Source organism: Brachyspira sp. SAP_772 (genome assembly GCF_009755885.1).
Taxonomy (GTDB): Bacteria; Spirochaetota; Brachyspiria; order Brachyspirales; family Brachyspiraceae; genus Brachyspira.
Genome location: NZ_VYIX01000001.1, coordinates 1,038,086 through 1,203,954, shown reverse-complemented (window position 1 = coordinate 1,203,954; position 165,869 = coordinate 1,038,086). Strand labels below are relative to the sequence as shown.

143 protein-coding genes, 4 tRNA genes and 1 pseudogene (1 of these 148 cut by a window edge) are annotated in these 165,869 nt (G+C 28.6%); 64 read left to right on the top strand and 84 right to left on the bottom strand.

Features of this window, described 5'->3' with window-relative positions:
* The 6 genes from GQX97_RS05200 to GQX97_RS05175 all read left to right on the top strand — a co-directional run.
* The coding region (locus GQX97_RS05200; protein ID WP_157150875.1) for a hypothetical protein at positions 1-1,860 on the top strand (1,860 nt) is incomplete at its 5' end.
* Positions 1,861-1,914: 54 nt separating this feature from the next.
* Positions 1,915-3,570, top strand: coding sequence for an ankyrin repeat domain-containing protein (locus GQX97_RS05195; RefSeq protein WP_157150874.1), 1,656 nt, complete (start codon positions 1,915-1,917; stop codon positions 3,568-3,570).
* 118 nt (positions 3,571-3,688) lie between these two features.
* The gene (locus tag GQX97_RS05190) at positions 3,689-5,608 is read left to right on the top strand and encodes a hypothetical protein (protein WP_157150873.1); all 1,920 of its coding nucleotides are present in this window, start codon (positions 3,689-3,691) and stop codon (positions 5,606-5,608) included.
* Between the two features lie 6 nt (positions 5,609-5,614).
* A complete protein-coding gene (locus GQX97_RS05185; RefSeq protein WP_157150872.1) occupies positions 5,615-6,271 on the top strand; it encodes a uracil-DNA glycosylase family protein in 657 nt (218 codons plus the stop codon).
* A gap of 80 nt (positions 6,272-6,351) precedes the next feature.
* Positions 6,352-7,845 (top strand): glycogen synthase GlgA, encoded by a 1,494-nt coding sequence (gene glgA, locus GQX97_RS05180; RefSeq protein ID WP_157150871.1) that lies wholly within the window; start codon positions 6,352-6,354, stop codon positions 7,843-7,845.
* A 21-nt stretch (positions 7,846-7,866) separates the two neighbouring features.
* Positions 7,867-8,382, top strand: a complete 516-nt coding sequence (locus tag GQX97_RS05175; RefSeq protein WP_157150870.1) for a DJ-1/PfpI family protein — start codon at positions 7,867-7,869, stop codon at positions 8,380-8,382.
* 274 nt (positions 8,383-8,656) lie between these two features.
* Here the strand turns inward: GQX97_RS05175 and GQX97_RS05170 are convergent, their stop codons facing one another.
* The gene (locus GQX97_RS05170; RefSeq protein ID WP_157150869.1) at positions 8,657-9,997 is read right to left on the bottom strand and encodes an MATE family efflux transporter; all 1,341 of its coding nucleotides are present in this window, start codon (positions 9,995-9,997) and stop codon (positions 8,657-8,659) included.
* Positions 9,998-10,134: 137 nt separating this feature from the next.
* Between GQX97_RS05170 and GQX97_RS05165 the strand changes: the two genes are divergently transcribed.
* Both GQX97_RS05165 and GQX97_RS05160 read left to right on the top strand, forming a co-directional pair.
* Positions 10,135-10,617, top strand: a complete 483-nt coding sequence (locus tag GQX97_RS05165) for a GNAT family N-acetyltransferase (protein ID WP_157150868.1) — start codon at positions 10,135-10,137, stop codon at positions 10,615-10,617.
* A gap of 51 nt (positions 10,618-10,668) precedes the next feature.
* The gene (locus tag GQX97_RS05160) at positions 10,669-11,010 is read left to right on the top strand and encodes a cytochrome C biogenesis protein (protein WP_157150867.1); all 342 of its coding nucleotides are present in this window, start codon (positions 10,669-10,671) and stop codon (positions 11,008-11,010) included.
* A 53-nt stretch (positions 11,011-11,063) separates the two neighbouring features.
* On the opposite strand, the gene hydE is transcribed toward GQX97_RS05160, so the two are convergent.
* The 5 genes from hydE to GQX97_RS05135 form a co-directional block, all read right to left on the bottom strand.
* Entirely contained in the window at positions 11,064-12,185 is a 1,122-nt protein-coding gene (gene hydE / locus GQX97_RS05155; protein WP_157150866.1) for a [FeFe] hydrogenase H-cluster radical SAM maturase HydE, read from the bottom strand.
* Positions 12,186-12,337: 152 nt separating this feature from the next.
* Entirely contained in the window at positions 12,338-13,522 is a 1,185-nt protein-coding gene (gene hydF, locus GQX97_RS05150) for a [FeFe] hydrogenase H-cluster maturation GTPase HydF (protein WP_157150865.1), read from the bottom strand.
* A gap of 528 nt (positions 13,523-14,050) precedes the next feature.
* The gene (hydG, locus tag GQX97_RS05145; RefSeq protein WP_157150864.1) at positions 14,051-15,475 is read right to left on the bottom strand and encodes a [FeFe] hydrogenase H-cluster radical SAM maturase HydG; all 1,425 of its coding nucleotides are present in this window, start codon (positions 15,473-15,475) and stop codon (positions 14,051-14,053) included.
* A 30-nt stretch (positions 15,476-15,505) separates the two neighbouring features.
* Positions 15,506-15,757, bottom strand: a complete 252-nt coding sequence (locus tag GQX97_RS05140; protein ID WP_157150863.1) for a TM1266 family iron-only hydrogenase system putative regulator — start codon at positions 15,755-15,757, stop codon at positions 15,506-15,508.
* A 155-nt stretch (positions 15,758-15,912) separates the two neighbouring features.
* A complete protein-coding gene (locus GQX97_RS05135; protein WP_157150862.1) occupies positions 15,913-16,716 on the bottom strand; it encodes an NADAR family protein in 804 nt (267 codons plus the stop codon).
* A 193-nt stretch (positions 16,717-16,909) separates the two neighbouring features.
* Here GQX97_RS05135 and GQX97_RS05130 point away from each other — a divergent pair, with 193 nt between their 5' ends.
* Complete coding sequence (locus tag GQX97_RS05130) at positions 16,910-18,517, top strand: peptide ABC transporter substrate-binding protein (RefSeq protein ID WP_157150861.1); 1,608 nt, start codon at positions 16,910-16,912, stop codon at positions 18,515-18,517.
* 644 nt (positions 18,518-19,161) lie between these two features.
* Here the strand turns inward: GQX97_RS05130 and GQX97_RS05125 are convergent.
* The 7 genes from GQX97_RS05125 to GQX97_RS05095 form a co-directional block, all read right to left on the bottom strand.
* Positions 19,162-20,955: a phosphoenolpyruvate carboxykinase (GTP) gene (locus GQX97_RS05125; RefSeq protein ID WP_157150860.1), complete on the bottom strand. Its 1,794-nt coding sequence runs from the start codon at positions 20,953-20,955 to the stop codon at positions 19,162-19,164.
* 263 nt (positions 20,956-21,218) lie between these two features.
* Entirely contained in the window at positions 21,219-22,646 is a 1,428-nt protein-coding gene (locus tag GQX97_RS05120; RefSeq protein ID WP_157150859.1) for a hypothetical protein, read from the bottom strand.
* 123 nt (positions 22,647-22,769) lie between these two features.
* The gene (locus GQX97_RS05115) at positions 22,770-24,209 is read right to left on the bottom strand and encodes a sialidase family protein (protein WP_157150858.1); all 1,440 of its coding nucleotides are present in this window, start codon (positions 24,207-24,209) and stop codon (positions 22,770-22,772) included.
* Positions 24,210-24,733: 524 nt separating this feature from the next.
* Positions 24,734-26,167: a sialidase family protein gene (locus GQX97_RS05110; RefSeq protein ID WP_157150857.1), complete on the bottom strand. Its 1,434-nt coding sequence runs from the start codon at positions 26,165-26,167 to the stop codon at positions 24,734-24,736.
* A 433-nt stretch (positions 26,168-26,600) separates the two neighbouring features.
* Complete coding sequence (locus tag GQX97_RS05105) at positions 26,601-28,178, bottom strand: sialidase family protein (protein ID WP_157150856.1); 1,578 nt, start codon at positions 28,176-28,178, stop codon at positions 26,601-26,603.
* Between the two features lie 176 nt (positions 28,179-28,354).
* Positions 28,355-29,620, bottom strand: coding sequence for a sialidase family protein (locus GQX97_RS05100; protein WP_232473264.1), 1,266 nt, complete (start codon positions 29,618-29,620; stop codon positions 28,355-28,357).
* A 149-nt stretch (positions 29,621-29,769) separates the two neighbouring features.
* Positions 29,770-31,146, bottom strand: coding sequence for a sialidase family protein (locus GQX97_RS05095; RefSeq protein ID WP_157150854.1), 1,377 nt, complete (start codon positions 31,144-31,146; stop codon positions 29,770-29,772).
* 398 nt (positions 31,147-31,544) lie between these two features.
* Here GQX97_RS05095 and GQX97_RS05090 point away from each other — a divergent pair, with 398 nt between their 5' ends.
* The 4 genes from GQX97_RS05090 to GQX97_RS05075 are packed head-to-tail and all read left to right on the top strand — an operon-like array spanning position 31,545 to position 36,581.
* Positions 31,545-32,255 carry a tetratricopeptide repeat protein gene (locus GQX97_RS05090; protein WP_157150904.1) on the top strand — a complete coding sequence of 237 codons (711 nt, stop codon included), beginning with the start codon at positions 31,545-31,547 and terminating at the stop codon, positions 32,253-32,255.
* Positions 32,256-32,278: 23 nt separating this feature from the next.
* A complete protein-coding gene (dprA, locus tag GQX97_RS05085; RefSeq protein ID WP_157150853.1) occupies positions 32,279-33,568 on the top strand; it encodes a DNA-processing protein DprA in 1,290 nt (429 codons plus the stop codon).
* 20 nt (positions 33,569-33,588) lie between these two features.
* A complete protein-coding gene (topA, locus tag GQX97_RS05080; RefSeq protein WP_157150852.1) occupies positions 33,589-35,694 on the top strand; it encodes a type I DNA topoisomerase in 2,106 nt (701 codons plus the stop codon).
* On the top strand, positions 35,646-36,581 hold the full coding sequence (locus tag GQX97_RS05075; RefSeq protein ID WP_157150851.1) for an N-acetylmuramoyl-L-alanine amidase: 936 nt from the start codon (positions 35,646-35,648) through the stop codon (positions 36,579-36,581). Before topA ends, GQX97_RS05075 begins: the two co-directional genes overlap by 49 nt.
* A gap of 5 nt (positions 36,582-36,586) precedes the next feature.
* Here the strand turns inward: GQX97_RS05075 and GQX97_RS05070 are convergent, their stop codons facing one another.
* Positions 36,587-37,618: a glycosyltransferase gene (locus tag GQX97_RS05070; RefSeq protein WP_157150850.1), complete on the bottom strand. Its 1,032-nt coding sequence runs from the start codon at positions 37,616-37,618 to the stop codon at positions 36,587-36,589.
* Between the two features lie 158 nt (positions 37,619-37,776).
* On the opposite strand from GQX97_RS05070, the pseudogene GQX97_RS05065 reads away from it, so the two are divergent.
* A pseudogene (locus GQX97_RS05065) lies at positions 37,777-38,193 on the top strand (5'-nucleotidase C-terminal domain-containing protein); the annotation flags it as partial.
* 67 nt (positions 38,194-38,260) lie between these two features.
* Here GQX97_RS05065 and GQX97_RS05060 read toward each other — a convergent pair.
* The 4 genes from GQX97_RS05060 to GQX97_RS05045 all read right to left on the bottom strand — a co-directional run bounded on the left by GQX97_RS05060 (position 38,261) and on the right by GQX97_RS05045 (position 43,016).
* Entirely contained in the window at positions 38,261-38,563 is a 303-nt protein-coding gene (locus GQX97_RS05060) for a PTS sugar transporter subunit IIB (protein WP_157150849.1), read from the bottom strand.
* A gap of 26 nt (positions 38,564-38,589) precedes the next feature.
* Entirely contained in the window at positions 38,590-39,552 is a 963-nt protein-coding gene (locus tag GQX97_RS05055) for an NAD(P)-binding domain-containing protein (protein ID WP_157150848.1), read from the bottom strand.
* A 397-nt stretch (positions 39,553-39,949) separates the two neighbouring features.
* Complete coding sequence (gyrB, locus tag GQX97_RS05050) at positions 39,950-41,863, bottom strand: DNA topoisomerase (ATP-hydrolyzing) subunit B (protein WP_157150847.1); 1,914 nt, start codon at positions 41,861-41,863, stop codon at positions 39,950-39,952.
* Positions 41,864-41,972: 109 nt separating this feature from the next.
* Complete coding sequence (locus tag GQX97_RS05045) at positions 41,973-43,016, bottom strand: alcohol dehydrogenase (protein ID WP_157150846.1); 1,044 nt, start codon at positions 43,014-43,016, stop codon at positions 41,973-41,975.
* A gap of 598 nt (positions 43,017-43,614) precedes the next feature.
* On the opposite strand from GQX97_RS05045, the gene uvrC reads away from it, so the two are divergent.
* Positions 43,615-45,447: an excinuclease ABC subunit UvrC gene (uvrC, locus tag GQX97_RS05040; RefSeq protein ID WP_157150845.1), complete on the top strand. Its 1,833-nt coding sequence runs from the start codon at positions 43,615-43,617 to the stop codon at positions 45,445-45,447.
* 258 nt (positions 45,448-45,705) lie between these two features.
* On the opposite strand, the gene saoL is transcribed toward uvrC, so the two are convergent.
* From saoL to saoT, 8 genes are read right to left on the bottom strand one after another with little or no spacing between them, the layout of a single operon-like run.
* On the bottom strand, positions 45,706-46,326 hold the full coding sequence (gene saoL / locus GQX97_RS15060; RefSeq protein WP_255447217.1) for a MerB-like organometallic lyase SaoL: 621 nt from the start codon (positions 46,324-46,326) through the stop codon (positions 45,706-45,708).
* Between the two features lie 32 nt (positions 46,327-46,358).
* Positions 46,359-47,141, bottom strand: a complete 783-nt coding sequence (saoA, locus tag GQX97_RS05025) for an ABC transporter ATP-binding protein SaoA (protein WP_157150842.1) — start codon at positions 47,139-47,141, stop codon at positions 46,359-46,361.
* Positions 47,128-47,955: an ABC transporter permease subunit SaoP gene (saoP, locus tag GQX97_RS05020; RefSeq protein WP_157150841.1), complete on the bottom strand. Its 828-nt coding sequence runs from the start codon at positions 47,953-47,955 to the stop codon at positions 47,128-47,130. The genes saoA and saoP overlap by 14 nt, the downstream gene beginning before the upstream one ends.
* The gene (gene saoB / locus GQX97_RS05015) at positions 47,907-48,737 is read right to left on the bottom strand and encodes an ABC transporter substrate-binding (seleno)protein SaoB (RefSeq protein ID WP_157150840.1); all 831 of its coding nucleotides are present in this window, start codon (positions 48,735-48,737) and stop codon (positions 47,907-47,909) included. Before saoB ends, saoP begins: the two co-directional genes overlap by 49 nt.
* Positions 48,738-48,760: 23 nt before the next feature.
* Entirely contained in the window at positions 48,761-49,933 is a 1,173-nt protein-coding gene (saoX, locus tag GQX97_RS05010) for an ABC transporter substrate-binding subunit SaoX (RefSeq protein ID WP_157150839.1), read from the bottom strand.
* 29 nt (positions 49,934-49,962) lie between these two features.
* Positions 49,963-50,409: a Cys-Cys-COOH (seleno)protein SaoC gene (saoC, locus tag GQX97_RS05005; RefSeq protein WP_157150838.1), complete on the bottom strand. Its 447-nt coding sequence runs from the start codon at positions 50,407-50,409 to the stop codon at positions 49,963-49,965.
* Positions 50,403-51,509 (bottom strand): efflux transporter SaoE, encoded by a 1,107-nt coding sequence (gene saoE / locus GQX97_RS05000; protein ID WP_157150837.1) that lies wholly within the window; start codon positions 51,507-51,509, stop codon positions 50,403-50,405. The genes saoC and saoE overlap by 7 nt, the downstream gene beginning before the upstream one ends.
* Positions 51,510-51,527: 18 nt before the next feature.
* A complete protein-coding gene (saoT, locus tag GQX97_RS04995) occupies positions 51,528-51,791 on the bottom strand; it encodes a thioredoxin-like (seleno)protein SaoT (protein WP_157150836.1) in 264 nt (87 codons plus the stop codon).
* Positions 51,792-52,147: 356 nt separating this feature from the next.
* Between saoT and GQX97_RS04990 the strand changes: the two genes are divergently transcribed.
* Positions 52,148-53,269: a glycosyltransferase family 4 protein gene (locus tag GQX97_RS04990; RefSeq protein ID WP_157150835.1), complete on the top strand. Its 1,122-nt coding sequence runs from the start codon at positions 52,148-52,150 to the stop codon at positions 53,267-53,269.
* Positions 53,270-53,355: 86 nt separating this feature from the next.
* A complete protein-coding gene (locus tag GQX97_RS04985) occupies positions 53,356-55,227 on the top strand; it encodes a long-chain fatty acid--CoA ligase (RefSeq protein WP_157150834.1) in 1,872 nt (623 codons plus the stop codon).
* A 63-nt stretch (positions 55,228-55,290) separates the two neighbouring features.
* Here the strand turns inward: GQX97_RS04985 and rpoD are convergent, their stop codons facing one another.
* Together rpoD and dnaG are read right to left on the bottom strand one after the other, a co-directional pair.
* On the bottom strand, positions 55,291-57,048 hold the full coding sequence (rpoD, locus tag GQX97_RS04980) for an RNA polymerase sigma factor RpoD (protein WP_157150833.1): 1,758 nt from the start codon (positions 57,046-57,048) through the stop codon (positions 55,291-55,293).
* The gene (gene dnaG / locus GQX97_RS04975; RefSeq protein WP_157150832.1) at positions 57,038-58,852 is read right to left on the bottom strand and encodes a DNA primase; all 1,815 of its coding nucleotides are present in this window, start codon (positions 58,850-58,852) and stop codon (positions 57,038-57,040) included. The genes rpoD and dnaG overlap by 11 nt, the downstream gene beginning before the upstream one ends.
* Before the next feature lie 245 nt (positions 58,853-59,097).
* Between dnaG and GQX97_RS04970 the strand changes: the two genes are divergently transcribed.
* From GQX97_RS04970 to GQX97_RS04935, 8 genes are all read left to right on the top strand, one after another.
* The gene (locus GQX97_RS04970) at positions 59,098-60,573 is read left to right on the top strand and encodes an MBOAT family O-acyltransferase (RefSeq protein ID WP_157150831.1); all 1,476 of its coding nucleotides are present in this window, start codon (positions 59,098-59,100) and stop codon (positions 60,571-60,573) included.
* A gap of 11 nt (positions 60,574-60,584) precedes the next feature.
* On the top strand, positions 60,585-61,340 hold the full coding sequence (locus GQX97_RS04965; protein WP_157150830.1) for a bifunctional 2-polyprenyl-6-hydroxyphenol methylase/3-demethylubiquinol 3-O-methyltransferase UbiG: 756 nt from the start codon (positions 60,585-60,587) through the stop codon (positions 61,338-61,340).
* 62 nt (positions 61,341-61,402) lie between these two features.
* Positions 61,403-62,833 (top strand): SGNH/GDSL hydrolase family protein, encoded by a 1,431-nt coding sequence (locus GQX97_RS04960; protein WP_157150829.1) that lies wholly within the window; start codon positions 61,403-61,405, stop codon positions 62,831-62,833.
* 105 nt (positions 62,834-62,938) lie between these two features.
* Positions 62,939-63,955 carry a leucine-rich repeat domain-containing protein gene (locus GQX97_RS04955; RefSeq protein ID WP_157150828.1) on the top strand — a complete coding sequence of 339 codons (1,017 nt, stop codon included), beginning with the start codon at positions 62,939-62,941 and terminating at the stop codon, positions 63,953-63,955.
* 28 nt (positions 63,956-63,983) lie between these two features.
* Complete coding sequence (locus GQX97_RS04950; RefSeq protein WP_157150827.1) at positions 63,984-64,967, top strand: leucine-rich repeat domain-containing protein; 984 nt, start codon at positions 63,984-63,986, stop codon at positions 64,965-64,967.
* Between the two features lie 9 nt (positions 64,968-64,976).
* Complete coding sequence (locus GQX97_RS04945) at positions 64,977-65,951, top strand: leucine-rich repeat domain-containing protein (protein ID WP_157150826.1); 975 nt, start codon at positions 64,977-64,979, stop codon at positions 65,949-65,951.
* 134 nt (positions 65,952-66,085) lie between these two features.
* Complete coding sequence (locus GQX97_RS04940) at positions 66,086-66,820, top strand: 1-acyl-sn-glycerol-3-phosphate acyltransferase (RefSeq protein ID WP_157150825.1); 735 nt, start codon at positions 66,086-66,088, stop codon at positions 66,818-66,820.
* Positions 66,821-66,915: 95 nt separating this feature from the next.
* A complete protein-coding gene (locus GQX97_RS04935) occupies positions 66,916-68,388 on the top strand; it encodes a hypothetical protein (RefSeq protein WP_157150824.1) in 1,473 nt (490 codons plus the stop codon).
* Positions 68,389-68,555: 167 nt separating this feature from the next.
* Here the strand turns inward: GQX97_RS04935 and GQX97_RS04930 are convergent, their stop codons facing one another.
* The 3 genes from GQX97_RS04930 to gap all read right to left on the bottom strand — a co-directional run bounded on the left by GQX97_RS04930 (position 68,556) and on the right by gap (position 72,496).
* Complete coding sequence (locus GQX97_RS04930) at positions 68,556-69,668, bottom strand: glycosyltransferase (RefSeq protein ID WP_157150823.1); 1,113 nt, start codon at positions 69,666-69,668, stop codon at positions 68,556-68,558.
* A gap of 470 nt (positions 69,669-70,138) precedes the next feature.
* The gene (locus tag GQX97_RS04925; protein ID WP_157150822.1) at positions 70,139-71,338 is read right to left on the bottom strand and encodes a phosphoglycerate kinase; all 1,200 of its coding nucleotides are present in this window, start codon (positions 71,336-71,338) and stop codon (positions 70,139-70,141) included.
* Between the two features lie 114 nt (positions 71,339-71,452).
* Positions 71,453-72,496: a type I glyceraldehyde-3-phosphate dehydrogenase gene (gap, locus tag GQX97_RS04920; RefSeq protein ID WP_157150821.1), complete on the bottom strand. Its 1,044-nt coding sequence runs from the start codon at positions 72,494-72,496 to the stop codon at positions 71,453-71,455.
* Between the two features lie 221 nt (positions 72,497-72,717).
* On the opposite strand from gap, the gene GQX97_RS04915 reads away from it, so the two are divergent.
* Complete coding sequence (locus GQX97_RS04915) at positions 72,718-73,182, top strand: hypothetical protein (RefSeq protein ID WP_157150820.1); 465 nt, start codon at positions 72,718-72,720, stop codon at positions 73,180-73,182.
* Positions 73,183-73,210: 28 nt separating this feature from the next.
* On the opposite strand, the gene GQX97_RS04910 is transcribed toward GQX97_RS04915, so the two are convergent.
* The 6 genes from GQX97_RS04910 to GQX97_RS04885 all read right to left on the bottom strand — a co-directional run bounded on the left by GQX97_RS04910 (position 73,211) and on the right by GQX97_RS04885 (position 76,758).
* Positions 73,211-74,128: an alpha/beta hydrolase gene (locus GQX97_RS04910; RefSeq protein WP_157150819.1), complete on the bottom strand. Its 918-nt coding sequence runs from the start codon at positions 74,126-74,128 to the stop codon at positions 73,211-73,213.
* A gap of 16 nt (positions 74,129-74,144) precedes the next feature.
* Positions 74,145-74,885 carry a hypothetical protein gene (locus GQX97_RS04905; RefSeq protein ID WP_157150818.1) on the bottom strand — a complete coding sequence of 247 codons (741 nt, stop codon included), beginning with the start codon at positions 74,883-74,885 and terminating at the stop codon, positions 74,145-74,147.
* Positions 74,886-74,929: 44 nt separating this feature from the next.
* Positions 74,930-75,319, bottom strand: coding sequence for a ribosome silencing factor (gene rsfS / locus GQX97_RS04900; protein WP_157150817.1), 390 nt, complete (start codon positions 75,317-75,319; stop codon positions 74,930-74,932).
* The gene (locus GQX97_RS04895) at positions 75,306-76,523 is read right to left on the bottom strand and encodes an LCP family protein (protein ID WP_157150816.1); all 1,218 of its coding nucleotides are present in this window, start codon (positions 76,521-76,523) and stop codon (positions 75,306-75,308) included. The genes rsfS and GQX97_RS04895 overlap by 14 nt, the downstream gene beginning before the upstream one ends.
* A 55-nt stretch (positions 76,524-76,578) precedes the next feature.
* Positions 76,579-76,652: transfer RNA gene (locus GQX97_RS04890), tRNA-Glu, on the bottom strand.
* A gap of 33 nt (positions 76,653-76,685) precedes the next feature.
* Positions 76,686-76,758 (bottom strand) — tRNA-Lys (locus GQX97_RS04885).
* 190 nt (positions 76,759-76,948) lie between these two features.
* Between GQX97_RS04885 and GQX97_RS04880 the strand changes: the two genes are divergently transcribed.
* The 12 genes from GQX97_RS04880 (at position 76,949) to GQX97_RS04825 (ending at position 90,002) form a co-directional block, all read left to right on the top strand.
* Positions 76,949-77,320, top strand: a complete 372-nt coding sequence (locus tag GQX97_RS04880) for a methionine-R-sulfoxide reductase (RefSeq protein WP_157150815.1) — start codon at positions 76,949-76,951, stop codon at positions 77,318-77,320.
* Positions 77,321-77,358: 38 nt separating this feature from the next.
* The gene (locus tag GQX97_RS04875) at positions 77,359-78,957 is read left to right on the top strand and encodes a potassium/proton antiporter (protein WP_157150814.1); all 1,599 of its coding nucleotides are present in this window, start codon (positions 77,359-77,361) and stop codon (positions 78,955-78,957) included.
* A 115-nt stretch (positions 78,958-79,072) separates the two neighbouring features.
* Positions 79,073-80,704: a chaperonin GroEL gene (gene groL, locus GQX97_RS04870; protein ID WP_157150813.1), complete on the top strand. Its 1,632-nt coding sequence runs from the start codon at positions 79,073-79,075 to the stop codon at positions 80,702-80,704.
* A gap of 110 nt (positions 80,705-80,814) precedes the next feature.
* Positions 80,815-81,300 (top strand): GNAT family N-acetyltransferase, encoded by a 486-nt coding sequence (locus GQX97_RS04865; protein WP_157150812.1) that lies wholly within the window; start codon positions 80,815-80,817, stop codon positions 81,298-81,300.
* A 305-nt stretch (positions 81,301-81,605) separates the two neighbouring features.
* Positions 81,606-83,135 (top strand): ribonuclease Y, encoded by a 1,530-nt coding sequence (gene rny / locus GQX97_RS04860; protein WP_157150811.1) that lies wholly within the window; start codon positions 81,606-81,608, stop codon positions 83,133-83,135.
* Between the two features lie 17 nt (positions 83,136-83,152).
* Positions 83,153-83,968, top strand: coding sequence for a TIGR00282 family metallophosphoesterase (locus GQX97_RS04855; RefSeq protein WP_157150810.1), 816 nt, complete (start codon positions 83,153-83,155; stop codon positions 83,966-83,968).
* A 5-nt stretch (positions 83,969-83,973) separates the two neighbouring features.
* Positions 83,974-85,011, top strand: coding sequence for a hypothetical protein (locus GQX97_RS04850; protein ID WP_157150809.1), 1,038 nt, complete (start codon positions 83,974-83,976; stop codon positions 85,009-85,011).
* Positions 85,012-85,209: 198 nt separating this feature from the next.
* Positions 85,210-85,887 (top strand): hypothetical protein, encoded by a 678-nt coding sequence (locus GQX97_RS04845; RefSeq protein ID WP_157150808.1) that lies wholly within the window; start codon positions 85,210-85,212, stop codon positions 85,885-85,887.
* Between the two features lie 37 nt (positions 85,888-85,924).
* On the top strand, positions 85,925-86,488 hold the full coding sequence (gene yqeK, locus GQX97_RS04840) for a bis(5'-nucleosyl)-tetraphosphatase (symmetrical) YqeK (protein ID WP_157150807.1): 564 nt from the start codon (positions 85,925-85,927) through the stop codon (positions 86,486-86,488).
* Between the two features lie 11 nt (positions 86,489-86,499).
* Complete coding sequence (gene hflX, locus GQX97_RS04835; RefSeq protein ID WP_157150806.1) at positions 86,500-87,600, top strand: GTPase HflX; 1,101 nt, start codon at positions 86,500-86,502, stop codon at positions 87,598-87,600.
* A 223-nt stretch (positions 87,601-87,823) separates the two neighbouring features.
* Positions 87,824-89,560 carry a proline--tRNA ligase gene (locus GQX97_RS04830; protein WP_157150805.1) on the top strand — a complete coding sequence of 579 codons (1,737 nt, stop codon included), beginning with the start codon at positions 87,824-87,826 and terminating at the stop codon, positions 89,558-89,560.
* A gap of 13 nt (positions 89,561-89,573) precedes the next feature.
* Complete coding sequence (locus GQX97_RS04825; protein ID WP_157150804.1) at positions 89,574-90,002, top strand: N-acetyltransferase; 429 nt, start codon at positions 89,574-89,576, stop codon at positions 90,000-90,002.
* Between the two features lie 7 nt (positions 90,003-90,009).
* On the opposite strand, the gene GQX97_RS04820 is transcribed toward GQX97_RS04825, so the two are convergent.
* The 5 genes from GQX97_RS04820 to GQX97_RS04800 all read right to left on the bottom strand — a co-directional run bounded on the left by GQX97_RS04820 (position 90,010) and on the right by GQX97_RS04800 (position 95,248).
* Positions 90,010-91,080 carry an LptF/LptG family permease gene (locus GQX97_RS04820; protein WP_157150803.1) on the bottom strand — a complete coding sequence of 357 codons (1,071 nt, stop codon included), beginning with the start codon at positions 91,078-91,080 and terminating at the stop codon, positions 90,010-90,012.
* A gap of 9 nt (positions 91,081-91,089) precedes the next feature.
* Positions 91,090-91,968, bottom strand: coding sequence for a DUF2225 domain-containing protein (locus GQX97_RS04815; protein ID WP_157150802.1), 879 nt, complete (start codon positions 91,966-91,968; stop codon positions 91,090-91,092).
* A gap of 63 nt (positions 91,969-92,031) precedes the next feature.
* On the bottom strand, positions 92,032-93,165 hold the full coding sequence (locus GQX97_RS04810) for a hypothetical protein (protein WP_232473262.1): 1,134 nt from the start codon (positions 93,163-93,165) through the stop codon (positions 92,032-92,034).
* Positions 93,134-94,690, bottom strand: a complete 1,557-nt coding sequence (locus GQX97_RS04805; RefSeq protein WP_157150801.1) for an NTP transferase domain-containing protein — start codon at positions 94,688-94,690, stop codon at positions 93,134-93,136. Before GQX97_RS04805 ends, GQX97_RS04810 begins: the two co-directional genes overlap by 32 nt.
* Positions 94,691-94,714: 24 nt before the next feature.
* The gene (locus GQX97_RS04800; protein ID WP_157150800.1) at positions 94,715-95,248 is read right to left on the bottom strand and encodes a hypothetical protein; all 534 of its coding nucleotides are present in this window, start codon (positions 95,246-95,248) and stop codon (positions 94,715-94,717) included.
* Positions 95,249-95,393: 145 nt separating this feature from the next.
* Between GQX97_RS04800 and GQX97_RS04795 the strand changes: the two genes are divergently transcribed.
* Positions 95,394-98,012 carry a homocysteine S-methyltransferase family protein gene (locus GQX97_RS04795; protein WP_157150799.1) on the top strand — a complete coding sequence of 873 codons (2,619 nt, stop codon included), beginning with the start codon at positions 95,394-95,396 and terminating at the stop codon, positions 98,010-98,012.
* A 32-nt stretch (positions 98,013-98,044) separates the two neighbouring features.
* A complete protein-coding gene (locus GQX97_RS04790; RefSeq protein ID WP_157150798.1) occupies positions 98,045-98,857 on the top strand; it encodes a vitamin B12 dependent-methionine synthase activation domain-containing protein in 813 nt (270 codons plus the stop codon).
* Positions 98,858-98,938: 81 nt separating this feature from the next.
* Here GQX97_RS04790 and GQX97_RS04785 read toward each other — a convergent pair whose 3' ends face one another.
* The gene (locus GQX97_RS04785) at positions 98,939-99,211 is read right to left on the bottom strand and encodes a hypothetical protein (protein WP_157150797.1); all 273 of its coding nucleotides are present in this window, start codon (positions 99,209-99,211) and stop codon (positions 98,939-98,941) included.
* A 135-nt stretch (positions 99,212-99,346) separates the two neighbouring features.
* On the opposite strand from GQX97_RS04785, the gene GQX97_RS04780 reads away from it, so the two are divergent.
* Positions 99,347-99,538, top strand: coding sequence for a hypothetical protein (locus tag GQX97_RS04780; RefSeq protein ID WP_232473261.1), 192 nt, complete (start codon positions 99,347-99,349; stop codon positions 99,536-99,538).
* Between the two features lie 274 nt (positions 99,539-99,812).
* Here the strand turns inward: GQX97_RS04780 and GQX97_RS04775 are convergent, their stop codons facing one another.
* From GQX97_RS04775 to GQX97_RS04735, 9 genes are read right to left on the bottom strand one after another with little or no spacing between them, the layout of a single operon-like run.
* Complete coding sequence (locus GQX97_RS04775; RefSeq protein WP_157150796.1) at positions 99,813-100,736, bottom strand: methylenetetrahydrofolate reductase; 924 nt, start codon at positions 100,734-100,736, stop codon at positions 99,813-99,815.
* 47 nt (positions 100,737-100,783) lie between these two features.
* Positions 100,784-101,584, bottom strand: coding sequence for a Cof-type HAD-IIB family hydrolase (locus tag GQX97_RS04770; RefSeq protein WP_157150795.1), 801 nt, complete (start codon positions 101,582-101,584; stop codon positions 100,784-100,786).
* A gap of 3 nt (positions 101,585-101,587) precedes the next feature.
* A complete protein-coding gene (locus tag GQX97_RS04765; protein WP_069727416.1) occupies positions 101,588-102,226 on the bottom strand; it encodes a 3-keto-L-gulonate-6-phosphate decarboxylase UlaD in 639 nt (212 codons plus the stop codon).
* A 27-nt stretch (positions 102,227-102,253) separates the two neighbouring features.
* Positions 102,254-102,949, bottom strand: a complete 696-nt coding sequence (locus GQX97_RS04760; RefSeq protein WP_157150794.1) for an L-ribulose-5-phosphate 4-epimerase — start codon at positions 102,947-102,949, stop codon at positions 102,254-102,256.
* Between the two features lie 2 nt (positions 102,950-102,951).
* Positions 102,952-103,821, bottom strand: coding sequence for an L-ribulose-5-phosphate 3-epimerase (locus tag GQX97_RS04755; protein ID WP_157150793.1), 870 nt, complete (start codon positions 103,819-103,821; stop codon positions 102,952-102,954).
* Positions 103,822-103,876: 55 nt separating this feature from the next.
* Positions 103,877-104,185 (bottom strand): PTS sugar transporter subunit IIB, encoded by a 309-nt coding sequence (locus GQX97_RS04750; protein ID WP_157150792.1) that lies wholly within the window; start codon positions 104,183-104,185, stop codon positions 103,877-103,879.
* Between the two features lie 21 nt (positions 104,186-104,206).
* Positions 104,207-105,673, bottom strand: a complete 1,467-nt coding sequence (locus GQX97_RS04745) for a PTS ascorbate transporter subunit IIC (protein ID WP_157150791.1) — start codon at positions 105,671-105,673, stop codon at positions 104,207-104,209.
* Between the two features lie 38 nt (positions 105,674-105,711).
* Positions 105,712-106,770, bottom strand: coding sequence for an L-ascorbate 6-phosphate lactonase (gene ulaG / locus GQX97_RS04740; RefSeq protein WP_157150790.1), 1,059 nt, complete (start codon positions 106,768-106,770; stop codon positions 105,712-105,714).
* A gap of 31 nt (positions 106,771-106,801) precedes the next feature.
* Positions 106,802-107,233 carry a PTS sugar transporter subunit IIA gene (locus GQX97_RS04735; RefSeq protein WP_157150789.1) on the bottom strand — a complete coding sequence of 144 codons (432 nt, stop codon included), beginning with the start codon at positions 107,231-107,233 and terminating at the stop codon, positions 106,802-106,804.
* Positions 107,234-107,421: 188 nt separating this feature from the next.
* Here GQX97_RS04735 and GQX97_RS04730 point away from each other — a divergent pair, with 188 nt between their 5' ends.
* From GQX97_RS04730 to GQX97_RS04720, 3 genes are all read left to right on the top strand, one after another.
* Entirely contained in the window at positions 107,422-108,801 is a 1,380-nt protein-coding gene (locus GQX97_RS04730) for an MATE family efflux transporter (RefSeq protein ID WP_157150788.1), read from the top strand.
* A gap of 132 nt (positions 108,802-108,933) precedes the next feature.
* Positions 108,934-109,128: a hypothetical protein gene (locus tag GQX97_RS04725; RefSeq protein WP_157150787.1), complete on the top strand. Its 195-nt coding sequence runs from the start codon at positions 108,934-108,936 to the stop codon at positions 109,126-109,128.
* Positions 109,129-109,131: 3 nt separating this feature from the next.
* The gene (locus tag GQX97_RS04720; protein ID WP_157150786.1) at positions 109,132-109,935 is read left to right on the top strand and encodes an AAA family ATPase; all 804 of its coding nucleotides are present in this window, start codon (positions 109,132-109,134) and stop codon (positions 109,933-109,935) included.
* A gap of 59 nt (positions 109,936-109,994) precedes the next feature.
* On the opposite strand, the gene GQX97_RS04715 is transcribed toward GQX97_RS04720, so the two are convergent.
* Positions 109,995-110,465 carry a Spy/CpxP family protein refolding chaperone gene (locus GQX97_RS04715; protein WP_157150785.1) on the bottom strand — a complete coding sequence of 157 codons (471 nt, stop codon included), beginning with the start codon at positions 110,463-110,465 and terminating at the stop codon, positions 109,995-109,997.
* Positions 110,466-110,679: 214 nt separating this feature from the next.
* Between GQX97_RS04715 and GQX97_RS04710 the strand changes: the two genes are divergently transcribed.
* From GQX97_RS04710 to GQX97_RS04695, 4 genes are all read left to right on the top strand, one after another.
* Positions 110,680-111,210, top strand: coding sequence for an HdeD family acid-resistance protein (locus tag GQX97_RS04710; RefSeq protein ID WP_157150784.1), 531 nt, complete (start codon positions 110,680-110,682; stop codon positions 111,208-111,210).
* 121 nt (positions 111,211-111,331) lie between these two features.
* Positions 111,332-113,587 (top strand): aconitate hydratase, encoded by a 2,256-nt coding sequence (locus GQX97_RS04705; RefSeq protein WP_157150783.1) that lies wholly within the window; start codon positions 111,332-111,334, stop codon positions 113,585-113,587.
* 315 nt (positions 113,588-113,902) lie between these two features.
* On the top strand, positions 113,903-115,162 hold the full coding sequence (gene icd / locus GQX97_RS04700) for an NADP-dependent isocitrate dehydrogenase (protein ID WP_157150782.1): 1,260 nt from the start codon (positions 113,903-113,905) through the stop codon (positions 115,160-115,162).
* Positions 115,163-115,187: 25 nt separating this feature from the next.
* Complete coding sequence (locus GQX97_RS04695; protein ID WP_157150781.1) at positions 115,188-116,531, top strand: citrate/2-methylcitrate synthase; 1,344 nt, start codon at positions 115,188-115,190, stop codon at positions 116,529-116,531.
* 245 nt (positions 116,532-116,776) lie between these two features.
* On the opposite strand, the gene GQX97_RS04690 is transcribed toward GQX97_RS04695, so the two are convergent.
* Genes GQX97_RS04690 through GQX97_RS04680 form a run of 3 tightly spaced genes read right to left on the bottom strand, consistent with a single transcriptional unit; the run spans position 116,777 to position 120,489 of the window.
* Positions 116,777-118,123 (bottom strand): TldD/PmbA family protein, encoded by a 1,347-nt coding sequence (locus GQX97_RS04690; RefSeq protein ID WP_157150780.1) that lies wholly within the window; start codon positions 118,121-118,123, stop codon positions 116,777-116,779.
* Positions 118,124-118,125: 2 nt separating this feature from the next.
* Positions 118,126-119,514 (bottom strand): TldD/PmbA family protein, encoded by a 1,389-nt coding sequence (locus tag GQX97_RS04685; RefSeq protein ID WP_157150779.1) that lies wholly within the window; start codon positions 119,512-119,514, stop codon positions 118,126-118,128.
* Positions 119,515-119,517: 3 nt separating this feature from the next.
* On the bottom strand, positions 119,518-120,489 hold the full coding sequence (locus GQX97_RS04680) for a hypothetical protein (protein ID WP_157150778.1): 972 nt from the start codon (positions 120,487-120,489) through the stop codon (positions 119,518-119,520).
* Between the two features lie 117 nt (positions 120,490-120,606).
* Here GQX97_RS04680 and GQX97_RS04675 point away from each other — a divergent pair, with 117 nt between their 5' ends.
* On the top strand, positions 120,607-121,578 hold the full coding sequence (locus tag GQX97_RS04675) for a tRNA-dihydrouridine synthase (protein WP_157150777.1): 972 nt from the start codon (positions 120,607-120,609) through the stop codon (positions 121,576-121,578).
* Here GQX97_RS04675 and GQX97_RS04670 read toward each other — a convergent pair.
* The gene (locus GQX97_RS04670; protein ID WP_157150776.1) at positions 121,575-122,813 is read right to left on the bottom strand and encodes a sugar MFS transporter; all 1,239 of its coding nucleotides are present in this window, start codon (positions 122,811-122,813) and stop codon (positions 121,575-121,577) included. The two genes, GQX97_RS04675 and GQX97_RS04670, sit on opposite strands and share 4 nt — an antisense overlap.
* A gap of 115 nt (positions 122,814-122,928) precedes the next feature.
* On the opposite strand from GQX97_RS04670, the gene GQX97_RS04665 reads away from it, so the two are divergent.
* On the top strand, positions 122,929-124,935 hold the full coding sequence (locus tag GQX97_RS04665) for an FUSC family protein (RefSeq protein WP_157150775.1): 2,007 nt from the start codon (positions 122,929-122,931) through the stop codon (positions 124,933-124,935).
* Here GQX97_RS04665 and GQX97_RS04660 read toward each other — a convergent pair.
* The 3 genes from GQX97_RS04660 to GQX97_RS04650 are packed head-to-tail and all read right to left on the bottom strand — an operon-like array spanning position 124,932 to position 127,914.
* A complete protein-coding gene (locus tag GQX97_RS04660) occupies positions 124,932-126,089 on the bottom strand; it encodes a DUF6348 family protein (protein ID WP_157150774.1) in 1,158 nt (385 codons plus the stop codon). The genes GQX97_RS04665 and GQX97_RS04660 overlap by 4 nt on opposite strands.
* A gap of 16 nt (positions 126,090-126,105) precedes the next feature.
* Positions 126,106-126,606: a metallophosphoesterase family protein gene (locus GQX97_RS04655; RefSeq protein WP_157150773.1), complete on the bottom strand. Its 501-nt coding sequence runs from the start codon at positions 126,604-126,606 to the stop codon at positions 126,106-126,108.
* Positions 126,607-126,612: 6 nt separating this feature from the next.
* Positions 126,613-127,914, bottom strand: a complete 1,302-nt coding sequence (locus GQX97_RS04650; protein WP_157150772.1) for a UDP-glucose/GDP-mannose dehydrogenase family protein — start codon at positions 127,912-127,914, stop codon at positions 126,613-126,615.
* 149 nt (positions 127,915-128,063) lie between these two features.
* Between GQX97_RS04650 and GQX97_RS04645 the strand changes: the two genes are divergently transcribed.
* On the top strand, positions 128,064-130,409 hold the full coding sequence (locus GQX97_RS04645) for a chemotaxis protein CheW (protein WP_157150771.1): 2,346 nt from the start codon (positions 128,064-128,066) through the stop codon (positions 130,407-130,409).
* Between the two features lie 18 nt (positions 130,410-130,427).
* Here GQX97_RS04645 and GQX97_RS04640 read toward each other — a convergent pair whose 3' ends face one another.
* The 11 genes from GQX97_RS04640 to GQX97_RS04590 form a co-directional block, all read right to left on the bottom strand.
* A complete protein-coding gene (locus GQX97_RS04640; RefSeq protein WP_157150770.1) occupies positions 130,428-131,429 on the bottom strand; it encodes an NAD(P)H-dependent glycerol-3-phosphate dehydrogenase in 1,002 nt (333 codons plus the stop codon).
* A 59-nt stretch (positions 131,430-131,488) separates the two neighbouring features.
* Positions 131,489-131,938 (bottom strand): hypothetical protein, encoded by a 450-nt coding sequence (locus GQX97_RS04635; RefSeq protein WP_157150769.1) that lies wholly within the window; start codon positions 131,936-131,938, stop codon positions 131,489-131,491.
* 81 nt (positions 131,939-132,019) lie between these two features.
* Positions 132,020-132,454 (bottom strand): hypothetical protein, encoded by a 435-nt coding sequence (locus tag GQX97_RS04630; protein ID WP_157150768.1) that lies wholly within the window; start codon positions 132,452-132,454, stop codon positions 132,020-132,022.
* Between the two features lie 73 nt (positions 132,455-132,527).
* Positions 132,528-132,983: a hypothetical protein gene (locus GQX97_RS04625; RefSeq protein ID WP_157150767.1), complete on the bottom strand. Its 456-nt coding sequence runs from the start codon at positions 132,981-132,983 to the stop codon at positions 132,528-132,530.
* Positions 132,984-133,001: 18 nt separating this feature from the next.
* The gene (locus GQX97_RS04620) at positions 133,002-133,406 is read right to left on the bottom strand and encodes a hypothetical protein (protein WP_157150766.1); all 405 of its coding nucleotides are present in this window, start codon (positions 133,404-133,406) and stop codon (positions 133,002-133,004) included.
* 117 nt (positions 133,407-133,523) lie between these two features.
* Positions 133,524-134,309: a Cof-type HAD-IIB family hydrolase gene (locus tag GQX97_RS04615; protein ID WP_157150765.1), complete on the bottom strand. Its 786-nt coding sequence runs from the start codon at positions 134,307-134,309 to the stop codon at positions 133,524-133,526.
* A 22-nt stretch (positions 134,310-134,331) separates the two neighbouring features.
* Positions 134,332-135,114, bottom strand: a complete 783-nt coding sequence (locus tag GQX97_RS04610) for a Cof-type HAD-IIB family hydrolase (RefSeq protein WP_157150764.1) — start codon at positions 135,112-135,114, stop codon at positions 134,332-134,334.
* Positions 135,115-135,243: 129 nt separating this feature from the next.
* The gene (locus GQX97_RS04605; RefSeq protein ID WP_232473260.1) at positions 135,244-136,767 is read right to left on the bottom strand and encodes a hypothetical protein; all 1,524 of its coding nucleotides are present in this window, start codon (positions 136,765-136,767) and stop codon (positions 135,244-135,246) included.
* Positions 136,768-136,926: 159 nt separating this feature from the next.
* Positions 136,927-139,692 (bottom strand): hypothetical protein, encoded by a 2,766-nt coding sequence (locus GQX97_RS04600; RefSeq protein ID WP_157150762.1) that lies wholly within the window; start codon positions 139,690-139,692, stop codon positions 136,927-136,929.
* Between the two features lie 221 nt (positions 139,693-139,913).
* Positions 139,914-141,551, bottom strand: coding sequence for a hypothetical protein (locus GQX97_RS04595; protein WP_157150761.1), 1,638 nt, complete (start codon positions 141,549-141,551; stop codon positions 139,914-139,916).
* Between the two features lie 25 nt (positions 141,552-141,576).
* On the bottom strand, positions 141,577-142,401 hold the full coding sequence (locus GQX97_RS04590) for a hypothetical protein (protein WP_157150760.1): 825 nt from the start codon (positions 142,399-142,401) through the stop codon (positions 141,577-141,579).
* A gap of 371 nt (positions 142,402-142,772) precedes the next feature.
* Between GQX97_RS04590 and GQX97_RS04585 the strand changes: the two genes are divergently transcribed.
* Positions 142,773-143,180: a YbaB/EbfC family nucleoid-associated protein gene (locus GQX97_RS04585; protein WP_157150759.1), complete on the top strand. Its 408-nt coding sequence runs from the start codon at positions 142,773-142,775 to the stop codon at positions 143,178-143,180.
* Positions 143,177-143,785, top strand: a complete 609-nt coding sequence (recR, locus tag GQX97_RS04580; RefSeq protein WP_157150758.1) for a recombination mediator RecR — start codon at positions 143,177-143,179, stop codon at positions 143,783-143,785. Before GQX97_RS04585 ends, recR begins: the two co-directional genes overlap by 4 nt.
* Positions 143,786-144,039: 254 nt before the next feature.
* Here recR and selB read toward each other — a convergent pair whose 3' ends face one another.
* The 5 genes from selB to GQX97_RS04555 all read right to left on the bottom strand — a co-directional run bounded on the left by selB (position 144,040) and on the right by GQX97_RS04555 (position 147,952).
* Positions 144,040-145,842, bottom strand: a complete 1,803-nt coding sequence (gene selB / locus GQX97_RS04575) for a selenocysteine-specific translation elongation factor (protein WP_157150757.1) — start codon at positions 145,840-145,842, stop codon at positions 144,040-144,042.
* A gap of 63 nt (positions 145,843-145,905) precedes the next feature.
* Positions 145,906-147,252, bottom strand: coding sequence for an L-seryl-tRNA(Sec) selenium transferase (gene selA, locus GQX97_RS04570; protein WP_157150756.1), 1,347 nt, complete (start codon positions 147,250-147,252; stop codon positions 145,906-145,908).
* A 105-nt stretch (positions 147,253-147,357) separates the two neighbouring features.
* Positions 147,358-147,447: transfer RNA gene (locus tag GQX97_RS04565), tRNA-Sec, on the bottom strand.
* A 63-nt stretch (positions 147,448-147,510) separates the two neighbouring features.
* The gene (locus GQX97_RS04560) at positions 147,511-147,834 is read right to left on the bottom strand and encodes an STAS domain-containing protein (RefSeq protein WP_157150755.1); all 324 of its coding nucleotides are present in this window, start codon (positions 147,832-147,834) and stop codon (positions 147,511-147,513) included.
* 35 nt (positions 147,835-147,869) lie between these two features.
* Positions 147,870-147,952, bottom strand: a tRNA-Tyr gene (locus GQX97_RS04555).
* A 371-nt stretch (positions 147,953-148,323) separates the two neighbouring features.
* Between GQX97_RS04555 and GQX97_RS15055 the strand changes: the two genes are divergently transcribed.
* Positions 148,324-148,449: a hypothetical protein gene (locus GQX97_RS15055; RefSeq protein ID WP_255447208.1), complete on the top strand. Its 126-nt coding sequence runs from the start codon at positions 148,324-148,326 to the stop codon at positions 148,447-148,449.
* Positions 148,446-149,942, top strand: a complete 1,497-nt coding sequence (locus GQX97_RS04550; protein WP_157150754.1) for a sodium:solute symporter — start codon at positions 148,446-148,448, stop codon at positions 149,940-149,942. The genes GQX97_RS15055 and GQX97_RS04550 overlap by 4 nt, the downstream gene beginning before the upstream one ends.
* Positions 149,943-149,959: 17 nt before the next feature.
* Here the strand turns inward: GQX97_RS04550 and GQX97_RS04545 are convergent, their stop codons facing one another.
* The 4 genes from GQX97_RS04545 to GQX97_RS04530 are packed head-to-tail and all read right to left on the bottom strand — an operon-like array spanning position 149,960 to position 152,268.
* Positions 149,960-150,514, bottom strand: a complete 555-nt coding sequence (locus GQX97_RS04545) for a GNAT family N-acetyltransferase (protein ID WP_157150753.1) — start codon at positions 150,512-150,514, stop codon at positions 149,960-149,962.
* Positions 150,511-151,035, bottom strand: coding sequence for a methylated-DNA--[protein]-cysteine S-methyltransferase (locus GQX97_RS04540; RefSeq protein ID WP_157150752.1), 525 nt, complete (start codon positions 151,033-151,035; stop codon positions 150,511-150,513). Before GQX97_RS04540 ends, GQX97_RS04545 begins: the two co-directional genes overlap by 4 nt.
* Positions 151,032-151,673, bottom strand: a complete 642-nt coding sequence (locus tag GQX97_RS04535) for an isochorismatase family protein (RefSeq protein ID WP_157150751.1) — start codon at positions 151,671-151,673, stop codon at positions 151,032-151,034. The genes GQX97_RS04540 and GQX97_RS04535 overlap by 4 nt, the downstream gene beginning before the upstream one ends.
* Before the next feature lie 22 nt (positions 151,674-151,695).
* Positions 151,696-152,268 carry an HD domain-containing protein gene (locus GQX97_RS04530; RefSeq protein ID WP_157150750.1) on the bottom strand — a complete coding sequence of 191 codons (573 nt, stop codon included), beginning with the start codon at positions 152,266-152,268 and terminating at the stop codon, positions 151,696-151,698.
* Positions 152,269-152,459: 191 nt separating this feature from the next.
* On the opposite strand from GQX97_RS04530, the gene gltX reads away from it, so the two are divergent.
* Positions 152,460-153,905, top strand: a complete 1,446-nt coding sequence (gene gltX / locus GQX97_RS04525; protein ID WP_157150749.1) for a glutamate--tRNA ligase — start codon at positions 152,460-152,462, stop codon at positions 153,903-153,905.
* 14 nt (positions 153,906-153,919) lie between these two features.
* Positions 153,920-154,309, top strand: coding sequence for a response regulator (locus GQX97_RS04520; RefSeq protein ID WP_157150748.1), 390 nt, complete (start codon positions 153,920-153,922; stop codon positions 154,307-154,309).
* Between the two features lie 103 nt (positions 154,310-154,412).
* On the opposite strand, the gene GQX97_RS15050 is transcribed toward GQX97_RS04520, so the two are convergent.
* Entirely contained in the window at positions 154,413-154,541 is a 129-nt protein-coding gene (locus GQX97_RS15050) for a hypothetical protein (protein WP_255447207.1), read from the bottom strand.
* 129 nt (positions 154,542-154,670) lie between these two features.
* Here GQX97_RS15050 and GQX97_RS04515 point away from each other — a divergent pair, with 129 nt between their 5' ends.
* Positions 154,671-155,624: a hypothetical protein gene (locus GQX97_RS04515; RefSeq protein WP_157150747.1), complete on the top strand. Its 954-nt coding sequence runs from the start codon at positions 154,671-154,673 to the stop codon at positions 155,622-155,624.
* Between the two features lie 82 nt (positions 155,625-155,706).
* Here GQX97_RS04515 and rpe read toward each other — a convergent pair whose 3' ends face one another.
* Complete coding sequence (rpe, locus tag GQX97_RS04510) at positions 155,707-156,360, bottom strand: ribulose-phosphate 3-epimerase (RefSeq protein ID WP_157150746.1); 654 nt, start codon at positions 156,358-156,360, stop codon at positions 155,707-155,709.
* 29 nt (positions 156,361-156,389) lie between these two features.
* Positions 156,390-157,079, bottom strand: coding sequence for a ribonuclease III (gene rnc, locus GQX97_RS04505; RefSeq protein WP_157150745.1), 690 nt, complete (start codon positions 157,077-157,079; stop codon positions 156,390-156,392).
* Between the two features lie 137 nt (positions 157,080-157,216).
* Between rnc and obgE the strand changes: the two genes are divergently transcribed.
* Entirely contained in the window at positions 157,217-159,253 is a 2,037-nt protein-coding gene (gene obgE, locus GQX97_RS04500) for a GTPase ObgE (protein ID WP_157150744.1), read from the top strand.
* Positions 159,254-159,300: 47 nt separating this feature from the next.
* Here the strand turns inward: obgE and GQX97_RS04495 are convergent, their stop codons facing one another.
* The gene (locus tag GQX97_RS04495) at positions 159,301-159,492 is read right to left on the bottom strand and encodes a putative motility protein (protein WP_157150743.1); all 192 of its coding nucleotides are present in this window, start codon (positions 159,490-159,492) and stop codon (positions 159,301-159,303) included.
* 273 nt (positions 159,493-159,765) lie between these two features.
* Here GQX97_RS04495 and GQX97_RS04490 point away from each other — a divergent pair, with 273 nt between their 5' ends.
* The 5 genes from GQX97_RS04490 to GQX97_RS04470 form a co-directional block, all read left to right on the top strand.
* On the top strand, positions 159,766-160,539 hold the full coding sequence (locus GQX97_RS04490; RefSeq protein WP_157150742.1) for a hypothetical protein: 774 nt from the start codon (positions 159,766-159,768) through the stop codon (positions 160,537-160,539).
* Positions 160,540-160,831: 292 nt separating this feature from the next.
* Positions 160,832-161,611 carry a hypothetical protein gene (locus GQX97_RS04485; protein ID WP_157150741.1) on the top strand — a complete coding sequence of 260 codons (780 nt, stop codon included), beginning with the start codon at positions 160,832-160,834 and terminating at the stop codon, positions 161,609-161,611.
* A 134-nt stretch (positions 161,612-161,745) separates the two neighbouring features.
* Positions 161,746-162,834: a sialidase family protein gene (locus GQX97_RS04480; RefSeq protein ID WP_157150740.1), complete on the top strand. Its 1,089-nt coding sequence runs from the start codon at positions 161,746-161,748 to the stop codon at positions 162,832-162,834.
* A gap of 36 nt (positions 162,835-162,870) precedes the next feature.
* Positions 162,871-163,293, top strand: coding sequence for a hypothetical protein (locus tag GQX97_RS04475; RefSeq protein WP_157150739.1), 423 nt, complete (start codon positions 162,871-162,873; stop codon positions 163,291-163,293).
* A gap of 186 nt (positions 163,294-163,479) precedes the next feature.
* Positions 163,480-165,869 carry the 5' portion of a DUF4132 domain-containing protein gene (locus GQX97_RS04470; protein WP_157150738.1) on the top strand. 1,003 nt of this gene lie beyond the right edge of the window, so 2,390 of the gene's 3,393 nt are visible here — the first part of the coding sequence; its start codon is at positions 163,480-163,482; the stop codon falls past the right edge of the window.

Below are 165,869 nucleotides of genomic sequence, written 5' to 3'. Positions count from 1 at the left end.
AATACTCAAACATCACAATCTCAAAATATTCAAACTAATACTTTACAAACAAATAATCAAAAAGAATTCTTTGATATGAAATATGTTTATAAAGGTGTTAGAGTAGATAAAGCTAAATTTGATGAAAAGCTTAAAAAATTAAGAGAAAATAATGAATATGCAAAAAGAAATTTTGATTTTCTTAATAGGAAATTTGTAAATGATGATGAAAGAAAAAAATATTCTATAGAGTTTATATCAAATGTTAATTATGCTGCATTAGATCTAGAATTCTTAATAAGCTGGGGTAATTGGGGTATATATAGTGAAGTTACAGATTATTATGCTGTTGGATATTTATATGTTGATCAAAATTTAGCATTAAAAAAAGCAAGGGAAGAATTATTAAAATTAAATAAAAAAGATGCTGATGTTTATTTAGCCTTATTCTTATCACATTTTGCTTGCGATTCGCTTTATTATTTTGAAGAAGAGAAAAAATATTTAACAGAATGGAAAAGAGCAGGCGGAAGTAATATTGCTATGATGATATCAAAGTATGATGATGATAATGATTACAGTGATAAAATGAAATTAGTTGATTATATAATAGAAGCTCCTGATTCTTTAAGAGCAGAAAAATTAGTTGCTGATGCTTATAAAGATAATTTCTATAGATACATTGTAAAAAATAATGGATATATAGATTTATTCAATGAAAATAATTATTCTTTAACTTCAATTGAATTTGAAGGTACAGCCCGTTTATCTTCAGTAGAAATAGCAGAAGAAATAGGCAATACAAATATAATGAACAAATATATAAAAACTTATATAAATAATAGATTAGCTAATGATGATATACAAGACTATTTAGAATATTATCAAAATTATTACAATATTAATGCCGTTTATTGTTATGACGGTTGGAATAACCTTAATTTACTTGAGTTTAAAAAGAATACATTTTTAATTGAAAGCACTATGGACGGATTAGTAAATATGCATTATTATAATCCTGATTTTATAAAAGATAATTTATATGCTTCATTTAAAGAGATAAAAAATTATAATTTTAGACTTGGAGATATAGATAAAGTAAAATCTGCTGAAATTAATTCAATTTCTACAAATGATTTGAAAGATTATACTAAAGGGTCTAAATTTATAGATTCAGGCAGCTTTGATATAAAACAATATTCATCTTATATAGCTAGCAATATGTATTATCCTTTGCATAGTGTATCTTTCTTCTTATGTGATATCAATAATGACGGCAAAGAAGAATTAATGCTTTCAGGCGAATATACAAGTTCTGCTGGAAGAGGCGGTATAGCACATTATACTTTACTTTTAAAAGAGAATTTGGAAATAGATTTTGATTCAGAAACAGGGCAGCTTATTAATAATCCGGATTTTCAAGCTTTGGAATGTACTCAAAAAATATACACAGAAAATGGCAAAAATAAAATACTTTTACTGGATACTCTTAATAATGAAGCATGTGATATATTCGTTGATAATAATGAAATAAAGAATGCAGATTATTTTGATTATATTACATATACTTATCAGCCCAAATTGGAATGGAAAGGAAGAATACTTAATGGAGTACCTGAAGGGGCTTTAAAAACTGATGCCAGCTTTGATATGTCTAAAGCAGAGAATGCATCAGACAAAGCAATAGTGTCCGACAGAACTTTGAGAGCAGCTGACAAACTTATAAGTGATGCGTATTTTGCTAAAAAATCCACTTTGGATAAACAAGGTCAGGAAGAATTATTGGAGCAAAGAAGAGCAGAAATAAAAGCTATTCAGGAAGCAAAAGGAGATATTAAAAAAGTAGAAGCTGAAATGCTTAAAATTTTGGGTATACAATAATTTTTAATTGTTTTAATAAATATAAAAAATAACAATACATACATGGGGTACAATATGAAAAAAATTATTTCTATAATTACTGCATTTATTTTAATAATTGCTATAATTTCCTGCGGCGGCGGCAACAAAGAAGCAAATCAAATAGAACAAAATACTCAAACTAATCAAACAGAAACTAATAAAGTGTATATTAATCCTACAACAACAAATAATAACAATATAGATATTAATGCAGCTAAATATACTAATGAATATATTCAAGGTACAGAAATTGACCCTATGCCTACAGGATATAAAAAAATAGATGAAATACTCAATGAACATAAATATAAAGCACCAATATACGAAATATCTAAACTAATAGCAGAGGAAGGATTGGAAGGCAAAATTACTGAATATACAAATTTTGGTGATAAATATATATTTAAAGATTCTACTCCTTTGTTTTTGTCAGTACAATTTGGATATAATGATTTGGCAAAAGAGCTTATAAAAGAAGGGGCAGATGTTAATGCTAGGGTAGATGATATGGAAACAGAAGGTGGTGTTGATATGCTTTACTATGCTGTTAAAAATAATAATCCTGAAATGACTAAAATATTAATTGATAAAGGGCTCGATAAAAATAGAGATTATGGTTATGAGTATTCTTATTATTTGATAGATATTGCTATTGGTAATAACAATCTTGATATACTTAAACTTCTTGTAAAAAGAGGGGATTCAAAAGAAACTTTAATTCCTGATGCAGTAAAGCAGAATAATATAGAAATGGTTAAATATTTATTATCTATAGGACAAGATATAGATGCTCAAAGATTTTTTGACGGATTTTGGGTTGATTCTCCTTTGAAAGTGGCAGCTGAAAACGGATATATAGAAATGGCTAGATTTTTAATTGATGAAGGAGCAAATTTAAACTCAGCTGATGATTATATGTTTTATGCATATAATAATTATGATATAACTAAATTATTAGTAGATAATGATGTTTTTAATCTCAATACTAATACAACTAGAGAAGAAGCTATAAAATTAGCAAAAAATAGCAAATATTATGAAATAGAGAAATTATTGTCAAGCGAAGATACTGATAATATAAATGGATATGATGAATTAATGAATGCTGTATCTAAAGGCGATATGAAAGCATTAGAAAAACTTATAAAAGATGATACTGATTTGAATAAAGAATATGATAAGATTACACCTCTTAATTTAGCTGCTGCTAGAAATGATAAAGAGATGTTGAAATTTTTAGTAGAGAAAGGTGCTGATATAAATTTAGAAGACGGATACGGATATACTCCTTTAATAAGAGCAATGAAGTATCGTAATATTGGTTTAGCTAAAGATATTATTGATTTGAAGCCTGATTTAAATGCTATATGCTCAGCAACAGGAGATACTCCTTTAACATATTTAGTACGTGAAGTGTGGTTTGGAACAGATGTTTGTTATTATTTAATAAAAAACGGTGCTGATATAAATAAAAAAAATAAAGATGGAGATACTCCATTAATAGTTGCTGTAGAAAATGTTGTTGGAAGTTATGGTATGTTAGGAGTACTTATAAATATGGGTGCTGATTATAATATTAAAAACAAAGAAGGACAAACAGCTATGGATATTGTTATAGCTGAAGATGACAAAGCAGCACTTCATCATTTAAATAATCCAAGTGATTTAGAGACTTATCTTAGTTACTAATAAATAATAAAAAAGTGTATGCATTATATGTATGCACTTTTTTATTAATGTTTCATAATTGAAATTTTGTTAATTTTCTTTTATTATAAAAAACTATAATACATACTGAGGTTAAAATATGAAAAATATTATTATTACAATACTTGCTTTAATAATAATTTCTTGCGGCGGCGGTAACAAAGAAGCAAATCAATCAGCACAAAATACTAATGAACAAAAAACTGTTTCATCTGTTAATCAAAGTAAACAAATAGATGATCAAAAAGAATTCTTTGATATGAAATATGTTTATAAAGGTGTTAGAGTAGATAAAGCTAAATTTGATGAAGAGCTTAAAAATGCAAGAGAAAACAATGGATATGCAAAAAGAAATCTTGATTTTCTTAATAGGAAATTTGCAGATGATAATGAAAGAAAAAAATATTCTATAGAGTTTATATCAAATGTTAATTATGATTCATTTAGCGAAACATTCTCAAGTTGGGATAGATATAGTGAAGATTTGACAGATTATTATGCTGATGAATATTTGTATGTAGAGCAGAATTTAGCATTAAAAAAAGCAAGAGAGGAATTATTAAAATTAAATAAAAAAGATGCTGATGTTTATTTTGCTTTATTTTTATCGCATTTTGCTTGTGATTCGCTTTACTATTTTGAAGAAGAAAAAAAGTATTTAACAGAATGGAAAAAAGCAGGCGGCACTAATATATCTATGATGATATCAAAGTATGATGATGATAATGCTTATAGCAATAAAATGAAATTAGTTGATTATATAATAGAAACTCCTGATTCTTTAAGGGCAGAAAAATTACTTGCTGATGCTTATAACAATGGTTTCTCTAGATATATTGCGAAATATACTGGATATATAGATTTATTTAATGAAAATAATTATTCTTTAACTTCAGTTGTAGAAGAAGGTACAGCTCATATAGCTTCAGTAACGATAGTACCGGAAATGGTTAATACAAATATAATAAATAAATATTTAAAAACTTATGTTGTAAATAGACTCAGCAATGATAAATTATATTTTGATGATGCAGAGTATTTTAAAAATTATTATGGAATTGATTTGATGGAGTATTATGATGGATGGAACAGTCTTAGTTTTCTTGAGTTTAAGAAAAATACATTTTTAATTGAATCAAGAGTAAATATGCATTATTATAATCCTGAGTTTATGAATGATCATATATATGCTTCATTTGAAGAGACAAAAACTTATAATTTTAGACTTGGAGATATAAATAATGTAGAATATGCTGAAATTAATTCAATTTCTACAAATGATTTGAAAGATTATACTAAAGGCTCTAAATTTATAAGTTTTGGTAAATTTGATGAAGAAAAATATTTGGAGTATATAGATGAAACAATGGATTGGCGTATATATTCTCCATCTTTCTTTTTATGCGATATCAATAATGACGGCAAAGAAGAATTAATGCTTTCAGGGGATTATGATTATGGCGGGGGAAGAGGCGGTACAGTGAATTTTACTTTACTTTTGAAAGATAATTTGGAAATAGATTTTGATTCAGAAATAGGTGAGCTTATTAATAATAAAGATTTTCAAGATTTAGAATGTATTCAAAAAATATATACTGAAGACGGTAAAAATAAAATGTTTTTATTAGATAAATCTTATAATAAAGCACTTGATATTTTTATTGATAATAATGAAATAAAGAATGCAGATTATTTTGATTATATTACATATACTTATCAGCCAAAATTGGAATGGAAAGGAAGTATAGTTAATGGAGTTCCTGAAGGAGCTTTAAAAACTGATGCTAGCTTTGACATGTCTAAAGCAGAAAACGCCTCAGACAAAGCAATAGTGTCCGACAGAACTTTGAGAATGGCTGATAAACTTATAAGCGATGCATATTTTGCTAAAAGAGAAACTTTAGATAAACAAGGTCAGGAAGAATTATTAGAACAAAGAAGAGCAGAGATAAAATCTATTCAAGATAAAAAAGGAGATATTAAAGCAATAGAAGCTGAGATGCTTAAAATATTAGAATAGTTTATTATGGAAAATAATATAGAAACACATCTTTTTAGTGATACAAATTTCTTTTTTGATGATAGCGATATACTTATACTAGGAAGTTTTCCTGTGCCGTTGTATACTCAAGAGGAAAAATTTAATTTGCTTGATGATGAAGAGAAAAATAATGCATGGTATTATTCAAGCAAAAAAAGTGAGTTTTGGAAATTAATTGCTTATAGATTTGATATTGATAATAAAAACTTTTTAGTTTCTAAAGAACTAAAGAAAAAACTTTTTTATGATAAAAAAATTGCTATAGCAGATGTGTTTTATAAATGCAAAAGAAAAAATAAAAATAGCTCCAAAGATATTGATTTGATTGTATTAGAATATAATAATTTAATTGTTGAAATTATAAAAAATATAAACCTCATAATTTTTACAAGCAGATTTACAGAGAATAATTTTTTTAAAATACTAAAAAATAATAATATAGAATATAGCTTAATTGAAAGTGAAGAGAAAAATATTTTTGATTTATCAGAAGAAATAATTAATGCCATTCATGAGAGATATCTTATTGTAAAAAACAAAAAAATAAAAATAGCAACTATTACTTTAAAAATTAGCCCTATTAAAGGGGTGAGTCTTTATTCCACAAAGCAATTATTATTTAAACATTATTTAAATAACTAAAAATATATTGTGATTTTTACTTGAAGTTTTTTCATAAAGTAGTATATTTAAAATATATTCTATATTTAGGAGTTTTTTATATGTCAAAAATGAGAGTAGTTATAGCTTCATCAGAGGCTGTTCCTTTTATAAAGACAGGAGGTTTAGCAGATGTTGCTGGCTCTTTACCAATATATTTAAAAAAGCTAGATGTAGAGGTTTCGGTTGTTATTCCAAAGTACAGAGATATTGATTTTAAGGGATGTCATTTAGAGAATGTACTTCCTACTATGGGTGTGTGGATGGGTACAGGTGAAGAGTGGTGCAGTGTTTTTAAGACTGTATATAATGGTATAGATTTTTATTTTATAGAGCATCATCATTTCTTTAGCAGGGAAGGTCTTTATCATGATAATGCTTTTAATGACTATCAGGACAATGCTTGGAGATTTGGATTTTTTTCAAGAGCAGTACTTCAATTATGTAAAGATTTAAATTTAAAACCAGATGTAATTCATGCTAATGATTGGCAAACAGCAGCAATACCAGCATATATAAAAACTTGGCACTGGAATGATGATGTAGGTAAGGCAGCAAGTGTACTTACTATACATAATGCTAATTATCAAGGTGTTTATAATGCAACAAGCACTTATAATTATTTAGGTTTGGGTTGGAATAATTTTAGCCCAGATACTTTTGAGGATCATGGCAATATTAATTTACTAAAGGGCGGAATATTTTTCTCTGATTTGGTTACAACAGTAAGCCCAACTTATGCAAGAGAAATAGCTTCTCCTTACGGCGGTCATGGTATAGCACCTTATTTAAATAATAAGACAACAAGTTTCTTTGGCATATTAAACGGAATAGATGAAGATGTTTGGTCACCAGAAAAAGATACTATGATAGCGGCACATTTCTCTTCTAAAGATATGAAAGGCAAAAAAATATGTAAGAGAGAATTACAGAAGAGATTTTTACTCGAAGAAGATGATGATGTAGCTTTAATTGGTGCTATAGGAAGATTTGTTGATCAGAAGGGGTATCATTTACTTGCTTCTGTTATTGAGCCTTTAATGGCTAATATGAAGTTTCAATTTTGTATACTTGGTACGGGTGATAAAGGGTTTGAAAGTTTCTTTGGTGATTTGCCTAAAAGATATCCCGGCAGAATAGGCTCTTATATTGGTTATAGCAATGAATTATCACATTTAATAGAGGCGGGTGCTGATATGTTTGTAATGCCTTCTTTATTTGAACCTTGCGGACTTAATCAGATGTATTCTTTAAGATATGGAACTATTCCTATAGTGCATGCTACTGGCGGGCTTGAAGATACTGTTGAGAACTATAATGAAGCTACAGGCGAAGGTTCTGGATTTAAGTTTTATGATTCTAATAATTCTGCTTTATATAATACTATTGGCTGGGCTATTAGTGTTTATTATGATCATAGAGATAAATTTGAAGCTATGCAAAAACGTGTGATGAAGATAGATAATTCTTGGGAGAAGAGTGCTAAAGAATATGTAAAGGCATATAAGGTTGCTATAGAAAATAAGAAAAACTATGATAAAAATTGCGGACTATAATGAAAGGAGAATTTTTAAAAAATGTCTAAAAGTGTAGTATATGTAGTTGCAAATGAAAATTTTCAAGATGAAGAGTTTTTTGAAAGTAAAAAGATTTTAGAATCTAAAGGGTATAGTATAAAACTAACCTCTAGCATAATAGGCGAGGCACATGGAAAGTTGGGAAGTACTGTCGACACAGAGCTTTTATTTAGCGAAGTGAGTACAGATGATTTTGATGCTATAGTTTTTGTTGGGGGCGTTGGTTCTATAAAGCTTTGGGACGATTGGCGTGCACAGGGTCTTGCTAAGTTATTTCTTGACAATGGAAAAATAGTAGCTGGTATTGGGAGCGGTGTTGTTATAATGGCTAATGCAGGTATATTGGCAAATATTAATGTTACTTGTTTAAAAGAAAATGAATCTCCTGTAAGGCATAATAATGCTAATATTGTAGAAGAGAATGTTGTAGTATCTGGTAATATAATAACAGCTAATGGGCCGCAATCTGCAAAAGAGTTTGGAAATGTTTTGCTTAATGCTTTAGAAACAGTATAAATTTGTTTATATATACTTAAAATTTTAAGTTTGTAATTTTGATTTTTTTAATTTTATTATGAATTTAATAATTTATCTTACATATAAAGCGTAATTATTAATATTTAGTATTATTTTATTACTCGCACTTTTTGGTTCTTTTGACGAAGTCCGCACAGCGAGCTGCTGGAAAAAGAACAATAAAAAAATAACAAACTCAAAAATTTTCAGTATATATAAAATTAAAATAAATAATATTTTTTATAGTTTAAAAGAGTTTTTAAAATTATCTCTTCTAACTAATCAAAATATCTGGCTTTCTATTTTTGTATAACATCACAGAAACAATTAAGGTTGCTATTTCGCTTATAGGAAGAACTAAAATTAAACCAAGAAATCCTATTATATTAGGCAAAGTTAATACTAATGCTATTGGAAGTATTGTGCTTCTTAAAGCTGCAACTATTGCTGAAGCTCCTGCTTTTTGTACAGATGTGTAGTAGGCACTCATTATAATATTTATTCCTACACCTATAAAAGTGGGTATTGATGCTCTTACAAAAAAATTAGCCTCTTCAAATGTTTTTATATCAACATCTTGTAAAAGCATTTTTACTAATGAACTTGGATTTATTAACAATACAATTGATATTAATATTGATATAATAGAAATTAAAAGTATTGATATTTTTAGAAAATCTTTCATTCTGTTTTTGTTTTTAGCTCCATACGAAACACTTACAAGCGGCTCTAATGCTTCACCAATAGAATATGCTAGCATTATAAAAAACATTATAGCGTAATTAGCAACAGAATAAACAAGTATGCCGTTATTACCAGAAATTTTATATGCTGTGATATTAAACAGCCAAGGTATGAGTCCTGAAGATAAATTACTTAGAAACTCTGAAAATCCGTTGAATGATGCTTTTAATATATAAATCCAGCCTCCATAAACTTTTATAATTTTTAATTTGCAATTTGGCTTAAAGAAATATAACAGCCCCATAATAAATGCAATCATTTGAGATATTGCAGTAGCCCAAGCAGCTCCAGAAATTCCTAACTTAAAAATCACAATAAAAATAGGGTCTAATATCATATTTGCTATAGAAGATATTATAAACATTAAAGAAGCAAATTTCGGAGAACCATTAAGCCTTACAAACTGACTAAGTACATAAGCAATTCCCCAAAAAAATGTAGCAAATAATACCCCCTCAATATAATCTAATGATAATTGATATATCTCTCCATGAGCTCCAAACAATGGAAGTAAATTAGTTCTAAATATATATGCTATTATAAGAGGTAAAGTTGCTATTGTAAGCACTACAATTAAAGTTTGAGTAAATATTAAATTAGCTCTTCTTATATTGTTTTCTCCTATGCATTTACCAGCGAGTGCAATAGAGCCTATTGTAAGCATTACGTATATACCAAATGATAAAGCAGTGATTGGCCAAACTATATTAATTGCAGTGAAAGCATTAGCAGAGATAAAATGTGCCACAAAAAAACCGTCTACAAATACCGCAGCACTTCCCATAATCATACCCAAAATACTAGGTATAGCAAATTTAAAAAATAGTTTTATACTTGTATTTTCTATTAAAGTTTTATCATTAAGTTCCATTTTGTATGTCTATTTAGTTGTAAATAAAAAAATATTAGAAGTACGTTTTCAGACTGATAGTAGTATAAATATTTTTGTTTATTTGTCAATAGCATAATATAAATTGATAATATATAATAACACAAAGGAGTTTAATTATGGAAATAGTAAAATATAATAAAAAATATGTTAAAAAGGCTTTGTGTATATGGAATAACATTATAGAAGATGGTGTTTATTTTCCCCAAATAGATGTTTTAAAAGATATAGAAGAAGCAGATAAATATTTTTCTTCTCAAGACTATACTGGCTTAGCAGTAGAAGATGAAAAAGTTTATGGAGTTTATATACTTCACCCTAATAATATAGGAAGGTGCGGACATATATGCAATGCTTCTTATGCGGTAGATAAAAATATTAGGGGTAAAGGAGTAGGGGAGGCATTAGTGCGAGATTCCATTAAACAAGGTGGTAAATTGGGGTATAAAATACTTCAGTTTAATGCTGTTGTATTGTCTAATGAAACAGCTCATAGGTTATATAAAAAAATAGGCTTTAATGAAATAGGTATTGTAAAGAAAGGCTATCTCAATAAAAATAATGAGTATGAGGATATAGTTCTTTATTACATAGATTTGTGATTTTATAATTGATTTAATTAACTTAATTAATATAAATTAGGAGCAAATATAATGGATTTTAAAAAAGTAAAAATTGAAGTTTATATACCTGAAGAATATAGAGATAAATTAAGAGAGGCATTAAACGATATAGGAGTTTTGGGAGTTGGTAATTATGATAATGTAATGAGTGTAACAAAGGTAACGGGTTATTGGAGACCTTTAAAAAATGCTAATCCTTTTGATGGGGAAATTAATAAATTATCAAAGGCTAGTGAAGATAAGATAGAGTTTGCTACAAATATAAAGAATGTTGAAAATGCAGTAAAAGTAATAAAAGAAGTGCATCCTTATGAAGAGCCTGTTATAAATATTATACCATTAATAAATGATAGATTTAATTTGGACTTTTAATTTTTTTAATACAATAAAGTATTTCAATAAAAACTTAATTTATGCAAAAAAAATTATTTTCCTCTGTTTATATCAAAATCTCCTCGTTCTCCTGTGAGTATGTATCCTATATCTAACATATTTTTTCTAAGGCTTTCAACTCCTTCGGCAGATTCTGTACCTGTTGCTATTTTATTATTATATAGTGAATATTTTTTTCTCACATCAAGAGGAGATAAATTAGGCATAACAACATTAGCTCCATAAAGTATACCAAGTTCCCTGCCTCCTTCTTTGATAGTGCCTAAAGCAGTGGTAGCTGGTATCAGTGCTAATGGAAAAACTAAACGAAGTATTGCTATAAGTATTAAAGTAAGTTCCAATTCTCCTTTTTTTTCATTTGCAAAAGGTGTGTCTTTATGAGGCAAAAAAGGTCCTATTCCTATCATCTCAGGATTAATTTCCTGCATGAAAATAAAATCATCGGCAATATTTTCCAAAGTTTGATAAGGGCTTCCAACCATTATGCCTGTGCCTGTTTGATATCCTAATTTTTTTAAAGTTCTCAAACATTCTTTTCTATTTTCTAAACTCATATTATTAGGATGAAGTTTTGAATAATGAATATTATCAGCTGTTTCATGTCTTAGTAAAAATCTGTCTGCACCTTTTTCTTTTAATACTTTATAATATTCTTCTTTTTTTTCACCTATAGATAATGTTAGAGCACAATCTGAAAATTTAGTTTTAATTGCCTCAACTATATCAGACATTATATTTATATTATAATAAGGGTCTTCCCCTCCCTGAAGTACAAAAGTTCTGAATCCTATTTCATAGCCAAGTTCACAGCATGATAAAATATCTTCTTTACTCAATCTGTAATGCTCTGCTTTTTTATTGCTTTTTCTTATTCCGCAATATATACAGTCATTCTTACAATAATTAGTAAACTCTATAAGACCACGCATAAAAACATATTTTCCGAATATTTTATCAGCCTTTTCTCTTGCCTTAATTCTTAGATATTCTTTTAGTTTTTTTACTTCTTCTTTCTCTTCATCATTTAAATTTTTTATATTAATATTATTATCATATTCAAAAGATGATAAAAGAGCGAAAGCATCTTCTCTTGATATTTTTTCTTCTATTTCTATTTTGTTAATAATTTCTTTTGTTTTATTTATATTAATCAAGTTTATATTCCTTTATTTTTTAAAAAAAATTAATAAATTATATTAAATATAAAATACAACTAATATTATTTTGCACTTTTTGGTTCTTTTGCTGCGGGAAAAAGAACAACAAAAAATTAATAAAATGTAATTGTTTTAATTATATAAAATTATTATATATATTTAACGCCATTAATTTTCGCTATAGTCATGCCGTAATTAGTGATAGGCACATTCTGCTCTTCGCATATTCTTATTCTATTTAAAATATGTTTTCTAGTACCCATGCATCCTCCGCAATGTATAACTAAATCATATTTTGACAAATTATCTGGAAAATCAGCCCCTGCCACATAATCTATATCAAACTCAAAACCGAATTTCTTTTTTAATAGATTAGGAATTTTTACTCTGCCTATATCTCCTTCAAGAGGTATATGACTACAGCTTTCTGCTATTAATATTTTACTCTCTTTTGTTAGGCTATCTATAAAATCAGCTCCTCTTTTGTATACTTCTTCATTTCCTTTATAACGAGCAAAAAGCACTGAAAAAGAAGTTAATAAACTCTCTTTAGGTTTTAATCTTTCTACTTCTTTGAATACTTGAGAATCTGTTATTATAACTTTAGGAGCCTTGCTTAATGCTTTTAATGCATTTTCAAATTTATCAAATGTTGAAGCCATTATCACAGCTTTATTGTCTAAAATATCCCTTATAGTTTGAACCTGCGGAAGAATGAGCCTGCCTTTAGGGGCTTGAATATCCTGAGGCATAACAAGCATTACTATATCATCTTCTTTTATTATATGCCCTGTTATACTTATCTCTTCTGTTTTTGGAATAGTTAATTTTATAGTATCAATTAACAAATCTATATTAATTTTCTTACTAGCACTTATTGAAACAGTTTCCAAATCAAATACATCTTTTATATTTTGTTCTATTTGTTTGTAATTATTATTTAAATCTATTTTGTTTAAAACTGCTACAACAGGTATCTCTAAACTTGTTAATTCATTTTTCCATTTTAACTCAAGCAAATAATCATTATTAATAAAACTAGCGTCAAAAACAAGCAAAGCAATATCATCCGACTCCATTATTTTTTTTGTTCTTTTTATTCTTAATTCCCCAAGCTCTCCCTCATCATCAAAGCCAGCAGTATCAACAATAGTGCATGCTCCTATTTTATTTATTTCTATAGCTTTTTTAACAGGGTCGGTAGTTGTCCCTGCAGTATCTGAAACTATTGCAACATCTTGATTTGCAATTGCATTGATAATACTTGATTTACCAACATTTCTTCTTCCAAATATTGCAATATGAGTTCTATTAGAATTTGGTGTATCATTCATATTTTTTCCTATTATAAATAAATTAATTCATGCTTTTAATATATACTAAATTTTTTTAAGCTTATTAAAAATTAATTTTTTTATTGTTCGCAGGGCTTTGCCCCGCACCCCAGTTCTTTTATTGGTATAAAAGAACCAAAAGAACTGCATTTTATAAAATTCAGCTTTATATATAAAAAAAATATATATTATTTTATATTCGCTTATACATATTACCAACATATAAAGCTAAAACACTTGCACTTTTTGGTTCTTTGACGAAGTCCGCACCGCGACCGAAGGAAGTGCCTGTGGGTACGAAGGCGGGAAAAAGAACAACAAAATTTCTAAGTTTTTTATTATTTGTGGGGACTAGCCCCCTGCGAAGCGTGCCCTTAGGGTACACACCCCCAGTTCTTTTGTTGGCACAAAGAACCAAAAAGACTGCATTTTTTAGTATAAATTTAATTATATCCTATATTTAATACATAATAATGTATAGAATTTAGTAAAACGTAATTGTTTAGCTATACACTAAAATAAATATATTTAAAACTTAAAATCTCTCCTTCCTTCGTCTATTCCTTTTAAAGCTTCTGCCAATTTTGCTTTAACTTTTTCATTAGGTATGCGTTCTATTTCATTATTCATAACTTTGTCTATTGATTTTTTAGTCTCTTCTTTGGCATAATCATTCTCATACTCTTTTAAAGTTATTATAGCATTAGCCTGACAGAAATTTTTTATCTGTCCGCTTTTAGCAAAAGACATAAACCTGTCGCCTGTTCTTCCTTCTCTATAACAAGCAGTACAAAAGCTCGGAAGATAATCTATATCGCAAAGCCATTTTATAACATCATCAAGTGAACGGTTGTCAGATATTTCAAATTGTTTGGAGTTCTCTTCCTCCTCTTCAACATATCCGCCCACGCTTGTTCTTGACCCTCCGCTTATCTGTGAAACTCCAACTTCCAAAACTTCCTCTCTTGATTTCTTACTCTCTCTTGTAGAAACTATTATTCCAGTATAAGGAACAGCAATCCTTAAAACAGCAACTATTTTTTTGAATAAACTGTCTGTTATAGCATTAGGAAAACTTTTCACATCAACATCATCAGCAGGTCTTATTCTCGGAACACTTATTGTATGAGGCCCGCACCCAAAAGTTTCTTCCAAATGTTTGGCATGATAAAGCATAGCAGTAAAATCATATTTATAATTGTAAAGCCCAAATAATACCCCTATACCAACATCATCAATACCGCCTTCCATAGCTCTATCCATTGCCTCTGTATGATATTCGTAATTGCTTTTTGGTCCGCTTGGGTGAACTTTCTCATAAGTAGGTTTATGATATGTTTCTTGAAATAATACATAAGTACCAATGCCTGCATCTTTTAACTTTTTATAATTCTCTACTGTAGTAGCTGCAATATTAACATTCACCCTTCTTATTGCACCGTTTTTATGTTTAATGCTGTATATTGTTTTTATTGATTCAAGTAAATACTCCATGCTTGCATAGTCTGGGTCTTCTCCTGTTTCTAATGCAAGTCTTTTATGACCCATATCCTGCAATGCTATTACTTCCGCTCTAATCTCATCTTGAGTTAATTGCTTTCTAGCTATATGTTTGTTTTTAGCATGATAAGGACAGTAAACACATCCATTAACACAATAATTTGATAAATAAAGCGGAGCAAATAAAACTATTCTCTTTCCGTATATTTCTAATTTTATTTTCTTCGCTATTTCAAACATTTCATTTTCTATTTTCTTGTCATCACAAAGAAGTAAAGCCAATGCCTCATTAGGTTCAAGTCCTTTCATTTCATTAGCTTTGTTTAATATATCTCTTATATTGTAATCACCGTTTTCGACTTGAGATATTGTTTTTAATATTTCTTCATCATTAATAAATTCATTTGCATTTCTTGACTTTGAATCGTACTTAAATAAAGTATCCGAAGACATAATATAAACTCCTAATAATTAAACTGCTTATTATTTTTTGTTTGCATAAAGTGCTTTAGCAGAAACACCTTCAAGCATACCTAGTTTACCAGTCAAACTATTAATTTTATCATTAGGAGCATTTAAGACTATGCTGATTATATTTATATTCTCTTCTCTATAAGGAATACCCATTCTTCCTATAATAAAATCGCTGTATTCATGCAAAATTTCATTCACCTTTAAAACATTATCAGTGTTTTCAATTATTATACCTATAACAGCAATTCTATTATTTTCCATAAATTAGATAATATAAAACTAAAAATATTCCTTCATGATAAACATTAATAGTTATTCACTTAGGTTGTTTTAATAATACCAATTATTCTTTTATTTGTAAATAATATTTTTTAATTTTTTATGAAATTTTTAAGTAAAAAATAGTTATAACAATATTATTTATTATAAAATCTTTCCCAATCTATAATATCATAATTTTTATATACTCTATTTATTTCATCTCTTACTTCCATTAAAGCAAAACCTAATAAATTTTCTCCTTTCCATAAAAAAGGATTTTCTGCATTTTCATCATCATATTTCATTTTTATTCCCCATACTTTATCATAAGGACTTGCTTCAACTAATACTTTATTTTTTGTACTTAATAAAAAATTTCTTAAATCATTATTTTGAGAAAATTTATAATAATTTCCGGTAAGTACTATTGTATATTTAATTTTATTCCATATTTCATTATCAAAATTTTTAACTTTTCTTCCAAGCTCTTTTATCTTTTTAGGCTGACTATTATCTAAAATTTCAAATGCTATATCTTTATCTCCAAATAATAATGCCTTATTGTACATCATATATTTTTCCATACAATTAAATACTAAATCATTTTCTTTAAAATCAGTAATATACCATTGACTTAATGATGATTTAGTAATCTCTTTCTTATCACTAGTATGACCATAAAAAAATAAAAAATCTATTTTCTTTCCTTTATTAAAATCTTTTTGAAGCTTCTCTAAAGAATATTTTTGTTTTCCTTCTTTATTCCAATACAGTATTTTATAATCATTATTTATAAATATATTATCACTATAAAAACCTCTAAATACAATAGGTTCTTCAAAAAGTTTTTGATATTCTTCTTTATCAATATCTGAAAGAGAATTAAAATAATTTTTAAATGTTTTATTATAAGAACTATTATTTACAAACCATATAGGAGGCATTATTACACTTTGCATATTAATTCCTTATAATTTATTTTATAGACTCATTATATTTAAATGATTATATTTTGTCAATTTTGGCTTTTTTTATAATAATAAAAACTTATTATAGAAAACAATATAAAATTGACTTTAATACATATAAAGTATATACTATTCAAAATAATACTTTATAAAGTTATTTTTTTAATTAATGTTAGGAGGAAATATGACAAAACTAAATAAAATAATTATATCTTTTTTAATATTTTTATCTGTTATATCATGTTCAAATGGCAATAAGAAAGAAGAAGGAATATCAATATTTATTAATACAGGTCCTGAACCAAATACTATAGACCCTAGTATAAATGTAACATCTGATGCAGTATTTTATCTAACTCATACATTTGAAGGGTTAATAGAAAAAGATGATAATGGTAAGTTAATACCGGGAGTTGCTGAAAGTTGGGAAATAAGCGATGACGGGCTTACATATACATTCAAACTTAGAACCAATGCAAAATGGACTGATGGTAAAACAGTTACAGCAAATGATTTTGTATATTCTTGGCAGAGAGTAGTAGATCCAGCAACAGGAAGTCAGTATGGATATCAGCATGAACCTGTAAAAAATGCTAAAGCTATAACTGCTGGAGATATGCCAAAAGAAAATTTAGGTGTTAAGGCATTAGATGATTTTACATTAGAAGTTCAGTTGGAAGCACCTACTGCATATTTTTTAGAGCTTTTAAGCTTTCCTACTTTCTACCCTTTAAGAAAAGATATCATTGAACAATATGGTGATAAATGGACTTTAAATGCAGAAACTTATATAGGAAATGGTGCTTTCAAACTTGTAGAGAGAAACAGAGATGAAAGCCTTGTAATGGTAAAAAATACAAATTATTGGAATATAGATACTATTGTACCTGATAAAATCACATTCGTTCTTATGGAAAATGAAACTGCTTCTGTAGCTGGTGTAAAAGCAGGAAGTTTGCATTTTGCTAGATCATTCCCTAGACAAGATATACAAACATTAAATGATGAAGGATTTATAGTAATTAAACCAAGAATATCATCATATTATTATTGTTTGAATTTAACAAATGATATATTAAAAGATGTAAGAGTAAGAAAAGCATTATCTCTTGCAATTGATAGAAACTATATAGTTGAGCAAATAACAAGGGGAGGGGAGAAACCTGCTGCTGCTTTAGTTCCTTATGGCATATCAGATTATGAAGGAGATTTTAGAGAAAACGGCGGTGATTATATAGATGTAAGCAAAGAGGGATATAAGTCTAATGTAGAAGAAGCTAAAAGATTAATGGCTGAAGCTGGATATCCTAATGGAGAAGGTTTTCCTGTTATGGAGTTTAAAGCAGATCCCGGACTTCATGTAAAAATATTTGAAGCTGTTCAGCAGATGTGGAAAGAAAATTTAGGTATCGATGTTAGTTTAACACAAGAGGAGTGGGCAGTATTTTTACAAACTAGATATGATAGAAATATAGAAATGGCTAGAGGTGGTTGGAATGGAGACTTTAATGACCCTATTAACTTTATGACTTTATGTGTTAGTTATTCTCCAAACAATTATAGTGTTTACAGCAACAAAGCTTATGATGATATGATAAATGAAGTTATGCTTTCAGGAGATCAAAAGTTTAGAATGGAGACTATGCATAAGGCAGAAGAGATGCTTATGAAAGAGGAAGCTATAATACCAATATATTTCTATACGGAGCCTCTTTTAGTATCTCCAAAACTTAAAGGCGTATATTATGACTCTTTAGGTTTCCACAGATTCCATCACTGTTATTTAGAATAGTTTTTAATAATAATTTAATATATTTATATTAGGCTTGAATTAATAGATTCGAGCCTATTTTTATATATACTGAAAATTTTTAAGGTCGTGATGCTGCTTCGTCAAAGAAACAAAAAGGCTGCATTTTTTAGATTAAAATACAAATATTATTTTATATTAATACATATTCCTAATATATTAGCTATAGTACTTGTACTTTTTGCAACTTTGACGAAGTCCGCAGAGCGTAGCTACGGGAAAAAGTTGATAAAAAATAATTCTTTAAATATATACTAAAAGTTTATTTTTTTAGTTTTTTATTTGTGGTGCTTTCCCGCTGTGAAGAGTGCCTCTATTTTGCGACTGAAATGAGTCCTTCAGGGCGACCATAGTAAGTACCTGTGGGATTGACACAAAGAAGCAAAAAGACTGCATTTTTAGCTAAAAGCAGGTATTGCTTTATATTTTATACATATTACAAATATATAAAGCTATAGCACTTTTACGAAGCACACTAAAAAGGTAAAAAATTTTTGCAGTTGGAAAAAGTTGAATAAAACAAAAACTTACATTACAAAATATAGTTATTTATTATATACTAAAAAAGCCAATAGCTTAATGTTTTTATTAAACTATTGGCTTAAATATTTCTAAGAAAAACTAAATTATTTGCTTAATCTAGCTCTTAATTCTTCTAATTGTTTTTTAAGTCTTTCTGGAAGTCTTGAACCAAATTTAGCATAATGAGCTTCAATCTGATTAGCTTGATCTTTCCAAGCCTCAACATCTACTCTCATAAGCTCTTTGAAATCAGCTTCAGGAATATCTAAACCTTTAAGGTCTAAATCACCATCTTTAGGCATTTTACCTATAGGAGTGTCAACAGCATCAATTTTACCTTCAACTCTTTCACACATCCATTTTAAGACTCTTGAGTTATCACCAAATCCAGGCCATAACCATTTACCGTCAGCATCTTTTCTAAACCAGTTTACATAGAAGATTCTAGGAGCTTTATCGCCTAATTTATCTCCCATTTCAAGCCAGTGGTTCATATAATCGCCCATATTGTAACCAGCAAAAGGAAGCATAGCAAATGGGTCAAATCTTAACTGACCAGCAGCACCAATGTTAGCAGCAGTAGTTTCACTAGCAGCAGTAGAACCCATAAATACACCATGATCCCAGCTGTAAGATTCATGTACTAATGGCATAACAGAAGCTCTTCTTCCACCAAAGATAAATATATCTATAGGCACACCTTTAGGGTCTTCCCAGTCTTTACATATAACAGGACATTGTCTAGCAGGAGCTGTAAATCTAGCATTAGGGTGAGCACCTTTCTCTCCGCTTTCTGGAGTCCAGTCATTACCTTTCCAGTCTTTACCATGTTTAGGAGCAGGTCCCATACCTTCCCACCATACATCACCGTCATCTGTTTCTACACAGTTAGTGAATATAGTGTTTTCTTTTATTGAATCCATAGCCATAGGGTTAGAATCATAAGAAGTACCGGGAGCTACACCAAAGAAACCAGCTTCTGGGTTAATAGCATAAAGTCTTCCGTCTTCAGGATTTATTTTCATCCAAGCAATATCGTCACCTATAGTTTCACATTTCCAACCAGGAATTGTAGGCTGTAACATAGCAAGGTTAGTTTTACCGCAAGCACTAGGGAATGCAGCAGCAATGTGGAATCTTTTACCTTCAGGATTAGTTAGGCGTAAAATAAGCATATGTTCTGCCATCCAACCTTCTCTTCTAGCCATAGCAGAAGCAATACGTAAAGCAAAACATTTTTTACCAAGTAAAGCGTTTCCGCCGTAACCAGAACCATAAGACCATATTAAGTTTTCATCAGGGAAATGAGAAATATATTTTTTCTCTATTGGTGCACAAGGCCATTTAGTGTCTTTTTCACCATCAGCAAGAGGAGCACCTACAGAATGTAAACAAGGTATAAACTCACCATCAGTACCTAATACATCTAATACTTTAGTACCAACTCTAGTCATTATATGCATGTTACATACAACATAAGCACTGTCAGTAAGCTCAACACCAATTTTAGCTATAGGAGAACCAACAGGACCCATAGAGAAAGGAATAACATACATAGTTCTATTTTTCATACAACCTTTATATAAACCTTTCATAGTGCTTTTTAATTCATCTGGAGACATCCAGTTGTTAGTAGGACCTGCATCTTCTTTATTAGGATAACTAATATAAGTTCTGTCTTCAACACGAGCCACGTCAGAAGGGTCACTTCTAAATGAATGGCTATGCGGTCTTTTTGTTAATGGATGAGCTAAACCTAAATCAACAAGCCCTTGCATACAGCTGTCATATTCTTCTTTACTTCCATCGCAAACATATATATCTTTAGGTTCGCACATATCAGCTACTTCTTTTATCCAAGCTTTAAGCTTTTCATGTTTTAAATCTTCAAGCCTCATTAATTATACTCCTTAAAAAAATTGTTGCAATTATTATACAATAAAATTAATTTTTAGTAAATAATTTAAATTTAATAATATAAAAAAATGTATTTAAAATAAAAAAGAGGGCATAAAACTAAATACTGGATTAAAATTATAAATTAAATAAAATATTGAATAAAAATAACTAGTGCTGTAACTGCTTAAGTAAATAATAAAACAAGGGATATACTTGAAAAATATACCCCTTGCATAACTATTCAATATTAGTATCTTCAAAATTATTTTAATTGTTCAGCTAAATATTTTTGAGTATATCTGCTGAAGTATATACTAAATTTCAAACCATTAGCCGTTTCCTCTCCATCTCTTTCAGAAGCCATAATTATAGTACCATCTGCCAATACATCTATAGAAGAACTTTTACTTGTTTCGCCTATTTGAAGTATTGACTTGCCTTTAGAAGTATAATAATCATTTAGCATATACAAATAATTTGCTCCAAGCTTAGATTCCGTATGTGAGAACAATATTGTATCTTCAGCTTTACTGCCGGCAGTTGAAGGACTAGTAACATATAGTTTAGGATCATACTGATTAGTGCCATACCAGCCTTTAGATATTTTCAAGAAGCCGAAAGAACCATCTGAACCTTTTACTCCTGTAAGTGCTGTTACAGTTGAATTAGCACTAGTACCTTTTCCCATAGTATAATTATTTCTTGATGAGTTAGGTATTGCCAAATAAGTTACTTTACTAGCATCATAAGCTACAGCTTGTACTTCTTTATAATTACTACTGTCTTTAAATTCTATACTTCTGCCAATTTGTGACCCAAGTGTAAGAGTTCTACCGTTAGCATTAACTTTATAGAATCTAACGCCCATATTTTCTTTAGGCTCACTAGTAGTACCTAAGTCTGCTGTTATTATAGGAAGAATTAAACTGCCGTCAGAAGCAATAACTCCTCTTGCAGAATGCGTACCAAACTGTATATCTGAAAGACTAGAATCAGTTATTTCTAAATCTGTCCAGTCATCGTTCCATCGAAAATCAGCAGAAGTAGGACTAGTAGTAATAGTGCAAGCCATATATCTAAGTTTTGATTTAATAGTTCTACTTGCATATGGTGTATTAGTACGAGATAAACCAGCACCAGAAGAAGCTATTATATATAATGTAGCAGTATCACTAGTAGGAAGTTTCTGATAATATACTACAAAATCAGAAACATAGTACTCAGGACCGGTTTGAAAACTACTAGGCTGAGCTATTTTATAAAAGTCATTAGGATCGCCAGAGTTAACACCTATTGTATATGCCAAAGCTACTGGGTCTTTACCATTTACACCTGTGCCGTTTTCGGAACCTCCGAAACCCATTCTACTCTCAAATATTATCATAACAGTCTTATAACCTAATGCAACTACTATAGGATTTCTATAATAGTTAGTACCTGCTCTTGCTTTATCTATAGCAGCATAGTTTTCTATAACAGTTAAATCTTTTATTGAATCCCAATCTTCATATAAACCGCCTGTATTCGTTTGTACATTTTTATCTTCATCTTTTATACTGTTGGTAACGCTTGGAATGATTGGGTTGTTAAATCCTGTTGTAGGATTTAAACCGTTATCTTTCTTACAGCTTGCAAACGCTAAGGTTAAAGCCATAAGTAAAAACAATAAATAAATAATCTTCTTACTCATAATAATCTCCATGTATAATTTTTATCCTTATTATTTATTAAATAAAAAATCATAAAACAAGGGATATACTTGAAAAAATATATCCCTTGCATAATTATTTAATTAATATCTTTCCAAATTATTTTATTTTGATATATATTTTTGAGTGTATCTGCTGAAGAATATACTAAATTTATTACCATCAGCATTAGGATCTCTTTCTTTTTCGGTAGCCATAATTATAGTACCATCTGGCAATATATCTATAGAAGAACTTTTACTTGTTTTAGCTTGTACTATACCACCACCAGCTTGATGTATATCAAGATAATAGAAAATTAAATAGCCTTTTCCACCATTATTCATAGGCAATGCATGTGATAACAAAGATTTACTATCAACACTACTGCCAGCATTTGCAGGATTTGAAGCATATACTGAAGGATCATACTCATTAGTACCATACCAACCGTTATCTATTTTCAAGAAACCGAAAGAGCCATCACCGCTAGATAATAAAGTAACATAACCACCCGTTATTGACCAATAATTATCTGAATTTTGGTCATCACGATGCACCCATTTCATAATTTTCATTGGTTCCTCGGTTGGTACACAAAGATAGTCTATAGTTCGTTCAGTACTACTATAACTTATTACTGATGCTGCTTTATATGAGTTGAAATTTGTATCTGCAGCAAGCGGTGTGAAACTAGACAAACCAAATGAATTATTATTTACAATAGAAAAATTATTATTATCAATTTTAAATATATTCATCATCAAACGCTCTTTAGGGTCACTAATAGTACCAAGACCTCCCGTGTTCGCTTCTGTAAATATTACAGGAAGAATTAAACTGCCATCATCACCCATTACACCTCTTGCACTGTGTGTACCATACTGTGCAGATCCGCTATCTGTCCAACTTAAATCTTGCCAACCTGCATCCCAACTTACAGTAGCTTTTCCATCAATACCGCTAACTGTACCAACAATATATTTAAGCTTTGATTTAATATCTCTATCTGTATATGCTGTATCAGTACGAGATAAACCAGCACCAGAAGAGGCTATTATATATATTTTAGCAGTAGTACCAGAAGAAGGTTTCTTATAATATACTATAGGAGAACAAACAGCGTCACTGCCGCTAGTTGATGCACTTCCAACTGTCTGTGCACTTGCAAAGCTATCGCCTGCATTACTACTCAATAAATATACTATATCTGTTCTATTTTTACCATCTACACCTACATCGTTTTCTGAACCTTTAAAACCGATTCTTTTTTCAGTGATTATTAATACATTTGATCCGCCTAAAGCAACAACTACAGGGTTTCTATAATAGTCACTGCCTGATTTTGAAACATCTATAACAGCATAATCTTGTATAGGTTTCTCAGCATATTCTTCCAAACCCTCCCAGTTGTCTATCACACCGCCTGTATTATTTTTTATTTCATCTTCTGAATTTTCATTCTTATCTTTGATAGGACTAAAACCGTTATCCTTCTTACAACTTGCAAATAACAAGCTTAAAACCACAACTAAAGACAATAAATAAATAATCTTTTTACTCATAATAATCTCCATAAAATAAAATTGTTACCTTATTATTTAAATAAAAATTGCCTTTAACTTCTTTTTTAGCAAAGTTTTTTAGCAATTTATTATTTTCAAAAGACCGAATTATAGAAAAACTTTATACCTTATACCCCTTACATCTATATTTAAGTATATTAAATAAAAAAACTAAATTCAAGCAAAATTTTATATTTATTTACTTGAATTCACTTATTTTTTTAATAAAATTCAAATAAAAATTAAATTGTATATTTTTATTATTTATACACCTCTATAATATATATTTTATTATAAATAAATATCAAAATTTCATACAAAATAATTATAAATCTTTTACTTTTTTTTACAAGCATTTTTTAATTTATTTTAATATAATTTTATAAAAGTAATCACTGCCGCAACTGATTAGAGTAAATAATATAAATAATTTCTTTCACTTGTATTCTCCTAATAAAAAATACAACAAGAAATATACTTGACACTATCAAACATATTCCTAGCATAACTATTTAATTTCTAAATTATTTTATGTTTTCAGCTAAATATTTTTGAGTATATCTGCTGAAGAATATACTAAATTTATTGCCATCAACATTAGGGTTTCTTTCTTTTTCAGTAGCCATAATTATAGTACCATCTGACAATATATCTATAGAAGAGCTTTTACTTGTTTTAGCTATTTGTAAACCGCCGCCTTTAGGAGTATAATCACTGTTAAGAATATACAAATAATTTTTTCCAACCTTAGATGCTACATGTGAGAACAATATTGCAGTTGAAACTGTACTACCAGCACTATTACCAGCAGTTGAAGGATTTGAAGCATATGCATTTGGATTATATTCTTGTGCACCATACCAACCATTATTTATTTTCAAAAAACCGAAAGAACCTTCTGAACCTTTTAATCCTGTAAGTGCTGTTACAGTTTGACTGCTGCTGTCCCCTTTTCCCATAGTATAATTATTTCTTGATGGGTTAGGAACTGCCAAATAAGTTACTTTATCAGTATCATAAGCTACTGCTTCTACTTCTTTATACATACTAAACTTACCGCTACTATCTTTATCAAACTCTATTGTTGTACCAATTTGATTACCCATAGTAAGGGTATTTTTATCAGCACTAATTTGAATCTCAAAGAACTTCACTCCCATTGCATCTTTAATATTATTATTAACACCTAAGTCTGCTGTTATTATAGGAAGAACTAATTTATTATCAGAAATAAATACTCCTCTTGCAGAATGTGTACCAAACTGTATATCTGAAAGACTAGGGTCAGTTATTGTTAGCTCTTTCCAGTCTCCTTTCCATGTTATACTAATGTCTTTATTAGAGGAATAAATATCACAAACAAAATATTTAAGTTTTGACTGAGGATTTCTATTTGAATATGCTGTATCAGTACGAGATAAACCAGCACCAGCAGAAGCTATTATATACATTTTAGTAGTATTACCAGAAGAAGGTTTTTTATAATATACTATAGGAGAAGAAACAGCATCATCAGCACCAGTTGAAGAATCACCAAATATATTATTACCAAATGTAGATAATGGAGTCCAATAATCACCGCCAAAAGACGTTGAATATACTATATCTACTGGTCCTTCACCGTTTATACCTATGTCATTTTCAGAACCTTTAAAACCAATTCTTTTCTCAATTATCATTATGATAGCATTATCAACCAAAGAAACTATTATAGGGTTTCTATAATAGTATTTATCTGATTTTGATTCATCTATAACAGGAAAGTCTTGTATAACAGTTAAGTCTTTTATTGAATCCCAGTCTTTATATAAACCGCCTGTATTCGTTTTTATTACTTCTTCTTTATTTGGGTTACTCTTAAAGACAGTGGGATTTAAACCGTTATCTTTCTTACAGCTTGCAAATGCTAAGATTAAAGCTACAACTAAAAACAATAAATAAATAATCTTTTTACTCATAAAAATCTCCATAAATATAATTTTTTGCCTATTTATTAAAATAAAAATTACTTCCAATTTTTTTACAGCAAAGTTTTTTTAATCGATTTATTATTTCCAAAAGATCATATTATAGAAAAAGATTTATACCCACCCCGTCTATATTTAAGTATATTGAATAAAAAACTAAAGTCAAGCAAAATTTTATATTTATTTACTTGAATTCACTTAAATTTTAAATAAAAATTAAAATTATATACTTTTTATTGTTTTTTCTATATTTATAAGATATGTTTTATTAAAAAAATATAGAATTATCATTTAAAAATAAATCTTTTAATTTTTTGAGAACTATTTTTTTATTGATTTTTTATATTAGAATAATTTTGTTAAAATAAAAAAGAGAGCATATAAAAAATATACACTCTCTTTAATTTTTATTAATATTTATATTTTAATTAACGTTTCCAGTCTTCTTAGCAATATAAGCTTGAGAATATCTTGTAAATACATTGAAGTAATTATAATAATCACTGCCTTCTTCGGCATAAGTAACTATAGTACCATCAGCCAACATATCCACAGAAGCAGATCTTCCAACAGCATTTATTACAAAACCGTTTCCTTTAATACCAATACTATCATTTACCAAATACATAGTTAAATCTCTATATACAACACCATCTTTGTATTTAGTAACTATTAATATTCCGCTTGAACGAGAACTATTATTAGTTCCTTGTATCCAACCATCCTTAATAGGGTATTCCCAAGTACCAAACCACTTTGTGCCTACATTGTAATAACCTATAGAACCCTCTGAAGCTGTTATTGAAGTATCTTTTGGCTTAGCTCCTGACTCTGTAACAATGCCTAATTTGAAATGTCTCCATAACGCACTAGGACTAACTAGGTATTTAATATTATTAACACCAGCACTTATAACTTGTGTCTCTTTCCACATTCCAACTTTTCCATTAAAATCAGAACCATATCCGCCATATGCAACAGGACTTTCATACTCTGTCCAAGTTACAGTATCATTATTAAGTTCTCCTTTTAACACATATCTTCCCATAAGCTCATATAAATTAGAGTTTTGACCCATGTGTGCAAATATAATAGGCATAATCATATATGTCGTTCCAGATGTCATTACATAGCCTCTTGCAGATTGCGTACCTACTTGAGAATAGTTTCTGTTGTTCCAAGTTACATTTAAATATAAAGCACAAGTCTTTCTAGCTTTTTCTAATGGTGTGCCTTCTGATGTTCTTACTTCCTGCCAATTGCCCCAAGTAATTTTAGTTCCATCAACAGTACCAACTATATAATCCACTCTTGAAGGAGGATCTTTTTTGTCTGGGTCTTCATCTGTTCTTGCTAAACCTGCACCTGCAGATGCAACAATTACTATTTTTGTGTCTGAATATTTAAATACCACATGACCGCTGTGTGAATCATTTATACTAGTTGTTTCTGTATTGTTTGGATTAACATAACTTTCATGCTCACTCCAATCATTTCCGCTGTTTGCACTCACCATATAAACTATATCAACTTTAGTTTTACCATCTACACCAACATCTTTACCAGCAGAAGAGTTTACATACCTTTTTTCAGAGAAAGCAAAAATTCTATTTCCCCCAACTACCACAAGAACAGGATTTCTATAATACGCATTACCAACACCTTGAAGAAGTACTTTTCTTCTCATAGGGCTATTGCTTTGAAAATCTGATGAAACAGTATAAGTAGGACCAGTAGTAGTGCTTCCGCCTGTGCTTCCGCTGCCTCCAGTACTTCCGCCGCCTGTAGTGCCTCCTCCTGTGTTATCACCGCCTGTACTGCCGCTATCTCCATCGTCAGGTTTTATAAGTCCTGTATCTGGATCAGTAACTCCATCTGGTATTTCTATTTCTTCAGGTGGTTTACCTAAATTGCTTAATTGATCTTGCAGACTACCCATGTCTTTACAGCTTATAGCCATTAAAAAAGATATTATCAAAAATGAATAAATAATCTTTTTCATATAGACCCCCTAGAATATTACTCATATTTTAACAGTATAGTAATATATGCAAATAAAGTCAAATGTTTTTTACAAAAATAACATAAAAATATTGAATTTTTTACAAAAGGGTAGGGGATTATGAAATATTTAAAACAAAAAAAGAGAGCTTAACACTCTCTTTTTTATTAATAAAATTATAAGCCTTCATATTTGTATTTACCGTCCGATATAGCACTTAAACTAAATCTCCTGTAAACAAGATTAAAGCCTGTTATAGTATACCCGCCGTTTTCAATTACAGAGGCTATTGTTCCGTCTTTAAAAATTTTCATGCTCTGCCTAAAAGAACTCATATTATCATAGTCATCATAAACATAAAAATCACCACTACCTTTGCTAAGAGGATAAAATATGTTTGTTATCATATTCCAATTTTGACCATTATCAAAACTTACATACAAAGCATTTGCATTTACTACATTATTGACAACACCATTTGGATTTACTGTTTCACGGTTAGGGTATGAATGTAATAATAAAATAGCTTCTCTAGAAACTCCATTTTCAGACAATGTTATTTTTCCTCCTGCAGTGCTTCCGCAATTATGCTCTTTCAAACCATTAACAGTAAAGCTTGATATATTGCCTTCTAAAGAATCTGCCAAAAACCAAACTAAATTTGCTTGCTTATTATAATCATTATTGCTATTTTCAACTGCAGCTATAAGCAATTTGCCGTCATTTCTTTCTGCTATTATTTTTGCAAATCTATGGTCTGTATAAGCTGCTCTTGAGCCTATTTTCCAAGTATTTCCGTCGTCTGTAGAATAAAGAATAGCAAAACCTTCTGCTCTAGTGCTATTAGTAGAATTTTTATAATCTATAATACATGCTAAAGTGCCATTGCGTAAAGTAACTCCGCTGTCTGGGCTTGTATAAAATCTATCAAAACCAGCTTTAAAAAGAGGTTCAAATATATTAGTGTCTAAATCTTCCCAATCTGTCCAATATCTATAAGCACCATTAGGAACGCTTACGGATTTTGATATTAAAGAATCTCCAGTTGTTCCAGCTCCTCCAAAACCGCTTCCGCTAATAGCCAATACCACAATATCTGAGTTGTTATTTAAAAATGAAATAGGTGAACCATGAGACTTTGAACTAGAACCGCCTATAAGTTGTGAAACAACAGTAAAATTTTGGGCATTTTTAGAAATAGCCGCATAAACTTCTGTGCTGTTTGCTGTGTTTCCGTCTACTCCTATAATAGCACTATTATTATTATTTCTTTTTTCATAAAAGAATAATATGTAATTATCTTTAGTGCTAATTAAAGAAGGAGAATTAAAATTATAATTTTTTGTTCCTATAGGAGTACTTCTAAAATTAAGGTCGGTCTGTTCTGAAGGTGTAAGCATCCAATTTAGGTCATAATCTCTTGTATAAAAGCTTGAAAGCATATAGGTAGTTCCACAGCTTAATAATATAAAGGACATCAGTAAAATTACAATTTTTTTCATCATTTTAAATAAAACCTTTATTTTACAACAAAGAAGGACACACTAGTAAAATGCATCCTTCTTTTTATTTACCGTATTATCTGCAGTTATTAGTTACCTGTTTGAGCAGTAAGATAAGCCTGAGTATATCTATTGAAGTAGATGTAGAATGTTTGACTACCTTTAACAGTAGAATCAGCTACACCACCTTCAGCAGCCATAACTATAGTACCATCTTTCAATATATCTAAAGAAGATGATTTAGAGTTTCTTGCATAAGAACCTCCAAGGTTAAAGGAGTTCTTTTGTTGTGTTTTAAAATTACCATCAACTAATCTTACAGCCAAGTTTGATTCAGTATTCAAAACATGAGAAACTATAGCTTGTGGCGTACCATTTGCTGTATCAAAAGTACCAGCATAATCAGAAGGACTATATGAAGTTGCACCTTTCCAATCTTTAACAACTAAAGTACCAGCAGAACCGTCACCAGCTTTTATAGAAGTAGGATTAGGTACAGCACCATTTGCAGCTTGGTATAAGTTAGCATCACCAGCAGGTACAGATATAGATGTATATGCGCTTTCACTAGTTGCTGATACTATACGTGTTTCTTTTACTGCAGTACTAGACATAGTTACAGGACCATGTAATTTTTTCCAACTATATGTTGTTCCATTATCAGTAGTTGTTCCTTGATAAACTGAATAACCAAATGTTGATTGGCTCACATTTGCTTGGTTATAAGTAACTAATGTAACAGGAAGAAGAAGGTTATTATTATAAACAGTTCCTCTTGCAGAATGTGTACCAAACTGTTTAAAGTTTCCTGTTCCGTCAGAAACACTAACTTCTCTCCATTGACCGAAGTTTCCTACACTGCCATCATCATTAATAGGTGCTACAGAGTATTCTATTTTTGATGAACCATTTTGTAAAGTACCAGAAGAAAGACCTATACCTGCTGAAGCTACTACTACAATTTTTTTATGTGTTTTATCATAGAAAACTATAGGAGCACCATGAGAATTTTTAGGGTCAGTTGTTTTGCTTCCGCCTACATATTTAGGGTCACCTATAGTAGTGTCAAAACTTACACCACCATCATAACTTTGTATATAAACTATATCTACAGCATTAGTACCTGTTAAAGCTACGTCGTTGCCAGCACCTGGAGTTTGGTATCTTACCTCATAAAATATAACTACATTTGTACCATTTACTACAGTGATTACTGGGTTACGCATATAGTCTTTGTTGTAATATTTAGCAACTTCTGTCTCTTGTACTGGTTTTGTTGCATATCCAGCTAGTTTATCCGCATCTGTAAATAGACCGCCAGTTAAATCTTCTGTAGGTGGTTTAGTGGTATCAGGTGTATCAGGCTGATTTTGAAGAGCGTCTGTAACGCTGTTTTTCTTACAGCTTGCAAACACTAAGCTTAAAGCCATAAGTAATGATAATAAATAAATAATCTTTTTACTCATATAAATCTCCTTATATAAAATTTTTTTGCTTATTTATTATTTTTTTTATTAAAATAAAAATTGCTCTTAACTTCTCTTCCAGCAAAGTTTTTTTTAGCAATTTATTATTTCCAAAAAGAACATAACATAGAAAGAACTTTACATATTTATCCTTTCTATATATAAAATATATTAAAATAAAATATAAAGTCAAGTAAATTTTACAAATTACTTACTCAAATTTCGGTTAAAAGTAATTTATTTTTTAATATTACTTTAAAAACCTACATTAAATTATATTACTTTTTGTTTTTTTAGCAAGTATTTATATAAACATAATTATTAATTAATTCTTTACTTTTTTATATAATATAGTATATTTCCTTATGTGAGGGTTTTTTATTATGAGGTTTTTTGATATGAAGAAATTTTTAAAAATATCATTATTTGTTTTTTCTTGCTTTTTTTTGATGTCTTGCGATCAGGTATTTAAAAACAGATTTAATCTCAACCGTGCCTACAATCTTTATGAGAAAGGCAAAAATGAAGATGATGACAAAGCCCTTCTCGATATTACAGACACCTACAACGACATAATAAACCAAAAGATTTATGCTCAAGATAGGTTAGGGGCAGTATATAGAGTTTTGGCAGAAAGAAGCCTAGCAAAAAAGCAATATGCCTATGCTGCAAAATATTTTACAGAGGCTTTAAAAATTCTTCCCAACAGCCCGTACTTGCGTTATGGTTTAGGATTATCGTATGCAAACCTTGCAGAGAGTGCCGACAATGAAACACAAAAAACAAACTTTTTATCCCGTGCAGAAAACAACATACAGTTTGCCATAAGTAAAGACCCGCAAAACCCAAACTACTATGCAGCGTTATCATCACTTAGGGGCATACAGCAAAACTACTATGAAGAAGCATTAAGCCTAATAAATAAATCTCTCGAAACTGACCCCAACAATATAGATTATTTGTTTATACTTGCACGCATACAATATAGTTTAGGAAACGGCAAAGAATCAATAGAAGCCTATAGAAAGATAGTGTCTTTAGCAAAAGAAAACAACATAAAGCAAACGGCTTTGAATAACATAAATCAAATAATAAATCAAATGAATTAGAGCGGGTTTACGGAGAATTGTTGATGCATAGTGATAATAGAAAGAACATATATCTAATAGCTTTAAATCAGATTGACAAAGTAGGCGACAAAAGAATATCAGAGCTTATCACTCATTATGACTCTGTAGAAAATATTTTTGAAGACAAAGAAGAGAATATAAAATTGCTATTAGAAAAGAAGTTCAAATCACAAATAGGCAATTTTAATAAAAATGAAATATTAGACAAAGCAAACGATATAATAGAAAAATCAAAAAGTCATAATATTGGCATATTAAGTTTATTTGATAAAGACTATCCGTTTAACTTAAAGCAAATAGACAATCCTCCGTATATACTTTATTATAAAGGGGATTTAAAAAAGTTAAGAAGAAATTCTATAGGAGTGGTAGGCACAAGGTTTCCCACAGATAAAAGTTGTAAATATGCTTTTGATATATCTTCAAAGCTTTCAGCATTAAATATTTCAGTAGTATCTGGCATGGCTAAGGGAGTAGATAAAGAGGCACATATTGGGGCTATAAGTTCTGGGGCTAATACTGTAGCGGTTTTGGGCTGCGGAATAGACAATGTTTATCCTTCAGAGAATTTAAAGGTTTATAATAAGTTAATAGAAAAGGGGCTTATAGTAAGTGAGTTTGAAGTAGGAAGAAAGCCGGATAAAACAAATTTCCCAAGAAGAAACAGAATAATATCAGGACTTTCTTATGCTGTTGTTATGGTTGAGGCTTCTAGTAAATCGGGTGCTTTAATAACTGTAGATTTTGCACTCAATCAAGGCAGAGATGTTTATATAGCTCCATACGATGAAAAGTTAAAAGAATATTACGGCAATCATAAACTTTATAAGGACGGTGCCAAAATAGCCTATAATATATTAGACATATTAGAAGATTTTGATGATATATTTTCTAATGATGAAAATTATGTTAAGATGAAGCTTAAATATTTTGAAGGCGGCAATATTAACAAAACTAGAGAAGTTAAAAAAGTAAAAAAAGTTAATAAGGTTAATGATGTTAAAGAAAATAATAAGGTTTCAAAACAAGAGAAGAAATTAGAGAAGAAAGAAAACAAGAAACAAAATAAAAAACAAAATGGTAAAGTAAAGGATGTTGTTGTAAAACCTAATTTAGAAGATGATGAAGCTTTTATTTATAATATAATAAGCGAGGTTGAAAAAATACACATAGACGATATAATAGAAAAAACTAATATGAAAGTTCAGGTTGTAACATCTTTGCTTATGCAATTAGAGATTAATGGTTTTATAAAGCAGTTATCTGGAAAATATTATAGTATAGAGAAATAAAAAATTAAGGATATAAAAAAATGGCTACAAAAACTAAAGAAAAGAAAACTACCAAAAAGAAATTAGTAATAGTTGAGTCCCCAGCTAAGGCAAAGACTATAAATAGATATTTAGGTTCAGATTATGTAGTATTATCATCAATGGGGCATTTAATAGATTTACCAAGAAGCAGACTAGCTATAGATGTAGACAATGGTTTTGAGCCAGAATATATAACAATAAGGGGAAGAGCCAAGATATTAAATGAGCTTAAAAAAGAGGCAAAGAAATCTGAAGAGGTATTACTTGCAGCTGATGATGATAGGGAAGGGGAGAGTATAGCTTGGCACATAGGAAACAAGATAAGAAGCATTAACTCTGCTGTACCTATAAAGAGAATAGTTTTTCATGAGATTACAAAAGATGCACTTAAAGAAGCCATTGATAAACCTAGGGATATAGACATAGCAAAAGTAAATGCCCAAAAAGCAAGAAGGGTATTAGACAGACTTATTGGTTATAATTTGAGTCCTTTACTTTGGGAGAAGATAAAAAGAGGACTTTCTGCAGGAAGGGTACAAAATGTTGCTTTGCTTATAATTTGCAACAGAGAAGATGAGATTGAAACATTTGTTCCTGTAGAATATTGGACATTTGGAGTATTTTTAAAGCATAAAAATAAAGAGTTTTTGGCAGAGCTTCAGAAATATAAAGGTGAAAAGCCAGAATTAAAAACAAAAGAAGATGTTGATGCCATAATGGAGCATTTAAAAGATAAAAATTACACAGTATCAAACATAGAGATAAAAGACAGATTAAGAAACCCAACAGCTCCATACACTACAAGTAAATTACAGCAGGCAGCAAGCACATCTTTAGGTTATAACTCATCAAAGACAATGCAAATAGCACAAACACTCTATGAAGGAGTTTCTATAGCAGGAGAGGCTACAGGGCTTATAACATATATGCGTACTGATAGCGTGAGAATATCTCCAGTGGCACAAGAGCAGGCGAGGGATTTTATACAAAAGGAATATGGAAGCAATTATCTTCCTCCAGAGCCTCCAAATTATTCTGTAAAAAAGAATGCACAAGATGCTCACGAAGCTATAAGACCTACTAATGTATTTTTAACACCAGAGAGCGTTAAAGAATATTTAAAAACAGATCAATATAAACTTTATAAACTTATATGGGAGAGATTTGTTTCTTCACAGATGCTTCCTGCAAAAATGAAAAATACAAGAGCAGTAATTGTTGCGGGTGATTGTGAGTTTGCTGTTTCTTCATCAAAAATAGAGTTTGACGGATTTATGAAAGTGCTTACTATAGACAAAGAGGATAAAGAAAAGGCTTCAAAAATGCCTAGTTTATCTAATGGTGAAGTATGCGATTTTGTAGAGCATAATCCTCAGCAGCATTTTACAACACCTCCTCCAAGATATACAGATGCTTCACTTGTAAAAATACTTGAAGAATCAGGTATAGGCAGACCTTCTACTTATGCTCCAACAATTAAAACAATTATATCAAGGCATTATGTACAGAGAAAAGGCAAACAGCTTGTACCAACAGAGCTTGGAAAGCTTGTTAATGAACTTATAAGCGAAAATTTCCCAGAACTTGTAAATATTCACTTTACTGCCGACATGGAAAGTAAACTTGATAAAATAGAAGACGATAATGTTGAATGGAATAATATATTAAAAGAGTTCTATCCTCATTTTTTGGATACGCTCAAAACTGCCACAGAAAATATTCACAATATGAAAGATTTCTTCAATGAAGAGACTGATTTTGTATGTGAGAAATGCGGCAAGAAGATGATTAAACGCTTAGGAAGATACGGATATTTTATTGCTTGTTCTGGTTTTCCTGAATGTAAGAACACTAAAGGTATATCTTTTGGTGTTTGTCCTAAATGTGGAGGAGATATTACATTAAAGCGTTCTAAGAGAGGAAGAGAGTTTTATGGTTGTTCCAATTATCCTAAATGCGATTTTGTAAGTTGGGATAAACCTTTGCTTGAGCCTTGTCCTAAATGTAATGGGCTTATGGTAGAGAAGAATATTAAAAACAAAGGATTGTTTAAGGTTTGTATCAAGGAAGATTGTGGTTATTCAGAGGAAATAAAAGAAGAATAATATTATTTTTGGTATTAGCTCTATTTAATACTTACTTTTTATTATATCCAGAGAATAATGATAAGATAAAATTAAACAATTTAAATATTACAGCAGAAGAATTAAAAAAAGCTTTTAACCCAGCAAAAAATAAATTTGATTCTAAAGGCATAACAACAATAATAATAGACCCCGGACATGGCGGAAGAGATCCCGGTTCTATTGGTGTTGGAAAGATATATGAAAAAGATATAGTTTTGTCATTTTCTTTAGAGCTTAAAAAAGAATTAGAAAATATACTGCCAAATGTAAAAATAGTATTAACGAGAACAAATGACACATATCCAACTCTTGCAGAGCGTTTTGAAATAGCAAATACTGCAGCAAAAATAAACACAGAAAAAGCAAATAATGCATTATTAATAAGTGTTCATGCCAATGCTTCATTAAGTTCTAGTGCTAAGGGTTTTGAGGCATATTTTGTAAGTGCTCAGGAATCAAGCGAATATGCTAGGGCAGTGTCTATGTTTGAAAATGATGCATTGGTAAAGTTTGATAAAATAGATTCAGCAAAATACGAAGACTATTCATCACAAGTTACACATAATTATATGCTTATAGAGCAGTATCAAAAAGAAAGCAGAATATTGGCAGAGTCTATTACAGATGAAGTTTATAAAGTATCTGGTGTATCAAAAAGAAATAAACCTGTACAAAATGCATTATTTTATGTTTTAAAAGGTGCGATAATGCCTTCTACACTTATAGAGGTTGGATTTATAACTAATCCAGATGATGCTAAGTTCTTAAAAAACAAAGAGACAAGACTAAAAATGGTAAAAGCTACAGCAAAAGGCGTAAAAAAATATATAGAATTTTATGACGACACCAAAGGTTTTACAAAATAATTAGTTTATTCAAATATTTTTTTTGTAAGACTATCTCTAATAGAATTTCTGATTTTTTTAATGGGTATATACCATACTATTTTATCAATAATTTTTATAAAATTTGATTTTAATTTTATTATGTTATATTTTGATATATTATTACTATAAATATTTATATATTTTATTGTATTTTCTTTAAAAAATGGAGTTAAAATAAAATATTCCCAAAATATATTATAATATATATCTATATTTTTATAATTAGACAATGGTTTAATATTTTTTGCACTAAAATGTATTATATTAATTTCATCTTTATTATTGCTTTCTAATAATTCTATAGATTTGCTTAATTTGGGTGAATTGTTGTTTATATCTGTACCATATACAACATTACAATCTATATATGATATTTTTTTTGTAAAAAGATATAAAAAAACTAATTCTTCTGTCCAGCCAATTCCTATCTTTTCAAAATAATCTATAGCATCATCTATATTTTTTGATAACTCATCATATTTAATATTATTATATAAATGTTTTATATTAAACAATAATATTCCACCATTAATATAATCATTTTTATTAGCTCCAAACTTATTCATAATGCTTTCAATATTATTTCCAATCCATGATATATTATGTCCAAATAACCTAACAACCAAAAGATAACTATTAGAAATGTTATACTCATAAAATTTAGATAGACTTGATAAAACTATTTGATCAGAATCTAAAAACAATACATTATCCAAATCTTTTAATATAAGAGGTATAAATAATTTAATAAATATAGTATAATGCCAATATTTATTATGTTCTCTATTACTTAATTCTTTAGCTTTATTAATATATTTTTCAGGTCTATAAAAAGATATTTCAAAATCTTTAATATTTTTTAGCTCTTTTAGCTTATCTTTATTATAATCTGTAATATCAATTTCTATAATATGGAAGTGAAATTTATCATTTAATGATGAATTTTTTAATATAGATACGATTAATGAAGAAACATAGTCAACATAATTATTATTTGATATTAAACATATATTCATAATACAACTCCATAATATTTTTATTTAAATACAAAAAAACATATAACCATCTTTTACACACGATTGAAAAATTTATATTAAAAAAACTATTCACGTATTATATCAATAATTATATAATATGCAACAAACATTTAAACAAATTCGTATTTAAGTAATATAAATATAATTCTTATGACACAGTCACACCTACTTATAATTATGAAAGTGTTGGAGGTATTAATTATATTGTTGATGTTACTAAGCCTAGAGGAGAAAAAGTTACAATAGAATCTTTTACTGACGGAAGAGCTTTTGAATTGGACAAAGAATATAAAGTTGCTATTAACTCTTATAGAGGAAACGGAGGAGGAGGACATTTATCACAAGGTGCTAAAATAGATTTAAAAACTTTGCAAAACATGGATTTGGTATTAAAGTCTACAGATAAAGATTTGAGATATTATATTATAGATTGGTTTGAAAAACAAAATGATGCTATTAGTGTTGAAAAACTTAATAATTGGAAAGTAGTGCCTAAAGATTATGTTGAAGCAGGAAAAAAGAAAGATTACAAATTGATATATCCTAATAGCTGAAAACATTATAATAAAAAAAGCGAAGGGATTTAATTAACCTTTCGCTTTTTATTATTTAAAAAAATTATTATAATTTTTTTAATTCTTCTAAATTACCTGAATCTATAATTTGTTTTTTAAACTCTTCTTCAGATAATATGTTTTTAATGCCTATAATTTTAGCATCACCTTTTACAGCTTCTTTTACTCTTTCTAAAAAAGCAAAAGGGCAAAATATTAAATTATATTCATCTATTTTATTGTTCTGTAAATCAGAATGTTCTATTTGAGCATATTTTATGTTAAAACTTTCTAAAACTTTTTTAATTTTTTCTACCATCATTAAACTAGTTCCAGAACCATTAGCACAAACTGCAAGTACTTTTAACATTTTAATTTATACTCCTACTAACAAAATTATTTTTTCATTAACGTATCTATATGCTTAACTATATCAAATCCAGCATTCAAAGCCTTAGCAATAGAACCTCCAGATTTATATAATATATCTCCAGCTATAAATAAGTTTTTAACAGAACTTTCATGTATTTCATTAACTATAGGCACCCCGCTTTCATCTAACTCTATATCACATCTCTTTAAGAAATCTATTGGAGCAACTCCTCCTAAAGCATATATCACTCTGTCATAAGTATCATCAACACCATCAGCATAATGTACTAATACTTTTCCGTTGCTGTCTTCTATAGATTTTATATCAACACCTAATCTTGGTTTTACTTTTCCACTAGCAATATCTTCTTTAATAGTTTCTAAGTTCTTTTCATTAGGTCTTGTAAACTCAGCTTTTCTATAATTAATTGTAACATCATTATCCTTACCTAAAAGATAAGCATACTCAACAGCAGAGTTTCCGCCTCCAACTACTAATACTTTCTCATTTTCTTTACATTTGTAAATATTAAAGTTTACAACAGCATTCAAACTAGCAGGTATATTATAATCAGGTCTATTAGGTCTTCCCATTTTACCAATAGAAGCTACAACATATTTAGCAGTATAACTCTTATTATCAACAGTAGTAACTTCTAAATATTCACCATTCTTTTTAATAGATTCAACTTCAGTATTAAACATAGCTTCAATGTAGTTTCCAAACAAACATTCGCTAAATAAATCTAATACATCGCCTTTAGTTGCTGTTTCAAATTTTATGTTGCCTTTCAAATCTAAAGCTTCGCCTTTATAATCTTTGTCTACTCTTTTATCATCTTTATAAAATTTTCTAATAGTAGTAGAGTGATTATCACCTTTTTCTATAAGAAGCACTTTTTGCATTTGAAGTATAGCAGCCTCAACAGCAGCAGCAATTCCACCCGGGCCGCCTCCTACTATAATTAAATCATATATATTATCCATAATTTTACCTCCTTAAATAAAATATATATCTTTAACATGAAAAATCAATTATTAATATGAAATATTATAAAATAAAAGTTAGAAAAGTCAAACAGCTTTATATGCTAAAAAATTTTAACTTTTTATATATTAGCAACAACTTTTCTACAGCTATTTTATTGATATAATAATAATCTATATACTTTGAATATGCTTTGTAAAAGAGTGCATTTTTTACATATCTTACAAATATATAAAGCTAAATATCTGCACTTTTGCAAAATGTATCCAAAGTATAAAAACTCTTAACAAAGTACACACCAAAGTATAAGAAACTTCTTTTAGCTGCGTAACACTGCATAAAAGTTTAATAAAATAAGAAATTACAAAATATAGTTATTTATCTATATAGTAAAAATTATACATCCAAATTTTTAACATATTTTGCATTAGCTTCAATAAACTCTCTTCTAGGCTTAACCTCATCACCCATGAGCATAGAGAATAATTGATCTGCCTTTTCAGCATCTTCTGTTAATACCTGATACATAAGTCTTGTTTCTGGGTTCATAGTAGTTTCCCATAATTGGTCAGCATTCATTTCACCCAAACCTTTATATCTTTGTATATCATATTTTCTGTCTTTATTTTCTTCTAATATTTTATCTCTCTGTTCATCGGTGTAGGCATAAACAAAATTTTTCTTATCAAAACTAATTTTGTATAGAGGAGGAACAGCTATAAATATATGTCCCAGATCTATTAAAGGACGCATATATCTAAAGAAGAAAGTTAAAAGTAAAGTTCTTATATGAGAGCCGTCAATATCAGCATCAGCCATTATGATAATTCTTCCGTATCTTATTTTAGATATATCAAAAGAAGAACCAACTCCGCAGCCCAAAGCAGCTATTATTGGTTTTAAACTGTCTGTATCTATTATTTTATCGAGTCTTGCTTTTTCAACGTTTAATACTTTACCTCTTAATGGTAGTATAGCTTGGAAATGTCTGTCTCTTCCGCCTTTAGCAGTACCGCCTGCAGAGTCTCCCTCTACAAGATATACTTCACATTTATCTACTTCCTGCTCAGAACAGTCGGCTAATTTACCTGGCAAAGAATCGCTCTCTAAAGCATTTTTTCTTCTTGCTAAATCTCTAGCTCTTCTTGCGGCCTCTCTTGCATTTGCTGCTGATATTATTTTTTCAAGTATTGCTTTTATTACTTTAGGGTTTTGTGAGAAATAATCATTTAACCCTTCAACTACAAGTTTTTCTGTTACAGCACGAACCTCAGTATTACCCAATTTTGTCTTTGTTTGACCTTCAAATTGAGGATTAGGTATTTTTACAGATACTACAGCAACTAAACCTTCTCTTGTATCTTCTCCCATGAATGTTATTTTATTTTTTTTATCTAATTCTAATCTTTTAGCAAAATCTGTATAAACTCTTGTTAGAGCTGTTCTAAATCCTACTAAATGTGTACCGCCTTCTGTAGTGTTTATGTTGTTACAATATGTGAATATATTTTCATTATAAGCATCAACATATTGCATAGCAACTTCTACATCTGTTTTATCTTCTGCCTTATGCAAATATATTGGTTTATCATGTAATGTTTTTTTGTTTTCATTGAGGTGAGTAATAAACATCTCTATACCGCCCTCATAATAAAACTCATTACTTACAGGTTTTGACTCTCTTTTATCTATGAGTGTTATTCTTATTCCCCTGTTTAGAAAAGCTAATTCTCTTAATCTATTAGCAAGTATTTTATAATCATAAATAGTTGTTTCAAATATTTCAGGGTCTGCAGTAAATGTTACTTTTGTTCCTGTTTTATTTGATTTGCCAACTTCTTTAACAGGTTCTTCTGGTATACCTCTATGATATATTTGTCTGTAGAGTTTGCCGTCTTTGCTTACTTCAGCAATAAGCTCTGTACTTAAAGCATTAACAACGGATACACCAACACCATGCAAACCGCCAGATACTTTATAAGTTTCATTATCAAACTTACCACCCGCATGAAGTTTAGTCATAACAACTTCTAAAGCAGATATTTTGAGCTTCGGATGCATATCAACTGGTATTCCCCTTCCATCATCTTCTACTTCTATTACATTATCTTTTTTTATCGTAACTGTTATATTTTTACAAAATCCTGCCATAGCCTCGTCTATACTATTATCAACTACCTCGTATACTAAATGATGCAAACCTTGAGAACCAGTAGAACCTATATACATACCCGGGCGTTTTCTAACAGGGTCTAATCCTTCTAATACTTGTATATTTTTCGAACTATATGTCTTTTCTCCAGTAGCCATTATATAATATCCTCTTCAATACTTAATTAAATTTTAATTGATATATTATACACCTATTTTAATATTATTACAATTAGAAAATGTTAGGCTATTCTAATTGTTTAGACGTTTATTGTATTGGTGTAACTGCAATTTTTATGCAATTATCCTCTTTTTTATCAAATATTTCATAGCCTCTTAATATGTTATCTAGTTTTATAGTATGGGTGATTAGAAAATCTGTATTTAACTTGCCTTGAGATATTAGTTTTAAGATATCATCACTGTGAACAGCATCAACACCGCCTGTTTTGAATATTAAGTTTTTTCCATACATTATATTTAACGGAAGTATCTGAGGCTTTTCATACATTGCAACCAATGCCACAACAGAATTAGGCCTTGCAATTCTCCAAGCCAAATCGAATGTATTTTCTCCTCCTGCTGCCTCTATTGTGCCGTCAGAAAGTTTTCCAGCATTTATATCTTTTATATATTCTTCTATATTATTAGTTTTATTAGGATTAATAAAAAAGTCAGCTAATTTGTTTTCTTTTGCTATGTTTAATCTATCTTCATTTATGTCTATAGCTATAATCTTTTTTGCTCCTAAAACTCTCGCACTCATCATTGCACAAAGCCCCACAGGCCCAGCCCCTATCACAGAAACAGTATCATTATTATCTATCTCACAAAGCTCAGCACCAAAATATCCGCTTGCTAAAATATCCCCTACAAATAATGCATTTTTGTATGTAACATTTTCTGGAAGTATATTTAATGACATATCGGCAAAAGGTACTCTCACATATTCAGCCTGACAGCCATTAATACGGCATCCTATATCCCAGCCTCCTTTTTCGCAGTTGTTTATAAAGCCATTTTTGCAATAAAAACATTCTCCGCAAAAAGTTATGCAGTTGGCAGATACTCTGTCTCCTTTTTTTAATTTTTTTACTTCGCTTCCAACTTCTACTACTTCACCCACAAATTCATGCCCAAGCACTATATTTTTGTTTGCCCTCGGTACTTGCCCATTTATTATATGAAAATCGCTTGTGCATATGCTCGATAATTGCACCTTCACTATAGCGTCTTTGCCGTCTATAATCTTTGGATTTTCTATTTCTTTTAATTCTATTTTTTTATCTCCAATATAAAATAAAGCTTTCATTGTTGTTCCTAAAATTTTTAATAGTTATTAATAAATATATAGTAAAAATTTTTAAATTTGTCAACCGCGAGCCGCGGCACCTCTCCGCACGGTACTGCCTACCTCTATTCAATGCCCTTTATACGTGCGGTTTATTGCTTATTATTACACAAAATAAAGAACTTATTTTACATATAAAGCATTTTAGTAATATATTATAAGTTTTTATAGTCTTAATAAATTATGGTTCTATTTGCAAATAAATAAAAATTGATAAATTATAATTGTTTAGGTATATACTGAAAATTTTTAAGTTTGTCAAAATTTATATTTTTTAATTTTAAATATTTGCGGGGACTAGCCCCCGTACCCCCAGTTCTTTTGTTGACACAAAGAACCAAAAAGACTGCATTTTTAAACTAAAATTGAGTTTTATTATACATTATTTGATACATATTTTTTCGTATAAGGCTAAATAAATTGTACTTTTTGCAACTTTTTGCTACGGGAAAAAATTGAATAAAAAAATTATAAAAAATATAAATAAAATTGTTTAGGCATAGCAGCATTTATTTTTGACAAACTTTTTATTTTTTATATAATTATAAAACTTATAATTATGAATAATCAAGTTAAAGAATATATTTCAGAAAAATTAAAACGCCTTCCTACAAAATCTGGCGTATACTTTATGAAAGATAAAGATGCCAATATCATATATATAGGCAAAGCAAAATCATTAAAAAAAAGAGTATCTTCCTATTTTATAGGGAACAATAAAGATGCAAAAACAACTGCATTAGTAGAACATATTAGAGATATTGATTATATAGTTACAAAAAATGAAGTGGAGGCTTTAATACTTGAAGCTGAGATGATAAGAAAGCATAAGCCTCATTATAATATACTTCTTAAAGACCAAAAATCTTTTCCTTTTATAGCAATTACAAACGAACATTTTCCGAGGGTGATAAAAGCAAGAAATGTAATAGACAAAGAAAATGCTAAAAAATATAAAAAATATTATGGACCTTATGTTGCTGCTGAGAGGGCTGAAAACATAGTAAAGTTTATAATAGATAATTTTAAGCTTAGAAGATGCAAATATGATTTTCCTCTAAAACGTAAAATAAGACCTTGTCTTTATTATCATATAGGTAAATGCACTGCTCCTTGTGCTGATTTGATTGATGAGAAAGAGTATGATAAAGATATTGACGCTGCTATCATGCTTCTTGAGGGTAATGTTGATGAGCTTGTTGCTAAGATGAAGCAAGATATGTTTGTATTTGCAGAAAAGTTAGAGTTTGAGAGGGCAAAAGATTTAAGAGATAAAATTGACTTACTTAAATCTATTACAGTTGAACAGAGTATATATGTACCAGAGAGCGATGATATAGATATTATAGGAGCTTATGGACAAAATGGAGATTATACTATTGTAGTGATTTCTGTAAAAGGAGGCAAACTTGTAGATAGAAAAACTTTTGCTATGCAAGATAAAAACATTGACGAATTTTCTAATAGATCAAGATATAGTGAAGTTATTTCTGCTTTTATTACTCAATATTATACTCATAATAATTTAATACCCGCTTCAATAGCCACAGATTTTGTAATTAAAGATTTTGATGTTGTAAAGGATTATTTAAAAGAGATATCGGGAAGAGATGTTGAAATAAAACTTGACAATACAAAGAAAGGATTAATATCCATAGCCAATGAAAATGCAAGACATTTATTTAAAGAGAGGGCATTGATTAGAGAAGTGCCTATTGGAATTACAAGACTTCAAGAAATATTTAAACTTAAAAAAGCTCCTTCTATAATAGAATCTTTCGACATAGCACATATTCAAGGAAGCTACACTATGGCTGGAATGGTGAGATTTGTTAATGGTATTTCTGACAATAAAAACTATAGAATATTTAATATGAAGACTGTTACAGGGATAGATGACTTTGCTTCTATAAAAGAGGCAGTATATAGAAGATATAAAAGACTTAAAGAAGAGAACTCTACATTTCCAGATTTAATTCTTATAGATGGAGGAAGAGGGCAGCTTAATTCTGCAATAGAAGCTTTAAAAGAATTAGACATAAAAAATCAGCCTATAATGGCACTTGCTAAAAAGTTTGAAGAGATATATTTACCAAACAGAGAAAGCCCAGTTCAATTAAATGATAATGAGCCTGCGAGGTTGTTTTTACAAAAGGTGAGAGATGAAACGCATAGATGGGTTAATACTAGTCATGGAAGAAAGAGAAGCAGAGAGATGGTAAAAAGCGAACTTGAAAAAATAGAAGGTTTGGGCAAAAAAGGTATAGAAAAACTTTATTCTCATTTTATCAATATAGACAATATAAAAAATGCTTCATTAGAAAATATAGCCAATATACCCGGAATAAGTTATAAGGTGGCTAATAATATTTATAATTATTTTCATAAATAATTTATTAATATATTTATTTCAAAACTTTTTAAAATATTTAATAATAATTTTAAATCTATTATTTTAATTTTATAAAGTGGATTTACATTGTAATAACTTCTTTTTCCCATGCAAAAAGTAAAATGCTATGTTTTTAATCTAAATTTAGTAATTTATCTTATATAAGGTATAATTACTAAATTCACTATTATTTTCACTTGCACTTTTTGGTTCTTTTTGCGATGGGAAAAAGAACAATAAAAAATTGTATATAAAAAATTATATCTGAAATATAGCAGTTGCTACTTTAAAAGCGGTTTCTAAATCTAAAAGATATGTTGTGTTATTATCAACATCTTGATTTTTAAGCCATTCATTCATATCATTCTTTGAACCAAAGAAATTCATTATATTTCAGCAAGTGCTAGCCCAGTTTTTATTCTTATTAAGATCAACATGAATAACATGAATATTTTTAGGTGAATGCTCTACTATCTCTCTGTCTTTAATTCTTACATATATTTTCTCTCCTGTTTGAGAGCATATAGAATTAATTTCAGTATCTTGGTGAAATAAACTATAAGAGCCTAAAGCATCAATAGCACACATAGAACAAAACTCTCTTCCGTCTGAAAGTTTTACTCTATGATTAGTTTCCATAGCTGATACAGGATAAAGAAATGCAATAGAATCTCCGCTCATAGTAACAATTTCTTTTTCTATTAAAGAATTGTATAATTTTTCATCGCCGCATATTTTTATAGCTTCTTCTTTACTTATAGTGCATCCTGTTTCTATTACTTTGTCAATTAACCTTAACCTTGCGTTTTGCATATCTGAAGGTAAATTATGATACTTATCAGACACACCATATTTGTTCATAAAATTCTCATCAAACATAATAAATTAAATCCTCTAAAAAAATATTTATATTAACTTTTATCAATAGACGCTTCATTGATAAAAGCTTTTTTAACACTATTACTAAGTTCTCTAACATGTTCTATATACTCAATACTATCTCTTTCTCTTGGATGCTTTAAATCTATTTTTATATCAGCAACAATTTCCCCTTTGTTTAAACTCATCACTATAACTCTATCGCTCATATAAACAGCTTCAGATACATCATGAGTAACCATTAATATGGTGCTGTTACTTTCTTTAACTAATTGCAGTAACTCTTTTTGCATATGCTCTCTCATCTGCAAATCTATTGCCCCAAGCGGTTCATCTAAAAGAAGTATTTTTGGATTGGGTGCTAATGCCCTCACAACAGCAACCCTCTGCTGCATACCTCCAGAAAGAGATATAGGATACTTTTTTTCATGCCCCTTAAGATGGGACATTTCAAGAAGCTCTTCTAATCTTTTCTTTTTTTCTTCTCTATTCATCTTTGAAAACTTAAGTGAATACAAAATATTTTTTTCAACATTCATCCAAGGAAATAGAGCATAATTTTGAAAAACATATCCTCTTTCAGAAGAAGGTTTTTCTATTTTCTCGCCTTCAAGTAATACCTCTCCAGAAGTAGGATTTTGAAAACCGCCTATCATAGTAAGAAGTGTTGTTTTTCCGCAGCCTGAAGGTCCAAGCAAAGTTACAAACTCTCCTTTTTCTATATTAAAATTAATGTTTCTTAATACTTCAACTTCAGGAGCTTTTTTTGAAACTTTAAAAGATTTGCATACATTTTTAACTTCAAGAATTGCCATTTTTAAATCTCCAAGAAGTTAGTAGTTTTTCTAATATAATTAATATCCTATCCATACTAAAGCCAATAATAGCAGACACTATCATAAGAGCATAAAGCTTAGGAGTCTCAAGTCTCTGCTGAGCTTCTACCAATATGAATCCAAAACCTTTACTCGTAGCTATAAACTCTGCACATATTACGCTCATCCAACCAAGCCCTAAAGCAAGTCTGCATCCTGTTAGAAATGAAGGCAAGGCACCGGGGAGAATTATATCAAGCATTATGTCTATATTTCTTGCTCCCATACTCCTTGCAGCATTAATATAATTAGGGTCTATTCCTCTAACTCCATCTATTGTGTTTATTATAAGTGGGAATATTGCACTCATAGTAATTAAAAATATTGTAGGGCCGTCCCCAAGTCCAAACCACACTATAGCTAATGGAATCCATGCCATTATGGGTACTTGTCTTATTGAGTTTATTATTGGGGATATGGCTAAAAGTATAGGCTTTGAATAACCCATAATAAGCCCTAAAGGAAGACCTATTATGCAGGCTATAATAAAACCTCTAAATACTCTCTCTAATGTTATAAGTAGATTTTGTACTGTATAAGAATCTACCCAAGATTTAAAAAACTCTTTGCAAGTTAAAATAAAATCTGGAAGAAGTAAATTATTATCTATCTTTTTGGCAAGAAAATACCAAATTATCATAATAGCTAAAAGTACAGAAACACTATAAAACTTCATAAATAAACTGTTTCCAGCATTTCCTAAATTTATGACTCTGCTTTTATTTTGAGGAACTTGACTCCCATTGTTTTCCATGTTTTTATCTCTCCTTCAGAATTTGAAATATCTAAATAATTAACAAGCATATTTGATAATATAATTTCATCTTCAATATCATTCACCGCTTCATTGTAAGCTTTAATAAAATTATTAAGCATTAAAGTGTCTTTTAATTTTTTTGATGCCACCAAATAATAATCAACCTCTTCAGTATCTATTTTTTTAAATCTTGCTTCTTTTATTTTTAAAGCCAAAATAATATCAATAAGCACTGCATCAACCGTTTTCTTTTCTAAGGCATAAGGCAATGCAGTTGAAAGCATGGGATAATAATTGGAATTTGAATATTTCTCTTTTAACAATATTTCTTGAAGCAATCTTTTATTCATATACCCAATATTTTTTGGTTTTATATTATCATCATCATAGCTTTCATTATAATAAACTAATATATTAGAGCCTTTTACTATAGAATCTACTATATAATAATTAGTGTCTATAGATACTAATTGAAAAGCAGCATCAGGACATAATACCGCCATATCAACTCTTCCTGATATAAAAGCAAACTCAGCTTGAGAACCGCAGCAATCCAAAAACTGTATATAATCAATATTTGAAAACTCTATATTAGAATTTTTTTTAGTGTTTATTATATAATCAAAGAGCATTCCAGAAGCATCATTTCCGCATGCTATTGTTATTGTATCTTTTTTATCTAATTTATAGTTTTTATAATTTTGAAATAAAAGGAAGCATATAACAAAAATTATACTAAATACAATAATATATTTGTTTTTATTTATTATATGCCTCATCTTTATTTTTCTCGCTTATTACTTTACGCTTTAGGCTCTTCTATGATATTATCTATCTCTACTGCTTTAGCCCTCCAATCTTCATAACTCATACCAAGTGGGAATATTGGATCAACTTCTTCTTTAATGAATACATCAAAATCTTTAGCACCGCAATTATCAAAATAAGATAAGTCAATATAATCATCTATATCAAGAGAATTAATATCATCTCTCACACCTAATCTTCTCATAGTTTTCATTTGATTATGAACATACTCTCTGTTTAATTTCCAAGTGATAGTTCTTCCTTCTTCATTAAGTTTTTTCCATAAAGTCATTAAGCCAACTTCTAAAGGAACATTATAATTTTCAGCGAATATTTCAGCTGCTTTATATGGGTGAAGATACATATATTCTATAGACATAGCATGAGCAAGAAGTATTCTTTCTGCCAATTTTGGATGAGCTTTAGCAAAGTTATAATTCATACAAACTTTACAGCAAGTGCCATGACCATCTATTTCTCTGTCTGTGTTTTGTCTTTTTAATATTTTACCAGTGTTTTCATATTCTGCCATAGAACCCCAAGGGTCACATGCACCATATCCGTCAAGCTGTCCTAACTTAAATGCAAAATATGCATCAGAATCACTCATAGAAAAGTTTTCATAATATTTTGTATCTCTTGGTATATTTAATTGTTCTGTCCATTCTGCCCAGTTTAAATTTACTGTTTCAGCATTGGCCCCCATAGATATTCTTTTATTTAATAAATCTTCTGGCTTTTCTATATCTTTAGAAACAACAAAATATTCAGCTCCCCCTGTATGATTTTCTGCTGCTATAAAAAGAGGAACTTTATTTTTTACTGCATTCAAAGTAGTTGTAAAACCAGCATAAGCCATGTCCATCTGCCCAGCACTCATAGCCTCTGGTACATTACCATTTCCTGTAACTGTAACATTTAAACCTAATGCTTTAAATATGCCAGTATCTTCTCCAACACAAGCTGCTGTCATATGGTCGCAGTTGTAATATCCTAAATTAATTTTGTATTTTTTGTCTTCATCACTTAACTCTTCCAAATCATATCCAGCAACTATAGCTTGTACATCTTTTGGAATAGAAGCTTCTGTTGTTTTAGATGCATTATCACTTCCGCCGCATGAAAGGATAAAAATCATCATAAATAAAATAATTACAATTTTTTTCATTTTGTTCTCCTTATATTTTTTATTTATATTTAGCAACATTTTTCCATGCCATTTTCAAACAAACTTATAAACTCTCCATTTTCAAGCCTATAAACGGCAAAACCTATATTAGCCCCCTTTTTACCAGATACCAAAATTTCGTTAGGAACTTTTTCATCTATGTTGTAGAATTTGATTATATAATTTTCTATAGGTGCCGGTATTGGAGTAGTCATTAATATTTTATTAGAATCTTTATATATACCTATTAATTTGTTTGAATATTCAGATTCTTTATATATTATTATTAAATCATCTATATTATCTCCGTTAAAATCTCCCTCCAAAAAAGTTAATAGTTCTTTATCAGAATATTTTTTTATATACTCTTTATAAAGCTCTGTATTATTTATGCCTTCTGCACTTTTTATATATTCAGTATTATCATTGCATGAGATAAATATAAAAAAGCACAAAGCCCAAACTATCTTTAACATTCAACTTCTTTTCCTCTGCTTAACAAAACCTTTATCTTTTTAACTATAATCATAAACCATGAATAAAGCCCCATAAACAACACCGCAACAGCACATATATTTTTGAACCAATCTGGAAAAGTAATATTGATATTATTTGCCAATTCTATTTGCTTGCTTGAACTTGATAAATCAAATATTGGAGTAAAGTTGTTTGCCAATACAATATTTGTAATGTATCCTATCAATATGCCAAAGAAAAGCATAGAGAAAAGATATATTATTAAAGTTCTTTTTCCTATTAATTTATATATGCTTATTAATTCAGATATATTTGTAGCAACACCAGTAATTAAAAAAGTAATAGCTATACCGGGCGAAGCACCTGCAGATATTAATGCAGCAATAAAAGGAATATGCCCTAAAGCACACACATACATTATGCATCCTACTAATGTTATGCCTATAATTGAAACTAATTTAGGATTGCTTAAATATTGCATAACAAATGACTGAGGCACTACCGTTAATAAAATAGCTCCAAATAAAGTACCTACTAATATAAATCTGCTTATCTCTATTCCTAAATTATTAAATCCCCATAATATGCCGTTATATAATTTTTTGTACCAAGGAGTTTTATCTACATAAGTGTTTTCTGGAATTTTTATATTCATGCTCTTAAGTTTTAAAACTTCAGGAGCAATTAATTCTTTGCCTCCAAAAATATTTCCCAACATTCCTATTATTAAAGGCAAAAATATTCCGCATAAAATATATATAAAAGTAACCTCTTTTCCAAGCATAGCAAAAGCTACTATTATTGCAGCAGGGTTAATTATTGGAGTTGCCACCAAAAAAGAAAGAGTAGGTCCCAAATATGCACCTGTTCTATATAAACTCAAAGCCAATGGAAGCACCCCGCAACTGCATATAGGAAGTATAGCTCCTGATATTGTTGTTTTTATTAGAGAAGATATTTTTTTATTTCCTATAGATTTTTGAAGCACCTGCGGACGAACAAAGGCATGTATTATACCCGATAGTATTAAGCTTATAACAATCCATTCTGAACTTATAACAAGAAAGTCCCAAAATACATATAAAAAATTCATTATCATATTTTTTATTTCCATAATTTAAGAGTTTGGTTCTTCTATAGCTTTTTTTATTTCTTGTTCTATTAACTTTTTGCTTAACACATCATATCTATTTTTTTCATTTATAATTAGTGTACCTCTGTCTACCATTCCATATTTTGCTAAATAATCAAAATCTTTTCCTGCATAATATAGTTTTACTTCTATTTTATCTTTATACGTTTCTTGAAGTTCTTTTAAATATGATGAATACCCATCGCAAGTAGGGCAGGTATTTATAAATTCCACCAATACTTTAGACATAAAAAATCCTTATAAAATATAATGTTGAAATATAATATTATTAATAAAAAATTATTAAAAAACGATACTTTAATGCAATAATAAAAAAATAATAGTTAGATTTAAGATATACACACGGTATATTTATAGAAAGTAAATATCTGGAAAAGCGTCCTGATTGAAGAATAATTTTTGTTTTAGACTCAAATACATAATATTATCCTCTTATACTAAAAATCATGATAACACAAACTATAATAAAGTCAACTACAAAAACATTTTTTATAGTTTTATAGTATTTATTTATCATTTTTTTATATTTATAAATATTAATTTTTTATGTTGTAAGTTATTGAAAAATAAATTATTATAATAAAATGAAGATTAAAAAAATTGCTATAATGCATCCTACTTTTGGATATAATGGCGGGGCAGAAAATGTAATACTTGCCACAGTAAAACATTTTTATGAGAAGTATAATATTGAATGCACTATTTACACCTACAAGTTAAGAGAAAATATTCCAGATTATATAAAACAAATAAAAACTGACATAACTTTAAATCCATTTATTTTTAGAAATACTGCGAAGTTTTTGGCGTATCAATTAAAAGATTATGATGCTATACTAATTCATAATTTTCCAGCAACTATATTTTTTGGTTTAGCTTATAAGTACGCTAAAAAGAACTCTATAAAACTTCCTAAAAGTTTTTGGTATTGCCATGAACCAAGTGTAAGGCTTTATGGTGAAGATGATAAAAGTTATAAAGCTAAACAAAAAACTTTAGATTTTATTGCACGCTATACTATGAAATTAGATAGGTTTGGTGTAAGTGTTATAGATTATATAATGGCTAATAGTGAGAGAACTTCAAATTCTGTAATGCGTGTTTATGGTAGAGAAAGTAAGATTATATATCCTTGCGTAACTGGTTTTGATGATATAATGAACACAAAAGAAGCAGAGCATTTTTTTTATGTGGGTAGATTAGAGAAAGTAAAAAATTTAGAAAATGCCATAATTGCTTTTAAGAGCTTTTTAGAGAGAATTGATAATAAAGATTTAAAGTTTATAATAGCCGGTAAGGGTAGGTATGAAGATAAATTAAAAAAATTAGTTTCTAATATTGGAATGGAGAGAAACATTATATTTGTTGGTTTTGTAAGCGATGATGAGAAAAAAGATTTGCTTAATAGAAGCTACTCTCTTGTTATGCCAGCTATAAATGAACCTTTTGGGCTTACCGTTATAGAGGCTTTATATTGTTCTTGTATTTCTATTATTTCAAAATATTCTGGGGTTTATGAGGTTGTAAAAGATTGCAGCGTTTCTTGCAATATGAATAATATTAATGATATATCTAATGCTATGTATGAAATATATATTGATAATAATAATATAAAAAGAAAATTGCTCTCTACCGATATTTTATCAATTTTTAAAGTGGATAATTATTGTTTAAGTCTTTTAGAATATATTGAAAATCACTTGTAATATTTTTTATATATATTATGATAGTTAAAAGTAATTAGTTTTATAGTGATAATTAACTATTTTAAAAAATCATGATTGGGGGATTTATGAAAGGATACAATTCTATACCTAGTGCTTATTTTGATACTGTAAAGGAAATGCCTCAAAGCCCTGCTTATAGATATAGGAACAATAATGGGGAAAAAGTAACTATAGTATATAAAAAATTGTATGATAAAATAAATGCTATTGCTAAAGCATTCGATGCAAAAGGATTATCTGGTAAGCACGTTGCTATATTTTCAGAGAACCGCATAGAATGGTTTATATGTGATATGGCGCTTTTAGCTATAGGTTCAGCAGATGTACCTAGAGGAAATGATTCTACATCGGAAGAATTAAATTATATAATAGATCATAGTGATTCAATGGCTGTAATAGTAGAAAATCAATATGTGTTAAATAAAATAGATAGATCTTCCAAAAAAATACAGCTTATACTTGTTTTGGATAATTCTATTCATGACCCTAAAAATAATATTTATTCATTTAGCAAGTTTTTAGAGTTTGGAGAAGAGGCTTTAAATGGTGATGAAGAGTTTGCTATAAAAAAAGCTTCAAAACTTAGTAACGATGATACGGCAACTATAATATATACATCAGGTACTACAGGAAAACCTAAGGGAGTAATTCTTACACACGGAAATATTTTGCATAATGTTAGAGTGCTTCCTGATATAATAAAGCTTCAAAAGGGAGAGAAACTTTTAACTATTCTTCCAATATGGCATATATATGAAAGGACAATTTCTTATGTTACAGCAATAGTAGGCTGTTTTACTGCCATTACAAATAAAAGAGATTTAAAAAATGATTTTGCCGAAGAAAAGCCAGATATATTTATATCAGTGCCTGCAATTTGGGTTAATATATATAATGGTGTTATGAAAAATATAGAAAAAAAACCTGCTGCGGTAAAAATGATGGTTAAATCTTTTATACAAGGCTCTATTAGATATATAAGAAATTTAAGATATCAAAATAATATGATTTACTTGCTTGGAGATGAAAAAAAAGAAAACAAAAAGATAGAATATGATATATTGCCTTTAGACCCTATAAGTCATAAAATGGCACAAAAATTGGTTTATAAGAAAATAAAAGAACTTACAGGCGGCAGACTTCGCTTAACTATATCAGGCGGCGGAGCTTTGCCTATGTATATAGAAGATTTTATAGAAGCCACTGGAATTAATTTGGTTGTTGGTTGGGGTATCACTGAAACGGCACCTGTTGTAACTTTAAGGTCTCCTTTTAAAAACTATAGAGGAACTTGCGGAGCACCAGTGCCTGAAGTAATAATAGAAGTTAGAGATAAAAATGGCAATGTTTGTAGAGATGGAGAGTTAGGAGTATGCTATATTAAAGGACCTAATATTTTTAAAGAGTATTATAAAGATAAAGAGCTAACAGTACAAGCTAAAAAAGATGGTTTCTTTAATTCTGGAGATTTAGGAGCTTATACAAAACAAGGAGAGATAGTACTTACAGGAAGAGCAAAAGAGACTATAGTTCTTCTAACAGGTGAAAATGTCGAGCCTCAGCCTATAGAAAATAAAGCTATGGAATCTAAATATATTTCTCAAATAATGCTTGTAGGTCAAGATAAAGCTTCTACAGGGGCTATAGTTGTAATAGATAAAGAAAATGTAAAAGAGTTTTTGGATAAACATAAAATACATTATGATGAAAATAATATGGAAAACTCTAAAGATGTTGTTAAACTTATTAGACATGAATTAAATAGATTAATTAATAGTAAAAATGGTTTTAGACCTTATGAAGCTATTTCTAAACTTATTATAACAAGCAAAGACTTTACTATAGAAAATGGCCTTCTCACACAATCATTAAAAATAAAAAGACATAAAATAATGGAAGAATATAAAGACCAAATAGAAGAGCTTTATACAAAATAAGAAATAATAATAAAAGGGAGATAATTAACTTATCTCCCTTTTATTTTCTTTAATTTAATAATTTTAAGAATCTAAAAACTCTTTTAACTCTTTCTTTTTTGAAGTAGCTCTTAATCTTCTAATAGCCTTAGCCTCAATCTGTCTTATACGCTCTCTTGTAACTTTAAACACATATCCAACTTCTTCTAAAGTGTGATTGTATCCGTCATCTAATCCATAGCGCATTCTGATAACTTTCTGTTCTCTTTCAGGCAAATTATCAAGTAAAGAATCTATATGCTTTCTTAAGATTTTAAATGTAGTAATGTTTTGAGGGCTTTCAAACTCTTTGTCTTCGATAAGCTCTCCAAGTATAGTATCCTCTTCATCACCAATAGGAGCATTCAAAGATACAGGGTCTTTAGCAACATTTCTTACGCTTTTAACTCTGCTTTCTGGCCAACTTAAAGATTTTGCTATTTCCTGTATAGAAGGCTCTCTTCCATACTGCTGCATATATTGTCTTATTACTCTAGTTACTTTGTTGATTTGTTCTATCATATGAACAGGTACTCTTATAGTTCTAGCCTGATCGCTTATAGAACGAGTAATAGCCTGACGAATCCACCAAGTAGCATATGTTGAAAATTTGTAGCCTTTTTGATATTCAAATTTATCAACAGCCTTAATAAGACCAATATTTCCTTCTTGTACTAAGTCAAAGAAATGAAGACCTCTATTGGTATATTTTTTTGCTATAGATATAACAAGTCTTAAATTAGCCTTAACAATATGGTCTTTTGCCTGAGCTATCTTTCTTCTTGAAGAATCAATTTTTCTTACCCATTCAACTAAAGTTTCTTTATCTGTGCGAACTTCATCATAAATATCTGCCATACGAATTTGATATTTATGAAAACTTGTTAATACTGCTTTTATAGCCTCTGGAGTAATATTAAACTCATCAACAAGTCTAGTGTATATTTTTTTATTTCCATTTTCAATTTCATTATAGTAATTTTCAAAATCACTTATCTCTTTGCCGTATCTCTTTTTTAATTTTTCAAAATACTCTTCTATTTGATTGATTCTAAGTAAATAAAACTTTAATTTTTCTGCTATTCTATCAATCTCCATTCTATTAAGTTTTACTTTACCTAATAGTTTTACTATATTTTCTTTTATTTCATTTTGTTCATTTGTAAGAGATTTTATAGTTTTTTGTGTGGTAGCTTTTTTTATTCTTTTGTCTAAAGCTAAATATTTTTCTGCTAAATCGACGTATTCTTTTTCAAAGTTTTTATACTTTCTCTCTAATTTTCTTTTTTCTTGTGTGGATACATTATATATTCTTGGAGGTTCTAATATTTCATGTATAGATACTTTACCGCTTTTTACACATTTAATAGTATTTAAAACTTCTCCAACAACTAAGTGCGTATTTAATATAATAGACTCTATCTCAGATTCACCGAGTTCTATTTTTTTAGAATATTCCACTTCATCATCATGAGTAAGAAGATCAACTTTGCCAATCTCTTTAAGATAAAGCCTTATAGGGTCATCATTATTTCCAACTTTATCCTCTACATGTATGAATCTTGCAGCATCATCAATTTTATTTTGATTTCTAGAAAGACTTTCAAATTCCCTCTTATCTTCAACAATTGGAATCTTTCTATCACTTAATAGATCAAAAAGTGCCTCCATTACTCCAGTATCCATGTGGTCTATGGTAGCATTAATCTCTTTGTATGTAAGATATTTGTTAGTATTTCCTTTTTCAAGCAATTTTCTAATTTTGTCATTACTTAGAAGATCGCTATCATCTTCAATCATCATAATCACTTCCTTGATATAGTTTTTCCTTTTGCTTATTTAGTAAATGTATTTCTCGGGCTTTATTACATATAGCTTCAAATCCTTCATTACTTTGGAGTGTTGCAGTTTTTAATACTTCCTCCCTCCTATAGTCTATATCCCCGCTTTTTATCTTTACAATAAGCTCATATAGTTTTTCTTGTATATTATCAGTATACAATTTCTCCTTGCTTCTTATCTGATTAGCTATATGCTCATTGCCTAATACATTAAGAGCATCTTCAGCTGTTGCATCTTTATTAAGAGTTAAGAGCCTTATATAAAATTCCCTTGTGATATCTTTTTTAATAAGATCTACACCTATCTCTTTCTCTGCCTCTTTTATTAAAGATGGATTTAAAGCAAGCAAATATATTAAACTATTTTCATAGTAAAATTTATTATCTTTTATAGGTCTTTGTAAAGCAGAAACAACTTTTGTATTTTGAGCTTTATTAGTTAAAGTTCTTAAATAATCTCTATTGAAAGCATCTCTATCAATAGAAAGTTCTGATGAAATATGAGAGATTATCATTTGTTTTTCCGTCTCACTTTTCAAAACATCTAAATAATTATAAAATAACTTTACTATATAGAGTTTTTCTTCTATAGTAAGTAATGATATATCCTTATTTGTTGATGTTTTTAACAAATAGTCATACCAAGTTAGTTTTTTATTATATAGTATATCAAAACCATCAGTATTATTTATAGTAAAAAACTCATCTAAATCTTTAGTTGTTTCTATCAATAGTATAGTCAATTTTAAATCAAACTTCAATAGTGTTAATATAGCCATTTTTGTAGCTTTTTGCCCAGCCTCGTCATTATCCAAAGCTAAAACTACATTATTGGTATATTTTTTTATCTCTTTTGCATGCTCTTCTGTAATGGCAGTGCCTAAACTTCCAACAACATTTTTTATATTCATTTTATGGCAAGCGATTGTATCCATGTAGCCTTCTACCAATATAGCTTCATCTTTCTTCATTATATGTGTTTTGGCTATATTTATGCCATATAGAGCAGATTTCTTTTTGAATATTAAACTCTCTTTTGAGTTTAAATATTTTGGCTCTTTTCCATCAATACTTCTTCCTCCAAAGCCTATAATCTCCTCTTTTTCATTGATTATCGGAAACATTATTCTATTTATAAATGTGTCATAAAAATGATTTGGATTATTTTTGCTTATGCTTGCTAACCCTAATACATTTATATTGTTTGTGCTTATATTATTTTCGTTTAAGGCTCTAATTAAAGCATTCCAACTTGGAGGAGCATATCCTATTTTGAACTCTTTTATAATTGAAAAAGGTATTTTTCTTTTTTTTAGATAATCTATAGCCTCTTTATAAAAATATTCTCCATTATTATTCTTTAATAAAAGATTTTTACCAAAGAAGTTGCAGGCTATTTTATTTATTCTTTTGCTTTCTACAAATATTTGATCTTTATGTTTGTTCTTTTGAGAAAAGAAATTACTAGTATCAAAAGAAAATCTATTTCCAAGATATTTTACAGCCTCTTTAAAATCCATAGCTTCTTTTTCTTTTAGGTATGTAAATACATTTCCTTTAGCACCGCATGTAAAGCATTTGTATATACCTTTAGAATCATCAACAGACATAGAAGGATTTGCCTCTTGACCATCTTTATGAAAGGGGCATTGAACGGTATATTGACTTCCGCCTCTAGATATAACTTTATATCTATCTCTCAATATATCTATTAAAGAGACATTGGATAAAAGCTGATTTAGTTTTTCTGTAAATAAAGTATCCACAATGTTTAAAATATAGTATAATTTAATTTATTTGTGTATAAATATTATTAATATTTTAAAAAAAGTCAAGTATAATATTATGTAGTTTTGTGATACTTTTTATTAAATAAGTTGTAATATATTTGGTTTTATAATAATATACTGCACTATAATTTAATTAAAAATCTTATTAAATTAACTTTTAATTATATTACAATTAAATATTTTTTTAGTTATAAATGTATATTTTATGATGAGTTATGTAAATGCTATTTAATTCTACGGATTTTTTGATATTTTTTCCTATAACGCTTATTTTGTATTGGATATTTCCAAAGAAATTAAGATATATTTGTTTGTTTATAGCAAGTTATATATTTTATATGTTTTGGAACCCTAAATATGCATTATTAATGGCAACTTCCACTGTTGTAACTTTTTTAAGCGGCATATTAATAGAAAAATTAAAATATAAGAGAATAGTGGTTGCATTTAGTTTTATTATAAACATTGCAATACTTGTGTTTTTTAAGTATTTTGACTTTTTACTTCAGAATATTAATATTGTATTATCAGCATTAAACATACAATTAATAGAAAAACCTTTTGATATAGTGCTTCCTGTCGGCATATCATTTTACACTTTTCAGGCATTAAGCTATACTATAGATGTTTATAGGGGAGAGATAAAGTCAGAGAAAAACATTATTAAATATGCATTGTTTGTATCTTTCTTCCCTCAACTTGTAGCAGGCCCTATAGAGCGTTCAAAACATTTGCTCGGTCAAATACAGAACATGGATAAAATTAAAAGGTTTGATTATCAGAGAATAACAGAGGGGTTAATTTTAATGCTTTTTGGTTATTTTCAAAAGATGGTAATAGCAGATAGGGCTTCTATATTGGTGGATACTGTATTTAACAGATATTATATTTATAATACAAGTGAATTAATATTATCAGCATTGCTTTTTGCGGTGCAGATATATTGTGATTTTGCAAGTTATTCGCTCATAGCAATAGGAACTGCTAAAATTATGGGTATAGATTTAATGGAAAACTTTAATACTCCATATTTTGCAAGAAGCATAAAAGAATTTTGGGGTAGGTGGCATATATCATTATCTACTTGGTTTAGGGATTATCTTTATATACCTTTGGGCGGAAATAGGTGTTCAAAACTTAGAAGAAGTTTCAATATATTAATAACATTTTTGGTAAGCGGACTTTGGCATGGGGCTAATTTTACTTTTATAGCTTGGGGTGCTATTCATGGTGTGTGCTATTTAATAGAAGATATTACGTCAAAATTCAAAAATAATGTTTTAAATAAGTTTAATGTGAAAGTGAAAAGTTTTAGTTTTAAGCTCCTTGAAGTAATTATTACATTTATAATAGTGGATTTGGCTTGGATATTTTTTAGAGCTGAAACCATACATGATGCTTTTTACTATATACAGAGAATGTTTACCAAAATAGATTTATGGCGTATATTTGACGGTTCATTATATAAACTTGGTTTAGACCGTTTTGAAATGAATATACTTATAATATCTTTGGTGATTTTGTTTTTAGTTGATTTAATAAAATATATAAAGAAAGAAACTATTTATATGTTTTTGAAAAATCAATGTTTATATTTTAGATGGGCAGCAATATTTTTCTTATTATTTTTTATAATAATATATGGAAAATACGGAGCGGGTTTTGACCCTAAGCAGTTTATATATTTCCAATTTTAGTGGTTATAGAAATGAGTGAAGTTAAAAAAAATTATTATGGCAGTCTTTGTACTGAAATGTATGAGATACTACATAAAAAAGCACCTGAAGATGAATTAAACTTTTATTTATCTTATGCTGAAAAAGGTAAAAAGATTTTAGAGCCTTTATGCGGAAGCGGACGATTTCTTATTCCATTTATAGAAAGAGGGTTTGACATAACAGGAATAGATATGTCTAATGAAATGCTGCAAAAATTAAAATTAAAATTTCCTGATGCAAAAACGGTTCATACTGATATTATGAAATATTCTCCGAAAGAAAAATTTGATTATATATTTATTAGCTCAGGTTCAGTATCATTGTTTACAGATATTGATATTTGCAAACAAATTCTAACAAGAATAAAGGAATGGCTTTTTAAAACGGGTAAATTTGTTTTTGCAGTTGATACAATAAAAAATAGATGTATAGATGATAATGATTATAATATTGCTGTATCTGTCAAAACAAAAGAAAATTTTGAAATAGTGCTTAAATCAAAAAATTATTATGAAGAACAAACTCAAACTCAGTTCTCACCATCAATTTATGAAATGTATAATAATACTGAATTGCTTCAAAGTGAGTTTATGGATTTTCAGACGCACCTTTATAAATATGGTGAAATGGAGCAGTATTTAAAAGAAGTTGGATTTACTCAAGTTAAAACATTTTCTTCTTTTGAAAAGGAAATTGCAGTTAATGATAAATGTGATATGTTTTTATTTGAATGTAGTTTTTTATAATTATTATAATGTAGTTGATTACTTGATAAATAATAAAAAAAAATTAATAGGTTATTTGTAAAATGATAAAAAACACTATAAAAATTATTTGCTTTATAGCTATATTTATTACATTGCTTTGGTTTTCAAGTAGGGTATTAAGATTTAAAAATGAAAATGGCATATATCAAGGCGACAGCTTTTATGAACAGAAGACAAATTCTATAGATGTAATATTTTTGGGAAGCAGTCATGTGCATTATAATGTTAATCCTGCTATACTTTTTAATGAATATGGAATTGCTGCTTATAACTTCACCTCTGGAAGTCAGCCTATTTGGAGCACTTATCATTATTTAATAGAGGTTTTAAAATATCAAAAGCCTAAATTGATTGCATTAGAATCTTATATTATTGCAGCAAGCAGAACTAATGTTGTAGATTATCAGATAGTAGCTGCCACTTATGCATTAAAATGGTCAGAAAATAGAATAAACTCTCTAAAAGTAACAGCGGCAGAAAGGTTTGATGAGTTTATTAACCCTATGTATAGATATCATAACAGATACAAAGATTTAAAACCAGAAGATTTTGTGCCTTATGCAAATAATTATAATCATTATAAATATTTTAAGGGGTACTCTTTTCATAATAAAACATTTCCTGTTAAAGAGCCTAACATAAAAAATATTAAAGATAGTTTGCCTTTGTTAGAGCAACAAGAAACTTATTATAGAAAAATATTAGAGTTAGCAAAAACAAATAATATACCTATTGTTGTAATAGCTTCTCCTTTTCCTATGACCGATGAAGAGGCAATGCATTTTAATAGAGTAGGGGAAATTGCAAAAGAATATGATGTTCCTTTTATGAATTTTAATCTCTACTATGATGATTATGATTTGAATTTTTGGAGAGATTATAATGATTCTGGGCATTTAAATTATAAAGGTGTTCAGAAATATACTTCTTTTTTGGGTAAATATTTAAAAGATAATTATGATTTACCAGATAGAAGAGGAGATACTAATTATTATACTTGGGAGAGAAATGCTTTATATGAGTATAATAAAGTGTATGATATGGGTTTAAGAGATACAGATAATATTTATGATTATATAGAAAAAATCACTAACCTTAATGATTATACAATAGTAGTTAATATGCTTGGTGAGTATTCCACTAATGATAATGTAGTTAAGAGCTTATATTCTAATTTTAATATAACTAATGAAATGTATACTAATAATGTTTCTTATGTTATAGATAAAAACAAACTTGTATTTTCATCAATGGGGGAGACTAATTATCTTTATCATAAAGAGCTTAATAAATATAATGATTTGGTGATAGACAGCGGAAACAGAATATTTATAAGCAGAAGCAATTTAAGAGAGACAACTAATGGTGTAAATATAGTAGTTTATGATAACATTACTTCTGAAGTAGTTGATTATTTTGATTTGCCTTACACTAATGATTCTATATCTGAAACAATAGAAAGAGATTATTAAATTTTTCAAAAAAATACAACATTTTAAAAAATATATTGTTATATTATATATAATGTTATTCTAAGTAACATTATGTAAAATTTGAGTAAATATGAGAGGTTATGAATGTATAAAAAAATTGTATTATTAGTATTATTGTGTTTTTTATTTACAATTTCATGTTCGAGTCCAAATAATCCCAATAGTGGTAATCAGAGTAATAATGGAGGCACTACACCGCCAACTACATCCCCAACAGAAGAAGAATTAATAGCGAAATATGGTATAGATATAAGTCAGGCAGATGCAGAAATAAGCAAACAAATAGAGGCGAATTTAAAAGCTTATTATACTGAAATGGGTTCATATAGAGTAATATTTACAGGAACTCCTAAAGATTATAGTAATAATAAATCTCTATATGAATTAACTTTAGAAGCAGCAGTGAATGTTAATACTTCTATGAATATAGAGATGGATATAAGCAATATTGATTTTAAAGACGGAATTGTACCAACAGGTATGTTCTCTGGAGCAGTTGTTGATGGTTCTGAAAATATATTTATTAGTTTTAAATTCCCAGAAAATAAGATAACAACTATAGGAGTAAGGGCGTTTGAGAGTTTATACAATACAAAAGAAATAACAATACCTAATTCTGTAACAACTATAGAGTCAGAAGCTTTCTATCTTTCTAGCAGCATAGAGAAATTAACTTTAGGTAAAAATGTTAAAACTATAGGTGATCAAGCTTTTCTATATACTCAGGGAATAAAAGAGTTAGTTATTCCTGATTCTGTAACATCAATAGGAGTTGGGGCGTTTAGCGGATCATTTATAGAAACATTAAAATTATCTTCTTCATTAGAAACAATAGGGGATTCAGCTTTTGATTCTACTAGTATTACAGAACTTACAATACCTGCATCTGTAAAATCAATAGGAATTACAGCATTTGCATTTTCTCAGCAACTAACAACAGTTACTTATTTAGGTGCAACTCCTGATGCTATAAATAATAATAGTGATGTTTTTATTATGTGTGATAGTCTTAAAACTTTAATAGTGCCTAATGCTACAAATCCTAATGATAATGGATGGAAAACTTTTTTGGGCGGAACTTTTAATACTGTAACAAAATAAAAATAATTTAGAGTAAATTGGAGTAATTATGTATAAAAGAATTGTATTGATAATGTTGTGTTTTCTAGTTGCAATGTCTTGTTCTAGCCCAAGCAGTCCTAACAATCAGGGTAATATAGGAAATAGTGGTGATTCAGGTCAAACAGGAGGAAATTCTGGAAACAGTGGCGGTTCTGGAAATATAGGAGATGCAGGCGGTATACCTTGGACTGAAATAGCTCCGCCTTTGCCTATTTTAGATGATGAGGCAAAAACCTATGGTATAGATATTTCTCAAGATGATAATCTGATAAAACAAGAAATAAAATCTAAATTACAAGCATATTATAATGATAAAAAATTATATAAAGTAATATTTACGGGGACACCAAAAGCTGAATATGCCCAAAGAAATTCTCTTACAAAGTTAGTAATAGAAGTTACAAAAGACTTACCTATTGGTTATAACAAAAATATAGAAATAGATATTAGTAATATTTATTTTAATGAGAGAAAAATAAAATCTAAAATGTTTCAAGGATATACAAGTTCTGGTGAGTATACAATAACTTTTAAATTTCCAGAAAATATTATAAGAGTTATAGAAGGAAATGCTTTTTCACTTTTTAGTAAATTTTTAAAAGAAATAACAATACCAGATTCTGTTATTGGTATTGATGCCGCTGCTTTTCAGACAGATTACAAACTTGAAAAAGTAACATTTGGTGCTAACAGTAAACTTGAATATATAGGAGATTTAGCTTTTACATATTCAGCATTGAAAGAAATAACTATACCTGCTTCAGTTAAGTCAATAGGAAGCAGAGCATTTGGAAGCTCATCCTCTTTAACTACTGTTATTTATTTAGGAACAAGCCCTAATGATATATCACATAGCGGAAATATATTTGATGATACAGTTACAACTTTAATAGTTCCTAATGCTCCTGAAACAAGTGAAGAAGAGCTTAAAAGTAAATGGCAAAACTTTTTGGGATGTAATTTCACTACTATAAAAAAACAAATTAATTAAGAGTAAATTATGTATAAAAAAATTGTATTAATAATGTTATGCTTTTTAGTTGCAATATCTTGTTCAAGCCCAAGCAGTCCAAATAGCAGCAACAATGGTAATATAGGAAACAACGGAGATACTGGTAACTCTGGGGAAACACAGACGCCAGTAATACCTCCTACTTTAGATGAAGAAACACAAAAATATGGTATAGATATTTCACAAGATGATGCTGAAATATCTAAGCAAATAGAAGAGAAATTGCAAGAATATTATAATGAAAAAGCTTCATATAAAGTAATATTTAAAGGTGTTCCTAAAAATTATATGCTAAAAGCAAATTCTTCTCTTGCAGCTTTAACTATAAACGCAGCAGAAAAAATTAATGCTGATAATATAACAATAGACACCAAAAATATTGATTTTCAAAATGGTGCTATAACAGAATTAATGTTTGCAAGCGGAGGAGTAAGTAAAAAAAGATTAAGTTTTATATTTCCAGATGATAAAATAATAACTATAGAACAGAATGCTTTTTTGAACTTAAATAATAATATAGAAGAATTAATAATACCTAATTCTGTTGTTTCAATAGGGGAGAGGGCTTTTCAAGCTATTTATTCATTAAAAAGTCTTACATTAGACAGTAAATTACAAATTATAGGAGATTATGCTTTTTTATATTTAGAGTCATTAAGAGAATTGATAATACCAGATTCTGTAATATCAATAGGTAAAGGGGCATTTGCTAATTCTTCTTTAGAAAAAGTAACTATTTCAGCATCTGTAAAAGAAATAAAAAACTCAGCTTTCAACACTTCTCGTAAATTAAATACGGTTATTTATTTAGGTACTTCTCCTAATGATATAAATTATGAGAATGATGCATTTTTATATTGTAATAACCTTACAACTTTAATACTTCCAAATGTGCCTAATCCAGATTATAATACTTGGAAGAATTTTTTAGGTTGTAATTTTACTGTAGTTAAACAGAAATAATTTTGTTTAGGGATATTAATTTATAAAAAGAATATCAAAATAATATCCCTGCAAAATATTATCTTAATTCAATAAATTAAAAAATAATTATTTAAGCTATTGATAATTTTTGTATTTATATTAAACTCTTTGCTATGATTATATTTAGCATATTTTATATTTTATTAAATGTACTTTTTACTATTATTTTGTTTATAGTAGCTGTGATTTTATTTATTTTAGTGAGACCTTTTAGTAAGAGGCTTTCAATAAAAATTACTCATAATATAGCAAAATTTTGGGGAACTTTTTTGATGAAAAGTGCCTTTATTTCTTTTGATATTGAAGGCAGTGAGAATTATGATTATAAACAAACTTATTTAATTACTCCAAATCATCAAAGTGCTTTTGACATATTTTGCTGTTTTGCAATATTTAAAGGCATGTTTGCTTTTGTCTCTAAAGATACATACGGAAAAGTGCCTATGGTTGGTTTTGGTATGAGTGTAGCTAATTATATATTTGTAAAGAGGGGAACTATAGGAGCTGCAAAATCTATAGATGATATGGAAGATAGGTTGAAATCAAAAACAAGTATAATTATATATCCAGAGGGCACTAGAAGCAAAGACGGGGAAATTAAAAAGCCAAAAAGAGGCATATTAAAAATTGCTGAGAGATGTGAAGATGTGGCTGTACTTCCTGTTGTTATATATGGTACTAGAGATATTATGAAAGCAAAAAGTTTTGTTTTAAGACCATTTAAAAAAATAAAGATAAGATTTTTAAAACCTTTCTACTTCAAAGACATAGAAGGCGATGATAATGATAAATTAGATTATTGGTATAACATAATGACAAAAAATTATGATGAAATGAGAAATAAGTAAAACATTATTATTCAAAAACTAAACTCAAATTATTTATTTAAAAAGTTTATATTGCTATAAATAATATTATATAAAATATTAAGGGTGAAATTATTATGAAAAGAATATTTTTATTAATTACAATAATATCTTTAGTTATCATTCAATGCGGAAGTAAAACAGATACTAATAACAATGAAGTAAATACAAATGAATCTATAGAGTCAAATGAAACTATACCAGCAGCAAAAATATTATCACAGGAAGATGCTGCATTTTTAGATAAAGTAAAGAATAAAATAATTATAAGCGGCAGAGCTAAATATACTTTCAAAGATAATGGCGATATAGACTATGTATTTGATGCTGGAAATTATAGAGAAGATAAAAATTATATATTTGAATCTTCTTTAGACGGCACTAACGCCTATTATTATGAGCTTTATAATATACAGGATAAATACGAAAAAGGACCAAGTAATATTGCCACAAATTATAAAGGCTTTTCTGTAAAAAATGGCATTCTTTATGAAGATAATTATGTTGGATATGAAAGCGACCCTGTTGAAACTATAATTACTAAATGGGAAAGAGAAAATTATTATTCTAATTATTATTACAGAGAAGTAAAAGAAAATCCTAATTTTGATAATTTCCCTTATGAGAATAAAGCAGATGTAACTTTTGATAAATATAATGAAAGACAAGAAGGTATATTAATAAATGAGTCAGACTATAAAGCAGAAGAAGTAGGGGATATTAATACTTATAATTTTAACGGTATATATTTAAATAATAATGCTTCTATTGAGTTAAATAAAAATGATGATGATAGTTTTTATTTATATGCCATTAATATAATAACAAATGAGAACGGACAAACAGTAACTAATATTCAAAGCACAGATACAAGTAAAATGATATTAGAAGAAAATCAATATGTTGAACCTTATTGTGCTATAGGTGCCAATACTTTAGATTATGAAGAGATTGTGGGAGCTGATGGCGGTTATATTATATCAATTCAGCCTATAAATGCTAACACTATTATGGTAACAGAGCCTAATGGAAGCTATGGATTTACTGGTATATATAAAAAAACTCCTGAACAAATAGATTCTAACGATAAAAGCACTAAAGAGAAAGCATATTATAATGCATGCAAATGGTATGCTAAAAATTATGATGAAATAAATGAAGTCTTTAACAAAATAGTTGAGTTTAATTTTGAAAGTGGCGGATATTATGAAATTAATATGTTTAATGCTAATGATTACATATCTAAGTTTAGAGAGTCAGGATATTTTTCTGATAACTATATTAAAAGTTTAGAAAATAGTTTTGAAGAGATAAAAAAGAATTTGGAAGAAAATAAACAAAATGACGGAGCTCCAGAAGGTATGGATGCTGACTGGTTTTTGGTAACTCAGGAGATTGATTCTTATCTTGATATCATAAATAATCAAATGAAACTTGATGATATAACAATTTATTCTGATGATGTTTTATGCATTAGTAATGAGGATATGGGGGAGTTTTTAATTTTAGAAGTAAAACAATATGGCGATGAATGGCTAATTGAAAAATAAAGATTATATAATCAAAATATTAGTAATATAAATTATATGAATTTAATTTTTAAGTTCTATATTAGTTTTTTAAAATTTTAAGTTATCTAACCCATAAATTGTATATTAAATAAAATTTATATATGTACTTTAACTCAATCTAATTTACATTTTTTATAAATTATTTTTTAAATATTAAAATAAGCTTTCATTTTGTTCCTAACGTTATTCCTAATATTTCTTATAGGTATAAACCAAACTATCTTATTAATTACTTTAATTAATTTTTCTTCATTAGCCTTATTAATTTCATTTAATTTCTTTAATTTTTCTTCACTAGTTTTGTTTTTTATATCGGCTAATTCATTACTTATAAAATGGGTATTATATTTTGAATAATTCTCTAAAAAATAAATAGGATCTTCCTTAAACCACTGAGTCATAGTTAAATACTTCCATCCAAGATGCAAAACTTTATTTTTATATTTAGGTATCCAGTGACTTTCTGTGCTAAAAATTTTACCGCATGTACAATGTGCTATATACATATCTTCTATATATTTATCATCCAACCATATTCCATCATTTCTATGATAACAAGGACCAAATCTTTTTATATAACGATCTTTATTAAGAAAATGGTTAATGATTCTCTCTTCAAGAGGTGCTGTTCCATTATCAATTAGATATGAAATATAATTAATTATTTTTTCTTCATCATACATTTCTCTTAATTTTTTCAAATTCAGATACATAAATCCGCCAGGAATCCAATCTAATAGTTTTTTACCTACTTTAAGACGCCTAGCAACAGAATCAGAGTATATTTTGGAATATACCTCATAGTTATCGTTATTCATAAAATATATGGAATCCTCCAAATAACATGTTAATAAACAGTAATCATCTATATTTTCATTAAATATTTCTTTCAAACTTTTCAATATAATAAGATCAATATCTAAAAATAATACTTTATCTAAATCTTTAAGTATATTGGGAACTTCTAGTTTCAATAAAACATGATATCCCCACCAAGCAGGATTTTTCCCTTTTTCTAATTTTTTATACTTATCAATAATTTTGTCATCTATATCATAAAATTTTATGTCAAAATCTTTTATTTCTTTTAATAATATTAATTTCTTCCTGTCTTCTTCTGTCATATCACTAGTAAGTACATGAAAATAAAAATTATCATATTCATCAGAGTTTACCAATAATGATACTATTGTTATACCTAAATTTATAGCATAATTATGTCCATTACATAAAAAACATATATCAAACTTTTCCTGCATAAAAAATCCCTATAGTTTAAACACAAAAAGGCTACCTAGTAAATTACTAGATAGCCTTGAATTGCAAAACTAAATTTATTTGCTTGCTTGCTTGCTTGCTTGCTTGCTTGCTTGCTTGCTTGCTTGCTTGCTTGCTTGCTTGGTACAAGCATATTAATTTTTATGAAATTATAAATCATGTTTGCATATTATATAATAAAATATTAATAAGTCAAGTAATGGGATTATCTAAAATAAATATTATAATATTTATTTTAATATAAGTTTAAGAAAATAGAATAAACTAAAATTTGTATTGATTTAATATTTCAATTTATTTAATGCAAAAATCTACTATTATTAATTTTGTAATACATAAAAAACTTGAAAGTTTTATACAGTTATAAAAAATTAAAACAGTTTATAAAAAAGCCTTTGACAGCTAAAAAACTATCATAGGCTTTTTATTTTATTAAAACTAAATAAATATATTATTTATCTTGTAATACAGCGATACCGGGAAGCTCTATTCCTTCAAGGAACTCTAAAGAAGCTCCACCACCTGTAGATACGTGAGTCATCTTGTCAGCAACACCAGATTTATTAACAGCAGATACACTGTCGCCTCCGCCGATAATACTTACAGCACCAGAATTAGCAATAAACTTAGCAACCTCAAAAGTACCCTTAGCAAAATTAGCCATTTCAAATACACCCAATGGTCCATTCCAAACAACTGTTTTAGCATTTTTAAGTATATCTTCAATTTCTGTTAATGTTTTAGGTCCGACATCCATACCCATCCAACCAGCAGGTATAGCAGTAGAATCTACAACTTTTATAGCAGCATCATTATCAAATTTATCAGCTATAACATTATCAACAGGTAAATATAAAGTTTTGTTTAATTCTTTAGCCTTATCCATAATCTCTTTAGCAGTAGCAATATAATCATCTTCGCATAAAGAAGAACCTATTTCTAATCCCTTAGCCTTAAAGAAAGTATAAGCCATACCGCCAACAACAATTAAAGTGTCTACTTTGTTAAGTAAGTTTTTAAGTACAGAGATTTTAGAAGAAACTTTAGCTCCGCCAATTATAGCAACAAAAGGACGAGCAGGGTTAGCAACAGCATCACCTAAATATTGTATCTCTTTCTCCATTAAGAAACCAGCAACAGCAGGCATTCCGGCTTTAGCAGATACTATTCCAGCAGTAGAAGCATGTGCTCTGTGTGCCGTACCAAATGCATCATTAACATAAACATCAGCTAACTCAGCCAATTGTTTAGAGAATGCTGCATCATTTTTCTCTTCTTCAGCATGATATCTTAAGTTTTCAAGTAAAAGTACGTCTCCTGACTTTAATTCAGAAGCAAGTTTTTTTACTTCTTCACCTATACAATCATTAGCAAAAATAACTTTATTGTTAGGGAGTTTAGTTTTCAAATAATCATAAACAGGTTTTAGAGAATATTTAGGATTAGCTTCCCCTTTTGGTCTTCCTAAGTGGCTCATAAGTATAAGAGAAGCACCCTGAGAGAGAATATATTCAATAGTAGGCATAGCAGCATCTACTCTTGTAGTGTCTGTAATTTTAGAGCTTGTTTCTTTATCAAGAGGTACATTGAAGTCAACTCTCATTATGACTTTTTTGCCTTTAATATCTATGTCTTTTACTGATTTTTTCATTTTTGTATCCTTAATTATTATTTTTTATACTTATTAAAAATTTAAAGGGTGCTATAATTTATAATATTATGCACCCTTATTATAGCCTAATAAATTAATTATTATAATTTATTATTATTTTTTGTTGTACATATATAATAATAAATCAATTACTCTGTTAGAATAACCCCATTCATTATCATACCAAGAAACAACTTTGAAGAATCTTTTTTCACCTTTTAAGTTGTTTTGTAAAGTAGCTAAAGAATCGTAAATAGAGCTTCTGTTATCATGTATGAAGTCGCTAGATACTAATTCTTCATTACAGAAACCTAAAACACCTTTCATGTAAGATTCAGAAGCTTTTTTCATTAAAGCGTCAATTTCTTCAATAGAAGTATCTTTTTCACTTCTGAAAGTTAAGTCTACAACAGATACGTCAGGAGTAGCAACTCTGAAACTCATACCTGTTAATTTACCTTTAGTAGCAGGTAAAACTTCACCAACAGCTTTAGCAGCACCAGTAGTAGAAGGAATAGTGTTAATAGCACCAGCACGTCCGCCTCTCCAATCTTTTTTAGAAGGACCGTCTACTATTTTTTGAGTAGCAGTATAAGAGTGAATAGTAGTCATAAGACCTGTTTCTATACCGATACCTTCTTTAAGAAGTACATGTACTAGCGGAGCTAAACAGTTAGTAGTACAAGAAGCATTTGATACTACATGATGTTTAGAAGGGTCATATTCTTCATGGTTAACACCATAAACGAAAGTTCTTAAATCACCTTTACCAGGAGCAGATATAATAACTTTTTTAGCACCTGCAGCTATATGACCTTCAGCTTTTTCTTTATCAGTGAAAAGACCAGTAGATTCGATTACATATTCAACACCTAAATCTTTCCAAGGAAGGTCTTTTAAATCTTTAGTAGCACCTATACATTTAATTTTGTTTCCGTTAACTACTAATACATCTTCACCTTCAGTTGTTATATCAGCTTTCATTTTTCCATGAACTGAGTCATATTTTAATTGATAAGCAAAATATTCAGCATCAGTACTAACATCAACAACACCTACTACATCTATCTCTTTACCTAATAAACCGCGTTCTACCAATGCCTGAAACACTAGACGTCCGATACGTCCAAAACCATTTATTGCAACTTTTACAGCCATAAAATAACTCCTTAATTAAAATAATATTCTATATACGAACATATAAAACTATGCTATCATAAATAAAAAATTAAGTCAAGGATAATTTAATATTTTTAATTTTATCTAACATTATTTTATTTGTTTTATTTTCCGAGATAGTTAAACTATATTATTTAATAAAAAATATAATTGAAATTTATTATTAAAATTATATATTAAAAATGATAGGATTTTGAATAATGAATAAATTGTTAATTATTTCATTATTGTTTGTTGAAATATTTATCATATCTTGTGAGAAAAAGTTAGTTTATGAAAGCAGGCAATATACTGATAATATAACAAATAATATATATACTAATGATGTAGATGTTAGAAGCAGAAAATTTGATGCCATCGGATTAATAAAAAAAAGCTCCTTTACAATGTATCCTGATATAAAAATAGAGGATTTAATAACGTCCTTTAATACAGTTGAATGGGAAGATTTTATAGCAGAAGATGATTATATGCGTTATGTAGACATTATAGGTACAATAGATACCAATAGATATATTTTTCAGTTTAAAATACTTGACCATTATAATTGGGAACTATACGCTTTTGAAATGAATAATAAAGCATATACTACAGATAGAGCTTCATATAGGCTATATTCTCTCTATACAAACCATATTGTAGAGACAAATACGGCAACAAATTAATATGTAATTATTAGCAGTAATAAAAAAATCATAAATATTTTGCTATAAACTCTTTTATTTTTTGCCAATACAATTTTTCATTATGTTTTGCAGAGCTTATATGCAAAGCACCTTCTATAATTAATTTATCTTTTTTTGATGAGCAAGCATTATACAACCTCTCCATCATATCTAAAGGCACCAAATCATCTTCACTGCCATGAATAAATAGTATAGGAGTTGTTATTTTTGATACAGATTTTAAAGCATTAGCTTGTGAAAAGAAATAACCTATTCTTAATTTTGTTATTAATGATATTGTTGGTATAAATGGAAAATAGGGCAGATGATAGCTTATTTTTAGTCTGTTTCCAAGCTGTTCATTAGCATTAGTATATCCAGAATCTTCTATTGCAAGCTTAACATTTGAAGGAATGTTTTCAGCTAAAGCAATCATTATAGATTCTGCCCCCATAGAAATGCCAAATAAAATAATATCAGCATTACTGTTAATTGATAATATATATTTTACCCAAGCAAGAATATCTTCTTTTTCTAAATACCCCATACCATAAGAATTACCATCGCTTAATCCATGAGTTCTTAAATCTATAAGAAGAACATTATAGCCCATATTAAAAAACTTCTCACCATAATATCTCATATTAGAGCCTTTACTCTCGTAGCCATGAACTATTATTGTGTATATATTAGAGTTTTTATTTTCTATAAAATGGGCATGCACTTTTAAATTATCAGAAGTTTTTGTATATATATCTGCTTGAGATTTTTCAAACCATTCTCTTCTTTTTTCTTTTTCTAATACTTCTTCTTCAGTTTCTTCTTTGATGTTTTTTTTAATTTCAAGTACTCTTTTTTTACCTTTAATTAAAACTAACTGTACATAATAATTTGATATTATAATAATAGCTAAAAGTAATATTATTAATATTATTATAAATATCATATTATTTTTTAATTACCTATATACCCATAGTAGTGCCGAATTTCATTCCTACTTGTGCTCCTATATCTATAGAAGCTAGGTTTCTGCTTTCAACGAGAACTCTTTCTGCACCTCTTAAGTCTATGCCAAAATCAGTGCCAAGATATGCTCCAACTAATAAAGCAACATTATCTTGAATATTAAAAGAATAATCAAAAGTGAGTTTAATATATGTCATAACTACATTTTTCATTACATCATCAATTTTATCAACACCATAGTAGCTAAAAGTTTTTGTGCTTGTATTGCCATTAAAAAGTTCAGTAGAATGTGTGAGATATAAAGGGACTTTAACTCCTATACCAAGCCCAAATGCAAAATTATTATAATGAAATTTTGGAAGTATTCCAATTTGCATATTTTCAAAAGTATAATATTCTCTCACATTTACATCTTGCTGAGTAGTTTCATCTTTATAAGAGCTTTTAAGTCCAAAAGAATCATGAGAATAACCTATATCTACTAATAAACTAATTCCTTTATCTTCATCAGTTACTAAATATCCAGCCTGAAAAGTTATACCAGCATCAAATCCAACAGTGCCACTATTTTTTCTATATGTATCTTTATAACTTTGTGGAGCATCTTGAGAAAAATAAACATTATAAAAACTAAAACTAGCTCCAATAGGTACTGTAGCTCCAAATTGCCAGCCGCTTTCTGCAAATGATAATTTAGCAAATAAAAATAAAAAAGATAAAATAATAACTTTTTTCATAAAACTCTCCATAAAAATGACTTTAAAATAATTTTCAAGAAAATTTAATTCATATCTATTTTTTTAGCCTCATGCCATAATTTATCCAAATCATAATATTCCCTTCCTTCCTCTGTAAATAAATGTATTACCAAAAAGCCATAATCAGTTAAATACCATAAAGAGTCAGAATTATTATCATTTTCTGCATAAGGAGTGATACCTTCTTCTTTTAATTCTTTATAAACAGCATCAGAACCAGCCTTCATTTGTGGAGCAGAAGAAGCTGTTGCTATAATAAAAAAATCTGAAAGGGTAGTAACACCGTCCAAATCTAATATTACTATGTCTTCAAGTTTTTTATCATCTAGAGCTTTTGCGGCTTTTAGAGTTAGATTTTTAGCCATTTCTCTGTCTATCATTTTTTTTGTTTTGTTTGAATCATTGAATTTCATAGTAATCATACCCCAAAATTAATACTGCATTATTTAAAAGTCTTCTATCTGTTTTAGCATATATTCTACTTACTCTGCATTCATTGGCAACCATAAAAGACTTTTCTATCTCTCCATTTCTTATAAGAACAATGCTATTATACACTTTAGCAGGAAAATTTCCATACTCTCCAGCAGCAAATCCCCTATAACGCATTCTAATATTTATTCTATCCGCAAGCCCTGAAACATCAGTGCCATTCAAAATTATTAAACTAACATCTTCATTGCTTAATTCGCTTCTTTCTGTTTTTAGCCCCACATATAATGACAAATCTTCCATCTGTTTTACAAAAGCACTTCCTCCAAGTAATGGATTGATTATTCCATTCTCATCAACTCTTCCATCAATATTTTGTACTATTAAACTTCTTTCATTGCTGTTTGATATTATTTTTAATATAGCTTTAATATCAGGAGGTCTTAAATTGCTTTTTATCTTAGAATATATAGCATTTCTCATATCTCTTCTAACTATCATAGATTTAAGCTCAGGACTTTGTATAAAACTAATCATTAAATTGATAATAACATCTTCAAGTCTATATAATGTTTCTATATCCTCATATTGTTTCATAGTAACATAATGTAAATATGATACTACCTTGTTGCCATGAAATATCCATTCACCAATATCAAAGGTAATATTATAAAGACTATTATTTTCTACATAATGAATAGGCTCTTCTACATACATCTTAACTCCGCCTATTAAATCTATTATGTCTGATATGCTGTTATTGTCGAGAGTGATTTTGTATGTTATTTTTTTATTAACAGTGTTTTCTATAGCCTTAAATACAGCAGAATCGCCTCCATTTTTGTATAATTCTTTTAGAGGTATAGAGTCATCTTTTTTGTTTTGCCAAAGAGCAACATTTCTTGGAAGACCTATTAAACCTATTCTATTGTGTAAACTTGATAATACTCCCACATATGCCCCATAAGGCTCATTATTTTCATCTATAAATAATATAGAAAAATACAATTCTTCATCATTTTTTATTGCTGAATCTATTTTGCTGTATAAAAAATAATATAAAGTGAAAGTCACTAGAATAATAATGAAAGTAAATGAAGATATTAATATGATTACAGCTTTTTTATTGGCATTGCTTATGGTTTTTAGTGCTTTAGTATTATTATCTTTGTTTTTAATTTTCATAAAAATATTATAGCTATAAAAAAACCATATCATTAACAGATATGGCAATTAGATGAACCGGTGACGGGTTTCGAACCCGCGAATGCAGGAATGAAAATCCTGTGTGTTAAACCTCTTCACCACACCGGCGTATATAAAGTAATTGTAGGTATTAAACCTATGTGAGCCAAGAAGGGTTCGAACCTTCGACAACCGCCTTAAAAGGGCGATGCTCTACCGACTGAGCTATTGGCCCGTTTTTTTATTTATCAATTTGATGTTTAGGTATATTACAATATTATTTTATTTTTGTCAAGTATTAAAAAATATTTTTTTCTAGAATTTATTATAAATATGTTTTTTTAATTATGAAAAATAATAAAAGTATAGTTTTATTTAGAGTTTTAATATACAATCTTTTATTATTATTTATTATTGAGGTTTTTATGGAGTTAAGAAAATTAACAGAAGAAGAAAGAAATGTTATAATATTTAAAGGTACTGAATATCCTTTTACAGGCGAATATAATGATTTTTTTGAGGAGGGCGTTTATTGCTGCAAACAATGCGGTGCTGAATTATACCGCTCTGAAGATAAGTTTAAATCACAATGCGGATGGCCTTCTTTTGATGATGAAATAAAAGGAGCTATCAGAAGGTCTTTAGATGATGACGGTTATAGAATAGAAATTACATGTAGTAACTGTGGTGCTCATTTGGGGCATGTGTTTCAGGGCGAGCATTTAACAGATAAAAATACAAGGCATTGTGTAAACTCTATTTCATTAATATTTAAACCTAAAGAAAATAAAGAATAAAAATAAAAGAAAATTAATAAGGACTATAATACTTTAATATGAATACAGCTATATTAATATCATCTTTAATAATTATAATTTGTATAGTAGCTAGTAAAATATCTATGAAAGTGGGGGTGCCTTCACTTTTGCTTTTTTTAGTTTTGGGAATGCTGTTTGGCTCTGACGGTATTTTAAAAATAGAGTTTGATAATTATGTTGTTGCGGAGCAAATATGTACCATAACTTTAATATTTATAATGTTTTACGGTGGTTTTGGTACCAATTGGAAAGTTGCTAAACCTGTGGCTAAAAAAGCTTTTTTACTATCATTTGTTGGTACTTTTATCACTTCTATGGTTACGGGGGTGTTATGCTATTTTGTATTAAAGTTTGAATTATTTGAGAGTTTTTTAATAGCTTCGGTTATTGGTTCTACAGATGCTGCTTCAGTATTTTCTATACTTCGTTCAAAGAATTTAAACTTAAAAGACGGACTTGCTTCTCTTTTGGAGCTTGAAAGCGGAAGTAATGACCCTATGTCTTATATGCTTACGGTGATATTTTTGGGGCTTGTTGGAAAAACATTAAACAGTCCTCTTTCGATAGTTTATATGGTATTTGCTCAGATAGTATTTGCTGTGCTAGTGGCAGCTTTAATATCATTTATGGCTTACAATGTTTTAAGAAAATTTAAGTTTCCAGTAAGCGGGCTTGATACTATATTTGTGCTTGCTGTTGCTTTGCTTTCTTATTCTTTATCTTCTATAGTTGGTGGAAATGGATATTTAGCTGTTTATTTAGTTGGTATAGTTCTTGGAAACACTAATATTAAAAATAAAGTTGCTTTGGTTAATTTCTTTGACGGTGTCACAGGGCTTATGCAGATGGTGTTGTTTTTCTTGTTAGGGCTTCTTTCTTTCCCTTCAAGAATATCTAATGTTGCTCCAACTGCAATATTTGTAGCGTTGTTTATAACATTTATATCTAGACCTATAGCGGTATTAGCAATATTAACTCCTTTTAAGGTGTCTTTAAAAAAACAGCTTTTAATTATGTGGGCTGGGCTTAGAGGGGCTGCTTCCATTGTTTTTGCTATATTTGTTATAGTAAATGGTGAAGCTATTAGTTATGATATATTTCATATTGTATTTTTCTTAGCAATTATATCTGTATCTTTTCAGGGTACTTTGCTTCCTATTATTGCCAAAAAATTTGACCTTGTCGATTCTGAAGAAAATGTATTAAAAACTTTCAATGACTATGTTGATGATGATGATATGGAGCTTATACAAGTTAACATTACTAAAAATCATCATTGGGTTGGCAGAGAGATTAAAGATATAGAGCTTCCAGAAAACTCAATCATTATAACAATAGAGAGAGGAGATGAAACTATTATTCCAAATGGGAGCACTGTTATAAATAGCGGGGATACAATAATACTTAATGCTAAAAGAACAAAATATTATGATATCACATTAAAAGAAATAAATATTAACATGAATCATCCATGGAAGAATAAAGAATTAAAAGATTTGAAACTGCCAAAGGATAATTTGATAGTGATGATAAAAAGAGACGGAGGAACTATTATACCGCGCGGAAACACTATGATAAAATATAGAGATGTTTTACTCATGAGAAATAATGATTAGATTAATATAATATTATAAAATCAATACTTGAAAAAAAATATATTGATTGTATAATATTTTCAATAAAAATAAGAAAATAATTAAAAATTAAAATATTTGTAAGGAGAAAAAATTTATGGCAGCAAAACAGTTGTTATTTGATGAAGAAGCTAGACGCTCCCTTATGCGTGGAGTAGATGCTTTAGCTAATGCAGTAAAAGTAACTTTAGGACCACGCGGACGCAATGTTGTAATAGACAAGAAATTTGGTCCTCCTACTATAATAAATGATGGTGTAACTATCGCTAAAGAAATAGAATTAGAAGACCCTTTTGAAAATATGGGTGCTCAAATAGTTAAAGAAGTAGCTACTAAAACTAATGATGTTGCTGGTGATGGTACTACTACAGCTACAGTTTTAGCTCAAGCTATGGTTAAAGAAGGTTTAAAAAACGTAACTAGCGGTGCTAATCCTATGCTTATTAAAAGAGGTATAGAAAAAGCAGTTAGCGAAATAGTTGCTCATATTAAATCTGAAGCTAAACAAATTAAAGGTAAAGAAGAAATCGCTCAAGTTGCTACAATTTCTGCTAACAACGATAAAGAAATAGGTGCTTTAATAAGCGATGCTATGGAAAAAGTTGGTAAAGAGGGTGTTATTACAGTTGAAGAGGCTAAATCATTAGAAACTAGCCTTTCATTAGTTGAAGGTATGCAATTTGACAGAGGTTATATTTCTCCATATTTCGTAACTAATGGAGACAGTATGACTGCTGAATTAGAAGATGCTTTAGTTCTTATTTATGACAAAAAAATATCTAACATGAAAGAACTTCTTCCTGTACTTGAAAAAATTGCTCAAACTGGAAAACCTTTCATTATTATTGCTGAAGATATAGAATCTGAAGCTTTAGCTACTTTAGTACTAAACAAAATGAGAGGAGTATTAAATGTATGTGCAGTTAAGGCTCCTGGTTTTGGCGACAGAAGAAAAGCTATGCTTGAAGATATTGCTATATTAACAGGCGGACAAGTTATCAGTGAAGATTTAGGTATGAAACTTGAAAATACTGGTTTAGAGCATCTTGGTAAAGCTAAGAAAATCACTGTTGATAAAGAAAACACTACTATAGTAGAAGGTGCTGGTAAAAAAGCAGATGTTCAAGCTAGAGTAGTTACTATTAAAAAACAAATAGAAGAAACTGATAGCGATTATGACAGAGAGAAATTACAAGAGAGATTAGCTAAACTTTCTGGCGGTGTTGCTGTTATTAATATTGGTGCTGCTACTGAAGTAGAAATGAAAGAGAAAAAAGCTAGAGTAGAAGATGCTTTATCTGCAACTCGTGCTGCTGTTGAAGAAGGAGTTATTCCTGGCGGCGGTATCACTTACCTACATGCTCAATCTAAACTTGATGCTATTAAATTAGAAAATCCTGATGAGCAAGTTGGTGTTAATATAGTAAAAAGAGCTATAGAAGAGCCTATAAGAATGATAGCTACAAATGCTGGTTTAGACGGTTCTGTTGTTGCTATTGAAGCTAAAAAACAAAAAGGCAATATGGGTTTCAATGCTCTTACTAATGAGTGGGTTGATATGTTAAAAGCTGGTATTATTGATCCTGCTAAAGTATCTAGAAGTGCTTTACAAAATGCTGCTTCTATTGCTTCTCAAGTATTAACTGCTGAAGTTATTATTACTGATATACCTGAACCTGAAAAACCAATGCCTCCAATGCCTGGCGGTGGAATGGGCGGTATGTATTAATAATTACCATTAGCTTAAAAAATAATTTTTAATAATAAAAAGCCTTAGTGATTATTTGTTAATCGCTTGGGCTTTATTTTTTATACAGAGTGTTTTTGGAGTGTTATTTTATGAAAGATAAAGTATTTAGTATAAGATTTGCTACTGTGGATGATGTTTCTACTATATTAAAGTTTATTAAAGAGTTAGCTTCTTATGAAAAACTTGAAAATGAGGTTGTAGCTACTGAAGAAATATTAAAAGAATGGATATTTGAAAAGAAGAAAGCTGAAGTTTTAATTGTTTTAGAAGATGATATTCCTATTGGATATGCTTTGTTTTTTCACAATTTTTCTACTTTTTTGGGTAAAGCTGGTATATATTTAGAGGATTTATATATTAGTGAGGCTTTTAGAGGTTTAGGATATGGAAAGAGGCTGTTAAAAGAGCTTGCTAAAATTGCTATTGATAGAGGATGTGAAAGACTTGATTGGCAGTGCCTAGATTGGAACAAGAGCAGTATTGATTTTTATTTATCTATCAATGCTATTAAAATGGAAGATTGGTATACTTACAGATTAAGCCATAATGCTTTAGAAGAGTTCTCTAAAAATTAATTATTTTTTATAATTTTCTATATAATAATTTTTAGAAAATTATTATATAGAAAATGTGAATTTTAAAATGTTTTCTAGAATGTGTAAAATAATAATTAATAGTAATATATCTCAAGTTAATGTTTATTATTTTTATATATAAATATCTTATGCTAATATGTAATAATAATAATTTTTTCAATTTTATGTAAAATAAATATGTTAATGTAAAAGATAATATTGACTTTATACTGAAATTATGTTATTTTATAATCGATAGAGATAGAATATTAGAATAAAGTATAAAAAATAAATGAGGTGAAGATATGAATGTAGTTATAATAATCACCTCTGTTGTAGTTGCGTTTGTTTTTGGATATATAACCCGCTGGGTAATAGCTAAGATTAATCTTAATTCAGCGGAGATAATAAGACAAAATATGCTTCGCGATGCTAAAGAGCAAGCTGAAAATGAAAGAAAAAATATAATTTCAGAGGCTAATTTAGAATTACAAAAAGAGCGTAATAGATTAGAAAATGAAAATAAAGACAGAAGATCAGAAATTCAAAAATTAGAGAATAGAGTACTACAACGAGAGGCAAATTTAGACAAAAAGACTCAGTATTTAGAAAATAAAGAACATAATATTGAGAATAAATTAAAGAAAATTAAAGAGCAAGAGGAAAAATTAGAGGCCCTTCTTGAAGAAGAAAAAAAAGAGCTTGAGAAAATAGCAGGCTTTACTCGTGAAGAGGCTAAAAATGCTCTAATGATAGAAATAGAAGAAGATGCTAAAAAAGCAGCTTCTAAGATAGTAGATAATATAGAAAAGAATGCTATAGAAGCTGGAGAGAAAAAGGCTAGAGAGATAATTGTTCAAACAATACAGAGAATATCTAGCGATGTAACTCAGGAATCTTCAGTTACTTCTGTTTCTTTGCCTAGTGAAGAGATGAAAGGAAGAATTATAGGCAGAGAAGGAAGAAATATCAGAATGCTTGAAACACTTACTGGAGTTGATATTATTATAGATGATACTCCTGAGGCTGTTGTTATATCTTGTTTTGACCCTGTAAGAAAGCATATTGCTAAAGTTTCATTAGAAAAACTTATATTAGACGGACGTATTCACCCTGCAAGAATAGAAGAGATTGTTGAAAAGACAAGAAGAGAAGTAGAAGATTCTATTATGACTGCTGGTGAGAACGCTATTGCTGATTTAAATCTCACTACTATGCATCATGAGCTTATTAGACATATGGGAAGGCTTCAATATAGAACTAGTTATGGGCAGAATATGCTTCTTCATAGTAAGGAAGTAGCAAATATTGCTGGTATGATTGCTGCTGAAATTGGGGCAAATGTTGAGATGGCTAAGAGAAGTGCATTTTTGCATGATGTTGGTAAGGCTATAGAGATTGAGGGTGAAGGCTCTCATGCTATGAGCGGGGCTGATTTAGCTAAAAGATGCGGAGAGAGAGAAGAAGTTGTTAATGCTATAAGGGCTCATCATAATGATGTAGAGACTCAAACTGTTGAGGCTGTTATAGTGAAGGCGGCTGATGCTATTAGTGCTGCTCGTCCGGGTGCTAGAATGGAATCTTTTGAAAATTATATTAAAAGACTTGATGATTTGGAAAAGATTGCTGATAGTGTTGAGGGTGTTGAAAAATCTTTTGCTATACAGGCTGGAAGAGAGCTTAGGGTTATGACTAAGAGCGATGTGGTTGATGATGTTAAGGCTAAGCAGATTGCAAGAGATATTGCTAAGAGAATAGAAGATGAGCTTAAATATCCGGGTATTATTAGAGTTACTGTTATTAGAGAGACTAGGGCAGTTGAGGTTGCTAGATAATAATAAAGGTTTATTTTATGGCTATAAAAAATATATTATGTCTTGGCGATATTATTGGGGTTACGGGAAGATATGCTGTAAGAAGGCATTTAGAAGAGATTAAATTAGAACATAATATAGATTTTGTTATAGCTAATGGTGAAAATGCAGCTAATGGGGTTGGTATCACTAGAGATACTGCCGCAGAGCTGTTTAATTCTGGTGTAGATGTTCTTACTACTGGAAACCATGTTTGGAACAATAGAGATGTATTTGCTCTGATTGGTAATGAAAATAGGCTTCTTCGTCCATACAATTATCCTAATGAATCTCCCGGTCTTGGTTATTATATATATGATTGTGATGATTTTAAAATAGGTGTTCTTAACCTCATGGGCAGAACTTTTTTAGAACCTTTGGATTGTCCTTTCAAAAAAGCTAATATCGCTATTAAACACTTAAAAGAAAAAACTAATATTATATTTATAGATTTTCATGCTGAAGCAACTGCCGAAAAAATTGCTTTCTCTTATTATCTTGAAGGGCAGGTAACTTGTATTTTTGGTACTCATACCCATGTTCAAACTGCTGATGAAAAAATACTCTCTTCTCACACTGCTTATATATCTGATATTGGCATGTGCGGAAGTTATGATTCTGTTATTGGCATGAAAAAAGAGGCTGCTATTGCAAGATTTGTTACTAAAATACCTCATAGATTTGAAGTTGAAACTACTAACCCTATGATTAATGGTATAATAGTACAAGTAGATACTCAAACAGGAAAAGCTTCTTCTATTAAAAGAATTAATATAGTATATAATAATGATCAAGTTGAAAGACTTGAGAAGTAAATATTATGCCTAATACCAAATTGTTTTTCAGACATTTTTTTATTTTTTATATAAAAGTAGCTTTAATACATACATTAACTTATTTTATTTTTGGATTATTATTTTCAAATATTTTTGATTATTCTACAATTTATAGTTATAATGTTGTTAATAGTTTTTTGCGTAATTTTGATTCGCCTTTAATATTATTAGGACCTTTTTTACAGCCTATAAGGTCTATATTTATTGCTATTGCTTTATATCCAATAAGAAATACTATAGCTACTAAATTGGGTTTTTTGAAATTGTGGATAATATTAGTATTTATTGGCATTATAGCAACACCAGCAGCGGCTCCTTCATCTTTGGAAGGCATAATATATACTCAGCTTCCAATAGAATATCATCTCATATCTCTTCCAGAGCTTTTGCTTCAAACATTAACTTTCTCTATTTTATTATGGGCTTTTGAATTATTACCGCATAAAGATAAAGATTTTTCTAATAGATTGTTCTTATTAAAAATAATTTTCTCTCTAATTTTTGCCTTATTTGGAATGTTTTTAATTGCTGTTTCTAGTTTAATTATAATAAACTTTTTAGAAATTGATTATATGAATATAAAATTAGATAAAGAGACTATTTCATATTTAACTGCTATATTAATATTAACAATAATAGTTTCTTACGGTTTTGCTAATAAAGTTGCCAAAAAGAAAATATGGCTTTTACTAATTATTCCTTTAATTTTTATTATATATTTAGCTTTACCTTATTTTTATAATTACTTTTTTAACACAGCTTACAATACAAAAATTGCTTTAATTCCCTATGCATCAAGTTCTGTTTTAATGTCTTTTATATATTATATTTTATTTGCTTTATTTTATGGACGTATAGTAAAAAATAAAAATGTTGAAAATACAAATAAAGCTATTTCATATATTGATAATAATGATAAAGGTTTAGAAATTAAAAATATAGAAAGTAATGACAAAACTAATGAAGATATAAATAATACTTCATTAGATAATGAAAATAAAGAGAATTCTAACAGTAATTAGTTTTACATATTTATTAAGACATATTATGCTTAATGTTCTTAAAAATGTATAAAATGTTTAACAATAGTTGATAATTTTATATTTATTTCTCTTTTTATGAATATTTAAGGGCTTTTTTCAAAAAGACATTATTTACTTTTTGTCTTTTTTTCTTTATAATATCTACAAATATTTAAAAGTGTTTATTTTGGAATTATTATGAAAAGACTATTGTTTTATATAATATTATTAACATATTCAACAGCATTATTTGGATTTAGGGATATTGAGAGAGAGGGTTCTTTTAGTTCTTCTAAATTTAATGATTGGCTTTTAGTTGCCACTTTTAATTCTGATAATGTTCCTTCTTTTAAGTTTATAGATAAATATGATGATAAAGAGTGGGAGAGTTTAGATTCAAGCAAAAAAGAATATTCTTATAAAGGTGCTAATAGTAAAGCTGGAATATTTGCTATATATAATATGAAGTATTATCAATATAGAGGATACAATCCGCTTTATACAAAAGAGCTAAATGGCAAATATTCTAAGATGCTTAAGCGTTTTTATTTTTACAGATTTAGCGGAAAAGGTGCTGGATTAATTTCATTAGACAATTCACTTGTAGCAATTGATACTTATTCAAAATACGTTTATATATATGGTATGCCTATAAGAGAGAAGTCTACTTTTGGTGTTGATTTGCCTTTAGAATGGGGAGCAGCAGACACTAATATGGCTACAGGAAAAGATTTTATGCCTTTTTATATGTATGACCCTGTAGGACATGTTAATGAAGATGGAAGTGTTGTTCTTTATGACCAATATAAAGAGTCTTTTTTAGATAAAGAAAAACGCTATAAACCTGTATTTAATCATAAATCTATATACAGATAATTGACATTATTTAAAAATATATCATAATATTTGCATTATGAATAATTTTGATGAAAAGCCTATATTAGATTATATAAAAAAATATCTTCCATTTAGAGAAGAGCATATACTTTCAACTAGAGATTTATCTGTAGAGCTTGCAAAGCATTATAATATTGATGTTAGCAAAGCATCTATTGCAGCATTGTGTCATGATTTGGGTAAGAGATACAAAGAAGAAGAGATGCGAAAAATCATATTAGAGTATGATAAAATAGAATACCCAAAACATATCACTTCTGCTTTACTTCATGCTAGGGTAAGTGCCATAATAACAATAGAAGAGTTTCATATAAAAGATGATGATATAATATCTGCCATAGAAAGCCATACTGTGGGGCATGCTAATATGAGTATGCTTGAGAAGATTATATATGCATCTGATTATCTTGAGCCTAGTCGTAAATTAGAGACTGCTGACAGATTAAGAGAAGAGATTTTTATTAATTTTGATGAAGCATTTTTAAAAGTGGTATTAGAGTCAATATATTTTGTGCTTTCAAAAAAACAGTATTTATCTGATAAAACTATAGAGCTATATAATTCATTAGTGATTAAATAATAAAGGTATTTATGAAAAGAGCGTATATAATATTTGTAGCAGATTCCAGAGAATATAGAAATAAAAAAATTAATATAGACAATATTTTAACAGAGTTATCAATGCTATGTGATACTGCAGGCTATGAGGTAGCTGATAGATTTTCTTTTATACAGCAGAAAATAGTAGCAGGTACTTACATAGGTACAGGTAAGCTTGAATCTTTAAAAGAGAGTGCTATAGCTGACAATGTAGAATATTTTGTTTTTGACAATGAGCTTAGCGGTTCTCAGGTGAATGCTATAGAAGAGGGCTCTAATATAAAAGCATTAACTAGAACAGAGATTATATTAGAGATATTTGCAATGCGTGCCAAAACACTCACAGCTAGAATGCAAGTAGAATTAGCATTTTTGGAGTTTGAATATCCAAGATTAAAGGGTAAGAGAAGCAATTTAAGCCAAGTAAGAGGTGTAATAGGTTTAAGAGGCGGAGCAGGAGAAAAACAACTTGAGTACGATAGAAGAAGGGCAAGAGAGAGAATACATAAACTTAAAACTCAATTAAGCAAAGTGGAAAAATCTGCAAGCACAGGAAGAAAGGGAAGAGGCTCTGCTTTTAGAATAGCTATTGTAGGTTATACCAATGCTGGAAAAAGTACTTTATTTAATCTTTTATGTAAAGAAGACACATATGTAGAAGATAAACTTTTTGCTACATTAGACACTCATACAAGAAAACTTTATTTATCTGATGATGCCCCTCTTGAGGCTATTATTAGCGATACCGTTGGTTTTATAGATAGGCTTCCTCATACTTTAATAGCTTCTTTTAAGTCTACATTATCTGAAGTGGTAGAGGCTGATTTGCTTTTGCATTTGGTTGATTCTACAGATGAATATATTGAAGAGAAACTTATTAATGTTGAAGCTACAATAAAAGAGATAGAAGCTTCAAATATAAAACGTATAATGGTATTTAATAAAGTTGACAGTTTAGAAGAAAATCAAAAAAACAAAATACTTACTATGTATGATGATGCAATTTTTATCAGTGCCAAAAACAATATAAATATAGATATATTGAGAGAAAAAATATTAAAAATAATTTTAGAGTCTTTTAATAACGGTTGATAATTTATATTTTTAGTATATACTGAAAGCGTAATTTTTTACTAAAAAATAGGGTATTATTTTATATGTATACCTATATTTATTTAAAGCTAAGATATTTGCACTTTTTGGTTCTTTTTGCGGCTGGAAAAAGAACTGGGGGTGCGGGGGCTAGTCCCCGCGAATAATAAAAAAGAAATTTTTCAATATATCATTAATACAATTTTTTTAAGGAAAACATATTATGCGTTTATCGAAATTATTTATGCCAACACTAAAAGAAGCTCCAAGTGATGCTATAATAGCTTCTAATAAATTAATGATAAGAGCGGCACTTGCAAGAAAAATATCTAATGGTCTTTATTCTTATTTGCCTTTAGGTGTAAGGGTGTTAAATAAAATATCCAACATAATACGCGAAGAGATGGATGCAATAGGTTCTAATGAATGCATAATGCCTATACTTGTTTCAAAAGAATTATTAACTCCTTCTGGAAGATGGGAGAGATTTAAAAAAGAATTATTTAGATTAAAAGATAGAAATGATGTTGATATGGCAATGGGGCCTACTCATGAAGAAGCTTTCACTATTACAGCTCAAAATGAGATACAGTCTTATAAAGATTTGCCTGTTACATTATATCAAATACATACAAAGTTTAGAGATGAGATTCGCCCAAGATTTGGGGTGATTCGTTCTAAAGAGTTTACAATGAAAGATGCTTATTCATTTCATATTACTAAAGAGTGTCTTGATGAAACTTATAATGATATGAGTGGTGCTTATACAAAAATATTTAAGAGAATGGGGCTTGATACAGTAAGCGTAAAGGCAGATAGCGGAGCAATGGGCGGAGAAGGAAGCGAAGAGTTTATGGTGCTAAGTGAAGTAGGAGAAGAGACAATTATTTTCTGCTCAAAATGTAATTATAGGGCTAATGTTGAAAAGGCTAATGTAATGGAAGATGAAGAGGCTAAGTCTTATACTGATAAAGCATTAGAGGAAGTATATACTCCAGATATAAGAACTATTAATGATTTAGAGAAATTCTTTAATACAACTTCAAATAATTTTATTAAAAGCATAATATACAAAACAGAAGAAGATGAAGTGATATTAGTTGCCATTAGAGGCGATTTAGAAATAAACGAAACAAAGCTTTCAAATGCTTTAGGTGGGCTTGATATTGAGTTAGCTTCCGAAGAGATTATAAAAGAGGTTACTGGTGCTAGAGTTGGTTTTGCTTCTCCTGTTGGATTAAAGAAAAAGATAAGAATATTTGCAGATAAGTCTATTAAATCAGTAGCCGATGCAATAGTTGGTGGAAACAAAGACGACACGCATATAAAAAATGTTAATATAAATAGAGATTTTAATGTGGATGTGTGGGGAGATTTTAGAGTTGCTAAAGAGGGTGATAGATGCCCAGAATGCGGAGAGAAGTTGTATCAAAAAAAAGGCTTAGAGCTTGGGCACATATTTAAGCTTGGTGATAAATATACTCAGGCATTTAATTTCACTGTATTAGATGAAAACAATAAAGCAATTACTCCTATAATGGGCTGTTATGGCATTGGGGTTAATAGGGCTTTAGCTTCTGTAATAGAGCAGAATTATGATGATAAGGGTATAATATTTCCTATAAGTGTTGCTCCCTATGAGGCTATAGTTGTGGCAATAGATAAAGAAACTGAAGACTCATTCAAAAAAGCAGAAGAGATATATAATGCTTTAAGTTCTATTGGTGTTGAAACTATGTTTGATGATAGAAAAGCAAGACTTGGGGTTAAACTTAATGATTGTGATTTGATTGGTATTCCTATGAGGATAATAGTAGGAAAAAAATCTCTTGAGCGTGGTGTTGTTGAGTTTAAGTTAAGAAGAGATTCAGAGAGTGTTGAAGTTAAAGTTGATGAGATAGTTGAATATGTAAAAGCAAAAAAGAAAGAATTATTCGATGAGATAAGCTCTAAATTATAATAAACATTTTAATATGATAGAGCTTATAAATAATATTGATGATAATATAGTAGAATCTATTTTTTTAATATCATCAAAAAGCGAATATATTACTTTATCTAAAAATTATATAAAAGAATACATAGAAGATAAAAATCATAAAGTAATTATAATAAAAGATAATGAAAAAATAGTAGGGTTTATCATATATTTTTTGTTTTCTCCTGATATTGATATTTTATTTATAGCAACATATCCAAATAATAAAGGCTATGGTAATAAATTATTATCATATTTATTTGATGATGCTAAAAAAAATAATGTAGAAAGTATAAAATTAGATTTGCATGAAAACAACATCAATGCAAAAGAGTTTTATACAAAAAATGGTTTTGAGTGTATAGGCATTAGAAAAAAATACTATAATAAATATAGCGCTTTAATTTTAGAGAAAAAACTATAAGAACAAATTAATAGAATTTCTTAAATGCTAATAAACAAAGCACAGCAAAAATAATATTTGGCATCCAAGCAGCTATAAATGGATTCATATTTCCTCCATCCCCCATAGAACGGAACATCATAAGTATAGAATAATATAATAATGCAACCATTATAACCATTACTAAACTTACTACCAATACACTTTGAGTTGAAAATTTTGAAAATAATGAAGCAAGTAAAACAATAATAAATCCAGAGAAACAATATGATATTCTATAATGAAAATCTGTTTCAAGAGTATTAGTATTTAAATTTACTTCTTTTCTTAATTTAATCCAATGCAATTCTTCTGTTAAACTCATAGAGTCTAAAGCAGGCCTATTCATAAAATGTTCAGGTCTTTCAAGTACATCAAGCGGATAATTATTTATTTCTTTTACAGATATATTTTTGTCATCAGTAAACTCTGCCAATATACCAGTTTCAGCATACCATTTTCTTTCATTATCATTCCATCTTACACTAGGTGAGGATATTCTCATAGTTATAGCACCATCTTCTTTTAATTTTACAATAACAGTATTTGTAAGATAATTGTCATTAAAATTAAAGTTTTCTATAAAATATATATAATTATTAGCTCCAAATATATTTAATGAGCCAGTATATTCACCTTTTTTATTGCCTCGCCCTAAATCATTGGCTTCAAAAGATATTTTATTCATAGGAGCAGCTACAAATTGCCAAAATCCAATAAGACCTAAACATAATACTATTACTATAATAAATATTGGTGAAGAAAATTTAAATAAACTTATGCCAGAATTTTGTACAGCTAACATCTCTTTATTTTTTACAAAAGTACCAAGAACATAAGTTGAAGAAAACATTAAAGCTATTGGAAATAAATAATATACATTATGCGGAGTTCTTGCTAGGTGATATGTAATAAAATATTTCATATTTTCTGGGTGTTCCGTGTAGTAAGACAATTTACTGCTTAAGTCTGCTATAGTTACCAATATAACAAACAATATTAATGAACCCAGAAACATAGATAGAAATTCTTTTAATAAGTATGAGTTAAGTTTTTTCATTTAGTTATATTAATCCACATTTATTCCATAATTTTCATTCAAATAAGCTAATTCTTCACTTATACGAGTATGCAATTCTTTTAATTTTTCAAGCAATGCAGAAGGTTTTGATTTACTGCTTTTACCAGAACCAAATATTTTACTTATTTTTCTTTTAGCCTGCACCAATGTTCTAGCTTTAATATTAGGATCTGGAATAAATTTAGAAGCATCCATACCAAGTAAAGCACCCATATAAAGCATTCCTTCATAGCCAAAATTATTATCTATGTCAGGTCCAAAGCTTTTTAATTTATCAAAACTCTCTTTACCATTTTGCATATATTCTATAGCTTCAGTATAAAATTCACTAGCTTTATATTGAAAGAATGGTATTAATTTATCATAATTCTCATTAGGATAAACATTAGCTAAGTCTTCTAAAGTCCAGCTTAATCTTAAAGAACATAAAGCCTTTTTGAGAGTAGGAGCAGAATCTTTTGTATGATAACGGTATCCATCTAATGCTAAAAAATAGCTAGCAGCTCCAGAAATTAAATTCCTATTCTTCTTAAAATCTATAGTAGGACCAAAAAACTCATGCATATATCTTGATCTCTGCTCAAAACTATCAAGTGCTTCATTAATTTTTTTATTGTCAATCATACTAAACTCATCTTGAAAAGCAGCATACAAACAATGCGGACAAACTGCTACAACATATATAAGAGGGTACACTGCTCCATATTTTTTGCTCTTTTCATAAGTTCTTCTTAAATCATCTCTTAAATTACCAGCAATTAACCTTCCCCCGCCAGTAAGAAGCATCTCATGATAGAACTCTTTATTGCATACAGGGCAAGTTCTTGGATTTTTTTCAAAGTATGATATTTTTAATTCTTCAGCCATAAAAATTCCTATTTATATAACTTTATAAACACTTTAAATGTTAAATTAATTATCGGTTTATTTTTATTTTTCAATATCACTTATATTAAGCTTACTTATTCTAAGTTCCTTAAATAGAGTATTATAATATGCTATATAAAACACAGGATATCTTGCCGCACTAATTCTCACTTCCCCAACACTCTTCCCAAGAATTGATAAATCTATAATCTGACCGTCTATATATATGTACTTGTTTCCATCTTCTTTTGTATATAAAACCACAGGCTGCGATGCATAATCCAGCGTAGAAGCAAATGATATAATATTTTGGTCTTCTGTTGCTATTATACCATCTATAAAAACTCCATCATAGAACTTTTTATATTTTATTTCTTTTATATTGTCTTTAGTATTGTATATAATATTAAATCTATTATGTGCCTCATGCTCTACAGTATACTGATTTACATTATTTAATATTGGGCTATTGTCAAAAAATCTAAAAGCAGTATTAGTTTTTCTTGAGGCATAAAATATATTTCCTGTAGAATATTCTTTCATATATACAGCATATCCGTCATTTTCTGCTACTGGATATACTTCTTCTACTATTTTATTTGTATATACTAAATCTGAAAAGAAATTATCCCTATAAAACCTCGATACAGATAACACGCCTTTACTGTCTATAAAAAATAATATAGGAGAATTAAATATAGATACTACTAATTTTAAATCTATAATTCTCCCATTATTTCTTAAATCCATAGCATAATTATTAAATGTACCTGAATTATCATTTGCATACCATATCTTATTATTTTTTAAATATGATATATGCATATTATCTGCATTGCTTGCTATGCTAATTAAACTTCCTAATCCTCTATTTTGATCTAATATTTCTCTTTTAAAATTTCCATTTTTGCCAAATACATAAACAGGGGCATTTATTTTATCATCAAAGTAAGCTATATGTAAGTTATCATTTGGGTCTATTAATAATTCGCTAATATAGGGTTCGCTATTTAAAGATGCTACCGACCAAGTTGAAATAGATTCAAAACTGCTTATTCTGTAATAATGTTTTGATAATGGCGGAGCATCTTTATTAATATCTTTTTCATATTGAGCATTTATATTAGAGCAGAAAACAATAATAGCTATTAATATTAAAAAGATTTTATTTCTTTTTAGTTTTTTTAGTATTCTCATCTTTTAATTTTATAACAGATTCTATTCCCTCTTCTTTAGGTCTTATAAATCTGCATTTAATCACTTTTCCATTTTCATCAAGAATAGCTTTTATATGAGAGTAGTAAAATATACAATGTTCTATATAAGCATTATCATCTACAATAGAGCCATATATATAACTTACACCTTTAATAAGCACATTTTTACCTATGCTAAGAGGATGTTTATCGCTTCCTGTAACATTAACACCTCTCTCTAATATAGTGTTTTCACCAATATATACATTTCCTCTTATTTGGTTTCCAGCATATATTTGTACGTTGTTAGAGAGTATCATCTTTTGATTATCCAAACAAGATACTAATGCATTATCACCTATATATGTGCGCTCTCCAAGTTCAATATTTCCTTCAAGTCTTGCACCATGGTCTATATAAACGCCATAATTAATTTTTACACCCTTACCTACATAAGCACCTTTTCCTATATATATATCAAGAGGCTTTTCATCTTTATCAATTTCTAATATCTGTTCAACTACACTGTCGTCAATAAAGAAATCTTCTCCGTCATATATTGTGATAATGTTTTTTAGTTTATTGTAAACATTATTTCTAGCAATAGATTCCATCTCTTTAAGTACTGTTTTATCATTGAATCCCAAAACAACTCTATTATCTTTTGGCATATATGTTGATATTGATAAATTATTATTAACAAACATCTCTATTAAATCTGTTAAATAAAGTTCATTTTGAGCATTATTTGCTTTTAATTCTTTTATTAAATTTAAAAGAGGTTCAATTTTAAAGCCATATATCCCAGCAACATATTCATGCATATTATCTAATAGTTCATCTTTACCATATACAAATTTTTCATCTTTATAAGATTTTAGTAAATCCTCCTCATCATTAAGAGCAAGTATATCTTTATATTCTATAACTCCCATTACCTGCCCCTTAGTTCCTTCTCTATATTGACTTTGTTTACCGTCTTTGGTTAATCCTCTAGTTCTTAATACCCTTCCATAATAGTTGCCGCCCTTAGGACCATCATACATGGCAGTCATTAATATCATATCAGTTTTTGACTTCATAAACTCATCATGAAACTCTTTCATAGTATTAGAGTCTATTAGTCCCATATCAGCATATATAACATAACAGTATTTTATATTTTTTAAATCACTCTTTTCTAGTCCAACTTTTACAGCATGTCCTGTACCTAATTGCTGTTCCTGATAAGCAAAATTAGTATTAGCCTGCTTTCCAACAGCATTAGCTACTTCTAAAGCCTTTATTCCAACAACTATAGTAATATTACTTTTATTTATACCATTTTTTACAGCAAGTCTTACTCTCTCTATACTAGGCACCCCCCAAATAGTATGAAGCATTTTTGATGTTGAGCTTCGTATTCTTTTACCATGCCCTGCTGCTAATATTATTACCAAACTATCATTTTTAGAGAATTTAGATGATAATTGCTCTAATCTCTCTTCTATATTTTTTATGTTATTTTCTTCTTCTCTTTTTGTCATAAACTAGCTCCTAAATTTTTACCTTTATTTGTTTTTATTTTTATAGATTTGTTCAAATGCAGGTTTTTTTATAATTTTGTTATCATTATAATTTTTATTTATTTTATCATTATTTAATTGATCTTTACTCAATTTGTCTTTATCAAGTTTTTCTTTTGCATTTAGAATGTCTTCTAAGCTATTTCTTCTATAATTATTAGGGAGGTATGTATTTTTTGAATCTAAGGATAATTTAGTTGTTTTAGAATTATTAAATGTTTCATCATCGTTTAACCATTTTTGCAATACTTTTGCTACAGATTGTGAGAGAGTATCTAATTTTTGTTTAGCTCTTATATTGCCGCCTAGGTTTGAATCTTCTTTGAGTATAAATTTATATAATTGCATGGCTTTTATAAAATTTTTACTTTCAAAGTTATAATAGTCAGCAATCTTTTCTATACCGCCAAAATATGAAGCTGTAAGATAACATCTATACGCTTCTTCTATTTTTCTTTCATTAAAAAGTTCATTACCTTTTCTAATCAAGGCACTTTTAGTTTTATCATCTATACTCATGTTATGCAATTATATATCAATAATATTAAACTTCAAGCATATTTTTTTACTATAATATAAGAAAATATTATTATATTTTATATACTTGCTTATTTATGCTTTTATATTAAAATACTACTTATAAAAATATCGGAGTTTTTTATATATGTTTAATGGTGTTAAGGATAGATTAAAAGAACTAATAAAAGAAAAATATTTAATAATAGATGGTGCCACAGGTACAGAACTTCAAAAGAAAGAAATAAAAAAAGAGTATTGGATGATAAACGGCAATAATATAGAAGGGTGTAATGAGATATTAAATATAACAGCTCCTCATATAATGAAAGAGATACATATAGATTATTTGAATGCGAATGCTAATATAACAAAGACTAATAGTTTTGGAGCTATACCTTGGGTTTTAAGTGAATATGATATTGCTGACAAGGCTTATGAGTTGGCAAAAAGTGCTGCAGTTATAGCAAATGAAGCAAGAGAGGAGTATTTAAAAAATCCTAATTCTAAAGGAGATTTAGATAGAGATATTTTTATTGCAGGAAGTTTAGGGCCGGGAGTAAAGCTTCCAAGTTTGGGACAGATTGGTTTTGACGAGATGTATAGCGGGTATATTGAAGCTGCAAGAGGTTTAATAGAAGGCGGAGTTGATATAATACTTCTTGAAACGGCACAAGATGTTTTGCAATTAAAAGCTGCAATATTAGCAGTTAATGATACATCTAAAAAATTAAATAAAGATGTTCCAATAATGGTTTCTGTAACAATAGAAAAAGAAGGCACAATGCTTTTGGGTACAGACATAGAAACAGCATATACAATACTTTCGAATTTGGATATATTTTCTATAGGTATGAACTGCGGTACAGGACCAGACATGGCAATGCAGCACATAAAAAAACTTTCAGAAATATCTTTTTTGCCAATATCAATACACAGTAATGCGGGTCTTCCAGAAAATAGAGATGGAAAGGCATATTATAGTATGACACCCGAAGAGTTTGCTGAGATTAATAGCGAGTTTTTTAATTTAAGCGGACTTAGCTTTATTGGCGGATGCTGCGGAACTACTCCTAAACATATAGAGGCATTGGCAAAAAAAGTTAAAGGAGTAAAACCCAAAAAACCGGCATTACAAAAACAAAGACCTTATATAGCTAGTTTATTTAATTCTGTTAGTATTAAGCAAGAGCCTGCACCTTTAATGATAGGCGAGAGAAGTAATGCTACAGGAAGTAAAATATTTAGAGAGCTTATGATAGCAGGCGACATGGACGGTATGCTTGATGTGGGTATAAAGCAAGTAAAATCTGGAAGTCATGCTATAGATGTTAATGCTGCTTGGGCGGGTCGTAATGAGATAGAAGATATTACAAAAATTATTTCTGCTTATGTTAAACAGATTTCTTTGCCTTTGGTTATTGATGCTATAAAACCTGATGTTATAGAGAGTGCTTTAAAAGTATATGGAGGAAAACCAATAATAAACTCTGCCAATATGGAGCAGGGCGAAGAGAAATTTGATGCTATATGTTCTTTAGCAAAAAGGTATGGAGCTTCCATCATGCTTCTTACTATAGATGAAAAAGCTATGGCATTAACTTGCGAGGATAAATTGAGAATGTGCTCTCGCATGTATGATAGGGCAGTTAATGTACATAAAATACTTCCGCATGATATTATATTTGACCCTTTAACATTTACACTTGCAAGCGGCGATGAAAATAGTTTTTTGGCTGGTGTTGAAACTTTGAATGCTATAAAAGAATTATCAAAAATGTATCCTGAAAGCTCTATAAGTTTGGGGGTATCAAATATTTCTTTTGGTCTTAAAGAAGAGGCAAGAAAGGTTATGAACTCGGTATTTTTATATGAGGCTATTAATCATGGGCTTAGTGCTGCTATTGTTAATGTGGCACAAATTCTTCCTATTTCAAAGATAGGTGAGAAAGAAATAGAATTAGCAAGAGAGTTAATATACAATAAAAACAAAACTAAAGAGCCTCTTATAAATTATATAAATTATTTTTCTGACAAAAAAGAAAAGAAAGAATTAACTGATGAAGAAAAAATAAAAAAGCCTATAAGGGAAGCTATAAGAGATGCTATGCTTGACGGTGAGTGGAAAGACATGCAAAACTTACTTAAAGAGGCTAAAGAAAACAGTGAAGAGTTTGGAGGAGAGAAAAAGTTTGCACAGGCTATAATTGATGAGATACTTCTTCCTACTATGGCGGATATTGGAGTTAAGTTTGGGGAGGGCAGTATACAGCTTCCTTTTGTTTTGGGTTCTGCGGAAGTAATGAAAAAGAGTGTTGATTTTCTTTCTGAGTTTTTAGAGAAAAAGAAACAGGAGAAAACTGCTAAAATAATACTTGGCACTGTTGCGGGGGATGTGCATGATGTGGGTAAAAATCTAGTAGAAATAATAATAAAAAACAATGGATTTGAAACTGTTAATCTTGGTACAAAAGTGCCTATAGAGAAATTTATAGAGGCGTATCATGAGCATAATGCTGACTGCATAGGAATGTCTGGTCTTTTGGTAAAATCTACTGAAGTAATGAAAGATAATTTAGCATATATTAGAGATAAGGGCTTAAAAATACCTATACTTTTAGGCGGTGCTGCTTTAACTAAAGACTTTGTTGAAAACACTTGCAAAAAAGTTTATGGGGATAGCGGAAAGATTTTTTACTGTAAAGATGGTTTTGATGATATTGTTGCCATAAAAGAGATAATAGCCGATAGAGATAAAGAAAAATAATAAAAATAATAATTAAAGGATACCAACTACAAATGCCGGAAATAAATCACAAAAATCATGAACATTATATAAATAAACCTCCTTTCTATGGAAGAAAAGTTTTTGAGTTTAATAAGAAAATAGAACAAGAAGCCTTTGATATGATTAATAAAATTAGGCTTTTTAGAGTTGGTTTTGGTTATTCTGCAAAAAATCAGGATATGGAAAAATATAATGAAATGATTAAAACAAAAGTAGAGCCAAAATACGAAGAGATGAAAAAAAATATTATAGAAAATAATTTGCTTGAACCTGTAATGATTTATGGATTTTATAAAACTGTTACAGAGAATGATAAACTTTATATATATGATGTTGACTTTAATACAAATGAATTAAAAAAAGAAAAAATAGAAATTCCTTTAGAGCGTATGGAGAAGGAGCCTTACAATTCTATAGTAGATTTTTTTGACAGAGATGAAGACACTATTGGTTTTACACTTGTAAGTCTTGGAGAGAAGTATCATAAATTCTTAAAAAGCTTATATGATAATAATGATTATAAAGAATATTATTTTTATAACGCAATAGGCATACATATTATAGAAAACTATGTTGACATACTTCAAAGCCATATGGACAATTTACTTAACTTAAAAAATAACGGCAAAAGAAAACATGTAGGATGCAGATATTCTTTTGGTTATAAGGCACTTAGTAATATGTATGGTAATAAAATAATATTTGATAAATTAAAACCAGAAGAGTTTAATGTAATACTTACAGAAAGTTATATGATGGATCCTGAACTTAGCACTTGTGCAATAGTTTCATTTTGCGAGGACGCTTATTATTTTGCTAATTAATTTTATATAAAAAGTTCTAAAAAATTAATATTTTAAATCAATTTTTAAAAGTAAAAATACACTACGTTCTTTGGATATCAATCAATCATCACTATGAAAAGAACCAGCACAATTAGAGCATAATTCTGTATCCATATTAGCTATATGATTTTTAGCTGCATCTTTAGTACTATAATAGTTACCTCTTATATAAGTATTGCATTCTTCAGTACCATTTTTATTACACAAAGCTTTTTTGGAAGTAATAACTATCTCACCAGAATTATGATCTTTATAAGCTTTGTATATATGAATATTTTTTGACATATCTTTATTACCGTCTTTATCTTTTAAGTAACAAAAAAAATATCCCATATTCCACTCCTATTTTATTAATCTAACTAGAATTATAATATTTTTTATCACTAAGTCAATTACTATTTATATAAAATCATCACTATAAATATTGACATATAGTATTATTTTATTATAATTTTTTTATATTATTGTTTGGAGATTAATATAAAACTTGCAAAAATACTTTTAGTATCTCTTATTACTACTTCAAGTGTATTTGCTCAATCTAATACAGTTTATATTTTGGATAAAGCTAAAAAATATCATAGAGGAAACAGCAGAACATTAAGAAAACATCCTATAAGTATTCAAGAAGCAAAAAAAGAGGATATACAGTATGCATAGTATGTAATCCTTCTGATTAATTATCATTATTTGCTAATAGAGTTAAGAATTTTAATTGTATAAAATATTATTATTAATTAGTTAAAAATATAGCTATATATTTTAACTAAAAATGCAGTCTTTTTGCTTCTTTGGGTCACCAAAAGAAGTGGGTGGTCTACCATACAGGTACGCTTCGCAGGAGTTGCTAGTCCCCGTAAATATAAAAAGTATTTTTTGATAAGCTTAAAAAATTTAGTATCTTAAAAAAATAAATTTCTGATATTAATTTCTTCTAAATATTTTTAAGTAAATCTACAACAAACTCATAGTTGTTTAGGCTCATTATATGCATTTTTTTATGTATCTTTAGCATGTCTTCAAAAAGTTTAGTTGATAATTCTATTGCTGTTTTTCGCTCTTCTTCCGCTGATTTATCGCTTGCTTTTTTTAGTTTGCTTAACCATTTCTCTGGTATATACGAACCTGATAATTTATAATATATGAAATATGCAGTTTTATAAGTTAATACAGGGAAATATCCCGGTACTAATATAGGTTTTTCTTTTAATGGTAATTCATCAATGCAGCTTAATAAAAACTCTAATCTCTCAACTTCGTATATTGGCTGAGTAAATATTGCCTTAACTCCAGAATTAGCCTTTTTGGCAAGTCTTACTTTTAAGCTGTCATCATTTTTAGCATAACTATTTATTACGCAAAAAGGATATATCGGCTTTAATGGTTCTTTAAAAGTAAACTCTCCTAAACTTTTTGATTTATTTAAGTTTTTTATTATATCTATTAATAAATTGGAGTTACCTTCAAATACGCCTTTAGCTTGTTTTTGATTTCCATTAGCTACAGCATCTCCTGTAACAGCAAGTATCATTCTTATATCAAAATAATTTGCCCCAATTAAATCGTTTTGCAATGCTATAGAGTTTTTGTCACGCATTGTTTGTGTTGCAATAAATGGCTTATCATTGCTTAACTTCTGCTGCAATTGTATTGCTGCTAATATTGGGGATATCTTAATATTTGCAAAAGGAGAATCTGTTACCACAAAGGCATCTACATAATTTTGTATTTGAGAATTATTTATTTTCTCTTCTATATAGCTTAAATCATATTTTGCCTGAGGTGATATTTCTAGAGTAAAAGTATACTCATCATTATTTTCTAATTTTTTTATAAAATTTTCTACGTTGTTATACATCCGACATATAATATTATATAGATAGAAAAAAGTCAAACCTATAATTGTTATTTTATGTTTAAGTATTGATTTATAAAATACCCAACTCCGTCTTCTAAATTGCTTTTTGTAATATATTTGCATTTAGTTTTTACATTATCTTCAGCATTTTCTACTGCCACAGATACACCCGCAAATTCAAGCATATCTAAATCATTGTTATTATCACCAAAAGCCATTATGTTATCAGAATGAATATTATATTTATCAGCTAAATATTTTAATGCCTTAGCCTTAGAAGCATTAGGACTATGTACTTCCAAATAAACAGGTCTTGAAAAAGTATAATATATACTATCTCCAAAAATTTTATCAATTTCTTTAGCTATCTCTTTTAATAAACTATTTTCTCCTATAAACATAAATTTACTAAAAGAAAAATCACTTATGTTATCAAAACCAATAGTATAATTATCTATTTTCGCTATTGATACATAAAAGTCAACCCATTTTTCATCAAAAAAACCCATATTCCATCTATCAGCCAAGAAACCTTGATGAAATATATTGTATTTTTTTGCTATCTCTATAAGTTCTTTTCCTATATTAGCATCAAGGTTTTGCTGATATATGATGTTTGAATTTTTATCAGTTATCATAGCTCCATTAAATGATATAAGCTCACTATCAATATCAAGATCATATAAAAATTTGGTAGCTGCCGCAGTAGGTCTTCCTGTTGACAATATTATATTTATGCCATTTTTAGAAGCTTTCTTTATAATATTTTTATTATATTCACTTATTTGATGATTAGCATTTAATAAAGTACCATCCAAATCGGTAGCTATAAGCTGAATATTATTCAAAAATTATCTCCAATATTTAAGTATTTCTTCTTTAAACTTTCTAGCTTCTTTAGCAGGGTCTTCAGCATCTCTTATGCTTCTTCCTGTAATGAAAGTAAATACATTAATATCTTTAAAAAGTTTTAATGTGTCTATTTCAAGTCCGCCTGTAACAGAAACTTTAAATCCCATTTCAGTTAATTTTTTAATTTTTTCTAAATCGCTATCAGACCAAGTTTGACCAGCAAGAAGTGCATCTCTGCTTTGGTGATATACAGCCTGAGTAATACCAGCCTCTTTCCAAGCCTTAGCATGTTCAAAAGTCCAATCACCATAAAGTTCAACTTGAAGCTCTTTTACTTCTTTTAAAGCAGCTTTCATAGTAGGTATTGTAGCAGAACATATAACAGTCATCCAATCAGCACCAGCATCAGCACACATTTTAGCAACTGTACCGCCTGCATCAGCACATTTAGTGTCAGCTAATATTATTTTGTCTGGATATAAAGCTCTTAAACATCTAACAGCTTCCATTCCCTCAGCTAAACAAAGTATAGTACCAGCCTCTATAACATCAACTTCATTTCCAACAGCCTTAGCAGATTTTAAAGCTCCGCTTAAAGTAGTATTATCTAATGCAATTTGCAATAAAGGTATAGCCATAATTTTCTCCTTAAAAATTTAATATTGTTAATTTTGTCCGTAATAAGCATTAGCACCATGTTTTCTAAAATAATGCTTATTAAGTAAATATTGTTCTACAGATTTTATTTCTGGATTTATTTGTATAGTTCTATAAGCCATTTTAGCAAGCTCTTCCATTACAACAGCATTATGAACAGCCTCTTTAGCATCTTTACCCCAAGCAAAAGGACCATGAGAAGCTATTATAATTCCCGGTATATCCATAGGATTAATATTTCTTTTTTTAAGTGTTTCTATAATAACAAGCCCTGTGTTTTTTTCGTATTCTCCTTCAATCTCATCTTTTGTTAAAGGTCTTGCACAAGGTATATCGCCATAAAAATAATCTGCATGAGTTGTACCAAAAGCAGGTATATCTCTCCTAGCTTGTGCCCAGCTTGTTGCATAGCTTGAATGAGTATGAACTATACCTCCAATTTCAGGAAAAGCCTTGTATAATTCTATATGTGTAGCAGTATCAGATGATGGTTTATATTTTCCTTCTAATTTATTGCCTTCTAAGTCTAGAACAACCATATCTTCTGCTTTCATTACATCATAATCAACTCCGCTTGGTTTAATAGCAAATGTTTTAGATTCTCTGTCTAATCCGCTTACATTTCCCCAAGTGTATATTACAAGTTCTCTTTTTACGAGTTCGAGATTTTCTTCAAATACTATTTTTTTTAATTCTTCAAGCATATTTAACAAAATCCTCCTTCTTTCATTTTTTCTAGTACCCATTTTTTTTCTTTTATAACATGTTCTTTAGGATTATCAACCTTTTCAGACCACATCTCTATCATAAAAGTTCCGTTATAATTAAGTTCTTTTAATAATTTAAAACATTTTACAAAGTCTACACATCCTTCACCAAAAGGTACTTCTTTAAACTTTCCTTCAAAACCCTCTTTAGGAGCTAAAGTATCTTTAATATGTATAGCAGTAATTTTATGAATTCCTTTTCTTATTTCATCTTCAACATCATTTCCCCAAGCTGTAAGATTACCTAAATCAGGATAAACTGTAAGCCAAGGACTATTGCAAATCTTATCATACTCTAAAAACTTAGTTATAGAGTTTAAAAAAGGAGTATCCATAATCTCTATAGCAAGCATTACCTGATATTTAGCAGCCATTTCTAATGATTTTTTTAATCCTTCTATAAATAATTGTTTAGTTTCTTCATCGCCCTTTTCATAATAAACGTCATATCCAGCTAACTGTATGATTCTTATCCCTATATCGCTTGCAAATATAATAGCCTTCTCCATAAGCTCCATAGCTTTTTTTCTAGTATCAGGATTCTTGCTTCCCATAGGAAATCTTCTGTGTCCGCTAAAACACATTGTAGGTATTTTTATTCCTGTTTCAAATATAGATTTAACTAACTCTTCTCTTTCTTTTTTGCTCCAATCTAATCTTGAAAGTCTTTCATCGGTTTCATCTATAGATATTTCAACAAAATCAAAACCTAATTCTTTAGCATCTAATAATCTTTGATGCCATGAAATATTTTTTTCTAAAGCTTTTTCGTATATTCCAAATAAATTATTTATAATTATATCCTCCAATATAATTAAAAAAATAAAGGGAAATAAGTTAATATTTCCCTTCAGTTTTTAATTATTACTTATTTTTCAACTCTTCTAAATATCCAGAATCATTAAGTTTTTGTTTAAACTCAGGTTCAGATAATACGTTTTTTATTCCTATTACTTTAGCACCTTTTTCAACAGCTTCTTTAAACATATCAATGAAGTTTAAAGGACAAAATACTAAATCATAATTGATAGCAGTACTTTTACCTTCTGCTAAAGCACAGTGATGCACATTAGCGTCATTAATTCCTAATGATTTAAGAGCTTTTTCAGCTGTCATTTTCATCATTAAGCTAGTACCAGAACCATTTGCACAAGCAACTAAAACTTTTAACATAATATAAATCTCCTCCAATTTTTAAGCTTTAAGTTTTTCTTTCATTTTTTCTCTATATGCTTCATAATCATCAGTGATTAGGAAGTAAGTATCTTTGTTTCTCATATATTGTATTTGAGGTATTGCTATTAATATTATAGCTACTATTGCTATACCAGCATAACCTAAATATTTCATAACAACTGTAAATCCAGGCCATAATACTGCCCAGTCCCACATACCTAAGTAACCGCCATAAGCAGCAAGTCCTACCCAATAAGCTATGAATGCAGAACCAAATACTTGACATAAACCAGATATAAAAGGAAGCAACATAGCAGCTTTAATACCGCCTCTGTTGTTGGCAAATACTGCTATAGTAGCGTTATCAAAGAATACAGGTATAAATCCAGCTATTATAATAACAGGGCTTTTTAATACTATTAAAATAATGATAGCTAAGAATTGTCCAGCAGCTCCGAAAAGTAGTCCCATAGTTACAGCATTTGCAGAACCAAAACCAAAAGTAGCAGCACAGTCAATACCAGGAACAGCACCTGGAAGAAGTCTTGTAGATATACCTTGGAAAGATTGAGTTAATTCTGTAACGAATGTTCTAACACCTAATTGAAGTATAGCCAAGTATACAGCAAAGTTTAATGCAGTAGTTAATGTGTAGAAGAAGAAACTTTGACCTTCTTGCATAAAGTTGTTAGCTACTAAGTAATCTTTGCCTAAAGTTATTAATATGATACCGAAGAATAAAAGCATAAGTATAGATGTAGATACCATGTTTTCATTGAAAATAGATAAGAATCCAGGGAATTTTACATCTTCTAATTTTTTACCTTCGCCTTTACCTTTCATCTTTTCAGCTATAATAGAAAATATTTTTAAAGCAAATATCTGTTGGTGAGCAACACAAAAACCGCCGCCTTCAGTTAAATCTTGAGTAATTTCTACTGTTAAGTTTGAACCTACAGCCCAATATAATCCTAGAAGTAAGCTCATAACTATCAACATAGGTGTATCGCCTAATTCTGGGAAACAGAAGAAAATTAACCAAAAAGCAGTAGCAGCTTGTTGTATTTGTACGTTTCCTGTAGTAAATATAGAACGTATTTTAGTAATTTTTCTGAAAGCTACTAATACAATATTAAATATAAAAGCAATAAGAAGCAAAAGCATTACTTGAGAGAAAGATTTTCCTATATGCTCCATTGCAGCCTGAACAGCATTTTGTCCATAATAAGGGTCTATAACTGTAGCTTGTAAATTAAATTTATCTTTAAGTCCTACAAGTATAGGTCTAAAATTACTAACAAGTCCGCCAGAACCTACAGAAAGTATAAAGTAACCAACTGTAGCTTTCAAAAATCCTGCTAAACATTCATACCAAGGTTTCTTTAATAGTATATAACCTATTAATACTATAAAACCAATAAAATATGCAGGTTGTGTCAGAATGTTTTGGGCAAAATATGTCCATATCTTCAATAAAATTTCCATTATCATTGTCTCCTTAGTTTTTATTTATAAGTATTGTATTATAGCATAGAACGGAATGGAATATTTTGCTCATGCTCAAAACAATCTTCAAAACCTCTAGGATGATGATATTGAACTAAATCTTTATCTCTAGGATAAACATATTTTCCGCCAACTTCCCATATAAATGGTTTAAATTGATATTGAAGTCTGTCTTTTTTCATTTTATATAATACTTCTATTTCTCTAGTATCTGCCATAAAGTTAGTCCATACATCATAGTGTATAGGTATTACAACTTTACATCTTAAAGCTTCTGCCATTCTTAATATATCAATAGAAGTCATTTTATCTGCTATACCTACAGGATTTTCTCCATAAGAACCTAAAGCAACATCAATATCAAAATCTTTACCATGTTTAGCGAAATAAATAGAATAATGAGAATCGCCGCTATGATATATATTTCCGCCAGGTGTTTTTATAACATAGTTAACAGCTTTTGTATCCATTTCTGGAACAGTATTTCTTAAATCATCTGGAGGAGTAGTTACCAAACAAGTTCTATCAAAAGAATCTGTAGCTATTATTTCTACATCTTTAATTTTTATAGAATCGCCGGGTTTTACTACTATACATCTATCAGCAGGAACACCCCATTCAATCCATTTTTCTACAGAATATTTAGGACCTATAAAAGGTATAGGTTCTTTAATGTTTTTCATTACTGCAGCAGCTACGTTAATATCTATATGGTCATTATGATAGTGAGTTGATAATATAGCATCTACTTTTTTGATTGCAAATGGATCAATTACGAAAGGGGAAGCTCTAAGATTAGGCTGAAGTTTCCTTACACCTGCCATATTAGCCATTTGGTGTCCTGCAACCATATTTTTAGTTTTCTTTGTTCTTTTTCCGTTTCCAGCCCATAAGTCTATACATATATTTGCATCGCCCGGAGTTTTTACCCAAATACCAACACATCCAAGCCACCACATAGCAAATGTATTAGGCTCTACAACTTCTTCTTCTATCTCTTCGTTAAGCCAAGTTCCCCATTCTGGAAAACTATCTAATATCCACTTTTCTCTTGATATTTCATCTAATTTAGACATTTTTATTCTCCTTTTTGTAGTTTATATAAAATTATAATAAAGCTAATATTTCTGATTCGGTTAGATCTTCTTTGATGATTTTTTCTACTTTTTCATCATCCCCTAAAAATTCTGCTAATTCAGCTATAGCATCTTGGTGACCATCAGCATTTTCTGCTGCTAATGTGAAAAATAAGTATACTTTAGATTCTGTTTGAGGAAAATCTATGCCGTTTCTTACCTTAAGAAAGCTCATACCTTTTTTTAATACGCCCTCTTCTGGTCTAGAGTGAGGCATAGCTACACCATCTGTAAGAACAATATAAGGACCATATTTATGTACATTATCTATAATAGCCTGTACATATCTAGGCTCTATATTATTGTTATTAACTAATGATTCAGCACCTATTCTTAGAGCCTCTTCCCAATTTTCTACGCTATCAATTATTTTGATGTTGTTTTGTAAAAATTCTTTAAGCATTATTTTCCCTTTTTTTATGATTTTTATATATATTATAATAGAATTCTTTAATTTTGTCAATTTTTGATAAATAAATAATTTACATAGAACATTTATATGTAATTATCTATTTTGTGTTTTTTGTTCATTGTTGTTTATTTATTTTTTTGTAGTAAAATATATTACATTTAAATATTGGTAAATTATATATGACAGATAAAAAAATTAAGCAAGAAGAAAAATATAAATATTTAACTCAATCTAATATAGAACCATTAATTATAAAAATGGCTATTCCTACAATTATTAGTATGCTTACAACATCATTTTATAATATGGCAGACACTTTTTTTGTAAGTAAAATTAATACTCAATCTACTGCTGCTGTTGGAATAGTATTTTCTATGATGGCTATAATACAGGCTATTGGTTTTTTCTTTGGGCATGGTTCTGGTAATTATATTTCTATTAAATTAGGAGCTAAAGATACTGCTGAGGCTTCTAAAATGGCTGCTACTGGTTTTGTGTCTGCTATTATAGTTGGGTTTATTATACTAATATTTGGAATTATTTTTATAAATCCTTTAGCACATATATTAGGCTCTACAAATACAATACTCCCTTATTCCAAAATTTATATGAAATATATTTTAATAGGTGCACCATATATGACAGCTTCCATTGTGCTTAATAATCAATTAAGGCTTCAGGGTAATGCCTTGTTTGCAATGATAGGTTTAATAAGCGGTGCTATAATCAATATAGCATTAGACCCTCTTTTGATTTTTTATTTTAATATGGGAATAAAAGGGGCTGCTGTAGGAACTATAATAAGTCAATTTATAAGTTTTTGTGTATTATTGATTGGGGCAAATGTATGGGGTACGCTTCCTATCAAGTTAAAAGATTTTTCACCTAGTTTGGAAAAATACAAAGCCATAATTGTTGGAGGGCTTCCCAGTCTTTGCAGGCAGAGTATATCAAGCTTTTCTACTGCTTTGTTAAATACTTCAGCTTCCTTTTTTGGAGATGCTGCAATAGCTGCTATGTCTATAGTAAATAGGGTATCTATGTTTTCTAATTCTGCAATTATAGGTTTTGGTCAAGGATTTCAGCCTGTATGCGGTTTTAATTATGGAGCAAAAAAATATGAGAGGGTGATACATGCTTTTTATTTTTGTGTAAAAATTTCTACTATTGTGCTGCTAATATTTGCTTTCATAATTTTTATTAATTCTAATGCAATAGTTAATCTTTTTAATAAAGAAGATGAAGCATTGTTTGATGTTGCCAATAATGCTTTACGCTATCAAGCATTAACTCTTCCTCTATGGGGACTTATCACTTTATCTAGTATGATTCTTCAAACTACTAGAAAAACAATAAGAGCTTCAATATTAGCATTAGCAAAACAGGGAATATTTTTTATACCTATAGTTTATATATTGCCAAAGTTTTTAGGATTGTTTGGTATAGAAATAGCTCAGCCTTTGGCAGATTTATTTACTTTTATTATGTCAATACCTTTAGGTTATAGCATAATAAGAGAAATGAAAATAGAATTAAAAAATAACATAAAAGTAACTTAATTATTAAGGTTTAACTATAATATGTTTTTATAGTTTTATTTTATATGATTAAAATACATATAATGTTTTGACAAATTAACATTATAATGTATAATTTATTATAAAATATTATGTATATTGTGAGATATATAGATGAGAGAAATATTTTTACGATTAGAAAGTGAGAATGTTGAAAAGAGATTACAAGCCCTTGATGAGTTAGAAAAACAAATATCTGTTGCCGACAAAAAAGCCGTTATTAAAGTATTAAAAGAACATATATTAGATTGGGATGAAGAGGTTAGGGCTAAAGTTGCTCATTTATTAAAAATATATATGGAGAAATAATATATGGCGAGAATAATATCTTTTTCTAGTGGAAAGGGTGGAGCTGGAAAAACTTTATGTTCCGTCAATTTTGCTAGTGAATTAGTTTCCAAAGGTTATAAGGTATTAGTTTTTGATATAGATATTAACTGTTCTAATGTTTTTATATTATTACAAGTAAAGCCTCAATCTAAATTACAGCAATATTTTGAAGGCAGTATTACTTTAAAAGATTGTATATTGAATAGTCCTTTTGATATAGATGTTATTAGTGCGGGAGTTAATGTACAAAAACTTCTTCAGTTTGAGAGTGATTTTTATTTATCAAAGCTTGCTAATGATTTGAAGGCTTTATCTGAGGAATATGATTATGTTATTATAGATTATGCTGCTGGTATAACACAATCTATGTTAAAGTTTTATGAGATTTCTGATGATATTATATTGGTTGCTAATCCTGAAATAACTTCTCTTACAGATTTGTACAGACTTATAAAAATTATATGTTCTAATAAAATTACAGAAAAGCTTTATTTAGTTGTAAACAAAGTAAAAAATATAGATTGGGCTGTTAATTTATATAAAGAGATAAAAAAGGTTGTTGATAAATTTGAACTTAATATAGAGCTTAATTTACTTGGACCAATATTGTTTGATGAAGAAAAAGTAATGATGTCTATTCAAAAAAGAACACCATTAATAATTCTTTATCCTAGAACTCCTATAAAAGGTGGATTTTCTTTAGCTGTTACTAGGTATTTATATTATATAGGCGAAATGAAAAACGATAATAATATTAAAGATAAAGCTTTTGTAGATTTCTTTTAATAAAATCAAAAAAAAGAGACAGAATATTTTACTGCCTCTTTTTTTAAATTAGGGTATAATTATCTATAGTAATAATATCTCATTCTATATGAGTTTAATTGACTTAATTGTTCGTCTGTGAGAACATCTAAAATAGCAACGTCTTTTTCTATTCTAAGATAATCAATTTCTTTTTCTAAATCTTTTCTTTGACTTATTAAATCTTTTATTAAGTTTAAGTCTAAATCAATTTTTTCTCTTTCAAGTTTGAATTTATAATCAATGCTTCTTTTTTGATATTCTAAATCATTGATTTTTAATTCATATTCGTAAGAGATTTGTCCCATTTCTTCAAGCTGTACATCAGTGAGATATATTCCAGCATTTCTGCACATTCTGTATATATCGCCTCTAGGACCACCTAAAGCCCTCTCTCTTGGACCCGGTGCTGGAGGCGGAACTGCACCACCTCTTGGAGCAGGCGGCTGAGCAAATGCTAATGCTGATACTAATGTTAATATAAATGTAGATAATAATAATTTTGCTTTCATTGTCTTATATAACTCCTATTTTTGTTTTTGTATGCTATATTAGACGAGATAATATGTTTAAAAGTTCCCAATAATAATTAAAAAAATGCAATTATTTTTATAAAGTTATATATAAAATGTTGATTTTTCTATATGTTAAATGTATTGTTTTATATAGAGAGATTATAATAGTTATTATAATCTCTCAAATTTTTTATAAGGAAGTGTGTGAATTATGGGAAAATTAGGAAGAGTTTTATGGTTAGTATTTGGAATATTGCTTATTATATCAGGTGTAGCTACTATATTTAATCCATTAGAGACAGTACTTTTGCTAGCATATATAATAGGCTTTTTAACAATATTCTCTGGTATAAGCACTATATTTTATTTTTTCAGTTTAAGGCATTTGTCAAGTTCTCTTTTAATTTTAGCAGATGGTATAATATCAACTATATGTGGTATTATAATTATATCTAACCTCACAATAAGCGGTGCATTTATACCATATATGGTTTCATTTTTTGTAATAGTGAGGGGTGTTATTGCTATATCTTCTTCAATAGAATTAAAAAAAGAAGGTTACAGTAAATGGGGCTTATCATTATTTAGCGGAATATTAACATTATTAGCTGGAGTTGTGTTGGCATTTAATCCTATAATTGGTGCTGTTTATGTGAGTGTGATTATTGGACTTGGTTTAATACTTTATGGTATTGTTACTTTGCAGCTTTGGTTTGCTTATGGCAGTTTTTTTAGAGATTAATAATAAAATATAATAGAAAATATAAAATAAAAAAAATATTAATTTACTAATTGATAAAAAATAATATTGTTGTATAGTATTACTAATAACAATATTATTTTTTTATTTTTGAGGGAAAAGTATGCCAATATATGATGTAGAAATGATAAGAAAGTTTTATTTAAACTATTCTAATAAAGTTAATGATGTAAAGCAAAAATTAAATAGAGCATTAACTTTATCAGAAAAAATATTATACGCCCATTTGTATGATGAAAAGAGTATAAAAGATTTTAAGAGGGCAGAAGATTATGCAGATTTTCGTCCTGATAGGGTAGCTATGCAAGATGCTACAGCACAAATGGCATTACTTCAATTTATGAATGCTGGAAAAACTTCTTCTGCAGTACCTGCAACAATACATTGCGACCATTTAATAGAGGCTTGTAAGGGTGCTGAGGAGGATTTAAAAAATGCACTTAATGTTAATAAAGAAGTTTATAATTTTTTGGAAAGTGTTGCTAAAAAATATGAGCTTGGTTTTTGGGAGGCAGGTTCTGGGATTATTCACCAAATAGTTTTAGAAAATTATGCTTTTCCGGGCGGCATGATGGTAGGAACAGATTCACACACACCTAATGCTGGAGGGCTTGGAATGATTGCTATAGGTGTGGGCGGAGCTGATGCTGTGGACGTTATGACTGGAATGGAATGGGAATTAAAAATACCTAATATAATAGGGGTGAAATTAACAGGTTCTCTAAATGGTTGGGCTAGTGCAAAAGATGTGATATTAAAATTAGCAGGAATATTGACAGTTAAAGGAGGTACTAATTCTATTATAGAATATTTTGGAGAGGGGGCTAATAGTTTATCTGCTGCTGGTAAGGCTTCTATTTGTAATATGGGGGCGGAAGTTGGTGCTACTACTTCAATATTTCCTTATGACAATAATATAAAAGAATATTTAATTGCTACAGGACGCGAAGAGATAGCTAAGCTTGCTGATGAAAACATAAATAATCTAAAAGCAGATGAGGAAGTATATAATAACTCAGAAAAATATTATAATAAAATAATAGAGATTAATTTGTCTGAACTTGAACCGTACTTAAACGGACCATTTACACCAGATGCAGCTTGCACTATAAGTGAGTTTGCTAAAAAGGTTGAAGAAAATAAATATCCTACAGCTATGGAAGTTGGATTAATAGGCTCTTGTACTAATTCTTCTTATCATGATTTAAGTAAGGCAGCTTCAATTGCCCGTCAGGTAATAGATAAGAAATTGAAAGTAAAATCAAAAATAATAATTAACCCCGGCTCTGAGGCTTCATATAATGCAGCTTTGAGAGACGGTATAATTGATGATTTTAAAAAGATTGGTGCTGTTATAATGACTAATGCATGCGGACCTTGTATCGGTCAATGGAACAGAGAAGAGAAAGACAATACAAGAGCTAATTCAATAGTAACATCTTTTAATAGAAACTTTGCAAAACGTGCTGACGGCAATCCTAATACTCATGCATTCGTTGCCTCTCCTGAAACTGTAATGGCTTTAAGCATAGCGGGAGATTTGAGATTTAATCCTTTAAAAGATAGTTTAATTAATGAAGAAGGAAAAGAAGTTAAACTCGACGAGCCAGTTGGAATAGCTTTGCCAAAAAACGGACTTAGCACAGAAAACAAAAATAGACAAAATGCACCAGACAATAGCGTAGAAATTGTAATAGATAAAGATTCAAAACGTTTACAATTATTAAAACCTTTTGATAAGTTTAATATAAAAGATTTTGAGAATATGCCTTTGCTTATAAAAGTTAAAGGTAAATGTACAACTGACCACATATCAATGGCAGGACCTTGGTTAAAGTTTAGAGGGCATTTAGAAAATATTTCAGACAATATGTTAATGGGTGCTGTTAATTTCTTTAATGACAAAACAAACTCTGTATTTAATCAATTAAGCAACAGTTATGAAGAGGTTTCAAAAACAGCAAAAGAGTATAAGCAAAAAAATATTTCTTCTATAGTTGTGGCAGAAGAAAATTATGGAGAAGGCTCAAGCAGAGAACATGCAGCAATGGAGCCAAGATTTTTGAATGTTAAAGTAGTGCTTTCTAAAAGTTTTGCTAGGATACATGAAACTAATCTTAAAAAACAAGGAATGCTTGCTATAACATTTAAAGATAAAGATGATTATAACAAGATAGAAGAAAAAGATAAAATAAGCATATTGGGTATTGATGATTTTAGGCCTAAACAAAACTTAACTGTAAAAGTAATTCATCAAAATGGAAGTGAAGAGGTTTTTGAAGCGGTTCACACCTATAATGAAGCACAGATTGAATGGTTTAAAAACGGAGGAGCATTGAATAGTTTAATGAAAAATTAATTTATATAAATTTAAATGTTTGATATTCTTTATAGTATCATAAATAAAAATTTATTTATGAGTTATATAAGTATAAATTTATAAATAAAATATTTTAATATATATTGAAACAATTAACTTTTGTCAATTTTTAGTTATTTACGAATGTGAATTATAATTTTTTATAATATAAGACTATAATTAGAATACAAGATAAAACTTGAATTTAGATTAAAAATGCAGTTCTTTTGGTTCTTTTATACCAATAAAAGAACTGGGGGAGCGGTGGCTAGTCCCCGCAAATAAAAAAATAATTAATAACAATAGGATTTTAATATGAGTAAAATAGAAATGAAAAATGGTAAATTGATAGTACCAAATAAAGTTACAATTCCTTTTATAGAGGGTGACGGAGTAGGATCAGAAATTACGCCTGCTTCTCAAATGGTTGTAAATGAGGCTGTGAAAAAAGCCTACAACGGAGATAAATCTATTGAATGGCTTGAAGTACTTGCAGGAGATAAGGCTCAAAAAGAGTTAGGAACTCCTTTGCCTGATGAGACTATAAACATTTTTAAAGAATATCTTATAGGCATAAAAGGACCTTTAACTACACCTGTTGGTGAGGGTATGCGTTCTCTAAATGTGGCACTTCGTCAAACTTTGGATCTTTATGTTTGTTTAAGACCTGTAAGATGGTTTAAGGGTACTTCTTCACCTGTAAAAGAGCCTAATAAAGTTAATATGGTGGTTTTTAGAGAGAACACTGAAGATATATATGCGGGTATAGAATGGAAAACAGGCACAGAAGAAGCAAAAAAATTCTACAACTTTCTAAAAAATGAAATGGGGGTTACTAAAGTAAGATTCCCAGAAACATCATCTTTCGGAGTTAAGCCTGTATCAGAAGAAGGCTCTAAAAGACTCATACGCTCTGCAATAGAATATGCTTTATTAAATAAACTTCCTTCTGTTACTTTGGTTCATAAAGGAAATATAATGAAGTTCACTGAGGGTGGTTTTAAAAAATACGGATATGAGCTTGCTAGAAAAGAGTTTGCTGATAAAACTTTTACTATGGAAGAGTATGCAGAAATAAAAAAAGAGTTTGGTGAGGATAAAGCTAAAGAAAAATTAAAAGAAGCAAAAGAAGAAGGTAAACTTATAGTAAAAGATAATATTTGCGATGCCTTCTTACAAAACACATTATTAAAACCAGAAGATTATTCTGTAATAGCAACATTAAATTTAAACGGCGATTATGTATCAGATCAATTAGCCGCTATGGTTGGAGGAATAGGAATAGCACCGGGCGGAAACATTAATTATAAAACAGGTCATGCTATTTTTGAAGCTACCCACGGTACAGCACCAGATATAGCAGGAAAAAATAAAGCTAATCCTTGTTCATTAATACTTTCTTCTGTAATGGTATTAGAATATTTGAATATGAATGAGGCTTCAAAATTAATAATAAATGCATTGGAGAAATCTTTTGAAAGCGGATATGCTACAGAAGATTTGGCAAGCTTTATGGATAACGGCACTGCACTTGGCACAAAAGAGTTTGCAGAAAAAATAGTTTCTATAATGTAATAAAAAATAATATAGGGGTATATTTATGAAAAAAGAATATTTATTATACAAACTTTATGATCATTCAAGTAAAAGAATAAAAATAGATAGTGAGCTTTTTCAAAAATATAATGTAAAAAAGGGCTTAAGAAATGAAGATGGAACAGGGGTGCTTGTTGGGCTTACTAATGTAGGTGATGTTGTAGGTTATGAAAAAGATGAAAATGGAAATGTATATCCTATAGATGGTAAATTATACTACAGAGGATACAGCATTAATGATATAGCCGAAGATATATTAAAAAATAAACGTTTTGGATATGAAGAAGTTTGTTATTTGCTTCTTTCTGGCAAACTTCCTGATGAAGAGAGACTTCAATCCTTTAGAGAGCTTATAGCCGAAAATATGTACTTAGATAAAAAAACAATTATGAATATAATTGATTTGGAAGGGCAAAATATCATGAATATTCTTTCAAGAAGCGTACTTGAAATGTATATTCATGATCCTAATCCTGAAGACTTATCATTAGATAATTTAATGCTTCAATCTATACAATTAATAGCAAGATTTCCTGCCGTTATTGCTTATGCATATAATATGTATAAATATAGCGTTGACCAAAAATATTTAAATATAACATTACCAAAACCAAAATATTCAATAGCAGAAAATTTCTTGTATATGCTTAAACAGGAATTTACTCCTTTAGAAGCTAGAATGCTTGATTTACTTTTAATACTTCATGCTGATCACGGCGGCGGTAATAACTCAACATTTACAGTACGTGTTACAAGCTCATCAAGAACAGATACATATTCAAGTATTTCCGCTGGTATTGGTTCTTTAAAAGGTGATTTACATGGAGGAGCTAATGCAAAAGTTATGGATATGTTTATTCATTTAAAAGAGGCAATAGATAATTGGGAAGACAAAAACGAAATAGATGATTATCTTATAAAAATGCTTAATAAAGAGGCTTATGATAATAGCGGTTTAATTTATGGTATGGGGCATGCTGTTTATACTTTGTCTGACCCTCGTGCTGTTATATTAAAAGACTTAGCTCGTCAGCTTGCTAAAGAAAAGAAAAAAGAATGCGAACTTCAATTCTTAGAATTAATAGAAGAGAGAGCGGTAGAATGTTTTATAAAAGTAAAAGGAGATAAAAAAAGAGTTTGTGCTAATGTAGACCTTTATTCTGGTTTCATATATGATATGCTTGGAATACCTAAAGAAATTTATACTCCTTTATTTGCTATGTCAAGAATAGTAGGTTGGTGTGCTCATAGAATAGAGGAGCTTAATTTTGATGATAGAAGAATAATAAGACCCGCTTATAAAAATGTTATAGAGCCTCAAGAGTTTATTACTATGGATAAAAGATAATTTTTTATAGTGATAATTTTTTAAGGAGTTTTATTTTATATAAGGCTCCTTTTTTATTATTATATTTATTTCCAAAAATTAATAAATATTTATATTGTTTTAATTTTATTTTGTTAGTTTTTTATTAAACTTTTTCTAGCTTTCACTTTGCGGACTTCGTCAAAAGAACCAAAAAGTGCAAATATTAAATTAGTATTGCATTGGACTAATATCAAATATTAAAAAGTTTTTAAATAACTACATTATTAGCTTGAAAATGATAGCTCTTTTATCAAGGCACTCGGTGTGTATATAGATGAATGATGATAGTCAGTATCATTTGCAAGCATTTCTATATTGTTTAGAAAATCTAATATATTTCCTGATACTATAAACGGATTTGCTGTGTGTGATAATTTGCCGTTTTCTATTTTTATCCCTTCTGCTTGAAGAGAAAAATCTCCGCTTATAGAGTTTACACCTGCATGAGTACCTGTGAGTGAGTTTACTAATATGCCGTCTTTTATTTGTGATATTAATTCTTCCTGAGTGTTTTTACCATCTTCTAAAATTAAGTTATGGCATGATATTCCTATAGAAGTTTTAAATCCTCTTGATGCATGTGATGTTGTTTTTCTGTTTTCTTTTCTTGCTGTATAATTATTGTATAAATAGCTATTTAATACTCCATTTGTGATGATATTTAAATCTTTTGTAGCAGAACCTTCTCCGTCAAAATTAGTGTTGGCTAGTCCATTATCAAACATTGGAATATCTTTTATGTTTATAATCTCGCTTGCTATTTTTTGGTTTAATTTGCCTTTAAGAAGTGATAACTGTTTTTGAACTGCTTCAGAAGAAAATAATGATAAATAAGCCCCTAGCATTGTTCTCATAGCCTTGCTTGTAAAAACAGTTTTATATTTTCCGCTTTTAATCTCTTTAGCTTCCAATTTACTTACAACATTATCAACTATATTTTTGCAAAAACTATCAACATCAAACTTAGTGTCTTTTGAAGAATATACATCAAAAAAAGTTTTTACAGCATTAGAATCTTTTGCTATTACTTCAGCATAATATGATATACTGTTTTTTTTCTCTTCCTTGCATATTCCATTGCTGTTTATGATGTGTTTAGAGAAATCATATCTTGCTAAACCGCATGAAGGCACATTTACAATTCTTTTATCTAATGAATATATTTTATCTTCTATTGAAAGAGATATTTTTTTTAATTCATCGTTTGTTAAATTAGTTATATCTTTGTTTATTAAATCATATGCTTTCTCTTCGCTTTCTTCTATAAGAGTATTAAACTCTGGTTCTGATGCAGCATATTTAAGAGAGTTTTTAGTATTGTTAATTAAATTGCTTATGTTTTCATCATTAAAGTCAATTTTTTCAGTAAAGCTTACACCCACTTGACCATTTTTTATTAACCTTAAACCAATTCCTCCAGACTCAGCAAAAGTGTATTTATCTAAATCTCTCTCTCTAATAGTAAACTCTTCTTCTCCGCTATTAGATATATAAACTTCTATTTTATAATCATTATCTAATTTATTTTTAATGATGTTAAATATCTCTTTTATTTTTTCGCTTCTCTCCATTTTTATCTTCCTCCAACTGTAAGCTCTTTTACTCTAATAGCAGGCTGCCCAACTGTAGTAGGCACACTTCCAGAAATACTTCCGCATATTCCGTCAGCTAATTCTAAATTTGATGACACTACTTCTATATTCATGAGAGTTTCATCTCCTCTTCCTATAAGCGTAGCACCTCTTATAGGCTTAGTGATTTTACCATTTTCTATTAAATAGCCTTCAGATACAGCAAAGTTATAATCTGTAGTAGCAGGGTCCACAGAACCTCCTCCCATCTTTTTAGCATAAAGTCCGTACTCTATGCCAGATATAAGCTCTTCGAAAGTGGAGTTTCCTTTATCAATAAAAGTGTTTCTCATTCTTGAAGTAGGTGCATATTTGTAGCTTTCTCTTCTAGCACTTCCTGTAACTTTTTGATTCATCTTTATAGAACCAAGCTCATCAACCAAATAGCTTTTAAGTATTCCATTTTCTATTAAAACAGTTCTTTGTGCATCATTGCCTTCATCATCAATATTATAACTTCCCCAAGCATTTTTTATAGTACCATCATCTATAGCAGTAACAACATCAGAAGCTATTTTCTCTCCTAATTTATTACAAAATACGCTAGCATTATCAGCAACAGAAGTAGCCTCTAAAGCATGCCCGCAAGCCTCATGGAATATTACACCGCCAAAAGCATTGTCTATTACAACAGGATACTTTCCAGATTTTGGATATTCTGAATCAAGCATTTTTATTGCAGAGTTAGCAGTCTCTATTGCCATATTCTCCAAGTTAATATCTCTTATCACCTGAAAGCCATCTAATGCTCCTTTTGTCCTGCTTGAAGTTTGTGTGTTAGTGCCGTCTGAAGCCATAGACATCATCACTAATCTTATATAAGTTTGAGAGTCTTCTTTTAATATGCCGTTACTTGTACATACTAAAATATTTCTCTCTTTTTCCATATACCTCGCACTTACCTGTTTTATTTTGTCTGATACTTTTCTTGCTGTTTTATCCAAATATGCAAGAGTTTCTATTTTTTCATCAAAATTAACATCAAAAGGATTAATATGAACAGGGTGATTATCTTTTTCTTCCGACTTTATAAAATCTTTTACTATATGTTTTTTATTTTTTACAATAGAAGATACACTTCTTGCTAAATTAATTAAACTATCGTTAGTTGTGTCATTAGAATATAAATATATTGTCTTCTTATCAACTATAACCCTAAGCCCTACACCATAATTGTTGCCAAGACTCATATCATCAACTTTTTTATCTAAATAACTTATATTATTAATTTTAGTGTCTTCAAAAAATAAATCAGCATACTCGCCTCCATTTTTTAAAGCCTCTTCCAAAACACTATGCAAAAAGTTGCTGTCAAATTGAAAATATTTCATTTTTTAGCTCTCCTTAATTTTTGTAGTTACTGTTTTTTTAGATAAAAAGTCATCAGGTTTATTATGCTTGCCCTTAGCAAATAAGTCTATAAGATATTTATTTATATAAAGTTTTTCTTTTTTCACTTTTAATTCAATGAATAATCCTTCATGTTTTAGTTTTAATAATAACCTTGCTGCTTTATCTCTTTTCCATTTAAATAATCCCATCAAATCTACTATCTTCATATATGGAGTCATGAAAATTATAAAGAAAGTTTTTGTTTTTAAAATGCTTTTAAATTTTTTATCTTTGTCTAATTTGCTTTTTAATATATTTAAATTATGATATACGAAATTGATAGTCTCCATACCATACAAACAAATATCTCTTAAAAATTTTAAATATATTATAACAGATTCATTATTAAAATTATCAACTATATTAATTTGAAAAAAAGCATCTGGATATAATATAGGATTATCCAATAATTTTATTCTTTTACAGTATAAATTAAATATTATCTTAAATATATTTACGCAATTTTTATAATCTTTCAAATACTCATATGATATTCTCTGAAATACAAGTAATTTTAATATTGGGTCTAAATCTAAATTATCTAAATATTCAATATCCTTGTTATACTCTTCTGTTATATATACTTCCTTTCCTTCGATAGAACTTACTATTTCTGATAAAACTTTATTGTTATAATCTTTATTTATGTATTTGTTTATAAGATAAAAATCTGCATGTTTTGAATTGTATTCTTTTATCATGTTGTTTGATAGAGCTTCTATATTTTTATAACTATAATTCTTATCTACTATAGAAGATAGTATACTAAGTAAATATTCAGAGTTTTTTAAAGATATACAGCATATTCTAAAATTCAAGAACACATGCCAAGTTTTAGCAAGTTCTTTTAAAATAATTATATTATCAAAAATTTCTATATTAAAGTTTCTATTCATAGCAATATATTTTAACATAAAAATATATTAAATCAATTTTTTATATACTATTTTAGCACTATAATTCCATATTTTTTATTGAAGTTTTTTATTAATTGTATATAATTCTTTAACTTGAAATAAGGTTTGAGTTTTATGAATAGAAAAATAACAATAGAAAATGTAGAAATTCCTTCAAGATTTTTTTTAGCACCGATGGCAGGCTATACAGATTATGTATTTAGAAGGCTTTCAAGAAGATTTGGTGCAGGGCTTCTTGTTACAGAATTAGTGAGTGCTGCTGCTTTGGCTAGAATGATAAAAAAGACTTATAGATATATGGAACATAAAGAAGATGAATATCCTATATCTTTGCAAATATTTGGAAGTAAAGAAGATGATTTTAAGAAGGCGATAGAGCTTACAGATTTATCTGGTTTTTCGTTTATAGATATTAATATGGGATGCCCTACAAAAAAGGTTGTACGAAACAATGGAGGGGCTGGGCTTTTATCAGATACAGACAAGATGGTTTCTATACTCAATACTGTAAAAAGTGTTTCTCCTTTGCCTGTTAGTGTAAAGATAAGATTAGGTTTTCAGAGAGGCGAGGGCGGTGAAATTGAGAGGGCTTTAGCTTTAAAAGAGAATGGGGCAGTATTTCTCACACTTCATGGAAGGTATGCAAGCGACTTATATAGAGGAGTTGCAGATTGGGAGGCTATTGCTAAGGTAAAAGAAGCTTTGGGAGATAATTATATATTAATTGGGAATGGGGACATAAAAACAAAAGAAGATGCTAAAAGGGCTTTTGAGATATCTAAAGTTGATGGCATTATGGTAGGAAGGGCTGCTATTGGTAATCCTTGGGTGTTTAGAGAATTAAATACTATATTTGATGATAACTCTGAGTATAATAATGATGATACTAGAAATTTAAAAGAGGTTTTAATTGAGCATATAAACGGTTGCTGTGATCTTTATGGAGAGGTGAGCGGTATACATTTTATGCGTAAATTTATTATGAAATATCTCACTGGCTTTAGAATGGATAAAAAAATTGAGTTTATGAAATGCGAAAATAAAAATGATTTGTTTAAGTTAATAGATGAAGTTGTAAAAGATTAATCTTCTTTTCTTCTAAAAAATATTAAAGTTATAAACATTATAATAGGAAATATTACCGCAAAGAATATGCCTGCCTTTAAACCTATTTGCATAATGTTATTGTCTAAAAGAATATTATTAAATATATTGATTATTTTTTTATTATTAGAAACAAACCCTACAATGCCGGGCCCAATAGCACAGCCAACATCTCCAGCCAAAGCAAGCAAAGCAAACATTGCAGTGCCGCCTTTACTATAAGTTTTTGATGCCAAGCTAAATACAGAAGGCCACATTATAGATACAGAAAGACCAACTAAAGCACAGCCTATTAATGATATTAAAGCATAAGGGCTAAACACTATTATAATATATCCAACAAAGCAAAATATAGAAGCTATAATAAGAGCCTTTTTTATGTTTATTTGTTCAGATTTAAATCCATAAATAAGCCTAACTATTCCCATACAAAAAGCAAACATACTCGCCCCAAATATATCCCCAAAACTTTTATTAACGTTAAGCCCAAGCTCGGCAAATAATGATACCCACTGAGAAATAGTTTGTTCAGAAGCCCCTGCACATATCATAAGCAAAACAAAAACTAATACTATTTTTACAGATAATAATTTTCTTATAGAAACCGTATTATCAGCGTTTTTATTATCTTCATGGGTAATCAAAATATTTATAGGCACATTAGCAAACAAAAATATATTCACTAAAGGAACTATTGCCCAAATAATAGATAAGTATTTCCAATTTTCTATTCCAAATAAATTAAAATATATTGTAGAAAATATTATAACACCCATAGAACCCCAACAATAAAAAGAATGAAGTATGTTCATAGCTTTAGTTTTTTTATTTTCTGGGAGTGCTTCCACTATTGGACTTATTAAAACTTCTATTAAGCCTCCACCTATAGCATTGATAAAAAAAGATATTAATATAGCAATATATGGATTAATAAAAAAAGGAAGTATGCCAAGTAATATTAATCCTAAAGCAGAAAATATATGTGCTAAAATTATTGGTATTCTATATCCTATTTTATCTATAAACTTAATAGCTAAAAAGTCAATTATCATTTGCATTGCAAAATTGAAAGAAGATAATAAACCTATTTGAGTAAGTGATATATTAAAATCTTTTTGAAATACTATAAAAATAAGTGGGGGGAAAATATTTATTATAGCCTGTGTTATATATCCATTATAACTCGCATATAACGTGTGGGCATAATTTAATTTCATTGTTAAGCCTATTATAAATATTGCCTATTATTATACTATTTACAATATAAAATTCAATTAAGTTATATTTTATTTTCTTATTGACTATTTTTTGTTTTTATTTATAGTAATTATTATGAATAAAATAATAAATTCAAGTCTAGTCTCTAAAGATTTTTATATAAAGCAAAAAGAAATATTTATATCATTTTTAAAAAGAGTAGTGGACTTTACTCCAAGTGTTTTGGTGGGGCTTTTTATTCTTGTTATAACTGCAAAACTATATGGAAGAGAGAACTCTACTATTGGTGTTGTGAGTATATTTATATGCGGATTAATGCGTCAAAGTTTTACAGTATCAAATTATCCTCTTGTCGCTTTTAGAATACTTTTACTTGGATTTTTGGCTACTATTGCAGAGCAGAATATTTTCCTAATAATAATACTTAATTTTGTGGTGCCTTTTTTAATAGTGTTTTTATTATCTGATGATTTTGCCCCGAGAGGTTATTTTATATATGGCTTTGCTTATGTGATATTTCAAGCTTATAATATACCAATAGAAAATATATCTCTTAGAATGGAGTCTATTGCCTTTGCTTTAATTATTATATTTATATTTTTATCATTAAACAAAATAATCACTAAAAATAATAACAATAATTTAGCTTCAAAATGTATTGGTATTGTAAATAAAAAATTACTTTTATTATGTAATAAAAAATGTGAGTTGAAGAAAATAGATGATTTATTTCCTGCCATTAATTTATATACTTCTTCTATATATATGGATTCATTAAAAAGAAACTTTATTATGAGTAATAAAAATATTAATGATTTTGAGTTTGTATTATTCTTAGAGGAGATTAATCTATTAATAAAAAAAGAATATAAAAATATTGATAATTTAAAAGAGAGTGATTTTGAATATTTTTACAATTTATATAAGCTTTTAGATAATATTAGAGAGTTTTTAAAAAATGATATTACTAAAAAAGAAGAAGAGTTTAATTATATAACAAAACAAATAAAAACTTTTAATTATAGTCTTAGTGATGAGAATAAAAATTATGAATGGCTTTATGTATTAAGGAAGCTTGATAATATACTACATAATATGTTTGAAAATAGGGCTGATGATTTAGAGATAGAAAAAGAGTTTTATTTAAAATTTACTACAATAAAAAAAGAGTTTAATATTAATAAATGCCATTTTAGATTTGCTTTAAAGATGGGCATTATAATGTGTGTAAGTTTTGCAATTAGATATTTTTTGCCAGAGAAAATAGCCGTACGTGGTTATTGGCTTCCTATACTTTCTTATATAATGATGTATCCTTTTTATGAAGATGTTAAGGCTAATCTTAAAATTAATCTCATAGGAAATATTATAGGTGTTGTAATATTTGGCACTGTATTTAGATATATTCCTTATTATATGATTATACCTTTTATAGGTTTATGCTTTGTATTGTCTTTGGCTTCTATTAACACTTTATTTAAAAAAATATACGGCACAATGTCAGCATTAATATCTTCTTTTCCATATGTTACAAAATTAGTTTCTACATCATCGAGAATAGGATTCATTGTGATTGCTTTGTTTATAGTGTGGTTTTTCGACAATTTTATAATGAAAACTGAAAGTCATAAAGGTATGGTTGATAAAATTAGCGAGCTTATAGAAATAGATACTATAATAATCAACCAAATGAAGAGAATTATTAACAGCGGAACTACTTCAAGTTATTTGTATGAAATATTATTAAAAGCATATATGATAAAGAACAATATTATAATACATGAAAAAAATCAAACTAAATATAAAGGCACTCCAATTACAGATTCACTTATAGAAGCAAATAGAACATTTATAGTAGAAGCAGAGCAGTTGATATATTTATTAAAAAAATATAATAGAAAAGAAGATAAAAATAATATGCTAATGTTTATAGAGAATATATCATTTATTTTAGAGCATATAGCAAAACTGTTTAAAAACGAAATTGATGATTTTAATAGTAAGGATTTAAAAGAGCCAATAAAAACAGATTCTTATATATTTTATAGGCTTCAAAATTGTTTTGATTCTATTAACTCTATAAATTCATCTATAAAAGATAATATGAATAATTTATTTTAAATATACTGATAATCTTCTGTAAAATTAAATGTTGTAGAAACCACTATATCTTTAGTTTTAATATTATTTTGCATAGCTTCGTATATAGTGTTGTATGAATTGCTTATATGAATGAGATTATTAAATGTTTCTTCTTTAAATATTTTATTAGAAAATCCATCTATTAGAGCATCTTCTATATATTTGTAGCTTGTAAATTGACTTTTTAATATTGTGTAGGTGTTGGAACCTATATTAACTTTTACCCTCTCATCAAACCTAATATCTTTAAAAGCATTTTCTGTGCATATTTCTGGTACAAAGTTTATAATCTCTTCTCTTATGTTTTTGTCTGTTATTATGTTTTTAATGTTGCTCATAAATATATCATAATTTTGATGACTCTTCTCAAATTCCAATACATATTCTATTACAAAATATTCAATCTCTTCTCTAGTATATGGATATTTTTTATAACTATAATCATATTGAAGGATAAAAAAGAATTGCTTTATAGAGAAAAACTCTTCTTTGTTGTCCCATTTATCAATATATTCAATTATAGCATTTTCAATACTTTCACTATGATTATTATTTATATAGCATTCTGTAATAATTTCACCATCAGGCATTTTAGCACCATAAACTTTAATAATATTTACTCTAGTGTTTGCAAGCATGAAAGGAATCTCTTTGCTTATTGCATACCATAAAAAAGAAGAATAATTATTGCTGTCATCATTTTTTATATATTCATCATAAAATTTTTCTTTTTCAATACTGCTTCCAAGACCTATTATAGGACTTTCGCATACACTAAACCTTTTTTTATTTCCAAGCATATAAGTATCTATTTCATGATGAGAGACACCATTCAAAAAATCAATCATTCCATTAAAAGCACAGTAAACAAAATCATCAGCAACTAGTTCAATAGCCTTATATTTATCATTAGCTATAACAGAACAATACTCATAAAAATCCTCTTCTAATATAGGTGCCTTTATATAAAAATAAACAGAACACAACACGCTGCTTTTCTCTTCAAGCTCTACAATCTTAGGTTCTATTGTTACATCATAAGTTAAAAGTCTTATGGTTTCATTTTCTATTTTGTTTTTGTCCTGTATGTTTTTATGAAGCCTATTTAAAAGTAATTGTTTGTATATATTCATAATTATATAATAACATTTAATTTATATTATTCAATATTTGTTTTATAGATACTGGAGTAAAATTATGAATATCAGAAGATACATTAAATGCTCTGTTATGATATTTTTTGTCTTTATGCCAATGCCCATGAATTAAAATTGAATTTTGATGATAGCCTTCCCATTCTAATATAGGGTAGTGGAATAATATTATTTTTTTATTTTCAAAATTAAGTACATGATAATCTTTAATAAAATTAAAAAGAGAATAATCAAATTTTTTATTTTCTAAAAAATTATCATTACTCCCTTTTATTAGATACTTATTTCCATTTAAGTTTTTTAGAAGCTCTGTTGTTTTTATATATCCTTTTTCATTAGAGAAATCACCAATTATATATATGTCATCATTATTATTTACAACAGAGTTCCAATTATAAAATATAGTATTATGCATGTCGTTATAGTTACTAAACAATAATTTTCTATTAGCATGCATACTGCCAAAAAAATGAGTATCCGAAGTGAAATATATCATTATTTTTTAAGCATTTCCTAAAGATATATATTTTATTCCTCTTTCAGTCATTCTTTGTTTATCGTATTGATTTCTGCCGTCAAATATGAGAGGCTCTTTTAATAATTCTTTTATTTTGTCAAAACTAGGTCTTCTAAACTCATTCCATTCTGTAACAAGTATCAAAGCATCAGCATTCTCTAAAGCCTCATAAGAGTTTTCTGCATAATATATCTTATCTCCAAATATAGCCTTAGCACTGTCAAAAGCTTTAGGATCATAAGCTCTTATTTTAGCACCTTTTTCAAGAAGCATATTAATGATTGTGATAGCAGGAGCCTCTCTCATATCATTAGTTCTAGGTTTGAATGCTAATCCCCATAAAGCAAAAGTTTTTCCATTTATGTCATTATTATAATATTTTAATATCTTCTCAACAAAAATTTTTCTTTGATTAATATTTACTTGATGAGTAGCCTTAAGTAAATCAGAATTAATTCCATAATCTGAAGCAGTTTTTATTAGAGCCTGCACATCTTTAGGGAAACAGCTTCCGCCATATCCAAGTCCATGAAATAAAAATTGATTTCCTATTCTTTTGTCGCTAGACATACCAATTCTCACCAAATCAGCATTAGCACCCACTTTTTCACATATATTAGCAATCTCATTAGCAAAAGAAATCTTTGTAGCAAGAAAAGCATTAGCAGCATATTTAGTCATTTCAGCAGAACGAACGTCCATAATAATAATAGGGTTACCAGTCCTTGTAAATGGATTATAAATATCTCTCATAATGTCTATTGCTTTTTCAGAATTAGAACCTATAACAACTCTATCAGGCTTTAGAAAATCATCAACAGCAGCCCCCTGTTTTAAAAACTCAGGATTAGAAACAACATCAAACTCACCATTATAATGTTTTTTAATAGCCTCTTCCACTAGTTTATGAGTTCCTACAGGTACAGTGGATTTATCAACAATTACTTTATATCCATTCATAGCCTTGCCTATATCATTAGCTACAGATAGTACAAAGCTTAAATCACAGCTTCCATCATCTCCAGAAGGAGTGCCAACAGCTATAAAACAAGCTATAGATTTTTTTACAGCATAATCTAAATCATCTGTAAACTCTAATCTTCCCTCAGATACATTTGATACTATAAGCTCTTCTAATCCGGGTTCGTATAGAGGAGTTATTCCGCTTTTTAATTTTTTTAATTTTTCTTTATCATTATCTACGCATGTAACATAATTTCCCATTTCGGCTAAACAAGCACCAGTTATAAGTCCAACATAACCTGTACCTATTATACATAATTTCATAAATATGCCTCTCTTTAAAATATAGACTTTTAATTTATTTTATAATATAATAAAGAAGCATATTGTCAAGTAAAATTTATAGAGATAATTAATATTATCCGATAATAAATAATGGGTAATAATATTTTTTTAGAATATGAGGATTTTAAATGGATGATTATATAAAAAGTTTGCTTAAAGATTTCTTTGAAGAAGCTTTTGAAATGTTAGATAGATTAGAAGAGAATATTCTTATTCTTGATAAAGATAGAGATAATGTCGATGCTGTGCAGGAAATATTTAGGGCAGTGCATACTTTGAAAGGAAGTGCTGGGGCGGTTGAACTTGTTGATACACAAAAATATGCTCATAGATTTGAAGATTTACTTGATTTAATAAGAGACAAAAAAATTAATGTTGATGATGCTACTATAGATATTTTATTAAAAGGAATAGATGTTTTAAAAGAGCTTATAAATTGTGCAAGCAATGAATCGGTAAGCACTGTAGATATAGATGAAGAGATAAAAAAGTTAGATGATTTTAAAAATTTACAATTAGGCTCAGAGACACAAACTGCTGCAGAAGATTTAAATATTGAAAAAACAGTAGATGATAAATTATCAAATAAATATGATAATTTAAATTTAGATAATGATATATTAAGTGCTATAAGAGAACATAAAGATGATGGATTAAAAATAAAATTAGTATATGTTAAATTTAATGCAGAAAGCTCAATGAGAACAGTTGGAGGTGTTCAGGTATTCGTTGCTCTTAAAGAAAAAGGCGATATTGTTACAAGTGTGCCGCCATTACAGGATTTGGAAGGGGATGAGTTTTATCAAGATGTAGTGTATTTACTAGCTACCACAGAAGAAGACAATGATATAATTAATGATATAACCTTTCCAGAAACAACTGATGAGATAAAAATAGAAGAGTTTGTATTAGAAGACTATGAGAAAGAAGCATCAAATAAAAATTCAAAAGAAGAGTCTGCTGCTAGTAAGAAAGATGAAAAAAATGTTAATAAAGACAAAAAAGTTGATAGACAAAGTTCTTATTTAAGAGTTGAAAGTGATAGAATAGACGCTATGATGAATCAAGTAGGGGAGCTTGTTACAAATAAAAGTTCTTATGTTCAGTATGATGATGATTTGTCTTCCTATGGTAAATTAATTTCTACTTCAATAAATGACATAAAAAAATATTATAGAGATACTATAGTTCAGCTTCTTAGAAAGTTTGAAGATTATGCCCAAAAGAAAGAAATTAAAGATTTGAGAGCTAATTATATTAATAATTTTAATAGTAAATTAAATGAAATATCAAAAATAGAAGAAGATTTCAAATTTACTTTAGATAGATATAGAAGTTCCTATCAGCTTCTTACAAGAGTAACAAATGAGTTGCAAGAAACAGTAATGAAAATAAGGATGGTTCCTATTGCACAAACATTTAATAGGTTTCCTCGTTTAATAAGAGATTTATCAAGAGATTTAGGCAAAGAGGTAAAATTAGAAATGTATGGAGAAGATACCGAGCTTGATAAATCTGTAATAGAGACTTTGGTTGATCCATTGGTGCATATTATAAGAAATGCTGTGGACCATGGTATAGAAATGCCTGAAGACAGGGTAAATGCTGGAAAGAGTAGAGTTGGTACTGTAGTTTTGCAGGCTTCACATGAAGGTAACCTTATTATTATAAAAATATCAGATGATGGTAAAGGAATGCAGCCGCATAAGATATTTGAAAGTGCAGTTAAAAAAGGACTTGTATCTGCAGATGCTAAATTAACAGAACAGCAAATGCTTGAATATATATTTGCACCCGGTTTTTCTACCGCTTCCAAAATTACAAATATTTCTGGAAGAGGGGTAGGAATGGATGTTGTTAAAAAAAGTTTAGAGAAGATTAATGGTACTGTTGGAATTGATACAGAATATGGTAAGGGGTCTACTTTCTCTTTAAGAATACCTTTAACTGTTGCTATTATTCAAGCTTTGATAGTGGATGCAGAAAAAGAATATTATGCAGTTCCTATTAACAGTATATTAGAAACTATAAAGATAGAACCTACAGATATACAAGAATTAGAGGGCACTGAGGTTATTAAGGTAAGAGATGAGGTTGTTAATATACTTAGCATAAAAGAGTTATTTAGACTTCCTTCAAGATATACTGATATTAAATCATATTATGCTGTTATTATATCTTCTGAAGACAAAAAAGTAGCTTTACTTGTTAATAACTTAATAGGTGAGCAGGATATAGTTATTAAAACACTTAAAGATAGTATAACAAAATCTGAAGGTATAGCTGGAGCTACTATTTTAGGTGATGGTACAGTTAGCTTTATATTAGATATTCAAACTATAGTAGGTCTTGGCACTAAAAGAATTATAGAGAGAGGTAAGGTAAATACTGCAGCTGCATCTAAAAATGAATTAAGAAGTTTTATAAATAAATTGAAAAATAACGAAATACCAGAAGCTGCTGATATTGAATAATTTATTAAAATTTATTAATTAATAAAAACCTTCACTTTTTGCATCTTTACTCATAAGTTCTGTTAGGGTTTCTTGTATATTAGCATTATTGAATAATATATTGTAAATAGCTTCTGTTATAGGCATATATATATTATTTTTTTTGGCGTATTCATATGCGGCTGTTGTAGCGTATACTCCTTCTGCTACTTGTCCATGAGAATTAGCTATAACATCTTGATATTTTTTCCCCTTTGCAAGCTCTCTTCCAAGTCTATTATTTCTGCTTAATCCGCTAGAACAAGTTACTATTAAATCACCTATTCCAGAAAGACCATACATAGTATCTATTCTTGCCCCCTTACTTAAGGCAAATCTCACTATTTCATGAAGACCTCTTGTTATAAGTGCTGCTTTAGTGTTATCTCCTAAATTAAGCCCATCAACTATACCGCCAGCTATTGCTATAATATTTTTTAAAGCTCCTCCTATCTCTACACCTTTTTGATCAGTAGAGTTATATATTCTAAATTTTGGAGGCACAGTTAAAGTATCTCTCACATATTCTGAAACACCTTTCTCTCCGCCAATGACAACTGCAGTAGGTACTCCCTTAGCAACTTCTTCAGCATGAGAAGGACCAGAAAGTGTAAGAATATTTACATCTCCTGATATTATACTCCTAGCAACTTCGCTCATGGTTTTACCAGTATTTCTGTCTAATCCTTTTGTTGCAGATATTATTATTTGATCATTACTTATATATGGTTCTATATTTTCGCAGGTATTATAGAATGCAAAAGATGGAGTTACAATAATAACAATTTTAGCATCATTGATAACTTCATCAAGTTCCATGCTAAATTTTATTTCTTTGTTTAATTCTATATTTTCTAAATAATTGTCATTTCTATGGAATTTTTTAAGCCTATTATAGCTATCTTCACTATGCACCCATACTCTAATGTGATGTTTTTCAGARAAAATATTAGCTAAAGCAAGTCCCCAACCGCCAGCACCAATAATCGCAACATTTTCCATCAAGTACAAACCTTTATTTATATTTATTTATTGAGAAATATTATATAAAAATGATAATTTTATTGTACAGTACATACTACATCATTTATTTTTAAATATGGTGATATATTTCTAGAAAAAGTTATTTTAATTTGAGTTTCACTTAATATTTCTAGTACACCTGTAACAGTACCGCTTTGAAATGCATAAGAGTTTGCATTTTCATTAGCTGTTGGAGATATATGTTCTATAGTACCATTAAATTTAACTTCTTCACCTTGAACATTTTCTCCAGGAGGTGTAGTTTCATCTCCGAATTTTAAAGATATACTTGAAGTAGTAGAGCCATCTGTTGTAATATTAACCCAAAGGTATGCTTGACCTAATACAGGAGAAGAACTTTTTAGTCCATTGGCTCCTGTAAGCTGCTGAGTTATTTCTGATTGTTCTATAGGCCCTGTATTTGCTTTACAAGATATAAACAATATTATTGATAAAAAAATAATTACAAAACTTATTATCTTATTCATAAAAATAGTATCTCCTATTGTTATAAGTATAATAAATTTATTAAATTTAGTCAATAATAAATAATTTATTTATCAATTTTATTATGGAACAGCAGTAGCAGTAGTATTTTCACATACAGCTTCCATTATTTTTATATATGGAGTTACATTTTGTGTGAAATATACTTTTATTCTAGTATCATCTAACACTTCTAAACTTCCTGTAATAGTTCCTGTTTGAAAAGCATAAGTATTTGTATTATTTTTATCAGTTGATGATATTGTATTAGTAATGCCAGTTGTTGTATCATAAATTATTTCACCTGTTCCTCCAGCTTGAGCATCTTTAGAACCAAAATTTAATGATATTGTATTGGCTGATGTTGTTACCCAAAGATAAGCTTCTCCAAGTACTGGGAAAGAGCTTTTATAAGTGTTACCATTTATTAAAGATGGATTTTCTGGTGCTGTAGTAGTTACTGTACATGATATTAAAAATATTATAAATAAAGTTATTAATATAATAGTTTTTTTCATAAAAAACTCCAAACTTATATATATGTTTTAATTATCGGCATATGTATTTTAATTTTTAATATAACTTAATATTTTATTCCTCATTAGTTTTATTACATGTTACATTTTGAATATTTAAATATGGAGGCAAAAGTTTAGCAAAAGATATATTTATTACACCTTGATTAATTATACTTAATTTTCCAACCACTTCTTCATTGTTAAAAGCATAATGCGGAAAATCTCCGTCAATATCAGAACTTTTTATATCAAATCTCTGATTGTCATTTATTGGAAAAGATGCACTGCCTATCCACATATAAATACCTATGCCATTATCATTTGTTATTACTATATTTAATTTTTCATTTGCATTTTGACCTACACTATTTTTACTAATATATTTACCATGATATTGAGAATTTGTAACGAGATCATTTTGAGCATTATATGGATTTTGAAATAGAGGGCTTTGACAACTTATTAAAAAAATAATTATTAGTGAAATAGAAAAACTACATATTATTTTAATAAATTTAAAACCCTCCATAATTATAATTCCTTCAGATTAAGGAGTAATAGTACAAATTACATCTCTTACACTAAGATATGGAGGAGTATTTCTTACAAAGCTAATTTTTATTTGATCAGCAGATAATACACTGAAATTACCAGACATTACACCTGTTTGGAAACTATAATTACTACTTCCTGTTTCTTGATATAATTTATCTATATTTTCTGCCGCTCCTATAATATTACCAGTACCAGTAGTATCATATATTCCTATAGTAATACTATTAGCTGTAGTTGTAACTTGTAATTTATATTCTTGACCTAAAATAGGATCTATACTAGTATAAGTTCCTGGATTTTCTACCGTTGTTGCTGTTGTATCAAATTTTTTACAGCTTATAAACATTATAGATAAAATTAAAATAGTAAATAAAAGTAGAAATATTTTTCTAGTCATAGCTAACACTCCGTTAAACTTATATTTTATATTATAATAAAATTTATAAATTAAGTCAAATTATTACTTATTTTATCGGATAAATAATTATAAAAATAAGTATCTATTTAATTTTTTTTATATTATATTAAAATGTTTTAGAGCTTTATATATTCCGTCATTATCAACATCATCTGTAACATAATCAGCAATTTCTTTCACTTCCTTGTTAGCATTACCCATAGCTACACCAATATGAGCATGCTTTATCATACTAATATCATTACCTCCATCACCAAAAGCAATAGTCTCTTCTAATTTAATTCCATAATACTCTATAACTTTATCTATACCTATATGTTTGCCTCCGCCTTTAGTATTAACATCTGCAAATGCTTTATGCCATCTGCTTGATTCACAATTTTTAAATATCTTTGACATTAATTCTTTTTCTTTATCTTTATCTACAAATAAATTAATCTGAAGTATATTATCAATGTTCTCTTCTAAAAAATTATAATAATTATCAACAACAGGTATTGGCAAATTAATTGATTTAGATACATTTTCTACATCGTCTGTCATATAATTAATATATATACCGCTATTCATCATAACAGAACAAGGAAATAGTTCTTTGTTTTTTAAATAATCCATTAAAGAATATATTTCATCTCTTGCTATAGAATGCTTATATATAGATTTGTCTCCTATATAGCAATCAACCCCATTAGCGGTTATATAACCATCAAAAACTAGATCATCTATATTGTTTATATGTTTCTTTATTCTTCCTGTAGCTATAAAAACTTTAATACCTTTTTCTTGCAAAAGTCTTATAGCTTCTTTTGAAGAATCAGATACTTTATGAGTATTAAAACTAACTAAAGTACCATCTACATCAAAAAATGCAGCTTTTATCATTGTTTTATTCCTTAAATAAAAATTAATCTATTAAATTAAAATGTTTTAAAGCTTTATATACTCCATCATTATCAACATCATCTGTAATATAATCAGCAACTTCTTTTACTTCTTTGCTAGCATTACCCATAGCAACACCAATATGAGCATGCTTTATCATACTAGTATCATTTTCACCATCGCCAAAAGCAATAGTCTCTTCTAATTTAATTCCATAATACTCTATAATTTTATCTATGCCTATATGTTTGCCAATGTCTTTTATATTAACATCAAAAAAAATTGGATGCCATCTGCTTGAGCTGGAGTTTACTAATATATTATTCATTATATTCTTTTCTGTTTCTTTATTTGCAAATATATTCAACTGAAATATATCATCTATATTATCATAAAGATATTCTAAAAAATTATCTATAACATTTGCCTTAACATTTACCATATTATAAAACATCTCTATAGTTTTATGAGTATTTGTATAAATATCATTGCTTGTCATAATAGAGCAGGGTAGAATATGATTTTCTAAATAATTACATAAACTTTTTAAATCATTTTTATTTAATGTGATTTTATATATTTCTTTTTTGTCTATATAGCATGCTGAGCCATTAAAAGTAATATATCCATCAAATTCCATATTATCCAAATTATCTATCTGATATAAAGCTCTTCCTGTTGCTATAAATACTTTTATATTTTGTTGTTTGAGAGCGAGTATTGCTTTTTTTGATAATTCAGATATTTTATGCGTATTAAAACTCACTAAAGTTCCATCTACATCGAAAAATGCTGCTTTTATCATATATTTATTTAACCTATTTTATAAAAATTTAACCTCTATATTATATATCAAATTATATAAAAAAGCGAGTGAAAGCTTTTTTACTTTTTGCCTTCAACCCGCTTAAAATATTTAAAAATTCTATATTGTTTATTTTAAAGATTTAAAACCCAATGTATAAGTAATTTCAAATTCTTCTCCATTTGGATCATTACCTTTTAAATATTTATATTTTATTGTGAAATCTTTAGTATCTCCTAATTTAATAGTAAAGTTGTTATCAAAAGTTATTTTAGTATTTTCTGTTTCTTCATAACCGTCAATAACAAAACTTTCTTTACTAATGTCATATTTTAATTTCACTTTAGGAGTAGTAGGAGTAGCAACAACACCGCTTCCATTTTCTTCTAAATTATCTGTGTCTATGTAGTTTAATAAACTATTATATTTATAAATACTAGATGCCAATATTATGTAAGTTTCATTTTCTTTTATATTTTTAACAGCATATGATTTTGTACCAGTAAATGTTTTTTCACTATTTAGATTTATCTGCAACTCTTCTTTATTTAATTTTAAAGTATCTATTCCAACGCCTCCTGCATAATAATTTTCTAAATATTCTACTTGAACATCAGTATTATTTGAAACATTGGCTCCTATACCGTAAGTGAAATATCCATGATCTCGTATTTCGTATGTAAATGGAGGAAATATAGTTCCCCATTTTCCTTTTCCATCAGAACTTCTCACACTAATATTTTTCAAACTTTTAGCAGATACAGTTATCTCATCTAAAGTAGTAGACTCTAAATCTTTTTTTGGCAAGTAAGGAGAGTATCCTTGACCTTTTGCATCATGCTTAGCCATATTTGTAAACTCAAGGTGTATTTTAGGCTCGTATGTAGTAGGAGAGGCAACAAACTCTTTTATATAATGTTCAAATAAAACAACGCTTCCATCACTATTAATATAGCCTATAGGGTCATATTCAAAGAAAGGACGCTTTTCTGCATATTTTTCTATAGCTTCAAAACCCATAGGTACTTTTTCGCCGCCTATTACTGAGTCTACTTTTGTAATAGCACCATAAGCAAATATAAATTTAGAATAAGTATCAACGGCTATTAAATATTGTTTAAGCGTTACAACAAGAGCTGTTCCGTTTATAGAATAAAAATTAAATCTCTCTATTCTTCCCGGTAAATATCCGCTGCTGTCATAAAGAGGATTTTCACCTTGATATTTATAGACAGTTAATCCAGTTATATCTGCTTTTGTAATACTGCTGTCGGCATAATTTTCGCCATCTATTCCTTTATAATAGTATGCTGGTATATTATTCCAATCAAGACCATTTGCAAGCCAAACTCTGCCTTTATCATCATCAAAAAAAGTATATATAGGAAGTTTATCTTTTTGGAAACTTGCTTTAAACAACCAAGTATTAAATTTGCTTGCATCATATCCGCCATAGTTTGGATTATTCCAATCCCCATTTATAAAAGGGTCTTCATCTGGGGCTACTTCTTCAGGAGGAGTTTCAGGAGTTGTATCTATTTCTCCTTTTGATGAATCAACCTTTTTATTATAATAATATCTTGAGTCAAAAGGTCTAGCACAAGCTATAAACATTAGCATAATTGCTATTAACAATATGTGTAATTTTTTCATTTTATAACCTCTCATTGCTGTAAATAAAACAGCTATAAATAAAAAACATTAACCCTATTTAAATATAGTAAAAAATACTAAAAATCAATAGTCTTTTTTATTCTTTTTTTATTAAAAAGCAGAAGGGATTTTTTAATACCCTTTCTGCTTAATTATCAATTATTTTTGTAATATGTATGGATCTCCATAATCTCCGCTATTTATAATGTGGTCTGCAGTGGCTAAAGAGCCTGTTGAAACATATAAATTAACATCTTTATTTTCTACCTTTACTCCCCAATAACGGCTAAATCCTAATAGTTTTTCACGATCCTTATAAGCTGATAATAAATGATTACCTGATTTTACTTTTGAAAAATCATACGTAGTGTCAAGTTTACCATTTACATAATATTCTACAACTTTTCCAGTAGAGTCAAATTTATAAGTATCTCCATTTGGACGTTTATATGTTTTTCCTTTAACTACATCATAAATATAAGGACCGGGGTCTTGATAATTATAATATCCAACAACTGAGTTAGCTTTACTTAAAGCTATAGGGCTTAAAGAATCTATACTAAACTCTACAATTACTATTTGATCATTACTATCATTATATTTATATTTTCCTCTTGTATCATTTACCTTCTCATAACCATAAAACTCTATCTTTGAAGTTGATACAACTTGATCAGTATACCAATCTATTTGCTCATAAGTGAGGGTAGCTCCGCCTGAAGAGAATGTATATCTTTCTAATTTTGTACTGTCAGAAGTATTTCTCATTGCAAATACTTTGCCTGCTACAGCATTTAAGAAACTATCTTCTATTAATGAACCACTTCCAAATAAAGCCTTCCATCCATAAGCACCATCTCTAAGTATATGATCAGCAGCTGCTAAAGAGCCTGTTGACATTTCTAATGTATTTCCTTGAGAAGTTACTCTCAAAGCCCAATATCTAGGAAATAGAGTATCTTGCTGTTTATATGCTGCTTTGAAATATTCTGAATCTGTTTTACTATAATCATATTTTATAGTTTCTCCGCTTGCATATGTGAATGTTAAAAGCTTGCCGTCAGAACTAAAATTATATTTATAACTTTTATCTTCAGCTATATATTCATTTCCTCTAACTATATCTAAGAAGAATGGACCTTTATCTTCAGCTGTATAATCACCCAATGAATTAGAGTTCTCATCATATATCATATTAGAATCAGTTCCCAAAGATATAATGATATTTTTTCCATTTGATGAATAAGTCGCTTTTGTTCCATTTACACTTACTAAATTGTATGTTGTAGAAACATCTTCTTGTTTGTATACCATCTCAGTATAAGTAAGTACAGTTGCATTTTCATTAAATATATATTTATTAGCATTCAAACTCTTTCCATTTCCGCTGTCAGGCTGTGTGTAATCTCTATAAAAATAAGTTTTTCCGCCCACAGTTGAAACAAACTTACTAGGTGTAGTAGTATCATCTATAAATGCTTCATAATCATTTAATTCACCTGCCATAGCAGTAGTAGTATCAACGTTTGCATAGTTTGCTGAAGCTGATATTCTGCCGTCTTTTTTTCCGTTATGTTCACTTAATCTTAATCCCCAGAATACATTTTCAGCTTTAGAATATGCTGCTTTAGAGTCAGAAGATTGTTCTGCAAAGTTATATGTTTCAACTTTTCCATTTTCAGTATATGTTAATGAAGTACCATCATCACTAAACTCGTATGTGCGGTTTTCACTGCTGTTTTTAAATGTTTTACCAGCAACTCTATATATAAAGTCTGGACCATTATCTTGATAGTCTATTATATATTCTCTGTTAGCATCTTTTATTATATCATATGCACCAATTCCAGTTATAGTTACATCACCATATTTTAAAGATGTAGTGCCTACTACTTCAGAATAAGAAAGTTCATTGTTAACTGTCTCACCATCATAGAAATTGTTAACTGTGAATGTTACTTTTTTACCATCATCAGAAAACTTATATGTGTATAAATCTAATCCTTCTCTAATAGAATAAGTTTTACCTTTTAACTGATCAATTATAGTTTGAGGGTCTATATTTCCTATTTCTTGTTCAATATAATATGGAGAGCGTCCTGCACTATTAGCATCGTCATATCCTGCTACATTTCTGTTTGCATCATGTACTTGAGGGAAATAATTCTTTGCATTCATAATCATTTCTTCTTTATATTCTTCATATAAAGTTAAAGTTAAAGAATCTTCTGTTTGATTATAACTAATAAAACCAATAGGGTCATATTCATAAAATTTTCTTTTTTCTCCATACTCTTCAACAGGTTTAGACTCTGTTGCATATTGTTGACCTGATTCTGTTTTAGTGATTTTAGCATAGGCGAATACTAGTTTTGAATGAGTATCAATAGCTATTAAATAATTATTGATTGTAAAAAATTCTGTATTTCCTTCAAGTCTATAGAATAAAAATCTTTTCATTTTTGTAGATTGATTGTAACTTCCCATAGAATCAACTAGAGGGTTTTTAAAATCATATCTGTAAAAAATTGCGGGGTTTATTGCATAAGTTTGTGCTTTATTTTCATCATCTGTTCCGTCGAAATAGTATTCTGAAGTGAGGCTGTTTTTTAATTCCCATTTTTTAGGATCTTTTTTGTAGAATTTATATGTTGGCACATTACTTTCATTGAAACTTACACCAAATAAAAACTCTGATATTTTATTTCCATCAAACTTATAATTAATATCATTCCACTCTCCATTTTCAAAAGGGTCTTCTTCTTGAGGTACATTTTCATCTCCCTCAATATTGGAAGGGGGATTGCTGTTGCCAGAATCTAAAGAGCCTGATTCTGGATTGGTAGCACTATAACGCTTTGCACATGATGTGAAGAGTAAACTAACTGTTATTAACAATATCAATATAATTTGTAGTTTTTTCATAAATAATCCTTGTTTAAATTTATAAGTTTATAAATTAATTTAATTAAAGGCGAGTGAAAAAATTATAGATTCAAAGTATAATTACATAAACCTCTTCACAACTAGAATCATTACTCTTTTGTCACTCTTTTGTATTTTTCTTAAATATGCATATCTTTTATATTTTCAAAATAAAAATGGGCAAAGATATAAAACTATATTTTCCTCTGCCCATTTTAATATTATTGAACCTTATTAAATTTTAATTTAAATCTTAACTCAACAGTATCATTAAGACCTGTAGCCCCATTTCCGCATTTATTATTTTGAGGACCGTCATTACCATCTACAGTTATAATAAAGTCTACTTCCTGTCCTTCAGATAAACCATTATTACCTTCAAATGTAGCACTTATTAATCTATTACCGTAATCATCTGCTCCATTACTTGCATCATAAGTAAATTTATTACTATTATAATCATAGTAAACAGAAACTCTTATTTTATTATTTTCACAGTATTTATAAGGCCATTCTATTTGAGTAACATTCCACATAGGTTCATCAAATTTTACTAAATCGAAATAGAAATCCATACGTATTTTATTTTTATCTTCTTCATAATATTCTATTTCATAAGTTTTATCAGTAGCTATAGTTTTAGAACCGCCTACACTGATTTTGTATTTCTCATCATTTCTGCTTCCTGCAGATCCAAATATAGCACCTAAACCAGCATCAACTGTACCAACCTCTTCTGGGAATACTGAACCAATTGTTTCAACAGCAGGTACATCATTATCTTCATTATAAGCAGCCATTTTAAATCTATATTGGAAGTGAGCATAATTAAATACCTTTTCTATGTCTCCTTGACCCCATGTAAAACTAAGTGCATATCTGTTAGCTGATTTAGCACTTATATTTTTTATACTAACCTGACTTACTGTAATGTTCATTTTATTAACAGGTCTATTATCAACAACCTTTTTCATAGGCATGTATGGAGAACGTCCGGGCTTACCATAATCTGCTATTGCTCTATTAGTATCACCAAATTCTCCATTAAATTGAGGTGCATATTTCTTATTACCTATAGAATCCCAACACCATTTATATATTTCTATAGTACCATCTTGTTTAACTATACCAACAGGGTCATACTCATAAAAATATTTTAACCCATCAACAGCAAAGCTTTCTTTACTATTATTAAATGCATTAGCTTCATATCCTAATTCTACAGGTCCCCAAGCATCAGGAGCCGGTATACCAGCAATTTTTTTCCAATATGTAGGAACTCCAAAAGCAAATACTAATTTAGAATATCTGTCTATTGCTATCAAATAATTATCTGTATCCTGACCTGAGGCAGTAGCTGTAAATCTATAGAAATAGAATCTCTTCATTCTCTCACTTTCATTATATTTGTTTCCTTGAAAATGAGGATTCATTGATTTATATAGATAATACTTAACACTTGTCATAGTAACGCCTCCGCCTGTTGTATTATCTCCGTTATAATAATATTCATTTACAGAAGGATTAGAAGGCAACCAAGCAGATTTTTTTACTAGTTTGTAAGTAGGCTGAGTGTTGTCATTAAAAGATGCTACTATAACATACTCATCAAAATTCATATCAAAACGATAACTAGGATTATTCCATTCTCCTGTTATAAAAGGGTCTTCCTCAGGAAGTAACTCTTCTTCTTCTCCAAAATCCATATCAGGAGGAAGCTCAAAATCTCCATTATTACCACTGCTAGAAGATTGGTCAGTTTTACCGTAATAATATTTAGGATTGAAAGCACGGCTTCCGCAAGAAGAAAAAATAAGTGATATTCCTAATAATAATATAAATAAGTTAATTTTTTTCATATATTTTACCTCAATTTAATTGTTTTTATCCTTTGAATGCCAATCCTAAAGTTAATCCGAAATCTAGAGAATTAATATAGTAAGAAGACAAACGAGTTTCTACAGAGAAATTAGGTCTTACACCTTGTAATAACTTTAATAAACTGTCAGGCATTGTTATATATCCAGGAGAATATAGATTGAATCTAGTATATGCTCCTAATATTACTTCCACTCTGTCATTTACAGGCTGATTGTATTCTAAAGAAAATTTTATGCTAAGCATTAATGGGTTCATATTTTTTATCATAAAGTCTGTTACTATTATTTCACCAACTTCAGGAGTTAAAACTGTGCTATCATCAGCGTAAGCTAAATATTCAGGTGATAAATCTGCTATTAATTTACCTCCAACTTGAAGCCCTAAAGCCAATCTGCTATTTAAAAAATAAGCTTTAGTGCCAACTCCAAAGCTAACTACAGGAGCATAACTAACATTAATATACATTGCCACTGTTGAAGTTATTCCTCCAGATGTAAATGTATTTCCAGCAACCTGACCAGCAAATCCATTACCAACACCAATAGAAGCATATAAACTCATACCGCTGAATTTAGAAGGATCCATTCCATTAAACCATCTTTCAGAACCAAATAAATATCCAAGCTCAGCCTCTCCGTCCATAGTGTATCCTACAGAACCTTTCATGTATGCCGCACCTAATTTATCTAAATCTGATGCACTAATAGATGGTAACGTAGCAGTACCGTTGAAATTAGCTCTTAATCCCCATACAAATCCTTCATCGAAGGAATAAAGATTTAATGCTATAACAAAAAATATTATAATAAAATTTATTTTCTTTCTCATTTATAAACTCCATTTATTGCCTTATCTATATATAAAAAGCATATAGTATATTTAATTTAAGTAAATATACATAATACGATTTTTGTCGAAAAATTTTATTAAATACATATATTTTTTATTAAAATGATACATTTTATACATATTTTACTACATTATTTTATTTTTGTATATTAATTTTTGTACATTTTTTAATAAATGTCTATATATTATCGTAATTCTAAAAATTTACTTCTTAATAAAAAGCAGAAAATAAATAATGACAGTATTTAATTAACATAATATAGATAACATAATATAATTATAATATTGATTAATTATAAAAAACAATATATTATAAAAAATAATGCTATTTTCAGGAGTTTTTTTATATTATGAGTGATAATTCTATAAAATATAGTTCACCCGGCAATTTAATTTCATTTGAAATTAATAAAAATTATACTATATCAAATTTTAATGTAGATGAAAGCCTTTTAGATAAGAGTCAAAAAGAGCTTTTAGAAGAGATGATTATATCCAGCATGAATGATGCTATTTCTAAAGTAAAAGATTTGAATGTTGATGAAAATAAACATGATAATTATAAAAATCCTTTTAATGCTCTTAATATGAAGGATATGGATAAGGCATTTGCTGATATAACAAAAATGACTACAATAAAATATGATGAAAATGGCAAACCAATTATCAATATATCATTAGATGCAATAAATCCAGATATTATATCTAGAATGAATGATATTATCAACAACAATAACGAAGATAAGGATAAAAATTGAGCGGTATTGATTCTTTAGACAAGCTTACACAGATGATAGCTAGGCTTCCGGGTATAGGTGGAAGGAGTGCTATGCGTATTGCTTTGTATTTATTTGACAGTGATGATGAATATTTAAGTGAGTTATCTAATTCTATTTTGTCACTGCATAAAAATATAAAGCTTTGCAGGGAATGTTATTCTTTGAGTGAGAATGATGTTTGTAATATATGTGCAAGTGATAAAAGAGACAGAACAAAGTTATGCGTAGTAGAGTCTTATACAGATATGATTGCTATTGAAAAAACGGAAGAATATACTGGGCTTTATCATGTTTTGGGCGGATTAATAGAGCCTCTTAAAGGAATAGGCATTTCAGATATAAGAATAAAAGAGTTAATAGATAGAGTTAAGGCTAACAGCTCAATAGAAGAAGTTATTATAGCATTTGGGGCTTCATTAGAGGCAGATACTACAGCATCATATATAAATAAAACTTTAAGAAATAATAATTTTGATAAAAAAATAAGCCGTATTACATATGGTATATCATTAGCAAGCAATATTGAAAATGCTGATTCACGTTCATTAGCAAGAAGCATTGCAGACAGAGTGGTTATGCAGTAGAGTAGTATATAGTAAAAATTTTAAGTTTATTGAAATCTGTTTTTTATTTTAATCATTTTCGGGGACTAGCCCCCTGCGAAGCATGCCATTAGGGTACACGCCCCCGCTTCTTTTGCGACTGAAAGGAGTCCTTCAGGGCGACCGAAGGAAGTACCTGCGACCGTAGGAAGTACCTTTAGGTATGGGTACGAAGGCGGGAAAAGTTGAATAAAATAAACTTATTGACAAAATATATTTTTTCAGCATTTAATCAATTAAAGTACTATTCTGTCATTGCCTTGTCTTTTTACCAACTTTTCTCTCTCCAAAGCATTTAATATTGGTATAGTATATTTTCTCGATAATCCTGTTCTCTCTTTAACTAATGCTATAGTAATAACATCATTTTTTTTAGTGTTTTTCATTATTAGGCTTTTTACTCTGTTATAAACTTCTGTGTGATAATATAAGCCTTCATCAAGATATGTAGCATATTTTAATGCTGTTAGTGTTTTTATATCTTTTATTCCATTATTAAGAGTTTTTATGATTTTTTCATCTAATCCATTTAAGTCTTCTTTTTTTAATTTGTCAATAAGCATTTTTTGTGAATTAGTAAGCTCTACTGTATCAACATATTTTTTATATATATTATTGTCTAATGACATTATAATTTTATTTTCTAGTAAATAATCAATAAAAGGTTTTGTAAATGAAGTCTCTATATTAAGATAATTTTTTATATCTTCAAAAGAAAATCCATCTTTTTTAACTTCTATTAATTTTTTTATTCTTTCAGTTGCTTCTTTTAGATAATCTTTTTTTACAAAATAGTTAGCAAGTTTTATAGCATATTCAGGCATATTTCCTCTAGCTAAACTATATCCATTAACACTCATTACCAAATCGGTATATTTTTTTCTCTCTATTTTTCCTAAGAAATCTGAAGCATTATCCATAATATTTTTTCTAATAAATGGAGTAGTTTTATCTCCCCAAAATACATCACCCGTACCGATTATAGCACTTCCTCCATGGCTAATAAGTATTCCTCTCTCTTTCCAAAATACTGCTATAGGTTCATCAAATTTTAATCTTATAAATCTTCTATCTATTTCTTTGCTGTCGTCTCTTTTGTCATTATTATCTTGTTTTTTATATAGCGGTATAATATGAGCTACTAAACATTCTGTGCCAATTGCAAACTCAGCATTTTTTATCTTTCTCAAATAATCAACATCACTATTTTCAACTAGTTCAAGTATTATTTCATCTGTTAGAAAAACATTCTCTTCTTTAGAGCATAATAAATGTCCCCTTCTTATCTCTTCTTTTTTTATGTTTTTTAAATTTAAAGCAACCCTCGAAGTAGAATGCACAATTTCTCTGTCTTGATGATATGACTGAATATTTCTTATGGATACTTCTTTTTTGCTAGGGTAGTGTATGAGAGTATCATCTCTTTTAATGTCGCCGCCTTTAATACTTCCTGTAATTGTAAGCCCCGCACCTTTTATAGAAAATACCCTATCTACATAAATATGAGTTTTTATCTCTTCTTTTGTTTTATCATTTATTAATATATTTGTAACTCTTTCTTTTAATAAATCTATATTAGTGCCATTTAAAGCAGATACTTTTATTGTTTCTATATCTCTTTGAAATATTCTATGTAAGTTTTTTTTAATGCTCTCTTCAGATTCTTTTAATTTATTATTATCAACAAGGTCTATTTTATTTATTACGCATACAATATTTTTTATCCCCAATGCCAAAGCAACTTTAGCATGCTCCTCTGTCATATTCATCCAACCTTCATTGGCACATACAACAAGCATAACTAAATCCAAACTCCACATCCCCGCAACCATATTTCTAATAAATCTCTCGTGTCCAGGAACATCTATTACCCCAATAGTAATATCATCATTAGGCTTAAAAAATCCAAACCCCAAATCAATAGTCATCTCTCTTTTCTTCTCTTCAGGTAAACGCATCATCGTAATACCCGTTAAAGCTTTGATTAATTCTGATTTACCATGATCAACATGCCCAGCAGTTCCTATAATTTTATTCATTAACATTTCCTTAAATTAAAAATTATTCGCCCTAATTAATTTTATTAAACTAATATTTTATTATTATAAATATTCTTTTTCTATATGCTTTAACACATTGTATACATACTCAATATCTCTCTCTTCTATTGTTAAAACATATAATAATACATAGTCTTTTTTTATCTTTGATATAATAGGAGTATCCAAATTATGCAAATATTTTATAGTCTCTTTAATGTTTTTAGGCTTAAAGCTTATAGCATAAGAACTGTAGAAAGTATCAGCCATAGCACCGCCTCCAGTCTCTACATATTCCTTAACTACATCAAAACCCTTTAAATCATTAATAATTCTAAATGCCTTTTGCTTTATAACTTCCTCTCTAATAGATAATAATCTCTCACAATAACCCTTAAATTGTCCCTCGGCATTTAATCTTTTTATAACATTTTTCTCTAATATAGAAAGCACAGTTTTACCGCATCTAAAAGCTCTCATAAGAGGATGCTTGTATATTTTTGCTATATATTCTTTTTTTCCAACTATAATACCAGCCTGCACACTTGAAAACATCTTATCCCCAGAAAAACATACCAAATCAACACCAGCTTTTAATGCCGATTTTATATGATCTTCTTCAGACATACTCTCATCAAATATTCCAGCCCCCTCATCGTAAACTAATGGTATATTGCTTGGTATAGCATCTTTGATTTTTTTAAATGATGGGCTTTTTACAAAACCTCTAATTTTAAAATTAGAAGCATGTACTTTTAATATCATAGCAGTATTTTCTGTTATAGCTTCTTTATAATCATTAACAGTTACTATGTTTGTAGTGCCTATTTCAACGAGTTTAGCACCAGCTTCTCTTAATATATCTGGTATTCTAAAACCGCCTCCTATTTGTACCTGTTCTCCTCTAGATACTATAACTTCTTTTCCTGCAGCAAGTGTCTTTAATGTTAAAAATACAGCAGCAGCATTATTGTTTACAACTAAAGCATCTTCAGCACTTGTGAGTTTGGCTAATAATGTGTATAAAAACTCACCTCTTAAGCCTCTTCCTTCTTTGTTTATATTGTATTCAAGGTTATTGCTGTATATATTTAAGTCTTTTACTTCTTGCCATATATCTTCATCAATAGGAGAACGTCCCAAATTGGTATGCATAATAGTGCCTGTGGCGTTTATTACTCTTTTTATAGGGAGGTTAGATTTTTCTTTTAATCTTGTTTCGCATAATTTAATAATATCTTCTTTGCTGTAATGAGCATTTGGATTGTTTTTTAATTCTGCTCTTAATTTTTCTAATATTTCTCTGATAATATCAGTAACTATAGGACGAGATAAAATTTTATGATATGGTTTAATAGAATTATGTTCCAATACGACATTGGTTTGAACTAAGTTGAAATTGTTATTCAATTTTTAGCCTCCTTTTCTCAATAATAAATATAATATTGCTTAAGAATAAGAGACTATTTTTTAGTAATATAATCATACTATTTATTTTTAATAATCGCTTATTTATCGGAAGAGGCAGGAGTTGAACCTGCCAACGTTGCTATAACGTCCAACGCTTTTGAAGAGCGCGGAGCCCACCGGGACTCATCTACCTCCAAGCTTTTATTAATAATATATTACTTTTTATTTTATGTCAACGATTTATATTTTTTAGTTTAATTAAAGATCTAAATCTTTTACACTTTCTATTTTTGTAATTAAATATGTGAGAAGAAGATTTTTTAATATAGGCTCTACATCAGCATTAAGATTCATCATATATAATTTTATTTTTAATCCTTGAAGATTTTTGTAAAGCTTTAATATTTTTGCTATACCAGCACTATTAATCTCTTTAGTGTTTTTTAAGTCAAGTATTACAATAGGCATTCTAATAGAAGCAGCTTCTTCAGATTCATTAACAAACCTATATATTTCTTCGGAACTACAAAGATTAGCTTCAGGAACTATAGATATATACACATCATTAAACTCTATAGCCATTTGATTAATCCTTTTACTAGAGATAAAAAAGAATGTGGGCAGGGAGGGATTCGCACCCCCGTAGACTCACGTCGACAGATTTACAGTCTGCTGCCATTGACTGCTCGGCCACCTACCCATATCAACTTGAAAATTGATGTTTGCTATATTAACATGAAATAAAAAAAAGTCAAGTCTTTATATCATAATTTCTTAATTTATTTTAATAAATTATTTTTTATTGCATTATTTATTATAAAAAATTAAAAAAATACTTGACAAAAATGCTATTATAGTTTAATGTCAAAATAGATAATTTTTGGAGAGTATAATTTATGCTTCAAGCATCATTCAATAAAATTAAGCATACCCAAATGCTTTACTTCCTTTCTCCAAATCATAAATCTATCAAAACAAAAAAATCTATAAAATTCAGGCGTTAATAAGTCCTATATATTCAAGCATTATTAATCAACATTAGTATTTTAAATTTTTTCAAAGGAGTATGCTATGACAGGTTCATGGGTGATAGACTATTTTTTGTATGGCTGTGTAATTTTAATTGCAGTACCATTAGCAGCATTTTTATATAAAACAGTAAACGATAAAAATAATAGCAAAGGAGATAAAAAATGATACTTGGGAATTGGATTATATTGATACTATCATCTTTAATTTTAATTGGAATTGGTTTTTGGACTCAATTAAAAATAAAAAAAGGAAGTTCTGAAGGTTTCTTGCTTGGTGCAAAATCAATAGGTGCTTTTGTTGGAGCTGGCACATTAATGGCTACTGGTTACAGCGGTTGGGGGTTTATTGGTTCGCCCGGTACTACCTATGCTTATGGTGCTATAGAAATATTTGCTAACTTCTTTTTTGCTCCTGCTATTACTTTTGGTACATTGTTTTTTGCTGGATTTATGAAGAAAAAAGCTGAAGAAGCTGGCGGTTTTACTGTACCAGAATATATTGCTAAAACTCATAATGGAAATAAAACTCAAAAGAGAATAGTTCATGGACTTGGGGGGATTGCTACTTTTGTATTTTTATCTGTATATATAATAGGGCAAATAAGAGCTATAGGTTTAGTAGCATCACAATGGCTTGGTGTATCTGAACATTTAGCTTCTATAATACTTATGATTGTTATTATAATATTTACTGTTCAGGGTGGACTACTTGCTGTTGCTATTACTGATACTATAATGTGTATTGGTATGTTAGTAGCTTCTATAATAGTTTATCTTACAATAGTAAAAGATGTTTCTATGACAGAGCTTATTAATACTGTAGGAGCTATTAAACCAGAGTTTATTAACCCTACAACATCCAATCCTTATGGAGAGGGTAAATATAAAGTATTTTTAGTATTTATATATGCGTTTTTATTCACTACAACATTGCCTTATATGTCTGTGAGATTTTTATCATTCAAAGATAAGATTAATATTCCTGCTATGGCTTTGATAATGGCACCTATGGGTATAATACTAAGTTTAGTTCCAATAGTTGGACTTTATATGTTTTATAAAAATCCTAATCTTCCTAATCCTGACAGTGCTATGCCAGTATTTTTAACTTCATATCTTCCGCCTGCTATTGGAGGAATGATTATATTATTTATATTGTTTGCAATGCTTTCTACAATAAGCTCTGTATTACAAGCATTAGCTTCTTCTCTTTCTCATGATTTATTTGTAGCTTTTACTGATAAAGCAGAAAAAAGCAGCACTATAATAAATAGAATAGGGGTAATATTTACTGGTATTTGGGGACTTGTATTAACTTATATAGCTCCTCAGGGCATGCTCAATCAAATAGCATATATTGGAACAGGAGGACTTATTGCTATGTTTGTTGGACCTATAATGATGAAGCCGTTCATACAGGCTAATATCACTGCTTGCTTACTTTCTATGATTACAGGTTTGGTAACAAGTACTATATTTATATTAAAATTAAATGTTGGTTGGGTAGAGGCTCCTATATATGCTGGTTTATGTGCTTGTTTTGTGTATATAGTTTCTGCTTTGCTAATAAAAGAAAAATCAGAAGAAAAAGAATCTACTAAAGAAAAAACAAATATTGATAATTGTATGGATTCTGTTGCTACTGAAGATGTTGAATAAAATAATTAATGGGAAAATTATATATCATCATTTAATATTGTCATGTGTATATGATCTTCCCATTTATTATTAATTTTTAAATATTTTTTTGCGAGTCCTTCGTATTCAAAACCTAGTCTTCTTGCTAAATCTAATGAAGGTTTATTGTGCGGCATAATGTTTGCTTCTATTCTGTGAAGTTTCAATTCTTTAAATACTATATTTATTGCATATTTTAATGCTTCTGTCATATATCCTTTTTTTATTTCATCTTTGTCTAACTTATACCCAACAGTGCAAGACAAAAAAGAGCCTTTTACTATATTGGCAAAACTAATCATTCCTATAATTCTTTTTCTATCTTCTATTTTAAATAGATAAAATTTAAGCATTCTTGAATTTTTTGTATCATCAATTTCTTTTTTTATAATATTTTTATGCGTATTAAGCTTATAGAATATATCAGGTCTATAAGGGTCAAACTCTCTGAAAAAATCTTTATTTCTATAATAAAAATCAAAAATAGAATTAGCCATTTCAAGATTAGGCTGCACTAAAAGTAATCTGCTTGTGTTATAACTTTTCTTTATCATTTTATTATCTTTAAATTATTTATCTTAAAACCTTCAAGTTTTAATAAATATTCCTTTTTTTCTATTCCCCCAGCATAGCCTGTTAATTTCAAATCTTTAGAAACTACTCTATGGCATGGTATTATAATGGGTATTTTATTTTTACCCTCAGCACTTCCAACTGCCCTAAAAATGCTTCCAGAATTATTAGATATTTTTTTTGCTATATTGGAATATGTTTCTATTTCTCCAAAAGGAATTTTATATGTTTCAATCCATACTTTATATTGAAAATCGCTTCCGTATACTGCTATTGGTATATCGAATATTTTTCTTTTTAATTCAAAATATTCATTTAATTGTTTTTTTGTTTCTTTTATAATGTTTGGTTCTTTATTGGTGCTTATATTATAATTATTTTGAAAAGAAATAGAAGTGATATAATCTTTATAATGAGTTAAATATAAGTTTCCAATAGGGCTTTTATACAAAAACACTTTATCATCATCTATCTGACTATTTTCAAGTCTTATAATATTCACAGATGAACCTTTTTAAGATTAATGTTTTTTGTATTAGAATATAATTCATATACTTTATCTGGGTTCATTGCAGCAGTTGCATATTCTAACACATTTACACTAACTAAATATTCAGCATTAATAGAAGTTACGTACTGAGCTGTATCTCTTGCAGTATAATAAACAGCATAATCCAAAGCAACGCCTACAAAATCTAATATCAACACCTCTTTATTTTCTTTGGCAGCATCTATAAAATCTTTATGCATATAAGAAAATCCAGACACCCCCTCATCATCGGCATCCACACCCTTTTGAACATAAATATAATCTTTCTTCTTTTTTAATTCATCAACAATAGCAGAGCCAAAAGTTCTAGCAACACAATGACGAGGCCAAAGCGTTAAAATATCTTCATCACCTGTTTCTTGGTCTATTACTCTAATTTTGGAAAATGGTTCTTTATTATGAGTGGAAGCAAAAGATATATGATTTGATGGATGCCAATCTTGAGTAGCGATAACAGCATCGTATTCTCCATTTTTTATAAGGTCATTAATTACAGGTATAAGCCCAATTGCACCATTAACAGCCATAGGACCGCCTTCCATATAATCATTTTGCATATCTACTATTGTTAGTATCTTAACCTTACTCATAATGGAAACCTAAAAATTATTTTTAAGATATTTTTTGTAAGCCTATACTCTCTTGTATAGGTTTTAAAGCTTCTATAGTTTCTTTTATTAATTCATCTAATGATATATTAAGTCTCTCAGCACCATTGTTTATAATACTTCTATCAACTTTGGCAGCAAAAGCTTTATCTTTTAATTTTTTCTTAACAGATTTTACTTCCATATCATCTAAACTCTTTGAAGGTCTCACCAAAGCACAAGCCAAAATAAAACCTGCAAGCTCATCTACAGCATATAGAGTTTTTTCCATATTAGTGATAGGCTCTATATCTGTGCATATTCCAAATCCATGACTCTGTATAGCTCTAATAAAACTCTCAGGCAAGCCTTCCCCTTCTAATATCTCTTTTACTTTTATGCAATGCTCATTAGGAAACATTTCATAATCCATATCATGCAAAAAGCCTACCATTGCCCATTCTTCAGCATCTTCATTATATTTATTAGCAAAATATCTCATTACTGCCTCAACTGATAGAGCATGTTTAAATAGAGATGGTTCTTTATTATATTTTTTAAATAATTCTATAGCTTTTTCTCTTTCTATGCTAGCCATTGACAACTCCAAATATGAAAACAATTATATAATATATTGTTCTATTTTTCAATAGAAAATTTTTATATAATAGTAGTTATTTTTATCCATTTTTTATGCGTTTTATGAGTATAAATTTATAATATTATTAATTGATATTTATTTTTTTTATTGTATAATAAGTTAAGTTAATAATTTAAGGATATTTTTTTATGTCAGATATTAGAGTTCGTTTTGCTCCATCTCCGACTGGTTTTTTACATATAGGAAATGCAAGAACAGCGTTATTTAATTGGCTTTATGCTAAATCAATAAAAGGAAAATTAATTTTAAGAATAGAAGATACAGATCAAGAGAGAAGCACAAAAGAAGCCGTTGATATGGCTATCAAATCATTAAAATGGCTTGGGATTGATTGGGACGAGGGTCCTGAAGTTGGCGGAGATTATGGACCGTATTTTCAATCAGAAAGATTAGATATATATAAAAAATACACTGAAAAACTTATGGAAGAGGGTAAGGCATATTATTGTTTTTGTACTTCTGAAGAGTTAGAAAAAAAATCTAATATGCAGAAAACTCTAAATCAGCCTATAATTTATGACGGTAAATGTAAGGATATACCATTAGAAGAGGCTAAGAGAAGAGTTGCTAATGGAGAGCCTGCTAAGATAAGATTTAGAGTGCCTAAAAATCAGCAGATAGTATTTGAAGATTTTGTTAGGGGAGTTGTTAAAACTAATAGCGATGAAATAGGCGACATTATAATTGTTAGAGAGAATGGCTTTCCTACTTACAACTATGCTGTAGTTATAGATGATATGCTTATGAAAATTTCGCATGTTATAAGAGGTGAGGATCATATATCTAATACTCCAAAACAGATACTTATTTATGAGGCATTGGGTGCAGAAGTTCCTAGATTTGCTCATACTTCTTCAATACTTGGCAATGACAGAAAGAAATTATCAAAAAGGCATGGTGCTGCCACTTTAATGGAATATAAAGACGAAGGATTCTTGCCTCAAGCTATGAGAAATTTCCTTGCTTTACTTGGTTGGACTCACCCTGAAGCTATGGAAAATATGAATGATGAAGATATGATTAAAGCTTTCACTTTAGATAGATTTTCTAAGAGTCCTGCTATATTTGATACTGCTAAATTAAGACATTTAAATGCTTGGCATATTAAAAATCTTAGTTTGGAAGAGGCTACAGAATTATTCTTGCCTTATCTTATACAGGGAGGCTTCTTAAAAGAAAATTACACAGAACAAGAATATGCTTGGGCTAAAAAACTTGTTTCTGTTATAAGACATAATTGTGTTGTTTTATCTGATATTGTTAAATATGTTCCTGTATTTTTTGAAAATGATTTTGAGCTTACAGATGAGATGAAAGAGATTGTAAACAAAGAAGAAAGTAAAAATCTTCTTCAATTTATTAAAACTAATATAGAAAATGCTAATGAAATAACTGACCAATATATGAAAGATTTAATAAAACAAGCTCAAAAAGAAACAGGGCTTAAAGGTCCTAATTTGTATCACCCTATAAGATATGTTATAACAGGAAGCAGTGCTGGTACTGAGTTATCGCATATATGTGAACTTTTGGGTAAAGAAAATATTTTATACAGATTATCTAAATATATATAATAGGGGTATGATATATGATTAATGGTAAACCCTTAATACTTGCAGTAGATGATGAAGAGAATATACGTAATCTTATAACCTATACTCTTGAAGCACATGATCTTGAAGTATTAACTGCAGAAAATGGAAAAGTTGCTATAACAATATTAGAACATAATCCTGTTGATGTTATTATTACAGACTTGCTTATGCCTTCTATGACAGGGCTTGCTCTTATTAGAGAGATGAAAAAGAGGAAAAACTCTATACCTATAATAATTATAACGGCTTATGGAAACACAGATATGGTAAAAGAGATTATAGCTGAAGGTGTATTTAGACTTATAGAGAAACCTCTTGATTTTGAAATATTAGTTCCTATAGTAAATGATGCTATAGAGTATAAGAAAAATAATAAGAAATAAATAGTTAAAGAGTAGAGGCTTTAGTTTAACTTAAAACTCAAGCCTTTTTATTTTATGTATTGACATTAGATAATATTAATATATAATAATTTGTATGTGTAATTTAGATATTTTTTACAAGCTCCAAGCTCCAAGCTCCAAGCTCCAAGCTCCAAGCTCCAAGCTCCAAGCTCCAAGCTCCAAGCTCCAAGCTCCAAGCTCCAAGCTCCAAGCTCCAAGCTCCAAGCTCCAAGCTAATTTCTAATAAAAATTTATCAATAAAATATACAATTAATAAACTGCAACATTTCTTTTGGCATTGCAAATATTTTTATTGTCAAAAAATAAAAATTTAATAAATATATTTTTTATGGAGAAAAATATGAAAAAAAAATTTACATCATTAATAATTTTTTTAACTTTATTATTAATTGTTAGCTGTTCAAATAAAACTACAGATCCAAACAACAACAATAATAATAATAATAATAATAATAATAATAACTCACAATCTTTTACAGGTAATTTTACCTTTGGTGCATTTGGACAAGCTTCTGCTTTAGCAATTAATGAAGATGGAAGTATTTATATGAATTTGGAAAACGGTTTATTAACAATAAAAAAAGAAATGGTTACAAAAATATCCGATTCACAGTACCATATAAAAGGAGAAATGCATGTTATAAATTATGATACTTCAACAGCTTCTTTAAAATCATCAATGTCTTTTCAAAATGCCGCTAGTATGAACACTGTAGATGTTATGCTTAATATAGGTGGAGGAAACTTATCTTTATCAGGAAAAGTTAATAATGATAGTGTAACTGCTACTTTAAAAGAAGTAAGCGGATATATGCCTAGTAATTATGCAGGTATATATTATACTTATGATGGTCAAAATCGTTATGGATATGAGGTTAAATCTGATGGAATAGTTTTTAATATAGGACTTCAAAATGATAATGTTATATATTATAAAGGTTATACTGAAAAATTAATAAAAGTATCAGAAAATGAATATATATTAAATATAGACTCTCTAGAAAAAGATGCAATACCGCCTACAGGTACAATAACTCCTGAACAAGTAGAAATTATCATATTAGAAGAAGCTCTGAAATATAATAATATGTCTGTAAAATCTACTTTTAAATTTGACAATAATACCCTTACAGTAACAGGAGGCAGTTTAATAGTTTCTTGTAAAGATCCAACTGCTATGGATGAATATACTAAAAAAGTAGCAGAAGACAGAGCTTATACAAACCAAATTGACTACACATTATTTACATTAAAACCTGATGAATCATCTTCTACAACACTTACTAAAAAATAATAAAAATTATATATAAAATAAAAGGCTTGAGTTTAATTAAAAACTTAAGCCTTTTTTATATAAAAATAATTATAATAATTTTTTAAAAGTTTTTTAATTGTTTAATAGTTTCTTTTTTATCTTTGCTGTCTATTATGGCACTTCCTGCAATTAGTAAATTAGCTCCTGCTTTTATAACATCTCTATAAGTGTCGAAATTAATTCCTCCATCAACGGATATTATAATCTCTCTTTGTCCTATTAGCTTTTTTGTCTCTTCAATTTTTTTAATTGAATATTCTATAAACTTCTGACCACCAAATCCCGGATTAACAGACATTATAAGAACATTATCAATATCATCTATAATAGGCTCTATAACATCAACTCTTGTATGAGGATTAAGAACGACTCCTGCCTTTATATTATGAGCTTTTATTTGCATTATTAATCTATGCAAATGAATATTTCCTTCATAATGCACGCTAATTATATCGGCACCAGCCTTAGCAAAATCATCAATATGCTTTTCTGGATTTACTATCATTAAATGAACATCAAGAGGCAAAGATGTAATTTTTTTTATATCTGCTACAATTTTAGAACCGAATGTTATTTGAGGAACAAAGCTTCCGTCCATTATATCTAAATGCAAACAATCTGCTCCAGCTTCTTCAAGTTCTTTTATAGTGGATTCTAAATTAGCAAAAGATGCTGTTAATATAGATGGTGCTATCATTATTTTATTTTTATTCATTGTTTTATCCTTTTTATATTATATATTTTTTATATATTTTCTATTTCTTCTAATGCTTTTTTAGCAGCATTTATCTCTGCTTCTTTTTTGCTTTTTCCAGTTCCATAGGCATACTTTTTTGTTTTTACATAAACTTCTACTCTAAACATTATATTATCATTTTCACTATATTCATATGATTTATATGTTGGTGTAATTTTATATTGTTTTTGCACTATTTCTTGAAGTATTGTTTTATAATCTTTGTCAAAATTGTTAATGTCTAATTTATTTAATATATCTTTATAAACCCTCATAACGAAGTTTTTTGTGTTTTCTAAATTTGAATCTAAATATATTGCTCCAATTATAGCTTCAAATAGATCTTCAAGCATATTATCTCTTTCTCTTCCACCAGAAGCTTCTTCTCCTTTTCCAAGCAAAAGAAAATCCCCAAGCTTTAATTTTCTTGATATATTAGCTAAAGTATTTTGAGAAACTAAATAAGATTTAATTTTTGATAATTTCCCTTCTTTTATATTATTATATTCTTTATAAATATGTTCTGATATTATGAGAGAAAGCACAGAATCCCCTAAAAACTCAAGACGCTGATTATATTTCATATTTCCATTTTCATTTGCAAAAGTTCTATGAGTTATAGCTTCAAGGAGATAGTTTTTATTTTTGAAATTATATTGCAAAACTTTTTCGCAATCTAATAATATTTTATTTATCATAATAGATTTATGATACAATGAATATGAAACTAGTCAAGAATAAAATATATATTTTTTATTGTATGATTGATAAAAAGTTATTTTATAATATAATAGTTTCTTATCAAAAATAGTATAAAAAGATAGGTAATATAAAAATGGAACAATTTATAGATGTAGTAAATTTTGAAATAGAGGCAGGACATGGCGGAGCGGGCTGTGTAAGTTTCAGACGTGAGGCACATGTACCTATGGGGGGGCCTGACGGAGGCAACGGTGGAGAAGGCGGCGATGTAATAGTAAGGGTTGATGCAAGGATAAACAGTTTTGGAAAGATAAAAAGCAGAAAAAGATTTAGAGCAAGAGACGGAGAGCCGGGAAGGGCAAGACTTAGTGATGGAAAAAAGGGGGACGATGTTGTTATAAGAGTTCCAATAGGCACTGTTATTTATGATGATGATACAAATAATATATTAGCTGATTTACTTGAAGATGGGCAAAGCTTTACTGTTGCAAGGGGTGGCAAAGGCGGAAAAGGAAATAAATTTTATGCTACTGCTACCAATCAAGCACCAGACTATGCTCAGCATGGTTTAGACGGTGAAAAGCTTAATATAAGATTAGAGGTAAAACTTATAGCTGATATTGGTCTTGTAGGCATGCCCAATGCTGGTAAATCAAGCCTACTTGCAAGACTTACAAGAGCGAATCCAAAAATAGCATCGTATCCTTTTACAACGCTTACTCCCAATTTGGGTGTATGTTATTTGGACTATGAGAGAAGTTTTGTTATTGCGGATATACCGGGTATTATAGAAGGAGCTAGCGAAGGTGCGGGGCTTGGTCTTACTTTTTTAAGACATATTGAAAGAACAGGTGCATTATGCTTTGTGATAGATTTAACCGATGAAGATGTAGTTGATACTTATAAAAAACTTAGAAACGAATTAAAACAATACAGCAAAGAATTAATAAAGAAAAAGTCTATAATAGTATTAAATAAAACTGATATGCTCGAAGAAGATGAAATAAAAGAAAAAGTAAAAGCTATAGAAAAGGCAGTAAAAAAAGAATATAAGAACAACAAAGAGACTCATTATGAAGAGCCTGAAATATTCGCTTTGTCAGTATTCAGTTTAGACGGAGAACTTCTTGATAAGGTAACAAATGCATTCTATAAGGCAAATGAAGAGAGATACGACAACACAAAAAAAGAAACTAAAGAGTCTCTTTTACTTAATAAAAATAAATCAAAATTAAAAACAAAAAGAGTATTCGGACCAGTGGTTTCAAAAAGGCTTGGCAATTCTTTGGGGATAGATGTTATACCTCATAAAACTTGCTCTTATAATTGTATATATTGTCAATTAGGTTCTGAAGAAAATACTAAAACTAATCTTGCTAATTATTATTCTGTTGATGAGATAATATACGAATTAAAAGAGGCTTTGCTTAATAATAAAAATATTGATTATATAACATTTGCAGGTTCTGGAGAGCCTACATTATATAAAGATTTAAAAAAGTTAATTTACGAAATCAAACAAATAACAGATATCCCAGTTTGCATCATAACAAATGGTTCTTTGCTTTATAAACAAGAGATGCGTTCTAATTTGCTTATGGCAGATTTAATTATACCTTCTCTTGATGCCGGCAATATGGATACTTTTAAGTTAATAGACCAACCAAACAAAGAAATTGATTTTGATAAAATGGTTAATGGACTTATAGAGTTTAGAAGAGTTTTTGAGGGTGAGTATTGGCTTGAGGTATTTTTGCTTAAAGGAATTAATGACAGCGAAGAAGAGCTTGATGATATAATAAAAATAGTAAATAAAATAAAACCTGATAAAGTTCAGCTTGTTACAGCTACAAGAAGAACTGCTAATGAAAAAGCCAAGGCACTAAGCGATGAAGAGATGGAGAAAGCTAAAAAATATTTTAATGCTCACTGTAGTATTGAAATAGATATTCCAAGCGTATCAGATAAGGCAAAAGGAAACACTAAAAAAATCACTGAAGAAGATATAGTAAATTTTTTAATGAGGCAGCCTGATACTGTTCATATGATAGCTATTAGTTTTAATGAAGATGAAAAAAGGGTAGGCGAATTATTAAAAAAGTTAGTTGAAAGTGGAAAGGTGAGAGAAGAGATAGTTAATGGTGTGCTCTCTTATGCTGTAAACATTTAAAAATATAAAGGGTACTATAATTATTATAGTACCCTTATTTTTTGATTTTATGCATATACATTCAATCTTTCACCAACACCAGGTCTCATAGGCTCTGATATAGCTTGAGGCTGAATTGCACTAGACATAATTTTCTCTATGGCTTGAGCTTGCATATCTGTAGATTTTCTTATCATGCTCAAAGAAACATCTTGTTTTAATGCAGCTGTAGAATAAGAGTTATAAGCAGAAATATCCATAAAAAATCACCTCCGTTTTTTATATATTTTATATAAGTAAAAACCTATATATAGTAATAATTGTAAATAAAGAATAATTTTTATCAATATGATTTTTATAAAATTAAGAAAAATAAAACATTATGGAATATATTATGTTTTTTATTCTTACTTTTTTTATACATATAAAACTTCTTAATAGATATTTTGTATATAATAAAAAATTATTATGAAATTAATTGACTTTTTTTTCAGTTATGTTAACATTGCGAAAATACTTTGTGGAGTTATGTTATGAAAAAATTACTTATATCTTTAATGATGATTGTATCATTAGGCGGAGCTTTGTTTGCACAGAATATCGGTGAGAAAACAGGAAATGCATTTTGGGATTATATGCATGGCAGGAGTTTATTTGGTATTAACTTTGGTCCTACATTATATGCTGGTATTTTTGATAATGTAAATACTTCTCTTGTATATACTTTTGATATATATAAAATATTTACATCTGGAGGAGGAGATACTGCAGTAGGAAATTTTAATTCAAGTCATTATGCTTTTGGTTTAGGTTTTAGTTATGATTTTGCCCCTCTTAATTATATGACAGTTGGGCTTGATATTGGTTTTTCTGTTGGAGAGCTTAAATCTGGAGTAGATAGAATAACTTTCAGCACTATTCCTTGGTCTTTAAATGTTAAGTTTTTCTTTTGGAAGAATGCGCCTTTTGGCTTTTTCTTATCCCCAAGAATAGGTGGTACTGCTTTGAGAGTTAACGGTTATGGTCCAAATATAGAAGCTACTGGTATTACTAGCTTATATTCTCATGGAGGTTTTTATTTATCTCTTGAATTGGGTTGGAGAATACAATTATTCCCTAAAACTGGTGCTAATTGGCCTGTACAGGTTGGTATAGATATTTCTTTATTTGATTGGGGTTATTATGTTGCTCCTTGGACTTCACCTATATTTGAGATTCCTCAATTCTCTTCTCTTTCAGTATTGAAAGTATTTGCTAATATAAGAGCTTTAATACTTCCTCGTATAGGTATTACTTTAAGATTCTAATTTTTATATTAAAAACTAATAGCCTGCATGCATATTTTTATGTGTGCGGGCTTTTTTATACCGAAAATTATTATATAAAAAATTATAAAAACTTATTTTTTAATTATGAATAAATAAATTTTATACATCAATAACAATTATTCTGCTGATTTTCTTTCTATACTGCAATTAATAAAAAGATAAATATTTAATGAGTTTTATACTACTCCAAAAAATAAAAAATATTATAAAAATAATTGACTTTTTGTTCGCTTATGGTAACATTATAAAAAATAATTTTAGGAGTTATCTTATGAAAAAATTACTTATATATGTAATTATATTTTTATCGTTGAGCATAACTTCATTTGCTCAGAATATTGGTGAGAAAACGGGAAATGCATTTTTAGATTATATGCATGGCAGGAGTTTATTTGGTATTAACTTTGGTCCTACATTATATGCGGGTATTTTTGATAATCTTATAAATGTTTTGAATATAGATCAAATAGTTACAGCTGGAGGAGGAGATACTACAGGACAAGATTTAAGAACAAAGCATTATGCTTTTGGTTTAGGTTTTAGTTATGATTTTGCCCCTCTTGATTTTATGACGGTTGGACTTGATATTGGTTTTTCTGTTGGAGAAATTTCTGGAGGAGGAAATAAAATAACTTTCAGTACAATTCCTTGGTCTTTAAATGTTAAGTTTTTCTTTTGGAAGAATGCTCCTTTTGGTTTTTTCTTATCTCCAAGATTTGGGGGTACAGCTTTGAGAGCTAATGGTTATGGTCCAAACATAGATGCTAATGGTGTTACTAGTTTGTATTCTAATGGTGGTTTTTATTTATCTCTTGAATTAGGTTGGAGAATACAATTATTCCCTAAAATGGGTGCTGATTGGCCTGTACAAATTGGATTAGATATTTCTTTGTTTGATTTGGGTTATTATGTTGTTCCTTGGGCTTCTAGTATATTCAATGTTCCATATTTCTCTTCTACAGAACCATTTGCTTCTTTAGCTAGAAATAGTATTTTCGCTAATGTTAGACTTTTGGTGCTTCCTCGTATTGGTATTACTTTGAGATTCTAATATTTTGTTAAAAATAAATAAATAAATAAATAAATAGCTCGTATGCATATTTTTATGTGTACGAGCTTTTTTATTCCGAAAATTATTGTGTAAATATATTTATTAAAAAATTATAAAAACTTTTTTAGTTAATTATGAATAAACAAATTTTATACTACAATGAAAATGAATATCCTGCTTTTCCTTCCATAGTGAAATTGGAAAAAGATAAATATTTAGTGAGTTTTAGACTTGCTCCAAAAAATAAAAAAAATTATTCTCATCTTCATTCTTTAAGTAAAGCTATTGTATTAACTTATTATAAAGGCAAAATAATTAATACTACAGAAATAGCTAAAGAAGATGATGCAGCAAAACAAGATGTACAGCTTTTTAGAATAGATGATAAAACTATAATTGTCTACTATTTTAGATATACTTTTCACCCGCAAAGCGAAATTGATTTATTAAAAAAAAATACTTTTTTGAAATATGATAACACAATAGCATTGTTAAGCGGCATAGGATACTCTATTAGTTATGATAATGGAAAAACTTTTTCAAAGGTTAATACTATTGTATTAGAAAATGGAATGAAGAACTTTGCTGTTAGGGGAAGCATGGTAAAAGTAAATAATGAAATACTTATGCCAATATATGCCCATAAAAAATATATAAATAAAAATAATTCTAAATATCAATGCTATATTATACATACTAAAGATTTAATTAACTGGGATATAAAGAGTTTTTTGTGTGAGACTGAATACAGAAAAATTGAAAATAAAAAAAGCAAAATAGAATATGTTGAGCCTTCGCTTATATATCATAATAATGTATTATGGGCATTTATAAGAACGCATGTTAATGATGAATACGCTTTTACTTCTTTAAGTTATTCTATTGACAATGGAAAGAGTTTTACAAAACCGCATTTTACGAATATTAAAGGCTATCCTTTGCATCCTTTGAAGATTGATGATAACAGAATTTTATTAAGTTATGGATACAGGTTAAAGACTTATGGAGTGAGGGCGATTTTATTAGATGACTTAAATGAATTAAAAAACTATTATGATATACAAAAAAAAGAGATAATTATAGAAGATAAAATGAAAAGTACTGATTGCGGTTATCCTTGGTGTGCTAATGACAATAACAAAATATATTGCGTTTACTATGGTTATGATAATAATAAAGATAAAATAAGAAAAATATTTTTGAATATATTTACTTTAGATTAAAAATATAGTAGACTTTGTTTAGTAGGAGAGATAATTATGGACGATAAAGATATAATGAACCCTGAAATATATGAGATAAAACCAGATGAGTGGGAAGTTATAGAAGATGATAAAAATATTAGCTATAGACTTCTTGCTTATAAATTATCATCTTGGAGCGAGGATACTCATTTAATAGTAAATGTTAATAAAGAAAATAAAACTATTATAATTAATTGGAACAGTAAAGATTTTGTGTTTCCTTCTCATAAGGCTTTTTTTAGGTTTGATGATGATTTGCCTGATAATTTAGATTGCAAGGCTACTGAAGATAAACTTTCTTCTATTGTATTAGACAGTAATTATGTTTATGATAATCTGCTTAATCATAAACTTCTTATAGTGAGAGCATCACTTGAAAAAAGCAAAACTACAAGGGTTTTTAATATTTCAAAGTTTGCAGAAGTTGTAAAAAAGTAAGTGATAGTAAATAAATATTTTTACAAATAAAATATAATGGCTTTTTAATTAAATACATATTTCAAATTTTTCATAAAATATTTTAACTATAATGCACATAAAGGCAAAAAATATCTTAATTTATTATTTACTTTAAAATCATTTATGATATAACTTCATTATTAATCATTATAATAGAGGATTGTTATGGATTTAGAAAAGAAATTGGAAGAATTTTATAGAGATGTAAGAATGCCTATGAAGCAGGCTGAAGCAAGTACAAATTTTACATCAATACCTATTTGGGGACTTTCATTAGCTTATAAAATGAATGATATAATTAAATGTTACTTTGAAATAGAAGAAGATAATAAAGAATTAAAAGACAGATACAAACACTTATTAAAAATATATTATTATAATGAACATAAGAAAAAAGATAACAGAGAAAGTTTTGTAATTCCCCATTTAATATTATTTGGAAATTTAGAAAAAGCATTACAAAATATAAATTACAGCACCTATGAATCAGATAAATGCAGACAAATGTATTTTCAAAGACCTATACATAAAATATTTGAATTATTAAATCAACATTTTAATAAAGAGTTTACTGAATATGTTAATAAATATGTAGATATAATAAATTCTAAAGATGCAGAAAAAACATTTAAAGATATGAATAGAGATGCAGTTATACCATTATTTGCATTATGTGCTATGGCAAACACTGAAGATAAATATGTAGACATTATTATCAAAGCATTAGATTATATGCCAAATAAACTTGATGCTTTAAATGTTATTGGTCCTATTATAAATAAACATAAATCATTAAGAGATAAATTTGTAGAAATAAATGATGACTCTTTAATTATAGATATTAGTATAGAGTTTGGACACTATTTTCATATAGTAGCTTTTTCAGATAAAGATAAAATGATTGATAAAATATATAAAGAGCTTGATTTTCCAAATTATTTTTCAGTTATTGCTAAATATTTTGAAGATTATTTTTATATAAGTAAAGTACATAACTTCAAAAAACTTTATTTAAATGATAAAGAGGCTTTTTATAAATTATATAATCTTTTAAAATTAGAAAAATACATAACAAGGAGAAATATAAAAATCATATTTATTTTATTTAGTGCAATTTTATTAGAGCATAATGATAATAATTTTGATTTAGAAACATTTAAATTATGCTATCAAATAATACCTAGTATAATTTTAAAATGCTTAAAAAAAGAAGGCAAAAGAGATATTAAGAAAATATCTGATAATATTAAAAATTTAGAAGATGTATTTGATAAAGATAAAAATAAAACATTTAATAATTTAATAGACTATTTCACAGGAAAAAAATCTTCAGACATGCTTTACAGATTTAGAGCAACTTATCCTGAAATTAATTTAAATACAGATATAATGTATGTATTTGCATTATTTAATTTTGAAGATTTATGCGAAGAGACAAAATCATCAAAAAAATTCTGTATAGATGTATTAAAATATTTAACTATACAGCTTGGAATTAGAAAATACATAGAAACTCAATATGCCCTAACTTCAAAAACATTCAGAGAAATTGTTGATTCGCTTATAAATAATGAAGAATTAAATATAACATTAAAAGAAGTACTTCTTTCATACTATTATGATTATGGTAATTACTATGGGCCGCCTCCATCATTATATAATGATTTAACAGATGAAAAAGATAATACAAAAACTTTAAAAGATTTATTAATAGAAAATTACAGTGAAGAATTAAAAAATATATTAGATGATACAAATTTCATTAAAAAAGAATTAAGCAATGAAAAATTGGCTATTTTAGATATATTAAAATGGGCATACAATCCTAATTTCAATTATAATAATTTTGAATTAGTTTATACAGTTCTTGAAAGCACTAAAAAAGTAGAAGTTAAAAGAGTTTGTTTAAAACTCATATCTAATAATGAAAATATAACAAGGGAATATGTTGAAAAAGCTATTGATAAGGTAAGAGCTTCAGATTTAAAAGGAGCTTTAAAAACAATACTCAAAAATTGGAACTTAAAAAAATACGGAGATAAATTTAATAATGTTGATGAAGCAATTGAATTTATTAATACATACTATAATACAAGCTATGAAAACAGTATTAAGTTTTTAGAAAATATCAAATTAAATAAAGTATTATATAAAAATGGAAATGAGGCAGATGAAAGAATCATTAAATATATTTTAATGGAGTATATGAATCTAACAGAGCCCGCAAGACTTAAAGACTGTGATATGCTCGCTGATTTATTAGAAACTAACTCTTTTGAGAAAGTATTAAATGATATATTCGATTATTGGAAAGATACTAATTATGATAGTAAAGAAAAAAATATATTAATGCCTTATTGTATATACTCTGATAATTCAAAAATTGATGCAGTATATACATTAATAAAAGAATTTGCTAAAGGCTCAAGAACTATATTGGGAGCATTTATTGTAAAATGTATTGCATTAAACGGCAAAAATTATGCTTTAATATTGATTGATAATCTCACAAGAAAAGCACCTACTGCCAAAATTAAAGAAACAGCAAACGAAAC

Excerpts from the sequence above, each read along its gene's own strand:
- GQX97_RS05195 (WP_157150874.1), top strand. The coding sequence starts at position 1,915 with ATGAAAAAAATTATTTCTATAATTACTGCATTTATTTTAATAATTGCT.
- GQX97_RS05190 (WP_157150873.1), top strand. The coding sequence starts at position 3,689 with ATGAAAAATATTATTATTACAATACTTGCTTTAATAATAATTTCTTGC.
- GQX97_RS05185 (WP_157150872.1), top strand. The coding sequence starts at position 5,615 with ATGGAAAATAATATAGAAACACATCTTTTTAGTGATACAAATTTCTTT.
- glgA (WP_157150871.1), top strand. The coding sequence starts at position 6,352 with ATGTCAAAAATGAGAGTAGTTATAGCTTCATCAGAGGCTGTTCCTTTT.
- GQX97_RS05175 (WP_157150870.1), top strand. The coding sequence starts at position 7,867 with ATGTCTAAAAGTGTAGTATATGTAGTTGCAAATGAAAATTTTCAAGAT.
- GQX97_RS05170 (WP_157150869.1), bottom strand. The coding sequence starts at position 9,997 with ATGGAACTTAATGATAAAACTTTAATAGAAAATACAAGTATAAAACTA.
- GQX97_RS05165 (WP_157150868.1), top strand. The coding sequence starts at position 10,135 with ATGGAAATAGTAAAATATAATAAAAAATATGTTAAAAAGGCTTTGTGT.
- GQX97_RS05160 (WP_157150867.1), top strand. The coding sequence starts at position 10,669 with ATGGATTTTAAAAAAGTAAAAATTGAAGTTTATATACCTGAAGAATAT.
- hydF (WP_157150865.1), bottom strand. The coding sequence starts at position 13,522 with ATGAATGATACACCAAATTCTAATAGAACTCATATTGCAATATTTGGA.
- hydG (WP_157150864.1), bottom strand. The coding sequence starts at position 15,475 with ATGTCTTCGGATACTTTATTTAAGTACGATTCAAAGTCAAGAAATGCA.
- GQX97_RS05140 (WP_157150863.1), bottom strand. The coding sequence starts at position 15,757 with ATGGAAAATAATAGAATTGCTGTTATAGGTATAATAATTGAAAACACT.
- GQX97_RS05135 (WP_157150862.1), bottom strand. The coding sequence starts at position 16,716 with ATGCAAAGTGTAATAATGCCTCCTATATGGTTTGTAAATAATAGTTCT.
- GQX97_RS05130 (WP_157150861.1), top strand. The coding sequence starts at position 16,910 with ATGACAAAACTAAATAAAATAATTATATCTTTTTTAATATTTTTATCT.
- GQX97_RS05125 (WP_157150860.1), bottom strand. The coding sequence starts at position 20,955 with ATGAGGCTTGAAGATTTAAAACATGAAAAGCTTAAAGCTTGGATAAAA.
- GQX97_RS05120 (WP_157150859.1), bottom strand. The coding sequence starts at position 22,646 with ATGAGTAAGAAGATTATTTATTTATTGTTTTTACTTATGGCTTTAACC.
- GQX97_RS05115 (WP_157150858.1), bottom strand. The coding sequence starts at position 24,209 with ATGAGTAAAAAGATTATTTATTTATTGTCTTTAGTTGTGGTTTTAAGC.
- GQX97_RS05110 (WP_157150857.1), bottom strand. The coding sequence starts at position 26,167 with ATGAGTAAAAAGATTATTTATTTATTGTTTTTAGTTGTAGCTTTAATC.
- GQX97_RS05105 (WP_157150856.1), bottom strand. The coding sequence starts at position 28,178 with ATGAAAAAGATTATTTATTCATTTTTGATAATATCTTTTTTAATGGCT.
- GQX97_RS05100 (WP_232473264.1), bottom strand. The coding sequence starts at position 29,620 with ATGCTTTCAAGCTTTTATACAAGAGATTATGACCTAAATTGGATGCTT.
- GQX97_RS05095 (WP_157150854.1), bottom strand. The coding sequence starts at position 31,146 with ATGAGTAAAAAGATTATTTATTTATTATCATTACTTATGGCTTTAAGC.
- GQX97_RS05090 (WP_157150904.1), top strand. The coding sequence starts at position 31,545 with ATGAAGAAATTTTTAAAAATATCATTATTTGTTTTTTCTTGCTTTTTT.
- dprA (WP_157150853.1), top strand. The coding sequence starts at position 32,279 with ATGCATAGTGATAATAGAAAGAACATATATCTAATAGCTTTAAATCAG.
- topA (WP_157150852.1), top strand. The coding sequence starts at position 33,589 with ATGGCTACAAAAACTAAAGAAAAGAAAACTACCAAAAAGAAATTAGTA.
- GQX97_RS05070 (WP_157150850.1), bottom strand. The coding sequence starts at position 37,618 with ATGAATATATGTTTAATATCAAATAATAATTATGTTGACTATGTTTCT.
- GQX97_RS05060 (WP_157150849.1), bottom strand. The coding sequence starts at position 38,563 with ATGTTAAAAGTACTTGCAGTTTGTGCTAATGGTTCTGGAACTAGTTTA.
- GQX97_RS05055 (WP_157150848.1), bottom strand. The coding sequence starts at position 39,552 with ATGGATAATATATATGATTTAATTATAGTAGGAGGCGGCCCGGGTGGA.
- gyrB (WP_157150847.1), bottom strand. The coding sequence starts at position 41,863 with ATGGCTACTGGAGAAAAGACATATAGTTCGAAAAATATACAAGTATTA.
- GQX97_RS05045 (WP_157150846.1), bottom strand. The coding sequence starts at position 43,016 with ATGAAAGCTTTATTTTATATTGGAGATAAAAAAATAGAATTAAAAGAA.
- uvrC (WP_157150845.1), top strand. The coding sequence starts at position 43,615 with ATGAATAATCAAGTTAAAGAATATATTTCAGAAAAATTAAAACGCCTT.
- saoA (WP_157150842.1), bottom strand. The coding sequence starts at position 47,141 with ATGGCAATTCTTGAAGTTAAAAATGTATGCAAATCTTTTAAAGTTTCA.
- saoP (WP_157150841.1), bottom strand. The coding sequence starts at position 47,955 with ATGGAAAACAATGGGAGTCAAGTTCCTCAAAATAAAAGCAGAGTCATA.
- saoB (WP_157150840.1), bottom strand. The coding sequence starts at position 48,737 with ATGAGGCATATAATAAATAAAAACAAATATATTATTGTATTTAGTATA.
- saoX (WP_157150839.1), bottom strand. The coding sequence starts at position 49,933 with ATGAAAAAAATTGTAATTATTTTATTTATGATGATTTTTATCCTTTCA.
- saoC (WP_157150838.1), bottom strand. The coding sequence starts at position 50,409 with ATGTTAAAGATAGTTTGGGCTTTGTGCTTTTTTATATTTATCTCATGC.
- saoE (WP_157150837.1), bottom strand. The coding sequence starts at position 51,509 with ATGATAATGAATTTTTTATATGTATTTTGGGACTTTCTTGTTATAAGT.
- saoT (WP_157150836.1), bottom strand. The coding sequence starts at position 51,791 with ATGTCTAAAGTATTGGTGGAATTTATAAATACCTGCCCTACTTGCGAT.
- GQX97_RS04990 (WP_157150835.1), top strand. The coding sequence starts at position 52,148 with ATGAAGATTAAAAAAATTGCTATAATGCATCCTACTTTTGGATATAAT.
- GQX97_RS04985 (WP_157150834.1), top strand. The coding sequence starts at position 53,356 with ATGAAAGGATACAATTCTATACCTAGTGCTTATTTTGATACTGTAAAG.
- rpoD (WP_157150833.1), bottom strand. The coding sequence starts at position 57,048 with ATGATGATTGAAGATGATAGCGATCTTCTAAGTAATGACAAAATTAGA.
- GQX97_RS04970 (WP_157150831.1), top strand. The coding sequence starts at position 59,098 with ATGCTATTTAATTCTACGGATTTTTTGATATTTTTTCCTATAACGCTT.
- GQX97_RS04965 (WP_157150830.1), top strand. The coding sequence starts at position 60,585 with ATGAGTGAAGTTAAAAAAAATTATTATGGCAGTCTTTGTACTGAAATG.
- GQX97_RS04960 (WP_157150829.1), top strand. The coding sequence starts at position 61,403 with ATGATAAAAAACACTATAAAAATTATTTGCTTTATAGCTATATTTATT.
- GQX97_RS04955 (WP_157150828.1), top strand. The coding sequence starts at position 62,939 with ATGTATAAAAAAATTGTATTATTAGTATTATTGTGTTTTTTATTTACA.
- GQX97_RS04950 (WP_157150827.1), top strand. The coding sequence starts at position 63,984 with ATGTATAAAAGAATTGTATTGATAATGTTGTGTTTTCTAGTTGCAATG.
- GQX97_RS04945 (WP_157150826.1), top strand. The coding sequence starts at position 64,977 with ATGTATAAAAAAATTGTATTAATAATGTTATGCTTTTTAGTTGCAATA.
- GQX97_RS04940 (WP_157150825.1), top strand. The coding sequence starts at position 66,086 with ATGATTATATTTAGCATATTTTATATTTTATTAAATGTACTTTTTACT.
- GQX97_RS04935 (WP_157150824.1), top strand. The coding sequence starts at position 66,916 with ATGAAAAGAATATTTTTATTAATTACAATAATATCTTTAGTTATCATT.
- GQX97_RS04930 (WP_157150823.1), bottom strand. The coding sequence starts at position 69,668 with ATGCAGGAAAAGTTTGATATATGTTTTTTATGTAATGGACATAATTAT.
- GQX97_RS04925 (WP_157150822.1), bottom strand. The coding sequence starts at position 71,338 with ATGAAAAAATCAGTAAAAGACATAGATATTAAAGGCAAAAAAGTCATA.
- gap (WP_157150821.1), bottom strand. The coding sequence starts at position 72,496 with ATGGCTGTAAAAGTTGCAATAAATGGTTTTGGACGTATCGGACGTCTA.
- GQX97_RS04915 (WP_157150820.1), top strand. The coding sequence starts at position 72,718 with ATGAATAAATTGTTAATTATTTCATTATTGTTTGTTGAAATATTTATC.
- GQX97_RS04910 (WP_157150819.1), bottom strand. The coding sequence starts at position 74,128 with ATGATATTTATAATAATATTAATAATATTACTTTTAGCTATTATTATA.
- GQX97_RS04905 (WP_157150818.1), bottom strand. The coding sequence starts at position 74,885 with ATGAAAAAAGTTATTATTTTATCTTTTTTATTTTTATTTGCTAAATTA.
- rsfS (WP_157150817.1), bottom strand. The coding sequence starts at position 75,319 with ATGAAATTCAATGATTCAAACAAAACAAAAAAAATGATAGACAGAGAA.
- GQX97_RS04895 (WP_157150816.1), bottom strand. The coding sequence starts at position 76,523 with ATGAAAATTAAAAACAAAGATAATAATACTAAAGCACTAAAAACCATA.
- GQX97_RS04880 (WP_157150815.1), top strand. The coding sequence starts at position 76,949 with ATGGAGTTAAGAAAATTAACAGAAGAAGAAAGAAATGTTATAATATTT.
- GQX97_RS04875 (WP_157150814.1), top strand. The coding sequence starts at position 77,359 with ATGAATACAGCTATATTAATATCATCTTTAATAATTATAATTTGTATA.
- groL (WP_157150813.1), top strand. The coding sequence starts at position 79,073 with ATGGCAGCAAAACAGTTGTTATTTGATGAAGAAGCTAGACGCTCCCTT.
- GQX97_RS04865 (WP_157150812.1), top strand. The coding sequence starts at position 80,815 with ATGAAAGATAAAGTATTTAGTATAAGATTTGCTACTGTGGATGATGTT.
- rny (WP_157150811.1), top strand. The coding sequence starts at position 81,606 with ATGAATGTAGTTATAATAATCACCTCTGTTGTAGTTGCGTTTGTTTTT.
- GQX97_RS04855 (WP_157150810.1), top strand. The coding sequence starts at position 83,153 with ATGGCTATAAAAAATATATTATGTCTTGGCGATATTATTGGGGTTACG.
- GQX97_RS04850 (WP_157150809.1), top strand. The coding sequence starts at position 83,974 with ATGCCTAATACCAAATTGTTTTTCAGACATTTTTTTATTTTTTATATA.
- GQX97_RS04845 (WP_157150808.1), top strand. The coding sequence starts at position 85,210 with ATGAAAAGACTATTGTTTTATATAATATTATTAACATATTCAACAGCA.
- yqeK (WP_157150807.1), top strand. The coding sequence starts at position 85,925 with ATGAATAATTTTGATGAAAAGCCTATATTAGATTATATAAAAAAATAT.
- hflX (WP_157150806.1), top strand. The coding sequence starts at position 86,500 with ATGAAAAGAGCGTATATAATATTTGTAGCAGATTCCAGAGAATATAGA.
- GQX97_RS04830 (WP_157150805.1), top strand. The coding sequence starts at position 87,824 with ATGCGTTTATCGAAATTATTTATGCCAACACTAAAAGAAGCTCCAAGT.
- GQX97_RS04825 (WP_157150804.1), top strand. The coding sequence starts at position 89,574 with ATGATAGAGCTTATAAATAATATTGATGATAATATAGTAGAATCTATT.
- GQX97_RS04820 (WP_157150803.1), bottom strand. The coding sequence starts at position 91,080 with ATGAAAAAACTTAACTCATACTTATTAAAAGAATTTCTATCTATGTTT.
- GQX97_RS04815 (WP_157150802.1), bottom strand. The coding sequence starts at position 91,968 with ATGGCTGAAGAATTAAAAATATCATACTTTGAAAAAAATCCAAGAACT.
- GQX97_RS04810 (WP_232473262.1), bottom strand. The coding sequence starts at position 93,165 with ATGAGAATACTAAAAAAACTAAAAAGAAATAAAATCTTTTTAATATTA.
- GQX97_RS04805 (WP_157150801.1), bottom strand. The coding sequence starts at position 94,690 with ATGACAAAAAGAGAAGAAGAAAATAACATAAAAAATATAGAAGAGAGA.
- GQX97_RS04800 (WP_157150800.1), bottom strand. The coding sequence starts at position 95,248 with ATGAGTATAGATGATAAAACTAAAAGTGCCTTGATTAGAAAAGGTAAT.
- GQX97_RS04795 (WP_157150799.1), top strand. The coding sequence starts at position 95,394 with ATGTTTAATGGTGTTAAGGATAGATTAAAAGAACTAATAAAAGAAAAA.
- GQX97_RS04790 (WP_157150798.1), top strand. The coding sequence starts at position 98,045 with ATGCCGGAAATAAATCACAAAAATCATGAACATTATATAAATAAACCT.
- GQX97_RS04785 (WP_157150797.1), bottom strand. The coding sequence starts at position 99,211 with ATGGGATATTTTTTTTGTTACTTAAAAGATAAAGACGGTAATAAAGAT.
- GQX97_RS04775 (WP_157150796.1), bottom strand. The coding sequence starts at position 100,736 with ATGTATAACAACGTAGAAAATTTTATAAAAAAATTAGAAAATAATGAT.
- GQX97_RS04765 (WP_069727416.1), bottom strand. The coding sequence starts at position 102,226 with ATGGCTATACCTTTATTGCAAATTGCATTAGATAATACTACTTTAAGC.
- GQX97_RS04760 (WP_157150794.1), bottom strand. The coding sequence starts at position 102,949 with ATGCTTGAAGAATTAAAAAAAATAGTATTTGAAGAAAATCTCGAACTC.
- GQX97_RS04750 (WP_157150792.1), bottom strand. The coding sequence starts at position 104,185 with ATGTTAAAAGTTTTAGTTGCTTGTGCAAATGGTTCTGGTACTAGCTTA.
- GQX97_RS04745 (WP_157150791.1), bottom strand. The coding sequence starts at position 105,673 with ATGGAAATTTTATTGAAGATATGGACATATTTTGCCCAAAACATTCTG.
- ulaG (WP_157150790.1), bottom strand. The coding sequence starts at position 106,770 with ATGTCTAAATTAGATGAAATATCAAGAGAAAAGTGGATATTAGATAGT.
- GQX97_RS04735 (WP_157150789.1), bottom strand. The coding sequence starts at position 107,233 with ATGCTTAAAGAATTTTTACAAAACAACATCAAAATAATTGATAGCGTA.
- GQX97_RS04730 (WP_157150788.1), top strand. The coding sequence starts at position 107,422 with ATGACAGATAAAAAAATTAAGCAAGAAGAAAAATATAAATATTTAACT.
- GQX97_RS04725 (WP_157150787.1), top strand. The coding sequence starts at position 108,934 with ATGAGAGAAATATTTTTACGATTAGAAAGTGAGAATGTTGAAAAGAGA.
- GQX97_RS04720 (WP_157150786.1), top strand. The coding sequence starts at position 109,132 with ATGGCGAGAATAATATCTTTTTCTAGTGGAAAGGGTGGAGCTGGAAAA.
- GQX97_RS04715 (WP_157150785.1), bottom strand. The coding sequence starts at position 110,465 with ATGAAAGCAAAATTATTATTATCTACATTTATATTAACATTAGTATCA.
- GQX97_RS04710 (WP_157150784.1), top strand. The coding sequence starts at position 110,680 with ATGGGAAAATTAGGAAGAGTTTTATGGTTAGTATTTGGAATATTGCTT.
- GQX97_RS04705 (WP_157150783.1), top strand. The coding sequence starts at position 111,332 with ATGCCAATATATGATGTAGAAATGATAAGAAAGTTTTATTTAAACTAT.
- icd (WP_157150782.1), top strand. The coding sequence starts at position 113,903 with ATGAGTAAAATAGAAATGAAAAATGGTAAATTGATAGTACCAAATAAA.
- GQX97_RS04695 (WP_157150781.1), top strand. The coding sequence starts at position 115,188 with ATGAAAAAAGAATATTTATTATACAAACTTTATGATCATTCAAGTAAA.
- GQX97_RS04690 (WP_157150780.1), bottom strand. The coding sequence starts at position 118,123 with ATGGAGAGAAGCGAAAAAATAAAAGAGATATTTAACATCATTAAAAAT.
- GQX97_RS04685 (WP_157150779.1), bottom strand. The coding sequence starts at position 119,514 with ATGAAATATTTTCAATTTGACAGCAACTTTTTGCATAGTGTTTTGGAA.
- GQX97_RS04680 (WP_157150778.1), bottom strand. The coding sequence starts at position 120,489 with ATGTTAAAATATATTGCTATGAATAGAAACTTTAATATAGAAATTTTT.
- GQX97_RS04675 (WP_157150777.1), top strand. The coding sequence starts at position 120,607 with ATGAATAGAAAAATAACAATAGAAAATGTAGAAATTCCTTCAAGATTT.
- GQX97_RS04670 (WP_157150776.1), bottom strand. The coding sequence starts at position 122,813 with ATGAAATTAAATTATGCCCACACGTTATATGCGAGTTATAATGGATAT.
- GQX97_RS04665 (WP_157150775.1), top strand. The coding sequence starts at position 122,929 with ATGAATAAAATAATAAATTCAAGTCTAGTCTCTAAAGATTTTTATATA.
- GQX97_RS04660 (WP_157150774.1), bottom strand. The coding sequence starts at position 126,089 with ATGAATATATACAAACAATTACTTTTAAATAGGCTTCATAAAAACATA.
- GQX97_RS04655 (WP_157150773.1), bottom strand. The coding sequence starts at position 126,606 with ATGATATATTTCACTTCGGATACTCATTTTTTTGGCAGTATGCATGCT.
- GQX97_RS04650 (WP_157150772.1), bottom strand. The coding sequence starts at position 127,914 with ATGAAATTATGTATAATAGGTACAGGTTATGTTGGACTTATAACTGGT.
- GQX97_RS04645 (WP_157150771.1), top strand. The coding sequence starts at position 128,064 with ATGGATGATTATATAAAAAGTTTGCTTAAAGATTTCTTTGAAGAAGCT.
- GQX97_RS04635 (WP_157150769.1), bottom strand. The coding sequence starts at position 131,938 with ATGAATAAGATAATAAGTTTTGTAATTATTTTTTTATCAATAATATTG.
- GQX97_RS04630 (WP_157150768.1), bottom strand. The coding sequence starts at position 132,454 with ATGAAAAAAACTATTATATTAATAACTTTATTTATAATATTTTTAATA.
- GQX97_RS04625 (WP_157150767.1), bottom strand. The coding sequence starts at position 132,983 with ATGGAGGGTTTTAAATTTATTAAAATAATATGTAGTTTTTCTATTTCA.
- GQX97_RS04620 (WP_157150766.1), bottom strand. The coding sequence starts at position 133,406 with ATGACTAGAAAAATATTTCTACTTTTATTTACTATTTTAATTTTATCT.
- GQX97_RS04615 (WP_157150765.1), bottom strand. The coding sequence starts at position 134,309 with ATGATAAAAGCTGCATTTTTTGATGTAGATGGTACTTTAGTTAGTTTT.
- GQX97_RS04610 (WP_157150764.1), bottom strand. The coding sequence starts at position 135,114 with ATGATAAAAGCAGCATTTTTCGATGTAGATGGAACTTTAGTGAGTTTT.
- GQX97_RS04605 (WP_232473260.1), bottom strand. The coding sequence starts at position 136,767 with ATGAAAAAATTACACATATTGTTAATAGCAATTATGCTAATGTTTATA.
- GQX97_RS04600 (WP_157150762.1), bottom strand. The coding sequence starts at position 139,692 with ATGAAAAAACTACAAATTATATTGATATTGTTAATAACAGTTAGTTTA.
- GQX97_RS04595 (WP_157150761.1), bottom strand. The coding sequence starts at position 141,551 with ATGAAAAAAATTAACTTATTTATATTATTATTAGGAATATCACTTATT.
- GQX97_RS04590 (WP_157150760.1), bottom strand. The coding sequence starts at position 142,401 with ATGAGAAAGAAAATAAATTTTATTATAATATTTTTTGTTATAGCATTA.
- GQX97_RS04585 (WP_157150759.1), top strand. The coding sequence starts at position 142,773 with ATGAGTGATAATTCTATAAAATATAGTTCACCCGGCAATTTAATTTCA.
- selB (WP_157150757.1), bottom strand. The coding sequence starts at position 145,842 with ATGAATAAAATTATAGGAACTGCTGGGCATGTTGATCATGGTAAATCA.
- GQX97_RS04560 (WP_157150755.1), bottom strand. The coding sequence starts at position 147,834 with ATGGCTATAGAGTTTAATGATGTGTATATATCTATAGTTCCTGAAGCT.
- GQX97_RS15055 (WP_255447208.1), top strand. The coding sequence starts at position 148,324 with ATGACAGGTTCATGGGTGATAGACTATTTTTTGTATGGCTGTGTAATT.
- GQX97_RS04550 (WP_157150754.1), top strand. The coding sequence starts at position 148,446 with ATGATACTTGGGAATTGGATTATATTGATACTATCATCTTTAATTTTA.
- GQX97_RS04545 (WP_157150753.1), bottom strand. The coding sequence starts at position 150,514 with ATGATAAAGAAAAGTTATAACACAAGCAGATTACTTTTAGTGCAGCCT.
- GQX97_RS04535 (WP_157150751.1), bottom strand. The coding sequence starts at position 151,673 with ATGAGTAAGGTTAAGATACTAACAATAGTAGATATGCAAAATGATTAT.
- GQX97_RS04530 (WP_157150750.1), bottom strand. The coding sequence starts at position 152,268 with ATGGCTAGCATAGAAAGAGAAAAAGCTATAGAATTATTTAAAAAATAT.
- gltX (WP_157150749.1), top strand. The coding sequence starts at position 152,460 with ATGTCAGATATTAGAGTTCGTTTTGCTCCATCTCCGACTGGTTTTTTA.
- GQX97_RS04520 (WP_157150748.1), top strand. The coding sequence starts at position 153,920 with ATGATTAATGGTAAACCCTTAATACTTGCAGTAGATGATGAAGAGAAT.
- GQX97_RS04515 (WP_157150747.1), top strand. The coding sequence starts at position 154,671 with ATGAAAAAAAAATTTACATCATTAATAATTTTTTTAACTTTATTATTA.
- rpe (WP_157150746.1), bottom strand. The coding sequence starts at position 156,360 with ATGAATAAAAATAAAATAATGATAGCACCATCTATATTAACAGCATCT.
- rnc (WP_157150745.1), bottom strand. The coding sequence starts at position 157,079 with ATGATAAATAAAATATTATTAGATTGCGAAAAAGTTTTGCAATATAAT.
- obgE (WP_157150744.1), top strand. The coding sequence starts at position 157,217 with ATGGAACAATTTATAGATGTAGTAAATTTTGAAATAGAGGCAGGACAT.
- GQX97_RS04495 (WP_157150743.1), bottom strand. The coding sequence starts at position 159,492 with ATGGATATTTCTGCTTATAACTCTTATTCTACAGCTGCATTAAAACAA.
- GQX97_RS04490 (WP_157150742.1), top strand. The coding sequence starts at position 159,766 with ATGAAAAAATTACTTATATCTTTAATGATGATTGTATCATTAGGCGGA.
- GQX97_RS04485 (WP_157150741.1), top strand. The coding sequence starts at position 160,832 with ATGAAAAAATTACTTATATATGTAATTATATTTTTATCGTTGAGCATA.
- GQX97_RS04480 (WP_157150740.1), top strand. The coding sequence starts at position 161,746 with ATGAATAAACAAATTTTATACTACAATGAAAATGAATATCCTGCTTTT.
- GQX97_RS04475 (WP_157150739.1), top strand. The coding sequence starts at position 162,871 with ATGGACGATAAAGATATAATGAACCCTGAAATATATGAGATAAAACCA.